Raw genomic sequence first — 224,568 nt, 5'->3', positions numbered from 1 at the left:
CCCCCTGAAACCGGTGCCTATCCCCAGTTCTATTCGGTTCTCGCGGCCGCACTACGCGGTGAGGGCAGCTTGCCGGTCGATCCGACCCAATCCCTTGAAGTCCTTCGAACCATCGAGAAAATCCACGCATTTGCCTAGCGCGGGCTGATTCGGGCGATACGACTCAACGCCGCCCGGCGCAGCTGATTGCCCGCGAACACCTCAGAAAGGGAGAACCATGTCCTCCAAAGCTCCAGCCCACCACGTCGCCGTCATTGGTGGCGGCATCCTCGGCGCTTCGACCTCCATGCAGCTTGCACGGGGCGGCGCGCAAGTAACCCTCGTCACTGCCGGTTCTCTGGCAAGCGGGGCCTCGAGCCGCTCGATTGCATGGCTGAACTCATCGGGTGCCCGCTCAGCGGATTACCACTACCTACGGATGCTCGCCATTGACCGCTACCGCACCTGGTGTGCGCGCCACCCGGAGAGCGGCGACTACATCCGGTTCAACGGTGCCCTGAAGTGGGCCGGCCCCGGAGAAACCTTCCGCGACACCTTCGACTTCGAGCGTTCCACCGGCTATAACTCCCTCTGGGTCGACCGCGCCGACGTGGCACAGGTGGCCCCGGACGTCGATGCGGATGCGGTGGCCGAGGAAGGCGCGATCTACAACCCCGGCGAAGGCTGGGTCAATATGCCGGACTTCATTCCGGCTCTGGTGGCCGAAGCGGTGGCTCATGGTGCAACCATCATGGAGGACGCCGGCGATGTGCGGGTGGACGTCCAGGACGGCACCGCAGTCGGCGTCATCCTCGGCGACGGGAGGCGCCTTGCCGCCGATCGCGTGGTGCTGGCCACCGGCGGTGACGTTCCAGCGCAGCTCGCTGCCCTGGGCGTAACCGTTCCGGACGCTACTCCCGCCGCCTTCGTGCTGTTCACGGATCCGGTCGATGTCAAGGTCAGCACCGTACTGAACACCCCCCGCGTTGCGGTGCGGCCCACGCCCGACGGCAGGCTCGTGCTCGACGCCGACTGGGCGGAGCAGTCGGTGATCGTGGGGGACGACGGGTCGATCACGGTTCCCGAGGAGTCCGTGCAGGGCTTGCTGGACGAGGCATCGAAGGTGCTCGCCGGGAACCCCAAGCTGACCGCGCAACGAGTGGGAGCGGGACTGAAGCCCATTCCCGGCGACGGCGAACCTGTGGTGGGCCCCGTGCCGACAATCGCGGGACTACACATGATGTTCACCCACTCCGGGGCGACGCTCGGGCTGATTCTCGGTGAACTGCTCGCGGAGGAAATCCTCACCGGCACCCCGTCTCCGGTCCTGAAGTCCTTCCGCCTGGATCGCTTCGACACAGGCACCACCGCGCCGGAAGCCGTGAGTACGGGCGCCTGGGCGCCCGTCCAGAGCTAGCGAACCCGGGAAGTGGTGGAAGCGCCTCCACCACTTCCCGGACTGTGCGGTGTTCGCTTAACCGTCTGCTTAGCCGCCCGTCGATTCGAGGATGAAGCGCGCGGTCTGCTCCGGCTGGTCCCAGTGGGGGAAGTGTCCGCAGTCCTCGAAGACGTGGAGGGTGGCGTCGGGGTAGAGCGACATTGCGACGGCGGCCTCGCTCAGCGGCGTGACCCTGTCCTGCCTGCCCCAGCCGAACGCGAGCTTGCCCTTCAGGCTGCCCTGCGATGCCCCTTCCTGCCGCGGTCCGTGCGCGAGCGAGCGGCGTGCCGCATCGAGGCTGGGGGAGGCAGCGAATCCGCGCAGCTCGGTCAGCACAAGATCAGGGTCCAGTTTCCAGGGGGCGTAGGAGAACTGCGCGAGGAGCGCTGTGCGGCCGGCGGCCTGTTTAACCAGCGACGGAAGGGCGGGCTGGATCCGGCGGACGAGTGCGATGGACGCGGTGATCGTGCTGTTGAAGACGCGGACCTGGGTGTCGTTCCAGAATCCGCCGGGATCGAGCGCGACGGCGTTCCCGGCATGGCCGCGGCGCGCCATTTCGACAACCAGACGTGCGCCCATCGAGCTGCCCACGATGTCCACGTCCGGCAGGTTCTCGTCGCGAAGGAAGCGTTCGACGGCGTCCGTCAGGGTCGCGATGGTGACCTCACCTGGAAGCGGGTCGCTCTTGCCGAAACCCGGGAGGTCGACGGCGATAACCTCGCGCTGCTGCTGAAGCAACGGGAGAACGGGGTCCCAATTGCGGATGCTGGACGCGAGTCCGTGGACGAGTACGAGTGGTCTCCCGGAGCCGCTACGTTCGGTGTTCAACATACTGTTTGTTTCCTTCCGTTCCCGCGTTCCGTGGTGGGGTGTCCCAGCCTTGTTCGTTGCGTCACCGGACGGCTCTGTTGCCCGCGACTCCTCGGCAATCAGTGCACATACGTGCCCACGACCAGGCTGGCGGCGTCGCGTGCATGAGCTATTGGGTCTTCGGGGCTGCCGCGGAGAAAGCTTGCCAGAGTCCCGTTATAGATGAGCAGGATGGCTGCGGCCAACCTGTCGGCGTCAGGTCCGGCGATGGGTTCGGACAGGACCTGCAGGCGCTCAGTCAGCAGGGCGGTGTCAGCTTTCACGAGCTCGGCCACACCGGCCTTCGATGGCGGAACCTCGACCGCTGTGGAGAGGAAGGCGCACCAGCGGGAGTTCCGCTGCCGCTCGCGGAAGAGTGCCAGCGCGTCGAAGACCGCGAGCAACCGTCCCGAATCCGAGTCCGCGTCGGCGATCGCGTCATCCCAGCAGAGCTTCCAGGTGTCCAGCCGCCGTTGCAGGCTGGCTTCCAGCAACCCGTCCTTGCTTCCGAAGTGTGCGTAGAGCGTTGCAACGGAGACCTCCGCTTTCACCAACACGTCATCGACGCCGGTGGTGGAGATGCCGCCGACGTAGAACAACTCATCTGCGGCATCGAGCAACCGCTCCCGTGCGGTTCCTCGTGGTGATTGCGTTCGCATGCGTCCAACTATAACGTTGGTTCTACTATAACGGCGGTTCTACTTTGGAGGTTCGGTGCGCACATCTCTGCCCTTTGTCATGAGCGCTACCGCCCTCATCGCTGCTACCTACGGCCTGGCACGCTTTGGCTACGGACTGTTCGCGCCGGCCTTCGAACAGTCATTTGCACTCACGCCCACGCTAACGGGCGCTATCTCCAGCGGCAGCTTTGTTTCCTACTGCCTGGCTGCGGGCGCGGCTTACCGATTGGCTGCGTCTCCGCGGTTGACGGTTGCGCTTGCCGGCGGCGTCGCTGCCGTCGGTAGTGCCGGCGTCGCATGTTCAGGGTCTGCGGTTGTTCTGGCGGCCAGTATGCTGCTCGCCGGCGCCGGCGCGGGTTTCGCATCTCCCGGGTTGGTCACCCTCGTTCAGGAGGCAGTGAGTACGGGCGCGTCAGCCCGAGCGCAGGCAGTAGTCAATTCCGGCACAGGGTTCGGTGTGGTGGTCGCCGGGCCGCTCGCGCTGCTTCTGACCGATCAGTGGCGCACTGCCTGGTGGATCATCGCCGCGCTCAACATCGGCGCCGCCATCGCGGTGCTGGTCACCGGCAGGCGGGCGACGACGACGGCGGCGGGCCAGCGCCCTGCGTTGCGGTTGAGCGGACTAAAACCGCTGCGCACAGCTTCGGTGGCGGCGCTGCTCGCCGGTGCAGCCAGTGCCGCAGTCTGGACGTTCGGCAGATCGCTGGTCACGTCCGAGGGACAGTTGAGTGATTCCGCAGCGACAGTCTTCTGGGTTTGTCTGGGTGCCGCCGGCATAGCGGGAGCCTTCTCCGGTGATCTTGTGATCAAATGGGGGATTCGGAAAGCATGGACATTGACGGCTGTGCTGATGGGGGCCGCGACGCTCGTTCTTGGTGTGCTGCCGGGCAATGACCTGGCGGTTTTCACGGCGGGTGCTTGCTTCGGTGCTAGCTATGTAGCGCTGAGCGGCGTCCTGATCGCGTGGGCTACCGATGCGCTCCCTGGTTCCGCTGCTGCGGGGACGGCCGCGCTGTTCATCACGCTTGCGCTTGGTCAGGCCGCCGGCGCAGTACTTATTGGGGTGCTGTTGAACGCCACCAACTCGGTGACCACCTTTGTGGTGGCGTCTGTCATCGCCGGCGTGAGTCTCCTTCCGGCGCTCCGTCGCCCGGCAGCACCGGCTCCGGTCGGCGGGTCCGTCCCCTCGCGGGACCGTGCTCTCTAGGATTAGCGCATGGTGCCTCCTCAGCCTGTACGCGTGATCGTTGAGCAATCCAACGGTGCCGAATGGTGGGAGATCGTCGGCGCCCTGGGTCCGTTCGTTGCCCTCCTGGCTGCGGTCATCACCGGGATCATCGGGTGGCGGAGTCTGCGGCACTCCCAGCGGGTGCTCGAGCAAGAGGCTCAAGCGGACCGGCTTGAACTCGAGCAGCGAGCACTCGCCGACCAGAAGGCCCAGTGGTGGGAGCGTGCCCAGTGGGCGCTCGACGCCGCCTTCTCCACCGACCTCAACCGGAAAGCAGCGGGGATCTCCATGGTCCGGGTGCTCAGCGAACCGGAGTGGCTGACGCCCGAGGAACTGATGCTTCTCGACGCCGCCTGGCGGGAAGGGTTGGAACCGGGCGAGACAACGCCACAGTCACGCGGCGTTCGGGTCGAGAAAAGCGAAGCTGAGCGGGTGCGGCATGAAGCCGCCCGGCTGCGGGTTGCGCTCGACCGTCGGCTGAGTCGCACGACACCTGAATGGGTTCACCGATCGGCCGGAGGCTGAGCGCCGGGGGAACCGCTGCGCCAAGCAGACAGTCCATTACGCTGGTGAGCCCTCGCCTGCCGGAGCCGACACTGGAAGCTCATCTCCTCGAAGCACCAGGTCTCCCGGCAGCAGCCAGGAGTGTTGCTGATTGCCGCTCGTGCTGGCTCCGTCCGTTTCATACCGCATACCATCGTCGCCCGTCAGCCAGCTCCACCAGTGAGTTCTCACGCCTCAACCGCGTTTCGCATCAGAGTAGAAACCACGGGAGAGCCCGGTGAGGAGGAAATTCCGAAGAGGGCCGTAGTCGCGTTCCTCTGAGTCCTTCTGACCGGGTTCTTCACCTGAGGCAGAAAGCGCAGTCAGCCAGTCCTCATGATGCGTAATGTCTCGACTACTGTTTGCGGCCACCGAGTCACAGGCAAAGCCGATGGCGGATGTTCCATCGTTGAGCTGGATCGACCCGAGCAGCATTGGTTCGGGCAGTGCGGCCAGGAACTGGCCCAGTGCTGCTGCGGATAGTATCCACCGTTCGCCAACGAGCTCCCGGCCCTCGTCCGATCGATACACACCCGGCTTCGGCGGTTGGGTATCCAGAGTCACCATCCGGTAGCGGGGGGCTGTGCGCACGGGTCCGTCCCAGTAACCGCCGAGTTTCTCCACATCAGGGGCGAGTACCTGTCCGCGGCGATGCGCGCCCATGACGACGAGCGGAATTCCCTGAGCCCCAGCGGCCAACGGCCAGGGCTTGCCGGCGCTGTCCCGTGTCGCGGCACTGCCCGATGCGAAGAGGGCCGGCGGAGCAGGAGCGAACTCAACCCGGCTGGCGATGTCAGCTACCACCGCGTCGTCGAAGGTGCGTCCTACTACTGTCACACCGAACTGGGCTCCATTTACCTCGCCCGCTGGAACTGCTACTGCGCACATATCGAAGAGGTTGCAGAAGTTCGTGTAGGTGCCCATACGCGAGTTGACGCCGACCGGATCCGCGGCAACCTCAGGGAGCAGGGGATGCAGCGGGGCGGTCGGAAGGAGCAGGGCATCGAAGCCTTCGAGTTGCGCGAGCGCCGCCTGCTTGAGCGCGGCGAGCCGCCCGGTGTCGGCGACGTAGTCGTGGGCCGAAAGCGCTCCTGCCCGTCGAATGATGCCGGACACGGTCGGATCCAGGCCAGCAGCGTTGCCCTCCGCTGACTGCGCATCAACGAAGGAACCCACCGCGGCATACCGCTCGGCGACGAGAGCTCCGTCGTAGAGGAGCCGGGCGGCCTGGAGGAACAGGTCGATCGGAAGCGGTGCCACGTCGACGCCGGAGGCCTCGAGCCGGCTAACCTGGCGGCTGAATTCGGCAGCCCAGGCGGGGGAGAGCTCGGGCAGCTCGGCGGGGAAGGCGACACGCGGTCGGCTCGGCGCGGCGAGGCGTACGTCCGAGGGCCAGGCCCTGGCATCGCCGGCCATCACGCCCATGGCGAGCTCCGCCGTCGGAAGGTCGCGGGCCAGGATGGTCACCGTGTCCCAGGAGCGGCACGCCGGCACGACGCCGTCGGTGGACACGACATGCAGAGTCGGCTTGATGCCCACTATGCCCTGCAGCCCGGCCGGGATCCGTCCTGATCCGGCGGTATCGGTCCCGATCGCTATGTCAGCCAAACCAAGGGCCACAGCAACGGCCGACCCTGAACTGGACCCGCCGGAAATGTATTCCGGGCGGCGTGAGTCACGGACCGCACCGTACGGGCTACGGGTTCCCACCAGTCCGGTCGCGAACTGATCGAGGTTGGTGGACCCCAGCACCACAGCGCCCGCAGCACGAAGTCGCCGTACCGCTTCAGCGTCCTGTTCCGGAAGATAGGAGTAACCGGGGCAGGCAGCCGTCGTGTGGATGCCCGCCACATCCACGTTATTCTTCACAGCGAGAAGCAGGCCGGCCAGCGGGAGTTCCTCCCCGTCGCGGACCCGTGCGTCGATGTCGGCGGCCTCGGCGAGGAGTTCCTCCGGCGTCCGCACGGCAACCCAGATCTCGGGCCTGTCCACTGCGTCGATGCCCGCGAGTGCGGCGCGTACGCGGTCCGTCACAGTGCTCATACCGCTACCTCTTCTTTCTCACGTGCGTCGGAACCCCGTTCGGGATCCGCCTCGGGCTCTACTTCGATATCCAGCGCTCGCAGAACCACCAGGGCTTCGCCGGACACCACCTGTGAACCCGCGAGGGGCAGTACCTGCAGCACCTGTCCGTCGTGCGGGGCGGTGATGACGGTTTCCATCTTCATGGCCTCGAGCGAAACAAGCGGTTGGCCCTTGAGCACCACGTCACCCGGTGCCACATCCACCTTCCACACGCTGGCGGCGAAGGGCGCCGAAACCAGCGAGGCGCCGTCGGGCACCACCAGATCGTCGGACGCGGGAACGACGGCGGCCGCTGCGTCCGCGCGGTCAAACTCACCGGCGTCGGCCCAAGCCTGACGCTCGACGGCGAAGGCGGCCGACTGCTGCAGACGGAACTCGGCGATGGACTCGCTGTTGTCCGCGAGGAACTGTTCGTGCTCGGCGAGCGAGAAGGTGCCCTCTTCGATCTCGACACCGCGTCCGCGGCCCGCGGCCATGTCGGCTCGGAGGTCCAGCAGCTCTTCAGGGCTGACCGGGTACCAGGAGATACGGTCGAAGAACCGCAGCAGCCAGGGGGAGCCGGGCTCGAAAGGGGCCGAGTCCGCGTAGCGCGACCACACCTGGGTGGTTCGTCCCACGAACTGGTATCCGCCGGGTCCTTCCATTCCGTAGATGCACATGTACGCGCCACCGATGCCGACGGCGTTTTGCGGCGTCCAGGTGCGGGCCGGGTTGTATTTCGTGGTGACGAGGCGGTGCCGCGGGTCGAGCGGAGTCGCGACGGGAGCGCCGAGGTACACATCACCCAGCCCGAGGACCAGGTACTCGGCGTTGAAGACGGTGTCGAAGACGTCATTCACGGAGTCCAGCCCGTTGATGCGGCGGATGAATTCAATATTCCACGGGCACCAGGGGGCGTCGTCGCGCACTCCGGCCATGTACCGCTCGATCGCCTCGCGGGTCGCGGGGTCGTCCCACGACAGGGGGAGCCGGACCGACCGGCTGGGGACCACGAGTTCGGAGCTCGCCGGTAGGGCACGCTCTATCTCCCGGACCGCGTCCAGCAGGCGGCGGGTGGACAGGACGGATGGGTCCACTTTGATCTGCAGGCTGCGGATCCCCGGGGTGAGGTCGACCACGCCGGGAAGGCGCAGTTGCTCGACGGCCTGGTGCAGGGCGTGCACCCGGGCCCGCAGGCCGAGGTCCAGGACCATGTCGCCGTACTCGACCAGAAGGTTGTCGTCGCCGGAGCGCCGGTAGGTGACGGCGGGACGGCCTGGTTCCTCTGCCACGCGGGCCAGGACGCCGTCGTCGCCATCGCCGCGGCGGAGTAGCGGGGTAGCCCGCGAACCGGTTGCGGCGCCTGCAGGTTCTGGCGTCTCGGGAAGGATGAGTTGACGTCCGGGGCCCAGATCGCGCAGGGACGGTGCCTGGGCTGCCTTCACCGGCACGAAGCGCACGGAGTCGCCCGGGCGAAGCTGGCCGAGCTTCCAGCGGTCGGCCGTCACCACGGTCACCGGGCACACAAAGCCGCCCAGGCTGGGTCCGTCCGGTCCCAGCAGGATCGGGGTGTCGCCGGTGAAGTCCAGTGCACCTATCGAATAGGGGGTGTCGTGAATGTTGGAGGGGTGCAGGCCGGCCTCGCCGCCGTCGTTCCGTGCCCATCTCGGCTTCGGGCCAATCAGCCGGACGCCGGTGCGAGCAGAGTTGAAGTGCACCTCGTAGTCGGTGGCAAGGAGGTCGTCGATGTCCTCCCGCTGGAAAAACTCCGGGGCGCCGTGCGGGCCCTCGACGACGGTGAGTTCCCACCGGGAAGTCAGGGCCGGACGGGCGTCAACGGGTACCGGCGATTCGTTTGCCGGCAGGTTCTGGTTGTCCGTCGGGACCGTACGAAGCACGTCACCGGAACGGAGTACGCGCCCGGCGTGACCGCCGAACTGGCCGAGGGTGAAGGTGGAGGCACTGCCGAGATAGAGCGGAAGGTCGAGGCCGCCGGCGAACAGGATGTAACCGCGCATGCCGGCGCTCTCGGCCGTACCGACGTCGAGCGTTCCGCCTGCCGGAACGGTGACCGGTTCCCACAGCGGCACCTCGGCTCCGTCGACCGTGACGCGGACGTCGGCGCCGGTGACGCAGAGCCGGGTGGCGTGCGAGAACGTGAGGCTGGGGCCGGTCATCGTGAATTCGAGGCCCGGAGCACCCTCGGGGTTGCCCAGGGCCCGGTTGCCGAGCCGGAAGGACAGGTCGTCCATCGGCCCGCTCGGCGGCACGCCGACCTTCCACAGTCCCGTGCGGCCCGGCCAGTCCTGCACGCTTGTCTGCAGGCCCGGACGCTCGACCGTGATGCGCGGCTCCGGGTCACCGATGCTGTTCAGGGTGTTCGTGGAGTGGGCGGCTTCGCGGACGACGTCGAGGGTGCTGACCGCGCGGAGCATGCCGAGGTTCGTCTCGATACCGTCGATGCGCGTGCCGGTGAGGGCGCTCGCCAGCCGGTCGAAGGCCTCGTCGCGGCTGCTGCCGGAGGTGATGACCTTCGCGAGAAGGGGGTCGTAGTTGGTGGAAACCTCACTGCCGGTCTCGGCCCAGGTATCCACGCGGACGTGGTCCGCCTCGGGATAAACCGCGTTGGTGATGGTGCCCGCGCTGGGCTGGAAGCCCCTCGCCGGGTCCTCGGCGTACACGCGGGCTTCGACGGCGTGGCCGGAGACCGGAACGCTGTCCGGGACCTCGGCGAGCACGGCGGCTGCATCGGCCCCGCCCTGGGCGAGGCGGAGCATCCACTCCACGAGGTCGACGCCGGTCACGGACTCGGTGACCGGGTGCTCCACCTGCAGTCGCGCGTTCACCTCGAGGAACGAGGCCTCCTGGCGTGCGGAGTCGTAGACGAACTCGACTGTCCCGGCGGAGCGGTAGCCGAGCGAGGCACATAGGGCGCGCGAGCTGCGGTGCAGTTCTTCGCGAAGGTCATCCGGCAGGTCCGGGGCGGGAGCCTCCTCAAGGACTTTTTGGTGTCGGCGCTGCAGGGAGCAGTCGCGGTCGCCGAGGCTGACCACGCGGCCCTCGCCGTCGCCGAAGACCTGCACTTCCACGTGGCGGGCGTTCTCCACGTAGCGCTCAGCGAAGACGCCGGCGGTCCCGAAGCTCGCTCCCGCGAGGCGGGCAACGCGCGGAAAACTTTCGGCGAGTTCCTCCTCCGAGCGGCACACGGTCATCCCGATGCCGCCGCCGCCACCAGTGGCCTTGAGCATGAGCGGGAAGCCAATGGACTTTGCAGCCGCCAGGGCGTCTTCCACGCTGTCGAGCAGGCCCGAACCGGCGATCATGGGGACGCCCGCGGCGGAGGCGGCGTCGCGGGCGGTGTGCTTGGTACCGAAGATGCGCAGCTGCTCTGGGGTGGGGCCAACGAACACCAGTCCGGCCGCTTCCGCGGCCTCGGCGAAGTCGGCGTCCTCGGACAGGAAGCCGTACCCCGGGTGGATTGCTCCGGCTCCGGTGGCCACGGCGGCCGCGAGCAGGGCGTCGACGCGGAGGTAGGACTCCTTCGCAGGGGCGGGTCCCAGGAGGACCGCCTCGTCGGCGAGCCGGACGTGGCGTGCGCCGCGGTCAGCCTCCGAGAATACAGCGACGGTACGCAGGCCGAGCTTCCGTGCCGATTCGATGATGCGGCAGGCAATCTCGCCGCGGTTGGCGACGAGCAGGGTGTCGAAGCGGCTCATGCTGCGTTCTCCGGACGGGTGACGATCATGCGGACGGGAGTGGGGTTAAAGCCGTTGCAGGGGTTGTTCACCTGCGGGCAGTTCGAGACGAGCACCAGGGTGTCCACCTCGGCGCGGAGGGCTACGCGCTTGCCGGGAGCGGAGAGCCCGTCGACGATGCCGAGCGCTCCGTCGGGATCGACCGGCACATTCATGAACCAGTTGATGTTGGACACGAGGTCCCGCTTGCCGAGTCCCCACCGCGAGCCTTCGATGAGGAAGTTCTCCACGCAGGCGTGCTGCTCTCGCGTGTGCTGGCCGTACCGCAGGGTGTTGGATTCCTGCGAGCACGCGCCGCCGATGGTGTCGTGGACGCCTACTTCGTCCGCGACGACGGTCATGAGCGGAAGGCCGGTGTCGGCGCGCAGCACCGAGCCGGTGGTCAGGACGATCGAGCGCTGCTGTGCGATGGTGACGGGCGCGGAGTACCGGACGGTGGTGTCGTCGGCGGCGTAGAGGAGGCAGTCGACCGCCTGGTTGCCGTCGAGGTCAACGATCGTGAGCACGTCGCCGGCCGCGACGACGGCGGACCACGGGCCGCGGGCTTCCACGTACTCGTCCAGGACGACGGCGCCGGGTGCGAGGGCGGCGTTGCTCGCGGACTGCGGGAGGGTCGTGGTCATCGGGTGCTCCTTGCGGCGTGGTCGTGCTCGGTGTTGTTCAGGGCTTGCAGGTGTTCGGGGGCCAGCGGTCCCACCAGGCTGCCGTCGGCCAGCGCGGCCAGTTCTTCCGGAGCCCGCCAGGCCGTGATCTCGACGGCGGAGCCGGTGAAGTTCTCGCGCGGGTCCAGCGGGTGGGCGGTATTGGCAAGCACGACGACGGCGTCCAGCTGCAGCAGCAGGTCCACGTGTGTGCCGGCGCCGGCGCTTCCGGTGAAGCGGATGCTGCCGTCGTCGTCCACGTGGACGCCCTTGAAGAGGGTGAGGGAGGGGGCGACGTCGCGTGGGCCGAGGCCGTTCTTCAGCGCGCCGAGGGTGAGCAGTTCGCGGGCGGCCGGTGAGGCGCTGTGTGCGGTGCCGGCTCCGTAGCGGGCGGTGTTTCCGGCGAGGGTGGTGGCGCCGGTCAGGGCGTCGTGGTGACCGGAGGTGTCCTCGACGATCGTGGCGAGGACCCGGCCGGCGTCGGACAGGAGCGGGTGCCCGGTGCCGGGGTAGGCCTGCCACGGTACCTTGACGGTGTCGGCTGCATTGAAGCGTTCGTGCAGCGCGCCGGCCCGATACAGGAGGGTGTGGACGCATGCGTCGCCGGTATCGGTGAGCCGGAGGCGGGTGCCGCGGGCCAACGGGAGTGTGGTGTAACGGCCGAAGGCCAGCGTTTCGGACCAGACCAGGCGGCCGGCGGCGCCGTCGGGCAATGCTGCCGTGATGCGTGAGGGTGCGGTGGACACGGGGATGTGGCGCATAGTCTCCGCTGTGCGGCTGTGCTGTTCCCGGGCATGGGCGCGGGCACCGGTGGTGGTAGCCGTTCCTGCTGGGGTTTCGGTGGTCTGTGTCATGTCGATCCTGTCGGTGTTTCGTACGGCAGTGGGTAACGGCAGTGGGTAAACAGTGAGCGTGAGGGGGTGCTAGGAGGCCCGCAGAGTACGCCTGCGGACCCAGACGCCCAGGAGAAACACGACGGCGACCAGCAGGGGAGCGGAGTAGAGGAGGATCCCGTTTTCACCGGCGGGGTCGTAGACCTCCGGGCGGGGCCAGGCGAGGTTGACCACCATGACGGCTCCGTAGAGGACGGCGAGCACGTTCACGGGCAGGCCCCAGCGGCCCAGGGAGAAGAGGCCGGACGGCATAGTCTGTCCCACGCGGTCCCAGTCACCGCGCAGGCGGTTGAGAAGCTGCGGCACGGTGACCAGAAGGTAGGCGATGTACACCATGACGATGCAGACACTGGTCAGCGTGGTGAAGAGGGCTGCGTTGCCGACGTTGATTGCCAGGATTCCGACGGCCAGGGCGCCGATGGCGATCGACGGCCACATCGGGGTGCCACGGCGGGGATGAACGGTCGAGAGCAGGCCCGAGGCGGGGAGCTTGCCGTCCCGCGCCATCGAGAAGACCAGGCGTGAGCCGGCGGTCTGGATGGCGAGGGTGCAGACGAAGATGGCGATGGCGACATCAACCAGCAGGACCTTGCCCCAGAAGGTGCCGAGCACAGCCGTCAGGACGTAGGGAAGTCCCTCGGTGGCGAGGCGGCCGTCGTCGAGACTCGGTGCTGCCATCAGCGCGGTGATGATCATGAGCGCTCCGCCGATTCCGGAGATCACCAGGGCTGAGATGATCGTGCGTGGTGCCGTGCGGCGGGGGTCCTTGGTTTCCTCGGAGAGCTCGCCGGCGGAGTTGAAGCCGACCATCACGTAGGCGGCCATGAGGCCTGAGACCAGGAAGGCGCCCACAGCGCCGAGGTCCGACCCCTGCAGCACGGTGGTGTCGCCGACGACGTCGGGCCCGCGCTGCGCCGCGGTCAGGAGGGCGAGGACGACGGCGACAACACCGACGATTTCGCAGGTCACCCCAATCGAGTTCACGTGCGCCATCAGGCGGACGCCGAGCACGTTGATGATGGTGGTGGCGACCAGGAGGATGGCACCGAGAACGACGGCGTTCGCCGCACCCGTGACGGTGTTGAGCGCCGGATCGCCGCCGACGACCTGGAATCCCGTCCACAGCTGGGGCAGCACCACCTGCAGGGCGATGGCTGCAGCGGCGGCAGTGACAACCTGCGCCAGAGCCATGAACCAGCCCGCGAACCAGCCGATGGTTTCTCCACCCACCCGCCGCGCCCATTGGTACACCGCACCCGAGAGCGGATAACGGGCAGCCAGCTCCGCAAAGTTCAGGGCGACAAGGAGTTGTCCGACGAGGACGATAGGCCAGGTCCAGAAGAATGCCGGGCCGGCGAACGAGTAACCGAAGGCGAAGAGCTGGAAGATGGTGGTGAGGATGGAGACGAAGGAGAAGCCTGCCGCGAAGGACGCGTACCGGCCGAGCTTGCGGTGCAGGGACGGCTGATAGCCGAGCGACGTGAGGTCGGCATCGTCCTGGTGGATCTGGGTTGAGGTCGTCATGGGGTCTCCGAGGCTGGAATTATCGGGTGGTGATGAGCAGGAGCCGTGTGGGGCCTGCGCAATACCGGTCACTTGATAGTTTTCCAACGCCACGTCGCGCAGCGGTTTCCCGCACGTAAAAGGCACATGAGGAGCTTGTTTCCACTTTGTTTCGCGCCATGGGGGTCATCACCGGCATCACGGAACGGTGGCGCTGAGGCTATTTTTCCGCCTGTCAGAATGGGGTTCATGACCCTTACTGGACCGGGGCGTCCCCGCACGCGCCAAGCGACCCGACCCGGGGCAACCGCCCGTGAAGAGATCCTCGACGCGGCCGCCGAGCTCTTCACCACTCAGGGCTATGCCACCACGTCTACCCGCGCCATCGCGGACGCCGTCGGAATCCGCCAGTCCTCCCTCTACCACCACTTCGCGACGAAGGACGACATCCTTGAGGATCTGCTGTCCCGCACCGTTGCTCCGGGGTTGTCTTTCGCGCGTGCAGTTCGTGAAGCAGCGGATCAAGGACGGGATTCAGTTTCTCCTGCCGCAAGGCTTCACGCAGTAGCTCTGGTCGACGGATCGCATCTTTGCGGCGGCAGATGGAACGTGGGAATCCTCTACCACCTGCCTGAAGTTCGCAGCGAGCGCTTCGCTAGCTTCCTTGCCGATCGTGAGGAACTGCAGCAGCTGTACCGGGACTTTGGTTCGGCAGCCGTCCGCGCCCCACTGGCCTCAGACGGTCTTCAACGTCACGGGGAATTGGCGTTCCGGTTGGTCGAATCTTTGATCAGTCTCAGGGTTGACGGCCAGATCACTCCCGGCTCACCACTCGAAGTAGCTGACGCCGCCGTAGTTCTGAGTGGCCAGATTGAGGACTTGGCAACAATCCGGGCAGAGAGCAGAGAGCTCATCGATTCCCTGGGGCACCAACTACCGACTCCGGCCGGAGAACCCGGCGGCGGACGGAAGCGGTAGACGTTAGGGAGGCGAGCAGGATGGGTACGTGTGAGTGAACCGGGAAGGGGGGGCGAGGCAGCGGTGCAGAACCGGCACAGCAGGTACGCTGGCGTTTCGACTATCGGAGGGCGCACGTGACTGTTCACCATTTGGAGCCTGGTCCAAAGACGGCAGTCCAGGTGTTTTCCCGGGATATTCCGCCAGCGCTGACGGTGAACCCCGGGGACACCGTGTGGGTACGGTCCCTCGATGCATCGGGCCACCTGCGACGTCAAACCTTCCCGGGTGAGGAGCAGCCTTGATTGTTCGCCTACCGGAAGGGGCACTGTCTCACCGGTCCGATCGCCGTCGCCGGAGCGCGGCCGGGGGACATGCTTGCGGTCACCTTCGTTTCGCTGACTCCGGACAATTGGGGCTTCACCGTTTCCGGACGTAAGGATGATGCCTTCACAAGGCTGCTCGCCGTTGAAGGCGGTGTTCCGCAGTGGCTGCTGTGGGAGGTTGATGCCGAGCGCGGTGTTGCCGTGAATGACCTGGGACACAAGGTGCGGCTGGGCCCGTTCCTCGGCGTCGTCGGTGTTCCGCCCGCTGAGCGTGGCGAAACGGCCACCATTCCGCCCCGAGCGGACGGCGGCGGGAATATCGACTGCCGGGAGCTGACCGCAGGCTCCACCCTGTACCTGCCGGTCACAGTTCCCGACGCTTTGCTGTGTGTGGGGGACGGGCACGCCGCGCAGGGCGACGGCGAGGTGGGCGGCACTGCGATTGAATGCGGCATGACGTCGGAGCTGGTGCTCGATCTGGTCGTCGACCCGCCGCTGACCTCAGTGCACGCCGTGACACCGACGTCGAGGATCACCTTCGGTTTCAACACCGATCTAAACCTGGCAACCGGTGAGGCCCTGAAAGCCATGCTGACCTGGATGCAAAGCCTCTTCGGCGTGGACCGCACCAGGGCGCTGGCGCTGGCGAGTACGGTGGTGGACCTGCGGATCACCCAGATAGCGAATGAAACCTGGGGCGCCCACGCGGTACTAAAGCACGACGCCGTGCAGTAGCGTCAACAACTTCTGCGCCTCAGTCTCGCTCCGGCGCCGGCCCTGTCGACTGCCCGCCCTCCAACCGGCACATCACCAGTTCCTGCCGGAGCTCGGTCGCCCGGCCGTCCAGTTGGTCGATCAACGCCTCTACACCCATCCGGCCCAGCTCGATACTGGGGGAGGACATGACGGTCAGCTCCGGGTCCGCCATCGCAGCCATTTCCGCCGATGATCCGACCGACAGCACCGACAGGTCCCGCGGGATCTCGATCCCCGCATGCCGCAGACCGCTGACGAAGCCGGTTGCCGCGAGCTCGTTCTGGATGATGACGGCGGTTGTCGACGGGAAGTCGCGCAACAGTTCAGCCGCAGCGGCCTTGCCCGCCGCCGGCGCAGCCTCGCACGTGAAGGCAGTGGGCTCTAGCCCCTGGCGGCGCATCTCTGCCTCGAAACTCTCCCGCGAACGGCTCACCGGACCGAACGAGTCCAGTCCACGACTTCCGACGGCGTCATCCAGCAGGGTGATCTGCTTATGCCCCAGCGCGGTCAGGTGCCGCACCGCCTCCATGAGGGTGTCCTCGAAGTTGATGTCCACGTAGGTCAGTGCGTCGGGTTCCCGCGTGCGTCCGATCAGTGCGAAGGGAGTGCCTGAATCAATCAGCTCCACCACACGCGGGTCGTCGAGCGGGACCTCCATCAGGATCACCCCGTCCACCAGCCCGGACGACGTCAGCTCCGTCGTCTGCCCGGGCTCGTTGCTGATGGGCCACAGCACGAGGTTGTAGCCGAGCTCGCGGGCGGCGGCCGCAGCACTGGTGAAGAATTGCACGACGGTTCCGCTGAAGGAATGCTGCAGCGCGGGGAACAGCAGCGCGATGATCCGCGTGCGTTTGCTGGCCAGCGCGCGGCCCACCGCATTGCGCCTAAAGCCCAGTTCACGCATGGCCGCTTCGACCTTGGCACGGGTTGCGGGGGAGACCGGCTTGGTGTTGTTGATGGTGAAGGACACCGTCGCGATGGAGACGTTTGCATGCCGTGCAACGTCCTGCATGGTGGCCATAGACAACGTCCTTCTAGTTCGAAGATGCACCGGACCCCGCGCCGGTTACTCCTTCAGTAAAGCGTTTAAATTTTTCCTTGACAAGCACGGGCGTGACGCGGAACACTCGTTTCCAGGCCGGAGAGTTAAGCGTTTTACCGGAACTGCTCCAGCACCCACGCACAACACAGCACATTCAATGAGGAAGGAGCTGCTTCATGCCCAAGCCACTCAGGGTCGCCATCATCGGCTACTCATTCATGGGCTCCATCCACGCACAGGCCTGGACCACGGCACCCCGGTTCTTCGACCTTGGCGCTACGCCCCACCTCGCCGTCGTCTGCGGCCGCAACAGCGACGCCGCCACAGAGTTCGCTCGGAAGTTCGGCATTGACCGCGTCGAGACCGACTGGCGCACCGTCGTCGAGGACCGGGACATCGACGTCGTCGACATTTGCACCCCCGGCAAGCTCCACGCCCCGATCGCCATCGCCGCCCTCAACGCCGGCAAGCACGTCCTCTGCGAGAAGCCGCTCGCCAACACCGTCGAGGACGCACAGGCCATGACCGACGCCGCCGAACGCGCAGCCGCCAACGGCACGCACGCGATGGTCGGCTTCAGCTACCGCCGCACCCCGGCCATCGCCTACGCGAAGCAACTGGTCGACGACGGCCGCATCGGCTCCATCCGCCACATCCGCGCCACCTACCTGCAGGACTGGATCACGGACGAGGACTTCCCGCTGGTCTGGCGCCTGGACCGCGAGCAGGCCGGCTCCGGCGCCCTCGGGGACATAGGAGCCCACATCATCGACCTCGCCCAGCACATCTCCGGCCACACCCTCACCGGCGTCAGGGCGCTTACCGAGACGTTCGTGCCCACGCGGCCGCTACCGTCGTCGTCCTCCGGACTCAGCGCACAAAGCGGACAGAACGACGGCGGCACCACTGAACGCGGCGAGGTCACCGTCGATGACGCGGCAGTCATCCTCGCCCGCACCGACGGCGGTGCACTCGCCACCTTCGAAGCCACCCGATTCGCGACCGGCCGGAAGAACGCGCTCCGTATTGAGGTCAACGGGTCGAATGGCGCCTTTGCCTTCGACTTCGAACGCCTCAATGAGCTCGAGTTCTACGACAACACCCAGCCCGCCGCGAGCGAGGGCTTCCGCCGCATCCTCGTCACCGAACCCGACCACCCGTACGCCGGCGCCTGGTGGCCTCCCGGCCACGGCCTGGGCTACGAGTCCACCTTCATCCACCAGATCGCCGACTTCGTCGTCGGCATCGCCACCGGCACCGCACCGGAACCGTCCTTCGCAGACGGCCTCCAGATCCAACAGATCCTCGCCGCCGTCGAAGCCAGCGCAGCCCAAAACGCCGCCTGGCACAGCATCCCGCCAACCAAACACCTCAACCCCGTCCACTAGAACACTCCCGCAAGGCAAAGGAGCCCCATGAAAAACCGGAAACTGACCACGCTGGCTGCCATGACCGCCATCGCACCGTTCGCCCTGACGGCATGCGGCGGTGGTGGAGAAGGCGGTGCGGCCGCAGGGGCGGGCGCGGACGTCGAGTCCCTCACCGTCGTCGACTACTACAACAACGAGCCGGACAAGACGCTCGTGCAGGAAGCCATCGACCGCTGCGCCACCGAGCTCGACGTCACCATCGAACGCGAGACCGTCCCCGGCAAGGACCTCATCCAGAAGGTGCTGCAGCGTGCGTCGTCCCGGACCATGCCCGACGTCCTCATGCTCGACAACCCGGATGTCCAGGAGATCGCCGCCACCGGCGGGCTCTCTCCGCTGAGCGAGTACGACGTCGACACCTCCGGTTTCGCGCAGGGCATGCTGGAAGCCGCCACGTACGAGGGCGAGGTCTACGGGCTCGCACCGACCGCCAACACCCTCGGCATCTTCTACAACCCCGAGCTGCTGGAGGCTGCCGGCGTCGAACCCCCGCAGACCTGGGACGAACTGAAGACCGCCGCGGAACAACTGACGGAAGGTGACCAGTACGGCATCGCGTTCTCCGCCATCGCCACCTACGAGGGCAGTTGGCAGTTCCTGCCGTTCATGTGGTCCAACGGCGGCGAGGAAACCGACCTCACCACCCCCGAGGTTGCCGACGCCCTCGCGCTGTGGAAGGACCTCGTCAGCAGCGGCTCCGCGTCCGAGGCCGTCATCAACTGGTCGCAGGCCGATGTGAAGGACCAGTTCGTCGCAGGCAAGGCCGCCATGATGGTCAACGGCCCGTGGCAGATCCCGGCCCTGCAGGAGAACCCCGACGTGAAGTTCGCCTCCGTGCAGATCCCCGTCAACGAGGAGGGCCAGACCTCCATCGCCCCGCTCGGCGGCGAAGTCTGGACCGTCCCGGTCACGGGCGACGACGCCAAGCAGGCCAAGTCCGCCGAGTTCGTAGAGTGCATGAGCAATGACGAGAACCAGCTCGCCCTCGCCGAAGCCCGCTACACCGTCCCCACCAAGACCGCCCTCGCCGAGGAGTACGTGGCCAAGGTCCCCGAGATGGAGTCCTTCACTGAGCAGGTGGCCAACGCCCGCTCGCGCACCGGCCAGCTCGGCGAGGAATGGCCCGAAGCCGCCACCGTCATCTACAACGCCATCCAGCTCGCACTGACCGGCAAGGCTGAACCGGCCGAAGCCTTCGAACAGGCCTCGGCGGGATAACTGCGATGATGCGGACAGACACAGCAGGCACCAACACTGCTACGACGACGACGGCGGCAGCCTCCTCCGCGGAGGCCCCGCCTCCCGTCCGCGCACCGCGCCGGATCTCCCGCGAGAACGTCACCCGCCTGCTGTTCGTGGCGCCGGCGGCCCTTTACCTGGTGCTGTTCTTCGGCTACCCGGTGGTCAAGAACATCACCATGAGCCTGCAGGAGTACACCACCAAGACCTTCTTCACCGGGGAAGCGCCCTGGGTGGGGCTCGCGAACTATCAGGCAGTGCTGAACAGCAACCTGTTCTGGCCGGCCATGACCAACACGGCGCTGTTCACTCTCGGGTCGATCGCCGGGCAGTTCATCATCGGGCTGGCGCTGGCATGCTTCTTCAAGCGGCGCTTCCCGCTGAGCAACTTCCTGCGTTCGATGCTCCTGTTGCCGTGGCTGCTGCCGCTCATCGTGTCGAGCGCTACGTGGCGGTCCATCCTCGAGCAGGACTCCGGCATCCTCAACCAGTTCCTGGGGAATTTCGGAATCCAGCCCGTGCCATGGCTGACCAGCCCGGCGGTGGCGCTCCTCGCCGTCGTACTGGTGAATATCTGGGTGGGCATTCCGTTCAACGTGACCATCCTCTATGGGGGTCTGCAGGACATTCCGGACGAGCTGTATGAGGCGGGCGCCCTGGACGGCGCCACCGGGTGGAAGGCCTTCCGGCACATCACGCTGCCCAACCTGAAGCCGGTGATCAGCGTGGTGCTGGTGCTCGGCGTCGTCTACACCATCAAGGTGCTGGACATCATCCTGGTCCTCACCAACGGCGGGCCGGCGAATGCGACGCAGACGCTGTCCATCCGGTCGTACCAGGAGTCGTTCATCAACTTCGAGTTCGGGGTGGGTGCCGCGTTCAGCAACATCCTGATCGTCATCTCGCTGGTGTTCGCCGTCATCTACCTCCGTGCCAACCGGCGCGCAGTCGACGAGTAAGGGGACAACCGTGACTACTCTGGACACCGCCGTCCTGCCCGTTCCGGCGCAGCGCAACGCAGGCAGGGAACGGACCCGCTCCGCCGGGTACACAGCGCTGGGCATCCTGTTCCTCGCCGTGATGCTGTTCCCCGTCTACTGGATGGTGAACGCGTCGCTGCAGCCCTCGGGCAACACGCTGACCGCCGATTTCTTCCCGTGGAATCCGAGCTTCGACGGGTACGCCCGGGCCATCGCCGAGCAGGGGCCGAACCTCGTCACCAGCCTGATCGTCTCGCTGGGGACCGTGGTGTTCAGCCTGCTCGTCGCGGCACCGGCAGCGTACGCGCTGGCGCAGTTCCGGTTCCGATGGGTGAACATCGCGCTGCTGGCGATCCTGATCTCGCAGATGATTCCGGGCATCGTGATTGCCAATGCGTTGTACGCGGCGTACAACGACCTCGGGCTGCTCAACAGCATCCCCGGCCTGATCCTCGCCGACGCCACGCACGCCATCCCGTTCGTAATACTCATCATGCGGGCATTCATGATCGGCATACCGACGTCGATCGTGGAGGCCGCGAGGGTCGATGGCGCCGGGCTGGTCCGCGCGTTCGTCTCGATTGTGCTGCCGATCAGCCGGAACTCGCTCATCACCGCGGGCCTGTTCGCGTTCCTGTTCTCCTGGAGCGACTTCCTGTTCGCGCTGACCCTTACCACCACCGACGAGGTGCGGCCGGTGACCCTGGGCATCTACCAGTACCTGGGCACGCAGGTGTCCAACTGGAGTGCCGTCATGGCCACCGCCGTCCTGTCCTCCCTGCCGGCGATCACGCTGCTGATCCTGGCTCAGAAATACGTTGCGGCCGGTGCCACCGGCGGGGCCGTCAAGTAAACGCTGCTAATCGAAAGTGAGAAAACCATGACCACCAGTAATGACACCGTGCGCGTCCTCGTCTGGGGCGAGAACCGCCACGAGCAGGTCCAGCCCGAAGTCCGCGCCATCTACCCCGACGGCATGCACAACACCATCCGCGAGGGCATCGAGGAGAACCTCGGTTCACGGGCTGTGGTTCGGACCGCGACCCTGGACGATCCCGAGCATGGACTCACCGAGGACGTCCTCGAGAACACCGACGTGCTGGTGTGGTGGGGTCATGCCGCGCATGGGGAGGTGGCGGACGACGCCGTCGAGCGCGTCCACCGGCACGTGCTGGCCGGCATGGGGCTGCTGGTCCTGCACTCAGGCCACTGGTCGAAGATCTTCGGGAAGCTGATGGGCACCTCGTGCACGCTGCGGTGGCGGTCCGAGCGCGACCGCGAAATCGTGTGGACTGTCAACCCCGCGCACCCGATCGCACAGGGTGTGCCGCACCCGTTCATCATTCCGGAGCAGGAGATGTACGGGGAGTTCTTCGATATCCCGGCGCCGGATGAGCTGATCTTCCTCAGCACGTTCAGCGGGGGAGAGGTGTTCCGCAGCGGCTGCACGTTCAAGCGCGGCTTCGGGAAGATCTTCTTCTTCAGCCCGGGCGACCAGGACTACCCGGTCTATCACCACAAGGACGTGCGCCGTGTGATTGCCAACGGCGTCGAGTGGGCGAAGACGTTGCGGCCTGAGCGCACCGACCCGGTGTTGCTGCGCTACGAGACCGAGGACTTCTACACCGGCCACGGTTACCAGGGAGCGATGAGCAGTTGATCACCTTCAAAACAGTCGAGACCGCCGGTCCCCTGCGCGTGGTTCAGGTGGGTGCCGGCGGAATGGGCAAGGCCTGGATCCGGACTTTGCAAGCGAACGACGACGTCGAGCTGGTCGGTCTCGTGGACCTCAACCTGGGTGCCGCGCAGGCCGCGGTGGAGGAGTTCGGGCTTCAGGACGTCGCTTTGGGCACCTCCGTGTCCGAGGTTGCGGCTGTGACCGGGGCTCACGCCGTGGTGAATGTGACGGTGCCGGCGGCGCATCATCCGGTGAATGTGGAGGCGATGTTCGCCGGGTTGCCGGTGCTGTGTGAGAAGCCGGTGGCGCCGACAGTGGCCGAGGGCCTGTCGTTGGCGGCCGCGGCGGAGGTGAGCGAGCAGTTGCTGATGATCAGCCAGTCGCGCCGGTATTTCCAGGGGCTGACGCAGCTGAAGGCGTTCACTAAGGAGTTGGGCGATATCGGTGTGGTGACGACCGAGTTCTTCAAGGCCCCGCACTTTGGCGGGTTCCGGGAGGAGATGGCGCATGTGCTGCTGGTGGACATGGCCATCCACCAGTTCGATGCGGTGCGGTTCCTGCTGGATCAAGACCCGGTGTCGGTGTATTGCGAGGAGTTCAATCCGTCGTGGAGCTGGTACGACGGCGCTGCTGCCGCCACCGCGGTGTTCCAGATGAGCGGTGGCGCTCGGTACGTGTATACGGGGAGCTGGTGTGCGGACGGGTTGGAGACGTCATGGAATGGGGCGTGGCGGGTGAACGGTGCGGGCGGTTCTGCGGTGTGGGATGGTGCGGGTTCACCCGTGGCGGAGTTGATGTCAGGTGCTGTTTCGGTTCCGCCGGTGTCGCATGAGGAGGAGATTGCGGGGGCGTTGGTGGAGTTTGTGTCGGCGTTGCGGTCCGGTGAGGTGCCGTCGGGGGAGGTGCACTCGAACGTGTTGAGTCTGGCGATGGTGGAGGCTGCGGTGCAGTCGGCGTCAAGCGGCCAGCGGGTGCTGATCGATGACGTCGTGGAGGAGGCGTATCGGGTTGCTGTGGTGTCGGAACGGCGTCCGGATGTGCGGGAGGCGCTGGAGTCCTGGGGTTCAGTGCGACCCCTCGTGGGGGGACTGGCGGCATTGACCTAGCTCGGTTTCACCAGCGATGGCCGTGATCTCGACGGTTATTCAGTAATCGACGAACCTCCCGCCAAAAGCACCTTGCGCACCCTCGCCGGCTTCCGATCAAGGAGCCCTGCGCCCTTTCTCAGTACGCTCCTCGAGGATGAAGCAGGCGTCTTCCTGCGGCTGGCCCCAGTTGAAGGTGCCCGTGGTTCTTGAAGACTTAGAGGGTCGCTTCCGGATAGAACGGATCGCGAGCGTTGCTTTGCACAGCGGCGTTCCCGTTGCCGCAGGCGAAGTTGAGGCCGCCCGTCGACGTGCCGGCGCCCTGCTGGCGCGGCCGGTGCAAGAGTGGTGGCGGGTTACAACCCATGAGCAACATGGCATAGCCCCAGCTCATATCTGCCTAACGTCTTCCAATGCGTTCACGAAGTGGTCCTTCCAAGGAGGACGCCGATCGCGGTTATTAAACGTTGGCGGAAGGTAGATGTCGTTGGGACATCCGGAGATGGCTGCGCTTTCTCTGCTTCATACTTCTTTTTATCCCTCTCCGTCTCCCGTTTAGCTCGACGGTAGGAACGAAAGGTGGGACGGCGCTCGTACCACCGAGGCTCGACCATGGTGTGAAAAACATTCAACTCCATGAGTAGCTCGTCACGGGCAGATATGAAGGCAGCACTGTGTTTGTGATCCAACTTCAGGTCATTGAGAGCCGTTATGTACCGCACGTTTAGATCGCCCATGTCTCTCATGACGTTCTGTGCCTGCTTACTGATCTTGTGGTCAGACGTTCCTGCACAAGCCATCGCAGCGCTGAACGCCTTCCCGTGGTCCTCATACACAGTCGCGGCGAGATCAACGATGCGAGCAGAATTGGCTATCTCGATTCGACCCCTGTTATCCACGCCTGTGAACTCGTCGATTGCGCTGTTGATCAGTTGCGATATGGAGCCAGTGAAGCGTAGACCTTCATGAACGGTAGTAAGGACCGCTGCTCTCGCCTTCTCTCGTGAGTCTCGCCGATCTTTGTGCATTTGAAAGAGGATCTGCAGCAGTCCCCCGACGACAACTCCGAGCAGGCCAATTGCTGCAACACCAAGCTGAATTGTCCTATCTTGTGCTTCAACTACGGTAGTTGCGAAGAGGACCGAGGAGAGGATGTTCACGAAGAGTACCGCCCAAGTTCTCGAATATTGCGTGCGATAACAGCAAGCATCTTGTGCAAGTCCTTCTGCTCAGGGGAAAGAAAAGCCGGAACGTCGTGGCCCGAGGCAGGAACGGGAGCTAGGGCAAAAACCGACGTGTCGATGGGGAAATCATCGGAATAACAACCGTCAGGACCTCTATAAGAAACAGATATCGTTGCCTTTGACGGCATGCCAGCCGCCTCTTTGGACCCGTCCTTCCAAATGGCGCCTTCCTCGAGTTCGAAGCGCCAGAAGGAACGTAGCTGAGCCCCGGGTGGCAAGGCATGCTCGAGGGTCATCAAGTCGCCGATCTTCTCGGCGATATCGTCTGGCGCTTCCGGGAATCCGGTGCAGGACATCCTCAAATGGGACGCCATGGACCGGCCGGAATTCTTGATGATTATGTCGTAGATGGCCGTTCCTGCAAGGCTGGGGACGACCTGAGCAAAGACGTACGGACGAGTTTGCTCGATGCTGTCCTTGCGCGTTTGTTTGAGAGTTTGCACAGCAGTAGCCCCCGCCCATCCGGCGAGGACGACCAACCCTAGAGTGAAAATGGCGGTCGCGAGGCTACCGATGGTGGTCCATAGTCCTAGATGTTCAAGTGGCGGCACTGAGCACGACAACGAGTCATTTTTAATGGCGTTCGGGACGAGTTCGCAGGTGAGAGTGTCCATAGACAGCATGACCTCAACGGTATAGGCCGCCGGATCTGCTTCTGTGGACCTCCGCCGAGGTGCTCTGTCTGTGTCTGCAATTTCGAATGGTGGCGCAGGCGTCAGGGGCGACACATCGATGACCGCAGGGGAGCCGCCGTCGTCTTCTGGGCGGTTTCAGTGCAGCCCATACGAAGGGGTGTACATCCATAGGATCGAACTTGTGCAATCTAACTTGAGCAGGTCAAGCCCTGCCGTCTGTACAACGGGATCAACAACTTCAAGTTCACTTTCGGCAAGAATGATGAACTAGCTTCCGCCGAGCGGCGCAGGAACGCCCATTCACCTTGCCTGATCGTGAGCAGTGCTCGCCCCGGCTGGTACTTGAAGGCACTAGGCGATCGCCGACTCATCCCTCCATCGTGAGTCGGGACCTTCTCGCTTACGCGGCTGTGACCGGGGCTCACGCCGTGGTGAATGTGACGGTGCCGGCGGCGCATCATCCGGTGAATGTGGAGGCGATGTTCGCCGGGTTGCCCGTGTTGTGTGAGAAGCCGGTGGCCCCGACGGTGGCCGAGGGCCTGTCGTTGGCGGCCGCGGCGGAGGTGAGCGAGCAGTTGCTGATGATCAGCCAGTCGCGCCGGTATTTCCAGGGGCTGACGCAGCTGAAGGCGCTCACTAAGGAGTTGGGCGATATCGGTGTGGTGACGACCGAGTTCTTCAAGGCCCCGCACTTTGGCGGGTTCCGGGAGGAGATGGCGCATGTGCTGCTGGTGGACATGGCCATCCACCAGTTCGATGCGGTGCGGTTCCTGCTGGATCAAGACCCGGTGTCGGTGTATTGCGAGGAGTTCAATCCGTCGTGGAGCTGGTACGACGGCGCTGCTGCCGCCACCGCGGTGTTCCAGATGAGCGGTGGCACCCGGTACGTGTGTACGGGTAGCTGGTGTGCGGACGGGTTGGAGACGTCATGGAACGGGTCGTGGCGGGTGAACGGTGCCGGAGGGACTGCTGCCTGGGACGGTGCTGGTGTCGCTGTTGCCGAATTGGTGTCTGGTGATGCTTCGGTTCCGCCTGCTTCTCATGAGGAGGTCGCAGGGGCTCTTGCCGAGCTTGTATCGGCGTTGCGGTCCGGGGAGGTCTTGTCGGGGGAGGTGCACTCCAACGTGCTGAGCCTCGCGATGGTGGAGGCGCCGTACAGTCGGTGTCAACGGGCAAGCGGGTTTTGATCGATGACGTCGTCGAGGTGCGTACGGATTGCGGTGGAATCGGAGGGGCGTGCGGATGTGCGGGCGGTGCTGGAGTCGTGGGATTCGGCAAGAGGCCATGTGGGGGAGGGGCTTCCGCTTGAGCTCGTTCCGCCCCGCTGATCGGTGGGCTCGGTAGAACATCTGAGGACTTCGAGCGCAGAGGTGAAATACCCAACGAACCTTGTTTCTCCGCCGGACCTGATGCCGCCGTCACACCCCTATTTACCCGCGCTGGACCATCAGTGATCCAGCGTCACTCAACCAATTCATGACAGACACCGCGATAGCCAACACGAGCGCTCTCGGCCTGGAACATCAGCGCCGGTTTTCGAAGTAGCTGCGAGGGGATGAGTTCCGTAGCCAGAGCATCTAAGCACAAGATCAGCAGGTCCTCCTGACTGCTGTTGCCGCCGATGGTCAGGAACATCACACGGTCTTCCACTGCTTCAGGTGAAGCAGTAACTATTGGACTGGCCCCCATCGCACATCCACACTTAGTGCCTCGCATCGGACTGGCGTACGGATGTGGGGACTGTGCTGGAGTCCGGGAAGTCGTGTGGGATGTGTCGCGGCCTCTGCTGATTACATCGTTGTCCGTAACAGTCGAATTCTGGCGTTACGATCTAGCAGTGCCGTGTAGTCACCGGCTCATCTTCTCAAGGGGGAATTATGAAAAAGTCACTCATACCGTTTGCGCTGTCTGCCTGTTGGTGACTGGATGCTCTACGGACTTGAACTCTCCCGAAGCTCCGACTGTGGAGCCGGCCGCGCCTACCAGTCAAAAAACTTCTGAGGACGCTAGTCAGGCGCCGGTCGCCACAGCTGCGTCAGTGGAACCTACCTCCGCTGCACCTGAGGCAAAAAAGTCTACGCGCGGGAACCTCATCAAGCAGGTAGGAGAGGGCGCCGGTCTTACAGAGGAGGGAGAGCAGACTGTGACGTTCGTAGTGAACTCCATCGCTGTCGATGTGCCCTGTACGGGTGAATTCGCACAGCCGCCATTGAACGGGCATCTCCTCGTCCTCGATGTCTCGGTGGTCACGGAGCCGGCCTTGGCAGAGTCCTTGGACCCAACTTTCCAAATGAATCCATTCTGGTTCACCGAGATTGCTCCCAACGGAACCACATCCAACGCGGACCTCGGCACGGCAGCAACTTTCAGTTGCTTGCCAGATGCCGAAGTGCTCCCCCAGATGATGGGCCCGGGCGAGAAGGTCCACGGCAAAGTAGTTCTCGACGTGACTAACCCAAGCGGAACTCTGGTGTTCAAGTACGGTGGAGCTCCCGCCGGATGGGAGTGGACCTACCCCAGCCCGTAGTCAACCTCGGGAAAAATGTCGGTTATCGGCGGCTTCACTTGAAACAAGATTTTCGTCGCAATTCTCCACAAGCACTTTCGAGCCGGGATGGCGCGACCGCTGCGGAGTGCTTGCTGGCTCAGGACACTCAGGATGGCATATGGGCGAATCTAGCTCCGTTTAGGCTCAGGTTGAGACACCGCGCCGAGGAGTTCGCCGCTGCCGCGGCTCGTCACCAATCAGGGCGTCTCTTGCCGCAAGTCGAAGCATGCGAGCGCCTCATTCTTCCTTCCTGAGTGTCAAGTAACGTGGCCATGTGGGACACAGACCTCCTTGGGGGAATGCTGAAGATAATCCATCAGAGGAAGCGCTCTGAACACTTTGGGAACCCCATGTGGTGCAGCCCTTAGGTGTGAGAGACCTGTGCGAGGCGCTAGGCGAACCAGAACAGAAAGATGACCAAGCCGACGTAGAGCAATGCTAGAGACAATCCTGCTATCGATTCGGATCGCCGCCTAAAGGCGCGTTGTCTGAGTTCTGCGGCTTCGGACAGAGCGAGCAGCGCCGCCCGGGCTGCTCCATGTTCTCGTGTGGAAGGGTACGCGAGTAACGCAATGCGCGATAAGACCACGCGATTTCGGTCGTAGCTGGTGTGTTCGAGCAACGGTAGGAATTTGTTGTTGCTGACGATAATGACCTGAGTCGCGCATCCCTCCATGAGACCGCCTAACGAGACCGGATCACGTGGGCTCGATACATCCAGCCAATAGCGCGTTCTACGTGCGGGCAGCGCGAGTTCCAATGCTCTTGTCTTATAAATGGACAGTAGCCCCAGGTCGCCAAACAGTCTTTCAACCTGTGCATTCAACCCGGAGGGAATGACGACAATGAAGATCAGAAGCAATAATCCGAGTAAGAGACTTGTTACGCCGTCCTGCCATCTAATGTACTCATCTACGCAATCATCGAACGTCAAGGGATTGAATGAGGAGTTCGACATGCACGCGAAAAGGCCATTGAACGCTAACGTTGCCGGATCGTTCCTCATCCACCATGGAAGCAAAATAAACGGACCAACCACGCCGAATAGGAATAGCAGCACAGCCGTAAAAACAAAGGGACGACCATACTTGTAACTCGCTTGAACCTCAGCCTGCCCCAAGGCGTGCAGCACTCCGACCCCAGCACCTAGGGAGACTAAAATCGTAGTCGGGTCGCCGTCCTTCTTGAGCATCTTTTGAGACAAGAAAGCGCCTTGACTGTGCGCCACAACTAGTGTTGTGCCAGATTGCTCTCGACACCAAAGGTAGTCATGCCTGATACGTCGGAGCATATCCTGCTCAGACTGCTGACTGGTGACGAGCGCAAAACTGTCTCCGAGGAACGCCGATATCAATCCTGCGAAGCTTTTTACCCACCGTGCCTCACCTAATCGCAACAGTACCCGAAGAACCACCAGAATCAGCGGCACACATATCGCTCTCCAAAGGAGAGCCCACGACATCAGCAAAGGCATTCCGAGGAGGGCAGTGAAACGAACTGCGAATGGTTTCCACTGTCGCTTGCGGAAACTCTCGGTCATCTCGCGTCGAGCGGAGTAGGCACGCAGAAGAATAGTGGCACAGAAGTGGAACGCTACGAACCAGAAGCCAACTGCTCCCATCCATTTGCTCAGCGGCGAAGCTTCTGGAGGATCGAATGAGTCAGCCCAACGAGCTTCCGCTAACAACCAATTGAAAGTTCCGGAAGGGGTTTCAATAAGCCAAGCGGTTCTCGCAGGGAGTCCTTCTTCCTCAGGTTCGGCACGACTGGTGATACTCGTAGCAGGCAACGCCTTAAGGAGCAGCTTCCGGAGAGGGACCTCGAAATCTTGCAGTGTCCGCCCCGGGCGTTGGGCTCCAATTCCATGCACAAATAGCAATGCCGTCTCGTAGGCAACTGACTCACTTCGCCCTTTCCTCGTCGATTTCGCTCTCCTACCCGACATGGGGTGGGCCCTTAGCAGAAAGTCCACAGAAACGCGGGTGATGGGTTGGCGCCGCCCACCACCAAGACCGAGTTAGGCGGGACTCCGGACCATTCCAATGAGGCATGGGGGAATCCTACTCTTGATGTGACCAGTACAGCAGAGTAGGGCCTTTCCGCTCTTAGCGGGGAAAGGTCGTCGGATAGTAGAACATCATTGGGGCGAGAACGCGTCAGCTACTGAGATTGATCCCTTCTATGCATGCAGCTGAAACAATACGGAAACCGCAGTCAATTGGTTGAAGACAGGTGATCTTTCGTCGTTCCCAAAATTTTCAGTAAACGGCCAACTAAAGCAACAGTGACCTCGTCCGGAGATTCTGCCAACGTTCTGGCGGTAGCCGTGCACACGCGGGAGTATCTTTCGGTCTCCATGGTGCCCCCTCGTCTTCGGAAGGAGTAGTCGCCATACGTCGCGTATGATTTGAGCCCATTGACGCCATTAAGACGAAGCCCTAGAACCCACGCTGAAGTGTAGGAGTATTGCTCGGACAGTTTCGCCACCCAGTATGTCAACCTCTGCACATAAGCAACCACTAGGCCATCACAGATCGCCATCTCGTCGGTCCCTTGCGTATGTTCCGTGCCTCTCCCGAGGATGACTCGCATCCCGCCCGACTCGGTGAATTCGATGTCCAGCAACCCGGTTTCTGAAGCAAGGTCACCACTTATGCTCCTTCCTGGCCCATCTGCCTCGGGAGTGACTGCTGAAACCCCATGCGTGCGCTGCCTAATCCGCAGAGCATGGTGTGGAGCGGGGTACCAATCGATCAGATTTCTGCGACAGTGCTCTGTACCCGAAGCGACGAAGTCGAGGACTTCTTGATGGGAGTCGAGAAAGCGCTCAACGAGAGTCGCGCTGGTCGGCGAGAGAGGCTCAGCAACCAGATAAATGTGCCCATGGTTCATCTCGTCCGGCATGAGGTAGTCGTTGCCCTCAGTCTCATCTAACAATTTCTCACCTACCGCGACGGGCTTCTGACGCCTCTCGTGATAGCGGATCACCTCGGCGTTAGACAGAGCATATTTGGATGCTTCACCACGACCGTAGTACCGGTTCCCGGCCATGTGCGGCGCCTCCATCGAGGCTTCAATTTCCACAATCACGTAGCCCAGCGTCGCATCGGCGTCAGACGTCACGACAACGGTACGGACTACAAGGGGCGGGTCTACGCTGTTGCGCGCGATTGCATCAATTCGTTCTAGTTGCCCCTCTAATGTGAGGGGTCGGGGCACCAGCCGCTTGTTACCGCTGTCGTCCTTTTCCTCGCCGATGCCGATGATGAATATGCCTCCATCTATGGAAAGGCTGGCGAGAGTTTGAGCTATCTGTTCAGGTCGCGCGCTTTGCTTCACTTCGACGAAGTGATTCTCTCTAATTACACCAGCGTTGATACCCTCCACCATCTCCTGCTCAGAGGTTGGCTTCCAGAGCTTGGTCATTACACTTTCTCCTTTGAACGAAGTGCATCTTACGGCGTTTTGGTTACGTCAACGCCATTTACAAGTCCGCCTACGATTCACTCAAAGGCTATCGACGCATGATGTATTCGGGTAGGTCGATCTGAACGAGCTAGGACCTTGTGGAGCGTCTCCCATGATGGCGCGCGAGATTCTCCACAGCAGCTACCAAGAGGCTTGACCCGACTCCCAGGACCGTGCCAACAATGAAAGTGCGCCGTCCGCTCTGAGCACGGCTGTCGTAGATCGAATAGCAAACTGCGACTGACTCAAGAATCTCAATTCGAGTGGCGCCTTCGGCGCGCGTCCTGTCCCCGGGACTACATGCCGGTCAGTAAGTGGTTGCCTGGGTGACGTCCGGTTGCATCCACGTAGGGTCCAGAGGGAGGTGATAATCAGGAACCACGAGTGCACGCCCGACTGCGGGAGTAATTCCCTGCCATCCATCTGATTCGCCATCAGCTTCAATCGCAATCGCCGATGCGGAAGTTAGCACCGCTACTGCCATGAAGAAGTAGCCCGTCCTCGCCCGCCCGTTTCGGGAGTGAAGATTCGTGGTCCTCCCTGTAGCACAGAGGAACTCGCCATACGAGCGGCACGATATGCCTTGAGCTTTATAGGAATGTGAGGCATGAACCGATCCACTCGTCACTGGACGAGAGCGTCGTCAGCGGCGGGGAAGATTAGAGGCGATCTCCCTCGGAGGACAGACGGACAGATGACTCCAGGTTCTTAAGGTGCCGAAAACGCACCCCTAGTAGGGCCTTGGACCAACTTCATCGAGTTGGAAGGTAGCGCAGACGACTGCCGTACACGCGAGCCTCGCTGGCCGGCAACAACGGGAAGCACTCCCTAATACTTGCGCTGGTAGCGATGACAGGAGGCTCCAGTGTCCTTGTTTCACAACTCACTCGCTTCTGGTGAAGCGCATGCTTTCCCCGCCGTGATGAACTCTTGAACTAGCCTTACGACATCCTGCTCTGGAGCAACACCTATTCGGATGCCATCCACGCTTCGATAAGAGGTATTGGATACTACCGAGCTCGGGCCAACACTGAATGCATGTGACCTGTCGCTAATTACAGAGAGCTGTTTCGCGTAGAAGAACGCCTGAGAAACGCCCGAAGCGACGTAACCATGGCTTTCTGAATCGACTGGATACTTGCTTTCAAGTACTAGGACCTCGCGGTCAGGACCCACAAGGAGTATGTCTGGCCTATCCGGTTTGGCAGCGTAAGTTCTTCCGGGACGGGAAAAAGCGTCCTGCGAGATTTCCTGTCGAAGGTTTGGAATGCCAAAGTGGTTCCAGATGCTCGCTGCCTCCCACCAGACGGTCCAGTAGCCCTCAGAGGTCGCATAAACCGGACCAGGAGACCCAGTGATGGGCTTCAAACTGACTACTTCGCCGACAGCCTTCTCAACGCCCAGTATGACTTCCCCCAGAACGCCAAGCTGAAACATTCGATCAGCTAACTCCGGGTGCAGTAGCCGCCGCGCGTAGTCCTCAGCCCCGCGCCGGTCAAAAGACTTGAACCGCTGCGCCAGAGTGGAAATATGTGGCCATGGACCCCCAAGCGCACGGGCCGCCAATAACTCCCTCTCATGCGGTTCCGTGGTATCAACACCTTCAAGATCGGCCACCACAGACCCCATAGCGAGTATCGGCTTCTCTATGCCGCTGGCTGTGTGCTCTCCGGGCTCAAGCTGCGCGTTGCTAATCCGCCCATACGTCCATGCCAGTATGCTTGCGGGCAAGTTGTCGGTCACGCGGTGTTTTCGGCGGATGTACACTTCATCAGGCGGCCACTTCCTAAGGGCTGTTTTCTTCCAATCCGCTCGACCACGAACCGTACTGCTCCAGCGACCCGTGCGGTCCGTCGAGATTGGAAGCCACTGTAACCAGTCGTTCGCATTTTGCGGCAGCTGCTCCAGAAGCGGTTCGTTCTCCAGAAGGAGAACGCGTGTGGCTCGCCCTCTTATCTCCGCCGACGTCCACTGTCTGGACTCATTGCCCGCAGATGACAGAGAGTCAAAAAGACTTCCTGCCCCCGACCAATCTGCGAAGACTCTGAGCATCCCCGAAGATATTTCCACCGATTAGCTCTGTAAGGTCGGAATATTTGATAGAACCCAGTCCCATGAGTCGGAAGATAGGGCTTCGCTTGCAACGAGGATTCCTCCCAGTTCGTCTAGAACATCCGACTCCATTCTGGCGAGCATACTGCCGACCGAACTAAAGTAGGCCTCTGCAACGAGTTCCTCTAGCAACGACGAGTTCCCGTCCAAGACCGAACCTCCATAGGCGTGTAGTCCGGATTCCAAGAATCTGGGCATATCGACGAACAGGCCCGGCCCCAACTGCGCGCGGTTCGTCTGGAAGTGAGCCCCGTAGAGGCCCACGATTCGGTCCGATATGGTCGGGGCGAGGGTTTCATCGGAAACGTAGCCGCTGATAATGGTCCGAAACTGGTCCACATTTGCCGGGGCGATTGGGATGTGTTTGAAACGCCTGCTGAGCGCTTGCCCCATGCGGAAGACCCTTTGAGCATCTACAGCGTTATATGTGCCCAGGAGCCGCCAGTCGGTGCCAGCGACATACTCCCGCATCCCGTTCTCGATGATGCTGACCTGGCTGTATGGATCGGACTCACTCCAGTCCAGATAGACGGGCGCTGTAACCGCTCCGTTCCAGTTACCGACTTTCACCCGTTTTCGGGACAGCCAAGTGAGGAGACCACCAAATATGCGATCCATATCAGCGCGATTCATTTCGTCCAAGAGGAGCCATACATCGTTTTGAATGGCCTGCAACAGTTCGCCCTCGACCGACGTGATTTCTCCCGACCTCAGCGACTGCCCCATCACAAGGTCTTGAAACCCCCAGTCTTCCTCGGGAGTCACAGCTTCGGCGTCCATATCATTCCTTGAGAAGCCGAAACGCTCCGCGTCCTTGTTCAAGTTCTCAATGACTTGGAAGAGAAGTTCTGTCTTGCCTGTTCCGGGCGGTCCGACGAGGAGCACTGCGGGGGATGAGGATATGGCTAGGAGAAGCATGCGCATCGCTCGGTCGGCGATCCTGATCTCCATCTGAGCACCTGCTGCCCTGCGATCAAGCAGCCTTTCGAACCGACTGAACTGCTCCTCGCTCTGCATGGCCGAGCTTCGTAGCTTCTCGAAATAGTCTGCATCTGCAAAAGGGTTCATGCATCAGCCCTTCCAAGTTCGAGCGCCAGTCCCCTAATCAACGCGAGATTGTAGTTGCCCTCCGACAACGACAACTCTGGCCCAAGTGCTTCGTCCGCCCTGTCAGCATTCAGTTCCTGTAAGGAGAAAGCGCGACGGAAGAAAAACGTCGATATCTCCTTCTTCGCGCTCGTATTGCGAACGTGACGTAACTTTGCCCCTGCCTCACCGTCGTACGCCGAAATGTCCAGGCCGCCTATTGATAGTACGGGTCTGGTCATCAATCCACGGTCGTCCCAATCGGCGGCCACCGCCGCCGGGTAATCATCAACTCTCGCTCTTGCTTCTGTGGAGAGGTGCTCCAGCGCCCTGTGTCTCAGTCGCGCCGACGCCTCTCCAATCACCCTCTGGCTCCTTGCATCGCCATAGTGATGGCCAAGGGCAAACACAACTAGGTCAAGCGACGGAAATCCCAGTAGAACAACTTTCCAGCCTTTGGTTCCGTTTCGGGATGGGAAGACGCTACGAAGCTGAGCGCGGATTGCATTATATTGAATCGGCCCAAGGTAACCTGCGTAGTCCCGCCAATCGAGCGAGCGCGTTTGTAAGAACTCGCGGAAGTCCCCACCCATCTCTTGATTCCACAAGTTCTCGTAGGTTGATGCGTCCTTGTATCGAGTTGGAGCATGAGTGACGAGCCATTCGGGTGTAGGAAGGTAGGACTCCATTGTCTCTGCAAAAAATGCCGGTTCAGCACTTGGGTCTGTCCGCAGAAGAAACTCGAAGATCGGCCTGCTATCCAACCCAAACTCAGCAATATCCTCACTCAGCGTCATCGAGAACTTTCAACATCGCTATCCCCAAGGCTCGACCAAAGAGTGGCGGAACCGCGTTCCCGACCTGCACGCAGCGGGCAACATCCAGCCCCCGGCGGTCGCCATTGATGGTGTAACGACCGTTGAACACGAAGTCATCAGGAAAAGACTGGAGGCGTGCCATCTCTCGGACCGTGATGCTTCTAGGCTCCGCGTAGTGAATGAACTCGTCAGGATGAGAAGTCAAGGTCGAAACGGGGCGGTCGGGGTCAATCAGCACCTTCTTGTCTGATTTGCAATGGTTCGAAGTCAGGAACTCTTTTGACAATCGTCCGCTCGGCTGAGTCTCGTGAGCCAGTTTGAAAAGGGATAACACTCTTTCCCCATGATTGGAGTAGCGGTGCGAGTTTGGCACTTCTCCGATCTCTGTACCGCGTCGAAGAAGTTGCGCGTAAGCACTCTCAGCTGCCTTGAAAGAGGAGGTCTCAAATTTAGGCCACTCCGTAGATTTATGTCGCCCAACAGGGTTGTGGAGGTCGTCGAGGGCTTCTTTCGCCGATACGGGTTCCTCCACGGGCAGCCCGAGGCTCCGAAGGTGTTCATCCCGAATGGCATGCAGCACTTCGAAGAACGAGGACGCCTCGCGGTTCAAGGAGTTATGAAGCCCAACGATTACAGTTCGCCGTCGCGTCTGCGGTACCCCGAATTGGCTAGCATCAATAACCTGAAACGCTGCTGAATAGCCAATGCTCTCTAGGTGTTCAACGACTTGATCTGCAACAGAGGTCTCAGATTTGGCGCCCGGACGGGAAACAAAGCGTCGAGTTATCCCTTCGACGTTTTCAACCAGAGCGATCTTCGGCATCACGCATTCAATCAGCTCAAGCATTTTGAAGACCAGTTGATTCCGCTCGTCAAGGCCGTTCCGTGAGCCACCTACACTAAAACCCTGACAGGGCGGTCCTCCTGCCACGACAGATACTTTGCCCTTGAGCTTGCTCATCTGCTCACTCAAGTAGTCGTCCTCTAATAATGCCTCTACGCCCATGGGCTCCGTCGGAAGCCAAGCGGGCCAACTGGGATAGGCAGCGTACGCGGAGTTTTCACCGACGAGGTTCGCCTGAAGGGTAGAGAAAGCCATGGCATCTTTCTCAATGCCGAACAAACCCTCTAGACCAGCCATATGGAACCCCAGTGACAACCCCCCGGCGCCAGCGAAAAGGTCAATCGCAAGGTGTTTCTGCTTAGTCATTGGGCTCCATATCTCGTGTCTTCAGGTTCGAGTTTAGATCAACTGCTTATGAGTGCTGCGCAAGCTAACACCTGCTTTCGTGCGCGTTCCATCGAGCGGTATCACGATGGCCCACCCCTAGCACCAGCTGCAACTCGTGAGTGCTACTGCATGACGCGCGCGTCGACGTTTTTAACTAGAACACACATACTACCGATAAGGGTCGGAAGTATTGGACGCCACGCTCCAAAGAGGGCAGTAGTGGTACAACGAGGACTCATGGCCAGCAGGAAGCCCATCCGAGAAGCAACCAATACACCTCATCGCCCATAGCGGTCGGAAGTCGTTAACAAGCAACTCCTACCCCCCAACTAATTGGTCAAGGTCGAAGTCCAGCAGGCGAGAATGATTTCGATAACCAGTCAGCCCTTAAGAAGTTGTAAAGGAAAGTCGACTAATCCCTACTCGGCTTGCGATCTCCGACACGGTGTGCGAACCCTCTTGAACAGCGACCGAATGAGACGGGCCTTTAGTCTCATCAACGACTGGACGGCGTCCACCCACCCGACCTCTCGCTCGCGCTGCAGCCTGTCCAGCATGTGTCCTTCCTCGAATCAACGCCCGCTCGAAAGTTGCGAGTGTAGAAAAGATACCTAGAAGAAGGTTTCCGTCGCGCTCGATGTGTCGATTCCTCGTTTGTGGGCACGTACTGCAGAAGCAACAAGTCACGGAGGAAAGGATCGAGTTTGCCAACTTCCTCTTCGATTCTCGTCCGAGCGTACTAAGGCATCGAACGTCGAGTTTTGGCTCCTCGAGCGATGGAGCTCAGCTCCTTCGATTTTAGGAACCCAGCCAGTTCAACACTTCCATCGGAAAGAACGCGTACGTCTAAGCGATTCGGCACTGTGTCGGGTTGATACGACGCGTATCTCCCAGTGAGGTGGATGAATTGCTGATTGGTTGATCCGACCAGCGCTCTTGTGCCTTCTGGAAGGGCAGCCACGTAAGGGCCGTCAACGAGGAGATCCGTTGCGCTGAGCAGGGATTGTGCTTCAATCCTTGTGATTAGATCCCGATAGCTGTATCCGGTAAACGTGATGACACCTAATCCGGCAACTTGAGCCGCCCGCGCTAGCGCCGCGCAAGGGCCTGGTTGATCGAATGGTTCACCGCCCAGCAGGGTGATCCCCTCTGAGCCAGAGTGAAGTGCTCCGCAGACTAACTCGTCCAGGTCGATCAAGTCCCCGCCATTCGCATCGAACAGATGCGGATTTATGCATCCACGACAGCGGATGCTGCACCCCTGCACCCAGATCGCGGTTCGTTGGCCAGGTCCCTCAGCCGTGGTGCGATACAATACACGAGCCACACGAAGGAGTTCTTTCACAGGTCGAGTCTGCGACTACCGCGGCTACGTCCGCCCTCGGGATCCTTGAAGGATTCTGGTGTTGCAGCGAAAGAAACGACATTTCGGTGGGGGATCAGTAGGTGCGGCGGTATGCCGGTTACGGCAACCAGCTGTTCAAATGACTGATACGGCCCGTGCTGTTGACGAACCTCGAGAATGCGTTGCGCCGCACCATATTCGAAGCCAAGGCGTTCAAAATCAGGAAGTTGCATCAGGTTGATATCTGATGTGGCCGTGGGACCGTGGTTCGCTTGATGGAAGCTCCGTGTGCTCCCTGCTGGCGCTGAGAACGTTGGTGCGGGTGTAGGAAACGCAACTGACGATGACTGAACGTCTTGTCTGGCCGCGGTGGCCTGACTGTACCATTTTTGGTCCTCATGGTGAGCCTTCCAAAGAAGCCATTTGCGATTGGTAGCGATGGACATCCAAGTCCCCGCGATCCAGTTCGCGAACATAATCCAGCCCCAAACCGTGCCCGCCGTCGACTCGACGGGTGCTTCCTTTGTGCCTGATTCGAATGTGCCCGTTGTGGCGAAAAGTCCAATGGCTATCACACCGAAACCGATGCCGTAGCCAATCCAGCGCTTGTTCTTCGATCTGCTACCTCGGCTAAGGAAGTTCACGCAGGTTAACAGGCCGAACGAAAGAATGCTCCAGAGAACGCCTAAGCTATTTCTCAGTCTCCAAGTTCGTGAACACAATTTTTCCTCAGGAGTCATCTTTCGTCCTCAACTATCGCTTCGAGCGGCTGAACCTGTGTCGTCGTGTTGGCGCTTCGATGGTAGTACTCCGGGGTGAGACGTGAGTCGACGATCGTTGCGCCAGGGAACAACGCGGCTACGGTATCCAACTCGTCCATGCAGCTTGGTCCTTCATGGCCTTCCACCGTCGCCGAAATCTGACCCTCTGGGCTGACTGTCACTCTAATTCGCTTATTCATCTGCCCTGCTCGAAGACGAGTTGAACCGTTCCGTCATCCGCGCGCTCCTCAATCAGCGTCATTCCCATGGCAGCTGCCTGTTCACGTACCGCCTGGACGGTCCGGTATTGCAGGATGGTGCCGGTCGCGGCGTTCAGGTCCTGCAGCATCACGTCAGTCTTATGCGGCGCTTTATCCACGCGGCCGAGGAAGATTTCGCCGACCCGCTGGAAAGTCACTGGCCCGTGGACAGTCCTTGCGGTAACTCTTCCATTCGATGCCTGCACCTTCGTGGCACCCAAGGCAAGGAGGGACTCCTCAAGCAGCTTCTGATCAGTGATACGGGTCGCTTTGCACTTTTCGCAGAGGTCTGAGCTCCGTGCTTGTTTGATCGCCGCTACAGCCGCCATCCCGAGCGGGATGAGTAGGACTTCCAAACTCATAAGAGGCGCTCCCTAGAACTCGATGCGGCGTCCGCCGCGCCATGACGCCACGTCACCGTCCGCGGCCGAAGGAACAAGCGCCCCCTGATCGTCGGCGGAAGTCGCAGCAACTGCTCGCTGGGATGCCCAATCGCGAATGAGCTTGATCTGCTCGGCCTGCGTGGTGGACAACGGGACGGTGTTGCGTATGGTTCTCATGAGGTCCGATTCCCGTAAAGCTCGTCGCTCTGAATAGGCATCAAAACAAGCGCTGACAACAGCTTCCGCAACTTCCGCACCCGAAAACCCGTTACTTTCCTCAGCCAGACGGAGCAAAAGGTCGTCCTCGATATCCAGTTCACCCGATGCTTTCGATTCGGGAGTCAGCCGTTGTTGGAGCTGGATCCTCCAGATAACCTTGAGTTCACTGACGGTGGGCAAGTCGACAAAGAAGATTTCGTCGAAGCGCCCCTTGCGGAGCAGTTCGGGAGGGAGGCCATCAATCTTGTTCGCCGTAGCGATGACAAACACAGGTTCTGATTTCTCTTGCAGCCACGTAAGGAATGTGCCGAATACTCGCTGACTTGTGCCAGAGTCGCCGCCACTCCCGCCACCGAAACCCTTCTCTATCTCGTCGATCCAAAGGATAGACGGGGCGACAGCTTCGGCGAGTTTCAATGAGGCTCGCATATTCTGCTCGCTAGAGCCGACTACGCCGGAGAAAACGCGACCGACGTCCATGCGTACGAGCGGAAGTCCCCATAAGGAGGCCATGCATTTGGCAGTGAGGCTCTTCCCGCATCCTGGGACACCAGTAATCAGTACACCCTTCGGCGCGGGTATTGACCATTCCTGTGCACTCGCCAACCATGATCCGTTGCGCTTGGTCAGCCAAGTCTTCAAATTCTCCAAGCCCCCGATATCGTCGATCGACCCGGAAGAATCAATGAATTCGAGTAAACCTGACTTCTTGATCGCCTGCCTCTTCTCATCGAGGACAAGAGCAACGTCGCTCGCATCAAGGCGACCATCGGATGCTATGGCTCGTGCGAAAGCGTTCTCAGCTTCCCCCAGGGTTAGGCCCTGTGCTGCCTGAAGCAGACGTTCTCGGTCATCGCCCGACAAATTCACGACAATTCTGCTCGCGTTAGCTGTGACGATGTCGTCAAGTACGGACTCGATCTCCTGCCTCCCCGGTAGCGGAAGGTCAAGAACTGTGACTTCCTTTTCGAGGTCTATCGGCAGTTGGAGAGCCGGGGCGACGATGACCAACGTGTGGGGCACAGCTCCGCTCCGGAAGTCACGCGCGGCATCCAGAATGGCCCGCACGACTGTGGGTTCGACAGCCCGTGCAGTGCCTCCGCCCAGTGAATGATGCAAGTCGTTGAACACGAAGATTGTTGGGTCTTGAGCTCGTCTGGCGGTCAAAAGTGCTTCTGCTGGCGACTGAGGTTTTCCTTGTTCGCCGGGTAGGTGTAGCCCCTGACTCAAGGAGTAGGAGACAACCTTGCGCGGACGCTTCAAAGCGGAATGAGCCGAGATGTCCTCCACGGTTTGAAGGACGCGCTGATCCTCATGAGTTTCAACAAGAAGAACGGGGTGGCGAGCGCGGATCAGATCGACCAGATCCTCGCGGAATGTTGCCCTTCGTCGAGCTGTCACCGATTGCGCCCCCATGTCCGTTATTGGACCGTTCTTATCCGTGTTGTCCTGCATCCTGACCGTTATCTCAAGAGGATACGGGATGAGCAACCGTAGATGTGAAGATCAATACGGCGACTGGTCGTCCAATGCCACCGCGTTTAGGCTAGGTCAGCGTCTTGGCACTCGACCACCGAGCCAATAAAGGGCGATGTCTACATCTCTTGCGGACCAGCTGTATCCGTTCAGCGTTGCCGTTGTCCTTAGTTGTTCCACCAGCTCCATGTAACGCCCATACCTACCAGACGCGTTGGAGAGGCCAAGCCCAAGAGTCTTTAGTCCGGCACGGGCGCGCCGGTCGTACACCGCCATGCGGGCAGGGGCCGCAGCTAGCAAAAGAGCTGAGGCAAATGCGTCGCCCGTCTTGAACCCGGGCAGCGACGAGAGCGCAGCACGACCGGCAGAGGCCGCTTGCGGCACGGTTTGTGATGCGTCATTAACCGAAGACACTGCCCTTTCCGTCACCGCCCGGACCTCGTGTTCTGGCTTGCTCATCAAGTCACCGACCCAGGGCGTATTCGCTCGGAGTCGCTTCCAAGAAAGTAAAGCTCCAATGTCACTCTTACCTATGCTGCCCGACGCGCGGACGTTCTCTGCGACTTCGTGGAGGACCTCGTCATACGTCGGTGCGACGCTCGATGTGTAGTCGGCGTGGGCTTCTCGTAAAAGCTCCCATGCCGGTGAATCGAGAACGGTACTCTGGTTTAGGTTCATACAGCGAGAGTGCCATATATGCGCCGCTTGCTTGTGCCCGACCTGCGGTACTGGATACCGGGGCAACTTTGAGAGCTATCAGGGGAATTCGCTTGCGAGAATATCTCATGCAGGCGGCGTTGATGCATTGGTGCGTCAGCTGGATCCGACTGACGATGGGCATGCCTATCCATCGCTCATAAGCAGTGCAGATCAATGGTTAGCTATTCCGATGATTAGGATGTTGTCCCTAGAGATTTCAGGCTCTCAGTCACGACGTTGAAGCGCTGGGTAGCGGTCGCTGATCGAAAGAATTCGGGGCGGACCCTTCGCCAGCAGATTTGGCGAGATGCAGGAGCTAAAGAAACCTAGCCGATTCAGGAACAGGACATGAGATCCTGAGATCCTGCGCCGCCGCTCATTTGGCCAGGGCCATCGATTGCTGGTCACGGATCATGCCGTTGAGCGGATTCCCGCAGCGGTAACTTGCAACCCGCCACTCGAACTCTGCTTCGTTTCTTGTCCATCTCGCTCGCATCCTTCTTAGGTTGCCAGTGGTGCCGCTTCATTGTTTGCAGGGACAGGAGCGCACAGCTATCTAGCCCCGGTGGCTCTTGTTGGCTAGATCCCGGCACCCGAGGTGTCAGCAACTGTCAGATACACCGCTAGGCTGGCACGTTGCCCACGCCTATCCTTCGGTCCAGGCACCACGTCTATAGAGCAAGCGCGCACACACTTCATACTTCGCTAAGAGTTGCTACTGCACCGTCCTCTGCCTCGCGCAAGGCCACGGATCGCGCTAGGTCTACACAGTAGTTCGCACCTTGTAATGGTTTAGTCCCGGTCATGCCTGCCCTTACAACGATGCCAGCCCGCCGCGAAAATCGTTCACCTTCAAGATCTCCTCCGTCGACGTCAGTAGATAGTTCAAATTCCGCCAGGGTCGGTGCTACGCGCTTAGACTGACTTTGGAAAGTGGAGGGGGCCTTTATGGCGCTGAATGGGTTACAACCTGAACAGCGGGTCGCTCATTCTGAACGTGCTGGTGAGGCGGCCCTGAGACTGCTCTTTACAGGTGGAAGTCCGGAAGCCTCGGCACTCGACAAAAAGCGGATCGATCATGCCCGAATATTTCACGACAGCGCATCGATGAAGTCGGGGGCTAGATCGACCCGAAGTGCGCCGCAACCAAGCCAACCCCACAGGTTCGGAAGAGATCGTTCATGGGCGTAGTGGTTAGCCCAATAAGCGCATGCCAGCCGTCGGGACCATAGATCGTGCTGACAGCTCAGTGGTTGCTAACTGAAGCGAAGAATAAGCGCACTCAGCACGATTGAGACTCCACCGGCAGAGCCTGCAATCATCGAGTACTGCACCCATCGGTGCTTCTCCCAAGCAATCTCCGCCATCACAACAATCTGCCGCGTGATCACAGATAGGACGTCCCGTTCCACCAAGGCCCTCGCAAGATCGTCCGGCTGCCAATGCTGGGCGTGCCCGAAGTATATGAAGTTATCTGGATACAACCCTTTGACCTTTTCGGACTTAAGACGCGGGATGACAGCGGTAACAGCGAACACGGCACCGACTAGGATGGACGCGAGCCCTATGCCGTAAAGCCATGTAGCTGACGACGAGTTTAGATTCCCAAATATTCTGCCCTCTGCGCTCAGAGCCACGACGGTGATGATTGCGGCTGACTCAAGGCCAAATGCAAATGAGGCTTTGGCGTCTACCTTTCCCGTCCAATCAGCCTGGGCCGCGTGAATTTTCCATGCGTTGTCTAGAGCCATCTTTGTTTGTTCATCACGGACACCGGCAGGTTCGCTTGTCACGGGGTGCGCCTCCAACGACTCTGGCGAACGAGCACTTTGTGTGGACCAGCTGCGATGCTCATCTCTTCTCGCCACATATGCCGCCTCGGCTTGCCTCCATTTATCTGGCTGTCGCTGAGCGCGTCGTAGACTCTCGAAGTGATTGTGATGGGTCCGGCTTCTTCGCCTCTAAGGCCGCTCAGTTTTGCGGCGATGTTGGGTGCTGCACCAATCGAGATGAGGTCATTATGATTGTGCTCGCCAGCGCGGTTGTGCACACCCGCGCGCGTCATGAAAGCAGGACCGGCATCGATTCCTATCCCGTGGGTGACAGTCCACGCCGCACTGTTGCTAGCCTCTAAGCGCTTCTGAACCTCAGAGTTCAATATGACCTGGACGTACCAGTTGATCTTGAGGGATGCATCAACGGCGTCATCCCTCATTGAGGGGCCTAAAAAGATTCCCATCACTCGATCTCCATCGAAGCTTTTTATGCTGCCACCCTTGGCCCGGATGATCTCCGAAGCCCCCGCCAGATACATGCGCACAACCCGTGCAGAAAACTCCGGCCTGTACTTCTTCTGAAGTAAGGTCGACTGCGCGAGGTCAGAGTATAGATAGGTTGCATCTATCTTCACGGCTCCGTTCTTGAGGGCGACATCCTGGGTCCTGGGAACCGTGCGCCCGTTTATGGTCTGCCACGCTTCCTCCATCAGAGTGGTTGCCTTGACCGTAAGCTTGTCAGATAGATGAGACAAAATTCCCCTAGTCGTAGCTTCTTGAAGGTTCCTCAGCAAATCCTACGCAACGGGGTCAGCCTAGGGAATCTCGGGATGCGCACGCAATCAGGAAGCAGAAGATGAGGCAATGTAAGCCCAGTTTCGAGTGCTGAGAGTGGGACACCGGCTGAAATGGCAACGGCTGCGGGGTAGATACAATTCTCCTTTACCTTCTGCAGACGGACGGCTCTTCAGATTCGGTTGTCGAATTCAGGCCGAACGAGAACCATCTCCCGCGATTCCTGAGCCGTCCCTAAGAGGACGGGTCAGATGTGGGCCCTGGGATGAAGGCATCAGGGAAGGCTTGCCGCTCCAAGAGCGCCCACGAGGGGAGAGAAGTTGGACGTATGATGGCTCGTACACTCAACTTTGGCGGAAGGGGCTCTACCCACGTGAGTCTGCAAACTGTTATGCGTGACGCTACTCGCGACGCGATGAGGGCTTTGCAGGAGCATTGGGTCGATCGAAACGGCGAGGTGCCACTGCCTGTCGATGCCACCGTGATCGCTGAGCTTATGGGCACAGAAGTCTTCCTCGCAGATCTAGACGAAGAGTTGTCGGGATTTATCTATAAGAGCCCAGGCGGAAAGGCGGAGATAACGGTCAACGCTCGTCACCACATCCATAGAAGACGATTTACATGTGCTCACGAGTTAGGGCACTTCGTGGATAACAAGGGACGCGGCGAGATCGGATACGTGGACAACCGCGACACCATGTCCCGGTACGGGACAGATCCGAAAGAGGTCTATGCGAACACGTTTGCTGCCAGCTTATTGATGCCCTCGGATGAAGTAGAGTTCTACGCGCCAGAGCACGACATATATTCATTGGCGAAGTTGTTCAATGTATCCACAGAAGCGATGACCAACCGTTTGAAAATGCTAAATATTCGGTGCCGAGGCCTCTGACCGCGACATGACAGAGAAACCGAAAGCGGGCGAGAACGTCGATTTTGCAAAACAACTGTCGGCTCAAACTGAAACCTCGAAAAAGCCAGTCGATAGCGACAATGACGGACCTTCAGTAGCATACGGCGCGAACCTTCCTGGTGTATCGGCGCTCGGTACCATTCAGCACCTAACTCCCTTTCTATTCTTCTTCCGCGTGTACGCGAATGTTCTCTACAGCAGTGGGCGAGCGAAGACCCCTGAACTGCGTATTGCCAAATTCAAGGCGGAGTACCCTGCTCTCTTCTGGGTACATTGGATGCTCGACTTCGTTCCTCAATTCATCTTCGTCGCGGCGATCGTCATCGCCGTGGTGGTAATCGGGTACAACGGCGTCATCAGTACTTTCAACCTCGGCCCTTAGACGCGTGACGTGTCCGATTCACCTCGCTTCCTGAAACTCACTGACGTTGCTGAAGAACTAAGTATCAGCATGTCCCAGACCTACGCTCTGGTGAAGAGCGGCGAGCTGCCGGCCATCCAGATTGGTGGCCGGAATCAGTGGCGGGTCGAGCGAGTGAAGCTTGAGGGGTACATCGAGCGACTATACGAGCAGGCCGCTAAGACCGCCAAGAACCTCAACCCCGAAGACCTCGACGACGAGGACTGACGTTCCAATTGCTGTTCCACAGCTTATGGTTAGAAATCCTTCCCAGAATGGAGCCAAACGCCGTCTTCCTGCTGTTCGAGGGCAGGGCCCATAGTGACCAGAACGCCCATCCACCACCTTTCGAGCTCGCAGCAGTCACGTGCGAGTACTGTGATCGACCGCCACGGGCTCCTCTACTCAGTCAAACGGCATCATCCACACACACCATGCCGTTCTGCGAATATCGCGGCGACGAACCTGTTCTGGGGTGCCCTGCCGGACCTTTTAGCGGGCATTTCTCAATCCATTGGCATTGCATCCGGCGCCAACCTGATTCCCGACGGCGGCATCCGTCGAGGTTCGACCTGTGCACCGATCGGCGCCGGGATATGGAGGGGGACGGCATCACTAACCCGGTTGGCACTCTGTGGGCAGCGGCGATATTGCTCGACCCGTTCGCGAGGCCAACCCTGCCCGGGCCCTGACACGCCGATATTCGAGTTCACGCTCGAGTTTGGGGCCGAGGTCCTGACCCTGGCTAGTCACCGCCGCCGTCTGCACCGCCGCTGTCGAAGGACGCGGGAAAGTGCACCTCAGGTCCGTGAGCCGCAGCGCCCGTGTAGGTGTCACCCGACCCGCCGGCGCGCAAAGCCGCAGGATCGTTGTAGACGGACCTCTCCCCGTCGTCGGCTGCGAAGAACGCGGCCACCGCGCCTGGTGCGACCGCGGCAGACGCAACCGCGCGGGGGATCCGCGAGGCAGCGGGATCAGTAGAGGGATCAGGCACCAACTCGACCTGGATCGGTACGTTCGCGTCGCCGTCGTTCGCTGCCATGGTGTCCTCCGTATCGGTCGTACTCTGATGCTCCCCTATGGGGCATAGCTGTCAATAGCCCCAGCTGGCCCGAAGCAACCAGGGCCTAGTACCCAGGTACCGCTCGCCCGAAAACAACGGCACTTGTGTCCGACGATCCCCGCACGCGGAATTCCTAATCTCGAGAAGGAACTTCATCAAGGAGTTCCACTCCCTGAAAGGAATATCTGATGAGCACCACCCACTGGATCCGCGCAGGTTTGTTCGCCCTGCCCGTCTACGGGCTCCTTACCGCCTGGTCGTCGCTGAAGCCCCAGCCGGACCAGGAAACCGATCCCGAAGCGTGGGCCCAATTCGTCAGCGAGCCCTCTTACCTGGTCAGCCATGTGTCCGGCAGTACCGGCGGAACGATCCTGGCGATTTTCGGCGTCTTTGCGCTGGGTGCCTACCTTGCCGCCGGGAAGACCGGCCGACTGGCCCTGCCCGCAATGGTTATCACCGTCTTCGGTCACGCACTGCTTATGGTGCCTGCGAGCCTCTCGACGTTCACCACGCCTGCTGTTGGGCGCGCGTACCTGGACGGAGTGCCAGGGGTAATGGACCTGCAGTTTCCCGACGCCATGATGTTCACGTATCTGCTCGGGCCTTCTACTCGCCTTCGTAGGCAGTGTGCTGCTGGGAGTGGCCGTGTGGAAATCAGACACGCTTCCGGCCTGGGCCGGAGGGCTCTGGATAGTCGGCACAGTCACCTTCTACGTCCTCGGAGTTGTGACCGGCATGGCCACCATTGGAGCCAGCCTCTCCACCCAGGTCCTCGGTGCACTGGTGATAGCCGCCGCAGGAGCCTGGATTGCCTACGGGGCCACGCGCCCGCAGACCGGTTCGGCGGATACCCACAAGGCGCAATCAAACGCACTGTAACGAATCACGAAAGAGAAAGACGATACAAATGATCGAGGTAACTAACCTCACCGAACGGTTCGGCGCCAGCACAGGAGCCGACCAGACCCGGCGTCGGGCGGCGCTCGATGATCGCCGCGTCCACTCCAGCCAGGGTGAGCTCACCGGTCAACATCATCCCGGTGGGACCACCTCCCGCAACGATCACGTCAGCCATTCCAACCTCGCCTCTTCGTGCTTTTCACGGTGCACCGTTCGGGTGCATCCGAGCCAGTGTGAGGCATGACCGGGGTCTTGCCGCCAGCCCCCTTCCTAGCGGTACATTGGAAATGGAAGGACCAGCGAACGCTTCCCGCATCTCCCTCCTCACTCACCGGTTGTAAGTACCGTCCACGGGCATAGAATCGTGCTCAAGCCAGACATAAGTGAGAGCAGCCAGAGTCCCAGAGCAAGGGGTCAGGCCATGAGTGTGTTCCGTACGAAATCCATTGAGCAGTCCATTCGCGACACAGAGGAGCCGGGGCACCAGCTCAAAAAGAGCCTGGGTGCGCTCGACCTCATCGTCTTCGGCGTCGGCGTGTGTATCGGTGCGGGAATCTTCGTGCTCACTGGGCAGGCCGCCGGCGCAAACGCGGGTCCCGCCGTCGCGCTGTCCTTCCTTATCGCCGGTGTGGTCGCTGGGCTGAGCGCGATTTGCTACGCCGAATTGGCCTCGACCGTGCCCGTGGCCGGCAGCGCCTATACGTTCTCGTTCGCGACGCTCGGTGAGCTGGTGGCCTTCGTGATCGGCTGGGACCTTGTGCTGGAGTTCACCGTGGGTTCCGCCGCGCTGGCGACGTCGTTCAGCCAGTACCTCGGCGTGGTGCTGCAGGACACCCCGTTCGCGATCCCCGAAGCCATCGCCTCCGTCGATACCGGCGTGATGAACCTGCCGGCGGGGCTGCTCATCCTCGGGCTGACCGTCGTGCTCATGACCGGCATCAAACTCTCCAGCCGCATCAACCAGGTGGTGACGGCGATCAAGGTCGCTGTGGTGCTGCTGGTGATCATCGTCGGCCTCTTCTTCATCAACGTCGCCAACTGGTCGCCGTTCATCCCGCCGAGCGAGGGCACCGCACCTTCCGAAGCCGGCGTCCTGGACGTGCCGCTGGTGGAGACGCTCTTCCGGCTCGAGCCCACGGTGTATGGGCTGGGCGGCGTGTTTGCAGCGGCGGCGCTGGTGTTCTTCGCGTTCATCGGGTTCGACGTCATTGCCACCACAGCCGAGGAAACCCGCAACCCGCAGCGCGATCTGCCGATCGGCATTCTCGGTTCCCTCGCCATCGTCACCGTGCTGTACATGGCCGTTTCGCTAATCATCACCGGGATCCGCCCCTACTCCGACATCGACCCGACGGACGGTGCTCCGCTGGCGACGGCGTTCACCGCCGTCGGTGTTACCTGGATGGGCAACGTGGTGGCGATTGGCGCGTGTATTGGTCTGATCGTCGTTGCCATGATCCTGCTGCTCGGCCAAACCCGGGTGGGCTTCGCGATGAGCCGTGACCGGCTGCTACCACCGGCGCTGGGCGCCGTGCACCCCAAGTTCGGGACGCCCTACCGGTTTACGCTGCTGGCGGGAATTGTCATTGCGATCATCGCGACTTTCGTGCCGCTGTCCACGCTGGCCGAACTGGTCAATATCGGTACGTTGTTCGCCTTCATGCTGGTGGCGCTCGGCGTGATCATCCTGCGCCGCACCCGTCCTGATCTGAAGCGGTCCTTCCGCGTCCCGTTCGTACCGGTGCTGCCGATCCTGGCCATCGCCCTGTGCTTCTTTCTCATGCTCAACCTCACCGGCGGCACCTGGCTCCGGTTCTTCGCCTGGATGGCGATCGGCCTCGCGGTCTACTTCCTGTACTCGCGGAAGCGCAGCATCATGGTCACCGGCGGTCCTGGTTGCAACGCCGGGATGCCGGAGCAGCAGCGGCGCACCGACGTCGGGCTCGGGGGAGCGGGCATCGCGCCTAACGACGACGACCGGTAGCTCACATGACTCGTACGCCGCAGGAGACAGTCCTCGAATTCATGCGGGTATACCGCGAGCGGGACGAACGCCTCGCCCTGTCCCTGATGGCGAATGACTTCACCTTCACCAGCCCGCAGGACGATCACCTCGATCGCGATACTTGGCTTGAGAGGTGCTTCCCGACCGCTGACCACTTCGATTCACCGGCAATAACCCTGCAGATCGTCGAGGTCGGCGGCGTCGTGCTGCATCGATACGAGTACACCGTCGAGGGACGTACCTACCGCAACGTCGAAGCCACCCGCGTACGGGACGGACTCGTCCACGAGGTCGAGGTGCACTTCGGAGGAGCCGTCTAACCAGAATTTCCCAAGGCACCGGGTGGTTACTGGGAACACGCACTCACCCAACCAGGAGCCCGTCATGGCATCGGTACTCGTTTGTTCCTGCCCCGTCACCGGACATGTTGTCCCGATGCTCGCCGTTGCCGCCGGCCTCGTGAACCGGGGCCACTCGGTCCGCTTCCTCACCGGCCAACGCTTCGCCGACCGCGTTGCCGCCACCGGTGCCACCTTCCTTCCGCTGCCACCCGAAGCCGACTTCGACGAAACCAAACAGGACGAAGAGTTCCCCGGTAAGGTCGGTCTCAAAGGCCCGGCCGGGATCCGATACGACCTCACCAATATCTTCATGCGCCCCGGTAAACACCAGTACGACGCCGTGCAGGCCGCCATTGCAGAAACGCCCACCGACGCGGTGCTTTCCGAGGCGCTCTTCATGGGCGCAGCTCTGCTGCTCAACACGCCGCGGGTTCAGCGTCCAACGGTCATCAACTGCGGCATCGTACCCCTCAGCCTTGCCAGCCGGGATACGGCACCCTTCGGCCTCGGTATACCTCCGCTGCGCGGACCAGTCGGCCGCGTCCGGAATGCCGCGCTCAAAGGAGTGGCCGAGAAGGTGATCTTCGGGCCGGTGCAGAAGTACGTGAACCAAGTTGCGCGGGACGTCACAGGGAAACCCTTCCCGGGCTTCTTCATGGATTGGCCGCGGCATGCGGACGTCCTCGTTCAGTTCGGCGTACCCGAGTTCGAGTATCCACGCTCCGACCTTCCCAATCACGTCCACTTCGTTGGCCCGGTGTCGCAGGGCCGAGGCAAGGATACTGCCGACGTTGTGCTGCCCGAGTGGTGGGGAGACCTCGATTCAGGGCGACCGGTCGTCCACGTCACCCAGGGCACCGTCGCCAACCGCGACTACGACGACCTCATCCGTCCTACGATCGACGGCCTCGCGAACGATGACGTCCTCGTCGTCGTCAGCACCGGCGGACGTCCCGAAGAAACACTCCGAGGACCGCTGCCCGCGAACGTCCGGGTCTCCTCCTACCTCCCGTATGACGAGCTCCTACCCAAGACCAGCATCGTCGTCACGAATGGTGGGTACGGGGGAGTGCAGTTCGCCCTGCGTCACGGGGTTCCGCTCGTGGTCGCCGGCCAGTCGGAAGAGAAAGCGGAAGTGACGGCACGGGTCGCGTGGTCGGGAACCGGGATCAATCTGCGCACCAACCGAGCCAAGCCCGACGACGTCGCGAAGGCCGTGCGCAAGGTCCTCGCCGATCCGTCCTACCGGGAGCATGCACAGCGGATCGGCAAGGCGATCAAGGAGTCACCAGGTGTGGACGCGTTGGTGGATTTGGTCGAGAAGGAAAGCCCGCGCCCGCGGAGCTCTCGGTAGGTATCTTCATATGCAGGTCCGGCTTGGTGGTTCGAACTAGACAGCATCAGGAATGGAGAACGCCTTTGAGATCTCCTCGATCGTGAACTGATTTCGCAGTTTGCAGGCACTGTTTTGGTTGGCGAACATTCCCTGGCGCCAAAATGCTTTGTCCAGCGGAACCGTTGAAAGCCAGCGCACCGGAACAACGTATTCGGCGACGTCCTCACTATCTGAATCTGCGTGCCGATAGCTGCGGGTGAGGTTCAACGATCTGAAAGCGCGTTCTTCGCCGTTTACTGTCAGCCGAGCTTCATCCGCTGGTGCAGCGGTGCCGAGAACTACTCCAACTCCGACGTAGCCTCGCTTCGGGACGTGAACAAAAATTCTTGCTCCCTCGGGGAGACTCTTCAAAGTCTTCGAATACCAATCGCCACCTCCAGCCGATACAAACCCGAAGGAACGCGCGTCATCCCAGGACCGCGAGTGATCATCGCCGAAGGCCACATACCAATCGTTTCCATTCCAAGCTGCCTTCGTCGACTTGTTTCGACCCGAGGCGGCGGCAGGTGCTGCCGTTGCTTCGTCGACCAGCCAGGTCCGGGCTAGATACTCATGTCCGTTGTCGTTGAAGTAGCGGAACTTCATCACGTTGATCGGCACACTGTGGAATCTGTTGAGGTAAGACACGATACGTTCGGTACCTGCATCAAGGTCGCTAGCGACGATGGTCATCACGTGGACTGAATTCAGATCGTCGGGTACCGGTGCACCGTCGAACCTCTTTGCGAACGCCTCATCAAAGACCAAACCATCGCTTGTGCGCTCGAAAACTTCGCGTACGTCATCATTCCCTAGTTCTTGCACCCAGGACGCGTAATCGAGCATCTGCGCCACAACATCTCTCGGTGTACGGTCACGCTTGAGCTCCAGGATGTGAAGGACGCCGTCCGCGTCTACACCCAGCAGATCGATGAACTTGCCGTATTTCGTGGGGACTTGGCTGCCCAACAGCAGTAGCTTTGTTTCGAGGATTTCTGGCTCATCGAGTATCAGCTTCTCGAGTTTGGACTCCAGCGGCATTGCTTGAGGAGCAATTCGCTGGGGTCTTTCGTCGACGCGCCAGAGTCCCATCTCTACCGGCATAGTTCATCCTTCGTTGGGCGGTTGCTGCGACAAGTGTAGGTCTGGCGGAACGGACCGGCCTGAAAGCACGGGTCATTCCGCGTCACTACCCGTCGATGCAACCAGGCCGTCAACATCGCACTTTCTCAGGGGTTCACCCTGAAGCTTCGGGGTCGTCCGGAGTCGTCTCGAGCTGGTTAGGCGCATCGGTTTTCGTCCTCCTCGGCCATTTGGGACGGCCAAGATCAATCTCTCCGAGCTTCTTAATCTGAGGTTTGGCCTTCCCGACAGTCTCGGGAACCGATTGTGCAACCGAACCCAAAACCTGTCGTGTCTGACCCGTCAGATCGCTCAAGGACTTCCGCCAAGATTCACGCTCAACAGTCCCGTAAACAAGATTCTCAAGGCCGTAGATGGTGGCGAATTGGCGCACAATTTCAAGAATCTTCTCTACCGCGTTCAGCGTTGACCTGCTTCGTAGGGGATTGACCACCCGCGAGAAGTCATTGATGCTCGCAGTGTCCGCCACTGCATCATTCAACCGTTGCAGTCTGAGCCCAGCTAGTTCATGTCGCTGAGCCGCTGCACGTTCAATGGCAGCTCTGTGATAGTTCAAATCATCCGGCGCGGTGCGAGCCGCGTGAACTATCTCTAATGTGTCCAGTCGCGTCTGATTCGCCTGGCATGCAGCAAGTAGAACCAACCACGAACGGAGTTCAGAATCAGAGGCATGCTTAGCTGCGTCGGCTCGCTCTCCTGCGCTGCCTGTCTTGAGAGAGTCGGCAATGACGTCCAGCTGGTTCAGGGCGTGTGAGCTGGCTTGGGCCAGCGCAGTTGCGTGACCAGAGACTTGCGCCCAGGTGGTTTCGCTAATGCGCCCGGTTTCTTCATACAGCGAATAGGCCTTCTCCAACACTTGTGTGATGCCCTGAACGTCGCCCAACGCTCTTGCCCGGTTATCAGAGAGGAGGCGGTCGAGCTTGACGTCCATTGCTTCGACTAGCTGCTCGAGATCCGCCAGTGCAGCCTTCAGCGCAGCGGCAGCGCTGAGCGTCGCGACGTTTGACATTGCCATCGGATTCATCGCCGCAGGCTCGAATTTTGCATGGCCCACGATGCGTCCTTGCGCTCCGCGGATGACGCCCGCCATCGGCCCTTCGGGGGCGAAATGACGAAATTTCTCGACGAGGTCGGCTGATTCAGCAGTGAGGGTGAAGGTCTTGCCCGACATCGATGATCCGATAGCGGAAATCCCGGCTACAGCCGCCACAGCGTCGAGAGTTGCCTTCTTGGCGTTGCCCGCGAGATCCGGCTTGATACTTAGTTCGTCCATGAACTTCTGGACGAGGTCCGTGGTGCCGACCACTGCAGCTTCATTGCCTGACACGAAGATCCCAAGATCTTGGGGGTGTTCATTCATGGATCAATCTAAGCAGCTACCGTGCAGGCCCCTTCACCACAGACGGAAGGTGTCGTGTCTGGCGGAAGGGATACGGAACCGCGCATCGCATAACAAGTGGGCCGCAAACGAGGCGTTGTCGAGCGGTGAGTAGTGTCAGGGAGTCAATTCGGAACGTTCACCCACGAGAGCCATGGACGGATCCCCGTCGACCGCGAGGCGTCTTCGTTCGATGCGCCGCTGCGCGCTCGGCGAAGGGATGCGGGCGCCCTTCGATCGGTTGCACCTGCTGCAAGCCGCGACGAAGTTTTGCAGGCTCGTCGACCCACCCTTGGACCACGGGTAGAAGTGATCGCCATGTTCGGCCGGTCGGGAACAACGGCGGGAGCCCACGCCGAGCTCGCACTGCCCTTCTGCGCGGGCCATGCCGTCGCGCCGCTGCTGCTTGGTGAAGCGCCGAACGGGATCGCGACGTCGAACATCGCGCGACGTGATGATCCCCGCGGTAATACCAAGGGCCAGCAATATGACTCCAGGGGCAATTGCTGCTGCTAGCACTTGCTGACCGAGGGAGAGCAGAACGTCCGATGCAGCAGAGACTCCCGAAGCGCCGGATGGTGGCGTCGAAATAGGCGAGCCGCTGAGGAGTGGACTAATTACGGACCACGCGAGCCACAGAACGACGACTGAATAACTCAGTTTCAGGAGCTGTCTGGACCAATAGATCCGACCGAGCTCGGTCACTGCTCAACACCATTCATTTGCAATTTCCCCCAAAGTCGACAGCAATAATTAGAGCATGCGGCCGGACGCGCGCCGCCCACCGGTTCAACCCGAAGAAACCAAGTACACGCTGATGCCCAACCCGTATGTCTAGACCGTTCGAACGATAGGAACTTCATGACCCGCACGTACGTCATTGATTCCGATTCCCGGCGACGGCATCGGCGTTGATGTCACCGACGTGGCCATGAAATGTGTCGACGCCGCTGCCGAGTTGCACGGCTTCTCCGTGCAGTGGCGAGTTCGCGACTGGAACAGCGACCTCTACCGCAGGACCGGACGCACGATGCCGGTCGACGGCATCGAGCAGCTCAGCAGCGGTGACGGCATCTACTTGGGAGCAGTCGGCATCCCGGACGTGCCCGACGACGTCACGCTCTGGGGCCTGCTGATCCCGATCCGCCGCGAGTTCGACCAGTACGTGAACCTGCGGCCGATGCGGTTGCTCCCCGGCGTCACCGGGTCCATGCCCGGCATCGAGGACCTGGACATCGTGGTGGTGCGCGAGAACGTCGAGGGGGAGTACTCGCAGATCGGCGGGCGGTTCGGCTCGGGGACGGCTCCCGAGTTCGCGGTGCAGGAGAGCGTCTTCACTCGTGCGGGGATTTCGCGGGTCGCGCGCTATGCCGCGACCGCCGCCGCTGAGCGTGGCGGGCAGTTGGTCTCTGCGACGAAGTCCAACGGCATCATTCACACCATGCCGTTCTGGGATGAAGTCGTGGCCGAGACGGCGAAGGAGTTTCCCGACGTCGTCGTTGAGAAGGTGCTCATCGACGCGCTGGCGGCGCGCTTGGTCATGAAGCCGACGAGCGTCCGGACCATCGTCGCGTCGAACCTGTTCGGGGACATCCTGTCCGACCTGGTGGCGGGTGTCGCCGGGTCCATCGGGATTGCGCCGAGTGCCAACCTGAACCCGGAGCGTCGATTCCCGTCGATGTTCGAGCCGGTCCACGGTTCGGCTCCCGACCTCGCGGGGAAGGGGATCGCCAATCCGGTCGGTGCGCTGTGGGCTGCCGCGATGATGCTTGATCATCTGGGGGAGGATGCTGCTTCGAAGTCGCTGACAAGCGCCTTCGAGTCCGCGCTCGCCGACGGGATTGCGACGCCGGACCTGAAGGGCTCGGCGACGACGGCCGAGTTCGCGTCCTAGGTGCTGGCGAGACTGAATTAACGCAGGACCCCGAGCGGCGCCTCTTCCTCTGCGGGGAGGGGCGCCGCTGCATGTCTGTACTCGGCGCTACCCGACCGCCCGCCGCAACTCTGCCCGGGTCTCCCGATATACCTCCACCGGGTCGTACGCCTTACCGTCCGCCGCGAGTTCACCCCAGCGGGCCCACGACGCCCGCCACACCGCAACCGCCACCTCGGTCAGCAGCAGCAGGTTCAGCGAATCAGCCCTATCCCCGAGCTGCGACGTGATCCGGGCTCGCAGCTCGCCGGCCAGCACCTGATCCTGAGCGGCAGCCGAGGCGAGGAGTTCCGGATCCTTCCCTAGGATGCGTATCACCCGGCCATGCTCGGCGAGGTCCTCGCCGTTCTCAAGACGCATGACGGATTCGGCCATCGCTTCGATGTCCCGCAACAGGTCCCGGGGTTTGGACGCGGACGTCTTGAACGCCCGCACACCCGCCAGCATCCGGTGCTGCCCGGGCAGTGCCGCATGCTCCTTCCGTGTGAAGTACCGGAAGAACGTCCTCGACGAGACACCGGCCCGGTCGGCGATCTGCTGAACCGTCGTCGCCTGGATGCCCTGTTCCTCGAAAAGCTCGAGCGCCGCTCGGTGGATCTCACGCTCGGTGTCCAGGCGTCGTCGTGCGCGTAAGGAGGGAGCGCCGTCGTCGTTCATGTGTCCTCCTATGAAACTGTCCACATCCGCTTCTGTCAGCTTACGACGTACTGTCACAATGTGACACTATCGAGCGACCCTACGATCAGAAACAGGTAGCCCATGCCGCCCTCCCCAGCCCGCGAGGACCAGTCCGCCCGCCCGGCCACCGCCGTCGAACCCCAGGCTCCCACCCGGGTCGTGCCGATCATCGCGGTGCTCGCGCTGTCCGCGTTCGTGATGATCCTGAACGAGACCGTGGTGGGCGTCGCCCTGCCCAACCTCATGCAGGAATTCTCCGTCACCGCCACCACAGTGCAGTGGCTCACCACCGGCTTCCTCCTCACCATGGCCGTGGTGATCCCCACCACCGGGTTCCTCCTGCAGCGCTTCACCACGCGCACGCTCTTCACTGCGGCGCTCTTGCTATTCATCGCCGGCACTCTGCTCGCCGCCGTCGCGCCGACCTTCGGCGTCGTCCTCATCGCCCGCGTCATCCAGGCCGGCGGCACCGCCATCATCCTGCCGCTGCTGATGACCACCACGCTCACCTTCGTCGCGCTCGCCCACCGCGGCACCGTCATGGGCTGAACTCGGTCGTCATTTCGGTGGCGCCAGCCATCGGGCCGACGCTGTCCGGCGTCGTCGTCGCCGCGTTCGGCTGGCGCTGGATCTTCGGGCTCATGCTCCCGGTGATCGCCGTCGTCTTCGTCCTCGGCCTGGTGCTCCTGAAGAAGACCGGCGATACGCGCAAGGCCCCGCTCGATGCACTCTCGGTGCTGCTGTCCGCGGTCGGTTTCGGCGGACTCGTGTACGCGCTGGCGTCGATCGACGTGGTCCTCGACGGCGCATGGCTGCCGGTCGCTGCGTTGGTGGTCGGAGTTGTCGCGCTCGGCGTGTTCGTGCGCCGCCAGCTGCGCCTGCAACGCGTCTCCGACTCCGCCCTGTTGGACCTGCGCCCCTTCGCCGTTCACAACTTCCGCGTCTCGGTTGCGCTGCTGATGATCGCCTTCGCGACCATGATCGGCACCGTCACCGTCCTCCCGATCTACCTGCAGAACGGCCTCGGCGCGAGTGTCCTCACCACCGGTCTGCTGCTCCTGCCGGGCGGTCTGCTCCAGGGCATGGCTTCGCCGATCGTCGGCCGCGTGTACGACGCCGTTGGCCCCCGCCCGCTGGTGATCCCCGGTGCCCTGCTGGTCGCCGGTGGCCAATGGGCGCTCTCCACCCTGAACGCGGATACCTCGCTGGTGACGGTCGGTGCGATGTACGGGATGTTCTCCGTCGGCCTCGCGATGCTCATGACCCCGCTCATGACGGCGGCACTCAGCGCCCTGCCCCGCAACCTCTACGGCCACGGCAGTGCCAGCCTGAACACGTTGCAGCAGCTCGCGGGCGCAGCGGGAACGGCGATTCTCGTCGCTGCCCTCACCGTCGGGGCCGCCACCGCGTCGGCCGGGGGAGCGGCGGAAGGTCCGGCCCAGGCGTCCGGCGCGCAGGCCGCGTTCGCCGTCGGCGGTGTGTTGGCCGTCGTTGCAGTGGTGCTGTCGCTGTTCGTCCGCCGGGTGAAGAACGACGACGGCGCCCGCCGCTAGATCGCCGGCCGAGGGCACGGGAAATCCATAGCCAAACCGACGAATCGAGAGCATGCTTACCCTGTCGGGGCTTCACGAGGAGAAGTCATGAATATTGCGCTGTGGATTGTTGCCGGTGCCCTCGCCGCGTTCTTCCTCGCCGCCGGTATCTCGAAAGCCTTTCAACCGATAGAGAATCTGGTGTCGCACGGGCTCACCTGGGCGGCGGACAAACCGGCCTATGCACGCACAGCCGGAACGTTCGAGATCCTGGGCGCGCTGGGGCTGATCCTCCCCGGAATCTTCCGGGTTGCTACCTTCCTCATCCCGGCAGCCGCCATCGGACTGGCGCTCATCATGGCGCTGTCCATCGCCTTTCACATCTCGCGCGGTGAGAAGGGCTTCGCCATCAACATCGCGGCTCTCCTGCTCGCGATCTTCGTGGCGTGGGGGCGTGCCACGGAGTGGGCTTTATGAGCCCACTCCACGAGGGGACAGGGCAGGGCTTAGTGCGGGACGGGCGTAGATCGCGCCGACTCAGAAGGTGGGGTCGCAGAGATGGCTACCCCGGAGGAGTTCTACGACGCCCTCGCATCTGAGTACCATCTCCTCTTCGATGATTGGTGGTCCGCGGCTCGGGAGCATGGGCGGGTCATCGCTGATGTTCTCGCGCAGCGGGGGATCCTCGCGGGGCGTCTGTTGGATTGCACGTGCGGCATCGGTACCCAGGCCCTTCCTTTGGCGTCGCTCGGGTACGCGGTGACGGCCACCGACGTGAGCTCTGCGGCAGTTGATCGTGCCCGGGAGGAGGCGGCCGGGCGGGGAATCGACGTCGACTTCACGGTCTGCGACATCCGCGACGTCCGCGATCACGTCGAAGGAAGCTTCGACGTGGCCGTTTCCTGCGACAACGCACTACCGCACCTGCTGACCGACGAGCATCTTGAAGCTGGTTTGCGGAGTGTCCGTGCGTGCCTGCGACCGGCCGGGCTGTTGCTCGTCTCCTTGCGCGACTATGACGGGTTGAGGCGCGCTCGACCAGACGGGGTGCCGATCGCCGTTCACGGAGAAGCCGGCTCACGACACGCGTCAGGTCAGGCGTGGCAATGGTCACCCGACGCGGCGTACCTCGACATTGAGCTATTCATCCTCACTGAGGAGGCGACCGGGTCATGGCGGGCCCGCTCGAGTAGAACCCGTTACCGTGCACTGCTGCGCACGGAGCTCGAAACCCTGCTGCTTGACGCCGGATTCACCGAGGTCGAATGGCTCACCCCCGACGTCACAGGCTATTACCAACCGATCGTGCTCGCGAGGGCTTGAAAGCGCGAGCTAGCGTCGCCGAAGCTACCACCCAACACGAACGACGACGGCGCCCGCTGATGCGAGCGCCGTCGTCGTTCCTGTCTGTGCCTTGCACGAAAGGGAGGCTAGCTCCGCGCGGATTCCTTCTCGCGGTCGTCCCGTTCCCCGCCGGCGGGCTGGTAGGACTCCCAGAAGGTGGCCCCGACGATGCCCAGCGGCTTCGGGTCGAAGACCGGGTCGAGACCGAGCTTCTGCTGCCGTTCGAAGTCCTTGAGCGCCTGGAAGGCGGGCTTCTGCAGGATCAGGATGCCGATGATGTTCAGCCATGCCATCAGCCCCACGCCGATGTCGCCCATCAGCCAGGCATCGGCGGCCGTGTTCACGCTTCCGTACGCGACGGCGATGAGGATTGCCACCTGCAGTGCCATCGTGGTTGCACGCCCGACGCTGACCCGGAGACCCGGGATGAGCCTGTTGGACGAGTTGCCCACCAGGAAGCGCAGGTTGGTCTCGGCCATGTAGTAGTAGGCGATGACGGTGGTGAGGCAGAAGAAGATCAGCGTGATCGCGATGAACGAGGCGCCGAAGCCGGGGAACACGGAATCGAAGCCGGTCTGCACGTACTGGGGACCGACGGCGGCAGTCGCCGACAGCAGGCCGCCCTCCACCAGGACGTCGCCGTCCTCGGTGCCTCCGGAGAAGACGCGGTACGCGCCCGTCGAAAGGATCAGGAAACCGGTAGCCGAGCACACGAACAGCGTGTCGATGTACACGGCGAAGGCCTGAACCAGGCCCTGCTTCGCCGGGTGCGAAACCTCAGCAGCGGCCGCGGAGTGCGGACCCGTTCCCTGGCCGGCTTCGTTGGAGTAGACACCGCGCTTCACGCCCCACATCACAGCCAGTCCGACGACGGCGCCCAGCGCGGAATCCATGCCCAGCGCACTGCGGAATACCAGCGAGATGATCTCCGGCAGCTGGGCGGCGTTGACGAACACGACGATCAGGGCGAGCACGATGTACCCGACGGCCATGAACGGCACCACGAACGATGCGACGCTGGCAATGCGCTTGACGCCGCCGATGATCACGAAGGCCAGCAGGATGACGGAGCCGACGGCGACAGTCCACGGCGGAAGCGTCCAGGCTCCGTTGATGGCGGTGGCCATGGAGTTGGCCTGAACGCCGGGCATCAGTGCGCCGCAGGCCAGAACGGTCACGGCAGCGAAGACGTAGCCGTAGCCCTTGAAGATGCGGGCACCCTTGGTGTGGGCAAGGGCACGGGAGAAGTAGTAGGCCGGGCCGCCGCGGTACTCACCGGTCAGCGGGTCCTTGGTCTTGTAGATCTGGCCGAGGGTCGACTCGATGAAGGAGGTCGACGCCCCGAGGAAGGCCATCATCCACATCCAGAAGAGGGCACCCGGACCGCCGAAGGCGACGGCGGTGGCGACACCGGCGACGTTGCCGGTTCCGACACGGCCGGACAGTGACATTGCCAGGGCCTGGAACGAAGAGACGCCGGAGTCGGACTTCTGACCGTGAAGCAGCTGGTGAACCATTCCCTTGATGTGCCGCACCTGCAGGAAGCGCGAACGAACGGAGAAGTAGACGCCGGTGGCGAGGCAGAGGTAAACGAGGAAGTCGCTCCAGATGACGCCATTGATGGCTGATAAGACACCGCTCATGTGTGTGAATTCCTTCTGTGAGAGCGTGGGTATGCGCTTGGTGGTGCACGACGTCGATGGACGCAGTGGCGTGCACCACACCAAAACCTGTGAAGGTTCTCACGAAATATCGGTGTTCGTCCATTTGGCGGTTGCCTGGGCGCTTCCGGCAGGCGGCGACGCAGTGCCGTCCGCAGTGAAGGCGGCTGCCGCCGTCGTCGTTTGCTGCCTTGCGCTGATAAAGTCGGTACAAAGTAATGCCGTTCCGCCAGTGCTGTTTGCAGCGCGCGTCAGCGGCCCAGCAGGGCGTCCACGCCACGAAGCACCTTACCGCCGGTATTTGAGCTCCGGGTTCCCGCCCGACATAGAGATCGGATCCCATGACCAGGACTTCACGCCACCACTCCACCTCACGAGCGGACCAGACCCCGCCGAAGCTCGATCGCGGCGCCATGCGCATTGTCGCGCTGGGCGGGCTGGAGGAGATCGGGCGAAACATGACCGTCTTCGAGTTCGGCGGCAAGCTGCTCATCGTCGACTGCGGCGTCCTCTTCCCGGAAGAACACCACCCGGGCGTGGATCTGATCCTGCCGGACTTCTCCTACCTGCGGGACCGTCTGGACGACATCGTCGGCCTGGTGCTGACCCACGGCCACGAGGACCACATCGGTGCCGTGCCGTACCTGCTGCGCGAGCGCGCCGACATCCCCATCATCTCCGCGAAGCTGACGCTGGCCTTCATCAAGACCAAGCTGCAGGAACACCGGATCACCGCCAAGACCGTGCAGGTCAAGGAGGGCGACCGGAAGAAGTTCGGGCCGTTCGACCTCGAGTTCCTGGCCGTCAACCACTCCATCCCTGATGGTCTGGCCGTTGCCATCCGCACCAGCGCCGGACTCGTCCTGGCCACCGGCGACTTCAAGATGGACCAGTTCCCGCTGGATGGGCGCATCACCGACCTTGCCGGTTTCGCCCGCCTCGGTGAGGAGGGCGTTGACCTGTTCCTGCCCGACTCCACCAACGCCGACGTACCCGGCTTCCAGATCTCCGAGCAGGACCTGGCACCGGCCATCGATGAGGTGTTCCGTACCGCTCCGCGCCGGATCATCGTCTCCAGCTTCGCCAGCCACATCCACCGCATCCAGCAGGTCATCGACGCCGCCCACCTGTACGGACGGAAGGTAGCCTTTGTGGGCCGTTCGATGGTCCGCAACATGAAGACCGCCCGCGAGCTCGGTTACCTGAACGTGCCGCGCGGCCTGCTGGTGGACTTCAAGGAACTCGACAAGATGGCCCCGACCAAGGCCGTGCTGATCTGCACCGGCTCGCAGGGTGAGCCGATGGCTGCCCTGGCCCGCATGGCGAGCCAGGACCACATGATCGACCTGACCCAGGGCGACACGGTTCTGCTGGCCAGCTCCCTCATCCCGGGCAACGAGACCTCGATCTACCGGCTTATCAACGACCTCACGAAGCTCGGCGCCAACGTGGTGCACAAGGGCAATGCCAAGGTCCACGTGTCTGGTCACGCCAGCGCCGGCGAGCTCGTCTACTGCTACAACCTGGTGCGCCCTCGCAACGTAATGCCGGTCCACGGCGAGCACCGCCACCTCAAGGCGAACGCCGAGCTGGCCGTCCGGACGGGTGTGAACCCGAAGCAGGCGCTCATCGTCGAGGACGGCACCACGGTGGACCTCAAGGACGGCGTCGCGCGCGTGTCCGGCAAGGTCACCGCTGACTACGTGTACGTGGAGAACATGGTTGCCGGTGCCGCGACCGAGGAGTCGCTGCAGGACCGCATCCGCCTCGCCGAGGACGGCGCCCTGACGGTACTGGCGATCGTGAACCCGGACACCGGCAAGCTCGAGGAAGATCCCGAGTTCTTCCCCGTCGGCTTTGCACCCACGGACGCCGATCTGGACAAGGCGACGGCGGTTGTCGAGAAGACACTCTCTCACCTGAAGGGGCAGAAGACCGGACCAGAGGCTGAGCGTGCCATCGCTGAGGATCTGCTGCGTTGGTCGGACCGGTCACTGCGACGGAAGCCCGTGATCACGGTCATCATCGTCGACGCGTAGTTCGTCGCAGTACCTTCTCGGGGCCTGAGGGGCCCGAGAAGGACCCGTTGGCTTACTCGCCGCCGCCATCTGCACCGGCGGCGCCGAGGGAGTCGGCGTAGTTGATGCCGGGCGCTGGCTCCGCCACACCTTCGTACGTCTGGCCGGAGTCGCCGGCGCGCAAAGCGGCGGGGTCACTGTAGACGGAGGTGGCGCCGTCGTCGGCTGCGAAGAAGGCGAGTGCCGCGCTGGGTGCGATCGCGGCCGCCGCCACCGCACCGGGGATGCGGGTGGCCGAGTCAGCGTCGGCGTCGGGCACCAACTCGACCTGGATGGGGACGTTCGCGCCGTCGTCGTTCGCTGCCACGTCGTCCGTTGTCATGGTGTCCTCCCGCTGCCCAGCCGATATGTACCTTTGATCGTCCTCGATTCGGCGAGCATGTCAATCGATTCGTCGGAACGGCGGTCGGACGATAACTCTGCGGTGAATTCTGCGCCGGAACTGCGTCTTTGGTGGGTTCCTTAGCCTCATACTGAATTCATCGCAACCGCTTTCACGATTATGGGGATAACTGTGCCTGCAACAATCTCGCTCAAAGCCACGTTCTGTTCAGCCGTCCTGGGGATAGGGCTCCTGGCTCTTACGGGATGTGGACGCTCCGCTTCCGCTGTGGCAGACACCAGTGCCGTGACGACCGCGACAGCGAGCCCGTCACCCAGCGTCGCTCCCTCGCCGTCGCCCACTCCGTCCGCGAAGCCCACTCCGAGTCCTACGCCGACCCCCGAGGTAGTCACTACTGAGGAATGGATCGAATCGGACCTCCCGTTCGAGTCAGTGCGACAGGACGATCCGAACGCTGAGGTCGGCAGGGAGTCGCTCCTCGTCGCGGGAGTCGTCGGTCTCAAGGCAACCCGATTTGAAGTGACACTCACGGACGGCGTCGAGACCGGACGGGTCGCTGTCGCGGAAGAAGTCCGCGTTGCGCCAGTGAATGAAGTCATCGGCGTCGGGACGAAGCCGGTCGCCATTGCGCCGCCGCCCCCTCCGGTTCAGGCAGCAGTACCGGCAGGCAACTGCGACCCGAACTACGAGGGCGACTGCGTGCCCATCGACAGCGACGTGGACTGTGCGAGCGGCAACGGCAACGGCCCGTCCTACGTGCAGGGTCCCGTCCGAGTTGTCGGCACCGACATCTATGGCCTCGATGGAAGCGACGGCGACGGGATCGGCTGCGAGGGCTGAGCCTGCCTCTTAACGGCTAGTTGCAGGACTTCTGAATCAGGAATCCCCGGCCGCGTTTACCTGGTGCGATTCTTTTAGCGCACCGGGAGCCGCTGGGGGACCGTCCACCGCGCAGTGCGCGGGGTACACCCTCCCGGCGGAATGGCCGGCACCACCCGTGATCGAGGGCGCAGACCCAGGATCGCGGATAGTGACGGCGGCGAGGAGGCTGCCCAGTACCAACACGACCGCGCCGATGATGCAGGCGGCGTCGAATCCGGCCCCGAACCGCACAGGGTCGCTGTACGCGTCGCCGGTGAGGCCTACAGCAGCGGGCAGGACGGCAATGGCCATCAGCCCGGCCGCGCGTGCGACGGCGTTGTTCACGCCCGACGCCAGGCCCGCTTGGTGCTCGGGTATGGAGGAGAGTGCGGTCGCCGTCAGGGGCGCCACCAGGAGCGACAGACCGAGGCCGAGGACGATCACGGGTGGTAGGACGTCGAGAACGTAGGAGGCGTCCTGGTCGATGCGCAGCATCAGCACCAGGGCGACGCTGCAAAGCAGGGGACCGACCGTCATCGGGAGCCGCGGCCCGATCCGGGCGCTCAGGGCACCGGCGCGGGATGAGAGGAGGAGCATCAGCGCAGTGATCGGAAGCATCGCGACCCCAGAAGCGACCGGGCTGAAGCCGGCCACCACCTGAAGGTGTACGACGAGGAGGAAGAAGATGCCGCCGAACACCGCGTAGATCAGGAAGGTGACGCCGTTCGTTGCGCTGAACTGCCGGTTCGCAAAAATGCGTAGGGGAAGCATCGGATGTGCTGTGCGCGACTCCACGAGGAGGAAGAGCGCCGCGGCGACGATGCCGAGACTGCCGGAACCAAGGACCGCCGGCGTCCATAAGCCGTGCGCGGGCGCTTCAATGAGTGCGTAGGTGGTACCCGCGAGAGCCAACGCACCAAGGACGGCTCCCGTGACGTCGAGCCGACCGGCCGCCCCGGCGTCACGCGTCTCCGGCACGTGCCGTGCCGCGATCCAGATGACGGCGGCGGCGATCGGCACGTTGATCAGGAAAACCCAGCGCCAGGAGACGCTCTCAACAAGCCAGCCGCCGAGGAACGGACCGATGGCGGTGGCGACTCCGCCTAACCCGGACCAGGCACCAATCGCACGCGCTCGATCCTCGCCCGAGAAACTGGCTTGAATGATGGCAAGGCTGCCCGGCGTCAGCAGTGCACCGCCCACACCCTGCAGGGCGCGTGCAGCAATCAGCAGGCCAGCGTCCGGCGCGATACCGCACAGCAGGGATGCGACCGCGAACCAAACAACTCCAATGATGAAGATCCGGCGGCGTCCGTACCGGTCCCCCAGGGACCCACCGAGCAGGATGAACGATGCGAGGGTCAGCGTGTAGCCGGTGACCATCCACTGCAGGGCCGCGAAATCAGTGCTGAGGTCCGCTCCGATCGTTGGCAGAGCGACGTTCACTACGGTCGCATCGATGCCCGCGATACCCGATCCGAGGACCGTTGCAAGCAGGATCCACCGGCCCGATGCGGTCTTCATCCGGATCTCGCTCATACCCGCACCACTCAATGTTCCTCCGTCGGGTTGTCTCGTTCTTCAGGAAACCACGGCGCATGCAACAACGCGACTGAATTGAGCGGTTACATCACGAGATGAGCGTCATGCGCCCGTTGAGGATGTTGGCGTCGCTGCCAATCGGGGGATTGCCTGTGGTTACCGGGTGGCCGGCACTGTTCACCCGTATAGGTGCCTCACGTCACCAAATTGTCACCGGTGGCACATAGCCTGTCGACACCGCATCACGACAGGAGCTGAATTCACGTGTCAGATAGTTTCATCAGGGGACATCGCCGCGCCATTGCGGCGGTCGCCCTCGGCTGCGTCGCAGCACTCGGACTCGCACCCGCAGCCACAGCCGCACCCGGCGGAGCGAAAGGCGCCAATGACAAGACGGTCGACATCACCGTTCTGGGCACCAGCGACCTCCACGGCTACATCGAGAACTTCGACTACTTCACCAACACGGAGTACGACGACGCCGGCAAGAACGACATCGGCCTCGCCAAGATCTCGAGCCTGGTCAAGCAGGTTCGGGCGGACCGTGGTGAGGAGTCGACCCTGCTCATAGACAATGGGGACACCCTCCAGGGCTCGGCACTCACCGACTACTTCGCCAACGTTGAGCCCGTCACCGAAACCGGCGAGATCCACCCGATGGCTGCCGCGATGAATACCCTCGGCTACGACGCCATGACCCTCGGAAACCACGAGTTCAACTACGGGCTGCCCCTGCTGAACACCTTCCAGGAACAGGCGGAATTCCCGGTTCTCGGAGCCAACGTCGTGGACTGGGAGACCGGCGAGGAAGCGTTCACGCCCTACGTCATCAAGACCATCAAGCTCAAGGGCCAGAAGCCCATCAAGGTCGGCATCCTCGGTCTCACCACTCCGGGCAGCGCCATTTGGGACAAGAACAACGTCGAAGGTGAACTGCGCTTCCTCGACATGGTTGAGCAGGCCAGGAAGTATGTCCCCGAGATGAGGGCCGAGGGTGCGGACGTCGTCGTCGTCAGCTCCCACTCGGGCCCGTCGGGCACCTCGTCCTACTGCGGGGAACTGCCCGTCGAGAACGCGTCGACGCTGATCGCCGAGCAGGTTCCCGGCATCGACGCCATCCTCGCCGGACACGAGCACCGCGAAATCGCGGAGCAGTTCGTGACCAACAAGGAGACCGGCGAGCAGGTACTCCTCACGGAGCCCAAGCAGTGGGGTCAGCGGCTGTCCGTCATGGACTTCGAGCTGACCAAGGTACGCGGCCAGTGGGACGTCACCTCCGCCAACGCTGAGCTGCTCAACGCCAACACGGTCCCGGCCGACCCGGAGATCTCCGGGCTCGTTGCTGGCCAGCACCAGCGCACCATCGACTACGTGAACACCGCGATCGGGACCGCCACGGAGACCATGTCGGCAGCCGACTCGCGCTTCCGCGACACCGCCGTGATGGACTTCGTGAACAAGGTGCAGGCTGATGCCGTGGACCAGGCACTCGAGGGCACTCCCAACGCTGACCTTCCCGTCCTGTCGCTCGTTGCGCCGTTCAACCGGGCTGCCGTCATCCCCGAAGGCCCCGTCACCATCCGCGACATGGCCGGCCTGTACGTCTTCCCGAACACGCTGTTCGGTGTCGAGATGACCGGTGCACAGATCAAGGACTACCTCGAGTACTCGGCGAAGTACTTCAACCAGACCGCACCCGGTGCCCCGGTCGACCCCGCCACGCTGACCAACGCCGGCGGCACGCCCGACTACAACTACGACATGCTCTCCGGCGTCTCCTACGACATCGACATCAGCAAGCCTGCAGGGGAGCGAATCGTCAACCTCAGCTACAACGGAGCCCCGGTTGAAGCCGACCAGCGCTTCGCCGTGGCGACGAACAACTACCGGCAGTCCGGCGGCGGCAACTTCCCGCACATCGCTACTGCTCCGGTGCTCGTCAACCAGACCACGGAGATCCGCCAGCTGCTCATCGACTACCTGATCGCCGAGGGCAGCATCAACCCGGCCGACTTCTACGAGGAGAACTGGAAGCTCACCCGCGAGGGCGAGCCGGTCTTCAACTAGTACGACGGCGTTACCTCCGGAGCCGGCGACGGCACCTCATGCAGCAGGGCACTGACCGAATGGTCCGTGCCCTGCGTGCGTTTTTGAGGCAGGATTTCGCAACCCGGAATGGCCCATGCCAAGGCTCATTCGCGGAGCAGCTCGACAATGATGTCAAGGGCTTTGGCGAGCTGCAGGTCGCTTGGTGCGCCGTAACCGATCACCAACCCGTTCTCAGGTTCACGGTTGGCATAGTAGGCCCCCAGGGTGGCCACGCGGACCCCTCGCAGTAGGGCCTCCTTCGCCAGTACAGTGCCGTCCTTGCCTCGCAGACGCACCACAGCATGAAGCCCGCCGTCGAGGGCAGCGAGGTGAACATCGGGACGGGTTCCCAGACGTTCCAGCAACATCGACCTGCGGTGTGCGTATTCGCGGCGGGCGCGGGTGATGTGCCGTGAGAGGCCCCCGGCCTCGATGTAGTGAGCGAGGGCAGACTGCATGATGCCGGGGACCGGCGTATCGAGGCATTCACGCATCGCTTTGATCGCACGGCCAGATTCCCCGCGGACCACGAGGTAGCCGCATCTGAGCCATGGGCTGAGCGACTTCGAGAACGTCCCCATGAGGGCAACATCAGCCCTAGACGGAAGCGAAGCGGCAGCAGGCAAGGGCATCCGGCGATGGCGGAATTCGCTGTCGTAGTCGTCTTCGATCAGGAGCACCCCATGCTGTGCTGCCCAGCTCAGAAGGTCCAGCCGTTCCTGAACCGGCATCCGCCCGCCCAGCGGATACTGGTGGCTCGGGGTAATCAAGACAGCGTCCGGCGATCGGCCGAGGGTGGCCAACTGCCGCACCCTTAGTCCGTCTTCATCGACGGGAAGTGTTTCCACTACGGCACCTACCGCTGCCATGACCCGCCGAGCCGTTGGGTACCCCGGATCTTCGACGAGGATCCGCGGGCTCCCGCGGCCGTCGCGGAGGGCTGCGACGATGAGGTGCAGGGCATCGCTGGTTCCTGCGGTGATGATGACATCGTCCGGTTCGACCGCCAGCCCTCGAGCTGCAGCGAGGTGACGGGCTACGGCTTGACGCAGGACGTCGACCCCAAGAGGTGGCGGCAGCTGCGTGGGCGGCGGTTCGGAGACCGCCTTCCGCCAGGCGGTGTGCCACTCGCGGTCGCTGAACGGTGTTCCCGAAGGGCGGCCGGGGGTGAGATCAATGATCGGACTGCTGTCCTCGACGGGCGCGGCCAAGCGTTCCTCGCGGACGGGATGCTGCAGGTCCGGCCGGATCACCACCCGGGTTCCACCGGCGCCGGAACTCTCAAGGAACCCTTCACCGGTCAGTTGCTCAAAGGCCCGGACCACAACACCCCGTGAGATGCCAAGCTCAGCGGCCAGCCGACGTGTTGCAGGAAGCTTGTGGTCAGGCCTGAGCAGCCCAGCCAGAATGGCCTGACGCAACTGATCACTCAGCTGGGCAGCCAACGGGCCGCCTGCGCTTCTAGCCAGGACGATCGGCAGCTCGGACTCCATCAATTGGACCTCCGCATCTGACTCATGTTGGACCTAGTGTAGGACCAAGTGCACTGACACCATGAACACGGCACTACAGGTCAACGCGGCCGCCTATCCTTCGGCGGGCGGGCATGCGTACAACGAAAGAAGAGCTGATGTTCAACGGTCTCTGCGCTTTTCCCCTCACTCCCATGGTCGATGACCGTGTCGATCTGGAAGCTGTGGCCGCGATTGTGTCACGTGCTGCCACCGCCGGGGTGGACTCCCTTGGTGTCCTAGGGTCGACCGGGAACTATGCGTACCTATCCCGGGCCGAACGGCGGTACGTGCTCGAGACCGCTATTGACGCGGCTGGCGCAGTTCCGGTCATCGCCGGGGTGGGTGCCGTCCGCACACGGGATGTGCTGTGGCACGTTGACGATGCTCAGGCAGCGGGAGCTTCGGCGTTGCTGGTAGCACCGGTGTCCTACCAACGGCTGACAGATGGGGAGGTGTACGGACTTTACAAGGACGTCTGCGCGGCGTCTTCGGTGCCCGTCGTCGTCTACGACAACCCGGGCACTACGGGCTTCACCTTCTCCAATGAGCTGTATGCGCGCATTGCCGACCTTCCGTTGATTGCCTCCATCAAAATCCCGCCTCCGCAGTCCGGGCACGAATCCGAGCGGGTCAGGGAGTTGCGGGCCCTGCTGCCCGAACGCCTATCGATAGGTGTCAGCGGCGACTGGGCGGCGGCTGAATCACTGATTGCCGGGTGTGAGATCTGGTATTCAGTCCTCGCAGGAGTTCTTCCGCGGACGGCCAGAGCGATCACAGCCCATTCGCTTGGCGGGCGTGAAGCTACGGCGCGGGACCTGTCTGCGAAGCTTGAGCCGGTATGGGACCTTTTCCGCAGGTACGGCAGTCTCCGCGTCACCGCAGCGATCGCCCAGGAGCTCGGCCTGATCGCTTCGTCGGGTCTGCCGTTGCCGCTGCGCGGCCTGGAAGGTGCCCGACGCCAGGAGGTGGCGGAGGCGGTGCGTCGGTGCGGACTCAAGGAATGAAGCCGGCGTCGCACGCTCGATCGACGGCACTTGCCCGTTACGTTCTCGCGGCCACGCTGGCCCGCAGCGCAGACGGGGGCGCCGTGATCGCCGTCGTCCTCCTCGTCACAGCGAGCGGGGCACCGGCTTGGTTGGCGGGCCTTCTGGGCGCCTGCATCACCGCTCCGCATCTTCTGGGCCCCTTCGTTGCCCGACGCCTGGACAGTGCCCGCGACGGCAGGTCCGTCATCGCGCTCGCCTGTATGGTTCACGGCGCCACGCTCGCCGCGGCGGTGCTGCTCTATCCGGTGACCTGGCCTGTGGTGCCGGCAGTTTTGCTTGTTGCATCCGGACTGGTTGGGCCGCTGCTGACCGGAGGTATCAGCAGTAGGCTGCCCGCCATCGCCGGCCCGGAGCTGTCGAGCCAGCGCCGCGCCCAGGGTTGGGATGTCGCCACGTACGGTATCGCGGGAACGATCGGGCCCGCCCTGGTGGCCGCATTGTCGGCGTGGTCCGGACCTGCGACGGCAGCGTTGGTTCTCGCTGCGGCCACCTTTGCCGCAGCAGCAGTAGTCAGACTCTTGCCGTATTCATCGCCTGCTGCCGCCGCGTCGGAGGTACCCAGGCCGGTACGGACACTGGTCATGATGTGCTCGAGGGGTCCTTTGCGTCGGACTCTCTATCTGACCGTTATCGTGGCGCTCTCTGTTGCGGTGTTGCCCATCACGGCTGTGGCCTCCACAGCCGATTTCGCCGTCGAACCTGCAGCAGCAGGCGTCCTCGCCGCAGCCTATGGATTGGGCGGTCTGGTGGGTTCAGCGGGAGTGATGGTTCGCCCCATGCGCGGCGACGCCGACCGGCTGATGACGTGGCTCGCGGCCGGCGTTGCTGCAACCCTCGCCGCTGCGGCACTCGCCGGGAGTTTTCCTGCCGCGGTGGTGACCTACTCGCTGGCCGGGATCCTGAACTCGCACTTCTTCGCTGCAACGCTGGCGGCCCGCAGCGAGTACGCGCCGCCGGAGGCGCGAGGCCAGGTGTTCGTCTGGGTGGGAGCAATGAAAATCACTGCCGGTTCTGCAGGAACTGCAGCGGCTGGTGCCGTCGTCGTGCATGCGACCCAGCTGCCGTTGTTGCTGGCGGTGGCCGTCATCGCTGCCGCCGTGTGTGCGTCAGTGCTGGACCGTCGAACGAGCACACGGGTCTCTGTGAAGGCTTCGTGAGAGATGCGTCGACGGTGCCGCAGTCCCGGCCCGGAGAACCGCGGATTCTGGTCGGCAGAGGCCATTGACACCTTGGTAAGTCCAGGAGGAGAATCCTAACTGTGTTAGGAAATCCTACTCGCGATAGGCTGGCCGAACGGCGTGAGGCTTCCCGCCGGGAGATCGTTAGTGCAGCCTGGTCCATCGCCCGCGAGGACGGACTGGCCGCCGTGACCCTGCGGGAGGTCGCGGCTCGCGTGGGCATGCGGGCGCCGTCGCTCTATACCCACTTCGAATCCCGAAACGCCATCTTCGACGCCATGTTCGGCCAGGCGTGGCGCGACTGCGTCGAACACATGAACGCCAACCTTCCCAGCACAGATGACCTATCCCTGCGCGAGTTCCTCAAGTGGAACACCCGGACCTTCTTCGAGTTCTGCGTCAGCGACATTGCCCGCTTCCAGCTGATGAACCAACGCACCATCCGAGGTTTCGAGCCGTCACCCGAGTCGTATGCCCCCTCCGTCCAGGCGCTGGAGCGGTTCCGCGAGGAACTCGAACCCTACGGGCTGAGCCGGCAGGAAGACATCGACCTCTACACCGCGCTGCTGGGAGGGCTCATCGACGCCCAACTGGCCAACGACCCCGGCGGAAACCGCTGGGAGAAACTGCTGGACCGGGCTGTCGACATGTACGTCGACGGCCTGGACCTGCCTTCATAACCACTGCCTTAGTACCAGGGAACACCGTCATGATCACCGAAACCACCGAGATCGGCAGCAAGAAGCACCCACGCCGCATCGCAATCGAGCGCTCCGTAGCCATGCGGCTGGCACGCGACGAATACGCACGGGTGGCCGACGCCGTCGTCGGCTTTTCGCCGGACCAATGGACGCTGCCCACTGAGTGCCCGGGGTGGGACGTCCGGGCCATGGTCGCGCACATCTGCGGCATGGCCGCGATGGCTTCCGCTCCGTGGGAGCTTGCCCGGCAGACCGTGAAAGCCGGCAACGCCGTGAAGCGGACAGGTGCCGCGCAGATCGACGCACTCACCGGACTACAGGTTTCCGAGCGCGCAGCAAGGACGCCGGAGGAACTCATCGCAGAGTTGCGTCGGATCGGGCCAAAGGCTGCCCGCGCACGACGGCGGATGCCCGCCTTCATCCGCAACCGGCGGCTTCCGGAGGAGCAGTCGATCGAGACGATGAGCGAGTGGTGGACCATCGGCTACCTCATCGACGTTGTCCTCACCCGCGACCCGTGGATGCACCGCATCGACCTCAGTCGCGCCACCGGCAACGAACTGGTCCTCACACAGGACCATGACGGTGTCGTCGTCGACGACGTCGTCCGCGAGTGGGCAGGCAGGCACGGCCGGCCGTACCGGTTACACCTCACCGGTCCTGCAGGAGGCACCTGGAGCGAGGGCGACGGCGGCGAGGAGATCGAGCTTGATGCGATCGAATTCTGCCGTTCCCTTTCTGGACGCGCACAGGGGGAGGGGCTGCTGCGTACCGTCGTCCCCTTCTAGGTCGTTAACCCCGCCGAGGACGCCTCAGCGCTAGGCCCGCGCGCTGCGGCTCTCGAGCCGGAGCTCCAGATCGTTCATCACGATCCCTGCCAGGTCCTCCAGTATGGCGGTCTCTTCAGGGGTGAACTCCCGGGACTCCGTATCGAGAATGCAAAGGGTGCCCAAGTTGAAGCCGTCGCGGGTCCGCAGCGGAACGCCGGCATAGAACTTCAGGCCGAACTCGCCGGCAACCAGTGGATTGCTCAACGCCCGCGGGTCGGTCTCGGTGTCCTCGATGACCCACGGGTCGTTTTGAAGGATGGCCGACGCGCACAGTCCCGGGTCCCGGTCGAGCTGCTCCACGTCGGTCCCATAGTGGGACTTGAACCAGATCCGGTCATGGTCCACCACGCTGACGATCGCCGTCGGTACGGAGAAGATCCGCGCGGCAAGGGAAGTGACACGGTCGAACGCGCCATCCGGTGGCGTGTCGAGAATGTTGTAGCGGCGGACCGCCGCCAGCCGCTGCTCCTCGTTCTCAGGAAGCAAGGAGCCGCCTAGCTTGCGCCGTGAACGGCCCGCGAAGGTCTGCTCGTACAACGCCTTTGAGACCTCACGGGCGGAGGGCCTCTCGGCCGGATCCGTGGAGGTCATTGCGGTCAACAGGGCCGACCATTGCGGATCCAGGCCCGCCGGAATCTCAGGATTCCGGAAGAGCCTGACGACGGCACTCTCCACCGCCGGACCGGGAAATTCCAGCTTGCCCGTGATGCACTGAAGCAGCACGAGGCCCAGTGAATAGATGTCGCTCGCGGGTTGGAGCGGCTCACCCTTGACCTGCTCGGGACTCATGTATGCGACGGTCCCCGTCAGGGCGCTGGCGTCGTCGCCCTTGGTACCTGCCAGGGCGGCAATCCCGAAGTCGGCCAGCTTGGCACGCAGGCGGGCGTCCTTGGTGCCATAGTCGAAGAGCATCACGTTGGCCGGCTTGATATCCCGGTGCACCACTGACTGGCTGTGGATGTAGTCCAGACCCTCGGCAAGGTCGCAGCCGATCTGCGCCGTATGGCGCAACTGCAGGGTGCCCTTGGACAGGCGGTGCCGTAGATCGAAGCCACGCACGAGTTCCATGACCAGGTACACGCGGGGTGCTTTCGGGTCGCTCAGATCAGAGCCGGCGTCGAGCAGTCCTACCAGGCTGTGATGGTTCAGCCGCGCCAGTACCTTGACCTCGTCATCGTTGCGCTTCTGTTGATCCTCGTTGAGCACGTCGGTAGGGAGGATCTTGATCGCCACGTCGCGGCCGAGAAACTCATCCCGGGCACGGTGAACAGTGCCTTTCGCTCCGGACCCGATTCGTTCGAGCAGCCGGTAGCGTCCGCCGAAGAGAACCTCGGGTGTGCTGTTCGCGCCCACCTCGACCATAATCTTCCCTTCCTGGAGGCCTCTTGACTGACCGACGGATGGGGTGCGCGGTGCTACGGGGCCATGAATATTCTACCGGGGAAGCGTCGCTGGTGGGGCGGGACTTAGCTCGGGAACTGCAGCTCGCCGTCCTTGTAGACCTCCCCGATCATCGACCGAAGCCGCGGAAGTTGCTCAGCTGATTCCAGCGTGCCGTTCAGGACCACGGCGTCGGCGAGGTAGTCCGGTGCAAGCCTGCCCACCGAGTGCTCGTGGGTGATGAGTTCGCCGGCGACGGAGGTGGTGGCAGCCAGTACCTGTTCCAGACTCATGCCCGCGTCCGCCATCAGGGAGAGTTCGCCGAGGTTCTCGCCATGCGCGCCCACTCCGGAATCGGTGCCCATCGCAATCCGGACGCCGGCTTCGACGGCCCGTGCCACGGATCGGTGATGGTCCTCGGCAACACGGCGAGCCTTGTCGATCACCTGCGGCGGCAGGCCGCTGGTCCCGGTTTCGCCCTTGCGGATGACCGCCTGTGGCGCGGACAGCGTCGGCACCAGATAGGCGTTGGTGTCGAGGAACAGCTGGATTGCCTCGTCGTTGAGGTAGATGCCGTGCTCGATGGTTCGCACTCCGGCACGCAGAGCATTGATGACACCCGCTGTGCCCTGGGCGTGGGACATGACGTACTTGCCCTGCAGCTCTGCTTCTTCAACGATGACCGCAATTTCGGCAGCGGTGAACTGCGAGTGCCGCGGATCGGTGGTGGGGGAGAGCACACCGCCGGTCGAACAGATCTTGATCTGGTCGGCGCCGGCGCGCAGCAGCTGCCGGGTGACCTTGCGGACTTCCTCGACGCCGTCGGCGATTCCGCTCGGCCGGCCGGGATGCGGTCCGAGTGCGGGGGAGTCGATGCCGGACGGCAGCCAGAAGTCCCCGTGCCCTCCGGTCTGGGACATGATGCTGATGGCAAGGCGAAGGCGCGGACCCTTCACCAGGCCGCTTTCGACAGCCACCTTGGCGCCAAGGTCAGCCCCGCCGGCATCCCGAACGGTGGTGATGCCGGCCCGCAGCGTGGCTTCCAGGTTGCGCACGGATTCGTAGAACTGGAGCGAGAAGGGTTCGGCTACGCCCTGGATTGAACCCGGGTTGGAGGTGGTCGCGTGGATGTGCAGGTCGATCATCCCGGGCAGCACCGTTCGCCCGGTGCAGTCGACCACCGTGGCGTCGGCGTAATTTGGTGAGTCGCCGGCCCCCGCGCCCACTGCTGCGATGCTGTTGCCGCTGAAGACGATGTCCGTCGGTCCGGGAAGGAAGCGTTCGCCGTCGAAAACGCGGCCGTTCCGGAACACAGTGAAAGGTGAAGTCATTCGCCCACTCTAGTAATTGCGACGCAGCGGCGGGTCCTCACCGCCCGGGCGCTGCACCAGTATCTGGTTCACGCCGTTCAGCCCACGCTCGAATCCGAGGGCACTCGACGCCATGTACAGGCGCCACACCCGAGCCCGGCCCTCGCTCGTGAGCCGCACTGCCTCGTCCCAGTCTTCCTCGAGGTTGTGCACCCACGCGCGCAGGGTGAGCCCATAGTGTCGGCGCAGCGCTTCGACGTCGAGCACTTCAAACCCGGCTGATTCCAGAGCGCCCATCATCACCGTGAGGCTGAGCATCTCGCCGTCGGGGAAGACGTAACGGGGAATGAAGGAGTCCGGGTCCGGCGGCATCTCGCCGGCGTTCCACGAGATCGCGTGGTTGAGCAGCTTCCCGCCGGGACGCAGCAGGCCGTACAGCCTTGAGGCGTAATGCCCGATCTGTTCTCGCCCCACGTGCTCCGCCATGCCGATCGAGCTGATGGCGTCGAACGGGCCGTCGTCAAGATCCCGGTAATCCTGTACGCGGATTTCAATCCGTTCTGAAAGCCCGACGTCGGCAGCCCGCTTCTGCGCGAGAGTCGCCTGCTCGCGGGAGAGGGTGATACCCACGACGTCGACACCGTAATTCTGCGCGGCATGGAGCGCGAAGCTGCCCCAACCGCAACCCACGTCGAGGACACGCCTTCCCGGCTGCAGGCCCAGCTTCCGGCAGACCAAATCCAGCTTCGCTTCCTGGGCAGCGTCCAGGCCGGTGTTCTCGTCCTCCCACACCGCGCAGGAGTACACCATCGACGGACCGAGGACGAGCGCGTAGAAGTCGTTGCCGACGTCGTAATGGTGGGATATAGCGGCGGCGTCGCGCTTCTTTGAATGCATGCGGCCCGTCCGCGTGACGTCCATTTCCTCCGGTGGGGGCGCCGGTGGAAGCCCAATCGCGCCGACCCGGACGGCAGTCCGCAGGAGCTTCCAGCGCTCGCCGAGGGTTGGAGGACGAAACGCCTTCAACTCGGCGAATTTGCCCACGGAACTCAACACGGAGAAACTTTCGAACAGGTCACCGGGCCCATCGATATCTCCGGCCACGTAGGCGCGGCTGAGGCCGAGTTGGTTTGGGCACCACAGCATCCGGCGCAGGCCCCGCCGGGAACGGAACTCGATGGTTGGCGCATCAGCCGGCCCCGCCTCCGACCCGTCCCAGGCCTGAAGGCGCAACGGAATTTCATCGGTCCCCAGAATGATCCCCAGGGCCTCAGCCAACCTGGGTGCTACTCCCTTGCTTTTCGCCATGGTTCCTTATGTACTCCGATTCCCGCCCGAGGACCAGAGGTTATCGGGCGGGAAGTCCACGCATGCAAAGATGAGCGGTGATGATGCCGCTCAGCCAAATCCGTCGTATGAAGGACTCCGTCGATACCGACTGGCGCTCGCCCGTCGGCGATCAGGTGGCGCACGCATGGGGCCTTGACCCCAACAGCGCCCGATGGTGGAGGTCCAGTGCCAGCCACGTCTTCGTGATTCCTGGCGATCCGCGGCGTTTTCTGCGCTTTATACCGGCGGGAACAGCGGCAGCATCCCGACTGCGGGCCGGCGCCGAGCTCGCCAATGACTTCCCGTCTGTCGACGGCCTCTGGATTGCGCGCCCGCTGCCCGCTGAGTCGGGCGAGCTGATCCCTGCAGTGGACACTTCCTTCGGCCCGATGGCCGCGATGCTCGTCAACGAAGCACCCGGTGACGCCCTGGAGGTTCCATCGCTCACCCCTGACCAAGCCCGGATGTGGGGAGACGCGCTCGCCCTCTTCCACGAAATTGCGGGAGGCCCCGACGGCGTCACAATCCACGGCGACTTCGAGCTGGACAACCTCCGGTTCACTCCCGACGGCGTTTCCGTCTTCGACCTCGATGAGTCCCGTCCCGGCACAGCAGCGGAAGACGTTGCCCTCGCTACCCGCGCGCTGCGCGGAGACGAAGGTGACAGGCCAGAGCCGTTGCTGTACGCCGAGTTCCTCGCCGGCTACCGGTCACGACGGGACTTCACCGAGGCGGAGGAAGCAACGGTCCCCGAGTACGCCCGTCAGTACTCGGCCCGCCGCGTGGCTGCCGGGCAGGAGATGCTCGACGACGGCGACAAGCCGAACGACCCGGACTGGTTACGTGAACTGCACAACGACATCCTCACCGCCAACGACTGGCATCGCGGGCAGGTCAAGAACGCGTAAGCCCGATCTGGGAGGTTCAAAACCGCCGAGAACACGGTGACGGAAACCGCGGTTCCCACCAGGTAACACCCGCCTCCGCAGCATCCCAGGAACTTGTTCCCAATTCGTGGAACTCCTGAGCACTACCTGTTACCGGTCTGTTCCGCGGCGCTCCATAACGTTGAGGTCATAGCAAGCCACCCCTCAAAGCGTCTCAGGAGCACCCCATGAACAGCACCGCCACCGCCGCCAAGTCCGCTTCACGCAGCCGCCGTCTGCTGCTCCCGATCGCCGGCCTCTTCGCCGCTGCAGCCCTGACCGTGGGCTCGGGTGCCAGCTTCGTTTCGACCAGCGTCAATGAGGCCAACGCCTACACCACCGGCACACTCACCCAGAGCAACTCGAAGGCCAACGCTGCGATCTTCAACCTGGGCAACCTGAAGCCGGGCGACACCCTCAACGGCACCGTCACCATCACCAACACCGGTACGCTGCCCTCCACCTTCACCCTGAAGGAAACCGCCACCAACGGCTTCACCACCCCGGCGAACCTCAAGCTCACCATCACCCAGAACGGCGTCACCGCCCCCGTCTGGACCGGAACGTTCGCCACGCTCGGAACGGCAGACCTGGGAACCTTCGCTGCAGGCGAGGCTCGCACCTACACCTTCAGCACCAACCTGGCCCAGACCGCCGGCAACGAGGAGCAGGGCAAAACCGCCACCGCTACCTACACCTGGGATGCTGTCCAGACTGCTGCGACCACCACCAACCAGTAGCCCTCCAGACCGGGTGCGGGGATGCGTCTCCCCAACGGTCCCCGCACCCCCAAACCAGCCCGTCCTCTGAACCGGCAAGCCCCCTGAACAAACACGGAAGGGATCACGATGAGCAGCACCGAAGCACCCCGCCGCAGTGTGCTCCGCACTGTCGGTCGGATCGCCACCAACGTGGCTGCCGTCGTCGGCTTCGCCCTGGCCGCGCTCTTCCTCCTGCCGGGCCTGATGGGCTTCGAGCGGTACGTCATCACGGGCGGTTCAATGTCAGGGACGTTCGAGCGCGGATCCCTCGTGTTCGAACGGGCAGTACCGGTCAGCGACCTGAAGGTGGGGGACATCATCACCTACATGCCGCCGTCGGACTCTGGACTCAACGAGCTGGTCACGCACCGCATTGATTCGATCGAGGCATCTGAATCAGGCCCGGTTTTCCGGACCCGCGGTGATGCCAATGCGGCTGCCGACACCTGGACCTTCCAGCTCCAGGCGCCCACACAGGCACGCTTTGAGGCGGCCGTTCCCTACGTGGGCTGGGCGTTCATCGCCCTGGCGGACAGAGACCTTCGGATGATCATCATCGGCGTCCCGGCCGGCGCCATCGCGCTCCTGAGTCTGTTCGAGGTGGCCCGGGTGCTTCGGGAACCCAAGAACCAAAGCTCGGAGAGCGCTGCGCCGGCCCAGGCTACCGCCTGACCACCCTCAACCGTCACGAATGCCCTCCCGCCGTCCCGGGAGGGCATTCGTGCGTCTGTTACCAAATTGTGGAACAGGCTCCTGCCGCCTGTTGCATCCCTGTTGAAGGCCTTTTCCTACTGTTGAAGGGAAGGAAAGCCCCGAGAGGAAGCCAGTCATGAAAGCACGCACGGTGATCGCCCTGATGGCGCTCCTTGCTGCTCTCGTAGCTTTCGACATGCCGGCTTTCTCCACCGCGGCGTTCACCTCGAAGACCAGCAACACCGGCACCGTGCGTGCAGCGGCTGACTGGACCCCGCCGACCGTCAGCCTGGTCAATCCCGGCTCACCGATTAAGGACACCGTCACTATCTCTGCGAACGCATCCGATGCCGAAACCGGTATTGCCAGCGTCACCATTCAGTCGCTTGCTGCAGGCGGTAGCTCCTGGGTTCCGCTCTGCACTGACACCACCGCGCCCTACTCGTGTTCCTGGAATACCAAGTCCGGCACCGTGCCCGACGGCGGCTACACCCTTCGTGCGATCGCTACCGACAACTCCGGTTACTCGACCACGTCGGATTCGGTCTCCACAACCGTCGCCAACAACTTCATGGTGACCCTCTCCAACCCGGGCGAGGTGGTCCGCGGGACAGTGAACCTCACCGCTACGCTGGTGAATGCCGGCTTGACCGTCTACTCCGTTCGTATCGAGTACACCGTTGCGGGAACGGGCCAGTGGAAGACGTTGTGCTCTAATCTCGTCGCCCCCTACAACTGCTCCTGGGCAACATCCACCTTCACGAACGACTACTACGACCTCCGGGCCGTCGCCGTCGCGGGCTCCTCCACCACCTACTCCGCAGTCATCGCCGATGTCCTGGTAGACAATGCGGCGCCTGCCGTAACCATGACCGATCCGGGCACACCACTGAGCGGCTTCCGCACCTTCGCTGCTACCGCAACGGACGCGAACTCCGGAGTTGCCCAGGTGACCATCCAGTACGCCGCCGCAGGCAGCACAACCTGGAACACCCTTTGCACCCTTTCCTCCACGCCCTTCTCATGCCGCTACGACACGGCGCGAATCATCGACGGCACCTACAGCTTCCGAGCCGTCGCCGTGGACCTCGCCGGCAACAGCACGACCTCGGCCGCCATTACAAACCGGCTCATCGACAACACGGTCTCCTCCGTCTCACTCGAAGATCCGGGCGCCTTCCTGACCGGCACCGTAACGCTCACGGCCAACGCGGCGTCGACCGCCGGTGTGACGTCGGTCCGCCTTCAGAGTGCGCCGGCCGGCACTGCGACCTGGACCACCCTGTGCACCCTTACGGCAGCCCCTTACAGCTGCAGCTGGGATACCACGAAGACGGCCAACGGCCCCTATGACTTCCGTGCCGTGATGGTGGACGGAACCACCAAGGAGACCGTCTCCGCCGTCGTTGCTTCCCGCCGAGTCGACAACATGCCGCTGCGTGGTTACGACATCCAGAGCGCCAACGGATCAACCACTGCGGGCCGTCTGGAAGCCGGTGACACCCTGACCTATACCTACAGCCAGCAGGTCAACCTTGCCTCCATCACGCCAGGCTGGAACGGTGCACCTCTCGCCGTGACAGCACGCGCAGCAGACAGCGCAACCGGTGACACCATGGACATCCTGCGTACGGGCAGCATGGTCAATCTGGGAGTGGTGAACCTCCGCCAGGACTTCGTCCGTGCCGGCAAGACCGTGAACTTCGCTGCCACCATGACCGCCTCCACCGTCACCGTGAACGGAACTGTACGCACGGTCGTCACTGTCACGCTGGGCGCTCCTGCCAACGGCAGCGGCCTCCGCAATGTGACCACAGCAGGCTCGCTGATCTGGACACCCAACGGAGCCGTCACCGACCTGCTGGGCAACCCCACCTCCACGGCCCCGGTAACGGAGTCCGGAACGTTGGATCGGGACTTTTGATGCTGCGACTTCCCCGACCACGAGTGCTGGCTCTTACGTCGCTGACCCTGGCCGCGGTGCAGGCCGTCACCGGAGCGCAGTACCTGAGTGACGCACCGTACCTGTCCCTGCTGCTGTTCCTTGCGTCCTTCTTCGGCATCCTCGGCAGCGCCAAGCTGTGGCGCGACAACTGCTTCGAGTCCCGGTTCGGGCTCGCGATGATCGCCGGCTCCACCGTCGTCGGGCATGCCCTGTCGCTGACCCTCGGGCTGCCGGGTTCGGCACTGAACCCATGGTCCGGAGTGAGCGCAATCCTCAGCGCCATCTCACTGGCAGTCGCACTGCTGGTCCTGGCCATGCTCCTTCCGCGCTTCTTCTCCAACTACGCGCAGGCGGGCAGTGAGGCACCGGTATGATTCCAGAAATGGGGCACAGAATACTGCTGGTTGAGGATGACGACGGCATTGCCCTCCCACTGATCCGCACCTTCGAGCGTGAGAGCTACGAGGTCCGGCGGGTCGCTGAGGGCCTTCCCGGCATCGCGCTCGTCGAGCAGGAACCGTTCGACCTGATTGTCCTTGACCTCGGCCTTCCCGACATCGAGGGTCTGGAGGTGTGCCGGCGCGTACGCGAAGCCGGTTACAACGGCGGCATCCTCATCCTGACTGCCCGCGGCGGCGAGATTGACCGGGTGGTTGGTCTCGACGTCGGAGCCGACGACTACATGGCGAAGCCCTTCGGCCTGGCTGAACTTCTGGCACGCGCACGTGCCCTGCTGCGCCGCACCGCCGTATCCCCGAGTCAGCCCGCTTCGAGGCCAGTCCCTGTGCCGGTCCCCGTGCCAGCCGTCGCCGCGCCGGCCCTCCGGGTCGACCGGCAGTCACGCCGGGCCTTCTCCAACGATGCCGAACTCCCGCTCACCGCGAAGGAGTTCGACGTGCTGTCCCTGCTTGAGCAGGACAGGGGAGCGGTAGTCACCCGGGAGCGGCTGATGGACGAGGTTTGGGACCAGAACTGGTTCGGTTCCACGAAAACCCTCGACGTCACGATCGGCCGGTTACGCCAGAAGCTTGATGACTCCGGCGGCACAGTGCAGGTAGTGACCGTACGCGGGGTCGGCTTCCGGCTCGAGGACGGCGCGGAGGATGCGTGAACGCCTGATTGCAGCCTTCGTGGGCCTCGCCGTCGCCGTCGTTGCCCTGTATGGCGTGCCGCGTGCCTACATCGTCGCGGACCAGGCGCTCGAGTCGGAACAGCGAAAGATCGAACGCTCTACCGAGTTGCTCGCCGGCGTGCTGCCCGACCTGACGGCCGGCGGGACAATATCGGATACGTATCTTGCAGGGCTGCTGCAGCCCGGGGAACGCATCGAGTATCGGGATGCAGCCGACGTCGTGATCGCATCGGCCGGGCCCGCTCTCACCGGTCACCACGATGACATCAGTGTCACCCGCGGGCTCGACGACGGCTCCACGGTCACGCTGGAGCGGTCCGGAACCATCGTGGCTGACCGGGTAGCCGCTGCGGTGATGCCCGTGGTGATCATCGGTGTGGTGCTGATCCTTGCATCGGCGCTGGCCGGATTCATCCTCGCCCGGCTGTTGTCGCGGCCATTCCAGGAACTCGCCGTCGACGCGGAACAGCTGGGCAACGGGAAGTTCGACCTCGAAGACAAGAACTACAACATTCCTGAAGCGCAGGAGATCGGCGCTGCCCTCTACACCAGCTCCCAGGCGCTGTCCGAGCTGGTCCGGCGCGAGCGGGAGTTCGCTGCCAACGCCTCGCACCAATTGCGGACCCCGATCACAGCGCTGCGTCTGGAGTTGGAGGACTTGTCGCTCTGGAAGGAAACTCCGCCGACGGTCGCCGCGCAACTGACCCATTCACTCGGTGAGATCGACCGGCTGTCCACAGCAGTGAGCGAGCTGCTCGAGCTGGCCCGCGGCCAGCGCCTGACCGCCGCGCGCGAGGTCAATCTGGGCACTGTGACGGCGAAGGCGGCTGCACGCTGGGAGCGGCAGATCGACGCCGTCGGCCGGGAGATCGTGACTCATGACGGGACGCTGCCGGCCGTCATCAATCCCGGCCCCGTGAACCAGATCCTCGACGTCCTCATCGAGAACGCCATTAACCACGGCGAAGGAACCATCCGGGTGGAAGCATCCGACGCCGGAACCCACCTCAATCTCGCCGTGAGTGACGACGGCGTCCGGCCTCACGGGAACAGCATCTTCACGCGGCGCGTGAGGGAGCGTTCACGCTCCGGTTCGGCTTCGAGCGGCGGTTCAGCTTCGAGCGGCGAAGGAATCGGCCTTGCCGTCGCGTCTGAGTTGGCGGAGGCAATCGGCGGCCACCTGGTGCTGGGTTCGGAGGAACGGACAACGTTCAATCTGATGCTGCCGAAGCGCGAGCTCAACCACGCGGAGCTCAGCTAGCCAAACCCGCCCGGACCTGTCCGCCGTCGACCTCCCACCGTGCATCCAGGCGAACGTTCTCGAGCATTCGGCGGTCATGGGTGACCAGCAGGAGAGCGCCCGTGTAATCCTTGAGGGCCTCCTCAAGCTGCTCGATCGCCGGAAGGTCCAGGTGGTTGGTCGGTTCATCGAGCACCAGCAGGTTCACGCCGCGGGCCTGCAGCAGCGCGAGCCCCGCCCGGGTGCGCTCGCCGGGTGAGAGCCTGCCGACGAGCGCGCCGGTCTGGTCGGCCTTAAGACCAAACTTCGCGAGCAGCGTGCGCACTTCGGCTTGGGCGAGGTCCGGCACGGCAGCCTCGAAGGCAGCGGCGAGAGTCTGATCCTCGGCAAGCTGCCCGCGCGCCTGGTCGATCTCGCCTATGGCGACGTTGGCCCCCAGGGAGGCGGCGCCGTCGTCGGGCGCTTGATGGCCCAGGAGCAGACGCAGCAGCGTGGATTTGCCGGCGCCGTTCGGACCGGTAATGCCGATGCGCTCACCGGCGTTGATCTGGACCGACACCGGTCCCAGAGTGAAGTCACCCTGCCTCGCGATAGCGCTGTTGAGCGTCGCGACGACCGAGCTTGAGCGGGAAGCGGACCCGATACTGAACTGCAGCTGCCACTCCTTGCGCGGCTCCTGCACCTCGTCCAGGCGCGCGATCCGGGATTCCATCTGGCGGACCTTCTGCGCCTGTTTTTCAGAGGATTCCACGCTGGCCCGGCGGCGGATCTTGTCGTTGTCCGGGTTCTTCTTCATCGCGTTCCGGACGCCCTGCGAGCTCCATTCGCGCTGGGTACGCGCGCGTGACACCAGGTCCTGCTTCTTCTCCGCGTACTCCTCGTAGGCTTCGCGGGCATGCCGCTTGGCGACGGCGCGTTCCTCAAGGTAGGCGTCGTAACCGCCGTCGTACACGGCGACCTGGTTCTGTGCGAGATCGAGCTCGACCACCGTGGTGACGCAGCGAGCCAGGAACTCACGGTCATGGGAGACGAGCACGGCCCCTCCGCGCAGATTGCGCATGAAGGCCTCGAGACGGGCGAGCCCGTCGAGGTCGAGGTTATTGGTGGGCTCATCAAGGAGGACCACGTCGAATCGGCTCAGCAGCAGCGCGGCCAGGGCAACCCGCGCAAGCTGCCCGCCGGAGAGCCCTGTGACCAGTGCGTCCGGAGCGACGCCGGGTGCGACGTCGGCCAGTACCGCCGGGAGCCGATCCTCCAGATCGGCGGCGCCGGACGCGAGCCAGTGCTCGAGCGCCGCGGCGTACCGGTCATCAGCGCCCTTGACCGCCGTGCCGAGTTGCTCTGCTGCCTGCTCCATCGCCAGTGTTGCGGCGGTGGCACCGGTTCGGCGCGCAATGTACTGCTCGACGGTTTCACCGGGAGTGCGCTCGTGTTCCTGCGGGAGCCAACCAATGAAGGCGTCCTTCGGCGCTGCCATTACGGTGCCGGCGAGTGGCTCGTCGACCCCGGCGAGGAGCCTGAGCAGCGTTGATTTGCCTGCACCGTTGGCACCCACCACGCCGACGACGTCTCCCTGGGTGACGGTCAGGTCGAGGTTCGAGAAGAGGGTGCGATGGGCGTGGCCGCCGGAAAGCGCCTTGGCCACGAGGGTTGCAGTCATTGATTCAGTGTAGGAGAACGCCCGCGCCTCACAGACGCTGTGCGGAACGGCGAGCGGCACCGGTGGGAAGCGTTAGCCGTTCCCACCGATGCCGTCGGCTTCACACGCAGTTAGCCTGCTGCGCCGCTTCAGTCCGAGGCGACGTCCCACCCGTAATCCGGGTAGTCGAAGAACTCGTCTCCATTGAGGGAGTCAACCTCACCTGTTGCCATGGAATGGATGAGGGATTCGACGCCGGTCTGTACGGTCTGGACGAGCATGCCCTTCATCTTCTGGCCGAGGTCGTCCTGTTGGCCTCTGACTTCAAACAGGACGGTGGCGGATCCATTGAGCGCGAACGCTGAGCGGCCCTGGCCCGCGTACTCGCGCTGTTCCGGATGGAGATAGCGTCCCACGGCTGCTATTGGTGACTGGGACCCGTAGCTCTCCTTGATGCCGTCGGCTACCGCGAGGGCGTAGCGCCGGGACTTGTCCTGGTCCAGGAGAGGCCAGTCCTCTTTGTATGCTGCGCCGTCGTTGACACCCAGAGGCGGATAGTCGAGCGCCACCGAAATGTGCCGGCCGTCCTGCTCGCCTCCGGTCTGCACGTTGCACGGACCCATGTGATGGATGTCGACGACTGCGTCGACTTCGCCGAACTCCTCCTGCAGACCGACATAAACATCCCGGATCGTTTGCGATTCCGGCGCCAGATAGAACCCTGCGTCCTTCGAGTTGCCGGGCAGGTCGCCCGGCTGCGGGACATAGTTGAGGTCGGCGTTGAAGTCCCGGTTCAGGTCGAAGCCCGGCAGCGCGATCCCGTCGCCGCTCAGCTGGTGGTACCAGGCCCGGTTCGAACCTTCCAGCTGCGGGTGCAGACGTTCGACGTCGTCCCACGAGATCACGCTGATTCGACGGTTCAGCTCGCCGCCGTCAGGGTTGGCCATTGGCATGGCGACCAGCGTGACGTTCTCAAGGGCCCGCTTGGTTGCCGGATCGCTGCTGGTGCCGAGTTTCTTCAGGATGCTCAAGAGGGCCTCTGTCCCTGTCCGTTCGTTGCCGTGCAGAGCACTCTGAACGAGCAGTACGCGATCGCCGGTTCCGACCCGGGCGGTGTACAGATTGCGGCCGAGCGCGGATTGACCGGCGACATCGACCTGCACCCGCCCCTTGCTGGTGTCCTCGATTCGTTGCAGTTCAGCACCGAGTTCTGCGTAGCTGGTCCAACCCGTGAACTGCGGGTCGTCGAAGGTCTTGCAGGTTCCCTGTCCGGGTGTGTTGACGTCGCCGGGAGCGGCGCTGGCCGGGCTGGCGACGATCAGCGAGCAGAGCATGGCACCGGCACCGATAGCGCCGAAGAACCTGTGTGGCTTACGAGGGGATTGGGTCACGGTCAACTCCAAAGGTCGAGTGGTTCGAACACGCTGATCTTCTAACCGATTAAGTAGCCGATGAATGATTCGACGGAATTGAGGCTCAAAAAGATGTGACCTCTAGCTAATTCGCAAAGCGAACGATATTGTCGCCCGATGTGTCCGCGCCGAGAGCGACCGCGACTGAGCATTATCGACTAGGCGTTGGCCTGAGTGCCCTCCAGATACTCCAGCAACTCTGCTTCGGCAACGTTGAGGTAGGTGCGCAGTTCAGCTGCGGCCACTTCGTTCTCACCCGCGCGAAGCCGTTCCACCAGCTGCGCATTGCGGTCCACGTAGTGCGTGTGAAAGTCCGGTGCCGAAGCCATCGCGTGGAAGACCAGCCGCATCTCAGCAAGCACACGGTCCATCAGCTCGCGCAGCGATCTGCTTCCGGTCAGTCCCACGACTGCCTCGTGGAATGCCTGGTTTGCGTTGGCCATGTCGGGAACTGCCCCAGCCTCCCGGGCTGCCTTTGCCCGAAGGGCAATCGCCTCCAGCACGTCCAGTTCCTCAGCTGACGGCCTGGCCCACAGCACAGCCGCAGGTTCAATCACCCGCCTGACCCGGTAGATCTCGCGCACCTCCTCCACACCCGGCGACGCCACGAAGACGCCCCGGTTCGGGATGCGTGTCACGATCGATTCGCCCGCCAGTGTGGTGAACGCCTGCCTCAACGTGTTTCGCGATACCCCAAGTGACGCCGACAACGACTCCTCCGACAGTTTCGCCCCTGGCGCCAACTGTCCCGCCGCAATCCGGGACCGGAGCACCGAGGCTATCCATGCCGTCGTGTGCGCGTGTCCAGCCGAATCCTCGCGCCCGGTGCTCATGCGGAGCGGCCGTCCTCTGCAGCAGAGCCCTCCACAGCGCTCTCGATGAATCGCACCGTCGTGCCGGGTGGCAGTTGCGCCGCAATCGGCAGATCCTCCGGTACGACGACGCCGATCACCGGATACCCGCCCGTCACCGGATGGTCGGAGAGGAACAGGACGGGAAGGCCCGACGGCGGCACCTGCAGCGACCCTGCCACGACGCCTTCGCTGGGAAGTTCGTCGGTAATTGCCCGCTGGAGGGATGTGCCGTCGTCGTCAGTTCCGAGCCGCATGCCGATCCGGTTGGACTCTGCGGTGACAGTCCACCGCTGGGTGGTCAGGGCGGCCCGGGACTCGGGGGTGAACCAGTCCTCGCGAGGTCCGGCGGTGATGCGCAATTCGACCGGTTCGTTGCGGTTGGTTTCCTTGCCGTCGGCCCGGAGCAGTTCGAGGGGCAGGGCCGGAGGCTCGGGCGTGCCGACGATGTGTCCGTGCGGAGCTTCGCCCACCGGCAACAGGATCCCCTGTGTCAGGGGTGCAGGACCGATGCCCGACATAATGTCAGTCGCACGGCTGCCGAGCACGGCCGGAACGGTGATGCCGCCGCGGACCGCGACATAGGTGCGCAGTCCTGTCTCCGGCAAGCTGAGGCGGAGGGTCTCGCCGTCGTGAAGGGCGAAGGGTGCGTACATTGGAGCGGCACGCTCGCCGTGCTGGCCGTCAACGCGTGCCGGCACCGGGGCGCCGGCCAGCGCGACCGTAAGTTCGCCGTGCGCCTGGACGGCCAGTCCGCCGAGAACACATTCGATGACGGCATCCGTGGCTTCATTGCCTGCCAGGCGGTTGGCCTGACGGGCGCTCACGGCATCGACGGGACCGGATAACGGGACACCGAGGTCACCCAGCCCGGGCCGGCCGAGGTCCTGAATCAGCGACTGCGGACCCGGGGTGAGCACCTCCAGCGCCGGCGATCCGACGGCAAGGCGGGAGGCGCCGACGTCGTGCGTTGCGGAGGTGTCCGGAAGTTCGATCACCTCCCGTACCGCTACATACCGCACGGTGTTGCCGGGGCGCAGGAGGGCAGGCTGGTCGCGATCGAGATCCCACATTCGGGCGGCGGTCCGGCCGATCAGCTGCCAACCGCCGGGAGAGCGGCGCGGATAGACAGCCGAAAAGTTGCCGGCCAAAGCAACCGAGCCGGCTGGTACAGCGGTGCGTGGACTGGTGCGGCGGGGAACGTTGAGCGACTCGTTCTCGCCGACCAGGTACGCGAAACCGGGCGCGAAACCGCCGAACGCCGTGGTCCAGAGTTGGCCGGTGTGCGCCCTGATGACGCCCTCGGCACCCAGACCGGTGAGTTGACCGACCTCGGCGAGATCATCGCCGTCGTACACCACGTCGATCCGAACGGGATCCTGCGAGGCCAGCGCGTGCTTCGATGGCGTTGCATCCAGTCCTGCAACGGCGTCGCGGGCGGCTCGGGCAGCGGTATGTGAGGCGAAGACAGCGAGGACTGTCCGTGCAGCGGCAAGGACATCGACCTGCCCGGCCAGCGGGTGCTCGACCAGTTGGGCGTGAACGGCGAGCACGGCATCGAGTGAATCAAGTTCGATCAGCAGGGCCCGCGGCCCGGCCCATCTGATGTCCTTCGGGGGGATGCCAGGACTCACACAAAACTCCGGATACCGACGCCGGCGGCTTCCAATTCGCGCCGGACGGCCGCGGCCATGGCGACCGCCCCGTCGGTATCGCCGTGGAGACAGATGCTTTCAGCGGTGGTGCGGATGGTTGACCCGTCACGGGCCACGATCGTGCCTTCGGTGGCGAGGCGGACCATGTTAGCGGCGACGGTGTCTTCGTCCTGGAGGACGGCGCCGGGTTCGCGGCGGGAGACAAGGGTGCCGTCGGGGTTGTAGGCACGGTCGGCGAAGGCTTCGGAGACTCCGCGGAGCCCAGCAGCTTCGGCAGTTTTGAGCGCGACTGAGCCCGGCAGGAGCAGCATCGGAAGATCCCCGCCGAACGCCTTGACGGCGTCGACCACGGCCTTCGCCTGAACCTCGTGGGTAACGATCGTGTTGTAGAGCGCGCCATGCGGCTTGACGTACCGGATGGTTCCGCCAGCTGAGCGGGCCATCGCGTCGAGCGCACCGATTTGGTAGAGGACGTCGTCGGCCAGTTCGGTGGGGGAGCAGTCGATGAAGCGGCGTCCGAAGCCGGCGAGGTCCCGGTACCCGACGTGGGCGCCGATCGTGACACCGGCTGCGACGGCGTCGCGGCAGGTCTGTGCGATGGTCGAGGGGTCGCCGGCGTGGAAGCCGCACGCCACGTTGGCGCTGGAGACGGAGCGGAAGATCGCGGCGTCGTCGCCCATCATCCAGTTGCCGAAGGACTCGCCGACGTCGCTGTTGAGGTCGATGAAAGCCATGGTCATCCTCGTATAGGTGGTTTCTTTCAGGATGCCCAAGTTCCGCGGATTGTTCAACAATATTAATTTCGGTGGGGTCTCCTCTTGAATTCCTATGACTTGTTCCCGGCCAACAACTCCAGCGCTCTCTGGATGACGACGTCGGGACGTTCTTCGGGGATCCAATGGCCGGCGCGGTCGACGGTTTCGGTCGTCAGGTCGTCGGCATATTCTTCGAAGCCGCCCAGGAAGTGTTCCTTCACAAGGGGATCGGCGGCTCCTACCAGCAGATGCGTTGGTGTGGCCAATCGCTGGTTCCGGTATGCGCCGGTCATGATCGCCTTGGCTTGCGGCTGAATGAAGTGACGATACAGCTGCGACCCCGCCCGTCCCTGAGCTCGATCGCGAAGGGGTGCCAGGAAGTATTCGACATCGCTGTCACTCGAGACCTTCGGCTTGGCGGCGGCAGTTCGCAGAAGTGTGCGAGGCAGCCACTGATTTCCGTCACTCAATGCACGAGGACCGATGCCGGGCGCAACGATCGGCAGCTGGTAGGAGGTGTTGAGCAGGGAGGGGATCATGCGGCGGTTGAATCGCATGTAGGGATGGGGAACTGCCAGGGACAGGAAGCTCCGTACCCGCTCGGGATGTTGCAGGCAGAGCTGGAAACCGAGAAGGGCTCCCCAGTCGTGCGCGATCAGATGAGCCCGGTCCAGTTCCAGCGCGTCAAGGAGATTGACGACGTCGGCCAGCAGTTGATCCCGGGTGTAGCCGTCCGGCGGTGCATCGGTCCAGCCCGCGCCGCGCAGGTCGGGGCAGATTACGCGGTAGTGCGCGGAGAGTTCGGGGATCACCTCTCGCCATTCCCACCAGTGCTGTGGGAATCCGTGGAGCAAGAGCACGGGATCTCCGCGTCCAGCTTCCGCCACATGCATGCGCAGCCCCGGAAGCTGCACGAAGTGGTGTTCGACGCCGTCGATCGGATGAGGAACCTGGGCTACGTCAGCCATGACTCATGCTAGGCGTGGGAGCACGAAAAAGGGAGGGAGCCGGGTTGAACTGCTCCCTCCCTTTTCCTTCACGCAGTTGTCAGGCGAGTGCGCTCACCTGCGAGTTCCGGCGACCGAACAGGGCATAGTCGGCGGAGGCGCGTCCCGGGCCGACCAGCGCAAGGGCCAGTGCCGCAGCGCCGAGCAGCAGCACCAGTTCATAACCGCCGTCCGCCACGAAGACACCCGCGGAAAGGTGCACCAGGATCAGCGCGCCAAGCATGTCGAGGGTCAGGAGGGCAGCGACCGGGCGGGTGAGGAGGCCCAGGATCAGTGCAATTCCACCAACCAGTTCAAGGGTGGCGATCAGGGGAGCGGCAACCTCGGCCATGGGAATGCCCATGTCGCCGAAGGCGGCGGTGGTGCCGGCGATGGTCCACTCGTTGTACTTCTGCCAGCCGTGGGCGGCGAAGAGGAAACCGACGACGACGCGAAGTATGGTGCGGGCAGTGGTGGTCAATGCGGTGTTATTCATGGGATCCGTTTCTGGGTCTCGGGGTGCTGTCGTGAGCGGTTGGGGCATGTCTGCGCGGCAGGCGCCGGGAGGCGCTGAAACTCACGACGCCGGCGCAAGCCGTGTGCCGGCGTCGTACTTCTGGTGAATTAGCGGACGAGAGCGAAGCCGGTGGTCCACTGGGTCTTTTCGCCGGCGGCGAGGGTGAGCTGCAGGAAGCCGAGGCCTTCGAGCTCGCGTGCGCGGGCGAGGGAGCCGGCGTCGACGGCGTCCACTCCGCCGGCTTTGACCGCGTCGGCGAGGGTGTTCTTGGCCTCGGTGTCGTCACCGGCGATGAAGACGGTGGTCTGGTTCTGGCCGACGGACTTGGAGCCGAGGGTAGCGGCGAAGTTGGTGTTGAAGGCCTTGAGAACCTTTGACGATGGGAGTGCTGACGCAAGTTCCGCGGCGGCGGAGCTTTCTGCAGGGACCACGAGCGAATCGAAGGTTTCGAAGTTCAGCGGGTTGGTGATGTCGACGACGATCTTGCCGGCGAGCTGCTCGCCGTACTGGGCCACGATGTCCTTGAGTGCCGGGTAGGGGACAGCAAGAACGACGACGTCGCCGTTGACGGTTGCGCCGTTGCTGGAAGTGTCAATGTGCTCGACGGATGAGCCGCCTGCTGCAACAACGCCTGCGATAGCGCCGCCCATATTGCCCTTGCCGAAGATGGTGAACGAGGTCATGTGGAGCTCCTTTGGGATGAATCACTTGCGGGTACAACTAAAACGGTAACAGCGGTTAGTTGTAGATGCAAGTATTCGTATAGGATGACGATATGACGCGATGGCTCAGTAAAGACGAACAGGCAGTATGGACTCGCACTGCGGCCGTCCTGGAGTTGCTGCCCGCAGCATTGGACGGGCAGTTGGTGCGGGACGAGGACCTCACGCACTTCGAGTACTTTGTGTTGGCCTCTCTTTCTGAAGCTCCCAACCGAACGTTGCGCATTACGAGTCTGGCGTCCATGACCAACGCAACGCTGCCGCGAATATCCCGTGTGCTGACCGGGTTAGAGAAGAAGACACTCGTGGAACGAAGCGAATGCAGTGAAGACCGCCGGGCCAAGAACGTTACGCTCACGGGGGCGGGATGGGACAAGGTAGTGAAGTCAGCACCCGGCCATGTCGAGAATGTGCGGAGCCTGGTGTTCGATCAGCTCACTCCCGAGCAGGTTTCGCAGCTGTCTGACATTGCTGCCCAACTGCTCAAGAAACTTGATCCTGAGGGGAAAATGTTCGCTTCCGTGCGCTAGGTCCTGCCGCGTCCCTGCGTTCGACGCGAAGTGTTTGCCGACCGCGCAGGGTGTCTGTCGACCGCGCAGAAATGTCAGACCCGGATGATCGAATGGGTTCATGACGGGGAATCGAGCCAGTTGGGTCTCGGAGGAGACGGCGCTCTGGGCGTCGGACTCAGCAATGGGTCCGTTGGCGGGCCAGCTGTCGCACTTCCCCGTCACCAATCGTGACCTCGAGGCATCGCTGGAGTGTCTGGGTGAACTTGCATCCTTGCGTTCGTGGGTTGACGCGCAGGAAGCCAAGCTGTTGACCCGCATCTCGGAACTTTCCGTTAGGTCGCTTCTTGAGCAGGGTTATGGGGGTCCCGTCGCAGAGGAGTACGCAGAAACTGTTGCGGCAGCGGAGATCGGTGCGGTGCTGCACATTCCGGATGGTTCCGCCGGGCGGCTCATCGAGCAGTCGAAGCTGTTGGTGAACTTCTTCCCTGCCACAGTAGAGGCGCTCCAGCTTGGCAGGATCTCGCGCAGGCACGCAATAGCGGTGGCGCAGGAGTGCTGCGGCGTCCCCGAGGAAGAGATACCGGACTTTGAAGAGCAATTGCTCGGGATTGCTCGGGGGACGACCGTCGCTAAGTTGGCTAATCGTGCCCGTCGGCTGCGCGAGAAGCTGCATCCGGAGGCGCTGGCTGTGCGCCGGGAGAAGAAGGTTCGTGAGCGTGCCGTGACAGTTGACCCTGATCGCGACGGAATGGCCTGGCTCAGCGCCTATCTGCCGGCCGAGACCGCATACGGCATTGCACATCGCCTCGACGCTACGGCGAGAGCCCTGCAATCACCTGAGGAGCAGCGCACGCTCAGCCAGTTGCGCGCAGATGTCTTTGCGGACCTGCTGACGCATACCTGTACTTCAGATCCGACCACCGCCGAATGTGGCCCATGCACTGTATCTGGTGCGAGTTCGGTGCCCCTTCCTGCGGCAGGGTCCGGATCAGCGGTTCAGGGCTACCGGGGCGTTGTGGCAAGTGTCTTCGTCACTGTGCCGGTGATGACTCTGCTCGGGGGAGACGAACCTGCCGAGCTGGATGGCTATGGGCCTATCGATCCAGACACAGCGCGGAAATTGGCCGGACATGCGCCGTCGTTCACCCGGCTACTCACTCATCCGGAAAGCGGAGCGGTGATGTCACTCGGCAGGACCAGGTACAAGCCGCCGAAGGACCTGCAGGATTGGGTGAGGGTGCGGGACAAGACGTGTCGGCATCCGGGGTGTAGTCGGGTGGCTTCGTCATGCGAGATCGACCACACCATTCCCTGGTCGCAGGGCGGAGAAACCCGTGCCGCCAACCTTGCTGCCCTGTGTAAGAAGCACCACATGTTCAAGACCATGGGCTTCTGGAGGCACAGTCAACCACACGAGGGCACGATGCTTTCCACATCGTTCGCTGGGAAGACCTACACGACGCTGCGCGAACCGTTCGTTCACCGTGCGCAGGTGCCGCCACCGTTCTGAGATTTCGAAGTGTGCTGCGCGCATCCTGGACGAGGATCAAGCGTGCCTTGCCCGCTACGCTAAGCCAGCAAGCGTGCCTTGCCCGCTACGCTAAGCCAGGTGGCGGCTAACGGAAATGAACCCCGGACATCGATCGGCCGGTCCCTTGCGCGAGTCCTCCTGGGGCTGTTCCTCATCACGGCGGGAACGGCCCACCTCACTGCTGCGCGTTCGGAGTTCACCGCACAGGTTCCCTCCTGGCTTCCGCTGTATGCCGACGCCGTCGTTGTGGGTTCCGGTGTCATCGAACTGGCCCTCGGGGTAGCGCTGATCGTCCTAAAGCGGCGCAGGGTTCTTGTCGGCTGGCTGGCAGCGGCCTTCTTCCTTGTGATCTTTCCCGGCAATATTGCCCAGTACGTAGAGGGCGTTGATGCCTTTGGCCTGACGACCGACCGAGCTAGGTTCATCCGCCTCTTCTTTCAGCCCGTGCTTGTGCTGTGGGCGCTCTGGTCTACCGGTGCCTGGCGCGACCGACAGTTGCTACGATCAACCAAGTGATCACCAACGCCATTGACGGCATCCCGACGACACCACGATCGGACGTGGCGTTGTGGACCTAAGCGTGGTCATTGCGCTCTTGGGCGCGGTCATCCTCATCGGGATGGGCTCTGTCTTCCGGCACAAATTCATCACCGCCGCCGACTTCTGGTCAGGACTCGAAAAGCTCGTCTACTTCGTACTCCTCCCGTCCCTGCTCGTCACCGGCCTCGCCGAAGCCGACTTCGCCCTTCTCGAACCAGGTCCAATCGTCCTGGTGCTGGCATCATCCGCGCTGTTCTCATCGCTACTCGCCTACGGACTGCGCCGCCCCGCGGCCGGCCACAACGGTCCGGCCTTCACGTCCGTCTTTCAAGGCATCGTCCGCTTCAACACGTACATTGGAGTTACGACGGCAGCGGCCCTCTTCGGCTCCGACGGCATCGCCATCGCTGCCCTCGCTACCGCAGTCCTGATACCACTGGTGAACCTGGCATCGACTGTCGCACTCGCACATCACGGACATCACAAACTGCGGGGGAGGGCCCTACTCCGCGCAGTGTTCCTCAACCCGCTCATCCTGGCTTGCCTTGTCGGTCTCGCCGCAAACCTGATCGGGTCAGTACCAGCAGTCTCCAGCGTGCTCGAGATGCCGATACCGGCCGGCGTCGTACAGCTTCTCGCAGCTGTCCTGGGGCTGCTCGGCGGAGCCGCCCTGCCGATTGGACTGATCTGCGTCGGCGCCGGCCTCCACGGACGACTCTTCCCACGTGAATCCCTCCGGCCGGTCCTGGCCGCCATCCTGTTGCGCTTCCTTCCGGTGCCCGCCGCAACACTGGGACTGTGTCTGCTCATCGGATTCAGCGGACCGGCCGCCGTCGTCTGCGTAGTCTTCCAGGCGCTCCCGACCGCCACCAGCTCCTACGTCTTCGCCCGACGACTCGGAGGCGACGCCGCCCTCATGGCACAGATCACCGCCGCCCAGACTGTCCTGTCCGGGATAGCCCTGCCAGCCTGGATCCTTATCGCACTGGCGGTCCTGCTGTAGGGACGTGAAGGACGGAGGTCGCTAGGATCAGCTCATGGATGCCAGTGAAGCCGTGACCCGTGAAGCCGTAACCCGTGAAGCCGCTGAAACCACTCTCGTCACCCTCGGCGACATTGAAGCCGCCGCGGAACGGATCAGCGACCTGGTTCTGCGAACACCAATCATCCAGTTGCCACACCCGCGACGCCCGGATGACCTCCTCCGTTGCAAAGCCGAATCGCTGCAACCCACCAGCGCCTTCAAACTGCGCGGCGCCTACAACACCATCGCCCAAGTGCTCGACCAGGCTCGCGAACACGGTATCGTCGCCCAATCCTCCGGCAATCACGCCCGGGCCGTGGCCTGGGTCGCACACCGACTCGGTCTGCGAGCGATCATCGTGATGCCCGACGCAGCTCCACGGACAAAGATCGACGCCGTCCGCGCACTCGGCGCCGAAGTCCAGGTAGTGCCGTCCCGTCTGCGCGACGTCCGAGCCCACGAACTCGTAGCCCAGCACGGGTATATTCACATTCCGCCCTACGACGACCCACGCATCATCGCCGGACAGGGGACAGTCGGCCTCGAGATCGTGCAACAACTGCCCGACGTCGACACCGTCCTCGTCCCGATCTCCGGCGGCGGGCTTATCTCCGGTATAGCGACGGCGGTGAAAGCACTTAAGCCTGAAGCCCGCGTAGTCGGTGTCGAACCGGAGCTGGCAGCTGACGCCGCCGAAAGTTTCCGTGAAGGCCGGCGCATCACGTGGGAGCAGGACCTGACCTACCGCACCATCGCCGACGGCTTACGCACCCCGGCCCTCGGCGTACACCCGTGGGAACATGTTAAGCGCTACGTGGATGACATCATCACCGTCACTGAAGAACAGATCTTCGCTGCAATGCGGCACCTCACCCTCGCCGGCAGGCTTGTGGTGGAGCCGTCCGGTGCAGTCGCTACCGCAGCCTGGATGCACGACCTCGTTTCCAGCCAGAACGACGGCGGCACGGTGGCCGCCGTCGTCTCCGGCGGATCGGTTGATCCCGCCCTTCTGGCGAAGATATTGCAGCAGACCGGCTAGAGCCGCTGCAGGAAGTCGGTGAGCACTTCAACCCACTGCTGCCGCGCGGCGTCGTTCGCTTCGGGTGTGGGAAGCCCCATTTGTGTCGCAACGATCGACGCGGTGCCGTTCTTCTTCAACTCGCTGGTAACGACCACAGACGAACCGTCCGCAGCCTTGGCGCGCCATGTCATCCGGAGATCGGTTCCGCTGACCCGTGCAGCTGCAGCCAGAAGCTCCTGCACAGCGGAACTGGTGGATGCGAAATCCGACCACCGGGCCATCAGCTCCTCCAGCCCGAGCGCGGTGGACCTGCTCACACTCAGCTGAAAGGTGCCGTCGGAACGTTGGCCGGGAATGCGCCGCCCGATGTGATGCTCGTAGGCGACCGCAACCGATTGGGCCCACCAGCCGGCCTGATCCATGGTGCCCTCAAGCTCCTGGTGCACCTTGGACGCGATGTCCTTATGGCTCAAGCCAACCGCATCGGAGGCGTCCATGAATGCAAGCCAGGCCTCCCACGATCGGTTGGTAGCGCGCTCAATCGGTGCAATTCTGGAGTTCGTTGCCATTCCAAAATCCTTCCACGCGCCACCGACTATTCCGCCACCCGCGCGAGGAACTTGCGGATCCGGAGGTTGAGTTCCTCTATCTGACGCTTCACCACGACGGCGGGATCAGGGTTGATCTCGTTCGCCGGCGGTGCTTTCCGTACGTTCGCAGAACAGATGAAGTCGGCACAGATGAGGGTGCCTACGGTGTTTCCATTACGGCCTGCCTGGCCGGCACGCTTCGCAACCCAGAGGAGTACGTCTTCCTTTGAGAAGACGTCGCGGCACATCTCGCAGAGAACCGACCGGTTCTTCTTCGCTCCGCCTTCGGGTGCGCGCAAGAGAATGCCGGTGAGTCCGCGTTCCGTAGGAATAACGAGATACGCACGAAGCGGCATCTTTTCGTCACGCCACCCGAGGAAGTCGAGGTTGTTCCAGTCGAGCGTTTCAAAGTGCGGCGGGAGGTTGAGCTTGGCCGTTTCGGATCGGGAGGCGTTGATGAATGATGACCGGATTTCGCGGTCGCTGATCGGGTGCATGAGGGGATCGCCTTTGCAGGAAGGTAGTGAAAGAGGGCATGTAGATGCAGCCCTCGACCCCCGAACAGTCAAGCAGGGGGAGGGCCTAGAAGCCTTCCTCACAGCAGGCCGAAGCGGCCGCCTCGCTTTCCGTGGCAGCGCAAACCGTGATGGTGAGCAGCATGTCCATTCCCCTAGATCGGTTGTTCCTGCCGTTGCATTCTCGCAAAGGGCGCCATGGTGAACCAAGTCCGAACAAAACTCCGGCAGGGTATTGCACATCACATTCCGCCGCCGTAGAGTTTGTCGAAGCGTTTCGCTAAACGTTTCGACAACCGCGGAACAGTTCCTTTTGCTCTCCCGCGATCCGACATAGGAGTCCTGATGGCCAACATCCACGACGTCGCCCGCGTCGCCGGCGTGTCCATCAGTACCGTGTCCTACGCTCTCAGCGGCAAGCGGACCGTCAGTGAAGATGCACGACGACGGATTGTCGATGCCGTACAAGAACTCGGATATCTGCCCAACGCAGCAGGCCGCATGTTGGCCGGCGCACGCACCCGGATCCTCGCCCTGAGTGCTCCGTTGCGCGTCGACACCTACGCACCCGCACATATGGCGTTCGTCTTGGCGGTCGCAACTGCCGCCCGTCGCTACGACTATGACATTCTGCTGCTCACCGAAGATGAGGCAACGAATGGTCTTCGGCGTGTAACGTCCAGCCGTCTCGTCGACGGAGTCATCCTCCTCGACGTTTCCATGGATGATGAGCGCCTCGCGCTGGTGCGGGACCTAGCGGTTCCGTCCGTCGTCGTCGGCGTTCCGGGAGAGGCCAGCGGCCTTACCTGCGTGGATCTCGATTTCGCCGCGGCAGCGCGGCTGTCCATCGACCAGCTCGTTGCTGCCGGACACCGGTCGATCGCCCTTCTCGGCCACCCGCAAGCCGCCTACGAACGCGGCTCAAACTTCCCGCACCGGTTCCGCAATGCATTCGTCGAGTACGCATCCGAACGCGGTCTGCAGAGCACCTTCGCCATGCCTGGCAGCAGTGACGCAGACGTGCGCCGGGCCGTCGACGAGGTACTCGATCCGAAGGCGGGGGTAAGCGCCGTCGTAATGCACTGCGAAGAGTCCATCCAGTCGCGGGCGCTGACGTACATCGCGGACAGCGGCCGTTCGATCCCTGGCGACCTGTCCATCATTTCAGCCTGCTCCAGCTTTGACACTTCGTCCTTCCACCCCGCGCTCGATGTCATTCCGCTCGTCGCCGCAGACTCCTGCGACCGCGCGGTGGCTCTGGTGATGGAAGCTCTCGACGGCGCACCCGAACCACACGTGGAACTCGTCGCACCGCGCTACATCTCCCGCGGCTCGATCGCTGAGCCAACACACCCCGCCATCTCAGCGCTGAACTAGACCATTCCCGCTGCCCCTGAAGGAGGCCTGCTCCATGCCAGCTAGCGAAACGTTTCGACAGCCGAATCAACTCGTGTACGGAGGCGACTACAACCCCGAACAGTGGCCTGAGTCGGTGTGGCTTGAGGACGTCCGGCTCATGCGTGAAGCCCATGTGAACCGCGTGACCATCGGGGTTTTCTCCTGGTCCTCGATCGAACCACGCGAAGGCGACTATGAGTTCGGATGGCTGGACCGCATCATGGACCTGATGGCGGAGAACGGCATCGGCGTCGTCCTCGCCACCCCTACTGCCTCGCCGCCGCCATGGTTCTCGCTGGCGCACCCTGAAGCACTCCCCGTCACGGCGGATGGAGTTCGGCTGATCCACGGCAGCCGCGACACCTACAACCCCGCCGCACCCGCTTACCGGGAAGCTGCCAGACGGGTGACTTCAGCGCTTGCTGAGCGGTACTCCTCCCACCCGGCCCTGACGATGTGGCACCTCCACAACGAGTACGGAACCGTGTCCTATGGACCGGAAACCGATACAGCTTTCCGGGAATGGCTCCGCGGCAAGTACGGCAGTCTTGCGCAGCTGAACACAACATGGAATACGGCGTTCTGGTCCCAGGGCTACGGCGAATGGAACGAGATCTTCGCTCCTCAGGCCACCCAGTACCTGCCGAACCCCTCACACCTGCTCGACTTCAAGCGATTCTCCGCCGACCTGTTGCGGGACTGCCTCCGTGAGCAGGTTGAGATAGTGCGAAGCGTCCGCGCGGACGTCCCCGTCACCACCAACTTCATGCTTCCGAGCTGGAACCACTACGACCAGTGGGATTTCGCTGCCGAGATCGACGACGTCTCCGTCGACCACTACCCGGATACGGCGGGCATCGAAGGTGACATCCAGGTAGCCTTCGGCAGTGACCTCGCCCGCTCCTTCAACGGCGGCCGCCCGTGGGTCCTCATGGAGCAGGCCACCACCATGGTCTACAACTACGGGCAGGGACGCATCCTCGCCCGCGAGCCCGGCAAGCTGCTGTTCAACACGCTGCAGTACCTGGCGCGCGGATCCACCGGTTCCCTGTTCTTCCAGTGGCGGTCACCGCGCGCCGGCGCCGAGCTCTTCCACTCGCCCATGGTCCCGCACGTCGGCGAAGACTCCCGGACATTCCGCGAGATCGTCCAGCTGGGCACAACGCTGACAGCGCTGGAGGAACTGGCCGAACCGCCGGCTGCCGGGCAGCGTGTTAACCGGAACCGGGTCGCCATCGTGTGGGACGCGGATGCTTGGTGGTCCACCGAGACCCGCGCATTGCCATCCAGCGACGTCGCATTCCTGCCTGCTGTGAAGTTTGTGCACCGCGCGCTCTGGCTGCTCGGCATCAACGCCGACTTCGTTCGCCTTGACCAGGACCTCAGTCATTACGATCTTGTCCTGGTTCCCTCGAAGCTGGCCGCCTCGGATGCTGAGGCTGACGCTCTGCGCCGATTCGTGGCCGAGGGCGGGCACACCGCGATCTGGTACTTCTCGGGAAGCGCTGACGAGAACCTGAACGTGCGCCCTGGCGGCTTCACCGGAGCATTTGCCGATCTGCTCGGTATCCGAGTCGAGGAGCACTACCCGCAACTCGCCGAAACCGCACTCAAACTCAGCGACGGATCCACCGCCGACTGCTGGGCCGAGACCGTCGAGCTGAGGGGCGCTACCAGCATCGCTGAGTTCACTGAATACCCGCTCACCGGTTGTCCCGCCATCACGAAGCGGGAGTACAACAACGGCACAGCCCACTACTTCGCCACCCGGCTCGGCGAAGACGCACTGGGCACGCACCTCCACCGCATTCTCGACGACGCCGGTGTTTCCCCGGAACACCCCGCCGCAGGCTACGGCATCGAGGCGGTACGCCGCTACGCCGGGGACTCCGCATACCTGTTCCTGCTCAACCACACCGGGGAGGCCGTCGACGTTGACGTCAGCGGCCACAACCTCCTCACCGACTCCGAGGTGAACGGACCCACCACCCTGGGACCGGGCGCCGCCCTCATCGTGCGCGAACCGCACACCGCCCTCTGAGCTACACAAAACACCCACGAAAGGATGCCAACGATGGCACACACTCCCAAACGGCGAGGCGCGCTCTCGGCCCTCGCTCTCACTGCAGCATCAGCGCTACTGCTCACCGCCTGCTCCTCCGGCGGAGACGCTCCGGCGGAGTCCGGGCCCGTGACACTGGAGTTCTGGGGCTGGGCACCCGGGCTTGAAACCGCCGTCGAACTCTGGAACGAGGAAAACCCGGAGACCCAGATCGACTTCTTCCGGATGACAGGCGACGACGGCGCCAAGGTGCCTGCCGCGATCGACGCCGGCACCGCCCCCGACGTCGTGCAGATGTCCGTGCACTCGCTGCCCGGACATATCATCAACAACAGGCTCACCGACATCAGCGAGCACACGGAAGGACTCGAGGAGCAGTTCACCGCCAGCTCCTGGCAGGGCGTCTCCTACAACGACGGCGTCTACGCCATTCCGCAGGACTCCGGACCCACCGGTCTGATGTACCGCACCGATCTGTTCGAGCAACACGGCGTCGAGGTTCCCACAACCTGGGACGAGTACCTCGAAGCCGCCCGCGCCCTGAAGAAAGCCGACCCTGACCTGCACATCGCGCAGTTCTCCCCGAATGAGACGGGTTTGTGGGTTGAAACGGTCTGGCAGAACGAGGGCACCTGGTACAACATCGAGGCCGACTCCTGGGCAGTCGACGTCGATGGCGAGGCCAGCCAGGAGGTCGCCGAGGTGTGGCAGACCCTTCTCGATGAAGATCTCGTGAAGGTCGTTGACATGTGGACGCCCGAATACTGGGCCGAGGTCAACGCCGACAGCATCGCAACCATCAACTACGCCGCCTGGTTCCCCGGACTCCTCGAAGAGAGCGCTGGCGACCTCGCAGGCAAGTGGGCCGTCGCTCCGTCGCCGACCTTCGACGGGCTCGACACAGCCGGTGACACCGGCGGAAGCGTCGATGTCATCCCCGAAGGAACTGAGCACGTCGAACAGGCAGTGGAATTCACCACGTGGCTCAACACGTCGCCCGAAGCACTCGAGATCCTCATCAGCGAAGGCGGACTCTTCCCGTCCGCGGTTGCCGGGCTGGAGAGCGAGTCGCTCCTTACCGAGGAGGAGTACTTCGGCGGGCAGGTCATCAACGAGGTATTCGCTGACGCTGCCACCAAGGTACCCAACTCCTGGGTTGAGGGACCCAGCTACGACCTGACCCAGGACGCTCTGAAGGACGCTTTCGCCCAGGTTGCCAACGGTGACCTGACCTTCGCTGAAGCACTTTCGCAGGTTCAGGAATCCACCGTTCAGGACCTCACGGATATGGGTCTGAGCGTCAAATGAGCAGTTCCGTAGCCGCGACTGTACGCAACGAGAGTGCAACCGACGCTGCTGCCCGCCCGTCCCGCCGTCGTCGTCGTAAGGGCGGCGGCGGGGTACGAGTGGCCCCGTATGTCTTCCTCGCCCCCTTCATCATCCTGTTCCTCGTGTTCCTGGTGCTGCCGATTATCGTCGCGCTCTACACCAGTTTCTTTCAGACACAGCGGAGCGGACTGGGCTTCGGCGGGGGTGGCGAGCAGAAGTTCGTCTGGTTCGACAAATACGCCCTCGCATTCTCGAACGCAGCTTTCGTGGAGAGCTTCGGGCGAGTGCTGCTGTTCGGCGTCGTCCAGGTCCCCGTCATGTTGGGCTTCTCGCTGATCCTTGCCCTGCTCTTCGACTCTGCCGCGGTGCGGTGGAAGCGCTTTTTCCAACTGAGCGTGTTCCTTCCCTACGCGGTTCCGTCAGTGGTTGCGGCGCTCATCTGGGGGTTCCTGTACCAACCGAAGGTCAGTCCCATCGTCGAAGGGCTGGCGAGCATCGGGGTGCCGGTCGACTTTCTGGCACCCGGCACCGTCCTGTGGTCACTCGCGAACGTTGCAGTGTGGTCGGTGGTCGGCGTGAACATGATCATCCTGTTCTCCTCGCTTCAGACGGTTCCGAGGGAAATGTATGAAGCCGCCCGCATCGACGGGGCAAGCGAACTGCGCATGGCGCTGCAGATCAAGATCCCGATGATCCTGCCGGCACTGATCCTCACCACTCTTTTCTCGGTGATCGGGACGCTGCAGCTCTTCAACGAGCCGATGACCATGCGCTCGGTCACCTCCAACATCTCCGGCAGCTACACGCCCAACATGGCGGTGTTCTCCGCGACAACACTCGGCGGTGACATCAACCTCGGATCCGCGATGGCGATCATCATCGGCATCGTGACCTTTGTCCTCTCGGTGATTGTCTCGGTCCTGTCCAATCGGAAGAGAGGTAGTGCGCAATGACGCAAGTACCCGTTCTTGCTCCGCCCTCAGCACCGGAGAAGGTCAGTCTCCGCGACCGTTCCCAGGTCCACGCCGAGGGGGAACGCCCCAGCCGTGCTGCGAGGATCGCCGCCTGGATCTTCATGGGCGCCACGACCCTGTACTTCCTGGTACCCGTCTACTGGCTCCTCGTCGCTGCCACCAAGAGCACCTCAGACCTCTTTTCCACGCCGGGCTTCTGGTTCGCGGACTTCAACCTGCTGTCGAATCTCAGCGCGTTGACCGAGTACGACAACGGCATTTTCTGGCGCTGGATGGGCAACTCGCTCATCTACTCCGGAATCGGCTCCATACTGATGACGTTCATCTGCCTCATCTCGGGCTACGCACTGGCGATGTACCGCTTCCGGGGGCGCGGCGTCGTGCTGGCCGCAGTGCTCGGCAGCATGCTCATCCCGCAGACCGTACTCGCCCAGCCCACGTACCTGCTCCTCGTGGAAATCGGGTTGAACAACACCATCTGGGGTGTGCTGATCCCAAGCCTCGCCTACCCGTTCGGGGTCCTGCTCGCCTACGTCTACGCGCAGTCGTCCGTTCCACAGGAGCTCCTCGAAGCGGCCCGGCTGGACGGCGCCAGCGAATGGCGGGCGTTCTTCTCCATTGCGCTGAAACTCCTCAGCCCCGGTGGGGTGACGATCATGCTCTTCGCGTTCATCGGCAGCTGGAACAACTTCATGCTCCCGCTCCTGGTCATCAGCGACGCCCGGCTCATGCCGGTCACGGTCGGGCTCAGCGGGTGGAGTCAGGCTGCGATCACCATCCCGGGTCTCCAGACCCTCGTGGTGATCGGGGCGCTCGTCTCGATCATCCCCATCATCGTGGTGTTCGTGTCGCTGCAGCGCTTCTGGCGTGCAGGTCTGGCCGCGGGCGGTGTCCGCTTCTAAATGCCGGTGAACGATCTCTTCTACACGCAGCCCGCGGCAACGTGGCTGGACGGCTTGCCGCTCGGTAACGGCCGGCTGGGCGCGATGGTGCTTGCCGGCGGCCCAGCGCTGCGGCTGCAACTCAATGACAGCACTGCCTGGTCCGGCAGCCCAGCGAGCGAGCACCGGCGGGGCCGGGTGTCGGCAGGAGCTGCCGCCCGGGCGCTCGCCGATGCCCGCGAATCAATAGCCGATGGCAGGCCGGTGCAGGCCGAGCGAAGCCTGGAGCAACTACAGGCCGGTTATTCGCAGGCCTACCTGCCCTTCGCTGACGTCCTCATCAGTACGCCCGACGACGCCACCCTGCAGGAGCGCGGGCTCAGCTTCGGCGACGCTACCCACCGGACCAGCGCCCGGGGAACCGCGGGGCTCATCGAGCAGGAGACGTTCATCAGCGCCGCTGCGGGAGTGCTGGTCCACCGGATACGGTCCGCTGCGCCGGTGGACATCACCGTCTCCCTGTCCACGCCGCTGAAGGAAACTGGGCGCGCCCAGGGGCGCGACGACGTCGTACTGGAACTGAAGCTGCCCGCCGACGTAGCCCCCGGCCACGAACCGGGCGAACCGGCTCTGCAGGAGAACGTCGACGGCGTCACGCCCCTTGAGGGGGCGGTGTGCCTGACGTACCAGCACGACGGCGACGCTCACACGAGCGGGGAAGCTAGCGTTTTCCACGGAGTTACCGAGCTGCTGCTGGTGGTCGCGACCGACACCACCTTCGCCGGCATCGGCCGGCAACCGGAAGGGTCCGCTGCAAGCTGTGCCGAAGCGGCACGCCGCCGTGCACACACGGCGGTCTCGACCGGCTGGGACGTATTGGTCGACCAGCATGCCGCCGCCCACCGGAAACTGTTCGACCGTGTTGTGCTCAGCCTGGACGCGGGCCCCCGCGCCCTGCCCGATCGCGAGGACGTGCCTACCGACGTCCGGCTGCGCGAAGCCAACGCGCACCCGGACGGAGTGCTGACCGCCGATCCAGCACTGGTTGCCCTGCTCTTCAACTACGGTCGCTACCTGCTGGTCGCCTCCTCCCGCCCGGGCACCCTTCCGGCTACGCTGCAGGGAATCTGGAACGAAGACATGCGTCCTCCGTGGTCCTCGAACTACACGCTCAACATCAATGCTCAGATGAACTACTGGGGCGTTGAGGCGGCGGCTCTTTCTGAATGCCACGAGCCGCTCCTGGACCTCGCGGAAGCGCTGGCCGAAAGTGGCCGGAGCACCGCCGCCACCCTGTACGGTGCACGCGGTTGGGTAGCGCATCACAACACCGATGCCTGGGCCTTCAGCTCACCGACGGCAGGTCACGCGAGTTGGTCCCAGTGGCCGATGGCAGGACTATGGCTTGTCCGGCAGTTCGACGAGCAGCGCCGCTTCGGCTCGGCCACTGCCGAGTTCACGCACCGGCTGTGGACGTTGGCCCTCGGTGCCGCGGAATTCGCCTGCGACTGGCTGATTGACGACGGCGGCGAGCACCTTCGGACCAGCCCCTCCACGTCACCGGAGAACTGTTACATCGGCGCCCAGGGTAGAACCGCCGTCGGAATCTCCACCGGCATGGACCGGACGCTCATCACCGAGCTTTTCCAGACGGTGATAGCGCTGGCACCTTTGGCAGGGCAGGCAGATCACCCGATCCTGACAGAGATCAGCCATGCACTCCCACGCATTGCACCACCGGCCATAGGCCGCGAGGGCAGGATCCTCGAATGGGGCGAAGAGGAGAAAGAAGCCGAGCCGACGCACCGACACCTCTCCCACCTGTTCTTCGCCTACCCCGGCAACGGCCCGACGCCGGAACTCTCCGACGCGCTCAACCTCTCTTTGGACCGTCGTGGGGACGACTCCACCGGTTGGTCCCTGATCTGGAAAATCTGCCTGCGTGCGCGGCTGGGACAGAGCGGGAAGGTCGCCGATCTGCTTCGACTGATGTTCCGTCCGGCGGACGAGGCGAATGGCCCACACGCCGGCGGGCTCTATGACAACTTCTTCGCCGCCCATCCGCCGTTCCAGATCGACGGGAACCTGGGATTCGTGGGCGCACTTGCCGAGGTGCTCGCGCAGAGTCACTCCGGCGTCATCCGGCTGCTGCCGGCCACTCCAGGCGAGTTCCGGAGCGGCAGCGTACATGGCCTCATCGCCCGGCCGGGAATCACTGTGGACCTTGAGTGGCAGGACGGCCGGTTGACCGAAGCACGGCTGTCTCCGCGGCAAACCGACGCCGCCGGCGAACGGCTGATCGCGCTCGGTGAGGACGTTGCGCCGGTGGAGCTCTTGTATGGCCACGTCACCACCGTCCGTCCGAACCCGGCAAGCGGCGCGCTCGACTTTTCAACAACACAGCAGGAGAACACGTGAAATTCACCGACGGATTCTGGGAGACACGTCCCGGCGTCGACGCGCTCTACGCGCAGGAGGCCTACGACATCGAAGCCGGAGACGGGCGCCTCACCGTTTCTGCGCCGACCCGGGTCATCACCCGGCGCGGCGACACCCTGAACCGTGCAATGCTCACCGTCACGCTGTCCAGTCCCCTGGAGGGCGTGGTCGGTGTGAAGGTCGAACACCACCGCGGCGCGTCAGGCTTCGGGGGATTCGACCTCGTCGGTGCCCAAGCAGGCATTGGAACGGCCAGTGCCGACTCCTCCGGCGGCATTCTCGAAGCCGGACCCCTACAGGCACACATCGCTCCCGGCGCCCCATGGAATCTCACCTTCCAGGCCGATGGCCGCACCCTCACGAAGGGCGGAAAAAAGTCCATCGGGTACGTCACCCTGGGCACTGATGCATCGGTGTCGGTCGAACCGGTGGGTCCCACCGGTGTGAGCGCGACCGGGCGGCCGCCGTCGTCGTCGTACCTGCATGCAAAGCTGTCCCTCGGTGTCGGGGAGTTGGTCTACGGACTGGGGGAGCGGTTCGGCCCGCTGACCAAGAACGGCCAGACCGTCGACGTCTGGAACGCCGACGGCGGCACCGCGAGCGAGCAGTCGTACAAGAGCATCCCGTTCTACCTCACCAACCGCGGGTACGGGGTGTTCGTCAACCACCCGGAACACGTGTCCTTCGAGGTGGGTTCGGAGTCGGTCGAGGAGGTGCAGTTCTCGGTCGCGGGGGAGTCGCTCGAGTACTTCGTCATTTACGGGCCCACCATGGGCGAAATCCTCCGCCGCTACACCGAGCTGACCGGACGGCCGGCCCGCGTGCCGGCCTGGTCCTACGGACTGTGGCTCAGCACCAGCTTCACCACCGACTACGACGAAGCAACCGTCAACCACTTCGTCGACGGCATGGCCGAACGGGACGTGCCGCTGAGCGTGTTCCACTTCGACTGCTTCTGGATGCGCGAATTCAACTGGACCGACTTCGAGTGGGACGAACGGGTCTTTCCGGATCCTGAGCTCATGCTCAAACGCCTGCACGAGAAGGAACTGCGCATCAGCGCGTGGATCAACCCGTACATAGCGCAGCGCTCCGCCCTGTTCGAAGAAGCATCAGAGGCCGGTTACCTGGTCCGAAAGCCCGACGGCGACGTGTGGCAGTGGGACATGTGGCAGGCAGGGATGGGGCTGGTGGACTTCACCAACCCGGACGCTACCGCGTGGTACCAGGACAAGCTGCGCCACCTGATCGGCCAGGGCGTGGATTCGATCAAGACCGACTTCGGCGAGCGCATCCCCACCGAGGTTGTCTGGCATGACGGCTCATCGGCCCCGGCCATGCACAACTGGTACACGCAGCTCTACAACAAGGCCGTGTTCGAAGTCCTGGAGGAGCAGCACGGCAAGGGCAACGCCGTCCTCTTCGCCCGTTCTGCCACCGCCGGCGGGCAGCAGATGCCGGTCCACTGGGGAGGTGACAACTCGTCGTCGTTCGAGTCCATGGCCGAGACGCTGCGCGGCGGCCTGTCACTGGCTCTCAGCGGGTTCGGGTTCTGGAGCCACGACATCGGCGGATTTGAAGGTAACCCGGACCCCGCCGTGTTCAAACGGTGGGTGGCCTTCGGGCTTCTCTCCAGCCATTCCCGGCTGCACGGGTCCACGAGCTACCGGGTTCCGTGGGCGTTCGATACGGGGGACGAACCGGAGGGCTTGAGCGCCGTCGACATCACGCGTCAGTTCGCCCACCTGAAGATGCAGCTCATGCCCTACTTCTACGCGGTGGGTCAGCAGGCGCATGAACACGGGCTTCCTTTCATGCGGCCGCTCCAACTGGAATTCACCGACGATCCCGCGGTGGACTACCTCGACCGCCAGTACATGATCGGCGACAGCCTGCTCGTCGCTCCCGTCTTCTGCGACACCGGTGACGTCGCGTACTACCTCCCGGCCGGAACCTGGACGAACTACCTGACGGGGGAGCTTGCAACCGGCGGCTCCTGGCGTGCTGAACGACACGACTTCAACAGCATCCCGCTGTGGGTCCGTGAGGGCAGCGTGCTGGTCACCGGGTCCCGAAAGGACCGCCCCGACTACGACTACGCCGTCGATCCGCTGGTCACGGTGTACCCCGGCGAGCTGCGCTCGGACACCGTGCGGGTGACCAATCCGCTCGGTGAGGACCTCACCTTCACGATCGAGCGCACGGACGGCACGGTCACAGTCACCAGCAGCAGTAATGAACCGTTCGGCGCGCGACTTGCGCCGAATGGAACCACCCTCACGTCCATCAACGGAAAGGCAGTCCTCACGCCATGACCCAGCATCTCGAAGAGACACGCACCCACGTCGCGGGAAGCCCCGACTACCGCGACACCGGCCTCGAATTCCCAGCGGGGTTCGTCTTCGGTTCAGCCACTGCCTCCTACCAGATCGAGGGCGCCCACGACGCCGACGGCCGCGGCCCCTCGATCTGGGACACCTTCAGCCACACCGAGGGCAAGGTCTGGAACGGTGACACCGGCGATGTGGCCTGCGACCACTACAACCGGCTCGACTCCGACCTTGACCTCATGAAGGACCTCGGCCTGGAGTCCTACCGCTTCTCCATCGCCTGGCCCCGGATCCAGCCCACCGGACGCGGCCCGGCCAATGAGGCCGGACTAGCTTTCTACGAACGGCTGGTGGACGGTCTCCTCGCCCGCGACATCAAACCGATCGTCACGCTCTATCACTGGGATCTTCCGCAGGCATTGGAGGACGACGGCGGCTGGACCAACCGGGCGACAGCCCTCGCCTTCGGCGACTATGCGCGCATCGTCGGTGAACGCCTCGGTGACCGGGTCGCGCTGTGGACCACATTGAATGAGCCGTGGTGCAGCGCGTACCTCGGCTACGGATCGGGCGCCCACGCGCCGGGCCTCACAGAACCGGCCGCTGCGCTCGCCGCGGTGCACCACCTCAACCTCGCCCACGGCCTGGCGGTGTCCGCTCTTCGGGAGGTCGTGACCAATGATCCCGACTTCGCCGTCACCCTCAACCTGCATGTGTTCCGCGCCGATGGCGAGACCGGCCCCGAGGCCGTACGCCGCGTTGATGGCCTCGCCAACCGGCTTTTCCTGGATCCGCTGTTGAACGGCACCTACCCCGAGGATGTCCTCGAAGACACCGCGGCGATCACCGATTGGTCTTTCATTCAGGACGGCGACCTCGAGCTGATCCATCAGCCCCTCGACCTGCTGGGGGTCAACTACTACTCGACCAACCGCGTGCGTTTGTGGGACGGCGAGGGCGACAAGGAAAACGCCGACGGTCACAAGCCGTCAGCCGGCACCGCGTGGCCGGGTGCGGACATGGTCGAGTTTCTCCAGCAGCCCGGTCCCTACACGGAGATGGGTTGGAACATCGACCCGTCCGGACTCGAGGACCTCCTGGTGTCACTGCACGAAGGCTGGCCCGAGCTGCCCCTGATGGTCACCGAGAACGGTGCCGCTTTCCAGGACACTATGGAAGTCAACGCTGACGGCGCCCGACGGGTTCAGGACGTGGACCGCATCGACTACCTGCGGCGCCACTTCACCGCCGCGCACCGCGCGATGGCCCGCGGAGTGGACCTGCGCGGCTACCAGGTCTGGTCGCTGATGGACAACTTCGAGTGGGGCTACGGCTACTCCAAGCGCTTTGGCATTGTGCACGTCGACTACGACACCCTCGAGCGGACGCCCAAGGACAGCTCGCAGTGGTACGCACAGTTGATCCGGGAACGCCGTATCCCGCCGGTCGGCTAGCAGGGGTTGGACTAAGAGAAGGAGGACCAGTTCACGGTGTGAACTGGCCCTCCTTCGCTGTCTTTCAGACCTAGCCGCCGGTCTGCGCCTCATCCGATCCACCGGACACCCGGCCGCTCGACTTCTGCAGCCGGTCGATGTGCTCCGATGCCTGCGCCTTGGTGATGTCCGCTGGAATTTCCTCGCCGGCCTCCCGCGCGAGGGTGTCCAGATAACTGCGTTGCGCGTCGGTCATCGGCTCGTCACCGGTGACCCAGTCCTCAGGGTCACGCGCGAAACCGCCCTGGGGCTCCGGCGTCGGGCTTCCCAAAGTCTCATCAGACATAGTGTGCTCCTTTGCTAGTGAACTTACTTGCTGGCTTCTGGAGGCAGCGCCTCGTGATGCTTACGACCGTGCGTTCGGCGGTCTTCCTTCATTTCTGCCTCAAACAGGTGGCGCTTGCCGTCGACGAGCTCGTCTCTGGCACGCTTTTCGAGCGCCTTGAACGCGGCGTAGTAATGATCGTCATAGTCCTCGACGATCTGGAACGTCCAGCGGCCCTCGATGACGTTCCTGCCCAACACGTCAACATCCACCTCGTCGGCGAGCGCATCATGTCCCGCCTCCCGAAGAAGCTCAACGGCCTCACCCAAGGCGAGATCCGCCGTTCCCGTCAACCGGTGGAATCCATACAGGAGCCCCCGCGCGTGCTCCACTACTTCAAGCGCTTCAGAGAGTTTCCCGAGCGCTTCCACTGTTTTGTCCGAGGCCGATGCAGGCCGCTGGTGATTGCTGTCCGGCCCGTCCGAATCTGAGATAGTCATACTGCTTACCATATACAGCAGGAGCTTCCCGTGGGCAGATCGTCCCCTCGCTCTATACCCTTGTGCGTCACGCGAATACCCTGAATTCATGCCCTCCTTAAGTAGGACTCCCGTCGGCGACAGTACGACGACGGCGAACCTCCCTGCCATTCGACGCCGCACTGTCCGGGTCCTCATTGCCGCTCAAATCCTTGGCGGCATCGGCATGGGGTCGGTCCTCTCAATCGGCGCTGTCATGGCGGCCGAGATTTCCGGGTCTGAAGCACTGTCCGGAGCTGCCGCCACGCTCAGTACCCTCGGCGCCGCAGCAAGTGCCATCCCATTGGCACGCCTTGCCCAGCGGCTGGGGCGCAGGGCGGCGCTGTCTACCGGGGCCTTCATCGCCGCAACCGGGTCCCTCACGGTCATCGCCGCAGCCGCGCTTGAATCCTTCCCGCTGCTGCTCCTGGCCTTTGCGCTGCTCGGTGTCGGCGTTGCCGTCAACCTCCAGTCCCGCTTCGCCGCCACCGATATAGCGAGTTCGGAGCATCGAGGCCGTGACCTGTCCCTCGTTGTCTGGTTCACCACCGTCGGAGCCGTGCTGGGCCCAAACCTGATCGGCCCCGGCGAGGTGATCGCCGAAACCCTCGGCATGCCGAACCTGACCGGTCCCTTCCTCATCGCCGTCTGCGCACAGGTCGCGGCAGCTGCGGTCTACCTGGTGGCGTTGCGCCCGGATCCCTATCTCATCAGCAGGTCCGTGCCGCGGGATCCCAAGGACGACATCCCGGGGGTGGTTCGCGGCAGGGGAGCGCTCATCTTCGCTATCGGAGCGATCGCGATCAGCCATGCGGTGATGGTGTCGGTCATGTCCATGACACCGGTGCACCTGGTGAACCACGGCGTCACACTGACGATCGTCGGACTGACCATCAGCCTGCACATCGCCGGCATGTACGCGTTGTCCCCTCTATTCGGGTGGCTGAGTGATAAGGCCGGCCGGGTGGGCACCATCCTGCTTGGGCAGGGGTTGTTCGCGATCTCGCTGGTTGTCGTCGCGCTGGGAGAAGACAACCCTGTGATGGTCACAATAGGACTGATCGTCCTCGGCCTGGGCTGGAGCGCGTCCACGGTCTCCGGTTCAGCGCTCGTGGCCGACCTGGTGACCGGCGCGGCCCGCGCACGGATTCAGGGCCGAACCGACCTCGCCATGAACCTGGCCGGCGCCGTCGGAGGAGCGGCCGCCGGACTGGTGCTGGCGATGGTCGGGTATTCGGGGCTTGCCTGGTCGGCAGGGCTGCTGGTGCTCCTGATCGTCGCCGGTTCGACGACGATGCGCACCGCGCACCCTGTGTCAGCCTGAGGACCCTTGCCTGAAGAGCTGTCCGCCTCAAGGGAAGTCCCACCACCGACTATTGATCAGCATGCTGCCGACTCCTTATCCTGACACTAGTTCAGCAGAGAGCCACGTTCTTCTCATCACAACGGGTCTAGATTGGTGGTCCCTATGCGGACTTTCGGAGTCGAGGAAGAATTCCTCCTGATCGATCCCCGGTCGCTGTCCCCTGAACCAGCAGCCGACGCCGTTTTCCTCGCCGCCCGCGGTGGCGTGGTCACGCGGGAATGCAAGCAGGAACAGATAGAGACGGGTACCGCCCCGCAGACATCACTTGCAGAGCTCAGCGCGGACATTCTGCGCTGCCGCACGTTCGCCAATGAAGCCGCATCGCGGGCGGGCGTCCGGATCGCCGCTCTGGCAACCTCCCCGACCACCACCAGCACATCGCTCACTGGCGATCCACGCTACCTGCAGATGCAGGAGCGGTTCGGCACCACCCTCCGTGATCAGCTGACATGCGGATGCCACGTCCACGTCGGAGTGAAATCTGATGACGAAGGGGTGGGCGTCCTCGACCGCATTCGGGTCTGGCTCCCGGTGCTGTCCGCCCTCAGCACCAACTCGCCCTTCTGGAACAGCGAGGACTCAGGTTACGCGAGCTATCGGAGCCAGGCGTGGAGCCGCTGGCCCACTGCAGGGGTGTACGAGACCTTCGGATCGGCGGCGGCATACCATGACCTCGTCGAGGACCTGCTCGCAACCGGCGTACCGATCGATGAGGGCCAGATCTACTTCGACGCCCGGCTCAGCGTCCGGCATCCCACAGTGGAGGTGCGGGTCGCGGACGTCTGCCTCCAGCCGGATGACGCTGTACTGCAGGCCGCACTCACCCGGGCGCTGGTGGAAACAGCAGCCAGGGAATGGGCACGTGGGATAGCGCCGATTCCCATGCCCGCTGCGCAACTGCGCCTGGCAGCCTGGCGGGCGAGCCGCTTCGGCCTCAGCGGCGACTTGCTGGACCCGCAACTGAACGTCCTCCGTGACGCGCGGCAGGTCGCCCGCAGTCTGTTCGAGTACGTCCGGCCAGTGCTGGAAGAGCAGGAGGAGGAACTCGTGGTTGAGTCCCTCCTCCGCCAGACTCTTCTGCGAGGGTCGGGTTGCCACCGTCAGCGGACCGTCTACGCCCGCACCGGAAGCCTTGGAGCAGTGATCTCCGACGCGGTCTTCCTCACCAGTGCCGGCCCGGGCGCCGGCTATGCCATGTCTGCGTAGCGCTCGGACTGAGGGGCAAGAGACTGCACCGACTAGGGGACTGGTGCCAGCTACCCTGAAGGGGTGGAAATCGCAGTGTGGCAGGCCGTTGGTGTCTTGGGAGACCTTCCGGGAAACCTTCAGCGGTTGGCAGCAGCAGCAACTAGCGCGCGTGCCGAAGGAGCGGACATTCTGGTCACGCCGGAGCTGTTCTCGACCGGCTATGCACCCGCCCAGGTGTTCGATACGGACGGCGAGGCTATCCGCGCCGAGCTGGCGGACATAGCGCGCGACGCCAACCTTGCACTGGTCGCTTCTACAGTTGACCGGGACTCTGATCGGCGCTTCATCAGTGCCTCCTTCTTCGACGCTGAGGGCACCGAAAGAACCCGGTATCGAAAGTCCTACCTGTTCGGCGAGGAGGAACGGTCGGTTTTTGTGCCCGGCTCAGCTGCGCCCGAGGTAGTCGACTATGCCGGCCTGCGCATTGCGCTTGGCATCTGCTACGACGTGGAGTTTCCCGAATTCGTTCGCGGCGCCGCCCGACGGGGAGCCGAGGCACTGTTGATTCCCACCGCGGTACCGACAACGGGAGACGTTGACGGGCTGCCGGCGAACCGGACGTACAACGCCGATCGAATCTCCACGCTCATGGTGCCGTGCCGGGCCATGGAGAACGGGATCTTCATTGCATACGCCAACCATGCGGGCCCGGATTTCACTGGGCTGAGTTGTATTTCAGGCCCGCATGGCAATGTCCTGGCGCAGGCTGAGCGCGGGGAATCGATGCTGTTCGCTCATCTCGATTCCGCCGAGGTGCAACGCGCTCGCCGCATCAACACCTACCTCAGGGACTTTCGCGATGACCTCTGACGGCGACGACCTCTGACGGCCGCCCTCGCTATGCCATGTCAGCGTAGCGCTTTGCCTGAGCCAGCCCCACCCGTACCTTCTCGGCGTCGTACTCGGGCCCGTAAACAGGTGTGTCCCGCTGGAAGCGCCACCCCTCTGCCAGCGGACCGGCGTCGACAACGTCGAACCCGAACAGGTCGATGAGCGCGCCCACGGTGCGCTTCGCGCCGTCGTCATTCCCTGCGATGGGGAGCGCCCGGCGGCCGGGGGTTCCCTGCGGCGCCGACTTGCTCGTGAGGTGGGCCGCGTAGATGTTGTTGAACGCTTTCACAACCTGCGCTCCCGGCAGCCGATCCTGCAGCAGCTCGCTCGTCGTGGTCGTTTCGTCATCCAATTCCGGAATCTGCCCGTCCCGCTCCGGATAGTAGTTGTTGGTATCGATGACGGTCTTGCCGTTGAGGGGAGCGGCCGGCACCGCATCGATTGCCTTGAGCGGAACACTCACGACGACGACGTCACCTGCCTCCGCGGCCTCGACCGGGCTTGCCGCCCGGGCGCGATCGCCCAACTCCTCGACCAGGTCAACGAGGGTTTCGGGCCCGCGCGAATTGCTCAGAACGACGTCGTAGCCGTTCCGGATTGCAAGCCGCGCGAGCTGCGAACCGATGTGACCGCTGCCGATGAAACCGATGGTCTGAACGCCTGTATCTCCTATAGTTCCCATGGCCCGTACAACAGGAAACTTCGCCGGGTATTCCTGACCGGGCTGTCGCTGGCGCCTCGGCGGGTACCTAGCGGTTCAGGCCGTTGGGTGTCTTGCTGATCTCGAGGTCAGCAAGGACCGGCAGGTGATCTGATGAGTTCGTGTCGATGACCTCGGCGAAGCGAGCCTCGATGTCGCCCTTGGTCAGGATGTAGTCGATACGGCGGTTTGGGTTCTCAACGGGGTAGGTGAAGTCCTCATCCTGCCCCAGCGCTGCGAAGACATCGGTGAACTGCGTCAGGATGTCGTTCATTTCCGGCGCGCCCGGTACGGCATTCAGGTCACCGACCAGCACGGCGGGCCGCTGCGATTCTCCGGCGATGGCCAGAATTTCCTTGACCTGCGACTGGCGCTGCTCGCTGCGCTGATGGTCGAGGTGGGTGTTGTAGAAGCTGATGTGATTCCCCTTCACGTTGACGACGGCTTCCAGCAGTCCGCGTTGCTCGGTGGGCCGCTCGGGGTACGGGATGCTGGTCAGCAGGTGGTTCTCGGAGCTGAGGATGGGATATTCGCTCAGGATGGCCGTCCCGTACTGGCGGCGTTCGGTTTGTCCATCGGCGGGCGCGCGGTCGAGGTTCGCGCCGTACACATAGTGCATGTCCAGACGCTCGGCCAGGATGGCTGCCTGATCCTGGAAGTCGCTTCGCGAGGACCAGTGGTTATCCACTTCCTGGAGTCCGATCATTTCGGCACCGGAGTCCTCGATCACCCCGGCGATGCGTTCCAGATCCAGATTGTCTGCGGGATCGGCGCCGTGATGGATGTTGAAGGACATCACTCGCACGTCGGTGTCTTCGGGCGCCGCTGCGGCGGGAGCAGCCCCGAACCCGCCGGCCAGCACGGCGGCAGTGCAAACGGACAGTAATTTCTTGAACATGGATTTCTCCTCGGTAGCGATTCGATGCTGCCGATAGCGGCAGCAGGCGCTTGACCGTTTGGGTGTCGCGCCCCACGTGACGCTAGGCGGCTAAGGTGACCTGCCGCCGTCGTTCTCGCAAAGTGCGGGTGAAGAAGGAGGAATCCGGTTACGCGACGATCTTCGCGTAAACCACGTAGTTGTCGTTGCAGGTGCCGGTGGCTGGATCGTAGTCGTCACAGGTGATGAGCCGGAGTTCCAAACCCTCCGTATTGCCGTAGACCGCTTGCGTGGGGAAGGCGTGCTTCGAGTACTGTTCACCGCGTTCGACGGCGAAGACCGCCACCGTGCCGTCCTCACGCGTGATCTCGACGGTGTCCCCGGGAGTAAGCTGCTTGATCCAGGCGAAGACGCCAGGACCGCCGTCGCTCGCGTTCACATGGCCAAGGAAAACGGAAGGCCCGGTTTCACCCGGTGTGGGGGAGATTCGGTACCAAAGGCTGCAGGTGCGCCGGGATGTCCCGGGGGCACCTCGAGCGTTTCATCAGGCTGGAGTCCCACATACAGCAGACCGGACTGGACGCCATGCGCTGGGATGTTGAGCGTCACGGGCAGGGAACGGTCGAAGACCTGCGGCGCCGCCTCAGCTGGAGGGGCAGACGCAGGCTCGGGGGAGGGCAGAGCCGGTGTCGTTGGCGCGGCGCCGGCAGCCCGTCGCGGGTCGGCTGGAGCATCGCTGGGGCTGGGCTCGAGTGGCGCAGCGGGCTTGGCTGCCGACGGCAAAGAGGGCGCGACGGTGAAGGTCGGCTGACCCTCAGGGACACTGGACGGGCTCGTCGCAGCGCACCCGGTGACGAGCAACAGGGGGACCGCTGCAGCAGCCAGCAGGCTGCCGCAACGGTCCCGGAAGCGGCTAGTCATGGATAGGAAAGTATCCGGTCACTACACCGAACGACGACGGACCACGTAGGCGCCGCTGGCCACCATGGCCAGGACGAACCCGCCTCCGAGAGCAAGGGCTGCCGTGTTGTCCTGCTGTGTCACCTCCACGCCGGTTGCGGCACCGCCGACAGGAACGGTAGGGACCTGGGGTGCGGCGAGGGTAATCAGCCGGCTCACTAGCCGTCAAGGATATCCACAGGTTTGTCCAAAGCCTGTATTTTCTCCAGCACTCGTGTTATCTGCCCCGGATAGGATGGTTCAACCATTACTCGTATTTGTGGGGACTCGCTTGAATCCTTCGTCGCTTCCGCCTGCCCAGAATCCCACATCAGCACTAACCCGGGGTAAAGCTCCGAAGTCAACGCTGATCATGGGGGGATTCGGGCTGTTTCTCATCGTCGTCGGACTGATTTCGAACGGCGTCGGCGGTGCCCTGGTCATGGCCGGCATGTTGGCTCTGTTCACCGGCTTGTACACAGTCCTCACCGGACGTTCTTCCTGGGCACGCCTGGCCGGCCGCAAAGCGGGCGCGGTCGTCGCTGCAACGAGCGTCGTCGCACTGATTATTGGTGGATCGCTCCAGCCCGCCAGCGAAGAGACCGTACCGACAGCCGCTGCCGAGCAGACCGAAGGCGCCTCCCCAGCGCCTTCGTCCGAGGCACCCGCAACGCCTAGTGCTTCACCGTCTCCGACCGTCTCAGCGGAGCCCGACGTGGCACCTCTGGATGGCGGTGACGTCACGGTCGCGTCCGGGGAACCGACGCCCCCGAGCGATCAGCCGGCGTACGGCACCGAGGCACTTGCTCTGCTGGAAACACTTCTGATCAAGGGCCGCGCACCCAAGACCGGTTACGACCGCGACCAGTTCGGTCAGGCCTGGCTCGACGTCGACCGCAATGGCTGCGACACCCGCAACGACATGCTGAACCGCGACCTCCGGGACATCGTCCACACCAATTCGGTGCCCTGCAAAGTACGCTCCGGCACGCTCGATGACCCCTACACCAACACCACCATCGCCTTCCTCCGGGGCGAGGACACCAGCAGTGATGTTCAGATCGACCACATCGTTGCTTTGGCTGACGCCTGGCAGAAGGGGGCACAGCAGCTCTCATTCGAACAGCGCGCGGCCTTCGCCAACGACCCTTTGAACCTGCAGTCGACTGACGGTCCCACCAACCAGCAGAAGGGTGCCGGCGATGCCGCCACCTGGCTGCCGCCCAACGGGTCCTTCCGATGTGATTACGTCGCCCGGCAAATCTCCGTCAAAGCCACCTACAAGCTGTGGATCACTCAGGCCGAACACGACGCCATGTCTCAGGTACTGTCCGACTGCCCAGGTTTCCTGGCTCCCACAAATCAGCCGTCACCGGAACCAATTCCGGAACCTCAGCCGACGGTGGAAGAGGCCCCGGCTCCTGCACCGGCTCCCGCGCCAGCACCTGCACCGGCTCCTGCTGTTGCTCCGTACCCGAACTGCAAGGCTGCGCGCGCCGCCGGTGCCGCACCGGTGTTGATCGGTCAGCCCGGCTACGGACCCCGTCTTGATGGAGACGGCGACGGCGTGGGCTGCGAGTAGTGCAACCGGAGCGGTGACCACGTGCCGGCGTCGTCGGCTGATTGGGAGACGACATAGACACCCGGATGACACATCGCGGCTAGTGTTGGAGCATTACCGACACCTGGGGGGGAGGCACGGCGCCCATGGTTCCGAATCCCGGCCATGATCAGCTCGTCGATCAGTGGCTCGATGAATACGCCGCTGCCCAGCACCAGAAGCGGGCCGCTGCAAACGCCATTCAGGACGCGATCGCAGCCCGGCTGGACGACGACGGCCTCAACTATCACGCCATCGAGTACCGCGTGAAGGACCACCAGTCGCTCGAGCAGAAACTTCGCCGTCTCAATTCTGACGGCACGCCCAAGTACCCGGCCGGGCTGGACGCCATTGACGACGTCATCGGCGTCCGGGTGATCACCTTCCTCCAACTCGACGTCGAGCGGGCCATCAGAGCACTCAGCAACTCGTTCGAGGTGATCACTCACGTCGACAAAACCGCTGAGCAGCGTGAAAAAGGCGAGTTTGGATACTCGGGGCAGCACCTGGTTCTCAGGATCACCGAGCAGGCCGCTCCAAATGGCTGTCGCAACCACATCGGCGAACGGTTCGAGGTCCAGTTCCGAACTATCCTGCAGCACGCCTGGGCCGAGTTTGAACACGACATCCGCTACAAGAGCGCAGGCCCCGTGCCGCCGGAAGTCAATCGAGCCTTCACACTTGCCTCCGGGCTGATCGAGCTGGCCGACAACCAGTTCAGCACGATCAGCAACGTCGTCGCGGCAGAGAAGGCCAACCCCGCGGAGTCGAAAGAATTGCTGCCGATCGAGCTCACAGGAGAGGCCCTTGAGCGCATCCTGGAACAGGCACTCCCGAACAACCCGCGCAGCCGCGTCGAACAGTACGAATGGTTGCGCGAACTCATGGCTATCCACGGAATCACGACAGTTGCACAGGCGTCGGATTTCATTGCTTTTGCCGACTGGGACGCTGTCGCCAGCAAGATCCAGTACAAGTTCGCGCCCGGCCATGTCCGTGCGGCGGACGACCTTCTACTCGTGCGGTTTGGCGAGGAACACATCGAGAAAACCCAGGCGCTCGGCCACGATCGCAACAGGCGCGGCAAGTTGACGCACCGCCTGCGCCGTTTCCGGGACTGACCACCCGCCCTTGCCCCGCCCTTTGAACTCTCGGAATACTTAGGGGACACGCAGGAATGCGTGGTGAAAGCGGGGTCAGCAGTGAACTACAGAAGCGAGCGTGCACGGCGCCTCGAGCGCCTGTCCGAGGTCCGTGCCGCCCGTCGTTCCGGAAGCAGTGCCGCTGAGGCCATTGAGCAGGTGGACGACGACGAAGATGACGAATCACCGATCACGGACTTCGCTGCCAAGGCCGACTTCGAGATTCGCCAGGCCACCGCGCGCGGCGACTTCGACAATCTGAAGTACGCCGGCAAGCCCATCCCCAACCTCGGCGAGTCCCACGACCCGGACTGGTGGGTCAAAGGCTTGATCGAACGGGAGAAGCTCTCCGGGCTGGCGCCGGCTCCATTCCGGCTCAAAAAGGAAGATGCCGAACTCGACGACACACTGGATAAGCAATACATGGAAAGCCGGGCCCGCGAGATCCTTGAGGACTTCAACCGGCAGGTTATCGACGCACGCCGGCAACTCCTCGGTGGCCCGCCCGTAGTGACAAAGACCCGGGACGTCGAGTTGGAGCTCGAACGCTGGCGCCAACGCCGAGCGGAGCGGACAGCCAGGGCTGCGGAGGAAGCCGCCCCGCAGGAAGAGGCCAAGCGCTCACCCTGGTGGCGCCGTCGTCGTTCCGGATAATTGACGCCACATAGCTGTTGAGCGGCCGGCACCACGGGCTGGCCGCGCCTAACCGGCTACAAGATCCTGATACTCAGGGTGCCGCTCGATATAGGCGGCGATGAACGGACACAGCGGCACTGCCCGAAGTCCGCGATTCCGGACATCATCGAGGGCGCCTCGAGCGAGGGCACTGCCGAGGCCATGGCCTTCAAACGCCGAATCCACTTCGGTATGGGTAAAGATCACCCGGTTGTCGCGGAGACGGTACGCGGCGAAGCCGGCAGGTGCACCGTCAAGATTCACCTCGTACCGTGCGGCATCCGAATTATTGGATACCGTTGCCCCAGGGACCACGTGCTACTCCGCGGACAGTTCGCCGTTGGCCACAGCATCAGCGTACTTGCTGAGATCCGGTCCCGGCTCGAAGTCGATGAACTGCGGCTGAAGCTTCTCGAACAGGAATTTGTACACCGTGTCCCGGTCGCTCCCGGAGTGCGAGGCCGCCGCCTCCTTCACCGCTTCCTGCAGCGCCTTGTCCGCATCCGAAAGAATCTTCTCGCGCGCCTGGTCGTTCCACTTGATGTCGCTGATGTCCACAGCTGACCTCCAATAGTAAGTAGACTGTTTATCACCTTCAGGCTACGGGGGTGGACGTAGCGCCACAACCCGCTCATCCTGTCAGAGGAGGATCGATCGTAATCTTCCTGAAGTGGTTGGGCAATGGCAGCACAAAGTACAGGGGCGGTTTGAGTATGAGCAGTGATATCGGCGAGCATCCAGTTCGCAGCGAATTGCAGGACCTGATTCTCAACAGCGAAGAGATCGACGTTTTCCTGAACGGAATGGTCGAAATTGCCTCCCGTGAGCTCAGCGAGGTGACCGGTAGCCCCGTCTACTCCGCGGTCACCCTGCTGCGTCCCAAACGTGCCGCAACCGTCGCCAGCAGCAGTGAGCAGGCGCAGAACATGGACGAAGTCCAGTACGCGTTCGACGACGGCCCCTGCCTGCGCGCGGCCCGCGAGCACTACACCGTAGTTATCCAGGATTATGAGATGGAAGACCGCTTCGGCGACTACAAGCAGGCGATCGAACAGTTCGGCATCCGGTCCACCCTCGGCGTACCGATCCTCCTGACAGACAACGCCGACGCCGGACTCAACCTGTACTGCGAGAAACCGATGGTTTTTACGCCCAAGGTGATTGAAGCAGCCGAGGGTTTTGCGGCCAATGCGTCAAACTCCCTTCGGCTCGCCGTCAAAATCGCGGGTCTCATGGACCACCGCGCGAACCTCACTGCAGCGATGGAAACCCGCACAACCATCGACCTTGCCGTGGGCATCGTTATGGGACAGAACCGCTGCAGCCAGGACGAGGCCATCAACATCCTCAAGGCAGCGTCGAGCGCCCGGAACGTCAAACTTCACGACGTCGCGGCCGCCGTGGTGGAATCCGTGAACCAGAAGAGTCCCAGCACGCACTTCGACGCCTAGGCCTCCCTCAACCCTAATCGCCCCACGAACGGATGACGTTGACCGCTTTCACTGCCCCCGACTCCTTCACCACGCGACCCACCCTGCAGGGCAGCTTCGGCATGACGGCATCGACCCACTGGCTGGCAACGGCGTCAGCCCAGGCCGTCCTGGAACGCAGCGGCAACGCGTTCGACGCCGCCGTTGCGGGTGCCTTCGTGCTCCACGTTGTCGAACCGCACCTCAACGGTCCCGGCGGTGACATGACCGGCGTCTTTGCAACCGCCGAGAACCCTGCCGAGCCCGTGGTGCTGATGGGGCAGGGACCCGCACCGGCCGCCGCGACCCGGGAGCACTACCTGTCCGAGGGCCTTGAGCTCGTACCGGGCGCAGGTGCACTCGCCGCCGCGGTTCCCGCCGCCGTGGACGCCTGGCTCCTGCTGCTGCGCGACCACGGAACGTGGGAACTGGGCGATGTGCTGGCCTTCGCCATCGGGTACGCACGGAACGGGCACCCCATCGTGGGTCGCGTGGGTGCCACCATCAATGCGGTCAAGGACCTCTTCACAGAGCATTGGCCGACGTCGGCCGCCCTGTGGATGCCGGACGGCTCGATCCCTGCAGAGGGTGACATCGTCAAGAACGAGGCCTACGCAGCAGTGCTGGACCGGCTGGTGGCGGCGGGAACCGTCGGTGACGCGGCGCAGTCCCGCGAGGAACGCATCGATGCTGCCCGCAGGGAATGGCGCGAAGGGTTCGTTGCACGGGCCGCGGTCGAATTCGTCAAGACTCCCCACCGGCACTCCTCCGGACAGGACCACGCGGGCGTCATCAGTCTCGAGGACTTCGCCTCCTTCGAGGCCGGCTACGAGGAAGCCACCACGCTAGAGTTCCGCGGCTACACCATTGCCAAGACCGGTCCATGGGGTCAGGGCCCTGCCCTGCTGCAGACGCTCGCGATCCTGGACAGATTCGACGACGACCGGCTGGACCCCTCGACGGCACTTGGCGCACACACCATCCTTGAGGCGCAGAAGCTTGCCATCGCGGACCGTGAAGCGTACTACGGTGACGCCTCTGTACCGTTGGAGCACCTTCTGTCCGAGGAGTACTCCGCGCAGCGCCGGGCGTTGATTACCGACCGGGCATCGACGGAGTTCCGTCCCGGCGCCGTACCGGGCCACACACCGTTCACTCCGCCGCTGCGCACCGAGTACACCCCGCCTGCCCTCGCCGGCGCCGGCGGATTCGCGGGGGTGGGGGAGCCCACGGTGTCGCGCGACGGAGAGACCCGCGGAGACACCTGCCATATCGACGTCGTCGACCAGTGGGGCAACATGGTGTCCGCAACGCCTTCCGGCGGTTGGCTGCAGTCGTCGCCGACCATCCCCGAGCTGGGCTTCTGCCTGGGCTCCCGCCTGCAGATGACCTGGCTCGAGGAAGGTGCACCGTCATCCCTTGAACCGGGAAAGCGTCCCCGCACCACGCTCACGCCGACCCTCATCCTCAAGGACGGCAAACCGGTTGTTGCGCTCGGTTCGCCCGGCGGTGACCAGCAGGACCAGTGGCAGCTGCTCTACATCCTCCGCACCATCGTGGGCGGCTATTCACCCCAGCAGGCCATTGACGCTCCGTCGCTGCATACGACGTCGATACCCGGCTCCTTCTTCCCACGCACCTGGGAGCCCGGCGGCGCCGTCGTCGAGGACAGGCTCGGCGAGGATGTGATCACCGACCTCGAGCAGCGCGGCCACGTCATAACGCGCGCGGGAGACTGGGCGCTGGGGCGTCTGTCCTCCGTGGTCCGCGACCCCTCGACCGGCGTTCTCATGGCCGCAGCCAACCCGCGGGGAGCGCAGGGCTACGCCGCAGGCCGGTGAGAAGACCGGCTGACTACAGGAACGGACGCAGCGGCGCGAGGATCGCTTCACTCACGCGGGCCACGATGTGCCGGCTCTCCCACTCCTCAAGGGGCAGTTCACGGCAGTTGCTGCTGTCGATCTCGAAGATGTGCTCCATCGTGGTGGCAAGCTTCTCATCGAACAGCTCAATATTGATCTCGTAGTTACCGGTCAGGCTGAGGCGGTCGATGTTGGCTGTTCCCACGGTTGACCATTCTCCGTCGACCGTTGCGGTCTTCGCATGGATCATGGCGTTCTGGTACAGCAGGATCTTTACGCCGTTGCGAAGCAGCGTCGAATAGAACCCGCGGGACAGCCAGTCCGACACCACGTGGTTTGAGTCCTCAGGCAGGATGACCCGCACATCCACGCCGCGCTTGCTGGCCCGCAACAGGGCCTCGAGAATCTGCCGGTCCGGGATGAAATAGGCCGTTGTGATGTAGATGTGGCTGTGCGCCCGGTTGATCGCGTCCAGGTAGACGCCGCGGATCGGGAAAACGAGGTTGGCCGGAATGTTGTTGACAGCCCGGAGCCGCGGTTCCCAGAACTCCGCACTGGTCTCCTCCAACGGGCGGTGACGCTGGGTGGGAGCAGCGTTCCAGAACGCGACGAACGCCTGCCGCAACTCCCAGACGGACTTTCCAACCAGTTTCAGGTGGGTGTCGCGCCACTTGGACGCGTAGAGGGAGCCGATGTTGTAGCCGCCGACATATCCGATGGAATCGTCCACCACCATGATCTTGCGGTGATCAAAACCAGTACCGCGGATGTTCGTGAAGACGATCGACGGACGGACCAACGGAAACCGGAACACCGAGACATTGGGGTGGAAACGGTAGAACGTCGGACGCACCACAAGGTTCGCGAAGCCGTCATAGATGACGTACACCTTCACGCCGCGGGCAGCCGCCTCATTGAGGGCGTCCTTGAACTGCCGGCCGATTGCGTCACCCTTCCAGATGTACGTCTCCAACATGACGGTGTGCTTGGCTTCTCGGATGGAGGCGAGCATGTCTTCATAGAGGTCATGGCCGTAGGTGAAGACTGTCGTCTCGGACCCAGCGACCTCTGATTCGAAGATGCCCGGATGCGGAAAGCCGGGACGCTTGCTTCGCCGCTTCTTCTGTACCGCATCGACCAGCACGATGGCGGCGATCACCAGTGCCTGCACGGCTCCGAACGCCATGGCTGCCCGCGCGAGAAGCGATCGGGTGAGCGCGAACAAGTGAAGGCGGCGAAGAGTACGCATGAAAAGAGCGTAACCGCTGGGCTGCTAGCGGTTGTTCAATGCCTCCAGCAACCGGTGTTCCGCGTCTTCCCCGGGAGTGATCCCCCTCGGAATCCGGAACAGGAAGAACATGCCGAGCACCCACCAGAGGCCGAACAGAATCCACGGCGGGGGAGTGAGGGCTGCAGGCATGAAGGGCAGGTACAGACTCAGCAGCGCAATGCAGAGAACCACGGCCGCGATACCGATGACCAAGCCGCCGTTACCTGCTCCGCCAACGCGAAGAGGGCGGTCCATTGCCGGTTCGCGCCGACGCAGGATGACAAAGACAACGGACACCAGGATATAGGCGATGACGATGCTGGGGGCTCCCGAGTCCACCAGCCACACCAGCATTGCCTCTCCGAAGAAGGGTGCCAGGAAAGACAGGGCGCCGATGAACATCAGTGCGTTGGCGGGAGTCCGGTAGGTGGGATGCAGCTTGCCGAACCATGCAGGAAGCATTCCCGAGCGTGCCATGGAGAACATCAGCCGTGAGGCGCCGAGCAACAGCGAATTCCAGGAGGTCAGGATGCCGGCGATTCCACCCGCGATGAGCACCTTGGCCATCAAGTCACTTCCGAAGAGGGCACCCATGGCATCAGCGGTGGCGATGTCCGCCTGCGCGATTTCGTCAGCAGCCATGGCCGACGATGTCGTCAGGATGGTCATGACGTACCAGATGGTCGCGAGAATCACCGCGATCACTACCAGCCGGCCGATCTGGCGGGCGGGGATGTTCACTTCTTCGGCTGACTGCGGGATCACGTCGAACCCAACGAAGAGGAACGGGACCACCACCAAGACCGCGAAGAACCCGGCGGACCCACCCGTGAAGAACGGCTGGGTGTTTTCCACCGATCCTCCGACGAACGATCCCACCACCAGGACCACTCCAATGAGCAGGAGGAAGAGCACTACGAAGGTCTGGGCTACACCGGCGAGCTTCACGCCGCGGATGTTGATGAAGGTGATCACCACGGCGGCGATGGCTCCGACGAGAGCCCAGGTGAGGTGCACCTGGCTTCCCGCGACCTCCCACAGCGGTATCTGGTTCAGATCCGGAAACAGATAGAGCGCGGTTCGGGGTAGGGCGACCGCCTCGAACGCGACGATCGTGACATACCCGCCCGTGATCGCCCAGGAGCCGATGAATGACCAGCGGGGACCCATACCGCGTAGGAGGAAGTTGTGTTCACCACCGGCCTTCGGCATGGCAGCGGTCAGTTCTGCATACGTGAGCCCGACGACGCCCATGATCACCCCGCCGGCAATCATGGCCAACACCGCACCCATGGTTCCAGCCGACCCGATCCAGCCACCCGTGAGCACCACCCAGCCGAACCCGATCATCGCTCCGAAACCGAGTGCCAACGCGTCCCAGTTTCCCAGGACCCTCAGCAGCGAAGCATCCTCTGCACCTTCGGAAATCCTCTGCTCTGCCACGAACGTTGCCCTTCTGCCCGACCGGTCCCGCCCCGGCTCCACGGATTGGTGTGAGATGAGCGTAGTCCTGTGAGGGCACTTTCGGACCGGACGAGGGGCGTTTAATTCAGGATTGTGCGGAAACCTGGGCAGGCGGATTGTGGCCGGGACAGAGCCACGCAATCCCGTCGGTGCGGATACGCCGTTCCAGCGTGGCCGTAGTTCGGGCCGCCTGCGGGTTGTCGTTATTGAGCGCCCGATAAAAGCGCTTGATCGTGCCGTCCCGCGCAACGCGCACCGAGTCACCGGTGAAGAGGACATCGCCGAACCGGTACGCCATCTGCCCGGGTGTGTGTCCGGGGAGGGGAAAGGCGGTGAGACGCTCGAAAAGCTCACGCTCGCCGTCGAGGTCTGACAGGCGCTGCGGCACCGCGACCGGCGCGAGCCGGAAGAGCACGCGGCGAAGCAGGGTGGCCGGCGGGGTGATACGCCGCAGAATCCTCACATCCGCTGCGCCAAGCCACACGACTGCGTTCAGCTCACGTTGAAGCCGTTGCGCGACCTGCGCGTGGTCGGCGTCGTAGTGCGTAAGCAGGATGTCGGTCACCTGTCCGACAACCGGCGCGGCATCGCGCAGCTCCCTCAGGAGGGCGTCGTACCCGCTGGCCATACCCGGGTCGACGACGGCGGTGTGCCCGGGCGTGCGGATCAGGTAGCCGTTGGCCCCTCTGGAACGCTGCAGCTGGTAGCACTTAGCGGTAATACTGCGCATGCCTGCCTCTTTCCGCAGCCGATGAGCCGCGCCGTCGATATGCGTGAGAGCCGTCGATATGCCACAGAGTAGCCCCAGGCGACCTGCCGGTGCCCGGTCAGTCCTCCTCGCGATTCTCCTCTTCCTGCTTTTGCCGCTCCTTCGCTTCCTCCTCGGCCTGCTTCTGGGCTTCTTCGATCCGCTTCTGCTCCTCCTTGGCAGCTTCCTCGGCGGCCTCCCTCTCACGGTCAGACTGGGTTTCGCCGGGATCCCTGCTGTCTTCCCTGTCGCCCTTTGCGGGTGGGGTAAAGGTAGGGGGAGCGGGAGCAGGCTCGGTGGTGGCGGGGTCGGTGGCAGACGGCGCAGCTGGCGTCGGTGTCTCGGCCGGCTTGATGGACTCGATGAAGGCAGTGATGTTGTCCTGAATCCGACCTGCTCGGCCCGGAGTGACGGCTCCCGAATCCTGGGCTTGCTGGACCTCGGTTCTCAGGGCCTCTGCCTGACCAAGCGCTAGCTCGTAGTTCCCCTGCTGGGTGGTCACGGCCAGTTCCCGCACCTGCTGCTGCAGCGACTGCGCCGCCGCGGGATCCATGGCCTCTGCGCCTCCGCAGGCTCCGAGCGCCGGCAGAATGAAGATCATCGAAAGGACCCATCGCTTCGACCTCATGGCTGCACGCTTTCGTAGAGTTCGGACAGTCTTTCCCCCGGCACCCCGGGGACCGACGGTAACGGTTCGGGACCCGGCTCCGGCGTGAGGAGGCCCGAAAGCACCACACCCACTGCCGCGAGGGCCAGCAGAACGACGACGGCGGCCGCCGCCCACCAGCGCCGCATCCCCTGCGTCCGTCTCCGGTCGCCGGGGGCCGTGGAAGGCTTCGCCGGTGCAGCGCGCTTCGTCGGTTTCCGAGGGGGCGCGGAGCGGGCTCCACTCTGAGTCACGGGATCGCCGCCGATGCCGCCGGGTGTGCTCCTAATTGCGTCGTCGTCATTGAGGCCCAGGACGAACGAGCGCCGGGTCGACCTCGGCTCCTGCGGCGCGTTCGACAGGACCATGGTCGCCGGACCGGCATCCGGAACCTCGTGCCCGTCGGTCGTGAAGGCGCTGCGCTGGGAGGCCAGTACCCCCGCGACCTCGGCAGCACCCGGACGCTCGGCGGCCGTGCCGGCAGTCATGTTGGAGATGAGCTCGCGCCACGCAGGGTTGATTGAAGCAGGGATTTCGGGAGCGCGGTGGAGGCGCGCGAGCGCTGTCTCGAGGCCGCGGCCCTCAAAGGCAGGTTCACCCGTCAGGCATTCCAGCAGCACCAGGCCAAGTGCGTAGATGTCGGTGGCCGAGCCGACCGCCTCGCCCCGGGCCTGCTCCGGGCTGAAGTATCCTGCGGTGCCGATCGCCTCGCCCGTAGCCGTGAGCCGGTCACTGTCCATCCGGCGTGCGATTCCGAAGTCGGTCAGCACGTATCCGAAACGGCCGGAGGAGGGCTCGGCGTCGCGGGTCAGGATGTTGGACGGCTTGACGTCGCGGTGGGTGATGCCCTTTGCGTGAACGTAGGCGAGCGTCCGCGCGACATCGTGTCCGATAGCCCAGGTCTGTTCCGGTCCCAGGGGGCCGTTGCGCAGCAGCCGGTGCAGATCCGGACCGTCCACGAGGTCCATCACAACCCAACCCGCGGTAGGTGACTGGCCGACGTCGTGCACCTTCACCAAGCCGGGGTGATCAAGACCCGCCAGCAGCTGCGCTTCGGCGCGCTCCCGCTCGGAGAGACGGGCCTCGGCCTGACCGCGGAAAAGTTTGATGGCGACGTCCCTGTCCAGGACCTGGTCGTGCCCGCGCCGAACCTCGGCCATGCCGCCGCTGCCCAGCACGCCGCCGACGGTGTACCGCCCATCCAGCACATCACCGGAAGGATCGGCGTCACTGCGCCTCGCGACGGTAGGCGGTTCAGAAGCCGTAGCGGGCATTCGGCCGGGCGGAGGAGGAAGCTGCATGTCAGGCACCTCCTCATTGTCCGTCGTCGTCGTCCTTTCATGAAAGCGCACCCGGCGGGCCCGCTCAAGGTAACGGGGCAGGTTCTCACGACACTCTCATGTGCGGACAGCAAGATGGAGGGCACGCAGTGCGCGTCCCCCATCTTCAGTGCAGGGAAATCAGCCGAGCAGACCGCCCAATCCACCGCCGCCGCCGAGCTTGCCGAGAAGTTCCTGCGGGTTCAGGCCGAACTTCTCCAACAGGCCCGAGTCGCGCTCAGTATCCACCTGGTCGGGAAGTTCCTGTTCAGCCTGCTGGGCCTTGTCCTGGTCGCCTTGGTTCCTGAGAAGGTCGAGGATCTGCTGCTTGTCAATGTTCATTTTCTTGTCCTTATCTCTCTCTACTGATTGATGTGTGAGGAAGGTCTTCGGGTGGGAGGGATCAGCGGAAACGCGGAGCCGAGGGGTCCTCCGGTCGGTGCACCTTGGTGCTGCCCGAGGTATCCGTGGTCGCGCTGCGCGCGTTTGCGTCCTGCGCGGCGCTCTTCAGCTGCTCCTTGGCCGACGGCGAAGCCTGAGCTTCCGCCTTCATCCGGGGGGCTTCTTCCTCCGCCTTGTTGAGGTAGTGCTCCCAACGCTGGGACATGGGCTTGATGAGTCCGCCACCGACACCGACCACAATGACGCCGACGATCGCTGCCAGGACGGCGATGAGGATCGGGGTGGTTACCGTCGTGGCAATCTCCACCTGATTCAGTGCCGAAATGATGCCGATTCCAAGAATGAAGATGCTTGCGATGTTGGCGAGGACCTTCCCATAGGACAGGCCGCCCAACGTTCCCTCAATCAGGCTCTTCACCCCCGCCGCGATGGCGGCGCTGATGATCACGATGATGATGGCAACGATGATCCTGGGGAGGAAAGCAATGATTCCTTCGAGCAGATCGCTGACCGGGTTGGGGCCGAATACTCCGAAGGCGAACTGGAGGACAAAGAGAACGAGCGTGTAGTAGACGATCTTGGCAATGATGTCGCTGGCATCGAGGGAGGACTTGGCGAGTGCCTTCTTCACGCCGCCGCGCTCGACGGCGCGGTCAAAACCGACGCGTTCAAGGAGCTTGTCCAGTGCCTTGGAGATTGCTTTGGCTACGAATAGCCCGATGATCAGGATGACGAGGAATAGCAACAGCTTGGGGACGAAGTCGATCACTGTCGCAAGACCGCTTCTGAGTGTTTCTTCCATGGAACCTCCATCTGCCTGGCTTCACGAAGCTGCCGGATCGGCGGGATGGGGTTCCCGCCGGGTTGCTCGTTTCCAAGAGTAGAGACACATCGGGCAAATAGAAAGGTTGCTTAGTATTTACTTTCGGCCGGGTAGGCAGGGTGGGCGGGAGTATCAGGGGTGCCGGATGCCGATTCCCTGCAGAACCGCCCGGTACCCGTCGCGGTAGGTGGGGTAGGCGAACTCGAACCCGCTGGCCCTGAGGAGTCCGTTGCTGCAGCGCTTTCCTGTGGCACCTGATTCGACCTCGCGGGCGGTCCCTGCGGGAAGCGGCAATCCCAGCTCAGCCGCGAGAAACGCCTGCACCTCGGCGAGGAGCGCCGGTTCATCGTCTGTGCCCAGATAGGCACCGGCAGGCGCCTCAAGCCCTGCAATGTGTACGATGGCGGCAGCCGCATCATCGCGGTGTATCCGGTTGGTCCAGTGTGGGACGCCGCCGGTACTCTCGCTTCCGTTGCGGACCTGGTCGATCAGGCGTGTGCGTCCGGGCCCGTAGATGCCGGAAAGCCGCAGCATCACCGACTGGGGGGCGCACTGGGCGAGCAGTTGCTCCGTCTCCCGCAGAACTGCGCCCGTCGGAGTGGAGGGCGACGGTGAGGTCGTCTCGTCAACCCATGCGCCGTCGTCGTTCCCGTAGACAGCCGTCGAGGAGACAAAGACGATCCGCCGCGGAACCACGCCATCCCGCTCAAGGGCGGCCAGGAGGTTAGCGGTCCCGTCGAAGTAGGTGGCGCGGTACGCGGACTCCGAGCGGCCATCGGCGGTCAACGCAATGACCACGACGTCGGTGTCACTGGGGATGGTGGGGAGTTCACCCGTGAGGTCAACGGACTGGCCCTCGATGCTCAGCGGTAACTTCCCAGAGGACCGCCGCCATCCGACAACCCGATGTCCAGCCTCAGCGAAACCAAGTCCGGCCTGAGTACCAAGATCCCCGCAGCCCGCAATCAGAACAGTCATTCTTCGAGCTTCCCACACGGGAACGGTCGGGGCGTACGTGCCAGACTGGGGCCATGGGCTCCCGATTGCTGATCATCGCCGACACGCACGTGCCCAAGCGAGCGCGGCGCCTCCCACCGCAGGTCTGGGACGAGGTGGACAAAGCTGACGTTGTCTTCCACGCGGGGGACTGGGTCACGATCGAACTGCTCAACGAGCTGGAAGACCGTGCGCAGCGTCTGGTCGGGGTCTACGGCAATAATGACGGCCCTGACCTGCGCGAGCGGCTGCCCGAAGTGGCCCGGGTCGGCATCGATGAGGTGCGGTTCGCGATGATCCATGAGACGGGTGTCGCGGCCGGACGGGAAAAGCGGATGGATGCAGCGTTCGACGACGTTGACGTACTGGTCTTCGGCCATAGCCACATACCGTGGGACACCACAACTCCCGCCGGAATGCGACTGCTCAATCCAGGTTCACCCACCGACCGCCGCAGGCAGCCAGCCTGCACCTACCTCACGGCTGAGGCCGAGGGCGGCGCGCTGAGGAACGTTCGCCTGCACGAGGTTGCGGTTCGTTAGTGCTCTGAAGCGCTTTGTGAGGAGGGGGCGTCACGTCGGCTGGTGGTCCGATTCAGCATGAACGACAGGGCGAACGCCAGGACAGCCGCGGCGAAGAGCACGAACTTCGCTGTCGTCAGGGTGCTTGCGAACGTTGCTTCGGACGCGCTGACTTCGATGGAGGCCAAGGCTGCCTCGATGGCGAAGTTCTCGGCGATGTCGGCGGCCGCATAGGTCACCGCGACGGCATAGAACGGCCAGCGAAAGGCAGACCGCCGGCCGAAGCGGTGAACCAGCAGGATGATCAGCGCGGCGAACGCGACCGGGAACACAAGGTCCCAGAAGTAGTGCACGCTCTGATAGCGCTCGACCAGCGGTGCGTCCAAAAGGCTTCGGACCGATTCGATGTGGGCGGCGTCGTACCCACCCATCATCACGTCCGGAAGCGGTATGCCAACAGCGCGCTGCACCGACTGCAACTGCAGCCATCCCAACGCCAGCGAAACCGTTGACACAACTGCCGCTGCGATGATGAGCCAGATGTTGGGGTGTGGCTTGGCTCCCTCAGTGAGTCCAACGTCTTCGCTGTAGCTGCGTTTGCCTGCTCGGAATCCTGCCATTTCTCCGCTCCCTGTTGGCGTGCATTCACCCAACAATGTGATTGGTGTGTGGCGGCGTCTGGCGGCCGTAGCCGCCAGCGCCACCTTCGACGCTAGGGCGGGACGGGCGAGACCACAACGTTGCTTTACCCCGCTGTAACTCAGGGCGCGGACGCTTAATCAAACGGTTGTTCTCTCAGGATCCGCCGCGGATCGCCTTGGCGTGGCGGCAGCGGACGACGTCGGCATGCGTGTTGGCAGCCTCATCCGCCTTTTCCGGCCGCGCCGATCGTTATTCCTGCGTTACCGCTCGAGCTTCCCGAGAACCTTCCGCGCGCGCTCGACCTCGCGGGTAGCCTCCCTGGCTGCACGCTCGGCCTCAGTGCGCTCGCGGACTGCGTCGTCGGCGTCGTCGTCAATTCCATCGATGTCCTGTTCCAGCGCACGAATCCGCTTTCGCAGCTCCCGGACCTGCGAGACGAGCGCCTCACGGTCCCGGTCGAGCCGGTCCACGCGCTCCTGGGCACGCTTGAGTTGAGCTTCGGCTTCCTCCGACCGGTCCTCGGCGTCCTCCAGCTCGGCGCGCGCTTCGGCTGCTGGGTCGTGCTGTGACTCGGGTTCGTCTGCGCTATCCGAATCAGCGATGGGGCCAGTATTTCCGGCATCGAAGGTGCCGGCCACAGCCCCCGTGAGATCCACGGCCTCCCATCCGGTCGCTTCCAGCGGCCGGACCAGGCGGCCGGTGGAAACGGCGGCTGCAGCCCCGGCGTCGGCCATCGCCGCCCGCAAGGTCTGTTCCACTTCAAGCGCCGCAGCGGCGCTCACCGGATGGCCGAGGTCTTCGGCGAGAGCAGTGCCGTCCTTCACGAGGGCGGAGATAAGCTGCTGCCGCTGGGTGCCCAGCTTCTTCAACTCGCTCCGGTCGAGTTGCTCCTGCGCCTCCCGCATCGCCGCACCGAGGCTCAGCGCCTGCCGTAACTGGTCCCCACTGTGGAGGTTCATCACATTCAGAAGCCAGGCCGAAGCCGTCGGCTTACGAAGCGCCCGCACTTCCTTGGCGAGCGACTTGTCGTCAACGTCCTTCGCCCTGCTGTTTCGGGCCGCGGTGAACTCGTCCAACGGTAGGGCATAAAGCTCGGAGGCGATCTGGTCGAGGTCAGTCACTGCTGAGAGGGCTCCATCTGGTCGGCGGGCGGCGCTCAGGAGCAAGAGTACCGCCGTCCAGGACTCATCCGGCGCTGTCTGGCAGGGAGTAGGCTCCCGCCTGCAGCGCACATACTGGCAGGGAAGCAGCGCCTTGTACCGTTCGATAGTGAGGCAGCCATTGACGGCCACTACAGGATCAATTCTCAGGCAGGAGCGATCAGGGTCCGTTCCCGGCGTCGAAACGCTCCTGGTAGATCGTCTCCGCTTCCTCCAGCAGTCCGTCGTCAAGCTTGCCGAGTGGTTTCACGTTGATGAGCAGAGGTTCACAATCCGGGCCCCGGCCGACGCAGTCTCCAGTCAGGATCCAGGCGTGACGGTCCTTCTTCCGGTGCAGGTGCTTGTACTGGCAGATCTGCCGGGCAATCCAGTCCGTGAGGGGCCTGGTCCACCAATCCTCAGGACTGAGTGGGTTCACTGACAGTCCGGGCAGGGATAGGCCGCTCTCGGTATCCATGCTCTGCGAGTTGGAGTCCGCTTCGTAGCCTCGGGAATACCGGAGGTAGATGGGCGCGTGCTCCTTCACGAACCGTTCCAGGTCACTCAGTTCCTTGTAGACCTTCTGGGTTTCGCTCACGGCGTCCTCCGCACTGCCTTACGGTGCTCCGGCAGCACCACGGATAGTAGTAAGCAAGCTTACTACTCAATGCGGAGTCGTGCAGGGCGGGCAAGCGGTGCCGCCCGGCCGGGAATCCCCGCGGCCGGGAGCCCCCTGCGTCAGGACAGGGGAGGAATCGATGGTCCCGGTTCCGGGATCGGCCGATCGGGTGAAGGCCCGGGTCCTGGCTCCGGCGGTATACCGGGTGCGTCCGGTGCCGGATCGGGATACGGGTAGGGGGACGGAGAAGGCTGGGGTTCCGGCCCGGGCTCGCCGGGAGGCCGCGGTTGGGACGGATCCGGATGCGGCTCATGGGGCGGGGGAATAGACATACCGGCTACCTTCTCTCCATCGGGGGCGCTCAAAAGCAACAGTACGCCCGACGTCGTTGGTCGGGAATAAGCACCGGTCACCCGTGCTTGTTACTTCTGGCTGCGCACGCTCCTGCGCGCCGTTAAGTATCTTTCAGGGGGATTCCCGTGCCGCAGAAGACGGACAAACTCACTCAGGCCGACGACGGCACGCTACAGACCGACAGCCCGGGCGACGCGATCTCTGCCCGGGACCGGCTGGTCATTTCCCTGCTCCTGGTGTCGGCTTTCGTCGTCATCCTCAACGAGACCATCATGGGCGTCGCTCTGCCGCGCCTCATGGACGATCTCCAGATCACCGCCTCCGCGGGTCAATGGCTCACGACGGCTTTCATGCTCACCATGGCAGTTGTCATCCCCATCACCGGCTTCCTCATCCAGCGGTTCAACACACGGCCGGTGTTCCTTGCGGCGATGACCCTCTTCAGCCTTGGCACGCTTGTCTCGGCGATGGCGCCCGGGTTTGAGATGCTGCTTGTCGGGCGGGTGATCCAGGCCGGCGGAACGGCGATCATGATGCCGCTGCTCATGACCACGGTCATGACCCTGGTGCCGCCGTCATCACGCGGCAAGACCATGGGCAACATCTCGATAGTGATCTCGGTGGCACCGGCCATCGGCCCGACCATCTCGGGAATCATCCTCAGTGTGTTGGATTGGCGCTGGATGTTCTGGCTGGTCCTTCCGATTGCGATCGGATCGCTGGTGCTGGGCGGAATCCGTATCCAGAACGTGACGACGCCCCGCAGAACCCCGATCGATGTCCTTTCGGTCATCCTGTCTGCGTTCGCCTTCGGCGGCATCGTCTACGGCCTGAGCCAGTTCGGTGAAGGTGCAGGCTCCTCAAGCATCCCGAGCTGGGCGCCCCTCGCCGTCGGAATCGCAGGCCTGGCCTGCTTCATCGCCCGCCAGCTGGTGCTGCAGGGCCGCGACCGGGCTCTGCTCGACCTGCGGACGTTCCACTCGCGCACCTTCACAGTGTCGATCCTTGTGCTTTCGATCAGCATGATGGCGCTGTTCGGCACGATCATCCTGCTTCCCATCTACCTGCAGGACGCGTTGGGACTTCAACCGGCGGCTGCCGGCCTGATGCTGCTGCCCGGCGGTCTCGCGATGGGTTTGCTCGGCCCCGTTGTGGGTCGGATCTTCGACAGGCACGGTCCGCGCGTTCTGGTTGTTCCCGGGGCGGTACTCGTGGCCTCGGTGTTCTGGATTCTCACCCAGGTGGACGCCTCAACGCCCATCCCGCTGGTGCTGGCCTGCCACGTGGTCCTCAGCATCGGACTGGCCGGCATGTTCACGCCGCTGTTCACCTCGGCGCTTGGCTCGGTCCGACCGCAGCTGTACTCGCATGCCAGCGCCGTCGTAGGGACCATCCAGCAGCTGGCCGGAGCAGCGGGCATTGCCCTCTTCGTCTCCGTGATGACGCTGCAGACCAGCGCCCTGATGGGCGAGGGCACCGGTGAGGTTCCAGCGCTGGCGGGCGGCATACGGATGGCGTTCCTGTGTGGCGCGGTGATCTTCCTGTTCGCTGTGGTTGCAGCGCTCTTTGTGCGGAAACCGGCTGTGCCTGCGCACTCCTCGCCTGCCGGGCACGACGGCGGTAACGCACCTGTTGCGCCGGCGGCACACTAGGGTCCATGCCGATGTTCACGCCCCCACCGGTCTTGACCACTGCCCGGTTGCGGCTGGAACCGCTGGGACCTGAGCATCTTGAGGGAACCTGGACTGCGCTGCAGAACCCGGAGACGATGCGGCTCACCGGGACACATGCAACCTTCTCAAGGCCGCAGATCGAATCGTGGTTGGCGGGGCTTGCGGCCACCGACGGACGTGCGGACTGGGCCGTCATCCTCGAGTCGGACGGGAGCCATATCGGCGAGGTCGTGCTCAACGACTACGACCCGGACAACAGGTCTATCGGGTTCCGAATCGGCCTCAACGCCGATTCGAGGTTCGGCCGCGGGTACGGTACCGAGGCGACCCGCGCCGTCGTCGCGCATGCCTTCGACGTGATGGGCGTGCACCGCATCAGCCTGGAAGTCTACGCGTTCAATCCGCGGGCGCAGCGCGTCTACGAGAAGTGCGGATTCCGGGTCGAAGGGCGCTTGCGGGACGCGCTGCTGTGGAACGGTGAGTGGATTGATGCCGTTGTGATGGGCATGCTGTCGACCGATCCCAGGTAGTGAGGTACGGACCACCGGAGCCCTCTCTACTTGCTCCGGCGGGCCCGAGCCACCCCAGTCAGTCCCGGATTCTTACGGCCGTTTCCCGCAGATAGAGGTCCACCCGGGTGTAGGCGTCGCGCGTGAGCGCCTTCCATAGCTCGAGCGCCAGCCTGGTGTCTTCAGACTCCAACGTCGCTATGGCATCAGCGGTGAGCACTTTCACCGTTACCTTGCCGGTGGCCTTCACGGTTGTTTCCTGCCGGTCGTCGCTGCCGAGGGCGAGTTCTCCGAAAGTCATCCCCGCGCTCAACGTCGTGAGTTTCACCCGGTCTCCGGTGGGCCCGACTACAGAGGTATTGACCGATCCGGACAGGATGAAGAAGACCCCACCGAAGGACTGGCCGATACGGCGGATCAGATCGCCGTCCTTGTAGGTTCGGTCTTCCATCCGGTCGGCGAGCTTCTGCACATCGTCGCGGCTGAGCGGGCTGAGAGCGGGGCACTGGGAAATGTCCACGTGGCTGGGCAACTCGAGCTCACCACCGTAGGTCTGGATGAGCCGGTTCTCGCACCACTCGACGGCCATGGTCCGCGTATCGAAGGTTGGGACCTCCCGATCAACGTCGCGGAAGGCCTCGGCGAGGGTGCCTTCCGCATCGATCAGAACCAGTTCCCTTCCCTCGGCCACCAGATTCTCGCGGACTTCAGCGAGGAGGCGCAGGGATACATCCGCCACCTCGTCCACCCGCCGCAGATCCAGAATGACGAGCTCCACTTCGTCGGTCAGCGTGCTGAGTTCGCGAACCATCGATTCCGTACCGGCGAAGAGCAGGTCTCCGTTCAGCTCCACCACACGGGCGCGGTGACCGTGGTCCCGCAGCACATCCATCGCCTCATCGTCGCGCCGGATGCCGGAGGGTGCGGCCGAGATGTCGTAGGTGGACCGGATTGCTGACTTGCCGACCCGGGCAGCGCGGACGAAGTGCAGCTCCATGTCCTGGGAGAGGCGCTGGCTGGCCGCCATGCCTCGAACGCTGCTGCCGTGTTCGTCCAGCGGCGGGGAATAGACAGCCAGCCCCACCTGGCCGGGCAGCACGGAAATCATCCCTCCACCGACTCCGCTCTTACCGGGCATGCCAACGGTACTGATCCACGAACCGGCGTCGTCATACATTCCACAGGTGGTCATGACCGAAAGAACGCGCTCCACCGGCACGATGTCCAGTACCTGCTTGTCGGTCAGGGGATTGCGTCCGCTGTTCGCGAGCGTAGCGGCCATGAGCGAAAGATCCAGGCAGTTCACCAGTACCGAGCACTGACGGAAATAGTCCTCGATCACCGGTGTCGGATCGTCCTCGATGATGTCGAAGGACCTCAGCAGGTGTGCCAACGCACGGTTCCTGTGCCCATGCTGCAACTCGGACGAAAAGATCTCCTCGTCAATCGATAGCTGCCTTCCGGCGAAGTCGGAATAGGTATTGACGATGCGCTTGATCCTGGTGTTCCCCCCGGAGCCCTTGATCAACGACGTCGCCGTGAGCGCCCCGGCATTGATCATGGCGTTTGCGGGGCGTCCCGTCCCTTCAGCCAGTGAGATCTCGTTGAAGGAATCGCCGGACGGTTCAACGTCAACCTTCTCGTCCACCGCGTCCAACCCGAGGTCGGACAGGGCCAGCCCATAGGTGAACGGCTTCGAGATGGACTGGATGCTGAACTCTTCCCGCGTGTCACCTACCTCGTAGATGTATCCGTCAACAGTCGTGAGACAGATGCCGAAGTTGTCCGGATCGACGTTCGCCATCGCGGGGATGGTGCTGTAGGGCTTGCCGTCCTTCAGCTCCGAAATCTCCCGGTGGATCCGTGCAAGGTAGCCTTCGATCGGGGATTCCATAGGACAACCCTAGGGTGCGGTAGCGCCGGAGGTGAATCCGGCGCATCTCAGCGCTTGCGGCCGCCGTCGATGATGAGTGAGAGCGCGATACCGAGCATCCACACGTCCTTGGCGACGGGCGTGCCCTCCTGGGTGGGACGGACGTCGTCGTCCTGGGTCATTCCCGGCGTGCGGAAGTACATGGCGAGCAGGCCGCCCGAGAAGGCGGCGAGGCCAAGGCCTACCAGCCGGCTCGGAATGAAGGGCGCCAGGAGGGCGGCGCCCAGTCCCATCTCGGCGGCGGCCAGAACCTTGCCGAACTTCTCGGGATCAAGCTGCTTCACCTGGGGAAAGGCGTTGGCTGCCATGCCCTGCAGGTAGGCGGCGGTGTCCCTGTCAATTTCCCGTTTCGTCAGACCCGAGTTCAGGATGAAAGCTCCGGTGCTGAGACGCAGGGGGACGTGGCTGAGATTCATTGAAGGCTCCTTGGTGGATCGGGTGGGCTGGTTTGAGCCTACGTCGGGGGACAGCGCGCCGCCAGAGGTGCGCCCTCAGAGCGCAGGAACCTCACATTCCCAGCGACACAGGCACTCCCGAACTGACGACGGTCCACGCCCACGCGATCGACCCGCCGATCACCGCCGTGAACAGGACCAGCCAGACTGCAGCAGGAATCCCCGTCGAGCGGTACAGAAGGTAAGCATCGGACTGTCCGCGCTCCCGCCGTCGTCGTAGGTGGACGTTGGCGACCTTGCCAAGGTCGCGGACGGAGCCGACCAGCAGCGCCACTCCGAGCGCAACCACCACGTGGCCGCTGAATTCGGCGGGAACGGCTGCCACGAGGACGGCCGAAACGGCCACCGCACCCAGGAGGATGAGCACACCGCCGGCATTGCGGATGAACAGCAGGGCGAGCAGCAGCATCAGCGCCCCCACCGAGAGCGCCGCAGGCGCCCAGCCTGCGAAACCGCACCAGACAAGGACGGAGCCGACGACGGCGGGCACCGGGTACCCCCAGAATGTTGCCCATGCTGTGCGCCAGCCCGGGCGGCCGAACGAGGTGGTGAGTCCTGAGTGGTCAAAGTTGAGTCGGATGCCGGTGACACGGCTTCCGGCGACCAGTGCGGCGAAGGCATGGCCAAGCTCGTGGACCACGGTGCTGAAGAGCCCGAAGTACCGCCAGGTCACAGGGGGAATGGAGAGGGCAGCCGCAGCCAACAGGATGAGGAGAACTTCGGTCAGGGTCAGCTGGGGCGGCTGGCTCCGGCTGAACCCCGCGACAATCCGATCCCACCACTGCGCCAAAAACTCCACTATCGGATGGTACCGGGCCATCCCGTCTCACAGCGGATCCGAATAACTGTCACGAGGTCCCATCCGGCGGAGAAGTATTAACGGACTCGCCGTGTGACGTTCAACTCAAGGTAGGAATGCCTCTGCTTTGATGAATGTTAAATGAGTGAAAGCTATTCGAGCTATCGAGAAGGCGATCATGAACTTCCGGACGGCCGAGCACCCACGGCCGCAACATTTCATCCTGCATATGAGCGACACCCATCTGGTGGGTGGCACTGAACCCCTGTATGGGGCGGTGGACAGCGAAGCGCGGCTCCGGCAGATTTTCGACGATCTGGAAGCATCCGGGTCACGACCGGACGCGATTGTCTTTACGGGCGACCTTGCAGACAAGGGAGAGGCCGAGGCCTACGCGAAGCTCCGCACCATCGTTGACCCTGCTGCCCGAAAGCTTGGCGCCGAGGTCATCTGGGCGATGGGCAACCATGACGACCGGGCGACGCTCCGCAGCGAACTGCTGAGGGAGCCCGCGGACACGGCCCCCCTCGACCGCAGCTACCTGATCAACGGACTGCGGATCATCACGCTGGACTCCACGGTGCCGGGTCACCATTACGGTGAGATCAGCCATGAGCAGCTGGTCTGGCTTGCCAACGAGCTCCTTACCCCTGCGCCCTTCGGTACCATCCTCGCCCTGCACCATCCGCCGGTTCCGTGTGTTCAGGACCTCGCGGTACTGGTGGAGCTCCGTGACCAGAACCGGCTGGCGAACGTCATCCGCGACACCGACGTCCGCGCCATCCTGGCCGGGCACCTGCACTACTCGACCAGCGCGTTGTTCGCAGGTATTCCGGTGTCCGTGGCCTCGGCCACCTGCTATACGCAGGACCTCACCTACGACAACGGTGGAACCCGCGGCCGCGACGGAGCGCAGGCCTATAACCTGGTGCACGTCTACGAGGACACCGTCGTACACTCCGTGGTTCCGGTCGGCAGCCACACCGCCGTCGGCGAAACCGTACCCCGTGAGGAGACACGGCGCCGTCTGGAAGCCGCCGGTGTGCAGATCGCCGAGGCAGCGCCGGCGAAGGCGCTCACCGGCGTCTGACCTACTTCTCCCAGGGAGCCTTCACCGGGAAGTACTTCTCAAGGAAATCGGTCACCACCCGGGCACGCTCCTCGGCGGGGATCTCCGGGAAGCTGCCGTCGTTGAGGCAGAACAGGTCCATGTTGCGCTTGTCCAGCAACTTGTGGAGCTGTCGAAGGCCAGAACGCATGGTGGTGTCGATGTACTTCACCTTCGCCGATTCCTGGGTCACGGCGCGGCCGGTCAGCAGGGCGTAATAGTGGTACAGCGAATTGGTGACGGAGATGTTGTCCTTCGCGCGGAACTTTGACGCAGCCGTCGCCGCGAATTCCTCGGCGAACTCGTCCTCCATTTCGAACATGACGCTTTTGCGCAGCGGAGCCGCCGTGTGCTCCAGATGGCGGGTGGTGATGCGGCCGAATCGCTCGTGGAGCAGGCGGCGGTTCACCCGGGCTGCGTTCTCGAATCCGCTGCGCTCTGCATCGTTCTCGCCCAGCCCGATCCGGGTATCGGCCTGGATGAACTTGGTGATCCCGCCGGGGGAGAAGAACATGTCCGGACCCACGGGACGGCCGAAGAACATGTCGTCGTTCGAGTACAGGAAATACTCCGACAGCCCGGGAATGTGGTGCAGTTGGCACTCGACGGCCTGTGAGTTGTAGGTCGGCAGTACCGAGGGATCCTTGAAATGCTCCTCAGACGGCACCAGCGTGACCGACGGGTGGTCGGCCAGCCACTCCGGACGGGCGGAGTCGGTAGCAATGAAGATGCGGCGGATCCACGGCGCGAACATGTAGACCGAGCGCAGCGCGTACTTCAGTTCGTTGATCTGCCGGTAGCGAGCCTCGTGGTCATCACCTTCACCCACGATGACGTTCTTCATGCGGGCGGCGCGGGCCGCCAGGTACTCAGGGGAGCTGCCGTCCACCCAGCTGAAGACGAGGTCGATGTCGAAGTCGATGTCGGTCGCGTGATCCGCGAACATGTTGTCGATGGTCGGCCAGACCAGGCCGTGGCGGTTGACGGATCCGCGCACCACCTCGTTGGACGGGAGGGTGCGCCGCGTCAGCGAGTTCTCCATGGGCAGCACGATGCGGTCGCCGTCGAGGGACCACAGCTCGATCTGCACGCCGGCGGACGGGCCAAAGGTCAGCCCGCCGATCGGCTCGATGCGGGGACGGAATAACCGGAAGATCCGCGCCTTGTCGCTGGGCGACAGTGCGCCGTCGGCCACCAGCAGCGTGGTCCGCCGCTTCGTGTCAACGGTCCTGGAATAGAAGGGCTCGTTGCGGCACGCTTCAACGAGTGCCTCCCGCAGCCGTTCCCGGTGCTTCAAGTCAACCGCGACGACGGGACGCTCGTCGTTTCCCCGAACCAGCAGATACTCCAAACCGGCACGCTCGAGCGCCTCCCGGATGAACAACAGATCCTCCACCATTGCCTGATGCGGTGTTGTGTCCGTATTGATGAGCGCGAACCGGCGCTTGACGGTAGTGATGTCATCGCGGTCATTCAGTCTCGCGACGGCGGCACTGGAGGCAGACTCGAGCAGTTCGGCGTCGTTCTCCACTTCGGGTGCGCCGAAGTAAATGTCATGCTGGGCGGCGGTATCTGTAATGGGATCCTCCAACGGTTATCAGGACATGCGGTATCACCGGTGCATTCACAGATTGCTTGCACGGCTGCTGCTCCAATGATAAGCCTGCCTACAGGGACCCCGACCTACAGGAGAGCAGTCCACCGCGGGGAAAGCCTGCAACGGAGGGAACCATGGCCGAGACAACCTTCACTGACCTGCTGACCCGGCAGATCGGCAACGAGTTCGCAGCGTCGCAACAGTACCTGGCTACCGCTGTGTGGTTCGACGGCCAGGACCTTCCGCGCCTGGCCGCGCACTTCTACAGACAGTCGCTGGAGGAGCGAAACCACGCTCTCATGATGGTCCAATACATGCTCGACAGGGGTCAGAAAGTGCAGATCCCCGGAGTTGGACCCGTACGGAACGACTTCACGTCTGTCGTCGAGCCGATCTCCCTCGCCCTTGCACAGGAGAAGCAGGTGACTGCGGATATCGAGGCCCTGTTCGCGAGAGCCCGGGCGGAGACCGACGCTTTGGGGGAGCAGTTCATGCTCTGGTTCCTCAAGGAGCAGGTTGAAGAAGTCGCGTCCATGTCGACGCTCCTCACCATCGTCGAGCGGGCGGACAACCTGTTCGACATCGAGAATTTCCTTGCCCGGGAAACAGTGGGTGATTCCGGCCATGATCCGAACATGCCCGAAGCAGCCGGAGGCGCGCTGTGACGCTGGAGCCTTTCCCAACGGACTGGCAGCGCGCACTCGTACTCATGGCTCACCCGGATGATCCCGAATACGGCACCTCGGCGGCGGTCGCCGAGTGGATCGCGCAGGGCAAGGAGGTTCGCTACGTGCTTGCCACGCGCGGCGAGGCCGGGATCGCGGGTCTGCCGCCCGCGGAGAGCGGACCGCTACGCGAGGGGGAGCAGCGCGCTGCCTGCGACCTCGTCGGGGTCGATGTGCTGGAGTTCCTTGACTACCCGGACGGGCGCCTGACTGAGTCGCTCGATCTCCGCCGCGACCTCGCCGCCGCTATCCGCAGACACCGGCCCGACGGCGTCGTGACCCTGAACCACGGTGACACGTGGGGGCGGGGCATGTGGAACTCGGAGGACCACCGGGCACTAGGACGCTCAGTGCTCAACGCCGTCGCCGATGCCGCCAACGAGTGGATCTTCCCCGACCTCGACGGTCCGCGCCACCAGGTGAAGTGGACGGCGATCCTGAGCATGAACCCCACGCACGCCATGCCGGTGAGCGAGGCCAGTGTCGAGAAGGCCATCCTCTCCCTCGCAGCCCACGCGAAGTACCTGCAGGCACTGGACAGCAGACCGGTGGAGGAGCAGGCAACCGAACAGGTCCGCTGGGCCACGAGCCGGAATTCGGACGGCGAGGGGATCTCGGCGGTCGGGTTCGAGCTCTACGGACTCTAGCCGCCCTACCCCCGTGTCGCAGAGGCTTCCACGGCGTAGAAGCGGCGCGGGTCCTGCAGAAGCGCCGGGTACTCAAAGTCGCTGCGCCTCAGCCAGCCCGACAGTAAGATGGGCCGGCGCGCAGTACCGGGAACGTCGTCGTCGGACTGGGCAGGGTCGATAGTCAGCGGGCCCAGCGTGCCTCGCCGGAGGCGTGCACCGCCATCCATGACGACGGCGGCGGCGTCACCTTCACGAGCGAGTTCAGTGAAAGCGGCGTACTGCCGGGACCATTTCGGCACCGCCCGACCAGCGGGCGGGTGACCGGGGAGAAGCAGCGCGTCACCGTCGGGCCCATCCAGCGGACCGTGCCAGATCCAGAGCCGCTCGCCGGTCGGCTCCACCGGGATGAGTTCCAGCTCCGGTTCCGGCCATGAATAGGGAAGGTTATCCGGCGTCCCCGGGAAGCGCTCGCGGTAGAGCTCGGGGGCCTTCTGGATGAGGTTCGACTGATGGCTGACATGTACCTCCGCGTTGCCCAGCCACGGGGGCATGGCGGGCTCGGGTCCAGTGCCCGCCTCGAACGCGGCAGCCGAATCGGGGGCGAACTCGCTGACCAGGGCCGCGGTGCTGTCCGCGTGCCCGCGCGACACCCATTCGCGGACCATGGCCAGTCCATAGACCGTCAGCGCCGGTACGTATCCCATCCACATCCGGGTGACCGGGTGGCTGCGCCAGCCGTAGTCCGGCAGCACCAGGGCCCGCAGAATCTGCAGTGTCTCAACCCGCTGTTTGCCCAGCCTGGCCTGATCGAGAACGGCGGCGCTGGCTGCGAAGTCCGGATAGGGCAGAAAGGTCTGCATGCGGCCAGTGTGCCACAAATACTCAGCCTGCTTCGCTTGTGCGGCGCTGCTGTGCCGGTTCCAACAACCAGCTAGCTGACAGCGTAGGTACCCCGACGGCTGACGGGGGTTTGGCTATGCACCTGGATCGCTTCGGCATAATGGGACACGAGCTGCTCGCACAGTACCGGCCACGTTCTGCCCTGTACCGCGGCATACGCGGCACGTCCGAACGCGCGGCGCTTGGTGTCGTCCCCGAGAAGGTCCATCACCCCGGCATGAAGCTGATCCAGTTTGCCGGGCGGGTACAGCCAGCCGGTCCGTGAGGAATCAACAAGATCCAGCGGGCCGCCGCGACCGACGGCGACGACCGGCACTCCTGAAGCCATCGCCTCCTGAATGGTCTGGCAGAACGTCTCTGACTCCCCGGGGTGAACGAAAATGTCGAAGGACGCCATCGTCCGTGCGAGGTCGTCACCGGACTGGAACCCTGCAAAGTATGCGCCCGGGAGTTTCTGTTGCAGGGATTCCTTCGCCGGCCCCGACCCGACGATCACCAGCCGGGTTCCCGGAATTGCGTCCAGGCCGGCGAGGTCCTCCACCTGCTTTTCAGCTGCAAGGCGTCCCACGTAACCGATGATCTTCGATCCGAGCGGGCGTCCAGCGACGACGCTACGGCGCCAGTCGCCGTCGCGCTTGGCGGGCGTGAACCGCGCGGTATCGACACCGCGGCGCCAGAGCCGCAGGCGAGGGATGCCGCGGGATTCGAGCTGTTGCAACGCGAACGACGACGGCGCGAGGGTCAGCGTGGAGCCCTGATGGATATTCTCCACCCGCTGCCACAGCATGTTCTCCAACCACGGCACGCCGTAACGGGCGGCGTACGCGGGAATCTCGGTCTGATAGATGGACACGGTGGGAATGCCGAGCTGCCCCGCCGCCTGCACCGCACGCCACCCCAGGACAAAGGGCGAGGCCACGTGGACCACGTCGGGTGAGAAGTCCGCGAGGATCCTTCGAACCCTGGCAACCGTGCCGGCGGCCAGACGCACGTTCGCATACCCGGTCAGCGGGACCGAGGGCAGTGTCACGACCGGGTAGCCCTCGACCGACGAGGGCGCAACGTTCTCCGGGAAGCCCGGCTTCTCGGACCAGGAGGATTTATCCAGCCAGGACGACGACGGAGCGATCACCAGCACCTCATCACCCCGGCTTCGGAGGTGGGCCAGGACCTTCAGGAGGGAGTGCGTCACCCCGTTCATGTGCGGAAGGAATGATTCGGCAACCACGGCAACTCTCACGTCGTCGATACTGGCACCGCGGTCTGTGCGTCCGGCGAGCAGGAGGTTGCAGCGAAGTGAACTCTGGCTCAGGAGGCGGTGTACAGCTCCCCGACCGGCAGGGAAACCTCGAGCCGGTTGGCAGGGCCCGGGAGCGGGCATGCCCATGCCTCGTCGTAGGCGCAGGAGGGGTTGTAGGCGAAGTTCAGGTCTACGATCAGCCGGCCGTCACGCTCACCGAGGTGCGCACCCTTGATGGTGTCCAGCACGTACCGGCCGCCGCCGTAGCTACCGCGGTCCGCCCCGGACGAGCCGTCACGGAGCGGCAGGAAAAGGCCGCCACCGTAGGACTTCAGCCGCCATAGCGCAAGCCTGCCGACGCCGTCGAGCACCACAGTGCCGAGCCGCTCGAAGGGCACCACCCCATCGGTTCCGGTCGGGACCTCCATGTGCTGGCCGGCGCCGTCGTCGTCGATGTTCGCCTCGAAGCGGAAGTCGGGGTCGTAGGGAGCCACCGGCAGGCCGGCGAAGTTCCGCTGGACCTCGGCGGAGAGGGGCGACGCCGGATGGCCGGCGAAGAGCCTGTCTCGGCCGGTGCGCCAGTGGGCGTGGGCGAGGGCAGGGGAGCCGGTCGCCGCTGTATCCCGGACCTCCCGGTAGAGCGCAAAGACCTCCCGGCGCCAGTGTGCAGTGTTGAGGACCGTCGCAGCATGGCTCATCGTGCCAGCGTAACCGTTGCCCCGGCGTACTGTATCCAAGTGACGTTAGCGCTCTTCATCCTCGTTCTGGCACTCATCGTGGTGGGTGCGGTCGCCCAGCGCATTGCCGGACTGGGCTTCGCGCTGCTCGTCTCTCCCTTTCTTGTGCTGATCCTCGGCCCGCATGAGGGTGTGCTCCTCATCAACATCTGTGGAGTCGTCTCCTCCGCTCTCATCACCCCCCGTGTGTGGAAGGACATCGACTGGGGCATGTTCCGGTGGCTGGCCATTCCGGCGGTGTTAGGTTCCGTCGCGGGGTCTTTCGCGGCGGTGGGGCTGCCGAGCGCGCCGCTCGCGGTGACAGTGGGCGCCGTCGTGCTGGTGGCCCTGACCGCTTCGCTGCTGCTGCAGCGCTCCTCCGTGGTGCTGACGGGGAACCGTTCGAAGGCCGTTGCGGGACTTGCTTCCGGCCTGACCAACTCCATGGCCGGTGTGGGCGGGCCGGCCGTGAGCGCCTACGCGCTGCTGTCGCGGTGGCCGCAACGGCCGTTCGCCGCCACCCTGCAGCCCTTCTTCACCGTGATCGGCTCAGCCACCATACTGGTCAAACTCCTCATTGACCCGGGTGGAGTGCCGCCTCTTGAAACCTGGATGTGGATCCTCATACCCCTGTCGATCATCGTGGGGATCCTTGCGGGGGAGCGCCTCGCCAAGTACATCCGTGACCGGCACGCCCGGTTCGCCGTCGTCGTCATAGCTTTCCTGGGGGCTGCCACAGCGCTCATCAAGGGCATCATCGACCTGCTCGGCTGACGTTCCGGCATGCGCCGGCTCCAGTGCCCGTGAGCCAGGTCGCCGAGTCGTTCAGCGGCGGGTACCGCAGCCGGTGGCACCATGGAAGGGATGAAACTCCCCACCAAGCCCCGTGCGATTCCCATGCCCCTGTGGCTGCAGGGTGCCTTCGAGCTGGGACAGGCCGCAGTTATTTCCGCGCTGATTGTCCTGATCCCTCTCGGCGCCGCGTGGCTGACGGGTGGTTTCGCCGGACGTGACGCGTTGGGAACTGTGCAGCTCGCTGCACAGTCCTGGTTGGTGCTGCACGGTGTGCCGCTGCAGCTCACACTCCCCGAGGGCGGTTCGAGTCTTCTCTGGGCAGTGCCCCTCGGACTCACCCTGATCCCGTTCCTCCTCGCATGGCGCGCAGGCCGGCGTCTTGCCCGTGCCTCCTATACGGACCAGCTCTGGCAGGCACTCCTCGGCGCCCTGGCCGTTTATGCCCTCTTCGGGTTCGGAGCTGCCTACCTGGCCGACGACGGCGCTACCTCAGCGTCGCCCGTGGCTGCCGCCTGCCTGCCGCTCATCGCAGCCGGTGCGGGCATGATCATCGGCGCCTACCGCGAAGCGGGTTCCTGGGGGCGGCTGATCGGCGTGAACCTCGCTGACTGGATTGCGACGACGAGCCAGTCCTCCCGTTGGGCGGGTTCCTACGTCTGGTCCGCCGTTCGCGCCGCTTTCCTGGCGACGGTTTCTGCGCTCGGGTTGTCGGCCCTCCTGCTGGCCGTGGCGCTGGCTATTCACTGGGCGGCGAGCGCCACAATCTACGAGAGGCTCGACGCCGGAATAGTCGGCAGCGCCGTCATAACAGTCGGCCAGCTCGGCTTCCTGCCCAACCTCATGGTGTGGAGCCTCGCATGGTCCTCCGGAGCAGGCTTCGCGCTGGGGGCAGGCAGCTCCATCAGCCCGTTGGCGACTACAGCGGGGCCGCTGCCCGCGGTGCCCATTCTCGGCGCCGTTCCGTCGGGACCGCTGGAGTATGGGCTGGTTGCGCTCGCGATTCCGGTCGTAGCGGGCGTCCTGGCGGGCTGGTGGTTCTTCCGCGAAGGCGAGAACCATTTCGATGAGTGGCTCCAGCTGAAGGTGAGCGCGCGCTGGTTCACAGCCGCGGTGTCGTCGGTGACGCTGGGGTTGTTCGTGGGTGTGTTGGCCGGCGTCGGCGCGGCCTTGCTGGCCCTGCTGTCGCGGGCTTCGCTGGGAGTTGGACGGTTCGTTGACCTTGGCCCCGATCCGGTGTGGACGGGACTGTGGGTGGCGGCAGAGGTGGCGGCCGGCGTCGTCATTGGTTATGCGGCCGGGCCCCTGCTGGAGCGGGAGTCGCGCTAAGCCGCTCAGCTCGACTCAAGCAGCCGCTTCAAGTTCTGCAGATCCTTCGCATTCGCTGTGTGCATCGTCTTCCCAAGGAGGGGGCCGAGCAGCCGGAAGAACCCGCGTGGACGTCCGGTGTTACGCAATTCCATCCGGGTGGTGGATGGTCCGGCGGCCTCCCAGCTGTAGGTGGTCTGCATCGGGAAAGGTCCCTCGGCGGTACGCATCACAAGCCGCTCCAGGGGATCGAACTGCGCGATCTCGTAGACGTAGGAGAGCGTTCGGCCCAGGAACCTCGCAGAGAAGGCCACGCACGAACCTACCTCGAGGACGGGCTCGGTCAGCCACCGGGAGGAATCAATGTTCACGTACCACTCGGGCGCGTTCGCGGGATCTGCCGCATAGGACGCCATCTGCTGGAGTGGGCGGTCGATCGTGATGGAGGTTACGACGTCGACCATGGGTCCTCCTGTCCGGGAGCTAACGAGCGAGGTTCCAGCAAGCCGTTCAGGTTGCGCAGGTCCTCCTCGCACTGCCGTTGCGCCTTCGAGGTAAGGGCAGAGGCCATGCATTCCTCGTACTGGGCCGTCAACGGCCACAGCAGGACGGCCGCGCCCGTCGCCATGGTGAGCAGGAGGCTGGCGACCAGGCCAACCGTCGTAGAGACCCGCACCAGCGCGGGGGCTTTCTGCCGCACGAGGTTGACCATGGCGAGGATCCCGACCGTGAGGGCTGCCAGGCCGAAAAGAAGGCCGAGCACCTTCCAGGGCAGCGGGAAATTTGCGGTGAGGAGAGTGCCGAGGAGGAGCAACATGAAGACGCGCAACAGTCTCCGCGTTTCTGCGAGCTCCTTATCCGACGGCGGCGAAGACTGCCGTGGCGGCTTGGTGGGCCGTGCCGAAGGGTTGGAAGGCGCAGGATTGTTCATGGTTCAACCCTAGAACAGAGGGTGCCCCTGCGCTGTCGCCCGGCCAGTAGGCTTGTATCCCATGCGCATTGTTGTTCTTGTCTCGGGTACGGGTTCCAACCTTCAGGCCGTCATCGACGCCGTCCAGGCTGGCCGGTTACCGGTCGAGATTGCGGCCGTTGGTGCCGATCGGCCGGATACTTACGGCGTTGAGCGCGCAGCCGCCGCCGGCATTCCTACCTTCGTCGTGGACTTCAAGCAGTTCAGCGACCGTGCTGAGTGGAACGCTGAACTGACGGAGCGCACAGCCGCCTTCGAGCCCGACTATGTGATTTCCTCCGGGTTCATGCGCATCGTCAATCAGGGGTTCCTGGACCGGTTCCCTAACCGGTACCTCAACACCCACCCCGCACTGCTCCCCAGCTTTCCCGGCGCACACGGGGTCCGCGACGCGCTCGCCTATGGGGTCAAGGTCACCGGCTGCACCGTGATGATCGCGGACGCCGGAGTCGATACCGGCCCCATCCTTGCGCAGGCAGCGGTGCCCGTGCTCGACGATGACACGGAAGATTCCCTGCACGAGCGCATCAAGGTGCAGGAACGCGCCCTCCTGATCGAGACCCTTCATGACCTTGCCTTAACTGCATCGAGTGGGCGCCGATAACGGCGTTTGCGCGCAATCGCCGTCCTCAGCGCCCACTCGATGCAGAGGCGGGTTACTCCACGCTGATGATGTGCGTGTAGTGGTCGTACACGAACGTCACCGGCCCTGAGGCGGGGTGTTCCAGAGTCAGGTTGTTGCCGTTGGGGGCACCGCCGGCACCGTAGTTCTCGGTCCAGCCCTTGTTGATGGCGACCTTGTACTCGTAGGTCCCCGCCGGGAGATCCGCCGTGAGTCGCCATAGCCCGTCGTCGCCCAGGGTCATTTGCGCCTCATCACAGGCCGGCTGCCAGTCCCCGTCGATGCAGTTCATCTCTGAGTTGAGGCTGCCGGGCACCGACACTGCGTCCGGTTGCGCCACCTCGGGATCGCCGATGGTGACAGTTCGAACGTTGCTGACCGATTCGCCAAGCACGGCGCGGTACTGCAGCTGCGTGTCGTCCGGGAGGTTCAGGGCAGAGATGTCATCCGTCAACGTATACGCGGGGGAGGAGCTGTCCGAACCGATTTCCTCCCATTCGCCGCCGTCCACGCTGCGCTCGAAGGACACCACGTTGGTCGCCTTCTCGGGGTCCGCCACAGCGCTGAGTTCCACTGTGTCCCGAACCCGCGCATTTTCGGACGGAGCCTCGAGGGTCACCAGGGGTTCCGGTGCAACGGCCGTGACAGTCCCGCTGCCGGCCGTATGACCCTTGTTGTCGAGAACGACTGCGCGGTACTCGAGCGGCGTGCCCTGGTCCAACGCCGCGACGTCGTGGAAGACGCGGTACGGCGCGTTGTCATCCGTTCCGATCGGCGTCCAGTCGCCGCCCGCCGCGCGTGCTTCGAAGGACACCTGGTAGAAGGAGGAACCGGCGACGTCGGCTTCCACCAGCATGCGCCCGTTGTCACCATCCGCCGGCGCCGGTTGGGCAAGGTTGATCGCCGGAGCGGCCTTCGAGGCCGGGATGCGGCCGGAAGCCTCGTAGACGACCGCGGATAGCGGCGGCACCGTTACGGTGATGTTACCGTTGCGGGCCGACTTCACGCGGTCAGGCCCCTCACCGTAGATGGAGCTGAAGGTCCGCGACGGCATGTAGGTCGGAATCTGGGCGGTCTGGACTTCCTCGCTGTTGTTGAGCGCGACGACGTACTCGCGCTGACGCTGGGAGTCGATCCGTGAGAAGGCGTAAATGCCCGCTCCGTCCGCAGCATAGCGGTGCTGGTGTGCCCCGTTGCGCAGCGCAGGGTGGTCCGCGGTGACCTTGGCGAGGGCGCCGATAGTCCGGTAGAGCGGGTGCTGCGTATCGAAGTTGTCCTGCGCATGGGTTGCTTCGGTGCCCAGGAGGTCGTCATCGAGATAGTCGGGCACCTGGCTGGCGAAAAGCGTCTGGCGTGCGTCCTGGTCTCCGCCGGGCCCGGTGAAGCCCTGCTCGTCGCCGTAGTAGATGACAGGATTGCCGCGCGAGAAGTACATCAGCTCGTGCGCCAGTCCATCACGGGCGAGCAGCTCTTCCTCGCCGGCGTCCGGATTGTCGGCCTTGAGGAACCCGCCGATGCGGCCCATGTCGTGATTGCCCAGGAAGGTGGGCAGGCTGTAGGCGTTGGAGTCGGCGTCGGTGTACCAGTCATCATCGACGAAGAATTGCTCAAGCTGCCCGGCGTCCGCACCGCGGGACGCAAAGCTGCGGGCCGCCTCCTGGAACGGGAAGTCGAGCACGGACTGCATGGAGTTGCGCGTGGTGTATTGCGAGGTGAAGTCCTTGCTGGTGTCGAAGACTTCTCCGAACATGAAGAACTCGTCCTTGCCCTGTTCATGGGCGAAGTCAAGGACGTCCGGTCCGAACTCCTGCCAGAACTCGTCGTTCACGTGCTTCATGGTGTCGATGCGGAACCCGTCCACGCCGAAGTCGGCGATCCAGGCCTGGTAGATCTCCTTCATGCCGTCCACGACGACGGGATGCTCGGTGAAGAGGTCGTCGAGCCCGAAAAAGTCGCCGTAGTAGGCATCCTCACCTGCGAAGGTGGTGTCGCCGCGGTTGTGGTAGAGCGTCGGGTCGTTGAGCCATTCCGGAACCTTGAGGTTCTCCTCGCCCGGCTCCAGTACCGGAGTGTAGGGGAAGGAAACCGACGGACCGAGGGCCGGGAAGCTGTCGCTGCCGGCCACGTCGCGGTCATCGAACGGGACCCCGTCCGCGGTGCGGTAGGGCTCCTCGTCCTTGGAAACGTAGGGCATGCGGGCACCCTCCTCGTACCCGATGACGTCGGCGGTGTGGTTGGTGATGATGTCGAAGTAAACCTTCATCCCGCGGGAGTGCGCTTCGTCGATGAGCGCCTTGAGGTCTTCGTTGGTGCCCAGATGCGGGTCGATCTGCGTGAAGTCGGTGATCCAATAGCCGTGGTAACCGGCCGAGTTGTCCTCAGCCTGCACAGCCTTGTTCTTGAAACTGGGCGTCAGCCAGATCGAGGTGGTGCCGAGCCCCTCGATGTAGTCCAGCCGGTCGAGCAGACCTTTCAGATCGCCGCCGTTGTAGAAGCCTTTCCCGGTGGGATCGAAACCGGACACCATCGGGTTGGAACCCAGGCCGCCGTCGTCGTTGGTTGGGGTGCCGTTGGCAAAGCGGTCAGCCATCACGAAGTAGAAGTTCTCGTCGGTGACCGGTGCGCGCAGCGACTGCAGCGCCTCGGCCGTGGCGGCGGTTTTATCGTGGCCGGCGGTCTTGGCCTGGGCGGGTAGTGCAGTACCGGTCGCGGCCAGCAGCGATGCAAGCACGACGACGGTAGCGTTGCGGGTAATCATGAGACCTCCAGAAGTGGAAAGAACCACCAAAGCGTGTCTCAGGTCACATTTGCTGTCAACTCAAATGCGGGCTCCACGGGTCTCCGGCGCGTTGAACGCCATCCACAGTACGGCGACCAGAACCAGCACGCCCGTCACCGCGAACGTCAGCGGCAGCCCGAGGTAGGGCCACAGCAGGGACCCGAAGATGAGCGGCACCAGTCCCGCGCCCACCCTGGACACCGTGGACGCCCATCCGAAACCGGAGCCGCGCAGCTCGGTGGGGTACAGCTCGGACACGTAGGTGTAGAGCACAGGGATGGCCACCTGGATGGTGAAGCCGAAAGCCAGCAGCCAGGCCGTCGCCACTGCCGGGAGGTCAACGGTCAGCGCGAAGATCACCAGCACGACGGCGGACAGCGGACCGGACACCGCCAGGATCCACTTCCTGCCCACCCGCTCCACCAGAAGGGCGGCGGCAACGACGCCGAGGAAGCCGATGCCTGTCATGCCCGCCGTGGTCAGGAAGGCCACCGACTGCCGGTACCCCGCGGCGATGAGGATCTGCGGCATCCAGGTCAGGGCTCCGTAGTAGACCAGCAGGATCGACAGGAACAGACCCCATGCCGCGAGGGTGATGCGCCAGTTGAATCGCCACAGGGCGGTGAACTGACCGGTGAGCCCTCCAAGCGTGAGCCGCGGATCGTTCCCGGCGGGCGGCAGCCGCCATTCGCGGACCCGTGCTCCGGTGCTTTCGACCAGCTGGTCGATCACCGCCTTGGCCTCACTGGTGCGTCCCCGCTGCACAAGGTAGAGGGGTGACTCAGGCACTGACCGCCGAACCCAGAACACCAGGAGGGCAGGCAGCACCATGACGAGCATCAGGTAACGCCAATCGCCGAATGCGGCGATCAGGATTGCGGACACCACCCCGCACAGGGCTGCACCGATGGGCCACCAGCCGTCCATGGCAGTGAGGACCCGTCCACGGTGCTTTCGTGGCGTGAACTCCCCGACAAGCGCGTAGTCCACCGGGATACACCCACCCAATCCGAAGCCGGCGAGGAACCGGAAGACGCAGAACCAGACGAGATCACCGGACAGCGCACCGAGCACCGTAAACAGCGAGAAGATCAGCAGTGTCGCAGTGAATGCCTTTTTCCGGCCGATCAGGTCGGCAATGGAACCCCAGGCGAAGGCTCCCACCGCCATGCCGATCAGGTTGGAGGTACCTACCCACGCGGCCTCTCCAGGAGTCAGCCCCCATTCCTCTGACAGCAGGGGGATGAGGTAACCGTTCAGCGTGACGTCCCAGGCGTCGAACATGAACCCAAGGCCGCCGATCAGGAAGATCTTGCCCTGCACACGCCACCGCCAGGGCAGGTCCTGCACCACCTGGTCGCCGGTGGGGAGGTCGGTTGAAGTGCTCACGTTTCCGTCCTGACAGCGCCGCCCGGCGCTTGCTGGCTCGTTGCGAATAACTCGATCACCATACCGCCGTCCCGTAAGTCAGCGGTGCCTTCACAGGAACGCACCGTAACGGACCCGCGCTGCCGACGGACGGAACGTGCCGGTGTTTTAGACTGGGGACGATCCCACAGCACTCATTCCCTGGAGACCTGCGTGACTTTGACCAACCTTGACCGTGTTCCGATCCGCCGCGCGCTGATCTCCGTCTACGACAAGACCGGGTTGGAGGAACTCGCTCAGGGTCTGCACGGTGCAGGTGTGCGCATCGTCTCCACCGGCTCCACCGCCAAGACCATTGCCGCGGCGGGCATCCCCGTTCAGCAGGTTGAGGAGGTCACCGGTTCTCCCGAGATGCTTGACGGCCGCGTCAAGACCCTGCATCCGCGCGTGCATGGCGGGATCCTCGCGGACCGCCGCGTCGCCGCTCACATGGACACCCTGGCGGAGATGGATATCGAGGCTTTCGACCTGGTGGTAGTCAATCTCTACCCCTTCGTGGAGACGGTGAAGTCAGGTGCGTCACGGGACGACGTCGTCGAGCAGATTGATATCGGCGGCCCCGCAATGGTCCGGTCGGCGGCGAAGAACCACGCTGCCGTGAGCATCGTGGTGGACCCTTCCTTCTACGGCAGCGTTGTCCGCGCCGCAGGTGAGGGAGGCTTCGACCTGAAGACCCGTCAGCGCTTGGCGGCCCGCGCGTTCGCGCACACCGCCGCCTACGACAATGCCGTCGCCACCTGGACGGCAACGCAGTTCCAGGACGAGGACGACGACGGCGTCATTGATTGGCCTGCGTACGCCGGTCTCGCGCTCGAGCGCTCCGAAGTGCTTCGCTACGGTGAGAACCCGCACCAGCAGGCGGCCCTGTACGTCGACAAGGCAGCTCCGGTGGGCATCGCCCAGGCGGATCAGCTGCACGGCAAGGCCATGAGCTACAACAACTTCGTCGACGCGGACGCCGCCCTGCGCGCTGCCTACGATTTCAGCGAACCGGCAGTGGCCATCATCAAGCACGCCAACCCGTGCGGTGTCGCGGTCGGCACCTCTGACGCGGCTGATCCCATTGCCGACGCCCACGCCAAGGCACACGCATGCGATCCTGTGTCCGCCTTCGGGGGTGTCATCGCAGCCAACCGCACCGTAACGGCCGGCATGGCGCAGACCGTGAAGGACATCTTCACCGAAGTCGTCATCGCTCCCGGGTTCGAGCCTGAAGCGGTGGAGATTCTCTCGCAGAAGAAAAACATCCGTTTGCTTGCCCTTCCTGAGGGTTACGACCGCTACCCGACCGAGATCCGCCAGGTGTCCGGCGGTGTGCTTATCCAGGTGACCGACACCGTGAACGCCGATGGCGACAATCCCGGGAACTGGACGCTCGCCGCGGGCGAGGCAGCGGATCCTGAGACCCTGGCCGATCTCGCTTTTGCCTGGACGGCGTGCCGGGCCGCGAAGTCCAATGCCATCCTCCTTGCCCGTGACGGTGCCGCCGTCGGCGTCGGAATGGGCCAGGTCAATCGTCTGGACTCCTGCAAGCTCGCGGTGGAGCGTGCCAACACGCTCGCGGGGGAGGGCAGCGAGCGCGCCCGTGGTGCGGTGGCGGCGTCGGACGCGTTCTTCCCGTTCGCTGACGGCCTGCAGATCCTGATTGACGCCGGCGTGCGCGCTGTCGTCCAGCCGGGAGGGTCGGTACGCGACCAGGAAGTCATTGACGCCGCAAACGCTGCAGGCATCACCATGTACTTCACCGGCGCGCGCCACTTCTTCCACTAAACCGGTACGTTAGACACCCAAAGCACCGACAGATTTCAGTTCAAGTTGACCTTCAGGGAGACGCCTCACCATGGCTAAGATCATCTATACCCACACCGACGAAGCGCCGATGCTGGCCACGTATTCGTTCCTGCCGATCATCGAGGCTTTCGCCTCAACGGCGGGTGTGGAAGTGGAGACCCGCGACATCTCGCTGGCCGGACGCATCATCGCGACCTTCAGCGACTACCTCACCGAGGAACAGCGCATCGGCGACGCACTGGCAGAGCTGGGCGAGCTGGCCACCAAGCCCGAAGCCAACATCATCAAGCTCCCCAACATCAGCGCCTCGGTTCCGCAGCTGAAGGCCGCAATTGCAGAGCTTCAGTCGCAGGGGTACGCCCTACCGGACTACCCGGACAACCCCTCCAGCGACGAGGAAGCCGACGTCCGCGCGCGGTACGACAAGATCAAGGGCTCGGCAGTCAACCCGGTCCTCCGTGAAGGAAACTCGGACCGTCGTGCGCCCCAGTCAGTGAAGAACTACGCCCGCCAGAACCCGCATTCCATGGGCGCTTGGTCAGCAGATTCCAAGACCAACGTGGCCACCATGAGCGACGGCGACTTCCGGTCCAACGAGAAGTCGGTGGTCATGGAAGGTGATGATTCCCTGACCATCCAGCACGTGGGTCAGGACGGAACCGTGAACGTGCTGAAGAAGGCATTCCCCGCGCTCGCGGGTGAGGTCATCGACGGAACGGTCATGCGCGCGGCCGCCCTGGACGAGTTCCTCGCCGCACAGGTGGAACGCGCCAAGAACGACGGTGTGCTCTTCTCGGCCCACCTCAAGGCAACCATGATGAAGGTGTCCGACCCGATCATCTTCGGCCACATCGTGCGCTCATTCCTGCCGGAGGTTTTTGCCTCCTACGGAGAGCAGCTCGAGGCGGCAGGCCTCAGTCCCAACAACGGACTCGCCTCCATCCTGAGCGGCCTCGAGAAGCTGCCGGCCGGCACCCGCGAGGAGGTTGAAGCAGCCATCCGCAAGGGCATCGAGGACGGTCCGAAGCTCGCCATGGTGGACTCGGACAAGGGGATCACCAACCTGCATGTGCCCAGCGACGTCATCGTCGATGCTTCCATGCCCGCAATGATCCGTACCTCCGGCCACATGTGGGGACCGGACGGCGAAGAGGCGGACACCCTCGCTGTGCTGCCCGACAGCTCCTACGCCGGCATTTATCAGGTAGTGATTGATGACTGCCGGGCTAACGGCGCCTTCGATCCGACCACCATGGGCACAGTGCCCAACGTGGGTCTCATGGCCCAGGCCGCTGAGGAGTACGGCAGCCACAACAAGACCTTCGAAATCGATACGCCGGGCACGGTGCAGATCGTCGATGGCTCCGGCAACGTCCTCATCGAGCACGACGTCGAGCCCGGTGATATCTGGCGCGCCTGCCAGACGAAGGACATCGCCATCCGCGACTGGGTCAAGCTTGCTGTCACGCGTGCACGTGCTTCGGCCACTCCCGCAGTTTTCTGGCTGGACGAGGAGCGTGCCCATGACGCCAACCTCATCGCCAAGGTCAACGAGTACCTCGCCGAGCACGACACAGAGGGTCTGCAGCTTGAGATCCTTTCGCCGGTGAAGGCAACTGCATTCACCCTTGAACGGATCCGGCGGGGAGAAGACACCATTTCCGTCACCGGCAACGTCCTTCGCGATTACCTTACGGACCTCTTCCCGATCCTTGAACTGGGAACCAGTGCCAAAATGCTCTCGATCGTCCCGCTGATCAACGGCGGCGGCCTCTTCGAGACGGGTGCGGGCGGCTCCGCTCCCAAGCATGTGCAGCAGCTCGTCCGCGAGAACCACCTGCGCTGGGACAGCCTGGGCGAATTCCTCGCGCTCGCCGTGAGCTTCGAACACCTGGCCACAACCGCCGGAAACGCTCGCGCACAGATCCTGGCCGACACGCTGGACCGCGCGACCGCCACCTTCCTGCTAGAGAACAAGTCGCCGAGCCGCAAGGTCGGAGAGATCGACAACCGCGGAAGCCACTTCTACCTTGCACAGTTCTGGGCAAAGGAGCTGGCAGGGCAGAGCGAGGATGCGGAGCTCGCGTCCGCATTTGCTGCGGTAGCAGATCAGCTGACCTCCAACGAGGACACCATCGTGTCTGAGCTCCTTGCGGTGCAGGGCTCTCCCGCAGATATCGGAGGCTATTACCACCCCGACATCACCAAGGTTGTGGCCGTAATGCGGCCGTCGAAGACTTTTACTGAGGTGCTTTCCACCCTCGGCTAGGTTCGACACCCCGGGAGGCTCCGCGCTTGTGCCGTCAGGCACCGGTGCGGGGCCTTTCGCATGCACGCCTTTGAACGTCCCGTGAACTTGTTACGGTACGGTTTACGAGCCACTGGACAGCATGCTTTGCCTTCAAGCCAACAATCTGTTGACCATTGGGGATGCTGTTGACCATTGGGGGTGGGGGAATGGCCGGGCGTACGCGCCGATCAATCGTCTCCACCCTGCGTATCTGATGTTCCTGAGCTGGGCACCATATAGGTGCCTCGCGTAACAATCCCGGTCTGATGCGGCGGGGTGAAACGGCGCATGCTTTGGTTGAAGCATGAACCCGCAACACCCCGCCGCATCAGCCGAGGAACGCAACGCCCGCATCGCAGTCACATTGTTTCCCTTGCTCGTCCTGGGCGGGGGTGCAATCGCCCTTTTCATGCCAACCGCCTTCACTGGATTGGCACCCGCCATCAATCCACTCCTTGGAGTGATCATGTTCGGGATGGGGCTTACGCTGACGCCGCCGGACTTCGCGGTCATCGCAAAGCGACCCGTTCCGGTGGTGATCGGCGTTGTTGCGCAGTACGTCGTGATGCCGTTGCTCGGACTGTTGGTGGTCTCTGTGCTCGGTCTCCCGGCAGCCCTTGCCGCCGGCGTCATTCTCGTTGGATGTTGCCCCGGCGGCACGGCTTCGAACGTGGTGTCCTACCTCGCGAAGGGGGACGTCGCACTCTCGGTGGCAATGACCACCGTGTCCACCCTGCTGGCCCCGGTACTGACTCCGTTGCTGACCCTGTGGCTCGCCGGACAGTACCTGCCGGTCGACGCCGGTGCAATGGCGTGGTCCATCGTCCAGATCGTGCTGATTCCCGTTGCCCTCGGGCTGGTTGCAAGATTGTTGCTTCCCCGCCTCGTGGCAGCCGCACTGCCCGTTCTGCCCTGGATCTCGGTCGTTGCAATCACCCTGGTGGTGATGGCGGTTGTCGGCCTGAGCGCCGACGCCATCTTCTCCGCCGGACTGCTCGTTCTGCTCGCGGTAGTGCTTCACAACGGACTCGGCTACGCCCTTGGGTACGGAGCGGCGAAACTGTTCAAGCTTCCGATTCGAGCGCGGCGTACCACCGCTGTCGAGGTCGGCATGCAGAACTCGGGTCTTGCCGCAGGACTGGCACGGACGTACATGACTCCGGAATCAGCTCTTCCGGGAGCGATCTTCTCGGTGTGGCACAACCTCTCGGGTGCGCTCATGGCAGCGTACTGGCGGCGACGCGGGCTGGCGGATGAAGTGCTGCCCGCATCAGAAGCACGCGTCGCCGGTTAACCACGGGACGCCGCCGAACACCGGTTACCGGTCGTTCGCGTACCGGAGTCCGAGCTGAGCGCGGACTCCGTCGAACATCCGCATGGTGTCGAGCGTGTGTTGCAGCGGCATGGTGGGGCTCTCCAGGAGGCCCTCCTGAATGCAGCGGGTCGTCTCGCGCAGCTCATAGGTGTACCCGTTCCCAACCTGCTCGAAATGCTCAACCCTGGCTTCGCCGCCATGCGGATGTACGTGCAGCTCACGAGGGTTATGGAGCGGGGTGGACGTACGCAACCAGCCCTTGCTGCCTGCGACCGTCGCCTGGCCCGGACCGGAAGCGACCAACGACGACGAAAGCTGCGCTTGGGCCCCGCTCGCATAGGTGAGGGTGAGGGCGTTCTGGGAGTCGACGCCGTCGTCGTTCAGTGTGCCCTCGGCGGCCACAGACGTGGGGAACCCGAGCGAGCCGAGCGCCCACGTGGACGGGTAGACCGTGAGATCCAGCAGCGCGCCTCCGCCGGCGAGCGGGTCCCACAGGCGGGCGGCTGGATCGTAGGTCGCGGGGAAGCCGAGATCGGCCTGGACCCAGCGGATCTCACCCAGCTCGCCGGAGTGGATGATGTCCCAGGCCCGGTTCACACTCGGCAGGAATCGGGTCCAGACGGCCTCCATCAGAAAGAGTCCCCTGTCGCGGGCAAGGTTGATGAGCTCTTCGGCTTCGCGCGCGTTGACGGTAAAGGCCTTCTCGCAGAGAACGTGCTTGTCTCCCAGGAGCAGGGCCTTGCACACCTCGTAATGCTGGCCGTGAGGCGTCGCTACGTACACGACGTCCACCTCGGGGTCTTCTGCCAACCGCTCGAAACCGCGGGCGCCGCCGTCGTCGTAATGAATGGTTGCGAAGCCGTAAGTGTCCGCGAAGGCGCGTGCCCGCTCCTCCAGACGCGAGCTCACGGCCTGCAGGACCGCGTCCTCCAGGCGGGCAAGATCTTCGGTTACCTTGCGGGCAATGCCGCCGGTGGCCACTACACCCCAGCGCAACGGTGAGCCAGTGGCCGCGAGAGGCGATGGCGCGCCTGGCGCAACGCATGGGGGCAGGGGGAAGCGGAGGTTCGTCGTCATTCCCTCATACTTCCCAATGCGTGCAACCCAGTCCAGCCGTTACGTCGGCGAGCCAAGCGGAGCGGAGCGCCTGCCGAGCAGCAACGGCAGGACGCTCACCAGGCACAATGCCGTCATGAAGTGAGCGCCGCACGGTGCCGCGCTGCCAACTCCTGATAGCGGGAGGCGTTGTCCCGGATACCCTGGAGTTCGTCCTCGCCCAGTTCGCGGCGCACCTTTGCCGGGACGCCGGCTACCAGTGAGCCCGGCGGCACGCGAGTCCCCTCAAGCACTACTGCTCCAGCAGCGACCAGAGATCCGGCTCCAATGGTGGCGCCGTTCATGATCGTGGCGCTCATGCCGATGAGGCAATCGTCCTCGATGGTGCACCCATGGACGACGGCGCTGTGGCCCACACTGACCCGGTTTCCGACCGACGCGGGGAAGCCAGGATCAGCATGCACAACAACGTTGTCCTGCAGGTTCGTTCCCTCGCCGATGCTGATGGCCTCAGTGTCGGCGCGCACACTCACTCCGTAGAACGCGCTCGCGTTCTCACCGAAACGTGCCTGGCCGATGATGCTCGCAGTCGGGGCGACGAACACCGTATCCGGAATCGAGGGAGTATGGCCGTCGAACTCAATGATGTGTCCCATCAGCCCAGCCTAACCCGCCGAAAATTGCTCAATCTGGACCCAGCGGAGCGGATATCACTCAAGCACGTCCACAATGGGCAATTTTCCGGACCCGTCCGCTCCTGCACACCATCCGGCTCGCGCTGGTATTCCGCACATAGCAGCACCACTGGAGCCGCGACGGGCCAGATGGTGATTCGTTGGCACGATGGACCTCCCGGAACTATTGACGGCCAGTCTTCGCCCCCATGACGCCTTGTGGCCGAAGCAACTCGCGAGAGCCGCCCGCGCGGGCACGTTGGTGCGCATCCGTCAGGGGTGTTACGTCGACGCGGGTGAATGGGCGCAGCTAAGCGCCGAACACCGGCATCGAATGCTTATTGCTGCGATCGCACGCACGGCCCATGTTGAACCGGTTTTTGCAGGACCAACTGCCGGGATGCTGTGGGGATTTCCTATTCCTCGAGTTCCGGAGATAGTCGATGTAGTCTGCCCGATTGGCTACCAGCGGGGCAGTGCAAATGGAGTACGACGACGTGCGTTCAGTCCCGGAGCGCTGGTCACCACGAGAATCGGCGAGTGGAGCGTACTCGACAAGATTCAAACGGCCATTGACCTGTCCCTGGACAGCGAATTTCCTTGGGCTGTATCCGTAATGGACCGGTTGCTCAATGCCAACCCGTTGCCGGTCGAAGGAAGTGCTCGCCCGGTCTCCAAAGCCGAAGTGGCTGCGAGGATCCGGCAACTGTCATCATCGGCGAAGCAGCGCAAGGCCTCCAGGGTGCTCGATTTTGCACGTACGGACTCCATGTCGCCCGGTGAGTCGATCAGCCGGGCCAACATGCATATCCTCGGACTTCCGCAGCCGGAGCTACAGGTAAGTTTCAGGGATTCCGGAGGACATTGTGCAACTGTTGACTTCTGGTGGAAGGAATACGGACTCGTGGGGGAGTTTGATGGACGTGCGAAGTACCTGAAGCCTGAGTACCTGAACGGCAGGACGGCGTCGCAAGTGGTCATCAACGAGAAGAACCGGGAGAACCGGCTGCGGGCGCTTGGATTGACAGTCGTCCGTTGGGAATGGGCGACGGCTCTGGACCGCCAGCGACTGCAGGCAGTCCTCCGGGGCGCCGGTTTGCCGGGCGAGCCAAAGTCCTCTGGACGATGAGCGGCGCTGCGCATCACCCGACAAATTGAGCATTCCGGACTCAGACGCGCGAAATGCGCACCTCGGGGTTCGGATTGCTCAATTTTCCCGAGCGGGAGGGGCAAGGGGGACGGGGGAGGGAGAGGCGGCGGAAGACGGCAGGGCACCACCCTCACAAAGCTCAGTCCTCGAGGACTACAGCCTGGGCCACGATCACGCGGTCGCCGTTATATGTAATGGAGGGGGAGCCGTGCAGCCTGTATCCGCTCTCGAGGGCTTCACTGACGCGTGCGCAGAAGGTGCGGTCGTCGGGGCCGGTGAGTACGCGGTAGCGCAGGGGTGTTTCGTCGCTCATGGGTGCTCCTAATAACGAGTGTCAGTTGAAGACGACAGTCCGCGTTCCGTCGAGCAGGACACGGTGTTCGGCATGCCACTTCACGGCTTGCGCCAAGGTTCGGCTTTCAACGTCCGCGCCCATGGCCACCAGCTGCGGTGCGGTCCGGGCATGGCTGACCCGGATGACTTCCTGCTCAATGATCGGTCCCTCGTCCAACGCGGGCGTCACATAGTGCGCCGTCGCGCCGATCAGCTTCACGCCGCGGGCATGTGCCTGGTGGTAAGGGCGCGCACCCTTGAAGGACGGCAGGAACGAGTGGTGGATATTGATCGCCCGCCCCACGAGCTGTGAACACAGGTTGTCGCTGAGCACCTGCATGTACCGGGCAAGGACAACGAGCTCGATGCGGTGCTCCTCCACCAGTTCAAGCAGCCGTTCCTCGGCTGCCGCTTTTCCGTCCGCGGACACGGGTACGTGGTGAAAGGGGATCCCATAAAACGCGGCGAGGTCCGCCAGATCCGTGTGGTTCGAGACGATGACCGGCACCTCGATCGGGAGCATACCCGCGCGCTGCTGGAATAACAGGTCGTTGAGGCAGTGCGCCGATTTGGAGGCCATGATCAGCGTGCGTGCCGGGGACCCCTCGCTATACAGTCCCCAGGTCATTCCGAACGTCGCTGCCACCGGCGCGAGGTGTGCTTCGACGGCACTGCCGTCCGACAGGGTGGAAATGGCCACCCGCATGAAGAACGTGCCCGATTCCGGGCTGCCATACTGCTGCGATTCGATGATGTTGCACCCGGCAGCCACCAGCGCACCTGAGACGGCATGGACAATCCCGGGGCGGTCATTACAGGAGAGAGTCAGAATGAACGACGACGGGGCGTTGCCGGGAACGCCGGCCTGTACAGCTTCAGTCACGCTCCAAGGTTACCGGGCAGGAAGAGGGCGAAGTCCCGCACCGCTGTCACTGTCCGAAACAGTGCTGCAACCTCCGGCAGGTAACCGTCTAGAATGGCATGGTCGCGACTGGCGTTAGGTGGGCAACCACCAGGAAGCGGCATGCGCTGTCCGCTGTACACACGTACGACGACGGCGCGCAGCGCCGACCACGGATCGCACGCCTGGGCCGTGGGTCAAGTCCCCCTCTGTTGCCCTCGCCCCTGAACTTCGGGTGCGCAGGGGTCAACAGGTAGCCTGACCTGTAGAACGCCCCCTCATTATCAGGAGCATCCCCGTGACTTCATCCTCTCCTTCTGTGACCCAGTCCGTCACCAACGCGCCGCTTTCCGAGGTGGACCCGGAAATCGCTGCAGTCCTCAACGACGAGCTTGCCCGCCAGCGCGACACCCTCGAGATGATCGCCTCTGAAAACTTCGCTCCGCGCTCGGTGCTCGAAGCCCAGGGGTCCGTCCTCACCAACAAGTACGCGGAGGGCTACCCGGGCCGGCGCTATTACGGCGGTTGCGAGCACGTGGACGTCGCGGAGAACCTCGCTATCGAGCGGGTCAAGGCGCTCTTCGGCGCAGAGTACGCCAACGTTCAGCCGCACTCCGGTGCCCAGGCAAACGCTGCAGCCCTGGCCGCGATGATCAAGCCCGGGGACAAGATCATGGGTCTTTCCCTGGCTCACGGTGGTCACCTGACGCACGGCATGAAGCTGAACTTCTCCGGCAAGCTGTACGAGGTGGCGGCATACGGTGTTGAAAGCGATACCCACCGCCTCGACATGGAGCGCGTCCGGGAGCAGGCAATCGCCGAGAAGCCACAGGTCATCATCGCCGGCTGGTCTGCCTACCCCCGCCACCTCGACTTCGCGGCATTCCGTTCCATCGCTGACGAGGTCGGTGCGTTGCTCTGGACTGACATGGCGCACTTCGCGGGTCTCGTGGCTGCCGGCCTGCACCCGAGCCCAGTCCCACACTCCGACGTCGTCACTTCCACCGTGCACAAGACCCTGTCCGGTCCGCGCTCCGGCGTGATCCTGGCCAAGCAGGACTGGGCGAAGAAGTTGAACTCCAGCGTCTTCCCGGGCCAGCAGGGCGGCCCGCTCATGCACATCATTGCGGCCAAGGCAACGGCATTCAAGATCGCCGGATCGGAAGAGTTCAAGGAACGCCAGGAGCGCGTCCTCGAAGGCGCTCGCATCATTGCCGAGCGACTGATGGGGTCGGACGTCACTGAACACGGAGTCTCGGTCCTCACCGGCGGCACGGATGTTCACCTGGTGCTGGTCGACCTCCGCAACTCCGAACTGGACGGTCAGCAGGCCGAGGATCTGCTGCACTCCGTCGGCATCACGGTCAACCGCAATGCTGTCCCGAATGACCCCCGCCCGCCGATGGTCACCTCCGGTCTCCGCATCGGTACTCCGGCTTTGGCCACCCGCGGCTTCGGCGCCACAGAATTCACTGAGGTCGGCGAGATCATCGCTGCTGTACTCAAGCCCGGAGCTGACATCGAAGCGCTGCGTGCCCGCGTATCCCGCCTGGCTGCGGACTTCCCGCTGTACCCCGGGCACGAGGAATGGTAGAAGACCTCCCTCCCCGCGCACTGGAATCGGAAGCAGCACGCTCTGACCAATATGAGATTCCCGCAGGCGAATGCTGCTTTACAGGGTGTTGCGAACGTGGGAAAGCTTTTTTGCTCGAGGAGCTAGACGGACAACAGCTCAACAGAGGAGCCGCGTAAATGAGCGCACAGATTCTTGACGGCAGGGCCACTGCGGCCACCATTCGGGGTGAATTGGCAGAGCGGGTCAAAGCCCTGAAGAACCAGGGCGTAACGCCCGGGCTGGGCACGGTATTGGTAGGCGACGACCCGGGAAGCCACTCCTACGTCGCCGGTAAGCACCGCGACTGCGAGCAGGTGGGTATCAATTCGATCCGCCGTGACCTTCCCGGTGACATCACCCAGGAAGACCTTGAGAAGGTCATCGATGAACTGAACGACGACGACGCCACCACCGGCTACATCGTGCAGTTGCCCCTCCCTGCGCACATCGACGCTCACGCCATCCTTGAGCGGATGGCTCCGGAGAAGGACGCGGACGGTCTGCACCCGACCAATCTCGGGAAGCTCGTCCTGAACGTCAATGCGCGCCTGGACTCGCCGCTGCCCTGCACTCCGCACGGCATCGTTGAACTGCTGCTGCGGCATGACATTCACCTCAAGGGAAAGAATGTGCTTGTCGTTGGACGCGGCGTCACGGTGGGGCGGCCGCTGGGTCTCCTGCTCACTCGGCGCGCCATCAATGCCACGGTCACGCTGGCGCACACCGGAACCGTGGACCTTCCGCGGCACCTCAGCGAGGCCGACGTCGTTGTTGCGGCAGCCGGTATGCCGGGCATGATCACTGCTGAGCACCTGAAGCCCGGGGCAATCGTCCTCGACGTCGGTGTCACCCGCGTGGTCGATCCGGACTCCGGCAAAGCTACCCTGCGCGGTGACGTTGCTCCGGACGCCTCGGGCGTTGCCGGTTGGCTCTCGCCGAACCCGGGAGGGGTGGGGCCCATGACCCGCGCCATGCTGCTTGCCAACGTGGTCGAAGCCGCCGAACGGCAGGCGGGCATCGGCAAGTAACCGGTCCCTCATGTGCTGTCGGCCGCTTCCCTGGTGGGGAGCGGCCGACGGCGTTAACGGGAGAGCGAACCGATGTGGACATTCGCTGTCCTCGACCCCCATCGATTGGCTTTTGCCAATGGCTTAAGTCCTCTAGGCTGATCTGGTGCCCAACCAAACCAATACGAACTACGTCATTTCTGCCGATCAACTGACCAAGCACTACGGTGACTTCGCCGCCGTCAACGGCATCTCCTTCGACGTACCGGCGGGTGAGTCCTTCGGGCTCCTGGGCCCGAATGGTGCCGGCAAGTCGACAACCATGAAGATGATCGGCGGAGTCTCCCAGCGCACGTCCGGAAAGCTCACGATCATGGGTCTGGATCCGGAGCAGCACGGTCCGGAGGTCCGGGCACACCTTGGCGTCGTTCCTCAGCAGGACAACCTGGATGAGGAATTGCGCGTCCGCGACAACCTTCTGGTTTATGGCCGTTACTTCGGGCTGCCGATGAGCTACCTCAAGCCGAAAGCCGATGAACTGCTGGAATTTGCCCAGCTCACCGACAAGGCGAAGGCCAAGGTGGACTCGCTGTCCGGAGGCATGAAACGCCGCCTGACAATCGCCCGGTCACTCATCAATGAACCGAAGATCCTCCTCCTCGACGAGCCCACGACCGGTCTCGACCCCCAGGCACGGCACATCCTGTGGGACCGTCTGTTCCGTCTCAAGGAGTCGGGCGTTACCCTGATCCTCACGACCCACTACATGGATGAGGCGGAGCAACTCTGTGACCGCCTCGTCGTCGTCGACAAGGGACAGATCATGGCCGAGGGCTCGCCCTCCACGCTCATCCGCGAGCACTCCACGCGGGAGGTCCTTGAACTGCGCTTCGGCTCGGAGCGCAATGCAACCGTCGCTGCCGACCTTGCGGGAATCGGCGAACGGCTCGAGCCCCTACCGGACCGCGTCCTGATCTATACCCACGACGGCGAGTCCGCACTCGAGCAGGTCACCGCCCGCGGTCTCCACCCGATCACATCACTGGTGCGCCGGTCCTCCCTCGAGGACGTGTTCCTGCGCCTGACCGGCAGGAGTCTCATTGACTAGCCAGCACACCGGCATGCCGGAGCCGTCCGCTCCAGGCGGCCGCACCGCGCAACCAACGACGACGGTGCGCACCCTCTCTGCGCACTCACCGATGGTCTCGGCGGAGCGAGCCCGCAAGTTCGGCTCCTGGTACTACGCTGAGCACGCCCTCAAGGTGATGAACGGCTACCGTTGGACCCTCCTCGCGTACAGCGTCGGCAACCCCGTGATGTATCTCTTCGCGATGGGCGTGGGTCTTGCCACACTGGTGGACAACAACAGCGCGGAGAGCGCGTTCGGCGGGGTCAGTTACCTCGCCTTCATCGCCCCAGCCCTGTTGTCGTCAGCCACGATCATGACGGCGGCAACGGAATTCACCTACCCCGTCATGGACGGCTTCAAATGGCGGCGCGTGTACTACGGACCGCATGCCTCTCCGTTGGCCGTGCACCAGATTGTCAACGGCTACATCATCGCAATCTCCCTCCGGCTGTTTCTGATGTCAGCCATCTACTTTGGAATCGTCGCTGCATTCGGTGCGTCCCCGTCAGCCTGGGGCTCCGTGGCGATCGTCGTCGCGGTCGTGTGCGGGCTGTCCTTCGGCCTGCCGCTCATGGCCTACTCCGCGAGCATCACCGACGACAAGGGGCAGTTCGCCCTCGTTATGCGCTTCATCGTGACCCCGCTGTTCCTGTTCTCGGGAACGTTCTTCCCGCTGGATACTCTTCCCGTCTTCCTGCAATGGATAGGTTGGATCTCCCCGCTATGGCACGGCACGGAGCTCGGGCGGGTTCTTACCTACGGCTACTCGGAACCATTGTGGCTTTCCGTGATCCATGTTGCCTATCTCGTGGGACTCGCGCTTCTCGGGTGGGTCCTGGCCCGTCGTGTCTATGAACGGAGGTTGGGCCAGTGAGCAAGGTGCTGACCGAAGAGGACTACCGCGTCCAGGTCAAGGACCGTCCGTTCAGTGCGCTCTATGCCCGCAACGCCAGGGCGGTGATTGCACGAGGCCTCCGCGCCACGAAGAGCAGCAATTGGCTGATCATGGTTTCCGGCTTCTTCGAGCCGGTGCTGTATCTCATCTCCATGGGCGTGGGCCTCGGAGCCCTGGTGGGAACCGTCGTCGGGCCCGGTGGGGAGGAGATCAGCTACGCCGCCTATATTGCGCCGGCCCTGCTGGCGGTCTCTGCCATGAACGGTGCGGTCTACGACTCCACCTGGAATGTGTTCTTCAAGATGAACTTCGCGAAGCTGTACCAGGGCATGCTCTACACCTCGCTCGGGCCGCTGGATGTCGCGATCGGCGAGATCTTTCTCGCACTGCTTCGCGGTGCGCTTTACGCCACCGGATTCACGGCAGTAATGGGGCTGATGGGTTTGATCACAACTCCCTGGGCGCTCCTCATGGTTCCAGCGTCGGTGTTGATCGCGTTTGGATTCGCGTCCTTTGGCATGGGCATCACCAGCTACATGAAGACGTTCCAGCAGATGGACTGGATCAACTTCGTCATGCTGCCGATGTTCCTGTTCTCGGCCACGTTCTATCCGCTCAGTGTGTACCCGCAGGGCATCCAGTGGTTCATTCAGGCGCTTCCACTCTGGCACGGGGTGGAGCTGCTTCGGCAGCTCAGCGTCGGTATCTTCACTCCGGCAACGGCGATTCACGTGACCTACTATCTCGTAATGATCCTCGTCGGCATGGTGCTCACCACAACGCGACTCCGGAAACTGTTCTTGAAATAGGACAGTCGCTGTCCTGCTCTTCCTTTCCAGCCTTGCTTGAGCAGCAGATACTGGAACGATGATTGGGAAATGGCACGCAACCGTCTTCGACTGTTCAAATTCGGACCAGCTGGCGTCCTTCTACGAGGACCTGCTGGGGATGATCCGCGTCCAGCATGACGAGAACGGGTGGATCACCATCGGGGACGCCCCTGACCGCCCGGCGCTCGCCTTCCAGCCGGTGGAGGGCTACACGCCGCCCACCTGGCCGAGTCAGGACATCCCGCAGCAGGTGCACCTGGACATCCGGGTGGCTGACCTGGATGTGGCCGAGCAGAAGGTGTTGGCGCTGGGCGCTACCAGCATGGACTCGGGAACCGGGACCTTCCGCGTTTACCTCGATCCCGCAGGGCACCCGTTTTGTCTCGTGTCGTGGTGAAGGTTCAAACACCCAGGAGAGGCGTCAGGCAGCTATGACGCATCACGCAGTGGTGCGCTTCCTGAGGCTTTGACGAGGGACCACAGATCGTCCATTGATATGCCGAGCTCGTCGGCCAGGGCGGCGACGATAGCGAAGGATGGGGTGGCGATGCGTCCCGTCTCGATTTTGCGCAGAGTCTCCGGCGAGATGCCGGCCGCTGCTGCCACGTGACCCAGGGTTCTGTCAGCCCGCGCCTCGCGGATCAGCTGCCCTAATGCCTGACCACGTCGGATGTCCTCGGGGTCGAGGGGAACTCTAACCATGTCTGTATAGTAATACCGGTATTGTTATACCGGAGGTTATGATGATCGAAATTCTCACCCCGCGCGAGCTCGAAGCTGCCCGTCCCGCAGGACAGCTGGTGGCGCGGGTCCTGCAGGACCTCAAGCGACGCACCCAGCCGGGTACCAACCTGTTGGAGCTTGATTCCTGGGCGCGGGCAATGATCGATGAGGCCCAGGCGCGTTCCTGCTACGTCGACTACGCACCCTCCTTCGGGCGTGGCCCCTTCGGCAAGGTCATCTGCACCTCGGTGAACGATGCGGTGCTGCATGGCCTGCCGCACGACTATGCGTTGGGGCAGGGGGACCTCCTTACCCTCGACTTCGCCGTGGAGTTGGGCGGCTGGGTGGCCGACGCGGCGGTCAGCTTCGTGGTGGGACGGCCGGTCAACGAGCAGGACCAGCACCTGATTGACACAACGACGGCGGCGCTGTCTGCCGGAATCGCAGCAGCGCAGCCGGGCAACAAGATCGGTGACATCTCCTACGCGATCGGAACTGTCCTGACCGGTGCCGGCTATGAGGTCAACACCGAGTTCGGCGGTCACGGGGTGGGTAGCACCATGCACCAGGACCCGCATATCTCGAACATCGGGCGCCCGGGCAGGGGTTTCACGTTGAGGCCGGGCATGCTTCTGGCCATCGAGCCATGGGTGATGGCCGGCACCAAAAACCTCAGGATGGACGCGGATGGCTGGACGCTTCGTAGTGCCAACGGCGGACGCACCGCACATTCAGAGCACACCGTAGCTATCACCGAGGACGGGCCGCAGATCCTGACCGCGACCGATCAGGTCTAGAACCTGATCGCAGGAAGACCTTTGCTATGGACTCTCAGAGAACGAGCTGCGCGAAGATCACGTAGTTGTCGTCGAACAACCCGGTGGCCGGGTCATAACCGTCGCAGGTGATCAGGCGGAGTTCCGCGCCAGCCGTGTTGCCGTATACCGTTTCGGTCGGGAAATCGTCCTTCGGGTACTGCTCGCCCCGCACCATTTCAAAGGTGGCGGTCGAACCGTCAGCCCGCACAACCTCGATCAGGTCACCGGCTTTCAGGCTCCTCAGGTCCGCGAAGACTCCCGGTCCGCCGTCGGTGGCGTTGACATGGCCCAGCAGGACGGAGGGCCCACGCTCACCAGGCGTGGGGGATTGGTTGTACCAGCTTGCAGGCGCACCCGGACCATCGGGCGGCACCTCGAGGCTGCCGTTCTCCCGCAGCCCCAGCGACAGCAGGTCTGAGCCGGCACCGATCACGGGAATCGAGAAGGACACCGGTTCGGAAGCCTCAAGCACCGCGGGCAGCTCCGGAGCGGTCTCGGCGGTGGGAGTTGTCGAGGCAGCGGGGGTGGGGGAAGCAGAGGCTGGAGCCGACGCAGAAGCCGTGGGCGCCGTCGTCGTCGTGGTGGGAGCTTGGGCACTCGGAGCGGTGTCGGTGCTGCCGCAACCGGTCAGTACCAGAAGGGCGGCCGCCGCAGAAACTGCGAAGTTTCTGCGGCGGCCGGAGTTGAAGCTGATCATGAGATCAGATCAGTCCCTACTTGGTGGTTGAGCGACGGACGGCGTAGGTGCCGCCTGCAGCTGCTGCCAGGACCAGGCCGCCACCGAGGGCGATCATGCCCAGGTTGGAGCCGGTCTGCTGCTCAACACCGGTGTCGGCACCGCCCTGGGGCATGGCGCCCATCTGAGAAGCGACAAGGGTCCCACAGAGGGCCGGGGAAGTAGCACCGAGGGGCAGTGACTCCTCGAGGTCGCTCGGAGCGTTGAATGCTTCTTCACTGCTGGAAGTAGCCGGGTCCAGGCCATGGACGACCATGACGGCCGTTCCTGCCTTGAGCGCGTCCTGAGTTTCCTGGTTCATCTCGAACGTGCGCTGGATGGTGTAGTTACCGCCCTGGCCGCCGAGAGTAAGGTCAAGACCGGCGTCTGCGCTGGTGTCACCGCTTGTACCGATCGTGCTCAGGATTCCACCATAGAAGGGTGCACCTTCGGTGGTGGAGAGGATGCCGTCGCCGTTCTCGTCAGCATCCGGCGTGGGGCAAGTGCCCTGCGCTCCGCCGTGGATGTGCTGGACGTGCGGGTAGGCACCATCCATGAACTTCTCGGCAAGACCGGAGACCCGGAGGTCCACGGTGGCTTCATTGCCCTGCAGGGTGACAGTCATGGTGGCTGAGCCAGTGGTTCCACTCAGCTGACCGAGGGTCGAGGTGTATGTTCCGTCGGCACCGTCAGCCATGGCGGGAGCGCCGCCCATTGCAAGCAGGCCAACAGCCAGGGTAGGGACTGCGAAAAGAGCTTTCTTGTTCATGATTCCTCCATGGAGCGAGTGGGGCGCATACCGGAAGAGGTACGCATGACCTTAGTTCGGCGTGGTCTGAGTCACGGATGGGTGTGAGCTGAATAATTTTTTATTCCGCTCAACCCGGCACTCTCAGGGCGCCTTTTCGCCGCTGGTGGAAGAAGCCGGGACGGCCGTGCCGATTTGCGACAATAGAGGCATGCAACCACTGGGAACTTCTGGAAAGACCGCGGGTAGAGGCCTGAGCCTGCGGATGGGCGGCGTCGGAATGGCCATCATGCTGGTGGTGTTCCTGGTCGCGGTGGTATTCGCGGCCAATGAGAACGACGTCGTCGGCTGGCTCGTGGTGATCATCTCCCTGGGCTGGCTGCTCATCTTCAGCTTCGTGGTGTTCACCGTGCGTTCGGCGGCCCAAAAGGCCAGCGCCCGGATCGATGAGTTCAACAGGACCGCCGGCGGCGGCATGGCCGGCAGGGGGCCTGCCGGCGCAAGCTCCGCCATGCGTGACGAAAAGCTCGATCACAGCTTCAAAATCGTCCAGGTGCAGGCGCGGGTCATCCGCGACCACCTCGGCAAGGACCAGGGCATGGTGGACCGCGCTCTCGAAACGATCGAGATCACCTCTCACAACGCACGCAGCATGATGAAAAACAACGACGACGGCCCCGTCGAGGGCACCGTCGTCGACTAACGGCTCCGGTAAGGTTGATCGGGTGAGTTTGGCACCAACCCTGAGAAGCAGCAAGCACCCCAACGCACTCCGTATTGCCACCGTGAACGTGAACGGAATCCGCGCCGCTTACCGGAGGGGAATGGAAGAGTGGCTTGCGGACAGGGAGGTCGACATCCTCTGTCTGCAGGAAGTGCGCGCCCCTGACAAGGTCGTGCGGGAACTGCTCGGGGATTCCTGGCACATCCTGCACGCCGAAGCCGCAGCGAAGGGCCGGGCCGGGGTCGCAGTGGCATCCCGTCTGGAGCCAACCGAAACCCGTGAGCATATCGGTGATGAATACTTTGAGGCGTCCGGTCGCTGGGTGGAGGCCGATTTCGACCTGGACGGAACCAGGCTCAGCGTTGTCAGCGCCTATGTGCACTCCGGCGAGGCCGGATCACCACAGCAGGAAGACAAGTACCGCTTCCTCGATCTGATGTCGGCCCGTCTCAAGGAACTGCGTGCTACCCGTGACCACGCCCTGGTGGTTGGGGACCTCAACGTCGGCCACACCACCCGGGACATCCGGAACTGGAAGGGCAACCTGAAGAAGGCTGGGTTCCTGCCCGAGGAGCGGGCCTACTTCGATCACTTCTTCAGCGACGCCGTGGGTTGGATCGACGTACACCGCGACCTCGCGGGCGAGGTCGACGGACCGTACACGTGGTGGTCCTGGCGCGGCAAGGCATTCGATAACGACGCCGGCTGGCGGATCGATTACCACCTCGCCACCCCGGAGCTCGCTGCAGCCGCCACTTCCGCCGTTGTTGACCGTGCGCATTCCTGGGAAGCACGCTTCTCGGATCACGCTCCGCTCGTCGTCGACTACCAGCTCTTACACCCCCAGGACTGATATGACCACCTCCTCCACTCCAGCGCGGCAGCGAGTACTGTCCGGCATGCAACCCTCGGGCAGTTCCCTGCACCTTGGGAACTATCTGGGCGCCCTCCTGCAGTGGGTCCAGATGCAGGACTCCTATGACGCCATTTACTTCATCCCGGACCTGCACGCCATCACGGTTCCCCAGGATCCCGCAGAACTGGGAGAGCGGACGCGCCTGACTGCCGCCCAGTACATTGCCGGAGGGGTGGACGTGGACAAGTGCACGCTCTTCGTACAGTCCCATGTTCCGGAGCACGCGCAGCTCGCCTGGGTGCTCAACTGCATCACCGGGTTCGGTGAGGCATCGCGCATGACCCAGTTCAAGGACAAGTCGCTTAAGCAGGGTGCAGACTCCACATCGGTGGGCCTGTACACCTACCCCATCCTGCAGGCTGCGGACATCCTGCTCTATCAGCCCGAAGGCGTCCCCGTAGGAGAGGACCAGCGCCAGCACATCGAGCTGAGCAGGGATTTGGCGCAGCGGTTCAACACCCGGTTCGGTGAGACCTTCGTCGTCCCGAAACCCTTCATTCAGAAGGAATCCGCGAAGATCTACGATCTGCAGAATCCCACGGCCAAGATGTCGAAGTCAGCGAGCTCTGCGACCGGACTGATCAACATCATGGACGAGCCGAAGGTCACTGCCAAGCGCATCAAGTCCGCGGTCACGGATGACGGCTCGGAGGTGCGCTTCGACCGCGAGGAGAAGCCGGGAGTATCCAACCTGCTCTCCATCTACTCGCTGATGACAGGCAAGAACATGGACGACGTCGTCGGGCACTTTGAGGGCCGCATGTACGGCCATTTGAAGGTCGAACTGGCTGAAGTCGTCGTGGACCGCCTTGAGCCGATTCGTGCACGCACGTTGGAGTTGCTCGCGGACCCGGCAGAGCTTGACCGCCTGCTTGCGGTCGGCGCGGAGAAGGCGCGGGAGATCGCGTCCGTTACGCTGGCAGATGTGTATTCGAAAGTAGGCTTCCTTCCAGCGCGCGGACGCGGACCGGCGGGTGCCCTCTAGAATCATGAGCCATCCCCTCAGCGAAACCGAGCAGCGTCAACCGACCTATGTAGTAGGCCGGCGTGCTGTCGAGGGCAAGCTTGTAGGTGTGGTGATCCCCATCCCTGAGCCGATCGCCGGTGAGCTGGAGCGCTGGCGGGCATCCTTCGGGGACCCGATGGCCGCCCTTGTCCCGCCCCACATCACGCTGATCACCACCACTCCTGCCAGCGACTGGCCTTCGACCCTGCGCCATGTGCGGGAGGTTGCGTCCGCACAGCGTCCGTTCACGGTGACCCTGAAGAGCACGGGCACGTTCCGCCCGCTGACACCGGTGGTCTTTGTCAACGTCACCGAGGGGTTTGACGCCTGCGTCAGCCTGCACCGGCGGCTGCAGGCGGGCCCCCTCGCCCGTGAGCTGGAATTCCCCTTCCATCCACACGTCACAGTGGCCCACGATGTCAGTGAGGCGAACATGGACTCTGCGGAGATCCAGCTTGACGACTTCGAGGCGTCCTTCACCGTACGTACCATGGGACTGTACGAGCACGACGTCACAGGTGTGTGGAAACTACGGGAAGAGCTCACTTTTGGCCAGAACGCTACCGCCGGCGAAGAAGCAGGGAACTGACGTCCCGTTACCCACGGACCGGGCGCAGCTCACACTGAAAGTACTGCAGGCCCGCCGTGATCTGGGCCGCACGCGGCGGGAAAAAGGCGGGGGAGTGCCCGTCCTCCTGGCCACCTTCCAGTACCTGCTGGCCAGGCTGAACGCCTTCCGCCCCATGCGCGCTTTCCAGCTCTACATCAGCCGCCACGGCCCCCTGATGGCGGCAGGCATCGCCTACAACATGTTCTTCGCCATCGCCGCACTGCTGGTCGTGGGCTTCTCCATCGCCGGGTTGGTGATTTCCGGAGACCCGGAGCTGCAGCGGCTGATCGTACGCGCGGTCGACTCCACCACACCGGGCCTGATCGATACCGACGGCGAGGGCGGACGTTCAGGCTTCGCCACCCCCGACCAGCTGTTCGGTCTTGAGGCCGGGCTCAATCTGGCCCTACTGATCTCGACCGTTACCCTGCTCTTCACCGCACTTGGCTGGATCGCAGGGATCAGGGAGGGGATGCGCGGCATCTTCGACGTGCCGGCCGTTCAGGCCAATCCGGTGCTCATGAAGCTCAAGGACCTCGGAATTCTGCTTGTCCTCGGGGTAGCGCTGGTGGTGACAACGGCCGTCGGACTAATTGTGAACACCGTGATCGACCTGGTTCTCCAATGGGTGGGCTTCGACAGCGCCGCGCGACCGTTGACGCAAATCGCCGGCATCATTGTCATGCTCCTGCTCGACACGCTCGTCGCGGTGATCCTCTTTCGTTCAGCGTCGGCAATAGAGATGCCCCGCCTCGTGCTGCTTCAGGCCGCGCTGATCGCCGGTGCCGGGAGTACGGTCCTGCGCACGTTCAGCACCCTCCTGCTGGCCGGCGTGGACCGCAACCCGCTTCTCGCACCCTTCGCCGTCATCCTCGGCCTGTTTGTCTGGTTCTTCCTGTTGAGCCAGGTCTACCTGCTGGCGACCGCCTGGGGAGCGATCGGGGCCGCGGACGCCAGAACGGCCGGGTCCACAGCCCGCGGCGGACGCGCACGGTCGTTGCGGCAGCGCAGCCGGGCCGCCCGCACCCCGGAGGTCTCAAGCACCTAAGGTTGCCACCGGGTGGCCGAAGCCGCCACAGCTGCACACAACGCTCCGTGAACCACGACGGCGCGTGGCCACCTTTCGGTAGCCACGCGCCGTCGTCAGTGCGAACTTGTGCTTCTGTTGGTGCTGCGCTGGAGTGCGGGTTCCTGCTAGACCTTCCGGGACAGGATGGCCTGCTTCACCTCGGCAATCGCCTGGGTGACCTGGATGCCACGCGGGCAGGCCTCAGAGCAGTTGAAGGTGGTGCGGCAGCGCCACACGCCTTCCTTGTCGTTGAGGATCTCGAGGCGCATGTCTCCGGCGTCGTCACGCGAGTCGAAGATGAAGCGGTGCGCGTTGACGATAGCGGCGGGACCGAAGTACTGGCCATCGGTCCAGAAGACCGGGCAGGACGACGTGCAGGCCGCGCACAGGATGCACTTGGTGGTGTCGTCGAAGCGCTCACGCTCTTCGGCGGACTGCAGGCGTTCACGCGTCGGCTCATGGCCCCGGTTCACCAGGAACGGCATGATCTCCCGGTAGGACTGGAAGAACGGCTCCATGTCGACAATGAGGTCCTTCTCCACCGGAAGCCCCTTGATCGGCTCCACCAGGATGGGCTTGGAGGTGTCGAGGTCCTTCAGGAGGGTCTTGCAGGCAAGCCGGTTACGGCCGTTGATGCGCATGGCATCCGAGCCGCAGACACCGTGGGCGCAGGAACGGCGGAACGAGACAGTGCCGTCGTGTTCCCACTTGACCTTGTGCAGGGCATCGAGCACACGGTCTGTGCCGTACATGGTGAGCTTCCACTCGTCCCAGTGCGCCTCGTCCGAGACCTCCGGGTTGTAGCGCCGCACCTTCAGCGTGATGTCAAAGGTGGGGATCTCACCGCCGCCCCCGACGCCTGGTGCGAGGTCGACCTTTGAAGCCGGTTCTTTTTCGACAGTTGGTGTGCTCATCAGTACTTACGCTCCATGGGCTGGTAACGGGTGAAGACTACCGGTTTGGTCTCAAGGCGCACGCCGCTGGTTTCGACAGCGGAGGGGTCCTTGTAGGCCATGGAATGGGTCATGAAATTCGTGTCATCACGCTCAGGATAGTCCTCGCGGAAGTGACCACCGCGGGATTCCTTGCGGTGCAGGGCGGCCGCAGTCATCACTTTGGCCATATCCAGCAGGAAGCCGAGCTCAACGGCTTCCAGCAGGTCCAGGTTGAACCGCTTGCCCTTGTCCTGCACAGTGACCCGGGTGTAGCGCTCTTCCAGCTTGTCGATGACCTCGAGGGCCTCGAGAAGAGTCTGCTCCGTCCGGAACACCTGAACGTTGGCATCCATGATGTCCTGGAGTTCCTGACGGATCTGCGAAACCCGCTCGCCGCCTTCAGAGCTGCGCATGGTGTCCAGCAGGCGCTCAGTCTCGACCAACGGATTATCAGGGATTTCCACGAATTCGGCGGTGGCGGCGTACTCGGCCGCAGCGATACCCGCGCGCTTACCGAACACATTGATGTCCAGCAGCGAGTTGGTGCCGAGACGGTTGGAGCCGTGAACGGAAACGCAGGCAACCTCGCCGGCAGCGTAAAGACCTGGGACGACGGTGTCGTTGTCCTGCAGCACCTCAGCCTTGATGTTGGTGGGGATGCCGCCCATGGCATAGTGCGCCGTCGGGAAAACAGGGACCGGCTCGGTGTAGGGCTCCACACCAAGGTAGGTGCGCGCGAACTCCGTGATGTCCGGGAGTTTGGCATCGATGTGAGCCGGCTCCAGGTGGGTCAGGTCGAGGAGGACGTAGTCCTTGTTCGGCCCGGCTCCACGGCCCTCGCGTACCTCGTTCGCCATTGAGCGCGCAACGATGTCGCGGGGAGCGAGATCCTTGATGGTTGGCGCGTAGCGCTCCATGAAACGCTCGCCCTCCGAGTTGCGGAGGATCGCGCCTTCGCCGCGGGCAGCCTCCGAGAGGAGGATTCCGAGGCCCGCGAGGCCGGTCGGGTGGAACTGGAAGAATTCCATGTCCTCCAGGGGGATGCCCCGACGGAACGCGATGCCCATGCCGTCGCCGGTCAGGGTGTGGGCGTTCGACGTGGTTTTGAAAACCTTGCCGACGCCGCCGGACGCGAAGACAACGGACTTTGCCTGGAAGACATGCAGTTCGCCGGTGGCGAGGTCATAGGCGACGACGCCGGCGACACGCTTCTGGATCCGGGTCACGCCGTCGACGGTGACTTCCTGGTCAACCGTCAGCATGTCCAGAACGTAGTACTCGTTGAAGAACTCGACGTTGTGCTTGACGCAGTTTTGGTACAGCGTCTGGAGGATCATGTGACCCGTGCGGTCGGCGGCGTAGCAGGCGCGGCGTACCGGCGCTTTGCCGTGATCGCGGGTGTGACCTCCGAAGCGGCGCTGGTCGATGCGGCCCTCGGGCGTGCGGTTGAACGGCAGACCCATCTTCTCGAGGTCCAGCACGGCGTCGATGGCTTCCTTTGCCATGACCTCGGCGGCGTCCTGGTCAACGAGGTAGTCGCCGCCCTTGACGGTGTCGAAGGTGTGCCATTCCCAATTGTCTTCCTCGACATTGGCCAGGGCGGCGCACATGCCGCCCTGCGCCGCACCCGTGTGGGAACGGGTGGGGTAGAGCTTGGTCAGTACAGCCGTCCTTGCGCGCTGGCCGGATTCAATCGCGGCGCGCATGCCGGCGCCACCGGCGCCCACAATAACGACGTCGTACTTATGGACCTGCATACTGTGCTCTTTCTGTTGAATCTAGCGATGTAGCTAGCCGAATCTGTTGGCTGCGGGCGTAGCCGCCTGGAGTGTTAGGGCGCCGGGCAGTAATCGGCGACGTGCGGTACTCCGTTGACTACCGGGCAGGGATCAAACGTGAAGATCACGAGGGTGCCGAGTACGACGATGACAACGGTCGCCACGTAGAGGATGTTCTTGAGCCAGAACCGGGTGGAGTCCTTTTCGGCGTAGTCATTGATGATGACGCGAACGCCGTTGGTGCCGTGAAGCATGGCAAGCCAGAGCATGACGAGGTCCCAGACCTGCCACAGCGGGTCCGCCCATTTGCCTGCCACGAAGCCGAAATCGACACCTTCGATGCCGTCTCCGGCGATCATGCTGGTCCAGAGGTGCACGAAGATCAGTACAACCAGGACGATGCCGGACAGGCGCATGAACAGCCATGCGAACATTTCGAAGTTGCCCTTGGAGCCGCCGGTGCGCCGGTACTGCGGTGAGATGCGTCCCGAGCGGGGAGATTCAACGATGGGAGCAGCCATGGCTTAGTGACCTCCGAAAACAACTGAAAGATGGCGGATGGAGAAGGCGATCATGGTGACTGCCCAGAGTCCGATGACGGCCCACAGCATCTGCCGCTGGTACTTGGGGCCCTTCTTCCAGAAATCCACGAGAACGACGCGGAGGCCGTTGAAGGCGTGGAAGACGATTGCGCCAACCAGCCCCAGCTCTCCGAGGCCCATGAGGGGGTTCTTGTACGACTCGATGACGACGTCATATGCCTCTGGGGATACCCGTACCAGCGAGGTGTCGAGTACATGCACCAGTAGGAAAAAGAAGATCACGACGCCGGTAATACGATGCGCAACCCAGGACCACTGGCCTTCGCGGCCGCGGTAGAGGGTGCCTGCTGGTGTCTTCGACACTGAAAAACCTCCCTGTGTCGCAGAGGCGTTAGCGCGTCTTCCACGCTGGAAATTCGCCCCGCGAGAGCACTCTTTCCACAAGCCTAATCTAGGCTCCGTTCGTAGGGTGTTCAATTTAGGGCGCCCTACGTTGTGACCTTGTTAACACCGGTGCCTGTGAGAGGTGTAAAAGCCAGGTTTCACCGGTCTTTTTACGGCTCCTGTTAATGTGGGAGCGATGAGTACTCAAGAGCGTAGCCCCCTGGATCGGTTTCACGGCGTCATCCCGGCCGGCGGAACCGGCACACGACTGTGGCCGCTGTCCCGCGCGGCAGCACCGAAGTTCCTGCATGACCTCACCGGATCGGGCAGCACTCTTATCCGCGCCACCTATGAGCGGCTGCATCCGCTGAGCGACAACCGCGTCATGGTGGTCACCGGTAAGGCTCACCGCCGGGCCGTACGTGCGCAGTTGCCCGAGCTCAAGGACTCGGACCTCGTTCTGGAGAGCGAGCCGAAGGATTCGGGGGCGGCAATCGGCCTGGCCGCCGCTATCCTCTACCACCGGGACCCGGACATCATCATGGGATCGTTCGCCGCGGACCAGGTGATCGCGCCCGTCGAAGACTTTCAAGCGGCGGTCCGTGAGGCCGTTCATACGGCCGCCCAGGGGTACATCGTGACGATCGGCATCCTGCCCACGCACCCGTCCACCGGTTTCGGTTATATCCGCGCAGGGGACGCGCTGGACATCGCCTCCGCTCCCAGCGCGCATTCCGTCATCGAATTCGTCGAAAAGCCGTCGGTCGCCGTTGCCCGCGAATACATCGACAGCGGGAAGTACAGCTGGAACGCGGGCATGTTCGTCGCGCCGGTAGCGCTCATGCTCAAGCACCTCGAAGCCAACGAACCGGTCCTGTATGCGGGCCTGATGGAGATCGCTGCTGCGTGGGATACCCGCTCACGCAACGAGGTTGCCCGCAGGGTCTGGCCCACCCTGCCCAAGATCGCGATCGACTACGCAGTCGCCGAGCCGGCAGCAGCCGCCGGTGATGTCGCCATGATCCCCGGCAACTTCAGCTGGGACGACGTCGGTGACTTCGCCGCAATCGGCCGGCTGAACCCGGCGATGGAGAACAGCAATCTCAAGGTGATGGGCGAGGGAGCCCGGGTGTTCTCCGAGAACGCCTCCGGCATCGTGGTCTCCGATACCAAGCGGGTCATCGCGCTGATCGGAATTGACGACGTCGTCATTGTGGACACTCCGGACGCACTCTTGGTGACCACGAAGGAGCACGCACAGGAAGTGAAGAAGGCGGTGGAATCGCTGCGGGCCAGCGGCGATGTGGACGTCCTCTAGGGCTCGGGGAGGTCCTGCGAGTCACTCAATGACGTACGGTTCGAGCGCTCACCTGCAGGTTGGTTAGGCTTGTGTGGTGCAGAAAACTCCCACCGAAGCTCCCGTCGTCCCGCATATTGGCGTGTGGGTGGCTCCGATGCTGGACGAGCTGACGAAGTTTCGGCGCGACATCCACGCGCACCCCGAACTTTCCCACAAGGAGTACCGCACCACCGACCGGTTGGTTGAGCGGCTGGAATCAGCCGGACTGAAGCCCAAACGGCTCGAGGATACGGGCCTGTACGTGGATATCGGCGACGGTGACATCAGGATCGGCCTGAGGGCGGACATCGATGCCCTCCCGATCCTCGAAGAGACGGACCTGCCCTACGCTTCAACTGCCACGGGCATTGCGCACGCGTGCGGCCATGACATCCACACCACGGTGATGCTCGGTGTTGCGCTGGTACTGGCCAAGATCGACACCGAGTCTCCGCTCGACGGCCGGGTGCGCGTGATCTTCCAGCCTGCCGAGGAGACCATGCCCGGCGGAGCCCTGGACGTCATTGCCCAGGGCGTGCTTTCCGATGTTCCGCGCATTCTGGCCTTGCACTGTGACCCTCGCATTGACGTCGGCCTGGTGGGGACGCGGATCGGCGCCATCACGTCCGCCTCGGACACCGTCCGGGTCGAGCTTAACGGCCGTGGGGGCCACACCTCCCGTCCGCACGTCACCGAGGACCTGGTCTTCGCGTTGGCACACATCGCGGCCAACGTTCCGGCAGTCCTGTCCCGCCGCATCGACGTGCGAAGCGCCGTGTCCGTGGTGTGGGGCCAGATGCACGCAGGGTCAGCGCCCAACGCGATTCCCGCGCACGGTTTCATGTCCGGGACCATGCGATGCCTCGATGGGGAGGCCTGGGAAGCAGCCGGCGACCTCATGGATGAGACGGTGCGCCAGCTCGCCGCCCCCTTCGGCGTGGACGTTCGGATCGAACACACCAGGGGAGTGCCTCCCGTGGTCAACACCGAGGCGGAGACAGGACTGATCGAAGCTGCAGCCCGCGCCGAGCTGGGGCCGGACGCCGTGGTCCTGACTCCTCAGTCCATGGGGGGCGAGGACTTTGCGTGGATGACCCAGAAAGTCCCCGGCGCCATGATGCGGCTTGGCACCCGCACCCCCGGCGGCGAAACCTACGATCTGCATCGCGGAGACTACCGGCCGGATGAGCAGGCCATCGGGTGCGGCATCCGGGTCATGGCCGCCGCAGCAATGCGCGCAGTACTGGGCCTCCGGCACTAAGCCCCCGGCGCCCGGGAAGTGTCGCACGCCTCGGCGCCTTCGGGGAATGCATCGCCGGATGCGGTGGTTGGCAACCTGCGTGAGTAGCTCCAACAATTTCCGCGTGCCCCTGTCCGTTCTCGATCTCGCCACGGTCGGCTCCGGCCGGACCAGCGCCGATGCGCTCGCTGACAGCGCGAGGCTGGTGGAGGCTGCGGATGCCCTGGGTTTCACCCGCTTCTGGGTGGCGGAGCACCACAACATGCCTTCGGTTGCATCGACAAGCCCCGCCGTACTGATCGCGCACCTCGCAGCGAAGACCTCTCAGATCCGTCTGGGATCCGGCGGCGTGATGCTTCCGAACCACGCACCTTTCGTGGTTGCTGAGCAGTTCGCACTGCTCGAAGCGCTGCATCCGGGCCGCATAGATCTTGGAATCGGACGTGCGCCGGGCACCGACCAGATGACCGCCATGGCGCTGCGCCGGCAGGCCGACGGTCTGGGCGTCGAAGAGTTCCCGCAGCACGTTCTCGAGTTGCTCGCCCTTCTCGGAGATAACCGGACGCCGGACCGGGCCATGCGGCTCGTCGCTACGCCGGCGCCGTCGTCCTTCCCTGACGTCTGGCTGCTCGGATCAAGCGGCTACTCAGCGCAGCTGGCCGGGATGCTCGGCCTTCGGTACAGCTACGCCCACCATTTCGGTAACGAGGATCCGGCCGCGGTCATGCGCCTTTACCGTGCCAACTTCCAGCCCTCACCGGCGCTCGAGGAACCCTACGCCATGCTGGCCACCTCGGCCCTGACCGCGGACACGGTGGAGGAGGCTGAATACCTGGCGGGACCGGCGAAGGTGATGGCACTGTCCTTGCGGTCCGGCCGTCCCGCGCCGATCGTCTCGCCCGAGGAAGCGGCTAAGCGTATGTTCAGCGACCAGGAGCAGCTGATGCTTGAGCATCTGCCCGCAATCAAGGCCGTCGGCACGCCCGATCAGGTCACCGCGCGCCTCGAAGAACTCGTGGAGCTCACCGGAGCGCAGGAGCTCATGATCACCGGCACAACGTACGACGTCGGCTCCCGCATTGATTCCCTGGCCCACCTCGCCGGCGCCTGGGGACGGTCTCAGGCGGAGGCGCAGACGGGCGCACCGGCCGGCCGGTAAGTCAACCTACCCGTTGGTAACAAAACTTGAACAATGTGGGAACGGGCGGGTGATTTGGTAGTGTGCCCGGTCACTCCGGCGCTAGAGTAAGCTTCATCATCGAGTCCCGAAACTGAGGCGGGACCGGCGCCACGAACATCAATGAAAACAGAGCTTGCAACCCCTATCAGGGAGCCGCAATTGGACACTCATTGACTTCTTGATCGTGGGCTTACTTCTTATCGGAGGAACATTGAAGAATTCACGGAGCTTGACAGGGCGCCGGACCGGCATGTCCGTTGCAGCACTGGGAGCAGCAGCCCTTCTCCTCGCCGGTTGCGGTGCGCCGCCGGCAGAGACGGAAGGCGGCGGATCCGATCCCGCTGCCGAGGCTACCGACTACGCCGGCTGCATCGTTTCCGACTCGGGCGGCTTCGACGACCAGTCGTTCAACCAGTCCAGCTACGAGGGCATCAAGGCCGCTGAAGAGTCCCTCGGCATCGAGGTCCGCCAGGCCGAGTCTCAGGCCGAGACCGACTTCACGCCGAACGTGAACTCCATGGTCAGCGCCGGCTGCGACATGATCGTTACCGTCGGGTTCCTGCTCTCCGCCACCACGGCAGAAGCCGCGGAGGCCAACCCGGAGACCAACTTCGCGATCGTGGACGACAACCAGATCGACCTTCCCAACGTCAAGCCGATCATCTACGACACGGCGCAGGCAGCCTTCATGGCCGGGTACCTGGCCGCGGGCACTTCGGAGACAGGAAAGGTCGCGACCTACGGCGGCATCCAGATCCCCACCGTGACCATCTTCATGGACGGCTTCGCAGACGGTGTCGCCTACTACAACGAGCAGAAGGACGCCGACGTCCAACTCCTCGGCTGGGACAAGGAAGCACAGACCGGCACCTTCGTCGGCGACTTCACGAACCAGGCTGCAGGCAAGACCAACACGCAGAACTTCATCAACGAGGGCGCGGACATCATCATGCCCGTGGCCGGTCCCGTGGGCCTCGGCACCATCGAGGCCGTTGGGGAAGCCAACGCAGACGGCGGCAGCAACAAAGTGATCTGGGTTGACTCGGACGGCTTCGAGACCGTCGAGACCGGAACCGAGTTCATCCTGACCTCGGTCATGAAGCTCATGGGCGATGCCGTTGAGCAGGTCATCTCTGAGGACGTCGAAGGCAACTTCAGCAACGAGCCGTACGTCGGCACGCTGGAAAACGGCGGTGTCGCACTTGCTCCGTTCCACGACCAGGAAGAGGCAGTCTCGGACGAGATGACTGCCGAACTGGAAGAGATCAAGGCAGGCATCATCTCCGGCGAGATCACCGTCGAATCTGAGGCAAGCCCCAAGTAACACCAGAGTGAACACGCCGCCCGCTTCCCAGGATGGTTCCACGGTCCTGCAGGAACGGGCGGCGTGTTCGCGTTACGGTTTGAATTGACTCTGTATTAGCTGGCGGTGGGAACGGGCAGTTGAAGATTGCCCGTTCCCGCACCAGCTCCCATCAAGGACAGGTTGGTTGGGGTTGTGAAGCTCGAACTGCAGGGAATCACCAAGCGCTTTGGCTCGCTGGTTGCCAATGACAATATTGATCTGGTGGTGAACCCCGGGGAGGTGCATTGCCTCCTCGGCGAAAACGGCGCAGGCAAGTCGACGCTCATGAACGTCCTCTACGGACTGTATGAGCCCACGGACGGACAAATCCTCGTCGACGGAAAGCCCGTCACCTTCCGCGGACCCGGCGACGCGATGGCCGTGGGAATCGGCATGGTGCACCAGCACTTCATGCTCATCCCGGTCTTTACGGTTGCCGAGAACGTCGCACTCGGCGACGAGCACACCAAGGCGGGCGGCATCCTCGACCTCGATAAGACCCGCGCGCGTATCCGCGAGATTTCCGACCGCTACGGATTCGACGTCGACCCCGACGCCCTCGTTGAAGACCTCCCCGTCGGCGTGCAGCAGCGCGTGGAAATTATCAAGGCACTGGTCCGCAAGGCGGAAGTGCTGATCCTGGACGAGCCGACCGCGGTGCTCACGCCCCAGGAAACCGATGAACTCATCCAGATCATCGAGGAGCTCAAAGCCGGCGGTACAGCGATCGTCTTCATCTCGCACAAACTGCGGGAAGTGAAGGCAGTGTCCGACGTGATTACCGTGATTCGGCGGGGCGCCGTCGTCGGAACTGTTGAGCCCAGTGCCAGCACCAGTGACCTCGCTTCCATGATGGTCGGGCGTCAGGTGAGCCTTAGCCTCAACAAGGCGCCGGCAACCCCGGGCGACACCACTTTCGTCGTCCGGAACCTCACCGTCCCGGGATCGGGCGGGCAGAACCTGCTGGACAACGTCAGCTTCGAGATCTCGAAAGGCGAGATCCTCGCAGTCGCCGGCGTGCAGGGCAACGGGCAGACCGAACTCACCGAGGCGATCCTTGGGCTGCACCCGCACGCATCCGGGTCCGTGCAATTGAAGGGCAAGGAACTGCTGGGAATGAAGGTCAAGGACATCATCCGCGAAGGCGTTGGATTCGTCCCGGAAGACCGCAAGATCGACGGCCTCGTGGGGAGCTTCTCCATTGCGGAGAACATGATCCTCAACTGGTACAACGAGCCCCCCTTCGCGAAGGGGTTCGCCATGAAGCCGTCCGTGGTTCTCAAGAACGCGCAGGAAAAAGTCACCGAGTTCGATGTGCGGACGCAGAGTGCCGAGGCACCGGTCAGCACGCTGTCCGGCGGTAACCAGCAGAAGGTGGTCCTGGCCCGGGAACTCTCGCGGCCACTGAACCTCTTCATTGCATCCCAGCCCACACGCGGCGTGGACGTCGGGTCAATCGAGTTCCTCCACAAGCGGATCGTTGCAGAGCGCGATGCCGGGACGCCCGTCATGATCGTGTCCACCGAACTCGATGAAATCAGTGAACTTGCGGATCGCATTGCGGTGCTGCATGGAGGAGAACTCATGGGCGTGGTGCCAGGCGATACGTCGCGCGACGTGCTCGGTCTCATGATGGCCGGTATGACGGCAGAGGAAGCACTGCGGCAGGACGCCTCCGCGGTGGAAGAGCGAAACCGGGCAGCCGGCGGGCACCGGGCTGCAGGAGCGCACCGGGTTACCGGAGAGGAAGACCGATGAGCGTCAATAGACCCAACGCCGGCTCCGCGTCGGAAGAGACCGCCGCGCCGCTGCCCATTCCCGGAACAGGCGTTACGACGCCGGCACCGGATCAGGAGGACCGCGGCAGGGGCATCCTCAAGAGCATCGCCACGGGTTCCTCGCTGGTGGCAATTCTCGCCGTCGTCCTGTCGATTATTCTTGGCGGCCTCCTGATCGCACTCACTGACGAGGACGTCGCGGCTGCATCGACCTATTTCTTCAGCCGGCCGGGTGACACGCTCTTGGCCGCCTGGGAAGCAGCCAGCGGAGCGTACGCCGCTCTCTTCCAGGGTGCTGTGTTCAATCCGGGCGCTGACTCCCTCGGGCTCATGTTCCGCCCGCTGACCGAAACGTTGACAGTCGCCACACCCCTGATCCTTGCGGGCCTCGGCGTGGCGGTGGCGTTCCGCGCCGGGCTGTTCAACATCGGCGCGCAGGGCCAGATCATCCTCGGAGCCATGTTTGCAGGATGGATCGGCTTCTCCTGGCACCTGCCGTTCGGCCTTCACCTTCTGTTCGTGGTACTCGCCGGGTTTGTGGGCGGTGCGCTGTGGGGTGTCATTCCCGGTCTTCTCAAGGCACGTACCGGTGCCCACGAGGTCATCGTGACCATCATGCTGAATTACATCGCGATCTACCTGGTCGGGTTCCTCCTCACCACGCCGTCGTTCCAGAACCCGGGATCGTCGAACCCGATCAGCCCCCGCCTGGACGACACCGCTGTGTTCCCCCAGATCCTCGGCCCCCAGTTCCGCCTGCACCTAGGCTTCCTCGTGGCGATTGCGGCAACGTACGGCGTCTGGTGGCTGCTCAACCGGTCGACGGTCGGCTTCGAACTTCGCGCTGTCGGCGCCAGCCCGTTCGCGGCACGCACCGCGGGAATCAGCGTGACCAAGGGATACGTCGTCGTCATGATGCTGGCGGGCGGCCTCGCCGGTCTCGCCGGCGTGGCGCAGGTGGCGGGTACCGAACGGGTGCTGACCAGCGGCATCGCCGCCAGCTTCGGGTTCGACGCCATCACTGTCGCGCTGCTGGGCCGGTCCCACCCGTGGGGCGTCTTCTTCGCCGGAGTCCTGTTCGGGGCATTCCGTGCCGGCGGCGTCCAGATGCAGACCCTGACGGGCACGCCCATCGACATCGTGCTGGTAGTCCAGTCACTGATTGTTCTCTTCATCGCCGCTCCGCCGCTGGTCAAGGCGATCTTCCGGATCGATCAGAAGAAGACGGCCAAGACGCGCAAGGGCAGCAAGAATCAGCTGGTATCCGGAGGTGCAGCATGAGCATCGCAGCAACCGTTACTGATCCGGGTGTAGCCGGACCCTCTACCCGGAACTGGAAGGCACCGATTGGATTCGGTGTCGGGGCGCTGATCGCCCTGTTCGTCTTCGCGATCGGCGGTCCGGCGGCCACCGCGGTCTTCCGGGTGTCGGATGACTCGGACCGCTTCCGCCTCGCGGATATCGCGCTGCCCGCCAACGTCGTCGGCTGGGTTGTGGCAGTCGCGCTCATCGCGATTGCGGTCTATGCCTTTCTGCAGGTGCGCGGCGGCCGGAGGATCAACCGCTGGGCGGGCATCGCGTACGCGGTCCTCTTCGTGGTCGGCTTCCTCACCTGGGTGGTTGGCATTGCCGACCGGCCCTCCATCTCGCTGGCCGGCCTCGTCGCAGGCTCAGTGACCCTCGCGATTCCGCTGATTTTCGGGTCGCTCTCGGGCGTATTGTGCGAGCGTGTCGGCGTCGTGAACATCGCGATCGAGGGACAGCTTCTCTCCGGAGCCTTCGCCGCCGCCGTCGCTGCCTCCGTGTCGGGTAACGCCTACGTCGGCCTGATCGCGGCGGCGTTCGCCGGCGTGCTGGTATCGCTCGTTCTGGCGATCTTCAGCATCAAGTATCTGGTCAACCAGATCATCGTCGGTGTTGTGCTCAACGTGCTGGTATCCGGACTGACCGGGTTCCTGGCGTCCACGCTGCTCAGCCGCGACTCCGCTACGTTCAACTCGCCGCCGGGTCTTCCGGAGGTCCGCATTCCTCTCCTTGCGGACATCCCGATCATCGGCCCCATCCTTTTTCAGCAGAGCATCGTCGGCTACTTCATGTACGCAGCGGTGATCGTCATCTGGATAGGGCTCTACCGGACCAAGTGGGGTCTGCGCGTGCGAGCGGTCGGTGAGCATCCGCAGGCCGCGGACACCATGGGCATCAAGGTGAACGCAACACGGTTCTGGAACGTGCTCCTGGGCGGCGCGGTCGCCGGTTTCGGCGGCGCGTTCTTCACGCTCGTGTCTGTCAGCTCCTTCACCCGGGACATGACTGCAGGGCAGGGCTACATCGCACTTGCCGCTCTCATCTTCGGACGCTGGAATCCGATCGGCGCGTTCTTTGCGGCACTGCTCTTCGGCTTCGCGACCAACCTGCGCTTTGTCCTGTCGATCATCGGCACGGACGTTCCGAGCCAATTCCTCGCCATGCTGCCGTACATCGTGACGATCCTGGCCGTCGCTGGCCTCGTGGGACGATCCCGACCGCCCGCAGCCGGCGGCATCCCTTACGTCAAGGAGTAGCCCGTGAGTGCACGTGATGAAAGCCCGACGACGACGGACGCTACCGCCCCGATGACGCCACCGGAAGCGGACCTCCCCTGGGAGGAGTTGGCAGAGGCGGCAACGGCGGCCATGCGCAACGCGTACGTCCCCTACTCCTCCTTCCCGGTGGGAGCCGCTGCCCTGACCGACGATGGGCGGATCGTCTCGGGCTGCAATGTTGAGAACGCATCCTACGGACTCACCCTGTGCGCCGAGTGCTCCCTGGTGAGCCAACTCCAGATGACCGGCGGCGGCAGGCTGGTTGCTTTCAGCTGCGTGGACGGTAACGGCAATGCCTTGATGCCGTGCGGGCGCTGCAGGCAGCTGCTGTACGAATTTCGTGCACCGGGAATGCTGCTGATGACAGTAAGCGGTATCAAGACCATGGACGAGGTGCTGCCGGACGCGTTCGGCCCCCAGCACCTCGCAGACACGGGCACCTCAAGCGCCGGCAACACAGAGTCAGGAAACACCACATGAGCGAGCAGTTCGATGCCGTTGACATCATCCGCATCAAGCGCGACCGGGGCACGCTGAGCCCGGCGCAGATCGACTGGACCATCGACGCGTACACCCGCGGCGCAATCGCGGATGAGCAGATGGCGGCCCTCAACATGGCAATCCTGCTGAACGGGATGGACCGTACGGAGATTTCCCGGTGGACGGCAGCCATGATTGCCAGCGGCGAGCGGATGAATTTCTCTTCGCTCGGAAAACCGACCAGCGACAAGCACTCGACCGGGGGAGTGGGTGACAAGATCACGCTCCCGCTGGCGCCGCTCGTTGCGGTCTTCGGTGTTGCCGTGCCGCAACTCTCCGGTCGCGGCCTTGGCCACACCGGTGGCACCCTGGATAAGCTCGAATCCATTCCCGGCTGGCGGGCCCAGCTCTCGAACGACGAGATGATGGCCCAGCTGGCCGACGTCGGTGCCGTCATCTGCGCGGCAGGCGCCGGACTGGCCCCGGCGGACAAGAAGCTCTACGCGCTCCGGGACGTGACGGGAACCGTTGAAGCCATTCCGCTGATCGCCTCCTCGATCATGAGCAAGAAGATCGCCGAGGGAACCGGCTCCCTCGTCCTCGATGTAAAGGTCGGCAGCGGAGCGTTCATGAAGGACCAGACGCAGGCGCGGGAACTGGCCGAGACCATGGTGGCGCTCGGCACGGACGCTGGAGTCAAGACCGTCGCCCTGTTGACCAACATGTCGACTCCGCTCGGCTTGACGGCGGGTAACGCCATCGAGGTCGAGGAATCCGTCGAGGTGCTGGCCGGCGGGGGACCCCAGGACGTCGTCGAGCTGACCGTGCGCCTCGCCGAGGAGATGCTTGCTGCGGCAGGTGTAAACGATGCTGACCCGGCCCGGGCTCTCAGGGACGGGCGCGCCATGGACGTCTGGAACCGCATGATCGAGGCCCAGGGTGGAGACCCCCGCGCGGCTCTTCCGGTAGCGAAGGAATCCGAGACGGTCTATGCGCCGGCCGACGGCGTACTCGTAGAGCTCGACGCACTGGCCGTCGGTGTAGCCGCCTGGCGCCTGGGTGCCGGACGTGCACGCAAGGAGGACGCGGTGCAGGCCGGGGCCGGTGTCCGCCTTCATGCGAAGCCGGGAGCCTCGGTTCGTGCTGGCGAGCCGCTGATGACACTGCTGACTGATACCCCCGAGAAGTTCGACCGCGCGCGTGAAGCATTGGAAACCGCCGTCGTCATTGCTCCGGAGGGTTCACGTCCGGCGCAGGAGCTCATCATCGACCGCATCGCCTGACCCTGTCAGGGATCGCCCCTAGTCCCGGGGGCGGAGGCGGCGGCAGGGAAGATCACCCCTTCGGTCGACGCGATGGGAGCGGTCCAAACCATAACCTTGGAAAAAGGTTGAATCAGGGGTGCGCCGGGGTCATAACCCATGGACCCCTTTCATCCGCTGCTGGCATGGTTTAAGGAGTTCCAGACCACGTCAGGCGGCGGCCTCCGGAGCCATCCGTACAATCCAAGGAGCGCAGGTAGTGGACGCCATAAGTGCTGTCACGAATGGGCTGAGCGATTTCATCCTCAGCACCGCAGAGCAGCCGTGGGTCTACCTGCTGGTCTTCGTCTGCTGCACGGTTGACGGGTTCTTCCCGCCCTTCCCGAGTGAGTCAGTGGTGGTGGGGCTGGCCTCGCTCGTGATTACCGAGGGTGTGCCCAACGCCTGGCTTCTGATCCTGGTTTCTTCGCTCGGTGCTTTTGTCGGCGACAACGTGGCCTACCTCATGGGACGGGGAGTCGGGACGCGCCGATTCCGCTGGATGCGCCGCCCGCGCTCGCAGAAGGCGTTTGAATGGGCCGGTTACGAGCTCGAGAAGCGCGCGGCGTCACTCATCCTTGTGGCGCGATTCGTTCCCTTCGGACGGGTGGCGGTCAACCTCACCGCCGGTGCAACCGGCTACTCGCGACGGCGGTTCGTTGCACTGACTGCTATCTCGGCTATCGCGTGGGGCACCTATTCGGTCGGGATCGGCGCGCTCGCCGGAGCCTGGTTCGAGGACAACCATCTGCTGGGTGTCACCGTCGCCATCGCCGTCGCGGTGGTCCTGGGGTTCATCGTGGACCGTGTCATCAGCGCAGTCCGGGGATCGGCGCCCACCCGGCCGCGCCCGGCGCCCCCGCAGTGTGAAGCATCGGCTCTGGAGAGCGTTGCCGCGCCTGCGGAAGCGCCTTTGGCCTCGCGTAGTCTTGGCCTGTGACTGAACCTATGACTTCCCTTGCTACCGACATCACCTTCGACATCCGCGAGCTGCCGAAAGTCTCGCTGCACGATCACCTCGACGGCGGCCTGCGCCCGGCAACGATCATCGAACTGGCGCAAGCAGTAGGCCATGAGCTGCCGTCGACCGATCCGGTTGCGCTCGGCCAGTGGTTCCGCGATTCTGCCGATTCCGGTTCGCTGGTGCGCTACCTGGAAACTTTCGACCACACCATAGCGGTCATGCAGACCCACGAAGCCCTGGTGCGGGTAGCGAAGGAGTTCGTTGAGGATCTTGCCGACGACGGCGTGGTCTACGGCGAGGTGCGTTGGGCACCCGAGCAGCACCTGGCCAAGGGCCTGTCGCTGGATGAGGCCGTCGAGGCAGTCCAGGAAGGTCTCGACGCCGGGGTCGAAGCCGTCGCCGCAGGCGGCCGCACCATTCAGGTAGGTCAGCTCATCACCGCCATGAGGCACGCTGACCGCGGCCAGGAGATCGCCGAGCTGGCCGTCCGTCACCGCGACCGCGGTGCCGTGGGCTTCGACATCGCCGGCGCCGAAGACGGCTTCCCGCCCGCACGGTTCGCTGATGCCTTCACCTACCTGGCCCAGCACCAGTTCCCCGCAACGGTGCACGCGGGCGAGGCAGCCGGCGTCGACAGTATTGTCGATGCACTCGTGAACGGCCGCGCCCAGCGGTTGGGCCACGGCGTACGCATTGCTGAGGACATCACCGTCGATTTCGACGACAACGGCACGGATTCTCCGGTCGGAATGGCCACACTCGGTCAGGTCGCCGCCTGGGTACGCGACAGGGGCATCGCCCTGGAAATCTGCCCGTCGTCGAACCTGCAGACAGGAGCCATCGAATCGTTCGGCAAGGACATTGCCAGCCACCCGATCGACCTGCTGTACCAGCTCGGATTCAACGTCACCATCAACACGGACAATCGGCTCATGGGCGGCGTGACCCTCACTGATGAATTCGAACTCCTCGTGGAGACCTTCGACTATGACCTCGATGACCTGCTTGAGTTCACGCTCAACGCAGTAGAGGCCTCCTTCCTGCCGCTCGACAGCCGCACCGCGCTCGCTGAGCTCATTGCGCAGGGGTACGACGGCGCCGGCGGAGCATGACGGAAAGAGCACGGCAGGCAGGCGCTTCCCTCGAGCGACTGCTCCGCGTGATCGGGCAACTGCGTGAGCACTGCCCCTGGATGGGCGCGCTGACGCATGAGTCCCTCGCGGAGTATCTCGTCGAGGAGTGCTACGAACTCCTCGACGTGCTGGACGGTGCCGGGAACGCCGACGAGCTGCGCTCGGAACTGGGCGACGTCCTCCTGCAGGTGGTGCTTCACGCGCGCCTGCAGGAAGAACGCGGATCCTTTGCCCTGGCTGAGGTCATCGAGGGTCTCACGGAGAAGATGATCAGGCGCAACGCTCATATCTTTACTCCGGACGGGGCCCTCAGGGAATCCTTCCCGGCATCGGTTGAGGAGATCGAAGCCGCCTGGCACAGCATCAAGCGTCAGGAGCGACCCGCCGAATCCACGCCGTTCGCCAGCATCCCGCCCGGGCTTCCGGCGCTCGCCTCCGCGGCCAAGACACTCAAGCGGGCACAGCGTGACGGGGCCCTCGACACGGCAGAGGGCGCCGTACCAGCCGATGACGCGAGTTCAATGTCGGAGGACGAGCTCGGGGAGGTGCTGTTCGCCGTCGTCGGCCGCGCCGTCGGCTCCGGACTGGATCCGGAATGCGCCCTGCGCCTCGCGGTGCGCAGGTACCAGGAGCGCCACGTGGCTCGAGGAATTCAGCGCACGGATGTCCCGGAATGAAATGACCTCCGTCACGGACGGTCATTGATCCCCGCTTTCAATTAGGCTGAGTACGAATCCCCGCGCAGACGCATCAGCTCCGTCAGGGCTGAGCACGTTTTTTGCTGTCCATATGAAGAAAATTCATAGATCCCTTGATGAACAGGAGCATTTCCATGGCAATCATTGATGCCATTCACGCACGTGAAATCCTTGACTCCCGCGGCAATCCCACGGTTGAGGTTGAGGTTCTGCTCGACGACGACACCTTCGGCCGCGCAGCAGTTCCCTCCGGTGCGTCCACCGGTGCCTTCGAGGCGAACGAGCGCCGCGACGGAGACAAGGACCGCTACCTCGGCAAGGGCGTCCTCCAGGCTGTTGAGGCCGTCATCGAGCAGATCCAGCCTGCACTGCTCGGCTTCGACGCCGGAGACCAGCGCGCCATCGACCAGGCCATGATCGACCTGGACGGCACCGAGAACAAGTCGAACCTGGGCGCCAACGCCATGCTCGGTGTATCCCTGGCGATTGCCCGCGCAGCCGCCGAGTCCTCCGCACTGCCCCTGTACCGCTACCTGGGCGGCCCCAACGCGCACGTACTGCCCGTTCCGCTCATGAACATCCTCAACGGCGGATCGCATGCCGATTCCGACGTCGACATCCAGGAATTCATGATTGTTCCCCTGGGTGCCGAGTCCTACTCGGAGGGCCTGCGCTGGGGCGTCGAGGTTTACCACGAGCTCAAGAAGGTGCTGAACGAGAAGGGCTTGGCCACCGGCCTGGGCGACGAGGGCGGCTTCGCTCCGAACCTGCCTTCCAACCGCGACGCGCTCGACCTCATCACCACGGCCATCGAGCGTGCCGGCTACACTCCGGGCACCGACATCGCCTTCGCGCTGGACGTTGCCGCCTCGGAGTTCTACAAGGACGGTGCCTACCACTTCGAGGGCAAGACGCTCGATTCCGCTTCCATGCGCGCCTACTACGAAGAGCTGGTACGCGACTACCCGCTGGTCTCCATCGAGGATCCCCTGGACGAGGAAGACTGGGACGGCTGGAAGGCCCTCACCGAGACCCTCGGCAGCAAGGTCCAGCTCGTTGGCGACGATCTCTTCGTGACCAACCCGGTCCGCCTGGATCGCGGCATCAAGGCGGACACAGCCAACTCGCTGCTGGTGAAGGTCAACCAGATCGGCACGCTCACCGAGACGCTCGACGCTATCTCGCTGGCCCAGCGTTCCGGCTACACGACCATCACCTCGCACCGCTCGGGCGAAACCGAAGACACCACCATCGCGGACATCTGCGTGGCCACGAACGCCGGTCAGATCAAGACCGGTGCACCCGCCCGTTCAGAGCGTGTTGCCAAGTACAACCAGCTCCTGCGCATCGAGGAAGAGCTGGACGACGCCGCACGCTACGCAGGCCGTTCCGCCTTTCCGCGTTTCACTGCCTGATCACCGGGCTGAGGGCGATACCCTCGTTAAGCAGGTAGCCGTCAGACCGGGATCCACCCCGGCCGGCGGCATGGCATAGCTTGAGCGAGGAGTCCGATGTCCACCCGACGCCCCAGTGTTCCGCGCACAGCACGAGCGCGCACCGATGGGCAGAGGCAGTCGGCTACGCCTCTGAAGCGCCCTGGTCCCCAGGGCGCTTCAGTGCGTTCCAGCCCCTCGGACTCTTCCAGTGCCCCAGGCACATCGCACGCCAAGGACACATCGCACGCCAAGGGTTCGTCGACGGCGCCGTCGAAGCCCCGGACCACCTCTGCCGCTGCCACGCGACCGAAGGCATCACCGTCCGAGGCTCGAGCAGCTGAGCGTTCCCAGTTGGCCGGGGCCATCCGGACAGCCAGCGCTCCTTTCCGCAGGCCATCGGAACGTGCCATCGTCCCTGCGGAAGATGCGGAGCCCATTCCCGCCAAAGCCTTCTCCGGGCGGTTGCTGGCCCTCGCCGTCGTGCTTGTCACCATCACCGTGCTGCTGGCGCCTTCCGTCCGCACATTCCTGCAGCAGCAGGCGGAAACGGATGCCCTGCAGGACCGCATCACCGCACTGCAGCAGGAGCAGGACGGCCTCGAAACGGCGATCGCCCGCTGGGAAGATCCCGCCTACATCAAACAGCAGGCCCGCGACCGTCTCTTCCTCGTGATGCCGGGGGAGACCCGCTACCTCGTCAAGGGTGGGACCGCAGTCGAACCTTCCGAGGAACAGCGCTCAGACGCGGCGCCGGAGGACCTGCCCTGGGCGGACGCACTCTGGGAATCCGTGGAGCGCGCCGCCACCGACTAACCTTGGTTCGTCGGGATACCCCAACGAATGAAGGCACAGGAAGGACCGCAGTGACGGAACGCAACCCGCTTGCACCCACAACGGCTGATCTGGAGACGCTCAGCCGGCAGTTGGGGCGCCCGGTCCGCGACGTCGTCGAAATCGGCGCCCGGTGCGTCTGCGGGAATCCGCTGGTGGCCACCACGGCGCCGCGGCTCAGTAACGGCATTCCCTTTCCCACTACCTATTACCTGACGCATCCGGTCATCACTGCCGCGGTGTCCCGACTGGAAGCCGGCGGGACCATGATGGAGATGACGGAGCGCCTCGAACGCGACCCTGGTCTCGCTGACCGGTACCGCCGGGCGCACGAGGCCTACCTGCGGGCGCGCTCGGAGATCGGGATGCGCAGCGGAATCGGTCCGGTACCAGAAATTGACGGCGTCTCCGCCGGCGGTATGCCTACCCGGGTGAAGTGCCTGCACGTGCTGGTGGGGCACTCCCTCGCAGCAGGCCCCGGGGTGAACCCGCTGGGAGATGAGGCGCTTGAGGCCATCTCGGAGTGGTGGACGGTTGACGAGTGCCGCTGCGCGGGTGCCTGGGACGTGAGCGGTGCCGCTCCCGACCGCGACCTGAGCCGGCACGTGAAGACGCAGGGCCTGAGCCCCGAGGAACTCGACAGGAAACGCGCCGAACGACGTTCGGGAGAAGGGAAGGCCTGATATGCGTACTGCAGCCATCGATTGTGGGACCAATTCCATCCGCCTGCTGATCGCCGACGTCGACGGCGGAGCAGGGCTCACCGACGTGGTTCGCCTGATGCGCGTGGTGCGCCTCGGGGAGGGCGTTGACGCGACGGGCAGGCTCGCCGAGGCGGCGTTGGACAGGACCTTTGGAGCTGTCGATGAGTACGCTGCCCTGATTCATGAGCACGACGCCGAGGAGGTCCGCTTCGTAGCGACCTCCGCTACCCGCGATGCAAGCAATCGGGAGGTCTTCGTCTCCGGCGTCCGGGACCGTCTTGGCATTGAACCGGAGGTGGTCAGCGGAAGCGAGGAGGCAGAACTTTCGTTCTCCGGAGCCGCAAGCGTGCTGGCCAGTGACAGCGATGCACCAGTGCTCGTGGTAGACCTCGGCGGTGGAAGCACCGAGTTCGTGGTCGGCACCGGCAGCCAGGTGACCGCGGCGCGCAGTATGGACATGGGTTGTGTTCGCTTTACGGAGCGGTTTCTGCTCTCCGACCCGCCGACGCACCAGGAGATCGCCGACGCCGAGGTAGAGATCAACAGGATGATCGGCGAGGCTGACGCTGACGTGGACCTCTCCTCTGTGCAGGGCATCATCGGCGTCGCGGGCAGCATCACCACCGTCACGGCGCACGCGCTGAAGCTTCCGGAATACCAGTCGGAGCGGATCCACGGTACGGAGCTCACGCTGGACGAGATCGACGGCGCTGCAACCTCGCTGCTGCACCTCTCCCGGGCCGAGCGCAAGGCCCTGCCGTATATGCATCCCGGACGCGTGGACGTGATCGGGGCGGGCGCGCTGATCTGGCGCACGATCGTGCGGCGGGTGGCCGAAGCCACAGAAGGCCGTGTTCGGAGCGCCGTCGCGAGTGAGCACGACATCCTCGATGGCATCGCGCTCAGCGCCGCCCGGCGGAAGTGACGTAAGCACGTGGTTTCTTCCGCACCAGAGATTCCCCAGCCGCACCGGTCAAGTTTCCTTCCCCGGTCCGTTGCTGCCGTTGTTGCGCTCTCACTGGGTCTGGCGACTTCCGTCGTCGGGCCGGTTGACAGTGCAAGCGCACACGGCGGGGAAATCCGGGAGCGCGAGTACTGGCTCGAGGACTACGGCATCACCGAGGCGTGGAAGGACACCAAGGGCGCGGGCGTCACAGTCGCCGTCATCGACAGCGGCGTCGACGGAAGCCACCCGGACCTCGAGGGCGGCGTAACCGGCGGTACGGACGTCTCCGGCGCGGGTGTGCCAGACGGGCAGCGCGGTATCGGGGAGGTGCCCGAGCACGGCACGCTCGTTGCAAGCCTGATCGCGGGCAGGGGACATGTTCCGGAAGAACCGAAGGAAACGCCCTCTGCCTCACCGTCGCCGTCTGCGTCAGGGTCGCCGTCAGCTGCGCCGTCGAAGTCCGCTGAAGCCACCAAGGAGGAAAAGGAACCGGAGAAGACTCCGGTCCAGGCAGCCGGGCGCGGGTCCGACGGCGTCGTCGGAGTTGCCCCGGAAGCACAATTGCTCGCAGTGTCGCTCTGGATCGGCGGCGAAGCCAGCGGACCCAACCCGGCCGGCGTGAGCATTGATGACCAGATCCCCAATGCCGTGCGCTGGGCCGTGGACAATGGCGCGTCCGTCATCAACATGTCACTCGGCAGCACCTCACCGACCTGGCCGGAGAGCTGGGACGAGGCTTTCCTCTACGCGGAACAGAACGACGTCGTCATCGTGGCCGCTGCGGGCAACCGGGCTGGGGGTTCCGTACAGGTCGGAGCGCCGGCGACGATGCCTGGCGTGCTGGCGGTTGGCGGACTCGATGCCAAGGGGGCAGCCAGCCGTGAATCCTCCTCAGAAGGCATCAGCATCGGGATCGCTGCGCCGGCTGAGAACCTTGTCGGCGCCCTGCCCGGCGGCCTCTACGCAAGCAAGTGGTCCGGGACGTCGGGTGCTGCGCCGCTGGTCTCCGGAGTGGCAGCGCTCATCCGCGCCAAGTACCCGGAACTGACTGCCCCGCAGGTGATCAACAGGATCATCATGACCGCGCGGGATGCCGGCATCCCCGGCCAGGACACCATCTACGGGCATGGAATCCTGGACGCTGCGGCCGCGGTGAACGCGGATCTGGCTGTCCCCGAGGAACGGCTGCTAGGTGCCGGCGGTGTGGTCAGCATGGCTCAGTACATCGAGACGTACCGGCGCGGGGAGGTACCTCCGCCTCCGCCGCCGGAAGCCGCCGCGTCCGAGGAACCTCTGCCCGATATCCCGGAGCCGACGGTTCCCGCAGCACAGGAGAGGGCGTCGACCTCCAGCTCCCTGCCGGCGTTCATTGTGTTCGGATTCGGGGGCCTCATTCTCGTCATCCTGCTCGGTGGGACGTACCAGGTTGTCCGGATACACCGGGAAAACAACATGGCTGGCGAGAGCCGAAGCGGACCGCCGATTGACAGCGGGGCGAGCGGAAATCCTGCGTCCACGGACGCCCTTGACGGCCGGTCGGCAGCATCGGACTCCCGCTAGTGAAGATTTTCACAAAGTCCGGTACGCTGGTCCCATGGCTCAATCCTCCAAGTTTTCTGATCGTCCCCGGATCCTTGTTGTCGGCGGCGGCTACGTCGGTCTCTACGTAGCCCACAAGCTGCAGAAGAAGGTGAAGGATCACGGTGGCATCGTCACCCTCGTTGATCCTTTGCCCTACATGACCTACCAGCCGTTCCTCCCTGAGGTTGCCGGTGGAAACATCGAGGCGCGTCACGCCGTTGTCTCGCACCGCATGCACCTGGCGGATACCGAGCTCATCACGGGCAAGGTGACCGGCGTGAACCACGCCTCGCGTACGGCGACCGTTGAACCAGCTGACGGCAGCGCGCCGTTCGAGCTGACGTACCGAGACATCGTCATCGCGGCCGGCGCCATCACCCGTACCTTCCCCATCGAGGGTCTGGCGGAAGCCGGCATCGGCCTCAAGACCATCGAGGAAGCCGTCGCGCTGCGCAACCAGCTCCTCGAGCGCATCGAGACCGCCTCGCTCATGGAGCCGGGTGCCGAGCGCGACCGCGCGCTGACGTTCGTCGTCGTCGGTGGCGGCTTTGCCGGCATCGAGGCCCTCGCCGAGATGGAAGACCTGGCGCGTGCCGCCGTCAAGAAGAACTCACGCCTCACGCGCTCCGACATCCGGTTTGTGCTTGTCGAGGCAATGGGCCGCATCATGCCCGAGGTCACCGAAGAGCAGGCCAAGTGGGTCGTGGAGCACCTGCGTGCCCGCGGTGTGCAGGTCATGCTGAACACCTCGCTCGCCAGCGCCAAGGACGGCAAGCTGAAGCTCATCAACATGCCGGACAAGTCCCCGGCCGATGAGTTCGAGACCGACACCCTCGTCTGGACCGCCGGTGTGCAGGCCAACCCTGTTGTCCGCAACACGGACTTCCCGATCGACGAGCGCGGCCGTGTCCGTGCCAGCGCGGAACTGCGCATCAGCGGCGACGACGGCCCCCTCGACGGTGCCTGGGCAGCCGGTGACGTCTCTGCCGTGCCGGACCTCTCCGGTGGCGGTGTCGGCGGTTTCTGCGTGCCCAACGCCCAGCACGCTGTCCGTCAGGCCAAGCTGCTCGCTGACAACATCTACGCTGAGCGCTACGGCGTTGGCCGCGTCCGCGAGTACAAGCACAAGAACCTGGGTGCGGTTGCCGGTTTCGGTCAGTACAAGGGCGTCGCCAACATCATGGGATTCGGCATGCGCGGACTTCCCGCATGGCTCGCCCACCGCGGCTACCACGGCATGGCGATGCCCATGTTCGAGCGCAAGTTCCGCGTGGTCGGTAACTGGGTGCTCGGCTTCGTCTTCGGCCGCGACACCACGCAGCTGATGGACCTGCAGACCCCGCGCCGCCAGTTCCGCGAGGCTGCAACCCCGGCACCCAAGAAGCCGGAAGCAGCCCCGTCCCTGGACAAGGGCCGGGTGGAGGACACCGAGAAGACCGCGGCCAAGGCCTAAGTTTCCTTTGAGGACGGCGGCACCTACCCCGGTGCCGTCGTCGTCGTTTAACCGGCTACAGTTCTCGACCGTGAGAGTCCGCCCTGAAACGCCGTCGGACCGCGGCGCAGCCCTCGCCGTCATCGAGTCCGCCTTCGCCGCCGGTGCAACCGGTGGGCGGCCCGTCGAAGCCGCACTGCTTGAGCAACTGTGGGCAAGCCCTGCGTATCTTCCCGCCCTATCGCTCGTAGCAGAGGACGACGACGGCGCCATCCGCGGTTACGTCATCACCACCCGGGCGCGGATCGGGTCGGTCCCGTCCCTGGGGCTAGGTCCGATCGGGATTCTGCCGGAGTTTCAGGGGCGGGGGATCGGCAGCCTGCTCGTGGAGGAATCGATTTCCCGTGCCGAGAAGCTGGGGGAGACCTCGCTGGTGCTGTTGGGAAGCCCCACGTTTTACGGGCGCTTCGGCTTCGCGAGGGCCGATGAGCGCGGAGTCCATCCGCCGGATCAGGCCTGGCGCGAGCACTTCATGATCCGGGCGCTCGGCGGCAACAGGGTGCCGGTCGGCGCGTTCCGCTACGCCGCGCCATTCGAGGCGCTGTGAGAGTCCTCGGCCCTACAGTTGATGACCAGACCCGTTGCATTCACTACCGGACGGTGCTCGACGTGGTCGCCATCAAGTTCAAATGCTGCGGCGAGTTCTATCCATGCCACCTCTGCCACGCAGAAACAGCTGACCACGCAGCAGCCGTTTGGCCTGCGGGGGAGCAGGATACCGAGGCGATCCTGTGCGGCGTCTGCAAGGAGACGATGCGGATCCGGGACTACCTCGGCGCTGACGCGTGCTCCTCCTGCCGCGCACCCTTCAATCCGGGCTGCCGCCTGCACAAGCACCTGTACTTCGGCACTGATGAGGGCCTGGACGCTGCGGTGCCCCAGGTGGGACTCGAACCCACACTGTGAAGATTTTAAGTCTCCTGCCTCTGCCATTGGGCTACTGGGGCGTACCGTGTGATAACCCCAGGCGGCGTGCGCGCTGCCAGGGCGTCCCATCAAGAATACGTGAACACCTACCTGCGGGACTGACCCTCGTCCGACGGCGGTCAATACCCCTGTGATGAGCGTTACAAGGATGTAACCAGATTTGCTTATCTTAGACACGTTTTTGCACTAGCTTTTTCACATACCAGGAACACCTGGTGATCGCATCAAAGGCTGATCGAGCCTTTCGATCGAGGAGATAAATTTCATGACAGCAACACGTAACTCCGCGCGGTTCAGCATCGGGGAGAATGCTCCGCGCGCAGCGAAGATTGCGGCCCTCAGCCTGGGCATCGCACTCTTCGCATCTGCCTGCGGTGGCAATCCCACCCCCGAAGAAGAAGGCGGCCAGTCTTCGGCACCGGCAGCGTCGGGACTGACCTGTCCCGAGAGTCAGCTCGACGCGGGCGAGGCCCCCGAGAAGGGCGACCCAGCCGCAGTACCCGAAGCGGAAACCACGTCCGAAACTCCCCTGGTGCTCGGTTCAATTCTGCCCACCACAGGTGCCCTTGCTTTCCTCGGTCCCCCCGAAATTGCCGGCGTGAACCTCGCCGTACAGGAAATCAATGAGGCCGGCGGTGTGCTTGGCCAGGATGTCGAGATCATCCACCGCGACTCCGGTGACACCACCACCGACATCGCAACACAATCCGTGACGGACCTGCTGTCCCAGGACGTCAGCGCGATCATCGGCGCAGCATCCTCGGGTGTTTCGCAGACCGTGATCAACCAGATCACCGGTGCCGGTGTAGTTCAGATGTCGCCGGCGAACACCTCGCCCGATTTCACCGACTGGGATGACAACGGCCTGTACTGGCGTACGGCACCGTCCGACGTCCTGCAGGGACGCGTTCTGGGTAACTACATCATGGCCTGTGGCGCACAGACCGTGGGCATGATCGTACTCAACGACGCGTACGGTACCGGCCTCCAGGCAAGCATCAAGGAAGCCGTTGAGAGCGCGGGCGGCCAAATCGTTGCAGAGGAACTCTTCAACGAGGGCGACTCGCAGTTCAGCAGCCAGGTGGATGCGCTTGTCGCAGCCGAGCCTGACGCCTACGTGGTCATCAGCTTCGACCAGGCCAACAGCATCGTTCCGCTGCTGACCGGTCAGGGCGTAGACCCGGGTTCCATGTTCTTCGTGGACGGCAACACCGCTGACTACAGTGAAGACCTTGATCCCGGAACACTCGCAGGCGCACAGGGCACCCAGCCGGGCTCCTTCGCGGGGGACGAGTTCAAGGAAGCCCTCGCTGAGATCGACGACAGCCTGAATGTGTGGAACTACGCAGGTGAAAGCTACGACGCCGTGAACCTTATTGCCCTTGCAGCAGATGCCGCGGGCAGCACGGACGGAGCAGCAATCGCAGCCGAGCTTGAGGCAGTCTCCAAGGAAGGCACCGAGTGCTTCGACTACGCAGGCTGCATCACTCTCCAGCGTGAGGGTGAGGATATCGATTACCAGGGCATCTCCGGACCGATCACCTTCGACGAAAACGGTGACCCGACGGAAGCCTTCATCGGCATCTACGAGTTCGACGACAACAACACCCCGCAGCCTTACCGCTCCGAGGCAGGGCAGCTCTAGCCCCACCAGCAGTACCTGATTCACTCGCACAGTACAGAAGAGCCCCTCCCGGCCCGGGAGGGGCTCTTCTGCGTCCACACCAGGTGTCGGCTAGCGTCAACCGGGTTTGGGACCGGAAAGACGGCGTCGTCGCCTGGTGTGGGCGCAACCCTGCAGGTTCTGAGGTCGTTGGACGACACCGGCAATCCGAGAAGCCACGCAAGTCGCGGTCGGGCCGTCGCGGGCCTTCAAGAACGAGCAGGATTGTGCGCGCATCCCCGCACTGGCCTCGAACGCAGTAGAGGCCCCCTCCTGCTGGAGAGGGCCTCTAGAGGCGGCTGAAGACCTAGGCCGTATCGGCGAGGGTCCCGAGGTACAGCTGGATGACCTTGGGGTCCTTCATCAGTTCGCGTCCGGTACCCGTGTACGCATCCTTACCCTGGTCCAGGACATAGGCGCGGTCGCAGATCTGCAGGCACCTTCGGGCGTTCTGCTCCACCATGATCACAGAGACGCCTGCCCGGTTGATCTCGTGAACGCGGAGGAACGTCTCGTCCTGCTTGACAGGGGAGAGACCGGCGGAGGGCTCATCGAGGAGCAGGACCGCGGGCTCCATCATCAGGGCCCTGCCCATGGCGACCATCTGGCGCTCGCCGCCCGACAGGGAACCGGCACGCTGCGCGCGACGCTTGCCGAGTTCGGGGAAAAGCCCGGTGACGAAGTCGAACCGCTCCTTGAAGTCCTTGGGGCGCTGGTACATGCCCATCTGGAGGTTTTCCTCGATGGTCAGGGTGGCGAATACGTTGTTGTTCTGCGGGACGAAACCCACGCCCCTGCTGACCAGCTTGTTTGCCTTCAGCCCCGTGATGTCCTGATCCCGGACTATCACCGTGCCCGAGTGCACCTTCACCAGCCCGAACATTGCCTTGAGCAGCGTCGACTTGCCGGCACCGTTGGGGCCGATGATGCCGATCAGCTCACCCGACCGCGCTTCGATGGAGCAGCCGTTCAGAATGTTCACGCCCGGCAGATAGCCCGCCACGAGATCGGTGACTTTCACGACCGATTTTCCGGGTGCCGCCTCGGCCCCCGTGGTCCGGTGTGGTCCTGCGGTTCCCGCTGCTTCGCTCATGGCCGCTTCTCCTCTTTACCTGTGTCTGACGCGGTGCCTTCAAGTTCGGTGATCCGGGTGTGGCTCAGGAGACCGGCGTCTTCTGTCCCTACGACCGATTCCTCGTCGTGTGCCAGTTCCTCCTCGAGCTTCTCGACGCCCTGGGAATCACCGAGATCCACGTCGTGGTGGGCACCGAGGTACGCATCGATCACCGCCTGATCCTTCATGACGACGTCGGGAGTTCCCTCCGCCACTACGCGCCCCTCTGCCATGACCACAACCCAGTCGGCGACGTGGCGGACCATGTGCATGTCGTGTTCCACGAACAGGACGGTCATGCCGTCGGCCTTGAGGTTCTTGATGTGGTCCAGCAATGACTGGGTGAGTGCCGGGTTGACGCCCGCCATTGGCTCGTCAAGCATGACCAGGCGCGGCTTCACCATGAGTGCGCGCGCCATTTCCAGCAGCTTTCGCTGCCCGCCGGAGAGGGACGCTGCATAGTCGTCACTCTTCGCGTCCAGCTTGAACTTCTTGAGAAGTACCTCCGCCTGCCCGGTGATTTCCTTTTCCCGTCCGCCCCACAGGCCCTTGAAAAGGGCCCGGGCGAGACTTTCCCCAGGCTGGTCGGTCGCTCCCAGACGCATGTTCTCCATGACGGTGAGCTTGCCCATGACCTTGGTCAGCTGGAAGGTGCGCACCATGCCGAGGCGTGCCACCTTGTAGGGAGCGACACCGGCGAGGGACTTCCCGTCGAAGTCCCACTCGCCGCTCTGCGGCGTATCAAACCCGGTGAGCAGGTTGAACAGCGTGGTCTTACCCGCACCGTTCGGCCCGATCAGAGCGGTGATCTTGTTCCGTGGGATCTCGAGGTAGTCCACGTCGACAGCGTTGATGCCGCCGAAGCTTCGGGTCACCTTCTTGACCGTGACAATCGGATCCCGCTTGCGGCAGCCCGGTCCAGGGGTGTCCTCGGTGATGGGCCGCGAGTCGGTCATGTAGTCGATGCCGTCGGCCGGTGTTCCGGTCGATTCCGTCGAATGCGAGACAGCGTGTGCTGCTCGCCGTCCGCCTGATTTTGCTTGGGATTGCGGCGTAGGTTCCGCAGTAGGGTCGCTCATGCGAACGCCAACTCCTTTTTGTTGCCGAGTACGCCCTGCGGCCTGAAGATCATCAGCAGCATCAGCGCAACACCCACGAGGATGTACCGGAGCTGTCCGGCCTGGACGTTGGTGAGGAACGTGATGGCGCCGGTTTCGATGGCGCCGAAGAGGAGGCTCTGAGTCAGCGAGAGGACAACCCAGAAGATCATCGCCCCGATGACCGGGCCCAGTACCGTGGCCATGCCGCCGAGCAGCAGGACCGTGTAGAGGAAGAACGTGAGCTCGGTGGCATAGTTGGCCGGCTGGACCGCGCCGCGGGGGATCGTGAAGATCATGCCCGCAGCAGAACCCATCAGGCCGCCGATGATGAGTGCCTGCATCTTGTAGGCGTACACGTTTTTGCCAAGGGCACGAACCGCGTTCTCATCTTCGCGGATACCCTTGAGTACGCGGCCCCAGGGGCTGCGCATGAGCAGCCACACTGCGAGGCAGGCCAGCGCTACCACTGTCCAGGCCACGATCCGAATGAAGAGCCCGTTCTGGTTCATGCTGACGGGACCGATGTTGTAGGTGCCCTCCGGGATAAAGTTCAGCGCGAAGAAGCCCGACTCAAAGCCCTGGGCCAGACCGTTGGCCGAACCAGTGACTTCGGTCAGGCCGTTGGTGGTGACGATGTACCGCACGATTTCCGCCGCTGCGATGGTCACGATAGCGAGATAGTCCGCCCGCAGCCGCAGGGTCGGGATACCGAGCACGACGGCGAAGATCACCGAGCCGAGCAGCGCCACCAGGATGGCGACGGGGACCGGAGCATTGAAGGTCAGAGTGGAGATGGCGTAGCCGTACGCGCCCATCGCCATGAAGCCTGCCTGACCGAAGTTCAGCAGGCCGCTGTAGCCGAAGTGTACGGCGAGGCCGAGGGCTGCCAGTGCGTAGGCGGCCGTCGTCGGGCTGATGATTTCGCCGAAGGCGAGGGAAAGAATGTTTCCAAAATCCATGTCGGTTGGCCCCTAACCTACGCGCTCTCGGCGGCCCAGGATGCCCTGTGGCCGGAAGAGAAGAACAATGATCATGATGAGCAGGGCGCCGACGTACTTGAGGTCGGCCTCCAGCCAAATGGTGGAGATCTCCACGAAGAGACCTACCAGGACTGAGCCGAGCAGGGCACCGAAGACCGTGCCCAGCCCGCCGAGCACTACACCGGCGAAGATCAGCAGCAGAATTTGCTGGCCCATGTTGAAGGAGACGCCCGGGCGGTAGTAGGCCCAGAGGATGCCGCCAAGTGCTGCCAGCGCGCCGCCCACAACCCAGACCAACCGGATCACCCGGTCCACGTCGATACCGGAAGCCGCGGCCAAAGCCGGGTTGTCGGCGACAGCGCGGGTGGCCTTCCCGATACGGGTCCTGAGGAGCAGAAACGCGATGAGCAGGATGACGATCAGGCTGATGATCAGGGAGGTCAGGTTGTTCCGGGTGATGGAGATGAGCCCGAAGTTCAGCATCTGACCCTGGGCGCCCGGCAGCTGCTGGGTCGCCCCGCCGAAGTTGAACTGAATGATGTAGCGCAGCGCCAGGGCGAGGCCGATGCTCACGATCATCATCGGGATCAGTCCGGAACCGCGCTTGCGCAGCGGTTTCCAGAGCCCGGCGTCCTGGACATAGCCCAGCGCCGCCCCGCCGATCACGGCGAGGATGATTGCGACTATTGCGGGCAGCCCCAGCGCGGCGAAGGCAAACGCCAGCACGGCACCGGCGGTGACCATCTCGCCATGGGCGAAGTTGGTCAGGCCGGTTGTGCCGAAGATCAGGGACAGGCCGACGGCGCTGAGGGCGAGGAGCAGGCCGAAGCTCAATCCTGCGACGGAGCGGTCGACGAGGAGGTCCAGGACGTTGCTGGTTCCCGTGACGATGCCCTCACCGAACAGGAAGAGCGTGGTGATATTTGTTGTTCCGGCGAACGTGACTTCACGCGGATTCTGCTGGCCTTCAGCCAGCTCCACGCCCTCGGGCAGGGTGGACTCGTCGAGCTCCACCTCATAGGTGCCCTGTTCGGGAACGTCAATGCTCCAGGAGCCGTTTTCGCCGGACGTGGTTTCTCCTTCGAAACCCTCGCCGGTGACCGAGATCCGGACGTCAGCTAGCGGACCGTCGGCACCCCGAAGGACGCCGCTGATCCGGTTTTGGAATTCCCCTGCCTGGACGGAGGCGGGGATTTGCCCGTTCACTGTGCCTACCGCACCAAGGGGGGATGCCCCTGCTGCGGGTGCGCTGATGAACAGTGCGGCCAGAAGGCCGGCGACCAGGAGGAATAGCCTCCTGCGCCACGCCGGCGTCGGCTTGGTTATCAAGTTATGAACCTCCACGATGGTGGCTGTCGTCCGCCGAGGTACGACGGCTCTAGAGCCTGTGATCGAAGTCACGCAGTGTGGAGATCATGTTACCTGCGCTGTGTTACCACTATTCGCCATATGGGGGCTGCCAGATAGCAATTGGATAACAACTGTGTTGGTAGTTCTACTCGCGGGTAACCCGGAACCCCGGGGCAGCGCGGTTGACGTCGGTGCAGATGAATCAGCAGGTGAATTAGAGGTAGAGCCCGGTGCCGGCGTCGTCGGTTTCCGGCTGCGCAACGGCGTGGACGTCGCGCTCGCGGAGGAGGATGTAGTCGGTGCCGCCGACATCGACCTCCGACTTGTCTTCCGGGTCGAACAGCACGCGGTCACCGCGGGACACCTGGCGGACACTGGGCCCTGTAGCCGCAACATCAGCCCATGCCAGCCGCTTGCCCATCACCGCGGTCGCCGGAATGACAATGCCCGACGACGACCGCCGCTCGCTGCTGTCCTTGTCCAGGATCACCAGCAGACGGTCATGAAGCATCTTCAGGGGGAGGGAGTCGGACGAAAAGGGCTTCGTGGCTGAGGTGTTTGACACGCCGACAGTCTACCGTTGGACTCCTGCGGATCCCGGTCGCAGTCAGGCGCCGCTTCCGGAACAAAACGGCCTCAAAACCGTTGATATTGGTAGGGTTGAAACATCTCAGCCCCCTAATGGAGGACTACACACAAATGGCACTCGGCGGTAACCCGGTTTTTAACGGTAAAAACTTCCGTACCGCTGCCCGCGGCGACAATCCGGCAGCGTACGGTTCAACTACTCTGGCCAACCAAACGGTCATGAACCAGCAGCAGCTGGAGCACCTCTACAACCAGCCTTCGGCAGGTCCCGCAGAGACGGGACGCATGACGTTCGACGACGTGATCGTCAAGACCATCGCGACCATCGGCGTGGTGATGATTGGCGCGGCGGTTCCGGCGTTCCTCTTCCCGTCCCTTGCACCGCTGCTGATGATCGTGGGCTTGATCGGCGGCTTCGTTCTCGGCCTGGTCAACTCCTTCAAGCGTGAGCCCGTGCCCGCGCTGATCCTCGGCTACGCCTTCCTCGAGGGTCTGTTCCTCGGCGGACTGACGATGTTCCTCGAGGCAATGTTCCCGAACATCGCCATGCAGGCTCTGCTCGGCACCCTGTCGGTCTTCGTAGTGACGCTGCTGCTCTTCAAGAGCGGCAAGGTGCGCGCTACCCCCAAGGCCATGAAGATCTTCATGATCGCGATGATCGGCTACGCACTGTTCAGCCTCGTGAATCTTGGCCTGATGCTCTTCGGCGTCAGCAACGACCCGTGGGGTCTGCGCACCGGCGTGGAGATCATGGGCATCCCGCTCGGCGTTCTGATCGGTGTGCTGGCAATCGGCCTCGCCGCCTTCTCCCTGGTCATTGACTTCACCATGATCAGCGAAGGTGTCCGCAACGGCGCTGCCCGCAAGTACTCCTGGACCGCAGCGTTCGGCCTGACCGTTACCCTGGTCTGGCTGTACGTTGAATTCCTGCGCCTCATCGCCATCCTGCGCGGCGACGAGTAACACCACTGGCACAGACACGAAGGCCCCCGGCGCTTGCCGGGGGCCTTCCGTTTGTTTCGGCTGGAATGGGGATTGGACGGCCCAAGGCTCAGGAAACCCGGCCCGCGCCGTCAGCGGGAGACACCGCAAAAATGACCGGTTCCTTGAATCCCGCGCGGTCAAAAGCATCCGTCACTGCCGCGCTGACGCGGTCGACGTCCTCGACCTGCACAAGCGCGATGGCCGAGCCGCCGAACCCGCCGCCGGTCATGCGCGAGCCCAGGGCTCCGGCCTCCCGGGATGAGTCCACAGCCAGGTCGAGCTCGGGGCACGAGATCTCGAAGTCGTCCCGCATGGAGACGTGGCTGGCATCCAGCAGCGGCGCGATGGCGCGCGGTCCATCGGTGCGGAGGAGCTCAACGGCGGCCTGCACGCGCGCGTTCTCCATGACGACGTGGCGCACCCTGCGGAACGTCTCGTCATCTAGCAGGCCTGAGGCCTCTCGTAGATCAGCTTCGCTCAGGTCTCGCAACGCAGGGACGCCCATGATGTCAGCGCCCACCTCGCAGGCACGACGGCGGGACGCGTAACCGCCGGTCGCGTGGGAGTGGCTGACGCGGGTGTCGATCACGAGCAGCGCCAGTCCGTCTTCCTTCATGGGCAGCGGAACAAGCTCCGCATGCTGGCTCCGGCAGTCTAGGAACACCGCGTGACCTTCCTTGCCCAGCAGGGACGCTGACTGATCCATCAGCCCGGTGGGCGCTCCCACCATCTCGTTTTCGGCGCGCTGCCCGATGAGCGCAAGCTCCGAACCGTTCAGTCCCAGCCGGTACAGCTCGTTTGCCGCCACGGCTACGGCGCACTCGATAGCAGCGGAGGAGGAAAGCCCTGCCCCCACGGGGACCTGCGAGTCGATCAGCAGGTCCATTCCCTGAAGCTCGTGACCGGCCTCCCTGAGCGCCCACAATACGCCCACGGGGTAGGCGGCCCAGCCGTCGACGTCGCCGGCCTTCAGTCCGGAGAGATCCGTGACCACGATTTCTCCGGATTCCGAGAACGTGGAGCTCACGCGGACGGCGGAGTCCTGCCGCACGGCAGCGGCCACCAGCGTGGCGCGGTCGATTGCGAAGGGCAACACGAACCCGTCGTTGTAGTCGGTGTGCTCTCCAATCACGTTGACCCGTCCGGGTGCCGCCCAGATGCCGGCGGGGACGGACCCGAAACGGTCCTCGAACTGCTGGGCGAGAGTCATACTGTTTCCTTCACTGCGGGGGTTGCGGCGCGGAGCGTGGCGGCTACCTGCTCCGGGGTGGTGTCGTTGATGAAAGCGCCCATTGCCGCCTCCGAGCCCGCAAGGAACTTCAGCTTGTCTTCCGCCCGGCGGGGTGAGGTGAGCTGCAGGTGCAGGTAGCCGGCTTCACGTAATTCGGGGACCAGGGGAGCCTGGTGCCAGGCTGCGATGTATGGCGTGGGCGTGCTGTAGATGCCGTCCACCCGGGCGAGGAGCTCGAGGTACACCGTGGTCAGCTCGTCCTTTTCCTCTCCGGTGAGCGCGGCGATGTCCGGAACATGACGGTGTGGCACCAGATGGACTTCCAGGGGCCACCGGGCGGCGAAGGGCACGAAGGCGCTGAAGTGTTCGCCCTCAAGGACCATGCGCTCGCCCGAGTTCCGCTCGGACCTCAGGACCGAGCCCATCAGGGTCTCCCGCCCGTCGACGGCGTCGAAGTAGCGCCGGGCTTCCCGGCCCATCAACGCCGCCCGTGGGGTCACGAAGGGGTAGGCATAGATCTGACCGTGGGGGTGGAGCAGGGTTACGCCGATGTCCGCTCCCCGGTTCTCGAACGGGAAGACCTGGCGAATTCCCTTCATCGCGGAGAGCGCTTCCGTTCGGTGTGCCCAGGCGTCTATGACGGTGCGCGCCCGCTGCGGCGGCAGGGACCCGAAGGAGCCTTCGTGGGAGGAATCGAAGGCGACCACTTCGCACCGCCCGAAGGCCGACGTCGTCGTTCCCCAGCCTGTGCTCCCGGACTGGAGGTCGGGCAGTTCGCCGAGGTCCGGGCCGAAGGACGAGAATCGGTTCTCGAAAACCACGACCTCGTAGTCGGAGGCGGGGATTTCGGAGAGGTTGTGTGCGGTGGAGGGGCACAGGGGACACTGATCGGCCGGCGGAAGGTGCGTGCGCGTTTGGCGGTGCGCGGCGACGGCAGTCCACTCGCCGGTCAGCGGGTCGTACCGCACGTCGCCGGTGCCCCCGCGCTGCGGCAGACCGCGATGGTCGACGACGGCGGCACCATCGCGGTGGAGGGCTGCCGATTCTTCGGTGGCGTCGAAGTAGATGAGTTCGCGCCCGTCGGAGAGACGCGTGGGGATTACCTGGGTCATGGTGTGTCCTGGGTGTGGGAGGGAGTGCTGCCTCGGGCGGCGAGGACGCTGGTAGTGAGTGTGTAGCGGGGGTCGGATGGCTGTGAGTCGGTCACGATGCAGGAGACCTGATCGACGCCGGCGATGCGGGCAAGGCTTACTGTCCCGAACTTGGTGGAGTCCGCGAGCACAACCAGCCGGCCGCACTGTTCGGCGAAAGCACGATTGGTGTCCGCTTCCGCCAGGTTGGGCGTGGTGATGCCGGCCGAGGCGTCGACGCCGTGGGCACCCATGAAGCAGATGTCCACGTTGAAGGACCGGACCGTGGAGGTGGCGATGGGTCCGACCAGCGCCTCCGAAGGAGAGCGCTCGCCGCCCGTGAGCAGAACGCTGACGCCGGGCGGGGCGGTCCGGTGCAGCTTGTCGGCCGCAGGGAGGGAGTTGGTGAGTACGGTCAGCGGCCCGGAAAGGTGTTCGACCAGTCGGTAGGTCGTGGTGCCGCCGGTCAGGGCGAGCGTCATGCCCGGTTGGATGAGCGTCGCAGCGGTCGCGGCGATGGACTCCTTGGCGTCCGTCCGTTGGTCCGCGTTGGCGCCGAAGCCCGGTTCGAGGGCATTCAGTGCGGTCCGGGATGTTGCCCCGCCGTGCACCTTGCGCAGGGCGCCCACCGCATCCAGTCCGTCGATGTCGCGGCGGATGGTCATCTCCGAAACGCCCAAGCTGTCCGCAAGCTCGCTCACCCGGACGGTGCGCTGGACGCCGAGCTTCGCCAAGATGGCGGCATGGCGGTCGGCTGCGAGCATTACGGCACTCCGTTTGCAGAAGAGAGGGAACCCCTAACAAAATACAACGAATCCGCACAATTTCAAACAGTCCGACGGAAGGAACCCGGATGGTGTTGTGGAAAGATTGAGTCATGACGCGTTCGACGCGGCGGAGTTCGCAGCCATCGTTCAAGGGCGCCTTTGCTGCGCCCGAGGAACGTCCGCTCGGTGGGGACGTCCCGTACGCGCTGGTGGTCAGTGCTGCGTGGGCCTGGCGCGTAGGTCTGATTCTGGTGGTGTCGACGGGACTCCTGTGGCTGCTCAGCCAGATCACCCTGCTCGTGATTCCCCTGATGATTGCCGGTCTCCTCGCCAGTCTCCTGGCCCCGGCGGTGGGCTTCCTGCGGCGCCGGAAGGTCCCGGGCGGAGTGGCTGTGGCCACTATTGTCCTGGGTTTCCTCCTCGGCGTCGCCGCCACCCTTTCGCTGGTAGGGCAACAGCTCGCCGTAGGATTCGCTTCGCTCTGGGGTGAGGCCCTGACGGGCATCCAGCAGGTCCAGGACTGGTTATCCGATGGCCCGCTGCGCCTCACCACCTCCCAGATCGACGGTTTCCTCGACGAGGTCGCCAGCGCGGTGGACAACAACAGCGGTTTGATCGTGAGCGGTGCCCTCTCCTTCGGTGAAGGCGCCGGATACTTCCTGGCCGGGCTGCTGCTGACGGTTTTTGCGCTGATTTTCTTCCTGCACGACGGCGATGCCATCTGGCGCTTCATCGCCGGCCTTGCACCGCGGCGTGCCCGAGCAGCAATCACGGGGGCGGGCCTGCGGGGCTGGACCTCCATGGCGAACTACGTGCGTGTGCAGATCCTGGTCGCGTTCATCGATGCCATCGGCATCGGGCTGGGCGCGGCGATCATCGGAGTACCGCTGGTGCTCCCACTCACAGTCCTGGTTTTTCTGGGCTCGTTCATCCCCATTCTTGGTGCACTTTTCACCGGAATGGTGGCGGTTCTGCTGGCCCTGGTGGCCAACGGGTGGGTCAATGCCCTGGTGATGCTCGCCATCGTGCTGGTGGTGCAGCAGGTCGAGGGGCACATCCTCCAGCCCTTCGTCATGGGCAGGGCCGTCTCATTGCACCCGCTCGCCGTGGTGCTGGCTGTGGCAGGCGGCTCCCTTGTGGCAGGCGTGGCGGGTGCCCTGTTCTCGGTTCCGTTGTTGGCAATCCTCAACACTGTCGTTCGCTATATTGCCAACCGCGCCTGGGAAACCGACCCTGCACTCGGTGTTCCCGCCCCGTATCCCGAACCGGGCGGCTCCATTACTCCTTCGTCCCGTCCATCCGGTGAGTTCGTCGAACCGGAACCCTCCACGAAAGAAGCGTCATCGTGACCACCGACCTCGCCCAGCTGGCAGTGACCCTCGAGGATGTCCTCGAAGCGCAGAAAATGCTCGACGGCGTCATCGCGTACACGCCGATCGAGGAGTCCCGCGCGCTCGGGCGGTTGACGGGCGCCAAAGTCTCGCTCAAGTGCGAGAACCTGCAGCGCGCCGGCTCCTTCAAGGTGCGCGGCGCCTACGTGCGGATGGCCCGGCTTTCCGCCGAGGAGCGCGCCCGCGGCGTCGTGGCCGCCTCGGCCGGCAACCATGCCCAGGGTGTCGCGGTCGCGGCTGCACGGCTGGGCATCCAGGCCCGCATCTACATGCCGTTGGGGGTCGCCTTGCCCAAGCTTGCTGCAACCCGGGGGCACGGTGCTGAAGTGGTGCTGCACGGCCACAACGTGGATGAAGCCCTGACTGAAGCCAAACGGTACGCCGATGAACACGGCGCGATCTTTGTGCATCCCTTCGACAATGTTGACGTCGTAGCAGGGCAGGGGACAATCGGCCTCGAGATCCTTGAACAGGTGCCCGACGTCGACACGATCCTCATGGGCGTTGGCGGCGGTGGACTGTTGGCCGGTGTGGCCGTCGCAGTCAAGGCTCGTGCACGGGAACTGGGCCGGGAAATCCGCGTGATCGGCGTCCAGGCGGAGAACGCCGCCGCCTACCCGCCATCGCTCGCCGCTGACGCCCTGGTTCCACTGACAAAGGTGTCGACCATCGCGGACGGCATCGCGGTGGGACGCCCGGGCCAGCTTCCGTTCTCGATCATCCGCGAGCTGGTTGATGACGTCGTCACCGTCAGCGAGGACTCATTGGCGCGCGCGCTGATCTTCCTCCTCGAGCGGTCGAAGATGGTGGTGGAGCCGGCTGGTGCCGTGGGCGTCGCGGCACTGCTGGACGGGAAACTCACCGAGAACGGCGCGAACCCGGGGAACACCGCCGTCGTGCTTTCGGGTGGCAATATCGATCCGATGCTGATGCTCAAGGTGATCCAGCGCGGACTCGCCGCCGCGGGGAGGTACCTCGTGGTGCGCATGCTGCTCGATGACCGCCCGGGCTCGCTCGCGACCATCTCCAGGATCATCGCGGAATCCGATGCGAACGTGACGGGGGTCGACCATACGAGGGTGGGCGGATCCATCAGCATGGGTGACGTGGCAATCACCATCAATATGGAAACGAAGGGCGAGGAGCACTGCGAGCAGGTGCTGAACAACCTGCGGGCTGAGGGTTTCCAACCCGTCGTCATCCAGGGCTGACATGCTGGCTAAGCGGGCACGCGCCGGTCTGATCACGGTCATCGTTTTCGCTGCAGTGCTGTGGGCGGTGCAGCTCCTCAATACGCTCACCGGCTTCTACCTGATCCGTGTGCTCGGCATCGAACCGCGCCAGGTGGAGGGGCTCGACGGCGTAATCTTCGCGCCGCTCCTGCACGCCGACTTCGGTCACCTTTTCAGCAACACCCTGCCGCTGGTGGTGCTTGGCTTCCTGGCCTTCCTCGAGGGGGTGAGGCGCTTTGTCATTGCGGTCTCGGCCAGTTGGCTCGCATCGGGCGTGGGCGTGTGGATCTTCGGGGGAGGGGTGACCATCGGGGCGTCCGGCGTCGTCTTCGGGCTGTTCGCCTACCTGCTGGTCCGCGGCTTCTACAACAGGGACTGGAAGCAGATCCTGCTCGCCGTGCTGCTCTTCGGGATGTACGGCTCGCTGCTGTGGGGCGTACTGCCGCAGTTCGGCTCGAATATCTCCTGGCAGGCCCACCTTTTCGGCGCACTCGGCGGTGTGCTCGCGGCCCTGATACTGAAACGGCGGCCGACCCCTGCCGGGACCGACCGCCGTCTGGCGAGCTAGCGTCGACTAGCCTGCGTAAGGCTTCGCCGAGAGGATCTCGACGGTAATTTCCTTGCCGTTGGGCGCGGTGTACTTCACGGTGTCTCCGGCCTTGTGTCCCTGGATCGCTGCGCCGAGCGGGGACTTCTCGCTGTACACGTCCATGTCGGTGTCACCTGCTACCTCGCGGCTGCCCAGGAGGAATGTTTCCTTGTCTCCGGCGATGTTCGCCTCAACCAGCATGCCGGGTTCCACGATGCCGTCATCAGCGGGGGATTCTCCGACGTGGGCGTTGTTCAGCAGTTCGGTGAGCTGGCGGATGCGGGCCTCGGCCTTGCCCTGCTCCTCCTTGGCTGCGTGGTAGCCGCCGTTCTCCTTGAGGTCTCCCTCCGAGCGCGCCTGCTCAATGCGGGCAACGATCTCGGTGCGGCCGGGGCCGGACAGGTGGTCCAGCTCAGCCTTGAGGCGGTCGTAGGACTCCTTGGTGAGCCAGGCGACGGGTGCGCTGTTGGTGGACACGATATCTCCTTAGGTACGTCGAAGCCCTGAGCGGGATTCGGCTGCGGCCTTTGCCGTGATGTGCGCATCAACAAGCAAAGACCCCGCCTGCGTGATGGCCTTTGTTCTGGACTACTCCAGTAAGAACCACGGCGGGGCGGGGCGGAACGTATCAGTCCATTATAGTCAGCATGGCCGGATAACCCAATAACGGCGCGGATCGCCAGCGCTTTCGACGCGACGTTACTCGGTGATCCAGCAGGCGTTGACCCCGCCGGTGACGCCTTCGGATTCGGTCCGGACCGGGGTGTTGTGGGAGGTGGTGCGGCCGTCGATGCTTGCTCCCGGGTTGCCGGGAGGGATGGTCACCACAGTCCAGCCGACAATGGCGTAAGACTCGTTCAGGACCTGCACGGCGCACTGTGCGGTGGCCGCCGGATCCTTGGTGACCTCGTAGTCCACGCGCGCGAGGTTCGGACCCTCGATGCTGAAGCCGACATCCTTGGATGAGACGGGCGGTGTTCCGGCGAAGAGACTGAACACGCCGGTGGCGACGACGGCGACCGCCAGGACCGTCCAGATCAGTAGGCGGTTCCGCTTCCGACGCTGCGCCGACGGTGTGCGCTGTGGCTTGGGGGCACCGTAGCGATTGGCTACTCTTGGTACTGGCGCGTGGTCGGTGCTCATCGGTTCAAGTTTACCAACCGGTACTTCAGTTCGTTCACCTCGTTTCCAGCCGATGGTCCAGCGGGATCACCGGCGTCGACAGACCAGGAAAGATTCAGGAGCCTTCAGTGTCCAGCCCGGATAACACCCCCGACGCGCCCTTCCTCCGCGCGGAGAACGACGGCGGCCTCCGCCTCCTTGCGGTGCACGCACACCCCGACGACGAATCCAGCAAGGGCGCCGCAACCATGGCCAGCTATGTCGCCGCGGGAGTATCCGTGATGGTCGCAACCTGCACGGGAGGCGAGCGCGGCGACATCCTGAACGCACAGATGGCCGACGTTCCGCATGCACTGCGCGACCTTGCCGGACTGCGCCGGCTTGAGATGGCGGAGGCAGCGGCCGCCCTTGGCATCGAGCACCGTTGGCTCGGATTCGTCGACTCGGGGCTGCCCGAAGGGGATCCGCTTCCGCCGCTTCCCTTTGGCTGCTTCGCGCTGCAGCCGCTGGAGCGCGCTGCGGCCCCGTTGGTTCGCCTGGTCCGCGAGTACCGCCCGCACGTAATCCTGAGCTACGACGAGAACGGCGGATACCCGCACCCTGATCACATCATGGCGCACCGGGTCGCGGTTGAGGCTTATGAGGCAGCCGGTGATCCGTCCCGTTATGAAGGACTTGGTGAGCCGTGGGAACCGCTCAAGCTCTACTACGACCGCGCCTTCAACCCGGAGCGGTTCCGTGCCCTGCACTTCGCGCTCGAGGAAGCGGGCCTGCAGTCGCCCTACGCCGAGCGGATCGCCGCCTGGCTGGAGGCTGACGCCGAAGGCCACCAGCCCGCGCGGCCCACCCACCCTACGACCACGCAGATCGACTGCGGGGACTATTTCGAGCACCGGGAGCGCGCTCTGCTGGCGCACCGCACGCAGGTTGAGCCGGAGGGCTTCTTCTTCGCGGTCTCCGCGGATCTGCAACGCAAGGTGTGGCCGTGGGAGGACTACTCACTGATTCACTCCCGCGTACCGCACGAACTGCCTGAAACGGACTTCTTCGCGGGCATAGAATAAGTCCTGTGGGCTGTCCCGCTCCGGGACATTTCCGCCGTAGATACTCGTGAAAGTGGTGCTCTGGAGTGTTCTCCCTGCTGAACCTGGCCGCAACCGTGACGCCTGCGCCGGGTGATGAGCCCTCGCTGCGCCCGGGGCTGGATCCCACACAGGTCACTCCCGGCCTGCTGGGGTTCCTGGCCACGCTGTTCCTGGTGATCGCAGTGATCTTCCTGATCCGCGATATGACCCGCCGGATCCGCCGCGTGCGGTACCGCGAGATGGCCAACCTCGAGGCCGAGGAAGCAGCCGCCCGGAAGGCTTCCGGGAATGGAGGCGCCGCTCCTGACCCGGCAGCCGAGGCATCTGACGGCTCCGGCCGGCGCCGCACTCCCGGCGGCAAATACGGCCCCGACGCCCCATAACCATGGCTGACCGGCTGCGCAGTGAGGCTTCCGCTTATCTGCGTCAGCACGCCGACAACCCGGTTGACTGGTGGCCCTTCACCGAAAGTGCCTTCGCCGAAGCTGAACGCCGGAATGTCCCGGTCTTTGTCTCGGTAGGGTATGCCGCCTGTCACTGGTGCCACGTCATGGCCCATGAGTCCTTCGAAGACAGCGCAATCGCCGATTACCTGAACGCTCACTTCGTCTCCATCAAGGTGGACCGGGAGGAGCGCCCCGACGTCGATGCTGTCTACATGGCCGCCACCCAGGCCATGACCGGGCAGGGCGGGTGGCCGATGAGCGTCTTCACGCTTCCTGACGGCCGGGCCTTCTTCGCCGGTACCTACTACCCGCCGGTTGCGGTGCAGGGCAGGCCGTCATTTCGCCAGATCCTTGAGGCGATTACCGACGCCTGGACGGGACGCCGCACTGAGGTCGAGAACAGCGCCGCCCAGCTCGCCGACAACCTCGGAGAGGCCCGTCGGCGCAGCGGGGGCCTGCTGCGCCTGCGGAACGAGAGCGGTGGGCCGGCGCCGGAGGAGACACTCGCCGCCGCCGTCGCAGCGCTCGAGGCCCAGGAGGACCCCGCCTACGCCGGTTTCGGCGGGGCGCCCAAGTTCCCGCCGTCGTCGGTGCTTTCCTTCCTGCTGGCCAGAGCCCGTTCAGACGACGACGGCACGTCCGCCGCGCTTGCCGGCCGCACGCTCGAGCGTATGGCGGTCTCGGGGATCCACGATGTGCTGCGCGGTGGATTTGCCCGCTATGCGGTGGATCAGGCGTGGGCGGTGCCGCACTTCGAGAAGATGCTCTACGACAACGCGCAGCTCATACGCGTCTACGCCAGCTGGGCGGTGCAGGCGGAAGACCCGGAGCAGAGGGCGCTGGCGGAGCGGACGGCCCGCGGCATCGCCGGCTGGCTTGAGGCCGAACTGCAGTTGCCCGGTGGTGCATTCGCTTCTTCGCTCGATGCCGACACCGTGATCGAAGGCCGACGTGTGGAGGGTGCAACCTACACCTGGAGCGCCGCGCAGGTGCAGGCAGTACTCGGAGACCAGGCAAAGCCTGTGCTGCAGCTGTTCAACACGGAGGAAGGGCAGGTGGAGGACGGAGCGTTCACCCTGCACGCCGGACGTCTGTGGAGCGCCGGGGAGCAGGCGCTGTGGGAAGAGGCAGCGCCGTCGTTGCTGGCATCGAGGCTCGATCGGCCGCAGCCGGAGCGTGATGACAAGGTTGTGGCGTGCTGGAACGGCCTGGCCGTCGGTGGACTCGCGGACGCCGGGGCGCTGCTCGGAGACGCCGGGATGCTTCGCCTGGCCGAGGGCGTCGCGCGCTATCTCCTGCGGGTCCACTGGGACGGTGCCCGGCTTCGCCGGGTGTCGCACTCCGGAAGCGCTGCGGCCGTCGAGGGGTTGCTGGAGGACTACGCCGGAGTGGTCGACGGGCTGCAGGCCCTCTACGCGGCGACGGGCAACACGGAGTGGTTCGAGGCAGCGGAGGACATCCTCGGGGTCGCGTTGGAGCGGTTCACCGGTGCTGACGGAGCCGTGGTGGACGCCGCGGACCTGGACACTCAGCTGCGTTCGGCACAGGGGGAGCAGAACGCGGCCGATCCCTTCGACAACGCCACTCCCTCGGGCGTCGCCTTGCTGGCCGGCGCGCTGGTGACGTCAGCGGCATACACCGGTTTGATCGAGCGGCGTGCCCGGGCCGAGGCCCTTGTTGCCCACGCGGCGGTGCTGGCACCGCGCGTGCCCCAGGCGGTGGGGTGGGCGCTGACGGTCGTGCAGTCCGCGGTCAATGGGCCGCAGGAGGTGGCCGTCGTCGGGCCTGCCGGTCCGGAACGGGATGCTCTCGTAGCGGCCGTGCGGCGCAATGCGAAAGCCGGGGCGGTGCTGGCGGTCGCGGATGAAATCGACGTGACCGGCGAGCGTGCCCCCGGCGTCGTGCCGTTGTTGGCAGGCCGGACGGCAGGGAACGACGGCGCTCCGCTGGCCTACGTGTGCGAGGCGATGGTATGCCGGCGTCCCGTTGCGGGCGTGGCCGAGCTGGTGGCGCTGCTGCGCGGCCAGCCTCCGGGCCCTGCTCCTCAGAATTGGTCCTGAAGGTCGGATCCGGCACCGTTGGTCCCCGGCGAAGGTACTAGTGCTGTACTGAAGGACCAGATGTGTGCGCAGCGCCGCCGGGGATCTAGCGGATGGGATCCATGACAGCGATCAGGATCGCCATGAAGTGCGAGGCGAACGCGGCAACAGTGAACGCGTGGAACAGCTCGTGGAAGCCGAACCATTGCGGACTGGGGTTTGGCCGTTTCAGGCCGTAGATCACGGCACCGGCGATGTAGAAGACGCCGCCCACAATAATCAGGACCGTCGCCGGTACGCTAGCGGCCAGGAAGTCGGGCAGGAACAGCAACGCCGCCAGTCCCAGGGCAATGTAGATCGGGACGTATAGCCACCGCGGCGCGTTCACCCACAGCACGCGGAAGAGGACTCCCGCAATAGCACCGCACCAAATCAGCCACAGCAGGAAGACGGCTTTGTCCTGCGGCAGCAGGGCCCAGGACAGCGGCGTGTAACTTCCCGCGATCACCAGCATGATGTTTGTGTGGTCAAGCCGCTTAAGGATCACCTTGGTGCGTGGTTGCCAGTTGCCGCGGTGGTAAACGGCGCTGACGCCGAAGAGCAGGACGCCGGTGAAGGCATAGATGGCGGAAGTGATCTTTCCCGCCGTCGTGGGTGCGAGCGCGATGAGCAGGATTCCCGCGATGATTGCCAGCGGCGTGGCTCCCAGATGAATCCACCCGCGCCACTTCGGTTTGATGTTCAGCGCGTCGGCGGCCCGTTCGACGGCGGATTCCACGGGTCCGTCGACAGGAGCCGACTCGTCCGGGTTCTGCGGGGAATTGGGCGCACCGGACGGAGGGAAAACGCGTCGGCTCATGCCCGGAATTCTAGCGGACCACCGACTAAGTTACTAATGAGTAACAAGTGCTTTCCGTCGTCGTGCAGTACGTGCCGGTACGGTAGGACATGAATCCTAGCTAGCTGATCGAAGGACAGGTGGGCGCTGCCGTGAAGTTTCCGTCGTTTGCCTACAACTACTACGAGCGCAAACTCCAGCGGTCCCTGGCAGCCGACCGCATTCCCCACCACATCGGCGTCATGGTCGACGGCAACCGTCGGTGGGCAAAACTGGCCGGAGCACCCACCCGGCACGGCCACCAGGCCGGTGCGGACAAGATCCTCGAGTTCCTGGGTTGGTGCCGGGAGCTGGGCGTCGAGATGGTCACGCTCTACATGCTCTCCACCGACAACATGAACCGTTCTGCCGAGGAAATCGAGCAGTTGCTGGACATCATCGGGAACACCCTCGACCGACTAGGTGAAACCCGTAAAGTGCGCGTCCAACCGGTGGGGGCGCTTGACCTTCTCCCGGAACACCTCGCCTCGAAAGTCACTGAACTTGCCGGGCGCACAGCCTCCATCGAAGGACTCCATGTCAACGTCGCCGTGGGTTATGGCGGTCGGCGCGAGATCGTCGACGCCGTCAAGGAGCTGTTGCTTCAAGCTGACTCCGAGGGATCGACCCTCCCGGAAGTTGCGGAGAACCTGACGGTCGGTCAGATCTCCGAGTACCTGTATACGCGCGGACAGCCGGACCCCGACCTCGTGATCCGCACCTCGGGGGAGCTGCGACTTTCCGGCTTCCTCATGTGGCAGAGCGCCTACAGCGAGTTCTATTTCTGCGAGGCCCTCTGGCCGGATTTTCGCCGCGTCGACTTTCTCCGAGCTCTTCGAGATTACGGGCGGCGCCAGCGGCGCTTCGGCTGCTGAGCCGGCCCCCGCAGCGTTACCCAAAGTTCAGCCGGGCTTCGCGCGACACGCGCTTGAAGCGACTGCCGACGTCGTCGTTTGCGGGCGTAATGTCAGTTCCATCGATCGGCACCCGCCGACCGAACGGGAAGGCCACCTATGCAGGCAACGTGCCCAACAGCACACGCACTAAAAAGGGGAGGCCGTGCGCGGCCTTCTGGCCGGCCCGCCTCACCCAAGCCCTAGATATTCTCGGGCGCGAGCGCCCGGGGAAGTGGAGTTGAAGTGGCCACATCTCGCCCAACACAGGCGCCAGCAACCGACACCACCCAGGCCCGCCCGGCAGCGCAGGATGAACTCCTCGCAGCGGCGGGCCTTTCTGTTGTCGAGAGCCTTGGCAGCCGCAGCTACGTTCTGGATACGTCCGTGCTGCTGTCAGACCCGCGGGCCATCACCCGCTTCGCCGAACACGAGGTGATCCTGCCGATCGTGGTGATCACGGAGCTCGAAGGCAAGCGTAACGACCCTGAGCTGGGCTACTTCGCCCGCAAAGCGCTACGGCTCCTTGACGACCTGCGGGTGAAACACAACGGGCTGAACCAGGCCATTCCGTTGGGTACCGAGGGCGGCACCCTGCGCGTCGAACTCAACCACGTCTCCACCGAGGTGCTGCCCGTCGGCTTCCGCAGCGGGGACAATGACTCACGCATCCTCGCCGTCGCCAAGAACCTCTCGGACGAGGGGCGCAACGTGACCGTGGTGTCCAAGGACCTGCCGATGCGCGTCAAGGCCTCCGCCATGGGCCTCCAAGCGGATGAGTACCGCAACGAGCTCGTG

215 protein-coding genes, 1 tRNA gene and 2 pseudogenes (2 of these 218 only partly in view) are annotated in these 224,568 nt (G+C 63.8%); 116 read left to right on the top strand and 102 right to left on the bottom strand.

Annotated elements, in window-relative coordinates; translation table 11 throughout:
* Positions 1-138: the 3' end of a Gfo/Idh/MocA family protein gene (locus AC5RU3_RS13430; RefSeq protein ID WP_493965881.1), read on the top strand. It extends 906 nt beyond the left edge of the window; the window shows 138 of its 1,044 coding nt (coding positions 907-1,044); the start codon falls outside the window, past its left edge; the stop codon is at positions 136-138.
* A gap of 79 nt (positions 139-217) precedes the next feature.
* Positions 218-1,396 (top strand): NAD(P)/FAD-dependent oxidoreductase, encoded by a 1,179-nt coding sequence (locus AC5RU3_RS13425; protein WP_493965880.1) that lies wholly within the window; start codon positions 218-220, stop codon positions 1,394-1,396.
* 69 nt (positions 1,397-1,465) lie between these two features.
* Here the strand turns inward: AC5RU3_RS13425 and AC5RU3_RS13420 are convergent, their stop codons facing one another.
* Together AC5RU3_RS13420 and AC5RU3_RS13415 are read right to left on the bottom strand one after the other, a co-directional pair.
* Positions 1,466-2,248, bottom strand: a complete 783-nt coding sequence (locus tag AC5RU3_RS13420; protein ID WP_493965879.1) for an alpha/beta fold hydrolase — start codon at positions 2,246-2,248, stop codon at positions 1,466-1,468.
* A gap of 98 nt (positions 2,249-2,346) precedes the next feature.
* Positions 2,347-2,925 (bottom strand): TetR/AcrR family transcriptional regulator, encoded by a 579-nt coding sequence (locus AC5RU3_RS13415; protein ID WP_493965878.1) that lies wholly within the window; start codon positions 2,923-2,925, stop codon positions 2,347-2,349.
* 55 nt (positions 2,926-2,980) lie between these two features.
* Between AC5RU3_RS13415 and AC5RU3_RS13410 the strand changes: the two genes are divergently transcribed.
* Entirely contained in the window at positions 2,981-4,153 is a 1,173-nt protein-coding gene (locus AC5RU3_RS13410; RefSeq protein ID WP_493965877.1) for an MFS transporter, read from the top strand.
* Positions 4,154-4,162: 9 nt separating this feature from the next.
* Positions 4,163-4,699 (top strand): hypothetical protein, encoded by a 537-nt coding sequence (locus tag AC5RU3_RS13405; protein WP_493965876.1) that lies wholly within the window; start codon positions 4,163-4,165, stop codon positions 4,697-4,699.
* Between the two features lie 213 nt (positions 4,700-4,912).
* Here the strand turns inward: AC5RU3_RS13405 and atzF are convergent, their stop codons facing one another.
* From atzF to AC5RU3_RS13380, 5 genes are all read right to left on the bottom strand, one after another.
* Positions 4,913-6,760 (bottom strand): allophanate hydrolase, encoded by a 1,848-nt coding sequence (atzF, locus tag AC5RU3_RS13400; protein WP_493965875.1) that lies wholly within the window; start codon positions 6,758-6,760, stop codon positions 4,913-4,915.
* Entirely contained in the window at positions 6,757-10,497 is a 3,741-nt protein-coding gene (gene uca / locus AC5RU3_RS13395) for an urea carboxylase (protein ID WP_493965874.1), read from the bottom strand. The genes atzF and uca overlap by 4 nt, the downstream gene beginning before the upstream one ends.
* Positions 10,494-11,159 carry an urea amidolyase associated protein UAAP2 gene (locus tag AC5RU3_RS13390; protein WP_493965873.1) on the bottom strand — a complete coding sequence of 222 codons (666 nt, stop codon included), beginning with the start codon at positions 11,157-11,159 and terminating at the stop codon, positions 10,494-10,496. Before AC5RU3_RS13390 ends, uca begins: the two co-directional genes overlap by 4 nt.
* Positions 11,156-12,031, bottom strand: a complete 876-nt coding sequence (locus AC5RU3_RS13385; RefSeq protein WP_493965872.1) for an urea amidolyase associated protein UAAP1 — start codon at positions 12,029-12,031, stop codon at positions 11,156-11,158. Before AC5RU3_RS13385 ends, AC5RU3_RS13390 begins: the two co-directional genes overlap by 4 nt.
* Positions 12,032-12,100: 69 nt before the next feature.
* Entirely contained in the window at positions 12,101-13,594 is a 1,494-nt protein-coding gene (locus AC5RU3_RS13380; protein WP_493965871.1) for an amino acid permease, read from the bottom strand.
* A 228-nt stretch (positions 13,595-13,822) separates the two neighbouring features.
* Between AC5RU3_RS13380 and AC5RU3_RS13375 the strand changes: the two genes are divergently transcribed.
* Positions 13,823-14,551 (top strand): TetR/AcrR family transcriptional regulator, encoded by a 729-nt coding sequence (locus tag AC5RU3_RS13375; RefSeq protein ID WP_493965870.1) that lies wholly within the window; start codon positions 13,823-13,825, stop codon positions 14,549-14,551.
* A gap of 284 nt (positions 14,552-14,835) precedes the next feature.
* On the top strand, positions 14,836-15,591 hold the full coding sequence (locus AC5RU3_RS13370; RefSeq protein ID WP_493965869.1) for an acetamidase/formamidase family protein: 756 nt from the start codon (positions 14,836-14,838) through the stop codon (positions 15,589-15,591).
* Between the two features lie 19 nt (positions 15,592-15,610).
* Here AC5RU3_RS13370 and AC5RU3_RS13365 read toward each other — a convergent pair whose 3' ends face one another.
* Positions 15,611-16,633 carry a LacI family DNA-binding transcriptional regulator gene (locus tag AC5RU3_RS13365; protein ID WP_493965868.1) on the bottom strand — a complete coding sequence of 341 codons (1,023 nt, stop codon included), beginning with the start codon at positions 16,631-16,633 and terminating at the stop codon, positions 15,611-15,613.
* A gap of 197 nt (positions 16,634-16,830) precedes the next feature.
* Between AC5RU3_RS13365 and AC5RU3_RS13360 the strand changes: the two genes are divergently transcribed.
* The 6 genes from AC5RU3_RS13360 to AC5RU3_RS13335 are packed head-to-tail and all read left to right on the top strand — an operon-like array spanning position 16,831 to position 23,087.
* Positions 16,831-18,042 (top strand): Gfo/Idh/MocA family protein, encoded by a 1,212-nt coding sequence (locus tag AC5RU3_RS13360; protein WP_493965867.1) that lies wholly within the window; start codon positions 16,831-16,833, stop codon positions 18,040-18,042.
* 27 nt (positions 18,043-18,069) lie between these two features.
* On the top strand, positions 18,070-19,302 hold the full coding sequence (locus tag AC5RU3_RS13355) for a sugar ABC transporter substrate-binding protein (protein WP_493965866.1): 1,233 nt from the start codon (positions 18,070-18,072) through the stop codon (positions 19,300-19,302).
* Positions 19,303-19,307: 5 nt separating this feature from the next.
* Positions 19,308-20,282: a carbohydrate ABC transporter permease gene (locus AC5RU3_RS13350; protein WP_493965865.1), complete on the top strand. Its 975-nt coding sequence runs from the start codon at positions 19,308-19,310 to the stop codon at positions 20,280-20,282.
* Between the two features lie 10 nt (positions 20,283-20,292).
* Positions 20,293-21,156, top strand: coding sequence for a carbohydrate ABC transporter permease (locus AC5RU3_RS13345; RefSeq protein WP_493965864.1), 864 nt, complete (start codon positions 20,293-20,295; stop codon positions 21,154-21,156).
* Positions 21,157-21,183: 27 nt separating this feature from the next.
* Positions 21,184-21,963 carry a ThuA domain-containing protein gene (locus tag AC5RU3_RS13340; protein ID WP_493965863.1) on the top strand — a complete coding sequence of 260 codons (780 nt, stop codon included), beginning with the start codon at positions 21,184-21,186 and terminating at the stop codon, positions 21,961-21,963.
* Complete coding sequence (locus AC5RU3_RS13335) at positions 21,963-23,087, top strand: Gfo/Idh/MocA family protein (RefSeq protein WP_493966038.1); 1,125 nt, start codon at positions 21,963-21,965, stop codon at positions 23,085-23,087. The genes AC5RU3_RS13340 and AC5RU3_RS13335 overlap by 1 nt, the downstream gene beginning before the upstream one ends.
* A gap of 398 nt (positions 23,088-23,485) precedes the next feature.
* On the opposite strand, the gene AC5RU3_RS13330 is transcribed toward AC5RU3_RS13335, so the two are convergent.
* The gene (locus tag AC5RU3_RS13330; RefSeq protein WP_493965862.1) at positions 23,486-24,226 is read right to left on the bottom strand and encodes a hypothetical protein; all 741 of its coding nucleotides are present in this window, start codon (positions 24,224-24,226) and stop codon (positions 23,486-23,488) included.
* Positions 24,223-24,924 carry a DUF8453 domain-containing protein gene (locus tag AC5RU3_RS13325; RefSeq protein WP_493965861.1) on the bottom strand — a complete coding sequence of 234 codons (702 nt, stop codon included), beginning with the start codon at positions 24,922-24,924 and terminating at the stop codon, positions 24,223-24,225. The genes AC5RU3_RS13330 and AC5RU3_RS13325 overlap by 4 nt, the downstream gene beginning before the upstream one ends.
* Before the next feature lie 401 nt (positions 24,925-25,325).
* Between AC5RU3_RS13325 and AC5RU3_RS13320 the strand changes: the two genes are divergently transcribed.
* Positions 25,326-26,132, top strand: coding sequence for a Gfo/Idh/MocA family protein (locus AC5RU3_RS13320; RefSeq protein ID WP_493965860.1), 807 nt, complete (start codon positions 25,326-25,328; stop codon positions 26,130-26,132).
* A gap of 274 nt (positions 26,133-26,406) precedes the next feature.
* On the opposite strand, the gene AC5RU3_RS13315 is transcribed toward AC5RU3_RS13320, so the two are convergent.
* Entirely contained in the window at positions 26,407-26,634 is a 228-nt protein-coding gene (locus tag AC5RU3_RS13315; protein ID WP_493965859.1) for a hypothetical protein, read from the bottom strand.
* A 454-nt stretch (positions 26,635-27,088) separates the two neighbouring features.
* Here AC5RU3_RS13315 and AC5RU3_RS13310 point away from each other — a divergent pair, with 454 nt between their 5' ends.
* On the top strand, positions 27,089-27,472 hold the full coding sequence (locus AC5RU3_RS13310) for a hypothetical protein (protein WP_493965858.1): 384 nt from the start codon (positions 27,089-27,091) through the stop codon (positions 27,470-27,472).
* Positions 27,473-27,884: 412 nt separating this feature from the next.
* Here AC5RU3_RS13310 and AC5RU3_RS13305 read toward each other — a convergent pair whose 3' ends face one another.
* The 14 genes from AC5RU3_RS13305 to AC5RU3_RS13240 form a co-directional block, all read right to left on the bottom strand.
* Positions 27,885-28,922, bottom strand: a complete 1,038-nt coding sequence (locus tag AC5RU3_RS13305) for a hypothetical protein (protein ID WP_493965857.1) — start codon at positions 28,920-28,922, stop codon at positions 27,885-27,887.
* Between the two features lie 785 nt (positions 28,923-29,707).
* Entirely contained in the window at positions 29,708-30,919 is a 1,212-nt protein-coding gene (locus tag AC5RU3_RS13300; RefSeq protein WP_493965856.1) for a hypothetical protein, read from the bottom strand.
* A 918-nt stretch (positions 30,920-31,837) separates the two neighbouring features.
* Complete coding sequence (locus tag AC5RU3_RS13295) at positions 31,838-32,704, bottom strand: hypothetical protein (RefSeq protein WP_493965855.1); 867 nt, start codon at positions 32,702-32,704, stop codon at positions 31,838-31,840.
* A 330-nt stretch (positions 32,705-33,034) separates the two neighbouring features.
* Complete coding sequence (locus AC5RU3_RS13290) at positions 33,035-34,141, bottom strand: AAA family ATPase (RefSeq protein WP_493965854.1); 1,107 nt, start codon at positions 34,139-34,141, stop codon at positions 33,035-33,037.
* The gene (locus AC5RU3_RS13285; RefSeq protein WP_493965853.1) at positions 34,138-34,956 is read right to left on the bottom strand and encodes a hypothetical protein; all 819 of its coding nucleotides are present in this window, start codon (positions 34,954-34,956) and stop codon (positions 34,138-34,140) included. The genes AC5RU3_RS13290 and AC5RU3_RS13285 overlap by 4 nt, the downstream gene beginning before the upstream one ends.
* Complete coding sequence (locus AC5RU3_RS13280) at positions 34,943-36,187, bottom strand: DNA cytosine methyltransferase (RefSeq protein ID WP_493965852.1); 1,245 nt, start codon at positions 36,185-36,187, stop codon at positions 34,943-34,945. The genes AC5RU3_RS13285 and AC5RU3_RS13280 overlap by 14 nt, the downstream gene beginning before the upstream one ends.
* A 408-nt stretch (positions 36,188-36,595) precedes the next feature.
* Positions 36,596-36,895, bottom strand: coding sequence for a recombinase family protein (locus tag AC5RU3_RS13275; protein ID WP_493966037.1), 300 nt, complete (start codon positions 36,893-36,895; stop codon positions 36,596-36,598).
* A 52-nt stretch (positions 36,896-36,947) separates the two neighbouring features.
* Entirely contained in the window at positions 36,948-37,535 is a 588-nt protein-coding gene (locus AC5RU3_RS13270) for a 4Fe-4S single cluster domain-containing protein (RefSeq protein ID WP_493966036.1), read from the bottom strand.
* Between the two features lie 14 nt (positions 37,536-37,549).
* Positions 37,550-38,293 carry a ComEA family DNA-binding protein gene (locus tag AC5RU3_RS13265; RefSeq protein ID WP_493965851.1) on the bottom strand — a complete coding sequence of 248 codons (744 nt, stop codon included), beginning with the start codon at positions 38,291-38,293 and terminating at the stop codon, positions 37,550-37,552.
* The gene (locus AC5RU3_RS13260; RefSeq protein ID WP_493965850.1) at positions 38,290-38,514 is read right to left on the bottom strand and encodes a DUF2997 domain-containing protein; all 225 of its coding nucleotides are present in this window, start codon (positions 38,512-38,514) and stop codon (positions 38,290-38,292) included. The genes AC5RU3_RS13265 and AC5RU3_RS13260 overlap by 4 nt, the downstream gene beginning before the upstream one ends.
* Positions 38,511-38,936, bottom strand: a complete 426-nt coding sequence (locus tag AC5RU3_RS13255; RefSeq protein WP_493965849.1) for a hypothetical protein — start codon at positions 38,934-38,936, stop codon at positions 38,511-38,513. The genes AC5RU3_RS13260 and AC5RU3_RS13255 overlap by 4 nt, the downstream gene beginning before the upstream one ends.
* A gap of 12 nt (positions 38,937-38,948) precedes the next feature.
* Positions 38,949-40,592 (bottom strand): AAA family ATPase, encoded by a 1,644-nt coding sequence (locus AC5RU3_RS13250; protein WP_493965848.1) that lies wholly within the window; start codon positions 40,590-40,592, stop codon positions 38,949-38,951.
* 2,015 nt (positions 40,593-42,607) lie between these two features.
* Positions 42,608-43,144, bottom strand: coding sequence for a Pycsar system effector family protein (locus AC5RU3_RS13245; protein WP_493965847.1), 537 nt, complete (start codon positions 43,142-43,144; stop codon positions 42,608-42,610).
* Positions 43,141-43,836, bottom strand: a complete 696-nt coding sequence (locus tag AC5RU3_RS13240) for an adenylate/guanylate cyclase domain-containing protein (RefSeq protein WP_493965846.1) — start codon at positions 43,834-43,836, stop codon at positions 43,141-43,143. Before AC5RU3_RS13240 ends, AC5RU3_RS13245 begins: the two co-directional genes overlap by 4 nt.
* A 458-nt stretch (positions 43,837-44,294) precedes the next feature.
* Here AC5RU3_RS13240 and AC5RU3_RS13235 point away from each other — a divergent pair, with 458 nt between their 5' ends.
* The 3 genes from AC5RU3_RS13235 (at position 44,295) to AC5RU3_RS13225 (ending at position 45,462) form a co-directional block, all read left to right on the top strand.
* A complete protein-coding gene (locus AC5RU3_RS13235; RefSeq protein WP_493965845.1) occupies positions 44,295-44,813 on the top strand; it encodes an ImmA/IrrE family metallo-endopeptidase in 519 nt (172 codons plus the stop codon).
* Positions 44,814-44,820: 7 nt separating this feature from the next.
* Positions 44,821-45,216 carry a hypothetical protein gene (locus AC5RU3_RS13230; RefSeq protein ID WP_493965844.1) on the top strand — a complete coding sequence of 132 codons (396 nt, stop codon included), beginning with the start codon at positions 44,821-44,823 and terminating at the stop codon, positions 45,214-45,216.
* A gap of 69 nt (positions 45,217-45,285) precedes the next feature.
* Positions 45,286-45,462, top strand: a complete 177-nt coding sequence (locus AC5RU3_RS13225) for a helix-turn-helix domain-containing protein (protein WP_493966035.1) — start codon at positions 45,286-45,288, stop codon at positions 45,460-45,462.
* A 517-nt stretch (positions 45,463-45,979) separates the two neighbouring features.
* Here AC5RU3_RS13225 and AC5RU3_RS13220 read toward each other — a convergent pair.
* Entirely contained in the window at positions 45,980-46,276 is a 297-nt protein-coding gene (locus AC5RU3_RS13220) for a hypothetical protein (protein WP_493965843.1), read from the bottom strand.
* A gap of 666 nt (positions 46,277-46,942) precedes the next feature.
* Between AC5RU3_RS13220 and AC5RU3_RS13215 the strand changes: the two genes are divergently transcribed.
* On the top strand, positions 46,943-47,176 hold the full coding sequence (locus AC5RU3_RS13215; RefSeq protein ID WP_493965842.1) for a hypothetical protein: 234 nt from the start codon (positions 46,943-46,945) through the stop codon (positions 47,174-47,176).
* 4 nt (positions 47,177-47,180) lie between these two features.
* Here the strand turns inward: AC5RU3_RS13215 and AC5RU3_RS13210 are convergent, their stop codons facing one another.
* Positions 47,181-47,372, bottom strand: a complete 192-nt coding sequence (locus AC5RU3_RS13210) for an FAD-dependent monooxygenase (protein ID WP_493965841.1) — start codon at positions 47,370-47,372, stop codon at positions 47,181-47,183.
* Positions 47,373-47,618: 246 nt separating this feature from the next.
* Between AC5RU3_RS13210 and AC5RU3_RS13205 the strand changes: the two genes are divergently transcribed.
* From AC5RU3_RS13205 to AC5RU3_RS13195, 3 genes are all read left to right on the top strand, one after another.
* Positions 47,619-49,181: an amino acid permease gene (locus tag AC5RU3_RS13205; RefSeq protein ID WP_493965840.1), complete on the top strand. Its 1,563-nt coding sequence runs from the start codon at positions 47,619-47,621 to the stop codon at positions 49,179-49,181.
* A gap of 5 nt (positions 49,182-49,186) precedes the next feature.
* Positions 49,187-49,522 carry a DUF4440 domain-containing protein gene (locus AC5RU3_RS13200; protein WP_493965839.1) on the top strand — a complete coding sequence of 112 codons (336 nt, stop codon included), beginning with the start codon at positions 49,187-49,189 and terminating at the stop codon, positions 49,520-49,522.
* 64 nt (positions 49,523-49,586) lie between these two features.
* The gene (locus AC5RU3_RS13195) at positions 49,587-50,897 is read left to right on the top strand and encodes a glycosyltransferase (RefSeq protein WP_493965838.1); all 1,311 of its coding nucleotides are present in this window, start codon (positions 49,587-49,589) and stop codon (positions 50,895-50,897) included.
* Positions 50,898-50,933: 36 nt separating this feature from the next.
* Here AC5RU3_RS13195 and AC5RU3_RS13190 read toward each other — a convergent pair whose 3' ends face one another.
* From AC5RU3_RS13190 to AC5RU3_RS13180, 3 genes are all read right to left on the bottom strand, one after another.
* On the bottom strand, positions 50,934-52,022 hold the full coding sequence (locus AC5RU3_RS13190) for an endonuclease NucS domain-containing protein (protein WP_493965837.1): 1,089 nt from the start codon (positions 52,020-52,022) through the stop codon (positions 50,934-50,936).
* A 133-nt stretch (positions 52,023-52,155) separates the two neighbouring features.
* Entirely contained in the window at positions 52,156-53,421 is a 1,266-nt protein-coding gene (locus AC5RU3_RS13185) for a hypothetical protein (RefSeq protein WP_493965836.1), read from the bottom strand.
* 135 nt (positions 53,422-53,556) lie between these two features.
* Complete coding sequence (locus AC5RU3_RS13180; RefSeq protein ID WP_493966034.1) at positions 53,557-53,826, bottom strand: HNH endonuclease; 270 nt, start codon at positions 53,824-53,826, stop codon at positions 53,557-53,559.
* A gap of 493 nt (positions 53,827-54,319) precedes the next feature.
* Here AC5RU3_RS13180 and AC5RU3_RS13175 point away from each other — a divergent pair, with 493 nt between their 5' ends.
* The gene (locus tag AC5RU3_RS13175) at positions 54,320-55,333 is read left to right on the top strand and encodes an isocitrate/isopropylmalate family dehydrogenase (RefSeq protein ID WP_493965835.1); all 1,014 of its coding nucleotides are present in this window, start codon (positions 54,320-54,322) and stop codon (positions 55,331-55,333) included.
* An 87-nt stretch (positions 55,334-55,420) separates the two neighbouring features.
* Here AC5RU3_RS13175 and AC5RU3_RS13170 read toward each other — a convergent pair whose 3' ends face one another.
* Positions 55,421-56,029, bottom strand: a complete 609-nt coding sequence (locus tag AC5RU3_RS13170; protein WP_493965834.1) for a TetR family transcriptional regulator — start codon at positions 56,027-56,029, stop codon at positions 55,421-55,423.
* A gap of 102 nt (positions 56,030-56,131) precedes the next feature.
* On the opposite strand from AC5RU3_RS13170, the pseudogene AC5RU3_RS13165 reads away from it, so the two are divergent.
* The 3 genes and pseudogenes from AC5RU3_RS13165 to AC5RU3_RS13155 all read left to right on the top strand — a co-directional run bounded on the left by AC5RU3_RS13165 (position 56,132) and on the right by AC5RU3_RS13155 (position 58,905).
* Positions 56,132-57,603: pseudogene (locus AC5RU3_RS13165) on the top strand (DHA2 family efflux MFS transporter permease subunit).
* A gap of 87 nt (positions 57,604-57,690) precedes the next feature.
* On the top strand, positions 57,691-58,059 hold the full coding sequence (locus tag AC5RU3_RS13160) for a DoxX family protein (RefSeq protein ID WP_493965833.1): 369 nt from the start codon (positions 57,691-57,693) through the stop codon (positions 58,057-58,059).
* A gap of 81 nt (positions 58,060-58,140) precedes the next feature.
* Positions 58,141-58,905, top strand: a complete 765-nt coding sequence (locus tag AC5RU3_RS13155; RefSeq protein WP_493965832.1) for a class I SAM-dependent methyltransferase — start codon at positions 58,141-58,143, stop codon at positions 58,903-58,905.
* 107 nt (positions 58,906-59,012) lie between these two features.
* On the opposite strand, the gene AC5RU3_RS13150 is transcribed toward AC5RU3_RS13155, so the two are convergent.
* Positions 59,013-60,569, bottom strand: a complete 1,557-nt coding sequence (locus tag AC5RU3_RS13150; RefSeq protein WP_493965831.1) for an alanine/glycine:cation symporter family protein — start codon at positions 60,567-60,569, stop codon at positions 59,013-59,015.
* A 359-nt stretch (positions 60,570-60,928) separates the two neighbouring features.
* On the opposite strand from AC5RU3_RS13150, the gene AC5RU3_RS13145 reads away from it, so the two are divergent.
* Positions 60,929-62,626 (top strand): ribonuclease J, encoded by a 1,698-nt coding sequence (locus tag AC5RU3_RS13145; protein WP_493965830.1) that lies wholly within the window; start codon positions 60,929-60,931, stop codon positions 62,624-62,626.
* 52 nt (positions 62,627-62,678) lie between these two features.
* Here the strand turns inward: AC5RU3_RS13145 and AC5RU3_RS13140 are convergent, their stop codons facing one another.
* The gene (locus AC5RU3_RS13140) at positions 62,679-62,987 is read right to left on the bottom strand and encodes a hypothetical protein (RefSeq protein WP_493965829.1); all 309 of its coding nucleotides are present in this window, start codon (positions 62,985-62,987) and stop codon (positions 62,679-62,681) included.
* 288 nt (positions 62,988-63,275) lie between these two features.
* Here AC5RU3_RS13140 and AC5RU3_RS13135 point away from each other — a divergent pair, with 288 nt between their 5' ends.
* Positions 63,276-63,848, top strand: a complete 573-nt coding sequence (locus AC5RU3_RS13135) for a G5 domain-containing protein (protein ID WP_493965828.1) — start codon at positions 63,276-63,278, stop codon at positions 63,846-63,848.
* 36 nt (positions 63,849-63,884) lie between these two features.
* Here AC5RU3_RS13135 and AC5RU3_RS13130 read toward each other — a convergent pair whose 3' ends face one another.
* The gene (locus tag AC5RU3_RS13130) at positions 63,885-65,408 is read right to left on the bottom strand and encodes an MFS transporter (RefSeq protein WP_493965827.1); all 1,524 of its coding nucleotides are present in this window, start codon (positions 65,406-65,408) and stop codon (positions 63,885-63,887) included.
* 267 nt (positions 65,409-65,675) lie between these two features.
* On the opposite strand from AC5RU3_RS13130, the gene AC5RU3_RS13125 reads away from it, so the two are divergent.
* Positions 65,676-67,478, top strand: a complete 1,803-nt coding sequence (locus AC5RU3_RS13125; RefSeq protein WP_493965826.1) for a bifunctional metallophosphatase/5'-nucleotidase — start codon at positions 65,676-65,678, stop codon at positions 67,476-67,478.
* 125 nt (positions 67,479-67,603) lie between these two features.
* Here AC5RU3_RS13125 and pdxR read toward each other — a convergent pair whose 3' ends face one another.
* Positions 67,604-68,992: a MocR-like pyridoxine biosynthesis transcription factor PdxR gene (gene pdxR, locus AC5RU3_RS13120; RefSeq protein WP_493965825.1), complete on the bottom strand. Its 1,389-nt coding sequence runs from the start codon at positions 68,990-68,992 to the stop codon at positions 67,604-67,606.
* Positions 68,993-69,105: 113 nt separating this feature from the next.
* Here pdxR and AC5RU3_RS13115 point away from each other — a divergent pair, with 113 nt between their 5' ends.
* The 4 genes from AC5RU3_RS13115 (at position 69,106) to AC5RU3_RS13100 (ending at position 72,726) form a co-directional block, all read left to right on the top strand.
* On the top strand, positions 69,106-70,017 hold the full coding sequence (locus tag AC5RU3_RS13115; protein WP_493965824.1) for a dihydrodipicolinate synthase family protein: 912 nt from the start codon (positions 69,106-69,108) through the stop codon (positions 70,015-70,017).
* A complete protein-coding gene (locus AC5RU3_RS13110) occupies positions 70,014-71,216 on the top strand; it encodes an MFS transporter (RefSeq protein WP_493965823.1) in 1,203 nt (400 codons plus the stop codon). The genes AC5RU3_RS13115 and AC5RU3_RS13110 overlap by 4 nt, the downstream gene beginning before the upstream one ends.
* A 101-nt stretch (positions 71,217-71,317) precedes the next feature.
* Positions 71,318-71,917 carry a TetR/AcrR family transcriptional regulator gene (locus tag AC5RU3_RS13105; protein WP_493965822.1) on the top strand — a complete coding sequence of 200 codons (600 nt, stop codon included), beginning with the start codon at positions 71,318-71,320 and terminating at the stop codon, positions 71,915-71,917.
* A 29-nt stretch (positions 71,918-71,946) separates the two neighbouring features.
* Positions 71,947-72,726 (top strand): maleylpyruvate isomerase family mycothiol-dependent enzyme, encoded by a 780-nt coding sequence (locus AC5RU3_RS13100; RefSeq protein ID WP_493965821.1) that lies wholly within the window; start codon positions 71,947-71,949, stop codon positions 72,724-72,726.
* A 30-nt stretch (positions 72,727-72,756) separates the two neighbouring features.
* Here the strand turns inward: AC5RU3_RS13100 and AC5RU3_RS13095 are convergent, their stop codons facing one another.
* The 3 genes from AC5RU3_RS13095 to AC5RU3_RS13085 form a co-directional block, all read right to left on the bottom strand.
* Positions 72,757-74,130 carry a GAF domain-containing serine/threonine-protein kinase gene (locus tag AC5RU3_RS13095; protein ID WP_493965820.1) on the bottom strand — a complete coding sequence of 458 codons (1,374 nt, stop codon included), beginning with the start codon at positions 74,128-74,130 and terminating at the stop codon, positions 72,757-72,759.
* A 104-nt stretch (positions 74,131-74,234) separates the two neighbouring features.
* Positions 74,235-75,479 carry a metal-dependent hydrolase family protein gene (locus tag AC5RU3_RS13090; RefSeq protein ID WP_493965819.1) on the bottom strand — a complete coding sequence of 415 codons (1,245 nt, stop codon included), beginning with the start codon at positions 75,477-75,479 and terminating at the stop codon, positions 74,235-74,237.
* A gap of 9 nt (positions 75,480-75,488) precedes the next feature.
* Positions 75,489-76,766: a class I SAM-dependent methyltransferase gene (locus AC5RU3_RS13085; RefSeq protein ID WP_493965818.1), complete on the bottom strand. Its 1,278-nt coding sequence runs from the start codon at positions 76,764-76,766 to the stop codon at positions 75,489-75,491.
* An 80-nt stretch (positions 76,767-76,846) separates the two neighbouring features.
* On the opposite strand from AC5RU3_RS13085, the gene AC5RU3_RS13080 reads away from it, so the two are divergent.
* The 7 genes from AC5RU3_RS13080 (at position 76,847) to AC5RU3_RS13050 (ending at position 83,505) form a co-directional block, all read left to right on the top strand.
* Entirely contained in the window at positions 76,847-77,695 is an 849-nt protein-coding gene (locus tag AC5RU3_RS13080) for a phosphotransferase enzyme family protein (RefSeq protein WP_493965817.1), read from the top strand.
* Between the two features lie 206 nt (positions 77,696-77,901).
* Complete coding sequence (locus tag AC5RU3_RS13075; RefSeq protein WP_458116584.1) at positions 77,902-78,453, top strand: TasA family protein; 552 nt, start codon at positions 77,902-77,904, stop codon at positions 78,451-78,453.
* Positions 78,454-78,561: 108 nt separating this feature from the next.
* Positions 78,562-79,146 (top strand): signal peptidase I, encoded by a 585-nt coding sequence (locus tag AC5RU3_RS13070; RefSeq protein ID WP_493965816.1) that lies wholly within the window; start codon positions 78,562-78,564, stop codon positions 79,144-79,146.
* A gap of 157 nt (positions 79,147-79,303) precedes the next feature.
* Positions 79,304-81,091: an Ig-like domain-containing protein gene (locus AC5RU3_RS13065; RefSeq protein WP_493965815.1), complete on the top strand. Its 1,788-nt coding sequence runs from the start codon at positions 79,304-79,306 to the stop codon at positions 81,089-81,091.
* Positions 81,091-81,486 carry a hypothetical protein gene (locus tag AC5RU3_RS13060; RefSeq protein ID WP_309124544.1) on the top strand — a complete coding sequence of 132 codons (396 nt, stop codon included), beginning with the start codon at positions 81,091-81,093 and terminating at the stop codon, positions 81,484-81,486. The genes AC5RU3_RS13065 and AC5RU3_RS13060 overlap by 1 nt, the downstream gene beginning before the upstream one ends.
* A gap of 8 nt (positions 81,487-81,494) precedes the next feature.
* Complete coding sequence (locus AC5RU3_RS13055) at positions 81,495-82,223, top strand: response regulator transcription factor (protein WP_493965814.1); 729 nt, start codon at positions 81,495-81,497, stop codon at positions 82,221-82,223.
* Positions 82,216-83,505: a sensor histidine kinase gene (locus tag AC5RU3_RS13050; protein ID WP_493965813.1), complete on the top strand. Its 1,290-nt coding sequence runs from the start codon at positions 82,216-82,218 to the stop codon at positions 83,503-83,505. The genes AC5RU3_RS13055 and AC5RU3_RS13050 overlap by 8 nt, the downstream gene beginning before the upstream one ends.
* Here the strand turns inward: AC5RU3_RS13050 and AC5RU3_RS13045 are convergent.
* The 8 genes from AC5RU3_RS13045 to AC5RU3_RS13010 form a co-directional block, all read right to left on the bottom strand.
* Positions 83,498-85,144: an ABC-F family ATP-binding cassette domain-containing protein gene (locus AC5RU3_RS13045; protein WP_493965812.1), complete on the bottom strand. Its 1,647-nt coding sequence runs from the start codon at positions 85,142-85,144 to the stop codon at positions 83,498-83,500. The genes AC5RU3_RS13050 and AC5RU3_RS13045 overlap by 8 nt on opposite strands.
* 128 nt (positions 85,145-85,272) lie before the next feature.
* A complete protein-coding gene (locus tag AC5RU3_RS13040) occupies positions 85,273-86,514 on the bottom strand; it encodes a M14 family zinc carboxypeptidase (protein WP_493965811.1) in 1,242 nt (413 codons plus the stop codon).
* Positions 86,515-86,693: 179 nt separating this feature from the next.
* Positions 86,694-87,368, bottom strand: a complete 675-nt coding sequence (locus tag AC5RU3_RS13035; protein ID WP_458116591.1) for a GntR family transcriptional regulator — start codon at positions 87,366-87,368, stop codon at positions 86,694-86,696.
* Positions 87,365-89,020: a 5-oxoprolinase subunit B/C family protein gene (locus tag AC5RU3_RS13030; RefSeq protein ID WP_493965810.1), complete on the bottom strand. Its 1,656-nt coding sequence runs from the start codon at positions 89,018-89,020 to the stop codon at positions 87,365-87,367. The genes AC5RU3_RS13035 and AC5RU3_RS13030 overlap by 4 nt, the downstream gene beginning before the upstream one ends.
* Positions 89,017-89,775, bottom strand: coding sequence for a LamB/YcsF family protein (locus AC5RU3_RS13025; RefSeq protein ID WP_493965809.1), 759 nt, complete (start codon positions 89,773-89,775; stop codon positions 89,017-89,019). Before AC5RU3_RS13025 ends, AC5RU3_RS13030 begins: the two co-directional genes overlap by 4 nt.
* Positions 89,776-89,867: 92 nt before the next feature.
* Positions 89,868-90,764 carry an alpha/beta fold hydrolase gene (locus AC5RU3_RS13020; RefSeq protein ID WP_493965808.1) on the bottom strand — a complete coding sequence of 299 codons (897 nt, stop codon included), beginning with the start codon at positions 90,762-90,764 and terminating at the stop codon, positions 89,868-89,870.
* Positions 90,765-90,843: 79 nt separating this feature from the next.
* Positions 90,844-91,278 carry a DoxX family protein gene (locus tag AC5RU3_RS13015; RefSeq protein ID WP_493965807.1) on the bottom strand — a complete coding sequence of 145 codons (435 nt, stop codon included), beginning with the start codon at positions 91,276-91,278 and terminating at the stop codon, positions 90,844-90,846.
* Positions 91,279-91,406: 128 nt separating this feature from the next.
* On the bottom strand, positions 91,407-91,982 hold the full coding sequence (locus tag AC5RU3_RS13010) for an NADPH-dependent F420 reductase (RefSeq protein ID WP_309124665.1): 576 nt from the start codon (positions 91,980-91,982) through the stop codon (positions 91,407-91,409).
* Positions 91,983-92,074: 92 nt separating this feature from the next.
* Between AC5RU3_RS13010 and AC5RU3_RS13005 the strand changes: the two genes are divergently transcribed.
* The 5 genes from AC5RU3_RS13005 (at position 92,075) to AC5RU3_RS12985 (ending at position 96,667) form a co-directional block, all read left to right on the top strand.
* Complete coding sequence (locus AC5RU3_RS13005; RefSeq protein ID WP_493965806.1) at positions 92,075-92,551, top strand: MarR family winged helix-turn-helix transcriptional regulator; 477 nt, start codon at positions 92,075-92,077, stop codon at positions 92,549-92,551.
* A 100-nt stretch (positions 92,552-92,651) separates the two neighbouring features.
* Entirely contained in the window at positions 92,652-94,043 is a 1,392-nt protein-coding gene (locus AC5RU3_RS13000; RefSeq protein WP_493965805.1) for an HNH endonuclease, read from the top strand.
* 99 nt (positions 94,044-94,142) lie between these two features.
* Positions 94,143-94,580 (top strand): DoxX family protein, encoded by a 438-nt coding sequence (locus AC5RU3_RS12995; protein ID WP_493965804.1) that lies wholly within the window; start codon positions 94,143-94,145, stop codon positions 94,578-94,580.
* Positions 94,581-94,644: 64 nt separating this feature from the next.
* On the top strand, positions 94,645-95,607 hold the full coding sequence (locus AC5RU3_RS12990) for an AEC family transporter (RefSeq protein WP_493965803.1): 963 nt from the start codon (positions 94,645-94,647) through the stop codon (positions 95,605-95,607).
* Between the two features lie 34 nt (positions 95,608-95,641).
* Positions 95,642-96,667 (top strand): threonine ammonia-lyase, encoded by a 1,026-nt coding sequence (locus AC5RU3_RS12985; RefSeq protein WP_493965802.1) that lies wholly within the window; start codon positions 95,642-95,644, stop codon positions 96,665-96,667.
* Here AC5RU3_RS12985 and AC5RU3_RS12980 read toward each other — a convergent pair.
* Together AC5RU3_RS12980 and AC5RU3_RS12975 are read right to left on the bottom strand one after the other, a co-directional pair.
* Positions 96,664-97,218, bottom strand: a complete 555-nt coding sequence (locus AC5RU3_RS12980) for a hypothetical protein (protein ID WP_493965801.1) — start codon at positions 97,216-97,218, stop codon at positions 96,664-96,666. The genes AC5RU3_RS12985 and AC5RU3_RS12980 overlap by 4 nt on opposite strands.
* 26 nt (positions 97,219-97,244) lie before the next feature.
* A complete protein-coding gene (locus tag AC5RU3_RS12975; protein ID WP_493965800.1) occupies positions 97,245-97,736 on the bottom strand; it encodes an FBP domain-containing protein in 492 nt (163 codons plus the stop codon).
* Between the two features lie 363 nt (positions 97,737-98,099).
* Here AC5RU3_RS12975 and AC5RU3_RS12970 point away from each other — a divergent pair, with 363 nt between their 5' ends.
* The 8 genes from AC5RU3_RS12970 to AC5RU3_RS12935 are packed head-to-tail and all read left to right on the top strand — an operon-like array spanning position 98,100 to position 110,621.
* Positions 98,100-99,131, top strand: coding sequence for a LacI family DNA-binding transcriptional regulator (locus tag AC5RU3_RS12970; RefSeq protein ID WP_493965799.1), 1,032 nt, complete (start codon positions 98,100-98,102; stop codon positions 99,129-99,131).
* Between the two features lie 34 nt (positions 99,132-99,165).
* The gene (locus AC5RU3_RS12965) at positions 99,166-101,193 is read left to right on the top strand and encodes a beta-galactosidase (RefSeq protein ID WP_493965798.1); all 2,028 of its coding nucleotides are present in this window, start codon (positions 99,166-99,168) and stop codon (positions 101,191-101,193) included.
* A 33-nt stretch (positions 101,194-101,226) separates the two neighbouring features.
* Positions 101,227-102,522: an ABC transporter substrate-binding protein gene (locus tag AC5RU3_RS12960; protein ID WP_493965797.1), complete on the top strand. Its 1,296-nt coding sequence runs from the start codon at positions 101,227-101,229 to the stop codon at positions 102,520-102,522.
* Complete coding sequence (locus AC5RU3_RS12955) at positions 102,519-103,496, top strand: carbohydrate ABC transporter permease (protein ID WP_493965796.1); 978 nt, start codon at positions 102,519-102,521, stop codon at positions 103,494-103,496. The genes AC5RU3_RS12960 and AC5RU3_RS12955 overlap by 4 nt, the downstream gene beginning before the upstream one ends.
* Complete coding sequence (locus AC5RU3_RS12950) at positions 103,493-104,419, top strand: carbohydrate ABC transporter permease (RefSeq protein WP_493965795.1); 927 nt, start codon at positions 103,493-103,495, stop codon at positions 104,417-104,419. Before AC5RU3_RS12955 ends, AC5RU3_RS12950 begins: the two co-directional genes overlap by 4 nt.
* Positions 104,420-106,816 carry a glycosyl hydrolase family 95 catalytic domain-containing protein gene (locus AC5RU3_RS12945; protein WP_493965794.1) on the top strand — a complete coding sequence of 799 codons (2,397 nt, stop codon included), beginning with the start codon at positions 104,420-104,422 and terminating at the stop codon, positions 106,814-106,816.
* Positions 106,813-109,152: an alpha-xylosidase gene (gene yicI, locus AC5RU3_RS12940; protein ID WP_493965793.1), complete on the top strand. Its 2,340-nt coding sequence runs from the start codon at positions 106,813-106,815 to the stop codon at positions 109,150-109,152. The genes AC5RU3_RS12945 and yicI overlap by 4 nt, the downstream gene beginning before the upstream one ends.
* The gene (locus AC5RU3_RS12935; protein WP_493965792.1) at positions 109,149-110,621 is read left to right on the top strand and encodes a GH1 family beta-glucosidase; all 1,473 of its coding nucleotides are present in this window, start codon (positions 109,149-109,151) and stop codon (positions 110,619-110,621) included. The genes yicI and AC5RU3_RS12935 overlap by 4 nt, the downstream gene beginning before the upstream one ends.
* Before the next feature lie 70 nt (positions 110,622-110,691).
* Here the strand turns inward: AC5RU3_RS12935 and AC5RU3_RS12930 are convergent, their stop codons facing one another.
* Together AC5RU3_RS12930 and AC5RU3_RS12925 are read right to left on the bottom strand one after the other, a co-directional pair.
* Positions 110,692-110,946 carry a DUF3072 domain-containing protein gene (locus AC5RU3_RS12930; protein WP_309071134.1) on the bottom strand — a complete coding sequence of 85 codons (255 nt, stop codon included), beginning with the start codon at positions 110,944-110,946 and terminating at the stop codon, positions 110,692-110,694.
* 23 nt (positions 110,947-110,969) lie between these two features.
* On the bottom strand, positions 110,970-111,425 hold the full coding sequence (locus tag AC5RU3_RS12925) for a hypothetical protein (protein ID WP_493965791.1): 456 nt from the start codon (positions 111,423-111,425) through the stop codon (positions 110,970-110,972).
* A gap of 88 nt (positions 111,426-111,513) precedes the next feature.
* Between AC5RU3_RS12925 and AC5RU3_RS12920 the strand changes: the two genes are divergently transcribed.
* From AC5RU3_RS12920 to AC5RU3_RS12910, 3 genes are all read left to right on the top strand, one after another.
* On the top strand, positions 111,514-112,767 hold the full coding sequence (locus AC5RU3_RS12920; RefSeq protein ID WP_493965790.1) for an MFS transporter: 1,254 nt from the start codon (positions 111,514-111,516) through the stop codon (positions 112,765-112,767).
* 144 nt (positions 112,768-112,911) lie between these two features.
* Positions 112,912-114,015 carry a carboxylate-amine ligase gene (locus AC5RU3_RS12915; RefSeq protein WP_493965789.1) on the top strand — a complete coding sequence of 368 codons (1,104 nt, stop codon included), beginning with the start codon at positions 112,912-112,914 and terminating at the stop codon, positions 114,013-114,015.
* Positions 114,016-114,078: 63 nt separating this feature from the next.
* Complete coding sequence (locus AC5RU3_RS12910) at positions 114,079-114,867, top strand: nitrilase-related carbon-nitrogen hydrolase (RefSeq protein WP_493965788.1); 789 nt, start codon at positions 114,079-114,081, stop codon at positions 114,865-114,867.
* Positions 114,868-114,895: 28 nt separating this feature from the next.
* On the opposite strand, the gene AC5RU3_RS12905 is transcribed toward AC5RU3_RS12910, so the two are convergent.
* The 5 genes from AC5RU3_RS12905 to AC5RU3_RS12885 all read right to left on the bottom strand — a co-directional run bounded on the left by AC5RU3_RS12905 (position 114,896) and on the right by AC5RU3_RS12885 (position 117,584).
* Positions 114,896-115,570, bottom strand: a complete 675-nt coding sequence (locus tag AC5RU3_RS12905; RefSeq protein ID WP_493965787.1) for an NADPH-dependent F420 reductase — start codon at positions 115,568-115,570, stop codon at positions 114,896-114,898.
* Between the two features lie 67 nt (positions 115,571-115,637).
* A complete protein-coding gene (locus AC5RU3_RS12900; protein WP_493965786.1) occupies positions 115,638-116,486 on the bottom strand; it encodes an endonuclease/exonuclease/phosphatase family protein in 849 nt (282 codons plus the stop codon).
* Between the two features lie 148 nt (positions 116,487-116,634).
* Positions 116,635-116,952, bottom strand: coding sequence for a sortase domain-containing protein (locus AC5RU3_RS12895; protein ID WP_493966033.1), 318 nt, complete (start codon positions 116,950-116,952; stop codon positions 116,635-116,637).
* A complete protein-coding gene (locus AC5RU3_RS12890) occupies positions 116,901-117,386 on the bottom strand; it encodes a hypothetical protein (RefSeq protein ID WP_493965785.1) in 486 nt (161 codons plus the stop codon). Before AC5RU3_RS12890 ends, AC5RU3_RS12895 begins: the two co-directional genes overlap by 52 nt.
* A 21-nt stretch (positions 117,387-117,407) precedes the next feature.
* Complete coding sequence (locus AC5RU3_RS12885) at positions 117,408-117,584, bottom strand: GVDTG sorting domain-containing protein (RefSeq protein WP_493965784.1); 177 nt, start codon at positions 117,582-117,584, stop codon at positions 117,408-117,410.
* Positions 117,585-117,777: 193 nt separating this feature from the next.
* Between AC5RU3_RS12885 and AC5RU3_RS12880 the strand changes: the two genes are divergently transcribed.
* The 3 genes from AC5RU3_RS12880 (at position 117,778) to AC5RU3_RS12870 (ending at position 120,800) form a co-directional block, all read left to right on the top strand.
* Complete coding sequence (locus AC5RU3_RS12880; protein ID WP_493965783.1) at positions 117,778-118,986, top strand: GmrSD restriction endonuclease domain-containing protein; 1,209 nt, start codon at positions 117,778-117,780, stop codon at positions 118,984-118,986.
* 125 nt (positions 118,987-119,111) lie between these two features.
* Positions 119,112-120,125, top strand: coding sequence for a GTP pyrophosphokinase (locus tag AC5RU3_RS12875; protein ID WP_493965782.1), 1,014 nt, complete (start codon positions 119,112-119,114; stop codon positions 120,123-120,125).
* A gap of 81 nt (positions 120,126-120,206) precedes the next feature.
* Entirely contained in the window at positions 120,207-120,800 is a 594-nt protein-coding gene (locus AC5RU3_RS12870) for a DnaJ family domain-containing protein (protein ID WP_309124472.1), read from the top strand.
* Between the two features lie 48 nt (positions 120,801-120,848).
* Here the strand turns inward: AC5RU3_RS12870 and AC5RU3_RS12865 are convergent, their stop codons facing one another.
* Positions 120,849-121,136 carry a GNAT family N-acetyltransferase gene (locus tag AC5RU3_RS12865; RefSeq protein ID WP_493965781.1) on the bottom strand — a complete coding sequence of 96 codons (288 nt, stop codon included), beginning with the start codon at positions 121,134-121,136 and terminating at the stop codon, positions 120,849-120,851.
* 3 nt (positions 121,137-121,139) lie between these two features.
* Positions 121,140-121,379 (bottom strand): hypothetical protein, encoded by a 240-nt coding sequence (locus tag AC5RU3_RS12860; protein ID WP_493965780.1) that lies wholly within the window; start codon positions 121,377-121,379, stop codon positions 121,140-121,142.
* Between the two features lie 155 nt (positions 121,380-121,534).
* On the opposite strand from AC5RU3_RS12860, the gene AC5RU3_RS12855 reads away from it, so the two are divergent.
* Complete coding sequence (locus tag AC5RU3_RS12855; protein ID WP_493965779.1) at positions 121,535-122,272, top strand: ANTAR domain-containing protein; 738 nt, start codon at positions 121,535-121,537, stop codon at positions 122,270-122,272.
* Positions 122,273-122,304: 32 nt separating this feature from the next.
* Positions 122,305-124,131 (top strand): gamma-glutamyltransferase family protein, encoded by a 1,827-nt coding sequence (locus AC5RU3_RS12850; protein ID WP_493965778.1) that lies wholly within the window; start codon positions 122,305-122,307, stop codon positions 124,129-124,131.
* Between the two features lie 13 nt (positions 124,132-124,144).
* On the opposite strand, the gene AC5RU3_RS12845 is transcribed toward AC5RU3_RS12850, so the two are convergent.
* The 8 genes from AC5RU3_RS12845 to AC5RU3_RS12810 form a co-directional block, all read right to left on the bottom strand.
* Complete coding sequence (locus AC5RU3_RS12845; protein ID WP_309071119.1) at positions 124,145-125,401, bottom strand: phospholipase D-like domain-containing protein; 1,257 nt, start codon at positions 125,399-125,401, stop codon at positions 124,145-124,147.
* A gap of 24 nt (positions 125,402-125,425) precedes the next feature.
* The gene (locus AC5RU3_RS12840) at positions 125,426-126,772 is read right to left on the bottom strand and encodes an APC family permease (RefSeq protein WP_493966032.1); all 1,347 of its coding nucleotides are present in this window, start codon (positions 126,770-126,772) and stop codon (positions 125,426-125,428) included.
* 199 nt (positions 126,773-126,971) lie between these two features.
* Complete coding sequence (locus AC5RU3_RS12835) at positions 126,972-127,616, bottom strand: MBL fold metallo-hydrolase (RefSeq protein WP_493965777.1); 645 nt, start codon at positions 127,614-127,616, stop codon at positions 126,972-126,974.
* A gap of 97 nt (positions 127,617-127,713) precedes the next feature.
* Positions 127,714-128,262 (bottom strand): hypothetical protein, encoded by a 549-nt coding sequence (locus AC5RU3_RS12830; RefSeq protein ID WP_493965776.1) that lies wholly within the window; start codon positions 128,260-128,262, stop codon positions 127,714-127,716.
* Positions 128,259-129,581, bottom strand: coding sequence for a serine/threonine-protein kinase (locus AC5RU3_RS12825; protein ID WP_493965775.1), 1,323 nt, complete (start codon positions 129,579-129,581; stop codon positions 128,259-128,261). Before AC5RU3_RS12825 ends, AC5RU3_RS12830 begins: the two co-directional genes overlap by 4 nt.
* Before the next feature lie 159 nt (positions 129,582-129,740).
* A complete protein-coding gene (locus AC5RU3_RS12820; RefSeq protein WP_309071114.1) occupies positions 129,741-129,941 on the bottom strand; it encodes a hypothetical protein in 201 nt (66 codons plus the stop codon).
* Positions 129,942-130,002: 61 nt separating this feature from the next.
* Positions 130,003-130,803 carry a mechanosensitive ion channel family protein gene (locus AC5RU3_RS12815; protein ID WP_493965774.1) on the bottom strand — a complete coding sequence of 267 codons (801 nt, stop codon included), beginning with the start codon at positions 130,801-130,803 and terminating at the stop codon, positions 130,003-130,005.
* A 153-nt stretch (positions 130,804-130,956) separates the two neighbouring features.
* Complete coding sequence (locus AC5RU3_RS12810; protein WP_493965773.1) at positions 130,957-131,802, bottom strand: NAD-dependent epimerase/dehydratase family protein; 846 nt, start codon at positions 131,800-131,802, stop codon at positions 130,957-130,959.
* 53 nt (positions 131,803-131,855) lie between these two features.
* Between AC5RU3_RS12810 and AC5RU3_RS12805 the strand changes: the two genes are divergently transcribed.
* A complete protein-coding gene (locus tag AC5RU3_RS12805; protein WP_493965772.1) occupies positions 131,856-132,362 on the top strand; it encodes a metallophosphoesterase family protein in 507 nt (168 codons plus the stop codon).
* On the opposite strand, the gene AC5RU3_RS12800 is transcribed toward AC5RU3_RS12805, so the two are convergent.
* From AC5RU3_RS12800 to AC5RU3_RS12790, 3 genes are all read right to left on the bottom strand, one after another.
* Entirely contained in the window at positions 132,359-132,961 is a 603-nt protein-coding gene (locus AC5RU3_RS12800; protein WP_493965771.1) for a hypothetical protein, read from the bottom strand. The two genes, AC5RU3_RS12805 and AC5RU3_RS12800, sit on opposite strands and share 4 nt — an antisense overlap.
* Before the next feature lie 282 nt (positions 132,962-133,243).
* Complete coding sequence (locus AC5RU3_RS12795; protein ID WP_309071109.1) at positions 133,244-134,104, bottom strand: coiled-coil domain-containing protein; 861 nt, start codon at positions 134,102-134,104, stop codon at positions 133,244-133,246.
* A 199-nt stretch (positions 134,105-134,303) separates the two neighbouring features.
* A complete protein-coding gene (locus AC5RU3_RS12790; protein WP_309071108.1) occupies positions 134,304-134,720 on the bottom strand; it encodes a DUF6098 family protein in 417 nt (138 codons plus the stop codon).
* 500 nt (positions 134,721-135,220) lie between these two features.
* Here AC5RU3_RS12790 and AC5RU3_RS12785 point away from each other — a divergent pair, with 500 nt between their 5' ends.
* On the top strand, positions 135,221-136,747 hold the full coding sequence (locus AC5RU3_RS12785) for an MDR family MFS transporter (RefSeq protein WP_493965770.1): 1,527 nt from the start codon (positions 135,221-135,223) through the stop codon (positions 136,745-136,747).
* Between the two features lie 11 nt (positions 136,748-136,758).
* Positions 136,759-137,298, top strand: coding sequence for a GNAT family N-acetyltransferase (locus tag AC5RU3_RS12780; protein WP_493965769.1), 540 nt, complete (start codon positions 136,759-136,761; stop codon positions 137,296-137,298).
* Positions 137,299-137,356: 58 nt separating this feature from the next.
* Here AC5RU3_RS12780 and glsA read toward each other — a convergent pair whose 3' ends face one another.
* The 3 genes from glsA to AC5RU3_RS12765 all read right to left on the bottom strand — a co-directional run bounded on the left by glsA (position 137,357) and on the right by AC5RU3_RS12765 (position 140,464).
* Entirely contained in the window at positions 137,357-139,171 is a 1,815-nt protein-coding gene (gene glsA / locus AC5RU3_RS12775) for a glutaminase A (RefSeq protein ID WP_493965768.1), read from the bottom strand.
* A 47-nt stretch (positions 139,172-139,218) separates the two neighbouring features.
* Entirely contained in the window at positions 139,219-139,626 is a 408-nt protein-coding gene (locus tag AC5RU3_RS12770) for a hypothetical protein (protein WP_493965767.1), read from the bottom strand.
* Positions 139,627-139,717: 91 nt separating this feature from the next.
* Positions 139,718-140,464 (bottom strand): M50 family metallopeptidase, encoded by a 747-nt coding sequence (locus AC5RU3_RS12765; protein WP_493965766.1) that lies wholly within the window; start codon positions 140,462-140,464, stop codon positions 139,718-139,720.
* Between the two features lie 178 nt (positions 140,465-140,642).
* Between AC5RU3_RS12765 and AC5RU3_RS12760 the strand changes: the two genes are divergently transcribed.
* A complete protein-coding gene (locus tag AC5RU3_RS12760; protein ID WP_309124773.1) occupies positions 140,643-141,554 on the top strand; it encodes a phosphodiesterase in 912 nt (303 codons plus the stop codon).
* A 1-nt stretch (position 141,555) separates the two neighbouring features.
* On the opposite strand, the gene AC5RU3_RS12755 is transcribed toward AC5RU3_RS12760, so the two are convergent.
* Positions 141,556-142,971 carry a stealth family protein gene (locus AC5RU3_RS12755; protein ID WP_375164862.1) on the bottom strand — a complete coding sequence of 472 codons (1,416 nt, stop codon included), beginning with the start codon at positions 142,969-142,971 and terminating at the stop codon, positions 141,556-141,558.
* A gap of 332 nt (positions 142,972-143,303) precedes the next feature.
* Here AC5RU3_RS12755 and AC5RU3_RS12750 point away from each other — a divergent pair, with 332 nt between their 5' ends.
* Positions 143,304-143,834 carry a ferritin gene (locus AC5RU3_RS12750; RefSeq protein ID WP_309072620.1) on the top strand — a complete coding sequence of 177 codons (531 nt, stop codon included), beginning with the start codon at positions 143,304-143,306 and terminating at the stop codon, positions 143,832-143,834.
* Entirely contained in the window at positions 143,831-144,541 is a 711-nt protein-coding gene (locus tag AC5RU3_RS12745; RefSeq protein WP_458116644.1) for a PIG-L deacetylase family protein, read from the top strand. Before AC5RU3_RS12750 ends, AC5RU3_RS12745 begins: the two co-directional genes overlap by 4 nt.
* A gap of 5 nt (positions 144,542-144,546) precedes the next feature.
* Here the strand turns inward: AC5RU3_RS12745 and AC5RU3_RS12740 are convergent, their stop codons facing one another.
* From AC5RU3_RS12740 to AC5RU3_RS12730, 3 genes are all read right to left on the bottom strand, one after another.
* Entirely contained in the window at positions 144,547-145,383 is an 837-nt protein-coding gene (locus AC5RU3_RS12740; RefSeq protein WP_493965765.1) for an MSMEG_6728 family protein, read from the bottom strand.
* Positions 145,384-145,454: 71 nt separating this feature from the next.
* Positions 145,455-146,663, bottom strand: a complete 1,209-nt coding sequence (locus tag AC5RU3_RS12735; RefSeq protein WP_493965764.1) for a glycosyltransferase family 4 protein — start codon at positions 146,661-146,663, stop codon at positions 145,455-145,457.
* A 68-nt stretch (positions 146,664-146,731) separates the two neighbouring features.
* Complete coding sequence (locus AC5RU3_RS12730; RefSeq protein ID WP_493965763.1) at positions 146,732-147,361, bottom strand: DUF1684 domain-containing protein; 630 nt, start codon at positions 147,359-147,361, stop codon at positions 146,732-146,734.
* Positions 147,362-147,400: 39 nt separating this feature from the next.
* On the opposite strand from AC5RU3_RS12730, the gene AC5RU3_RS12725 reads away from it, so the two are divergent.
* Positions 147,401-148,153 carry a TSUP family transporter gene (locus AC5RU3_RS12725; RefSeq protein ID WP_309072746.1) on the top strand — a complete coding sequence of 251 codons (753 nt, stop codon included), beginning with the start codon at positions 147,401-147,403 and terminating at the stop codon, positions 148,151-148,153.
* Positions 148,154-148,243: 90 nt separating this feature from the next.
* The gene (locus AC5RU3_RS12720; RefSeq protein WP_493965762.1) at positions 148,244-149,500 is read left to right on the top strand and encodes a cell division protein PerM; all 1,257 of its coding nucleotides are present in this window, start codon (positions 148,244-148,246) and stop codon (positions 149,498-149,500) included.
* A gap of 5 nt (positions 149,501-149,505) precedes the next feature.
* On the opposite strand, the gene AC5RU3_RS12715 is transcribed toward AC5RU3_RS12720, so the two are convergent.
* Together AC5RU3_RS12715 and AC5RU3_RS12710 are read right to left on the bottom strand one after the other, a co-directional pair.
* Positions 149,506-149,943: an SRPBCC family protein gene (locus AC5RU3_RS12715; protein WP_493965761.1), complete on the bottom strand. Its 438-nt coding sequence runs from the start codon at positions 149,941-149,943 to the stop codon at positions 149,506-149,508.
* Positions 149,928-150,410, bottom strand: a complete 483-nt coding sequence (locus AC5RU3_RS12710; protein ID WP_493965760.1) for a hypothetical protein — start codon at positions 150,408-150,410, stop codon at positions 149,928-149,930. Before AC5RU3_RS12710 ends, AC5RU3_RS12715 begins: the two co-directional genes overlap by 16 nt.
* A gap of 61 nt (positions 150,411-150,471) precedes the next feature.
* On the opposite strand from AC5RU3_RS12710, the gene purN reads away from it, so the two are divergent.
* Positions 150,472-151,053 (top strand): phosphoribosylglycinamide formyltransferase, encoded by a 582-nt coding sequence (purN, locus tag AC5RU3_RS12705; protein WP_493965759.1) that lies wholly within the window; start codon positions 150,472-150,474, stop codon positions 151,051-151,053.
* A gap of 52 nt (positions 151,054-151,105) precedes the next feature.
* Here the strand turns inward: purN and AC5RU3_RS12700 are convergent, their stop codons facing one another.
* Complete coding sequence (locus AC5RU3_RS12700; RefSeq protein ID WP_493965758.1) at positions 151,106-153,829, bottom strand: alpha-amylase family glycosyl hydrolase; 2,724 nt, start codon at positions 153,827-153,829, stop codon at positions 151,106-151,108.
* 60 nt (positions 153,830-153,889) lie between these two features.
* A complete protein-coding gene (locus AC5RU3_RS12695) occupies positions 153,890-155,239 on the bottom strand; it encodes an MFS transporter (RefSeq protein WP_493965757.1) in 1,350 nt (449 codons plus the stop codon).
* 192 nt (positions 155,240-155,431) lie between these two features.
* On the opposite strand from AC5RU3_RS12695, the gene purH reads away from it, so the two are divergent.
* The 3 genes from purH to AC5RU3_RS12680 all read left to right on the top strand — a co-directional run bounded on the left by purH (position 155,432) and on the right by AC5RU3_RS12680 (position 160,653).
* Positions 155,432-157,048, top strand: a complete 1,617-nt coding sequence (purH, locus tag AC5RU3_RS12690) for a bifunctional phosphoribosylaminoimidazolecarboxamide formyltransferase/IMP cyclohydrolase (RefSeq protein WP_309072288.1) — start codon at positions 155,432-155,434, stop codon at positions 157,046-157,048.
* Positions 157,049-157,118: 70 nt separating this feature from the next.
* Positions 157,119-159,338, top strand: a complete 2,220-nt coding sequence (locus AC5RU3_RS12685) for an NADP-dependent isocitrate dehydrogenase (RefSeq protein WP_493965756.1) — start codon at positions 157,119-157,121, stop codon at positions 159,336-159,338.
* 325 nt (positions 159,339-159,663) lie between these two features.
* On the top strand, positions 159,664-160,653 hold the full coding sequence (locus AC5RU3_RS12680; RefSeq protein ID WP_309072286.1) for a bile acid:sodium symporter family protein: 990 nt from the start codon (positions 159,664-159,666) through the stop codon (positions 160,651-160,653).
* A 24-nt stretch (positions 160,654-160,677) separates the two neighbouring features.
* Here the strand turns inward: AC5RU3_RS12680 and AC5RU3_RS12675 are convergent, their stop codons facing one another.
* Complete coding sequence (locus tag AC5RU3_RS12675; RefSeq protein ID WP_493965755.1) at positions 160,678-161,751, bottom strand: Gfo/Idh/MocA family protein; 1,074 nt, start codon at positions 161,749-161,751, stop codon at positions 160,678-160,680.
* A gap of 113 nt (positions 161,752-161,864) precedes the next feature.
* Complete coding sequence (locus tag AC5RU3_RS12670; protein ID WP_493965754.1) at positions 161,865-162,386, bottom strand: gamma carbonic anhydrase family protein; 522 nt, start codon at positions 162,384-162,386, stop codon at positions 161,865-161,867.
* Between the two features lie 187 nt (positions 162,387-162,573).
* Between AC5RU3_RS12670 and AC5RU3_RS12665 the strand changes: the two genes are divergently transcribed.
* Positions 162,574-163,533, top strand: a complete 960-nt coding sequence (locus tag AC5RU3_RS12665; RefSeq protein ID WP_493965753.1) for a hypothetical protein — start codon at positions 162,574-162,576, stop codon at positions 163,531-163,533.
* Between the two features lie 160 nt (positions 163,534-163,693).
* On the opposite strand, the gene AC5RU3_RS12660 is transcribed toward AC5RU3_RS12665, so the two are convergent.
* The gene (locus AC5RU3_RS12660; RefSeq protein WP_458116657.1) at positions 163,694-163,867 is read right to left on the bottom strand and encodes a DUF1737 domain-containing protein; all 174 of its coding nucleotides are present in this window, start codon (positions 163,865-163,867) and stop codon (positions 163,694-163,696) included.
* 21 nt (positions 163,868-163,888) lie between these two features.
* Positions 163,889-164,770 (bottom strand): formyltetrahydrofolate deformylase, encoded by an 882-nt coding sequence (gene purU / locus AC5RU3_RS12655; RefSeq protein WP_493965752.1) that lies wholly within the window; start codon positions 164,768-164,770, stop codon positions 163,889-163,891.
* Positions 164,771-165,086: 316 nt separating this feature from the next.
* Between purU and glyA the strand changes: the two genes are divergently transcribed.
* The 6 genes from glyA (at position 165,087) to AC5RU3_RS12625 (ending at position 170,661) form a co-directional block, all read left to right on the top strand.
* On the top strand, positions 165,087-166,382 hold the full coding sequence (gene glyA / locus AC5RU3_RS12650) for a serine hydroxymethyltransferase (RefSeq protein ID WP_309070948.1): 1,296 nt from the start codon (positions 165,087-165,089) through the stop codon (positions 166,380-166,382).
* A 158-nt stretch (positions 166,383-166,540) separates the two neighbouring features.
* The gene (locus AC5RU3_RS12645; protein WP_493965751.1) at positions 166,541-167,431 is read left to right on the top strand and encodes a bifunctional methylenetetrahydrofolate dehydrogenase/methenyltetrahydrofolate cyclohydrolase; all 891 of its coding nucleotides are present in this window, start codon (positions 166,541-166,543) and stop codon (positions 167,429-167,431) included.
* A gap of 145 nt (positions 167,432-167,576) precedes the next feature.
* Positions 167,577-168,518: an ABC transporter ATP-binding protein gene (locus AC5RU3_RS12640; RefSeq protein ID WP_309070950.1), complete on the top strand. Its 942-nt coding sequence runs from the start codon at positions 167,577-167,579 to the stop codon at positions 168,516-168,518.
* A gap of 13 nt (positions 168,519-168,531) precedes the next feature.
* Positions 168,532-169,413, top strand: coding sequence for an ABC transporter permease (locus AC5RU3_RS12635; protein ID WP_309070971.1), 882 nt, complete (start codon positions 168,532-168,534; stop codon positions 169,411-169,413).
* A 5-nt stretch (positions 169,414-169,418) separates the two neighbouring features.
* Positions 169,419-170,243, top strand: a complete 825-nt coding sequence (locus AC5RU3_RS12630) for an ABC transporter permease (RefSeq protein WP_309070972.1) — start codon at positions 169,419-169,421, stop codon at positions 170,241-170,243.
* Positions 170,244-170,301: 58 nt separating this feature from the next.
* The gene (locus AC5RU3_RS12625; protein WP_309070951.1) at positions 170,302-170,661 is read left to right on the top strand and encodes a VOC family protein; all 360 of its coding nucleotides are present in this window, start codon (positions 170,302-170,304) and stop codon (positions 170,659-170,661) included.
* 32 nt (positions 170,662-170,693) lie between these two features.
* On the opposite strand, the gene AC5RU3_RS12620 is transcribed toward AC5RU3_RS12625, so the two are convergent.
* Positions 170,694-170,966 (bottom strand): helix-turn-helix domain-containing protein, encoded by a 273-nt coding sequence (locus AC5RU3_RS12620; protein ID WP_493965750.1) that lies wholly within the window; start codon positions 170,964-170,966, stop codon positions 170,694-170,696.
* A gap of 41 nt (positions 170,967-171,007) precedes the next feature.
* Between AC5RU3_RS12620 and map the strand changes: the two genes are divergently transcribed.
* On the top strand, positions 171,008-171,784 hold the full coding sequence (gene map, locus AC5RU3_RS12615; protein ID WP_493966031.1) for a type I methionyl aminopeptidase: 777 nt from the start codon (positions 171,008-171,010) through the stop codon (positions 171,782-171,784).
* A gap of 34 nt (positions 171,785-171,818) precedes the next feature.
* Here the strand turns inward: map and AC5RU3_RS12610 are convergent, their stop codons facing one another.
* Together AC5RU3_RS12610 and AC5RU3_RS12605 are read right to left on the bottom strand one after the other, a co-directional pair.
* Positions 171,819-172,502: a class F sortase gene (locus AC5RU3_RS12610; RefSeq protein WP_309124294.1), complete on the bottom strand. Its 684-nt coding sequence runs from the start codon at positions 172,500-172,502 to the stop codon at positions 171,819-171,821.
* Positions 172,503-172,518: 16 nt separating this feature from the next.
* The gene (locus AC5RU3_RS12605) at positions 172,519-173,289 is read right to left on the bottom strand and encodes a hypothetical protein (protein ID WP_309070954.1); all 771 of its coding nucleotides are present in this window, start codon (positions 173,287-173,289) and stop codon (positions 172,519-172,521) included.
* Between the two features lie 190 nt (positions 173,290-173,479).
* Here AC5RU3_RS12605 and AC5RU3_RS12600 point away from each other — a divergent pair, with 190 nt between their 5' ends.
* From AC5RU3_RS12600 to AC5RU3_RS12580, 5 genes are read left to right on the top strand one after another with little or no spacing between them, the layout of a single operon-like run.
* Positions 173,480-173,971 (top strand): hypothetical protein, encoded by a 492-nt coding sequence (locus tag AC5RU3_RS12600; RefSeq protein ID WP_493965749.1) that lies wholly within the window; start codon positions 173,480-173,482, stop codon positions 173,969-173,971.
* Between the two features lie 22 nt (positions 173,972-173,993).
* On the top strand, positions 173,994-174,845 hold the full coding sequence (locus AC5RU3_RS12595; protein ID WP_493965748.1) for an exodeoxyribonuclease III: 852 nt from the start codon (positions 173,994-173,996) through the stop codon (positions 174,843-174,845).
* A 1-nt stretch (position 174,846) separates the two neighbouring features.
* Positions 174,847-175,893 (top strand): tryptophan--tRNA ligase, encoded by a 1,047-nt coding sequence (gene trpS / locus AC5RU3_RS12590; RefSeq protein ID WP_309070957.1) that lies wholly within the window; start codon positions 174,847-174,849, stop codon positions 175,891-175,893.
* 4 nt (positions 175,894-175,897) lie between these two features.
* Positions 175,898-176,503 (top strand): 2'-5' RNA ligase family protein, encoded by a 606-nt coding sequence (locus AC5RU3_RS12585; protein WP_309070958.1) that lies wholly within the window; start codon positions 175,898-175,900, stop codon positions 176,501-176,503.
* On the top strand, positions 176,463-177,572 hold the full coding sequence (locus AC5RU3_RS12580) for a YihY/virulence factor BrkB family protein (protein WP_309070959.1): 1,110 nt from the start codon (positions 176,463-176,465) through the stop codon (positions 177,570-177,572). The genes AC5RU3_RS12585 and AC5RU3_RS12580 overlap by 41 nt, the downstream gene beginning before the upstream one ends.
* A gap of 146 nt (positions 177,573-177,718) precedes the next feature.
* On the opposite strand, the gene AC5RU3_RS12575 is transcribed toward AC5RU3_RS12580, so the two are convergent.
* The 4 genes from AC5RU3_RS12575 to sdhC form a co-directional block, all read right to left on the bottom strand.
* Positions 177,719-178,507, bottom strand: coding sequence for a succinate dehydrogenase iron-sulfur subunit (locus tag AC5RU3_RS12575; RefSeq protein WP_309070960.1), 789 nt, complete (start codon positions 178,505-178,507; stop codon positions 177,719-177,721).
* A complete protein-coding gene (gene sdhA / locus AC5RU3_RS12570; RefSeq protein ID WP_309070961.1) occupies positions 178,507-180,285 on the bottom strand; it encodes a succinate dehydrogenase flavoprotein subunit in 1,779 nt (592 codons plus the stop codon). The genes AC5RU3_RS12575 and sdhA overlap by 1 nt, the downstream gene beginning before the upstream one ends.
* A gap of 74 nt (positions 180,286-180,359) precedes the next feature.
* Positions 180,360-180,827 carry a succinate dehydrogenase hydrophobic membrane anchor subunit gene (locus AC5RU3_RS12565; protein WP_309070962.1) on the bottom strand — a complete coding sequence of 156 codons (468 nt, stop codon included), beginning with the start codon at positions 180,825-180,827 and terminating at the stop codon, positions 180,360-180,362.
* A 3-nt stretch (positions 180,828-180,830) separates the two neighbouring features.
* A complete protein-coding gene (sdhC, locus tag AC5RU3_RS12560) occupies positions 180,831-181,211 on the bottom strand; it encodes a succinate dehydrogenase, cytochrome b556 subunit (protein WP_309070963.1) in 381 nt (126 codons plus the stop codon).
* A 217-nt stretch (positions 181,212-181,428) separates the two neighbouring features.
* Here sdhC and AC5RU3_RS12555 point away from each other — a divergent pair, with 217 nt between their 5' ends.
* The 21 genes and pseudogenes from AC5RU3_RS12555 to AC5RU3_RS12455 all read left to right on the top strand — a co-directional run bounded on the left by AC5RU3_RS12555 (position 181,429) and on the right by AC5RU3_RS12455 (position 203,168).
* Entirely contained in the window at positions 181,429-182,550 is a 1,122-nt protein-coding gene (locus AC5RU3_RS12555) for a mannose-1-phosphate guanylyltransferase (RefSeq protein WP_309070964.1), read from the top strand.
* A 136-nt stretch (positions 182,551-182,686) separates the two neighbouring features.
* Positions 182,687-183,832: an amidohydrolase gene (locus tag AC5RU3_RS12550; RefSeq protein WP_493966030.1), complete on the top strand. Its 1,146-nt coding sequence runs from the start codon at positions 182,687-182,689 to the stop codon at positions 183,830-183,832.
* Positions 183,833-183,935: 103 nt separating this feature from the next.
* On the top strand, positions 183,936-184,970 hold the full coding sequence (locus AC5RU3_RS12545; protein WP_493965747.1) for an LLM class flavin-dependent oxidoreductase: 1,035 nt from the start codon (positions 183,936-183,938) through the stop codon (positions 184,968-184,970).
* Between the two features lie 232 nt (positions 184,971-185,202).
* Positions 185,203-186,315, top strand: a complete 1,113-nt coding sequence (locus AC5RU3_RS12540; protein ID WP_458116663.1) for a BMP family lipoprotein — start codon at positions 185,203-185,205, stop codon at positions 186,313-186,315.
* A 174-nt stretch (positions 186,316-186,489) separates the two neighbouring features.
* Positions 186,490-188,094, top strand: a complete 1,605-nt coding sequence (locus AC5RU3_RS12535) for an ABC transporter ATP-binding protein (protein WP_493965746.1) — start codon at positions 186,490-186,492, stop codon at positions 188,092-188,094.
* Positions 188,091-189,395 (top strand): ABC transporter permease, encoded by a 1,305-nt coding sequence (locus AC5RU3_RS12530; protein ID WP_493965745.1) that lies wholly within the window; start codon positions 188,091-188,093, stop codon positions 189,393-189,395. Before AC5RU3_RS12535 ends, AC5RU3_RS12530 begins: the two co-directional genes overlap by 4 nt.
* Positions 189,392-190,675, top strand: coding sequence for an ABC transporter permease (locus tag AC5RU3_RS12525; protein ID WP_458116666.1), 1,284 nt, complete (start codon positions 189,392-189,394; stop codon positions 190,673-190,675). Before AC5RU3_RS12530 ends, AC5RU3_RS12525 begins: the two co-directional genes overlap by 4 nt.
* 51 nt (positions 190,676-190,726) lie before the next feature.
* Positions 190,727-191,176 carry a cytidine deaminase gene (locus tag AC5RU3_RS12520; protein ID WP_309070976.1) on the top strand — a complete coding sequence of 150 codons (450 nt, stop codon included), beginning with the start codon at positions 190,727-190,729 and terminating at the stop codon, positions 191,174-191,176.
* Entirely contained in the window at positions 191,173-192,459 is a 1,287-nt protein-coding gene (locus AC5RU3_RS12515; protein ID WP_493965744.1) for a thymidine phosphorylase, read from the top strand. The genes AC5RU3_RS12520 and AC5RU3_RS12515 overlap by 4 nt, the downstream gene beginning before the upstream one ends.
* Positions 192,460-192,697: 238 nt before the next feature.
* Complete coding sequence (locus AC5RU3_RS12510; RefSeq protein ID WP_493965743.1) at positions 192,698-193,417, top strand: DedA family protein; 720 nt, start codon at positions 192,698-192,700, stop codon at positions 193,415-193,417.
* A complete protein-coding gene (locus tag AC5RU3_RS12505; protein ID WP_493965742.1) occupies positions 193,414-194,553 on the top strand; it encodes an adenosine deaminase in 1,140 nt (379 codons plus the stop codon). Before AC5RU3_RS12510 ends, AC5RU3_RS12505 begins: the two co-directional genes overlap by 4 nt.
* Entirely contained in the window at positions 194,550-195,251 is a 702-nt protein-coding gene (locus AC5RU3_RS12500) for a MazG nucleotide pyrophosphohydrolase domain-containing protein (protein ID WP_493965741.1), read from the top strand. The genes AC5RU3_RS12505 and AC5RU3_RS12500 overlap by 4 nt, the downstream gene beginning before the upstream one ends.
* A gap of 155 nt (positions 195,252-195,406) precedes the next feature.
* Positions 195,407-196,687, top strand: a complete 1,281-nt coding sequence (gene eno / locus AC5RU3_RS12495) for a phosphopyruvate hydratase (RefSeq protein ID WP_309071637.1) — start codon at positions 195,407-195,409, stop codon at positions 196,685-196,687.
* Positions 196,688-196,888: 201 nt separating this feature from the next.
* Positions 196,889-197,521, top strand: a complete 633-nt coding sequence (locus tag AC5RU3_RS12490; protein WP_493965740.1) for an FtsB family cell division protein — start codon at positions 196,889-196,891, stop codon at positions 197,519-197,521.
* A gap of 50 nt (positions 197,522-197,571) precedes the next feature.
* Positions 197,572-198,222: a DUF501 domain-containing protein gene (locus AC5RU3_RS12485; protein WP_309071635.1), complete on the top strand. Its 651-nt coding sequence runs from the start codon at positions 197,572-197,574 to the stop codon at positions 198,220-198,222.
* Position 198,223: 1 nt separating this feature from the next.
* Complete coding sequence (locus AC5RU3_RS12480; RefSeq protein ID WP_493965739.1) at positions 198,224-199,168, top strand: Ppx/GppA phosphatase family protein; 945 nt, start codon at positions 198,224-198,226, stop codon at positions 199,166-199,168.
* Between the two features lie 9 nt (positions 199,169-199,177).
* Entirely contained in the window at positions 199,178-200,749 is a 1,572-nt protein-coding gene (locus AC5RU3_RS12475) for a S8 family serine peptidase (RefSeq protein WP_493965738.1), read from the top strand.
* Positions 200,750-200,783: 34 nt separating this feature from the next.
* The gene (locus AC5RU3_RS12470; RefSeq protein WP_493965737.1) at positions 200,784-202,223 is read left to right on the top strand and encodes an NAD(P)/FAD-dependent oxidoreductase; all 1,440 of its coding nucleotides are present in this window, start codon (positions 200,784-200,786) and stop codon (positions 202,221-202,223) included.
* 70 nt (positions 202,224-202,293) lie between these two features.
* The gene (locus tag AC5RU3_RS12465; RefSeq protein ID WP_309071632.1) at positions 202,294-202,809 is read left to right on the top strand and encodes a GNAT family N-acetyltransferase; all 516 of its coding nucleotides are present in this window, start codon (positions 202,294-202,296) and stop codon (positions 202,807-202,809) included.
* Positions 202,806-203,006 (top strand): annotated as a pseudogene (locus tag AC5RU3_RS12460) (CHY zinc finger protein); the annotation flags it as partial. The gene AC5RU3_RS12465 and the pseudogene AC5RU3_RS12460, both read left to right, overlap by 4 nt.
* 9 nt (positions 203,007-203,015) lie before the next feature.
* On the top strand, positions 203,016-203,168 hold the full coding sequence (locus AC5RU3_RS12455; RefSeq protein WP_493966043.1) for a hypothetical protein: 153 nt from the start codon (positions 203,016-203,018) through the stop codon (positions 203,166-203,168).
* On the opposite strand, the gene AC5RU3_RS12450 is transcribed toward AC5RU3_RS12455, so the two are convergent.
* Positions 203,137-203,209, bottom strand: a tRNA-Leu gene (locus AC5RU3_RS12450). The two genes, AC5RU3_RS12455 and AC5RU3_RS12450, sit on opposite strands and share 32 nt — an antisense overlap.
* Before the next feature lie 245 nt (positions 203,210-203,454).
* Here AC5RU3_RS12450 and AC5RU3_RS12445 point away from each other — a divergent pair.
* Positions 203,455-204,834 (top strand): ABC transporter substrate-binding protein, encoded by a 1,380-nt coding sequence (locus tag AC5RU3_RS12445; protein WP_309071630.1) that lies wholly within the window; start codon positions 203,455-203,457, stop codon positions 204,832-204,834.
* 325 nt (positions 204,835-205,159) lie between these two features.
* Here AC5RU3_RS12445 and AC5RU3_RS12440 read toward each other — a convergent pair whose 3' ends face one another.
* From AC5RU3_RS12440 to AC5RU3_RS12420, 5 genes are all read right to left on the bottom strand, one after another.
* Positions 205,160-205,945 carry an ABC transporter ATP-binding protein gene (locus AC5RU3_RS12440; RefSeq protein ID WP_309071629.1) on the bottom strand — a complete coding sequence of 262 codons (786 nt, stop codon included), beginning with the start codon at positions 205,943-205,945 and terminating at the stop codon, positions 205,160-205,162.
* Positions 205,942-206,922, bottom strand: coding sequence for an ABC transporter ATP-binding protein (locus AC5RU3_RS12435; protein ID WP_458117137.1), 981 nt, complete (start codon positions 206,920-206,922; stop codon positions 205,942-205,944). The genes AC5RU3_RS12440 and AC5RU3_RS12435 overlap by 4 nt, the downstream gene beginning before the upstream one ends.
* Positions 206,923-207,041: 119 nt before the next feature.
* The gene (locus AC5RU3_RS12430) at positions 207,042-208,025 is read right to left on the bottom strand and encodes a branched-chain amino acid ABC transporter permease (RefSeq protein WP_309071628.1); all 984 of its coding nucleotides are present in this window, start codon (positions 208,023-208,025) and stop codon (positions 207,042-207,044) included.
* A gap of 12 nt (positions 208,026-208,037) precedes the next feature.
* Positions 208,038-209,390: a branched-chain amino acid ABC transporter permease gene (locus AC5RU3_RS12425; RefSeq protein WP_309071627.1), complete on the bottom strand. Its 1,353-nt coding sequence runs from the start codon at positions 209,388-209,390 to the stop codon at positions 208,038-208,040.
* A gap of 220 nt (positions 209,391-209,610) precedes the next feature.
* Positions 209,611-209,907 carry a GroES family chaperonin gene (locus AC5RU3_RS12420; RefSeq protein ID WP_309071638.1) on the bottom strand — a complete coding sequence of 99 codons (297 nt, stop codon included), beginning with the start codon at positions 209,905-209,907 and terminating at the stop codon, positions 209,611-209,613.
* A 188-nt stretch (positions 209,908-210,095) separates the two neighbouring features.
* Between AC5RU3_RS12420 and AC5RU3_RS12415 the strand changes: the two genes are divergently transcribed.
* Positions 210,096-210,947 (top strand): Bax inhibitor-1/YccA family protein, encoded by an 852-nt coding sequence (locus AC5RU3_RS12415; RefSeq protein WP_309071626.1) that lies wholly within the window; start codon positions 210,096-210,098, stop codon positions 210,945-210,947.
* An 88-nt stretch (positions 210,948-211,035) separates the two neighbouring features.
* On the opposite strand, the gene galK is transcribed toward AC5RU3_RS12415, so the two are convergent.
* The 3 genes from galK to AC5RU3_RS12400 are packed head-to-tail and all read right to left on the bottom strand — an operon-like array spanning position 211,036 to position 214,093.
* Positions 211,036-212,178, bottom strand: coding sequence for a galactokinase (gene galK, locus AC5RU3_RS12410; RefSeq protein ID WP_493965736.1), 1,143 nt, complete (start codon positions 212,176-212,178; stop codon positions 211,036-211,038).
* The gene (gene galT, locus AC5RU3_RS12405) at positions 212,175-213,311 is read right to left on the bottom strand and encodes a galactose-1-phosphate uridylyltransferase (RefSeq protein ID WP_493965735.1); all 1,137 of its coding nucleotides are present in this window, start codon (positions 213,309-213,311) and stop codon (positions 212,175-212,177) included. The genes galK and galT overlap by 4 nt, the downstream gene beginning before the upstream one ends.
* Positions 213,308-214,093, bottom strand: coding sequence for a DeoR/GlpR family DNA-binding transcription regulator (locus AC5RU3_RS12400; protein WP_493965734.1), 786 nt, complete (start codon positions 214,091-214,093; stop codon positions 213,308-213,310). Before AC5RU3_RS12400 ends, galT begins: the two co-directional genes overlap by 4 nt.
* A 113-nt stretch (positions 214,094-214,206) precedes the next feature.
* Between AC5RU3_RS12400 and AC5RU3_RS12395 the strand changes: the two genes are divergently transcribed.
* Genes AC5RU3_RS12395 through AC5RU3_RS12385 form a run of 3 tightly spaced genes read left to right on the top strand, consistent with a single transcriptional unit; the run spans position 214,207 to position 217,287 of the window.
* Positions 214,207-215,445, top strand: a complete 1,239-nt coding sequence (locus AC5RU3_RS12395) for an AI-2E family transporter (RefSeq protein WP_493965733.1) — start codon at positions 214,207-214,209, stop codon at positions 215,443-215,445.
* Between the two features lie 56 nt (positions 215,446-215,501).
* Entirely contained in the window at positions 215,502-216,698 is a 1,197-nt protein-coding gene (gene ilvA / locus AC5RU3_RS12390; protein ID WP_493966029.1) for a threonine ammonia-lyase, read from the top strand.
* 1 nt (position 216,699) lies between these two features.
* Positions 216,700-217,287, top strand: a complete 588-nt coding sequence (locus AC5RU3_RS12385; RefSeq protein ID WP_309072420.1) for a rhomboid family intramembrane serine protease — start codon at positions 216,700-216,702, stop codon at positions 217,285-217,287.
* Between the two features lie 6 nt (positions 217,288-217,293).
* Here the strand turns inward: AC5RU3_RS12385 and greA are convergent, their stop codons facing one another.
* Together greA and AC5RU3_RS12375 are read right to left on the bottom strand one after the other, a co-directional pair.
* Positions 217,294-217,788 (bottom strand): transcription elongation factor GreA, encoded by a 495-nt coding sequence (gene greA / locus AC5RU3_RS12380; protein ID WP_309072426.1) that lies wholly within the window; start codon positions 217,786-217,788, stop codon positions 217,294-217,296.
* A gap of 219 nt (positions 217,789-218,007) precedes the next feature.
* Positions 218,008-218,451, bottom strand: a complete 444-nt coding sequence (locus AC5RU3_RS12375; protein WP_309124521.1) for a DUF4307 domain-containing protein — start codon at positions 218,449-218,451, stop codon at positions 218,008-218,010.
* 107 nt (positions 218,452-218,558) lie between these two features.
* On the opposite strand from AC5RU3_RS12375, the gene mca reads away from it, so the two are divergent.
* The 3 genes from mca (at position 218,559) to AC5RU3_RS12360 (ending at position 222,021) form a co-directional block, all read left to right on the top strand.
* Entirely contained in the window at positions 218,559-219,494 is a 936-nt protein-coding gene (gene mca / locus AC5RU3_RS12370) for a mycothiol conjugate amidase Mca (protein WP_458116682.1), read from the top strand.
* Between the two features lie 65 nt (positions 219,495-219,559).
* Complete coding sequence (locus tag AC5RU3_RS12365) at positions 219,560-219,898, top strand: hypothetical protein (RefSeq protein WP_309072423.1); 339 nt, start codon at positions 219,560-219,562, stop codon at positions 219,896-219,898.
* A gap of 2 nt (positions 219,899-219,900) precedes the next feature.
* Positions 219,901-222,021 carry a thioredoxin domain-containing protein gene (locus AC5RU3_RS12360; RefSeq protein ID WP_493965732.1) on the top strand — a complete coding sequence of 707 codons (2,121 nt, stop codon included), beginning with the start codon at positions 219,901-219,903 and terminating at the stop codon, positions 222,019-222,021.
* 85 nt (positions 222,022-222,106) lie between these two features.
* On the opposite strand, the gene trhA is transcribed toward AC5RU3_RS12360, so the two are convergent.
* A complete protein-coding gene (gene trhA / locus AC5RU3_RS12355; RefSeq protein ID WP_458116685.1) occupies positions 222,107-222,859 on the bottom strand; it encodes a PAQR family membrane homeostasis protein TrhA in 753 nt (250 codons plus the stop codon).
* 131 nt (positions 222,860-222,990) lie between these two features.
* On the opposite strand from trhA, the gene AC5RU3_RS12350 reads away from it, so the two are divergent.
* Together AC5RU3_RS12350 and phoH2 are read left to right on the top strand one after the other, a co-directional pair.
* Complete coding sequence (locus tag AC5RU3_RS12350; RefSeq protein ID WP_309124577.1) at positions 222,991-223,752, top strand: isoprenyl transferase; 762 nt, start codon at positions 222,991-222,993, stop codon at positions 223,750-223,752.
* Between the two features lie 264 nt (positions 223,753-224,016).
* Positions 224,017-224,568: the 5' portion of an RNA 5'-3' helicase PhoH2 gene (phoH2, locus tag AC5RU3_RS12345; RefSeq protein WP_375164455.1), read on the top strand. The gene runs 849 nt beyond the window's last position; only the first 552 of its 1,401 coding nucleotides appear in the window; the start codon lies at positions 224,017-224,019; its stop codon lies beyond the right edge, outside the window.

The organism is Arthrobacter sp. MDB1-55 (genome assembly GCF_059092925.1).
Note: the sequence above shows the minus strand (reverse complement) of the source record. Positions and strands in the feature narration are given on the sequence as shown.

What these genes read in the sequence shown, in the direction of transcription:
- AC5RU3_RS13115 (WP_493965824.1), top strand. Translation starts at nt 69,106, where the DNA reads ATGCGTACAACGAAAGAAGAGCTGATGTTCAACGGTCTCTGCGCTTTT.
- AC5RU3_RS12850 (WP_493965778.1), top strand. Translation starts at nt 122,305, where the DNA reads ATGACGTTGACCGCTTTCACTGCCCCCGACTCCTTCACCACGCGACCC.
- AC5RU3_RS13110 (WP_493965823.1), top strand. Translation starts at nt 70,014, where the DNA reads ATGAAGCCGGCGTCGCACGCTCGATCGACGGCACTTGCCCGTTACGTT.
- AC5RU3_RS12455 (WP_493966043.1), top strand. Translation starts at nt 203,016, where the DNA reads ATGCGGATCCGGGACTACCTCGGCGCTGACGCGTGCTCCTCCTGCCGC.
- trhA (WP_458116685.1), bottom strand. Translation starts at nt 222,859, where the DNA reads ATGAGCCGACGCGTTTTCCCTCCGTCCGGTGCGCCCAATTCCCCGCAG.
- AC5RU3_RS13355 (WP_493965866.1), top strand. Translation starts at nt 18,070, where the DNA reads ATGAAAAACCGGAAACTGACCACGCTGGCTGCCATGACCGCCATCGCA.
- AC5RU3_RS12620 (WP_493965750.1), bottom strand. Translation starts at nt 170,966, where the DNA reads ATGGTTAGAGTTCCCCTCGACCCCGAGGACATCCGACGTGGTCAGGCA.
- AC5RU3_RS13045 (WP_493965812.1), bottom strand. Translation starts at nt 85,144, where the DNA reads ATGACTGCAACCCTCGTGGCCAAGGCGCTTTCCGGCGGCCACGCCCAT.
- AC5RU3_RS13225 (WP_493966035.1), top strand. Translation starts at nt 45,286, where the DNA reads ATGTCCCAGACCTACGCTCTGGTGAAGAGCGGCGAGCTGCCGGCCATC.
- AC5RU3_RS12635 (WP_309070971.1), top strand. Translation starts at nt 168,532, where the DNA reads ATGCCGGAGCCGTCCGCTCCAGGCGGCCGCACCGCGCAACCAACGACG.
- AC5RU3_RS13240 (WP_493965846.1), bottom strand. Translation starts at nt 43,836, where the DNA reads ATGGAGGAAGCGTGGCAGACCATAAACGGGCGCACGGTTCCCAGGACC.
- AC5RU3_RS13315 (WP_493965859.1), bottom strand. Translation starts at nt 26,634, where the DNA reads ATGGGGGCCAGTCCAATAGTTACTGCTTCACCTGAAGCAGTGGAAGAC.
- AC5RU3_RS12925 (WP_493965791.1), bottom strand. Translation starts at nt 111,425, where the DNA reads ATGACTATCTCAGATTCGGACGGGCCGGACAGCAATCACCAGCGGCCT.
- AC5RU3_RS13085 (WP_493965818.1), bottom strand. Translation starts at nt 76,766, where the DNA reads ATGGCGAAAAGCAAGGGAGTAGCACCCAGGTTGGCTGAGGCCCTGGGG.
- AC5RU3_RS12360 (WP_493965732.1), top strand. Translation starts at nt 219,901, where the DNA reads ATGGCTGACCGGCTGCGCAGTGAGGCTTCCGCTTATCTGCGTCAGCAC.
- AC5RU3_RS12835 (WP_493965777.1), bottom strand. Translation starts at nt 127,616, where the DNA reads ATGCGCAGTATTACCGCTAAGTGCTACCAGCTGCAGCGTTCCAGAGGG.
- AC5RU3_RS12890 (WP_493965785.1), bottom strand. Translation starts at nt 117,386, where the DNA reads ATGACTAGCCGCTTCCGGGACCGTTGCGGCAGCCTGCTGGCTGCTGCA.
- AC5RU3_RS12420 (WP_309071638.1), bottom strand. Translation starts at nt 209,907, where the DNA reads ATGCTTCATGACCGTCTGCTGGTGATCCTGGACAAGGACAGCAGCGAG.
- AC5RU3_RS12730 (WP_493965763.1), bottom strand. Translation starts at nt 147,361, where the DNA reads ATGAGCCATGCTGCGACGGTCCTCAACACTGCACACTGGCGCCGGGAG.
- eno (WP_309071637.1), top strand. Translation starts at nt 195,407, where the DNA reads ATGGCAATCATTGATGCCATTCACGCACGTGAAATCCTTGACTCCCGC.
- AC5RU3_RS13140 (WP_493965829.1), bottom strand. Translation starts at nt 62,987, where the DNA reads ATGACAACGGACGACGTGGCAGCGAACGACGACGGCGCGAACGTCCCC.
- AC5RU3_RS12665 (WP_493965753.1), top strand. Translation starts at nt 162,574, where the DNA reads ATGGACCTCCCGGAACTATTGACGGCCAGTCTTCGCCCCCATGACGCC.
- AC5RU3_RS13185 (WP_493965836.1), bottom strand. Translation starts at nt 53,421, where the DNA reads ATGAATGAACACCCCCAAGATCTTGGGATCTTCGTGTCAGGCAATGAA.
- AC5RU3_RS12715 (WP_493965761.1), bottom strand. Translation starts at nt 149,943, where the DNA reads ATGGTCGACGTCGTAACCTCCATCACGATCGACCGCCCACTCCAGCAG.
- AC5RU3_RS13190 (WP_493965837.1), bottom strand. Translation starts at nt 52,022, where the DNA reads ATGCCGGTAGAGATGGGACTCTGGCGCGTCGACGAAAGACCCCAGCGA.
- trpS (WP_309070957.1), top strand. Translation starts at nt 174,847, where the DNA reads ATGACCACCTCCTCCACTCCAGCGCGGCAGCGAGTACTGTCCGGCATG.
- AC5RU3_RS13360 (WP_493965867.1), top strand. Translation starts at nt 16,831, where the DNA reads ATGCCCAAGCCACTCAGGGTCGCCATCATCGGCTACTCATTCATGGGC.
- AC5RU3_RS12760 (WP_309124773.1), top strand. Translation starts at nt 140,643, where the DNA reads ATGAACTTCCGGACGGCCGAGCACCCACGGCCGCAACATTTCATCCTG.
- galK (WP_493965736.1), bottom strand. Translation starts at nt 212,178, where the DNA reads ATGACTCTCGCCCAGCAGTTCGAGGACCGTTTCGGGTCCGTCCCCGCC.
- AC5RU3_RS12600 (WP_493965749.1), top strand. Translation starts at nt 173,480, where the DNA reads ATGCAACCACTGGGAACTTCTGGAAAGACCGCGGGTAGAGGCCTGAGC.
- AC5RU3_RS13230 (WP_493965844.1), top strand. Translation starts at nt 44,821, where the DNA reads ATGACAGAGAAACCGAAAGCGGGCGAGAACGTCGATTTTGCAAAACAA.
- AC5RU3_RS12625 (WP_309070951.1), top strand. Translation starts at nt 170,302, where the DNA reads ATGATTGGGAAATGGCACGCAACCGTCTTCGACTGTTCAAATTCGGAC.
- AC5RU3_RS13050 (WP_493965813.1), top strand. Translation starts at nt 82,216, where the DNA reads ATGCGTGAACGCCTGATTGCAGCCTTCGTGGGCCTCGCCGTCGCCGTC.
- AC5RU3_RS12800 (WP_493965771.1), bottom strand. Translation starts at nt 132,961, where the DNA reads ATGGCAGGATTCCGAGCAGGCAAACGCAGCTACAGCGAAGACGTTGGA.
- AC5RU3_RS13160 (WP_493965833.1), top strand. Translation starts at nt 57,691, where the DNA reads ATGAATATTGCGCTGTGGATTGTTGCCGGTGCCCTCGCCGCGTTCTTC.
- AC5RU3_RS12575 (WP_309070960.1), bottom strand. Translation starts at nt 178,507, where the DNA reads ATGAGCACACCAACTGTCGAAAAAGAACCGGCTTCAAAGGTCGACCTC.
- AC5RU3_RS12660 (WP_458116657.1), bottom strand. Translation starts at nt 163,867, where the DNA reads ATGAGCGACGAAACACCCCTGCGCTACCGCGTACTCACCGGCCCCGAC.
- AC5RU3_RS13055 (WP_493965814.1), top strand. Translation starts at nt 81,495, where the DNA reads ATGGGGCACAGAATACTGCTGGTTGAGGATGACGACGGCATTGCCCTC.
- AC5RU3_RS12980 (WP_493965801.1), bottom strand. Translation starts at nt 97,218, where the DNA reads ATGGCAACGAACTCCAGAATTGCACCGATTGAGCGCGCTACCAACCGA.
- AC5RU3_RS12685 (WP_493965756.1), top strand. Translation starts at nt 157,119, where the DNA reads ATGGCTAAGATCATCTATACCCACACCGACGAAGCGCCGATGCTGGCC.
- AC5RU3_RS12875 (WP_493965782.1), top strand. Translation starts at nt 119,112, where the DNA reads ATGGTTCCGAATCCCGGCCATGATCAGCTCGTCGATCAGTGGCTCGAT.
- AC5RU3_RS13265 (WP_493965851.1), bottom strand. Translation starts at nt 38,293, where the DNA reads ATGACTCCTGAGGAAAAATTGTGTTCACGAACTTGGAGACTGAGAAAT.
- AC5RU3_RS13090 (WP_493965819.1), bottom strand. Translation starts at nt 75,479, where the DNA reads ATGACTTCACCTTTCACTGTGTTCCGGAACGGCCGCGTTTTCGACGGC.
- AC5RU3_RS12645 (WP_493965751.1), top strand. Translation starts at nt 166,541, where the DNA reads ATGAGCGCACAGATTCTTGACGGCAGGGCCACTGCGGCCACCATTCGG.
- AC5RU3_RS12400 (WP_493965734.1), bottom strand. Translation starts at nt 214,093, where the DNA reads ATGCTCGCAGCCGACCGCCATGCCGCCATCTTGGCGAAGCTCGGCGTC.
- AC5RU3_RS12970 (WP_493965799.1), top strand. Translation starts at nt 98,100, where the DNA reads ATGGCCAACATCCACGACGTCGCCCGCGTCGCCGGCGTGTCCATCAGT.
- uca (WP_493965874.1), bottom strand. Translation starts at nt 10,497, where the DNA reads ATGAGCCGCTTCGACACCCTGCTCGTCGCCAACCGCGGCGAGATTGCC.
- AC5RU3_RS12585 (WP_309070958.1), top strand. Translation starts at nt 175,898, where the DNA reads ATGAGCCATCCCCTCAGCGAAACCGAGCAGCGTCAACCGACCTATGTA.
- AC5RU3_RS13205 (WP_493965840.1), top strand. Translation starts at nt 47,619, where the DNA reads ATGAGTGTGTTCCGTACGAAATCCATTGAGCAGTCCATTCGCGACACA.
- AC5RU3_RS13365 (WP_493965868.1), bottom strand. Translation starts at nt 16,633, where the DNA reads ATGGCCACCATGCAGGACGTTGCACGGCATGCAAACGTCTCCATCGCG.
- AC5RU3_RS12385 (WP_309072420.1), top strand. Translation starts at nt 216,700, where the DNA reads ATGCTGGCTAAGCGGGCACGCGCCGGTCTGATCACGGTCATCGTTTTC.
- galT (WP_493965735.1), bottom strand. Translation starts at nt 213,311, where the DNA reads ATGACCCAGGTAATCCCCACGCGTCTCTCCGACGGGCGCGAACTCATC.
- AC5RU3_RS12415 (WP_309071626.1), top strand. Translation starts at nt 210,096, where the DNA reads ATGGCACTCGGCGGTAACCCGGTTTTTAACGGTAAAAACTTCCGTACC.
- AC5RU3_RS13385 (WP_493965872.1), bottom strand. Translation starts at nt 12,031, where the DNA reads ATGACACAGACCACCGAAACCCCAGCAGGAACGGCTACCACCACCGGT.
- AC5RU3_RS12945 (WP_493965794.1), top strand. Translation starts at nt 104,420, where the DNA reads ATGCCGGTGAACGATCTCTTCTACACGCAGCCCGCGGCAACGTGGCTG.
- AC5RU3_RS13250 (WP_493965848.1), bottom strand. Translation starts at nt 40,592, where the DNA reads ATGGGGGCGCAATCGGTGACAGCTCGACGAAGGGCAACATTCCGCGAG.
- AC5RU3_RS12810 (WP_493965773.1), bottom strand. Translation starts at nt 131,802, where the DNA reads ATGACTGTTCTGATTGCGGGCTGCGGGGATCTTGGTACTCAGGCCGGA.
- AC5RU3_RS13195 (WP_493965838.1), top strand. Translation starts at nt 49,587, where the DNA reads ATGGCATCGGTACTCGTTTGTTCCTGCCCCGTCACCGGACATGTTGTC.
- AC5RU3_RS12605 (WP_309070954.1), bottom strand. Translation starts at nt 173,289, where the DNA reads ATGAACAAGAAAGCTCTTTTCGCAGTCCCTACCCTGGCTGTTGGCCTG.
- AC5RU3_RS13005 (WP_493965806.1), top strand. Translation starts at nt 92,075, where the DNA reads ATGACGCGATGGCTCAGTAAAGACGAACAGGCAGTATGGACTCGCACT.
- AC5RU3_RS13255 (WP_493965849.1), bottom strand. Translation starts at nt 38,936, where the DNA reads ATGAGTTTGGAAGTCCTACTCATCCCGCTCGGGATGGCGGCTGTAGCG.
- AC5RU3_RS13025 (WP_493965809.1), bottom strand. Translation starts at nt 89,775, where the DNA reads ATGGCTTTCATCGACCTCAACAGCGACGTCGGCGAGTCCTTCGGCAAC.
- AC5RU3_RS12805 (WP_493965772.1), top strand. Translation starts at nt 131,856, where the DNA reads ATGGGCTCCCGATTGCTGATCATCGCCGACACGCACGTGCCCAAGCGA.
- AC5RU3_RS13405 (WP_493965876.1), top strand. Translation starts at nt 4,163, where the DNA reads ATGGTGCCTCCTCAGCCTGTACGCGTGATCGTTGAGCAATCCAACGGT.
- AC5RU3_RS13100 (WP_493965821.1), top strand. Translation starts at nt 71,947, where the DNA reads ATGATCACCGAAACCACCGAGATCGGCAGCAAGAAGCACCCACGCCGC.
- AC5RU3_RS12700 (WP_493965758.1), bottom strand. Translation starts at nt 153,829, where the DNA reads ATGATTACCCGCAACGCTACCGTCGTCGTGCTTGCATCGCTGCTGGCC.
- AC5RU3_RS13020 (WP_493965808.1), bottom strand. Translation starts at nt 90,764, where the DNA reads ATGGCTGACGTAGCCCAGGTTCCTCATCCGATCGACGGCGTCGAACAC.
- AC5RU3_RS12845 (WP_309071119.1), bottom strand. Translation starts at nt 125,401, where the DNA reads ATGCGTACTCTTCGCCGCCTTCACTTGTTCGCGCTCACCCGATCGCTT.
- AC5RU3_RS12395 (WP_493965733.1), top strand. Translation starts at nt 214,207, where the DNA reads ATGACGCGTTCGACGCGGCGGAGTTCGCAGCCATCGTTCAAGGGCGCC.
- AC5RU3_RS12820 (WP_309071114.1), bottom strand. Translation starts at nt 129,941, where the DNA reads ATGAACATTGACAAGCAGCAGATCCTCGACCTTCTCAGGAACCAAGGC.
- AC5RU3_RS12445 (WP_309071630.1), top strand. Translation starts at nt 203,455, where the DNA reads ATGACAGCAACACGTAACTCCGCGCGGTTCAGCATCGGGGAGAATGCT.
- AC5RU3_RS13095 (WP_493965820.1), bottom strand. Translation starts at nt 74,130, where the DNA reads ATGGTCGAGGTGGGCGCGAACAGCACACCCGAGGTTCTCTTCGGCGGA.
- ilvA (WP_493966029.1), top strand. Translation starts at nt 215,502, where the DNA reads ATGCTCGACGGCGTCATCGCGTACACGCCGATCGAGGAGTCCCGCGCG.
- AC5RU3_RS13280 (WP_493965852.1), bottom strand. Translation starts at nt 36,187, where the DNA reads ATGACTAAGCAGAAACACCTTGCGATTGACCTTTTCGCTGGCGCCGGG.
- AC5RU3_RS13075 (WP_458116584.1), top strand. Translation starts at nt 77,902, where the DNA reads ATGAACAGCACCGCCACCGCCGCCAAGTCCGCTTCACGCAGCCGCCGT.
- AC5RU3_RS13130 (WP_493965827.1), bottom strand. Translation starts at nt 65,408, where the DNA reads ATGAGCGAGATCCGGATGAAGACCGCATCGGGCCGGTGGATCCTGCTT.
- AC5RU3_RS13325 (WP_493965861.1), bottom strand. Translation starts at nt 24,924, where the DNA reads ATGGACACTCTCACCTGCGAACTCGTCCCGAACGCCATTAAAAATGAC.
- AC5RU3_RS12965 (WP_493965798.1), top strand. Translation starts at nt 99,166, where the DNA reads ATGCCAGCTAGCGAAACGTTTCGACAGCCGAATCAACTCGTGTACGGA.
- AC5RU3_RS12375 (WP_309124521.1), bottom strand. Translation starts at nt 218,451, where the DNA reads ATGAGCACCGACCACGCGCCAGTACCAAGAGTAGCCAATCGCTACGGT.
- AC5RU3_RS12855 (WP_493965779.1), top strand. Translation starts at nt 121,535, where the DNA reads ATGAGCAGTGATATCGGCGAGCATCCAGTTCGCAGCGAATTGCAGGAC.
- AC5RU3_RS13010 (WP_309124665.1), bottom strand. Translation starts at nt 91,982, where the DNA reads ATGACCTCGTTCACCATCTTCGGCAAGGGCAATATGGGCGGCGCTATC.
- AC5RU3_RS13065 (WP_493965815.1), top strand. Translation starts at nt 79,304, where the DNA reads ATGAAAGCACGCACGGTGATCGCCCTGATGGCGCTCCTTGCTGCTCTC.
- AC5RU3_RS13390 (WP_493965873.1), bottom strand. Translation starts at nt 11,159, where the DNA reads ATGACCACGACCCTCCCGCAGTCCGCGAGCAACGCCGCCCTCGCACCC.
- AC5RU3_RS12780 (WP_493965769.1), top strand. Translation starts at nt 136,759, where the DNA reads ATGTTCACGCCCCCACCGGTCTTGACCACTGCCCGGTTGCGGCTGGAA.
- AC5RU3_RS13200 (WP_493965839.1), top strand. Translation starts at nt 49,187, where the DNA reads ATGACTCGTACGCCGCAGGAGACAGTCCTCGAATTCATGCGGGTATAC.
- atzF (WP_493965875.1), bottom strand. Translation starts at nt 6,760, where the DNA reads ATGAGCACTGTGACGGACCGCGTACGCGCCGCACTCGCGGGCATCGAC.
- AC5RU3_RS12755 (WP_375164862.1), bottom strand. Translation starts at nt 142,971, where the DNA reads ATGGTGGAGGATCTGTTGTTCATCCGGGAGGCGCTCGAGCGTGCCGGT.
- AC5RU3_RS12950 (WP_493965795.1), top strand. Translation starts at nt 103,493, where the DNA reads ATGACGCAAGTACCCGTTCTTGCTCCGCCCTCAGCACCGGAGAAGGTC.
- AC5RU3_RS12500 (WP_493965741.1), top strand. Translation starts at nt 194,550, where the DNA reads ATGACGGAAAGAGCACGGCAGGCAGGCGCTTCCCTCGAGCGACTGCTC.
- AC5RU3_RS12815 (WP_493965774.1), bottom strand. Translation starts at nt 130,803, where the DNA reads ATGGAAGAAACACTCAGAAGCGGTCTTGCGACAGTGATCGACTTCGTC.
- AC5RU3_RS12435 (WP_458117137.1), bottom strand. Translation starts at nt 206,922, where the DNA reads ATGACCGACTCGCGGCCCATCACCGAGGACACCCCTGGACCGGGCTGC.
- AC5RU3_RS13070 (WP_493965816.1), top strand. Translation starts at nt 78,562, where the DNA reads ATGAGCAGCACCGAAGCACCCCGCCGCAGTGTGCTCCGCACTGTCGGT.
- AC5RU3_RS13170 (WP_493965834.1), bottom strand. Translation starts at nt 56,029, where the DNA reads ATGAACGACGACGGCGCTCCCTCCTTACGCGCACGACGACGCCTGGAC.
- AC5RU3_RS13300 (WP_493965856.1), bottom strand. Translation starts at nt 30,919, where the DNA reads ATGACCAAGCTCTGGAAGCCAACCTCTGAGCAGGAGATGGTGGAGGGT.
- AC5RU3_RS13180 (WP_493966034.1), bottom strand. Translation starts at nt 53,826, where the DNA reads ATGGCCCGCGCAGAAGGGCAGTGCGAGCTCGGCGTGGGCTCCCGCCGT.
- AC5RU3_RS12840 (WP_493966032.1), bottom strand. Translation starts at nt 126,772, where the DNA reads ATGATCGGGTTCGGCTGGGTGGTGCTCACGGGTGGCTGGATCGGGTCG.
- AC5RU3_RS12960 (WP_493965797.1), top strand. Translation starts at nt 101,227, where the DNA reads ATGGCACACACTCCCAAACGGCGAGGCGCGCTCTCGGCCCTCGCTCTC.
- AC5RU3_RS12430 (WP_309071628.1), bottom strand. Translation starts at nt 208,025, where the DNA reads ATGGATTTTGGAAACATTCTTTCCCTCGCCTTCGGCGAAATCATCAGC.
- AC5RU3_RS12750 (WP_309072620.1), top strand. Translation starts at nt 143,304, where the DNA reads ATGGCCGAGACAACCTTCACTGACCTGCTGACCCGGCAGATCGGCAAC.
- AC5RU3_RS13285 (WP_493965853.1), bottom strand. Translation starts at nt 34,956, where the DNA reads ATGACGCTGAGTGAGGATATTGCTGAGTTTGGGTTGGATAGCAGGCCG.
- AC5RU3_RS12565 (WP_309070962.1), bottom strand. Translation starts at nt 180,827, where the DNA reads ATGGCTGCTCCCATCGTTGAATCTCCCCGCTCGGGACGCATCTCACCG.
- AC5RU3_RS12680 (WP_309072286.1), top strand. Translation starts at nt 159,664, where the DNA reads ATGAACCCGCAACACCCCGCCGCATCAGCCGAGGAACGCAACGCCCGC.
- AC5RU3_RS13080 (WP_493965817.1), top strand. Translation starts at nt 76,847, where the DNA reads ATGATGCCGCTCAGCCAAATCCGTCGTATGAAGGACTCCGTCGATACC.
- AC5RU3_RS12720 (WP_493965762.1), top strand. Translation starts at nt 148,244, where the DNA reads ATGAAACTCCCCACCAAGCCCCGTGCGATTCCCATGCCCCTGTGGCTG.
- AC5RU3_RS13210 (WP_493965841.1), bottom strand. Translation starts at nt 47,372, where the DNA reads ATGGCTGACGTGATCGTTGCGGGAGGTGGTCCCACCGGGATGATGTTG.
- AC5RU3_RS13145 (WP_493965830.1), top strand. Translation starts at nt 60,929, where the DNA reads ATGACCAGGACTTCACGCCACCACTCCACCTCACGAGCGGACCAGACC.
- AC5RU3_RS12515 (WP_493965744.1), top strand. Translation starts at nt 191,173, where the DNA reads ATGAGCGAGCAGTTCGATGCCGTTGACATCATCCGCATCAAGCGCGAC.
- AC5RU3_RS12470 (WP_493965737.1), top strand. Translation starts at nt 200,784, where the DNA reads ATGGCTCAATCCTCCAAGTTTTCTGATCGTCCCCGGATCCTTGTTGTC.
- glsA (WP_493965768.1), bottom strand. Translation starts at nt 139,171, where the DNA reads ATGGAATCCCCGATCGAAGGCTACCTTGCACGGATCCACCGGGAGATT.
- AC5RU3_RS13150 (WP_493965831.1), bottom strand. Translation starts at nt 60,569, where the DNA reads ATGAGCGGTGTCTTATCAGCCATCAATGGCGTCATCTGGAGCGACTTC.
- pdxR (WP_493965825.1), bottom strand. Translation starts at nt 68,992, where the DNA reads ATGGAGTCCGAGCTGCCGATCGTCCTGGCTAGAAGCGCAGGCGGCCCG.
- AC5RU3_RS12480 (WP_493965739.1), top strand. Translation starts at nt 198,224, where the DNA reads ATGCGTACTGCAGCCATCGATTGTGGGACCAATTCCATCCGCCTGCTG.
- AC5RU3_RS13060 (WP_309124544.1), top strand. Translation starts at nt 81,091, where the DNA reads ATGCTGCGACTTCCCCGACCACGAGTGCTGGCTCTTACGTCGCTGACC.
- AC5RU3_RS12525 (WP_458116666.1), top strand. Translation starts at nt 189,392, where the DNA reads ATGAGCATCGCAGCAACCGTTACTGATCCGGGTGTAGCCGGACCCTCT.
- map (WP_493966031.1), top strand. Translation starts at nt 171,008, where the DNA reads ATGATCGAAATTCTCACCCCGCGCGAGCTCGAAGCTGCCCGTCCCGCA.
- AC5RU3_RS13380 (WP_493965871.1), bottom strand. Translation starts at nt 13,594, where the DNA reads ATGACGACCTCAACCCAGATCCACCAGGACGATGCCGACCTCACGTCG.
- AC5RU3_RS12670 (WP_493965754.1), bottom strand. Translation starts at nt 162,386, where the DNA reads ATGGGACACATCATTGAGTTCGACGGCCATACTCCCTCGATTCCGGAT.
- AC5RU3_RS13035 (WP_458116591.1), bottom strand. Translation starts at nt 87,368, where the DNA reads ATGAGCACCGGGCGCGAGGATTCGGCTGGACACGCGCACACGACGGCA.
- AC5RU3_RS13155 (WP_493965832.1), top strand. Translation starts at nt 58,141, where the DNA reads ATGGCTACCCCGGAGGAGTTCTACGACGCCCTCGCATCTGAGTACCAT.
- AC5RU3_RS12905 (WP_493965787.1), bottom strand. Translation starts at nt 115,570, where the DNA reads ATGGGAACTATAGGAGATACAGGCGTTCAGACCATCGGTTTCATCGGC.
- AC5RU3_RS12710 (WP_493965760.1), bottom strand. Translation starts at nt 150,410, where the DNA reads ATGAACAATCCTGCGCCTTCCAACCCTTCGGCACGGCCCACCAAGCCG.
- AC5RU3_RS12975 (WP_493965800.1), bottom strand. Translation starts at nt 97,736, where the DNA reads ATGCACCCGATCAGCGACCGCGAAATCCGGTCATCATTCATCAACGCC.
- AC5RU3_RS12985 (WP_493965802.1), top strand. Translation starts at nt 95,642, where the DNA reads ATGGATGCCAGTGAAGCCGTGACCCGTGAAGCCGTAACCCGTGAAGCC.
- AC5RU3_RS13015 (WP_493965807.1), bottom strand. Translation starts at nt 91,278, where the DNA reads ATGAATAACACCGCATTGACCACCACTGCCCGCACCATACTTCGCGTC.
- AC5RU3_RS12550 (WP_493966030.1), top strand. Translation starts at nt 182,687, where the DNA reads ATGCTGGACGAGCTGACGAAGTTTCGGCGCGACATCCACGCGCACCCC.
- AC5RU3_RS13340 (WP_493965863.1), top strand. Translation starts at nt 21,184, where the DNA reads ATGACCACCAGTAATGACACCGTGCGCGTCCTCGTCTGGGGCGAGAAC.
- AC5RU3_RS13220 (WP_493965843.1), bottom strand. Translation starts at nt 46,276, where the DNA reads ATGGCAGCGAACGACGGCGACGCGAACGTACCGATCCAGGTCGAGTTG.
- AC5RU3_RS12440 (WP_309071629.1), bottom strand. Translation starts at nt 205,945, where the DNA reads ATGAGCGAAGCAGCGGGAACCGCAGGACCACACCGGACCACGGGGGCC.
- AC5RU3_RS13425 (WP_493965880.1), top strand. Translation starts at nt 218, where the DNA reads ATGTCCTCCAAAGCTCCAGCCCACCACGTCGCCGTCATTGGTGGCGGC.
- AC5RU3_RS12530 (WP_493965745.1), top strand. Translation starts at nt 188,091, where the DNA reads ATGAGCGTCAATAGACCCAACGCCGGCTCCGCGTCGGAAGAGACCGCC.
- AC5RU3_RS12935 (WP_493965792.1), top strand. Translation starts at nt 109,149, where the DNA reads ATGACCCAGCATCTCGAAGAGACACGCACCCACGTCGCGGGAAGCCCC.
- AC5RU3_RS12880 (WP_493965783.1), top strand. Translation starts at nt 117,778, where the DNA reads ATGGGGGGATTCGGGCTGTTTCTCATCGTCGTCGGACTGATTTCGAAC.
- AC5RU3_RS12520 (WP_309070976.1), top strand. Translation starts at nt 190,727, where the DNA reads ATGACGCCACCGGAAGCGGACCTCCCCTGGGAGGAGTTGGCAGAGGCG.
- AC5RU3_RS13000 (WP_493965805.1), top strand. Translation starts at nt 92,652, where the DNA reads ATGACGGGGAATCGAGCCAGTTGGGTCTCGGAGGAGACGGCGCTCTGG.
- sdhA (WP_309070961.1), bottom strand. Translation starts at nt 180,285, where the DNA reads ATGCAGGTCCATAAGTACGACGTCGTTATTGTGGGCGCCGGTGGCGCC.
- AC5RU3_RS12930 (WP_309071134.1), bottom strand. Translation starts at nt 110,946, where the DNA reads ATGTCTGATGAGACTTTGGGAAGCCCGACGCCGGAGCCCCAGGGCGGT.
- AC5RU3_RS12675 (WP_493965755.1), bottom strand. Translation starts at nt 161,751, where the DNA reads ATGACGACGAACCTCCGCTTCCCCCTGCCCCCATGCGTTGCGCCAGGC.
- AC5RU3_RS13290 (WP_493965854.1), bottom strand. Translation starts at nt 34,141, where the DNA reads ATGAACCCTTTTGCAGATGCAGACTATTTCGAGAAGCTACGAAGCTCG.
- AC5RU3_RS12610 (WP_309124294.1), bottom strand. Translation starts at nt 172,502, where the DNA reads ATGATCAGCTTCAACTCCGGCCGCCGCAGAAACTTCGCAGTTTCTGCG.
- AC5RU3_RS12915 (WP_493965789.1), top strand. Translation starts at nt 112,912, where the DNA reads ATGCGGACTTTCGGAGTCGAGGAAGAATTCCTCCTGATCGATCCCCGG.
- AC5RU3_RS12740 (WP_493965765.1), bottom strand. Translation starts at nt 145,383, where the DNA reads ATGCAGACCTTTCTGCCCTATCCGGACTTCGCAGCCAGCGCCGCCGTT.
- AC5RU3_RS12900 (WP_493965786.1), bottom strand. Translation starts at nt 116,486, where the DNA reads ATGTTCAAGAAATTACTGTCCGTTTGCACTGCCGCCGTGCTGGCCGGC.
- AC5RU3_RS13260 (WP_493965850.1), bottom strand. Translation starts at nt 38,514, where the DNA reads ATGAATAAGCGAATTAGAGTGACAGTCAGCCCAGAGGGTCAGATTTCG.
- AC5RU3_RS12825 (WP_493965775.1), bottom strand. Translation starts at nt 129,581, where the DNA reads ATGCAGCTTCCTCCTCCGCCCGGCCGAATGCCCGCTACGGCTTCTGAA.
- AC5RU3_RS13420 (WP_493965879.1), bottom strand. Translation starts at nt 2,248, where the DNA reads ATGTTGAACACCGAACGTAGCGGCTCCGGGAGACCACTCGTACTCGTC.
- AC5RU3_RS12955 (WP_493965796.1), top strand. Translation starts at nt 102,519, where the DNA reads ATGAGCAGTTCCGTAGCCGCGACTGTACGCAACGAGAGTGCAACCGAC.
- AC5RU3_RS13350 (WP_493965865.1), top strand. Translation starts at nt 19,308, where the DNA reads ATGATGCGGACAGACACAGCAGGCACCAACACTGCTACGACGACGACG.
- AC5RU3_RS12555 (WP_309070964.1), top strand. Translation starts at nt 181,429, where the DNA reads ATGAGTACTCAAGAGCGTAGCCCCCTGGATCGGTTTCACGGCGTCATC.
- AC5RU3_RS12770 (WP_493965767.1), bottom strand. Translation starts at nt 139,626, where the DNA reads ATGAATCTCAGCCACGTCCCCCTGCGTCTCAGCACCGGAGCTTTCATC.
- AC5RU3_RS13415 (WP_493965878.1), bottom strand. Translation starts at nt 2,925, where the DNA reads ATGCGAACGCAATCACCACGAGGAACCGCACGGGAGCGGTTGCTCGAT.
- AC5RU3_RS13375 (WP_493965870.1), top strand. Translation starts at nt 13,823, where the DNA reads ATGACCCTTACTGGACCGGGGCGTCCCCGCACGCGCCAAGCGACCCGA.
- AC5RU3_RS12920 (WP_493965790.1), top strand. Translation starts at nt 111,514, where the DNA reads ATGCCCTCCTTAAGTAGGACTCCCGTCGGCGACAGTACGACGACGGCG.
- AC5RU3_RS12830 (WP_493965776.1), bottom strand. Translation starts at nt 128,262, where the DNA reads ATGAGGTCGAAGCGATGGGTCCTTTCGATGATCTTCATTCTGCCGGCG.
- purN (WP_493965759.1), top strand. Translation starts at nt 150,472, where the DNA reads ATGCGCATTGTTGTTCTTGTCTCGGGTACGGGTTCCAACCTTCAGGCC.